Origin of the sequence: Bacillus sp. NP247 (assembly GCF_018966865.1) — a bacterium.
Taxonomy (GTDB): domain Bacteria; phylum Bacillota; class Bacilli; order Bacillales; family Bacillaceae_G; genus Bacillus_A.
Genome location: NZ_CP076653.1, coordinates 3,932,725 through 4,163,410, shown reverse-complemented (window position 1 = coordinate 4,163,410; position 230,686 = coordinate 3,932,725). Strand labels below are relative to the sequence as shown.

245 protein-coding genes, 5 pseudogenes, 6 riboswitches and 3 other annotated features (1 of these 259 cut by a window edge) are annotated in these 230,686 nt (G+C 35.5%); of the genes and pseudogenes, 63 read left to right on the top strand and 187 right to left on the bottom strand.

The window, feature by feature from the left end:
* The 23 genes from qcrA to KPL75_RS21635 form a co-directional block, all read right to left on the bottom strand.
* A protein-coding gene (qcrA, locus tag KPL75_RS21745; RefSeq protein ID WP_001290417.1) for a menaquinol-cytochrome c reductase iron-sulfur subunit crosses the window boundary here: on the bottom strand, nt 1-160 show its beginning. Its footprint begins 353 nt before the window's first position; only the first 160 of its 513 coding nucleotides appear in the window; it begins with the start codon at nt 158-160; its stop codon lies beyond the left edge, outside the window.
* A gap of 144 nt (nt 161-304) precedes the next feature.
* A complete protein-coding gene (locus KPL75_RS21740; RefSeq protein ID WP_002158585.1) occupies nt 305-760 on the bottom strand; it encodes a YpiF family protein in 456 nt (151 codons plus the stop codon).
* A 153-nt stretch (nt 761-913) separates the two neighbouring features.
* Nucleotides 914-1,450, bottom strand: coding sequence for a ReoY family proteolytic degradation factor (locus KPL75_RS21735; protein WP_219917748.1), 537 nt, complete (start codon nt 1,448-1,450; stop codon nt 914-916).
* Between the two features lie 73 nt (nt 1,451-1,523).
* On the bottom strand, nt 1,524-2,786 hold the full coding sequence (locus KPL75_RS21730) for a tetratricopeptide repeat protein (protein WP_219917747.1): 1,263 nt from the start codon (nt 2,784-2,786) through the stop codon (nt 1,524-1,526).
* 102 nt (nt 2,787-2,888) lie between these two features.
* A complete protein-coding gene (gene aroA, locus KPL75_RS21725) occupies nt 2,889-4,163 on the bottom strand; it encodes a 3-phosphoshikimate 1-carboxyvinyltransferase (RefSeq protein WP_219917746.1) in 1,275 nt (424 codons plus the stop codon).
* A gap of 157 nt (nt 4,164-4,320) precedes the next feature.
* A complete protein-coding gene (gene hisC, locus KPL75_RS21720; RefSeq protein ID WP_219917745.1) occupies nt 4,321-5,433 on the bottom strand; it encodes a histidinol-phosphate transaminase in 1,113 nt (370 codons plus the stop codon).
* 118 nt (nt 5,434-5,551) lie between these two features.
* Nucleotides 5,552-6,637 carry a 3-dehydroquinate synthase gene (aroB, locus tag KPL75_RS21715; RefSeq protein ID WP_219917744.1) on the bottom strand — a complete coding sequence of 362 codons (1,086 nt, stop codon included), beginning with the start codon at nt 6,635-6,637 and terminating at the stop codon, nt 5,552-5,554.
* Nucleotides 6,637-7,809, bottom strand: coding sequence for a chorismate synthase (gene aroC, locus KPL75_RS21710; protein WP_219917743.1), 1,173 nt, complete (start codon nt 7,807-7,809; stop codon nt 6,637-6,639). The genes aroB and aroC overlap by 1 nt, the downstream gene beginning before the upstream one ends.
* Nucleotides 7,810-8,108: 299 nt before the next feature.
* Nucleotides 8,109-8,555: a nucleoside-diphosphate kinase gene (gene ndk / locus KPL75_RS21705; RefSeq protein WP_219917742.1), complete on the bottom strand. Its 447-nt coding sequence runs from the start codon at nt 8,553-8,555 to the stop codon at nt 8,109-8,111.
* 124 nt (nt 8,556-8,679) lie between these two features.
* Nucleotides 8,680-9,642, bottom strand: coding sequence for a heptaprenyl diphosphate synthase component II (hepT, locus tag KPL75_RS21700; protein ID WP_128281630.1), 963 nt, complete (start codon nt 9,640-9,642; stop codon nt 8,680-8,682).
* A 38-nt stretch (nt 9,643-9,680) separates the two neighbouring features.
* Nucleotides 9,681-10,394 carry a 2-heptaprenyl-1,4-naphthoquinone methyltransferase gene (menG, locus tag KPL75_RS21695; RefSeq protein WP_002158591.1) on the bottom strand — a complete coding sequence of 238 codons (714 nt, stop codon included), beginning with the start codon at nt 10,392-10,394 and terminating at the stop codon, nt 9,681-9,683.
* A 29-nt stretch (nt 10,395-10,423) separates the two neighbouring features.
* A complete protein-coding gene (locus tag KPL75_RS21690) occupies nt 10,424-11,176 on the bottom strand; it encodes a heptaprenyl diphosphate synthase component 1 (protein WP_219917741.1) in 753 nt (250 codons plus the stop codon).
* Nucleotides 11,177-11,447: 271 nt separating this feature from the next.
* Nucleotides 11,448-12,017, bottom strand: coding sequence for a GTP cyclohydrolase I FolE (gene folE, locus KPL75_RS21685; RefSeq protein WP_001151479.1), 570 nt, complete (start codon nt 12,015-12,017; stop codon nt 11,448-11,450).
* A 121-nt stretch (nt 12,018-12,138) separates the two neighbouring features.
* A complete protein-coding gene (locus KPL75_RS21680; protein ID WP_001043860.1) occupies nt 12,139-12,411 on the bottom strand; it encodes an HU family DNA-binding protein in 273 nt (90 codons plus the stop codon).
* Between the two features lie 299 nt (nt 12,412-12,710).
* Nucleotides 12,711-14,189 (bottom strand): stage IV sporulation protein A, encoded by a 1,479-nt coding sequence (gene spoIVA / locus KPL75_RS21675; RefSeq protein WP_000416521.1) that lies wholly within the window; start codon nt 14,187-14,189, stop codon nt 12,711-12,713.
* 241 nt (nt 14,190-14,430) lie between these two features.
* Nucleotides 14,431-15,144, bottom strand: a complete 714-nt coding sequence (locus tag KPL75_RS21670) for a hypothetical protein (RefSeq protein WP_219917740.1) — start codon at nt 15,142-15,144, stop codon at nt 14,431-14,433.
* Between the two features lie 65 nt (nt 15,145-15,209).
* Nucleotides 15,210-15,413 (bottom strand): DUF2768 domain-containing protein, encoded by a 204-nt coding sequence (locus tag KPL75_RS21665; RefSeq protein WP_002011815.1) that lies wholly within the window; start codon nt 15,411-15,413, stop codon nt 15,210-15,212.
* 227 nt (nt 15,414-15,640) lie between these two features.
* Complete coding sequence (locus tag KPL75_RS21660) at nt 15,641-15,892, bottom strand: stage VI sporulation protein F (RefSeq protein WP_000369753.1); 252 nt, start codon at nt 15,890-15,892, stop codon at nt 15,641-15,643.
* A gap of 123 nt (nt 15,893-16,015) precedes the next feature.
* Nucleotides 16,016-17,038 carry an NAD(P)H-dependent glycerol-3-phosphate dehydrogenase gene (locus tag KPL75_RS21655; RefSeq protein ID WP_105584017.1) on the bottom strand — a complete coding sequence of 341 codons (1,023 nt, stop codon included), beginning with the start codon at nt 17,036-17,038 and terminating at the stop codon, nt 16,016-16,018.
* 18 nt (nt 17,039-17,056) lie between these two features.
* Nucleotides 17,057-18,367: a ribosome biogenesis GTPase Der gene (engA, locus tag KPL75_RS21650; protein ID WP_002117655.1), complete on the bottom strand. Its 1,311-nt coding sequence runs from the start codon at nt 18,365-18,367 to the stop codon at nt 17,057-17,059.
* 124 nt (nt 18,368-18,491) lie between these two features.
* Nucleotides 18,492-18,677, bottom strand: coding sequence for a capping complex subunit for YIEGIA (locus KPL75_RS21645; RefSeq protein WP_002149362.1), 186 nt, complete (start codon nt 18,675-18,677; stop codon nt 18,492-18,494).
* A complete protein-coding gene (locus KPL75_RS21640) occupies nt 18,674-19,567 on the bottom strand; it encodes a YIEGIA family protein (protein WP_219917739.1) in 894 nt (297 codons plus the stop codon). The genes KPL75_RS21645 and KPL75_RS21640 overlap by 4 nt, the downstream gene beginning before the upstream one ends.
* Entirely contained in the window at nt 19,560-20,171 is a 612-nt protein-coding gene (locus KPL75_RS21635) for a YphA family membrane protein (protein ID WP_219917738.1), read from the bottom strand. The genes KPL75_RS21640 and KPL75_RS21635 overlap by 8 nt, the downstream gene beginning before the upstream one ends.
* A gap of 117 nt (nt 20,172-20,288) precedes the next feature.
* Here KPL75_RS21635 and KPL75_RS21630 point away from each other — a divergent pair, with 117 nt between their 5' ends.
* Complete coding sequence (locus KPL75_RS21630) at nt 20,289-20,423, top strand: YpzI family protein (protein WP_113937048.1); 135 nt, start codon at nt 20,289-20,291, stop codon at nt 20,421-20,423.
* A 192-nt stretch (nt 20,424-20,615) separates the two neighbouring features.
* On the opposite strand, the gene KPL75_RS27865 is transcribed toward KPL75_RS21630, so the two are convergent.
* The 5 genes from KPL75_RS27865 to KPL75_RS21600 all read right to left on the bottom strand — a co-directional run bounded on the left by KPL75_RS27865 (nt 20,616) and on the right by KPL75_RS21600 (nt 25,483).
* Nucleotides 20,616-21,782, bottom strand: coding sequence for a hypothetical protein (locus KPL75_RS27865; protein WP_375141010.1), 1,167 nt, complete (start codon nt 21,780-21,782; stop codon nt 20,616-20,618).
* A 175-nt stretch (nt 21,783-21,957) separates the two neighbouring features.
* Entirely contained in the window at nt 21,958-23,007 is a 1,050-nt protein-coding gene (gene fni / locus KPL75_RS21615; RefSeq protein ID WP_219917737.1) for a type 2 isopentenyl-diphosphate Delta-isomerase, read from the bottom strand.
* A gap of 12 nt (nt 23,008-23,019) precedes the next feature.
* Entirely contained in the window at nt 23,020-24,168 is a 1,149-nt protein-coding gene (gene rpsA, locus KPL75_RS21610; protein ID WP_219917736.1) for a 30S ribosomal protein S1, read from the bottom strand.
* 333 nt (nt 24,169-24,501) lie between these two features.
* Entirely contained in the window at nt 24,502-25,179 is a 678-nt protein-coding gene (cmk, locus tag KPL75_RS21605; protein WP_002086629.1) for a (d)CMP kinase, read from the bottom strand.
* 130 nt (nt 25,180-25,309) lie between these two features.
* The gene (locus KPL75_RS21600) at nt 25,310-25,483 is read right to left on the bottom strand and encodes a DUF5359 family protein (protein ID WP_193655177.1); all 174 of its coding nucleotides are present in this window, start codon (nt 25,481-25,483) and stop codon (nt 25,310-25,312) included.
* A 209-nt stretch (nt 25,484-25,692) separates the two neighbouring features.
* On the opposite strand from KPL75_RS21600, the gene ansA reads away from it, so the two are divergent.
* The gene (ansA, locus tag KPL75_RS21595; RefSeq protein ID WP_219917735.1) at nt 25,693-26,667 is read left to right on the top strand and encodes an asparaginase; all 975 of its coding nucleotides are present in this window, start codon (nt 25,693-25,695) and stop codon (nt 26,665-26,667) included.
* A gap of 34 nt (nt 26,668-26,701) precedes the next feature.
* On the opposite strand, the gene KPL75_RS21590 is transcribed toward ansA, so the two are convergent.
* The 12 genes from KPL75_RS21590 to KPL75_RS21535 form a co-directional block, all read right to left on the bottom strand.
* A complete protein-coding gene (locus tag KPL75_RS21590; RefSeq protein ID WP_219917734.1) occupies nt 26,702-27,682 on the bottom strand; it encodes a YpdA family putative bacillithiol disulfide reductase in 981 nt (326 codons plus the stop codon).
* 109 nt (nt 27,683-27,791) lie between these two features.
* Nucleotides 27,792-28,322: a peptidoglycan recognition protein family protein gene (locus KPL75_RS21585; protein WP_002011791.1), complete on the bottom strand. Its 531-nt coding sequence runs from the start codon at nt 28,320-28,322 to the stop codon at nt 27,792-27,794.
* A 79-nt stretch (nt 28,323-28,401) separates the two neighbouring features.
* A complete protein-coding gene (locus tag KPL75_RS21580) occupies nt 28,402-28,638 on the bottom strand; it encodes a DUF3961 domain-containing protein (RefSeq protein ID WP_002149379.1) in 237 nt (78 codons plus the stop codon).
* Nucleotides 28,639-28,732: 94 nt separating this feature from the next.
* A complete protein-coding gene (locus tag KPL75_RS21575) occupies nt 28,733-28,942 on the bottom strand; it encodes a hypothetical protein (RefSeq protein ID WP_219917733.1) in 210 nt (69 codons plus the stop codon).
* Between the two features lie 80 nt (nt 28,943-29,022).
* Nucleotides 29,023-30,285, bottom strand: a complete 1,263-nt coding sequence (gene gudB / locus KPL75_RS21570; RefSeq protein ID WP_219921144.1) for an NAD-specific glutamate dehydrogenase — start codon at nt 30,283-30,285, stop codon at nt 29,023-29,025.
* Between the two features lie 380 nt (nt 30,286-30,665).
* Nucleotides 30,666-31,274 (bottom strand): genetic competence negative regulator, encoded by a 609-nt coding sequence (locus tag KPL75_RS21565; RefSeq protein WP_219917731.1) that lies wholly within the window; start codon nt 31,272-31,274, stop codon nt 30,666-30,668.
* Nucleotides 31,275-31,351: 77 nt separating this feature from the next.
* On the bottom strand, nt 31,352-32,227 hold the full coding sequence (locus tag KPL75_RS21560) for a MerR family transcriptional regulator (RefSeq protein WP_219917730.1): 876 nt from the start codon (nt 32,225-32,227) through the stop codon (nt 31,352-31,354).
* Nucleotides 32,227-33,003, bottom strand: a complete 777-nt coding sequence (locus tag KPL75_RS21555) for a metallophosphoesterase (RefSeq protein WP_219917729.1) — start codon at nt 33,001-33,003, stop codon at nt 32,227-32,229. Before KPL75_RS21555 ends, KPL75_RS21560 begins: the two co-directional genes overlap by 1 nt.
* Nucleotides 33,004-33,072: 69 nt before the next feature.
* A complete protein-coding gene (locus KPL75_RS21550) occupies nt 33,073-33,552 on the bottom strand; it encodes a LysM peptidoglycan-binding domain-containing protein (RefSeq protein ID WP_219917727.1) in 480 nt (159 codons plus the stop codon).
* Between the two features lie 22 nt (nt 33,553-33,574).
* Nucleotides 33,575-34,138 carry a CPBP family intramembrane glutamic endopeptidase gene (locus tag KPL75_RS21545; protein ID WP_002117615.1) on the bottom strand — a complete coding sequence of 188 codons (564 nt, stop codon included), beginning with the start codon at nt 34,136-34,138 and terminating at the stop codon, nt 33,575-33,577.
* The gene (locus KPL75_RS21540) at nt 34,138-35,667 is read right to left on the bottom strand and encodes a RecQ family ATP-dependent DNA helicase (protein WP_219917726.1); all 1,530 of its coding nucleotides are present in this window, start codon (nt 35,665-35,667) and stop codon (nt 34,138-34,140) included. The genes KPL75_RS21545 and KPL75_RS21540 overlap by 1 nt, the downstream gene beginning before the upstream one ends.
* Nucleotides 35,657-36,718, bottom strand: a complete 1,062-nt coding sequence (locus KPL75_RS21535; RefSeq protein ID WP_219921143.1) for a YpbB family protein — start codon at nt 36,716-36,718, stop codon at nt 35,657-35,659. Before KPL75_RS21535 ends, KPL75_RS21540 begins: the two co-directional genes overlap by 11 nt.
* 302 nt (nt 36,719-37,020) lie before the next feature.
* Here KPL75_RS21535 and KPL75_RS21530 point away from each other — a divergent pair, with 302 nt between their 5' ends.
* A complete protein-coding gene (locus KPL75_RS21530) occupies nt 37,021-37,269 on the top strand; it encodes a ferredoxin (RefSeq protein ID WP_001151994.1) in 249 nt (82 codons plus the stop codon).
* 117 nt (nt 37,270-37,386) lie between these two features.
* On the opposite strand, the gene KPL75_RS21525 is transcribed toward KPL75_RS21530, so the two are convergent.
* Nucleotides 37,387-37,965 (bottom strand): ECF transporter S component, encoded by a 579-nt coding sequence (locus tag KPL75_RS21525; protein ID WP_002011769.1) that lies wholly within the window; start codon nt 37,963-37,965, stop codon nt 37,387-37,389.
* Nucleotides 37,966-38,126: 161 nt separating this feature from the next.
* Nucleotides 38,127-38,266: riboswitch (FMN riboswitch) on the bottom strand.
* Nucleotides 38,267-38,512: 246 nt separating this feature from the next.
* Here KPL75_RS21525 and KPL75_RS21520 point away from each other — a divergent pair.
* The gene (locus tag KPL75_RS21520) at nt 38,513-39,199 is read left to right on the top strand and encodes a hypothetical protein (protein ID WP_002149409.1); all 687 of its coding nucleotides are present in this window, start codon (nt 38,513-38,515) and stop codon (nt 39,197-39,199) included.
* A 163-nt stretch (nt 39,200-39,362) separates the two neighbouring features.
* Here KPL75_RS21520 and KPL75_RS21515 read toward each other — a convergent pair whose 3' ends face one another.
* The 14 genes from KPL75_RS21515 to KPL75_RS21450 form a co-directional block, all read right to left on the bottom strand.
* On the bottom strand, nt 39,363-39,977 hold the full coding sequence (locus KPL75_RS21515) for a peptidoglycan DD-metalloendopeptidase family protein (RefSeq protein ID WP_219917724.1): 615 nt from the start codon (nt 39,975-39,977) through the stop codon (nt 39,363-39,365).
* Between the two features lie 84 nt (nt 39,978-40,061).
* A complete protein-coding gene (locus KPL75_RS21510; RefSeq protein ID WP_002149412.1) occupies nt 40,062-40,643 on the bottom strand; it encodes a cob(I)yrinic acid a,c-diamide adenosyltransferase in 582 nt (193 codons plus the stop codon).
* Between the two features lie 141 nt (nt 40,644-40,784).
* On the bottom strand, nt 40,785-42,560 hold the full coding sequence (gene resE / locus KPL75_RS21505) for a sensor histidine kinase ResE (RefSeq protein ID WP_002064501.1): 1,776 nt from the start codon (nt 42,558-42,560) through the stop codon (nt 40,785-40,787).
* Nucleotides 42,560-43,276 (bottom strand): DNA-binding response regulator ResD, encoded by a 717-nt coding sequence (gene resD, locus KPL75_RS21500; RefSeq protein WP_002158614.1) that lies wholly within the window; start codon nt 43,274-43,276, stop codon nt 42,560-42,562. The genes resE and resD overlap by 1 nt, the downstream gene beginning before the upstream one ends.
* Before the next feature lie 301 nt (nt 43,277-43,577).
* Nucleotides 43,578-44,735, bottom strand: a complete 1,158-nt coding sequence (gene resC, locus KPL75_RS21495) for a cytochrome c biogenesis protein ResC (RefSeq protein WP_219917723.1) — start codon at nt 44,733-44,735, stop codon at nt 43,578-43,580.
* A gap of 14 nt (nt 44,736-44,749) precedes the next feature.
* Nucleotides 44,750-46,372: a cytochrome c biogenesis protein ResB gene (resB, locus tag KPL75_RS21490; protein WP_219917721.1), complete on the bottom strand. Its 1,623-nt coding sequence runs from the start codon at nt 46,370-46,372 to the stop codon at nt 44,750-44,752.
* Between the two features lie 124 nt (nt 46,373-46,496).
* Nucleotides 46,497-47,018 carry a thiol-disulfide oxidoreductase ResA gene (gene resA, locus KPL75_RS21485; RefSeq protein ID WP_219917720.1) on the bottom strand — a complete coding sequence of 174 codons (522 nt, stop codon included), beginning with the start codon at nt 47,016-47,018 and terminating at the stop codon, nt 46,497-46,499.
* 94 nt (nt 47,019-47,112) lie between these two features.
* Nucleotides 47,113-47,841 carry a 23S rRNA pseudouridine(2605) synthase RluB gene (gene rluB, locus KPL75_RS21480; RefSeq protein WP_002201160.1) on the bottom strand — a complete coding sequence of 243 codons (729 nt, stop codon included), beginning with the start codon at nt 47,839-47,841 and terminating at the stop codon, nt 47,113-47,115.
* 289 nt (nt 47,842-48,130) lie between these two features.
* A complete protein-coding gene (gene spmB, locus KPL75_RS21475) occupies nt 48,131-48,661 on the bottom strand; it encodes a spore maturation protein SpmB (protein WP_002086660.1) in 531 nt (176 codons plus the stop codon).
* A complete protein-coding gene (spmA, locus tag KPL75_RS21470; RefSeq protein WP_000247803.1) occupies nt 48,658-49,254 on the bottom strand; it encodes a spore maturation protein SpmA in 597 nt (198 codons plus the stop codon). Before spmA ends, spmB begins: the two co-directional genes overlap by 4 nt.
* A complete protein-coding gene (gene dacB, locus KPL75_RS21465; RefSeq protein WP_219917718.1) occupies nt 49,247-50,371 on the bottom strand; it encodes a D-alanyl-D-alanine carboxypeptidase DacB in 1,125 nt (374 codons plus the stop codon). Before dacB ends, spmA begins: the two co-directional genes overlap by 8 nt.
* 111 nt (nt 50,372-50,482) lie before the next feature.
* Nucleotides 50,483-51,397 carry a superoxide dismutase gene (locus KPL75_RS21460; protein ID WP_219917716.1) on the bottom strand — a complete coding sequence of 305 codons (915 nt, stop codon included), beginning with the start codon at nt 51,395-51,397 and terminating at the stop codon, nt 50,483-50,485.
* Between the two features lie 105 nt (nt 51,398-51,502).
* Nucleotides 51,503-51,994: a YpuI family protein gene (locus tag KPL75_RS21455; protein ID WP_219917715.1), complete on the bottom strand. Its 492-nt coding sequence runs from the start codon at nt 51,992-51,994 to the stop codon at nt 51,503-51,505.
* Nucleotides 51,995-52,016: 22 nt separating this feature from the next.
* Nucleotides 52,017-52,406, bottom strand: a complete 390-nt coding sequence (locus tag KPL75_RS21450; protein WP_219917713.1) for a hypothetical protein — start codon at nt 52,404-52,406, stop codon at nt 52,017-52,019.
* Nucleotides 52,407-52,592: 186 nt separating this feature from the next.
* Here KPL75_RS21450 and mprF point away from each other — a divergent pair, with 186 nt between their 5' ends.
* Nucleotides 52,593-55,172, top strand: a complete 2,580-nt coding sequence (gene mprF, locus KPL75_RS21445; protein WP_219917711.1) for a bifunctional lysylphosphatidylglycerol flippase/synthetase MprF — start codon at nt 52,593-52,595, stop codon at nt 55,170-55,172.
* A gap of 4 nt (nt 55,173-55,176) precedes the next feature.
* On the opposite strand, the gene KPL75_RS21440 is transcribed toward mprF, so the two are convergent.
* Complete coding sequence (locus tag KPL75_RS21440; RefSeq protein WP_219917709.1) at nt 55,177-55,971, bottom strand: hypothetical protein; 795 nt, start codon at nt 55,969-55,971, stop codon at nt 55,177-55,179.
* A gap of 175 nt (nt 55,972-56,146) precedes the next feature.
* Here KPL75_RS21440 and deoD point away from each other — a divergent pair, with 175 nt between their 5' ends.
* The 4 genes from deoD to KPL75_RS21420 all read left to right on the top strand — a co-directional run bounded on the left by deoD (nt 56,147) and on the right by KPL75_RS21420 (nt 59,827).
* Nucleotides 56,147-56,854 carry a purine-nucleoside phosphorylase gene (gene deoD / locus KPL75_RS21435; RefSeq protein WP_219917707.1) on the top strand — a complete coding sequence of 236 codons (708 nt, stop codon included), beginning with the start codon at nt 56,147-56,149 and terminating at the stop codon, nt 56,852-56,854.
* 201 nt (nt 56,855-57,055) lie between these two features.
* Nucleotides 57,056-58,873: a sensor histidine kinase gene (locus KPL75_RS21430; protein WP_219917705.1), complete on the top strand. Its 1,818-nt coding sequence runs from the start codon at nt 57,056-57,058 to the stop codon at nt 58,871-58,873.
* A 107-nt stretch (nt 58,874-58,980) separates the two neighbouring features.
* The gene (locus KPL75_RS21425) at nt 58,981-59,511 is read left to right on the top strand and encodes a tyrosine-type recombinase/integrase (protein ID WP_000806236.1); all 531 of its coding nucleotides are present in this window, start codon (nt 58,981-58,983) and stop codon (nt 59,509-59,511) included.
* Between the two features lie 121 nt (nt 59,512-59,632).
* Nucleotides 59,633-59,827, top strand: coding sequence for a DUF3924 domain-containing protein (locus KPL75_RS21420; RefSeq protein WP_016082292.1), 195 nt, complete (start codon nt 59,633-59,635; stop codon nt 59,825-59,827).
* A 213-nt stretch (nt 59,828-60,040) separates the two neighbouring features.
* Here the strand turns inward: KPL75_RS21420 and KPL75_RS21415 are convergent, their stop codons facing one another.
* Nucleotides 60,041-60,889, bottom strand: coding sequence for a DUF72 domain-containing protein (locus KPL75_RS21415; RefSeq protein ID WP_219917703.1), 849 nt, complete (start codon nt 60,887-60,889; stop codon nt 60,041-60,043).
* 160 nt (nt 60,890-61,049) lie between these two features.
* Between KPL75_RS21415 and KPL75_RS21410 the strand changes: the two genes are divergently transcribed.
* The 3 genes and pseudogenes from KPL75_RS21410 (at nt 61,050) to KPL75_RS21400 (ending at nt 65,306) form a co-directional block, all read left to right on the top strand.
* The gene (locus KPL75_RS21410) at nt 61,050-62,321 is read left to right on the top strand and encodes an ATP-binding protein (RefSeq protein WP_219917701.1); all 1,272 of its coding nucleotides are present in this window, start codon (nt 61,050-61,052) and stop codon (nt 62,319-62,321) included.
* A gap of 237 nt (nt 62,322-62,558) precedes the next feature.
* Nucleotides 62,559-64,680, top strand: a pseudogene (locus KPL75_RS21405) (Gly-Xaa-Xaa repeat protein).
* Between the two features lie 197 nt (nt 64,681-64,877).
* Entirely contained in the window at nt 64,878-65,306 is a 429-nt protein-coding gene (locus KPL75_RS21400) for a hypothetical protein (RefSeq protein ID WP_219917699.1), read from the top strand.
* A 120-nt stretch (nt 65,307-65,426) separates the two neighbouring features.
* On the opposite strand, the gene KPL75_RS21395 is transcribed toward KPL75_RS21400, so the two are convergent.
* Nucleotides 65,427-67,469, bottom strand: coding sequence for a transglycosylase domain-containing protein (locus tag KPL75_RS21395; RefSeq protein WP_219917697.1), 2,043 nt, complete (start codon nt 67,467-67,469; stop codon nt 65,427-65,429).
* 311 nt (nt 67,470-67,780) lie between these two features.
* Here KPL75_RS21395 and KPL75_RS21390 point away from each other — a divergent pair, with 311 nt between their 5' ends.
* The 3 genes from KPL75_RS21390 to KPL75_RS21380 all read left to right on the top strand — a co-directional run bounded on the left by KPL75_RS21390 (nt 67,781) and on the right by KPL75_RS21380 (nt 70,329).
* Nucleotides 67,781-68,401, top strand: coding sequence for a DUF47 domain-containing protein (locus tag KPL75_RS21390; protein ID WP_000231445.1), 621 nt, complete (start codon nt 67,781-67,783; stop codon nt 68,399-68,401).
* A gap of 11 nt (nt 68,402-68,412) precedes the next feature.
* On the top strand, nt 68,413-69,411 hold the full coding sequence (locus KPL75_RS21385) for an inorganic phosphate transporter (protein ID WP_219917694.1): 999 nt from the start codon (nt 68,413-68,415) through the stop codon (nt 69,409-69,411).
* A gap of 117 nt (nt 69,412-69,528) precedes the next feature.
* On the top strand, nt 69,529-70,329 hold the full coding sequence (locus KPL75_RS21380) for a sulfite exporter TauE/SafE family protein (protein ID WP_002158631.1): 801 nt from the start codon (nt 69,529-69,531) through the stop codon (nt 70,327-70,329).
* 293 nt (nt 70,330-70,622) lie between these two features.
* Here KPL75_RS21380 and KPL75_RS21375 read toward each other — a convergent pair whose 3' ends face one another.
* A complete protein-coding gene (locus KPL75_RS21375) occupies nt 70,623-70,850 on the bottom strand; it encodes a hypothetical protein (RefSeq protein ID WP_000883004.1) in 228 nt (75 codons plus the stop codon).
* A gap of 170 nt (nt 70,851-71,020) precedes the next feature.
* Between KPL75_RS21375 and KPL75_RS21370 the strand changes: the two genes are divergently transcribed.
* Nucleotides 71,021-71,533, top strand: coding sequence for a Crp/Fnr family transcriptional regulator (locus KPL75_RS21370; protein WP_219917692.1), 513 nt, complete (start codon nt 71,021-71,023; stop codon nt 71,531-71,533).
* 30 nt (nt 71,534-71,563) lie between these two features.
* Here the strand turns inward: KPL75_RS21370 and hmpA are convergent, their stop codons facing one another.
* From hmpA to KPL75_RS21355, 3 genes and pseudogenes are all read right to left on the bottom strand, one after another.
* Nucleotides 71,564-72,772, bottom strand: coding sequence for an NO-inducible flavohemoprotein (gene hmpA, locus KPL75_RS21365; protein ID WP_219917690.1), 1,209 nt, complete (start codon nt 72,770-72,772; stop codon nt 71,564-71,566).
* A 216-nt stretch (nt 72,773-72,988) separates the two neighbouring features.
* Nucleotides 72,989-73,507: a hypothetical protein gene (locus KPL75_RS21360; RefSeq protein WP_219917688.1), complete on the bottom strand. Its 519-nt coding sequence runs from the start codon at nt 73,505-73,507 to the stop codon at nt 72,989-72,991.
* Nucleotides 73,508-73,621: 114 nt separating this feature from the next.
* Nucleotides 73,622-74,719: pseudogene (locus KPL75_RS21355) on the bottom strand (site-2 protease family protein).
* A gap of 151 nt (nt 74,720-74,870) precedes the next feature.
* Between KPL75_RS21355 and KPL75_RS21350 the strand changes: the two are divergent.
* Nucleotides 74,871-75,068, top strand: a complete 198-nt coding sequence (locus KPL75_RS21350) for a hypothetical protein (RefSeq protein WP_000776287.1) — start codon at nt 74,871-74,873, stop codon at nt 75,066-75,068.
* 184 nt (nt 75,069-75,252) lie between these two features.
* On the opposite strand, the gene KPL75_RS21345 is transcribed toward KPL75_RS21350, so the two are convergent.
* Nucleotides 75,253-76,104, bottom strand: a complete 852-nt coding sequence (locus KPL75_RS21345) for a YhfM domain-containing protein (protein WP_219917687.1) — start codon at nt 76,102-76,104, stop codon at nt 75,253-75,255.
* 108 nt (nt 76,105-76,212) lie between these two features.
* Between KPL75_RS21345 and KPL75_RS21340 the strand changes: the two genes are divergently transcribed.
* Complete coding sequence (locus KPL75_RS21340) at nt 76,213-76,989, top strand: class I SAM-dependent methyltransferase (protein ID WP_219917685.1); 777 nt, start codon at nt 76,213-76,215, stop codon at nt 76,987-76,989.
* Between the two features lie 39 nt (nt 76,990-77,028).
* On the opposite strand, the gene KPL75_RS21335 is transcribed toward KPL75_RS21340, so the two are convergent.
* Nucleotides 77,029-77,238 carry a hypothetical protein gene (locus KPL75_RS21335; RefSeq protein WP_000880630.1) on the bottom strand — a complete coding sequence of 70 codons (210 nt, stop codon included), beginning with the start codon at nt 77,236-77,238 and terminating at the stop codon, nt 77,029-77,031.
* A 262-nt stretch (nt 77,239-77,500) separates the two neighbouring features.
* Nucleotides 77,501-77,759, top strand: a binding site (T-box leader).
* A gap of 60 nt (nt 77,760-77,819) precedes the next feature.
* Between KPL75_RS21335 and brnQ the strand changes: the two genes are divergently transcribed.
* Nucleotides 77,820-79,175, top strand: coding sequence for a branched-chain amino acid transport system II carrier protein BrnQ3 (brnQ, locus tag KPL75_RS21330; RefSeq protein WP_219917683.1), 1,356 nt, complete (start codon nt 77,820-77,822; stop codon nt 79,173-79,175).
* Between the two features lie 24 nt (nt 79,176-79,199).
* Here the strand turns inward: brnQ and KPL75_RS21325 are convergent, their stop codons facing one another.
* From KPL75_RS21325 to KPL75_RS21300, 6 genes are all read right to left on the bottom strand, one after another.
* A complete protein-coding gene (locus KPL75_RS21325; RefSeq protein ID WP_219917681.1) occupies nt 79,200-79,556 on the bottom strand; it encodes a DUF3992 domain-containing protein in 357 nt (118 codons plus the stop codon).
* Between the two features lie 10 nt (nt 79,557-79,566).
* Nucleotides 79,567-80,199, bottom strand: a complete 633-nt coding sequence (locus tag KPL75_RS21320) for a response regulator (RefSeq protein WP_219917679.1) — start codon at nt 80,197-80,199, stop codon at nt 79,567-79,569.
* Complete coding sequence (locus tag KPL75_RS21315) at nt 80,196-81,251, bottom strand: sensor histidine kinase (protein WP_219917677.1); 1,056 nt, start codon at nt 81,249-81,251, stop codon at nt 80,196-80,198. The genes KPL75_RS21320 and KPL75_RS21315 overlap by 4 nt, the downstream gene beginning before the upstream one ends.
* Complete coding sequence (gene liaF, locus KPL75_RS21310) at nt 81,251-81,991, bottom strand: cell wall-active antibiotics response protein LiaF (RefSeq protein ID WP_219917676.1); 741 nt, start codon at nt 81,989-81,991, stop codon at nt 81,251-81,253. The genes KPL75_RS21315 and liaF overlap by 1 nt, the downstream gene beginning before the upstream one ends.
* Nucleotides 81,992-82,097: 106 nt before the next feature.
* Nucleotides 82,098-82,760, bottom strand: coding sequence for a PspA/IM30 family protein (locus tag KPL75_RS21305; protein ID WP_219917674.1), 663 nt, complete (start codon nt 82,758-82,760; stop codon nt 82,098-82,100).
* A gap of 49 nt (nt 82,761-82,809) precedes the next feature.
* On the bottom strand, nt 82,810-83,166 hold the full coding sequence (locus KPL75_RS21300; RefSeq protein WP_219917671.1) for a lmo0954 family membrane protein: 357 nt from the start codon (nt 83,164-83,166) through the stop codon (nt 82,810-82,812).
* Between the two features lie 309 nt (nt 83,167-83,475).
* Between KPL75_RS21300 and KPL75_RS21295 the strand changes: the two genes are divergently transcribed.
* Nucleotides 83,476-83,898, top strand: coding sequence for a GNAT family N-acetyltransferase (locus KPL75_RS21295; RefSeq protein ID WP_219917669.1), 423 nt, complete (start codon nt 83,476-83,478; stop codon nt 83,896-83,898).
* A 68-nt stretch (nt 83,899-83,966) separates the two neighbouring features.
* Here the strand turns inward: KPL75_RS21295 and KPL75_RS21290 are convergent, their stop codons facing one another.
* From KPL75_RS21290 to gltP, 3 genes are all read right to left on the bottom strand, one after another.
* Entirely contained in the window at nt 83,967-85,283 is a 1,317-nt protein-coding gene (locus KPL75_RS21290; RefSeq protein WP_219917667.1) for a Na+/H+ antiporter NhaC family protein, read from the bottom strand.
* 94 nt (nt 85,284-85,377) lie between these two features.
* Nucleotides 85,378-85,483: riboswitch (SAM riboswitch) on the bottom strand.
* Nucleotides 85,484-85,603: 120 nt separating this feature from the next.
* Nucleotides 85,604-86,122 (bottom strand): ribonuclease FAU-1 family protein, encoded by a 519-nt coding sequence (locus KPL75_RS21285; protein WP_219917666.1) that lies wholly within the window; start codon nt 86,120-86,122, stop codon nt 85,604-85,606.
* Nucleotides 86,123-86,189: 67 nt separating this feature from the next.
* Complete coding sequence (gltP, locus tag KPL75_RS21280; protein ID WP_002086711.1) at nt 86,190-87,464, bottom strand: glutamate/aspartate:proton symporter GltP; 1,275 nt, start codon at nt 87,462-87,464, stop codon at nt 86,190-86,192.
* Between the two features lie 491 nt (nt 87,465-87,955).
* Between gltP and KPL75_RS21275 the strand changes: the two genes are divergently transcribed.
* Both KPL75_RS21275 and KPL75_RS21270 read left to right on the top strand, forming a co-directional pair.
* On the top strand, nt 87,956-89,230 hold the full coding sequence (locus KPL75_RS21275; protein ID WP_219917665.1) for a murein hydrolase activator EnvC family protein: 1,275 nt from the start codon (nt 87,956-87,958) through the stop codon (nt 89,228-89,230).
* A 100-nt stretch (nt 89,231-89,330) separates the two neighbouring features.
* Nucleotides 89,331-89,495 carry a hypothetical protein gene (locus KPL75_RS21270; RefSeq protein ID WP_219917664.1) on the top strand — a complete coding sequence of 55 codons (165 nt, stop codon included), beginning with the start codon at nt 89,331-89,333 and terminating at the stop codon, nt 89,493-89,495.
* Between the two features lie 31 nt (nt 89,496-89,526).
* On the opposite strand, the gene KPL75_RS21265 is transcribed toward KPL75_RS21270, so the two are convergent.
* The 12 genes from KPL75_RS21265 to KPL75_RS21210 form a co-directional block, all read right to left on the bottom strand.
* Nucleotides 89,527-90,882 carry a sodium-dependent transporter gene (locus tag KPL75_RS21265; RefSeq protein WP_219917662.1) on the bottom strand — a complete coding sequence of 452 codons (1,356 nt, stop codon included), beginning with the start codon at nt 90,880-90,882 and terminating at the stop codon, nt 89,527-89,529.
* 111 nt (nt 90,883-90,993) lie between these two features.
* Nucleotides 90,994-91,241: a binding site (T-box leader), on the bottom strand.
* Nucleotides 91,242-91,302: 61 nt separating this feature from the next.
* Nucleotides 91,303-91,920, bottom strand: coding sequence for an NAD(P)-binding protein (locus KPL75_RS21260; protein WP_219917660.1), 618 nt, complete (start codon nt 91,918-91,920; stop codon nt 91,303-91,305).
* Nucleotides 91,895-92,647: a sirohydrochlorin chelatase gene (locus KPL75_RS21255; RefSeq protein WP_219917658.1), complete on the bottom strand. Its 753-nt coding sequence runs from the start codon at nt 92,645-92,647 to the stop codon at nt 91,895-91,897. The genes KPL75_RS21260 and KPL75_RS21255 overlap by 26 nt, the downstream gene beginning before the upstream one ends.
* A 1-nt stretch (nt 92,648) precedes the next feature.
* On the bottom strand, nt 92,649-93,425 hold the full coding sequence (cobA, locus tag KPL75_RS21250) for a uroporphyrinogen-III C-methyltransferase (protein ID WP_219917656.1): 777 nt from the start codon (nt 93,423-93,425) through the stop codon (nt 92,649-92,651).
* Between the two features lie 85 nt (nt 93,426-93,510).
* Nucleotides 93,511-93,711: a DUF3906 family protein gene (locus KPL75_RS21245; RefSeq protein WP_219917654.1), complete on the bottom strand. Its 201-nt coding sequence runs from the start codon at nt 93,709-93,711 to the stop codon at nt 93,511-93,513.
* Nucleotides 93,712-93,721: 10 nt separating this feature from the next.
* Nucleotides 93,722-95,344 (bottom strand): nitrite/sulfite reductase, encoded by a 1,623-nt coding sequence (locus tag KPL75_RS21240; RefSeq protein ID WP_219917652.1) that lies wholly within the window; start codon nt 95,342-95,344, stop codon nt 93,722-93,724.
* Between the two features lie 12 nt (nt 95,345-95,356).
* Nucleotides 95,357-95,950 (bottom strand): adenylyl-sulfate kinase, encoded by a 594-nt coding sequence (gene cysC, locus KPL75_RS21235; protein ID WP_219917650.1) that lies wholly within the window; start codon nt 95,948-95,950, stop codon nt 95,357-95,359.
* 12 nt (nt 95,951-95,962) lie between these two features.
* Nucleotides 95,963-97,099, bottom strand: coding sequence for a sulfate adenylyltransferase (gene sat / locus KPL75_RS21230; protein WP_219917646.1), 1,137 nt, complete (start codon nt 97,097-97,099; stop codon nt 95,963-95,965).
* A gap of 38 nt (nt 97,100-97,137) precedes the next feature.
* A complete protein-coding gene (locus tag KPL75_RS21225) occupies nt 97,138-97,842 on the bottom strand; it encodes a phosphoadenylyl-sulfate reductase (RefSeq protein WP_219917643.1) in 705 nt (234 codons plus the stop codon).
* 86 nt (nt 97,843-97,928) lie between these two features.
* Nucleotides 97,929-98,072, bottom strand: a complete 144-nt coding sequence (locus KPL75_RS21220) for a YezD family protein (RefSeq protein ID WP_219917642.1) — start codon at nt 98,070-98,072, stop codon at nt 97,929-97,931.
* Nucleotides 98,073-98,144: 72 nt separating this feature from the next.
* A riboswitch (SAM riboswitch) is annotated at nt 98,145-98,253 on the bottom strand.
* Between the two features lie 270 nt (nt 98,254-98,523).
* Entirely contained in the window at nt 98,524-99,840 is a 1,317-nt protein-coding gene (gene lysA, locus KPL75_RS21215) for a diaminopimelate decarboxylase (RefSeq protein WP_219917641.1), read from the bottom strand.
* Nucleotides 99,841-100,020: 180 nt separating this feature from the next.
* Nucleotides 100,021-100,202, bottom strand: a riboswitch (Lysine riboswitch).
* Nucleotides 100,203-100,291: 89 nt separating this feature from the next.
* Nucleotides 100,292-100,687, bottom strand: coding sequence for a DUF3888 domain-containing protein (locus KPL75_RS21210; RefSeq protein ID WP_219917640.1), 396 nt, complete (start codon nt 100,685-100,687; stop codon nt 100,292-100,294).
* Nucleotides 100,688-100,940: 253 nt separating this feature from the next.
* Here KPL75_RS21210 and KPL75_RS21205 point away from each other — a divergent pair, with 253 nt between their 5' ends.
* Nucleotides 100,941-102,827 (top strand): LTA synthase family protein, encoded by a 1,887-nt coding sequence (locus tag KPL75_RS21205; protein ID WP_219917639.1) that lies wholly within the window; start codon nt 100,941-100,943, stop codon nt 102,825-102,827.
* A gap of 165 nt (nt 102,828-102,992) precedes the next feature.
* On the top strand, nt 102,993-103,694 hold the full coding sequence (gene pssA, locus KPL75_RS21200) for a CDP-diacylglycerol--serine O-phosphatidyltransferase (protein ID WP_193645822.1): 702 nt from the start codon (nt 102,993-102,995) through the stop codon (nt 103,692-103,694).
* Nucleotides 103,695-103,807: 113 nt separating this feature from the next.
* On the opposite strand, the gene KPL75_RS21195 is transcribed toward pssA, so the two are convergent.
* The 20 genes from KPL75_RS21195 to ilvE form a co-directional block, all read right to left on the bottom strand.
* Nucleotides 103,808-104,779, bottom strand: a complete 972-nt coding sequence (locus tag KPL75_RS21195) for an NAD(P)-dependent oxidoreductase (protein WP_258236979.1) — start codon at nt 104,777-104,779, stop codon at nt 103,808-103,810.
* A gap of 144 nt (nt 104,780-104,923) precedes the next feature.
* Complete coding sequence (locus KPL75_RS21190) at nt 104,924-105,088, bottom strand: YozQ family protein (protein ID WP_219917637.1); 165 nt, start codon at nt 105,086-105,088, stop codon at nt 104,924-104,926.
* Nucleotides 105,089-105,156: 68 nt separating this feature from the next.
* Entirely contained in the window at nt 105,157-106,176 is a 1,020-nt protein-coding gene (locus KPL75_RS21185; RefSeq protein ID WP_219917636.1) for a histidinol phosphate phosphatase domain-containing protein, read from the bottom strand.
* Nucleotides 106,177-106,189: 13 nt separating this feature from the next.
* Nucleotides 106,190-106,513 (bottom strand): phosphoribosyl-ATP diphosphatase, encoded by a 324-nt coding sequence (gene hisE / locus KPL75_RS21180; RefSeq protein WP_219917635.1) that lies wholly within the window; start codon nt 106,511-106,513, stop codon nt 106,190-106,192.
* 11 nt (nt 106,514-106,524) lie between these two features.
* On the bottom strand, nt 106,525-106,830 hold the full coding sequence (hisI, locus tag KPL75_RS21175) for a phosphoribosyl-AMP cyclohydrolase (RefSeq protein WP_002149506.1): 306 nt from the start codon (nt 106,828-106,830) through the stop codon (nt 106,525-106,527).
* Nucleotides 106,827-107,585: an imidazole glycerol phosphate synthase subunit HisF gene (hisF, locus tag KPL75_RS21170; protein ID WP_219917634.1), complete on the bottom strand. Its 759-nt coding sequence runs from the start codon at nt 107,583-107,585 to the stop codon at nt 106,827-106,829. The genes hisI and hisF overlap by 4 nt, the downstream gene beginning before the upstream one ends.
* Entirely contained in the window at nt 107,579-108,298 is a 720-nt protein-coding gene (hisA, locus tag KPL75_RS21165; RefSeq protein ID WP_219917633.1) for a 1-(5-phosphoribosyl)-5-[(5-phosphoribosylamino)methylideneamino]imidazole-4-carboxamide isomerase, read from the bottom strand. Before hisA ends, hisF begins: the two co-directional genes overlap by 7 nt.
* Nucleotides 108,271-108,900 carry an imidazole glycerol phosphate synthase subunit HisH gene (gene hisH, locus KPL75_RS21160; RefSeq protein ID WP_219917632.1) on the bottom strand — a complete coding sequence of 210 codons (630 nt, stop codon included), beginning with the start codon at nt 108,898-108,900 and terminating at the stop codon, nt 108,271-108,273. The genes hisA and hisH overlap by 28 nt, the downstream gene beginning before the upstream one ends.
* Nucleotides 108,901-109,485 carry an imidazoleglycerol-phosphate dehydratase HisB gene (gene hisB / locus KPL75_RS21155; protein WP_219917631.1) on the bottom strand — a complete coding sequence of 195 codons (585 nt, stop codon included), beginning with the start codon at nt 109,483-109,485 and terminating at the stop codon, nt 108,901-108,903. It lies immediately after the preceding gene.
* A complete protein-coding gene (hisD, locus tag KPL75_RS21150) occupies nt 109,485-110,774 on the bottom strand; it encodes a histidinol dehydrogenase (protein ID WP_219917630.1) in 1,290 nt (429 codons plus the stop codon). Before hisD ends, hisB begins: the two co-directional genes overlap by 1 nt.
* An 11-nt stretch (nt 110,775-110,785) precedes the next feature.
* Nucleotides 110,786-111,421: an ATP phosphoribosyltransferase gene (gene hisG, locus KPL75_RS21145; protein WP_219917629.1), complete on the bottom strand. Its 636-nt coding sequence runs from the start codon at nt 111,419-111,421 to the stop codon at nt 110,786-110,788.
* On the bottom strand, nt 111,397-112,659 hold the full coding sequence (locus KPL75_RS21140; RefSeq protein ID WP_219917628.1) for an ATP phosphoribosyltransferase regulatory subunit: 1,263 nt from the start codon (nt 112,657-112,659) through the stop codon (nt 111,397-111,399). Before KPL75_RS21140 ends, hisG begins: the two co-directional genes overlap by 25 nt.
* A gap of 308 nt (nt 112,660-112,967) precedes the next feature.
* A complete protein-coding gene (gene leuD / locus KPL75_RS21135) occupies nt 112,968-113,549 on the bottom strand; it encodes a 3-isopropylmalate dehydratase small subunit (RefSeq protein ID WP_219917627.1) in 582 nt (193 codons plus the stop codon).
* The gene (gene leuC / locus KPL75_RS21130; protein WP_219917626.1) at nt 113,527-114,921 is read right to left on the bottom strand and encodes a 3-isopropylmalate dehydratase large subunit; all 1,395 of its coding nucleotides are present in this window, start codon (nt 114,919-114,921) and stop codon (nt 113,527-113,529) included. The genes leuD and leuC overlap by 23 nt, the downstream gene beginning before the upstream one ends.
* Nucleotides 114,921-115,985 carry a 3-isopropylmalate dehydrogenase gene (gene leuB, locus KPL75_RS21125; RefSeq protein ID WP_219917625.1) on the bottom strand — a complete coding sequence of 355 codons (1,065 nt, stop codon included), beginning with the start codon at nt 115,983-115,985 and terminating at the stop codon, nt 114,921-114,923. Before leuB ends, leuC begins: the two co-directional genes overlap by 1 nt.
* Before the next feature lie 78 nt (nt 115,986-116,063).
* The gene (leuA, locus tag KPL75_RS21120; protein ID WP_219917624.1) at nt 116,064-117,584 is read right to left on the bottom strand and encodes a 2-isopropylmalate synthase; all 1,521 of its coding nucleotides are present in this window, start codon (nt 117,582-117,584) and stop codon (nt 116,064-116,066) included.
* A 1-nt stretch (nt 117,585) separates the two neighbouring features.
* Complete coding sequence (ilvC, locus tag KPL75_RS21115) at nt 117,586-118,596, bottom strand: ketol-acid reductoisomerase (RefSeq protein WP_002158678.1); 1,011 nt, start codon at nt 118,594-118,596, stop codon at nt 117,586-117,588.
* Nucleotides 118,597-118,623: 27 nt separating this feature from the next.
* Nucleotides 118,624-119,133, bottom strand: coding sequence for an acetolactate synthase small subunit (gene ilvN / locus KPL75_RS21110; RefSeq protein ID WP_000822948.1), 510 nt, complete (start codon nt 119,131-119,133; stop codon nt 118,624-118,626).
* Nucleotides 119,130-120,830, bottom strand: coding sequence for an acetolactate synthase large subunit (ilvB, locus tag KPL75_RS21105; protein ID WP_219917623.1), 1,701 nt, complete (start codon nt 120,828-120,830; stop codon nt 119,130-119,132). The genes ilvN and ilvB overlap by 4 nt, the downstream gene beginning before the upstream one ends.
* Nucleotides 120,831-120,903: 73 nt before the next feature.
* Nucleotides 120,904-121,130, bottom strand: a binding site (T-box leader).
* Between the two features lie 16 nt (nt 121,131-121,146).
* Nucleotides 121,147-122,043, bottom strand: a complete 897-nt coding sequence (ilvE, locus tag KPL75_RS21100) for a branched-chain-amino-acid transaminase (protein WP_219917622.1) — start codon at nt 122,041-122,043, stop codon at nt 121,147-121,149.
* A gap of 415 nt (nt 122,044-122,458) precedes the next feature.
* Between ilvE and KPL75_RS21090 the strand changes: the two genes are divergently transcribed.
* Nucleotides 122,459-122,698 (top strand): DUF3911 family protein, encoded by a 240-nt coding sequence (locus KPL75_RS21090; RefSeq protein WP_002149526.1) that lies wholly within the window; start codon nt 122,459-122,461, stop codon nt 122,696-122,698.
* An 86-nt stretch (nt 122,699-122,784) separates the two neighbouring features.
* Nucleotides 122,785-123,024, top strand: a complete 240-nt coding sequence (locus KPL75_RS21085) for a YkuS family protein (protein WP_002158681.1) — start codon at nt 122,785-122,787, stop codon at nt 123,022-123,024.
* 423 nt (nt 123,025-123,447) lie between these two features.
* Here KPL75_RS21085 and KPL75_RS21080 read toward each other — a convergent pair whose 3' ends face one another.
* Together KPL75_RS21080 and ytfJ are read right to left on the bottom strand one after the other, a co-directional pair.
* On the bottom strand, nt 123,448-123,537 hold the full coding sequence (locus tag KPL75_RS21080; RefSeq protein ID WP_000608227.1) for a hypothetical protein: 90 nt from the start codon (nt 123,535-123,537) through the stop codon (nt 123,448-123,450).
* 108 nt (nt 123,538-123,645) lie between these two features.
* Entirely contained in the window at nt 123,646-124,113 is a 468-nt protein-coding gene (gene ytfJ / locus KPL75_RS21075; RefSeq protein WP_002096773.1) for a GerW family sporulation protein, read from the bottom strand.
* Between the two features lie 177 nt (nt 124,114-124,290).
* Between ytfJ and KPL75_RS21070 the strand changes: the two genes are divergently transcribed.
* A complete protein-coding gene (locus tag KPL75_RS21070) occupies nt 124,291-124,659 on the top strand; it encodes an imidazole glycerol phosphate synthase (RefSeq protein WP_219917621.1) in 369 nt (122 codons plus the stop codon).
* Nucleotides 124,660-124,693: 34 nt separating this feature from the next.
* Here the strand turns inward: KPL75_RS21070 and KPL75_RS21065 are convergent, their stop codons facing one another.
* A complete protein-coding gene (locus tag KPL75_RS21065; RefSeq protein WP_219917620.1) occupies nt 124,694-126,037 on the bottom strand; it encodes a TrkH family potassium uptake protein in 1,344 nt (447 codons plus the stop codon).
* An 887-nt stretch (nt 126,038-126,924) separates the two neighbouring features.
* Here KPL75_RS21065 and KPL75_RS21060 point away from each other — a divergent pair.
* Nucleotides 126,925-127,181: pseudogene (locus KPL75_RS21060) on the top strand (dicarboxylate/amino acid:cation symporter); the annotation flags it as partial.
* A gap of 21 nt (nt 127,182-127,202) precedes the next feature.
* Here the strand turns inward: KPL75_RS21060 and KPL75_RS21055 are convergent.
* Both KPL75_RS21055 and KPL75_RS21050 read right to left on the bottom strand, forming a co-directional pair.
* Nucleotides 127,203-127,358 (bottom strand): hypothetical protein, encoded by a 156-nt coding sequence (locus KPL75_RS21055; protein WP_002149538.1) that lies wholly within the window; start codon nt 127,356-127,358, stop codon nt 127,203-127,205.
* 153 nt (nt 127,359-127,511) lie between these two features.
* Entirely contained in the window at nt 127,512-127,931 is a 420-nt protein-coding gene (locus tag KPL75_RS21050; protein WP_000081440.1) for a MarR family winged helix-turn-helix transcriptional regulator, read from the bottom strand.
* 162 nt (nt 127,932-128,093) lie between these two features.
* On the opposite strand from KPL75_RS21050, the gene KPL75_RS21045 reads away from it, so the two are divergent.
* Nucleotides 128,094-128,525 (top strand): YrvL family regulatory protein, encoded by a 432-nt coding sequence (locus KPL75_RS21045; protein ID WP_219917619.1) that lies wholly within the window; start codon nt 128,094-128,096, stop codon nt 128,523-128,525.
* Nucleotides 128,526-128,558: 33 nt separating this feature from the next.
* A complete protein-coding gene (locus tag KPL75_RS21040; protein WP_219917618.1) occupies nt 128,559-129,146 on the top strand; it encodes a thioredoxin family protein in 588 nt (195 codons plus the stop codon).
* Nucleotides 129,147-129,176: 30 nt separating this feature from the next.
* On the opposite strand, the gene uppP is transcribed toward KPL75_RS21040, so the two are convergent.
* Entirely contained in the window at nt 129,177-129,968 is a 792-nt protein-coding gene (gene uppP, locus KPL75_RS21035; protein ID WP_215581072.1) for an undecaprenyl-diphosphate phosphatase, read from the bottom strand.
* Nucleotides 129,969-130,150: 182 nt separating this feature from the next.
* Here uppP and KPL75_RS21030 point away from each other — a divergent pair, with 182 nt between their 5' ends.
* The 3 genes from KPL75_RS21030 (at nt 130,151) to KPL75_RS21020 (ending at nt 131,927) form a co-directional block, all read left to right on the top strand.
* Entirely contained in the window at nt 130,151-131,509 is a 1,359-nt protein-coding gene (locus tag KPL75_RS21030; protein ID WP_219917617.1) for an MATE family efflux transporter, read from the top strand.
* Between the two features lie 76 nt (nt 131,510-131,585).
* Complete coding sequence (locus KPL75_RS21025) at nt 131,586-131,759, top strand: 2-isopropylmalate synthase (RefSeq protein WP_219917616.1); 174 nt, start codon at nt 131,586-131,588, stop codon at nt 131,757-131,759.
* 18 nt (nt 131,760-131,777) lie between these two features.
* A complete protein-coding gene (locus tag KPL75_RS21020) occupies nt 131,778-131,927 on the top strand; it encodes a hypothetical protein (RefSeq protein WP_219917615.1) in 150 nt (49 codons plus the stop codon).
* A 26-nt stretch (nt 131,928-131,953) separates the two neighbouring features.
* Here the strand turns inward: KPL75_RS21020 and KPL75_RS21015 are convergent, their stop codons facing one another.
* Complete coding sequence (locus tag KPL75_RS21015; RefSeq protein WP_219917614.1) at nt 131,954-132,463, bottom strand: biotin transporter BioY; 510 nt, start codon at nt 132,461-132,463, stop codon at nt 131,954-131,956.
* Nucleotides 132,464-132,562: 99 nt separating this feature from the next.
* On the opposite strand from KPL75_RS21015, the gene KPL75_RS21010 reads away from it, so the two are divergent.
* A complete protein-coding gene (locus KPL75_RS21010) occupies nt 132,563-133,465 on the top strand; it encodes an aminoglycoside phosphotransferase family protein (protein WP_219917613.1) in 903 nt (300 codons plus the stop codon).
* Nucleotides 133,466-133,467: 2 nt separating this feature from the next.
* Here KPL75_RS21010 and KPL75_RS21005 read toward each other — a convergent pair whose 3' ends face one another.
* From KPL75_RS21005 to KPL75_RS20985, 5 genes are all read right to left on the bottom strand, one after another.
* Complete coding sequence (locus tag KPL75_RS21005; RefSeq protein WP_000651093.1) at nt 133,468-133,629, bottom strand: hypothetical protein; 162 nt, start codon at nt 133,627-133,629, stop codon at nt 133,468-133,470.
* 96 nt (nt 133,630-133,725) lie between these two features.
* A complete protein-coding gene (locus tag KPL75_RS21000; RefSeq protein ID WP_219917612.1) occupies nt 133,726-134,499 on the bottom strand; it encodes a hypothetical protein in 774 nt (257 codons plus the stop codon).
* Nucleotides 134,500-134,523: 24 nt separating this feature from the next.
* Entirely contained in the window at nt 134,524-134,970 is a 447-nt protein-coding gene (locus tag KPL75_RS20995; protein ID WP_193655045.1) for a flavodoxin, read from the bottom strand.
* A complete protein-coding gene (locus KPL75_RS20990; RefSeq protein WP_002158699.1) occupies nt 134,963-135,127 on the bottom strand; it encodes a hypothetical protein in 165 nt (54 codons plus the stop codon). The genes KPL75_RS20995 and KPL75_RS20990 overlap by 8 nt, the downstream gene beginning before the upstream one ends.
* 233 nt (nt 135,128-135,360) lie before the next feature.
* The gene (locus KPL75_RS20985; RefSeq protein ID WP_219917611.1) at nt 135,361-136,530 is read right to left on the bottom strand and encodes an amidohydrolase; all 1,170 of its coding nucleotides are present in this window, start codon (nt 136,528-136,530) and stop codon (nt 135,361-135,363) included.
* A 338-nt stretch (nt 136,531-136,868) separates the two neighbouring features.
* On the opposite strand from KPL75_RS20985, the gene KPL75_RS20980 reads away from it, so the two are divergent.
* The 5 genes from KPL75_RS20980 to dltD all read left to right on the top strand — a co-directional run bounded on the left by KPL75_RS20980 (nt 136,869) and on the right by dltD (nt 141,184).
* On the top strand, nt 136,869-137,015 hold the full coding sequence (locus tag KPL75_RS20980; protein ID WP_002011626.1) for a teichoic acid D-Ala incorporation-associated protein DltX: 147 nt from the start codon (nt 136,869-136,871) through the stop codon (nt 137,013-137,015).
* A gap of 12 nt (nt 137,016-137,027) precedes the next feature.
* Nucleotides 137,028-138,542: a D-alanine--poly(phosphoribitol) ligase subunit DltA gene (gene dltA, locus KPL75_RS20975; protein ID WP_219917610.1), complete on the top strand. Its 1,515-nt coding sequence runs from the start codon at nt 137,028-137,030 to the stop codon at nt 138,540-138,542.
* Nucleotides 138,539-139,705 carry a D-alanyl-lipoteichoic acid biosynthesis protein DltB gene (gene dltB, locus KPL75_RS20970; RefSeq protein ID WP_215572577.1) on the top strand — a complete coding sequence of 389 codons (1,167 nt, stop codon included), beginning with the start codon at nt 138,539-138,541 and terminating at the stop codon, nt 139,703-139,705. Before dltA ends, dltB begins: the two co-directional genes overlap by 4 nt.
* Nucleotides 139,706-139,772: 67 nt before the next feature.
* A complete protein-coding gene (gene dltC, locus KPL75_RS20965; RefSeq protein WP_002011622.1) occupies nt 139,773-140,012 on the top strand; it encodes a D-alanine--poly(phosphoribitol) ligase subunit DltC in 240 nt (79 codons plus the stop codon).
* Nucleotides 140,009-141,184 (top strand): D-alanyl-lipoteichoic acid biosynthesis protein DltD, encoded by a 1,176-nt coding sequence (gene dltD, locus KPL75_RS20960; protein ID WP_219917609.1) that lies wholly within the window; start codon nt 140,009-140,011, stop codon nt 141,182-141,184. Before dltC ends, dltD begins: the two co-directional genes overlap by 4 nt.
* Before the next feature lie 17 nt (nt 141,185-141,201).
* On the opposite strand, the gene KPL75_RS20955 is transcribed toward dltD, so the two are convergent.
* Complete coding sequence (locus KPL75_RS20955) at nt 141,202-142,338, bottom strand: NAD(P)H-dependent flavin oxidoreductase (RefSeq protein WP_219917608.1); 1,137 nt, start codon at nt 142,336-142,338, stop codon at nt 141,202-141,204.
* A 73-nt stretch (nt 142,339-142,411) separates the two neighbouring features.
* On the opposite strand from KPL75_RS20955, the gene KPL75_RS20950 reads away from it, so the two are divergent.
* Nucleotides 142,412-143,332, top strand: a complete 921-nt coding sequence (locus tag KPL75_RS20950; protein WP_219917607.1) for a S66 peptidase family protein — start codon at nt 142,412-142,414, stop codon at nt 143,330-143,332.
* A 27-nt stretch (nt 143,333-143,359) separates the two neighbouring features.
* On the opposite strand, the gene KPL75_RS20945 is transcribed toward KPL75_RS20950, so the two are convergent.
* The 3 genes from KPL75_RS20945 to KPL75_RS20935 form a co-directional block, all read right to left on the bottom strand.
* A complete protein-coding gene (locus tag KPL75_RS20945) occupies nt 143,360-143,758 on the bottom strand; it encodes an SseB family protein (RefSeq protein WP_219917606.1) in 399 nt (132 codons plus the stop codon).
* A gap of 87 nt (nt 143,759-143,845) precedes the next feature.
* On the bottom strand, nt 143,846-144,400 hold the full coding sequence (locus KPL75_RS20940; RefSeq protein ID WP_219917605.1) for a cysteine hydrolase family protein: 555 nt from the start codon (nt 144,398-144,400) through the stop codon (nt 143,846-143,848).
* Between the two features lie 10 nt (nt 144,401-144,410).
* A complete protein-coding gene (locus KPL75_RS20935; RefSeq protein WP_219917604.1) occupies nt 144,411-144,824 on the bottom strand; it encodes a carboxymuconolactone decarboxylase family protein in 414 nt (137 codons plus the stop codon).
* Between the two features lie 123 nt (nt 144,825-144,947).
* Between KPL75_RS20935 and KPL75_RS20930 the strand changes: the two genes are divergently transcribed.
* Nucleotides 144,948-145,400, top strand: coding sequence for an Lrp/AsnC family transcriptional regulator (locus KPL75_RS20930; protein WP_105584123.1), 453 nt, complete (start codon nt 144,948-144,950; stop codon nt 145,398-145,400).
* A 100-nt stretch (nt 145,401-145,500) separates the two neighbouring features.
* Nucleotides 145,501-145,683 (top strand): DUF3913 family protein, encoded by a 183-nt coding sequence (locus KPL75_RS20925; RefSeq protein ID WP_000707108.1) that lies wholly within the window; start codon nt 145,501-145,503, stop codon nt 145,681-145,683.
* 37 nt (nt 145,684-145,720) lie between these two features.
* Here KPL75_RS20925 and KPL75_RS20920 read toward each other — a convergent pair whose 3' ends face one another.
* The 19 genes and pseudogenes from KPL75_RS20920 to KPL75_RS20830 form a co-directional block, all read right to left on the bottom strand.
* Nucleotides 145,721-146,737 (bottom strand): CPBP family intramembrane glutamic endopeptidase, encoded by a 1,017-nt coding sequence (locus tag KPL75_RS20920; RefSeq protein ID WP_219917603.1) that lies wholly within the window; start codon nt 146,735-146,737, stop codon nt 145,721-145,723.
* 300 nt (nt 146,738-147,037) lie between these two features.
* Entirely contained in the window at nt 147,038-147,814 is a 777-nt protein-coding gene (locus KPL75_RS20915; protein WP_219917602.1) for an ABC transporter permease, read from the bottom strand.
* Nucleotides 147,814-148,716, bottom strand: a complete 903-nt coding sequence (locus tag KPL75_RS20910) for an ABC transporter ATP-binding protein (protein ID WP_219917601.1) — start codon at nt 148,714-148,716, stop codon at nt 147,814-147,816. The genes KPL75_RS20915 and KPL75_RS20910 overlap by 1 nt, the downstream gene beginning before the upstream one ends.
* A 14-nt stretch (nt 148,717-148,730) precedes the next feature.
* On the bottom strand, nt 148,731-149,513 hold the full coding sequence (locus KPL75_RS20905; RefSeq protein ID WP_219917600.1) for an ABC transporter permease: 783 nt from the start codon (nt 149,511-149,513) through the stop codon (nt 148,731-148,733).
* The gene (locus KPL75_RS20900) at nt 149,510-150,208 is read right to left on the bottom strand and encodes an ABC transporter ATP-binding protein (protein WP_219917599.1); all 699 of its coding nucleotides are present in this window, start codon (nt 150,206-150,208) and stop codon (nt 149,510-149,512) included. Before KPL75_RS20900 ends, KPL75_RS20905 begins: the two co-directional genes overlap by 4 nt.
* A complete protein-coding gene (locus KPL75_RS20895) occupies nt 150,205-150,585 on the bottom strand; it encodes a GntR family transcriptional regulator (RefSeq protein ID WP_219917598.1) in 381 nt (126 codons plus the stop codon). Before KPL75_RS20895 ends, KPL75_RS20900 begins: the two co-directional genes overlap by 4 nt.
* 193 nt (nt 150,586-150,778) lie before the next feature.
* Nucleotides 150,779-152,161, bottom strand: a complete 1,383-nt coding sequence (locus tag KPL75_RS20890; protein ID WP_002149599.1) for a putrescine aminotransferase — start codon at nt 152,159-152,161, stop codon at nt 150,779-150,781.
* The gene (locus tag KPL75_RS20885) at nt 152,162-153,655 is read right to left on the bottom strand and encodes an aldehyde dehydrogenase family protein (RefSeq protein ID WP_219917597.1); all 1,494 of its coding nucleotides are present in this window, start codon (nt 153,653-153,655) and stop codon (nt 152,162-152,164) included.
* A gap of 421 nt (nt 153,656-154,076) precedes the next feature.
* Nucleotides 154,077-156,206, bottom strand: a complete 2,130-nt coding sequence (locus tag KPL75_RS20880) for a sigma 54-interacting transcriptional regulator (RefSeq protein WP_219917596.1) — start codon at nt 156,204-156,206, stop codon at nt 154,077-154,079.
* 144 nt (nt 156,207-156,350) lie between these two features.
* Nucleotides 156,351-156,599, bottom strand: coding sequence for a biotin/lipoyl attachment domain-containing protein (locus KPL75_RS20875; RefSeq protein ID WP_000291043.1), 249 nt, complete (start codon nt 156,597-156,599; stop codon nt 156,351-156,353).
* A gap of 27 nt (nt 156,600-156,626) precedes the next feature.
* Nucleotides 156,627-156,917 (bottom strand): SAV0927 family protein, encoded by a 291-nt coding sequence (locus tag KPL75_RS20870; RefSeq protein ID WP_219917595.1) that lies wholly within the window; start codon nt 156,915-156,917, stop codon nt 156,627-156,629.
* A gap of 18 nt (nt 156,918-156,935) precedes the next feature.
* Nucleotides 156,936-158,210 carry a Glu/Leu/Phe/Val family dehydrogenase gene (locus tag KPL75_RS20865; protein ID WP_219917593.1) on the bottom strand — a complete coding sequence of 425 codons (1,275 nt, stop codon included), beginning with the start codon at nt 158,208-158,210 and terminating at the stop codon, nt 156,936-156,938.
* 184 nt (nt 158,211-158,394) lie between these two features.
* The gene (locus KPL75_RS20860) at nt 158,395-159,744 is read right to left on the bottom strand and encodes an APC family permease (protein WP_219917590.1); all 1,350 of its coding nucleotides are present in this window, start codon (nt 159,742-159,744) and stop codon (nt 158,395-158,397) included.
* A gap of 419 nt (nt 159,745-160,163) precedes the next feature.
* Nucleotides 160,164-161,132, bottom strand: a complete 969-nt coding sequence (gene nrdF / locus KPL75_RS20855; RefSeq protein WP_219917589.1) for a class 1b ribonucleoside-diphosphate reductase subunit beta — start codon at nt 161,130-161,132, stop codon at nt 160,164-160,166.
* A gap of 95 nt (nt 161,133-161,227) precedes the next feature.
* On the bottom strand, nt 161,228-162,124 hold the full coding sequence (locus tag KPL75_RS20850; RefSeq protein WP_309137457.1) for a ribonucleotide reductase large subunit: 897 nt from the start codon (nt 162,122-162,124) through the stop codon (nt 161,228-161,230).
* 436 nt (nt 162,125-162,560) lie between these two features.
* A pseudogene (locus KPL75_RS20845) lies at nt 162,561-163,688 on the bottom strand (ribonucleotide reductase N-terminal alpha domain-containing protein); the annotation flags it as partial.
* Nucleotides 163,675-164,034 (bottom strand): class Ib ribonucleoside-diphosphate reductase assembly flavoprotein NrdI, encoded by a 360-nt coding sequence (gene nrdI / locus KPL75_RS20840; RefSeq protein WP_105584136.1) that lies wholly within the window; start codon nt 164,032-164,034, stop codon nt 163,675-163,677. The gene nrdI and the pseudogene KPL75_RS20845, both read right to left, overlap by 14 nt.
* 477 nt (nt 164,035-164,511) lie before the next feature.
* A complete protein-coding gene (locus KPL75_RS20835; RefSeq protein ID WP_219917588.1) occupies nt 164,512-164,829 on the bottom strand; it encodes a hypothetical protein in 318 nt (105 codons plus the stop codon).
* A gap of 25 nt (nt 164,830-164,854) precedes the next feature.
* Nucleotides 164,855-165,049 (bottom strand): hypothetical protein, encoded by a 195-nt coding sequence (locus KPL75_RS20830; RefSeq protein WP_002149609.1) that lies wholly within the window; start codon nt 165,047-165,049, stop codon nt 164,855-164,857.
* Between the two features lie 261 nt (nt 165,050-165,310).
* On the opposite strand from KPL75_RS20830, the gene KPL75_RS20825 reads away from it, so the two are divergent.
* A complete protein-coding gene (locus KPL75_RS20825) occupies nt 165,311-165,889 on the top strand; it encodes a GNAT family N-acetyltransferase (protein WP_219917587.1) in 579 nt (192 codons plus the stop codon).
* A gap of 60 nt (nt 165,890-165,949) precedes the next feature.
* On the opposite strand, the gene KPL75_RS20820 is transcribed toward KPL75_RS20825, so the two are convergent.
* Both KPL75_RS20820 and KPL75_RS20815 read right to left on the bottom strand, forming a co-directional pair.
* The gene (locus KPL75_RS20820) at nt 165,950-166,552 is read right to left on the bottom strand and encodes a histidine phosphatase family protein (protein ID WP_219917585.1); all 603 of its coding nucleotides are present in this window, start codon (nt 166,550-166,552) and stop codon (nt 165,950-165,952) included.
* An 81-nt stretch (nt 166,553-166,633) separates the two neighbouring features.
* A complete protein-coding gene (locus KPL75_RS20815; protein ID WP_219917584.1) occupies nt 166,634-166,792 on the bottom strand; it encodes a hypothetical protein in 159 nt (52 codons plus the stop codon).
* Nucleotides 166,793-167,044: 252 nt separating this feature from the next.
* Here KPL75_RS20815 and KPL75_RS20810 point away from each other — a divergent pair, with 252 nt between their 5' ends.
* The gene (locus KPL75_RS20810; protein WP_002064385.1) at nt 167,045-167,230 is read left to right on the top strand and encodes a YkvS family protein; all 186 of its coding nucleotides are present in this window, start codon (nt 167,045-167,047) and stop codon (nt 167,228-167,230) included.
* Nucleotides 167,231-167,278: 48 nt separating this feature from the next.
* Here the strand turns inward: KPL75_RS20810 and queF are convergent, their stop codons facing one another.
* Genes queF through queC form a run of 4 tightly spaced genes read right to left on the bottom strand, consistent with a single transcriptional unit; the run spans nt 167,279 to nt 169,657 of the window.
* Nucleotides 167,279-167,776, bottom strand: a complete 498-nt coding sequence (gene queF / locus KPL75_RS20805; RefSeq protein WP_088048364.1) for a preQ(1) synthase — start codon at nt 167,774-167,776, stop codon at nt 167,279-167,281.
* A gap of 18 nt (nt 167,777-167,794) precedes the next feature.
* A complete protein-coding gene (gene queE / locus KPL75_RS20800) occupies nt 167,795-168,511 on the bottom strand; it encodes a 7-carboxy-7-deazaguanine synthase QueE (protein ID WP_219917583.1) in 717 nt (238 codons plus the stop codon).
* Nucleotides 168,504-168,995: a 6-carboxytetrahydropterin synthase QueD gene (queD, locus tag KPL75_RS20795; RefSeq protein ID WP_097810148.1), complete on the bottom strand. Its 492-nt coding sequence runs from the start codon at nt 168,993-168,995 to the stop codon at nt 168,504-168,506. The genes queE and queD overlap by 8 nt, the downstream gene beginning before the upstream one ends.
* Nucleotides 168,995-169,657: a 7-cyano-7-deazaguanine synthase QueC gene (gene queC, locus KPL75_RS20790; RefSeq protein WP_097830171.1), complete on the bottom strand. Its 663-nt coding sequence runs from the start codon at nt 169,655-169,657 to the stop codon at nt 168,995-168,997. Before queC ends, queD begins: the two co-directional genes overlap by 1 nt.
* Before the next feature lie 93 nt (nt 169,658-169,750).
* Nucleotides 169,751-169,794, bottom strand: a riboswitch (PreQ1 riboswitch).
* A gap of 207 nt (nt 169,795-170,001) precedes the next feature.
* Here queC and KPL75_RS20785 point away from each other — a divergent pair.
* Entirely contained in the window at nt 170,002-171,210 is a 1,209-nt protein-coding gene (locus tag KPL75_RS20785) for an ATP-binding protein (protein ID WP_219917582.1), read from the top strand.
* A 9-nt stretch (nt 171,211-171,219) separates the two neighbouring features.
* Here the strand turns inward: KPL75_RS20785 and KPL75_RS20780 are convergent, their stop codons facing one another.
* The 4 genes from KPL75_RS20780 to KPL75_RS20765 form a co-directional block, all read right to left on the bottom strand.
* Nucleotides 171,220-171,336, bottom strand: a complete 117-nt coding sequence (locus tag KPL75_RS20780; protein ID WP_000038354.1) for a DUF6254 family protein — start codon at nt 171,334-171,336, stop codon at nt 171,220-171,222.
* Nucleotides 171,337-171,515: 179 nt separating this feature from the next.
* Nucleotides 171,516-172,049 (bottom strand): DinB family protein, encoded by a 534-nt coding sequence (locus KPL75_RS20775; RefSeq protein ID WP_219917581.1) that lies wholly within the window; start codon nt 172,047-172,049, stop codon nt 171,516-171,518.
* Nucleotides 172,050-172,187: 138 nt separating this feature from the next.
* Nucleotides 172,188-173,882: a M3 family oligoendopeptidase gene (locus KPL75_RS20770; protein WP_219917579.1), complete on the bottom strand. Its 1,695-nt coding sequence runs from the start codon at nt 173,880-173,882 to the stop codon at nt 172,188-172,190.
* 160 nt (nt 173,883-174,042) lie between these two features.
* On the bottom strand, nt 174,043-174,489 hold the full coding sequence (locus KPL75_RS20765) for a MarR family winged helix-turn-helix transcriptional regulator (RefSeq protein WP_000203343.1): 447 nt from the start codon (nt 174,487-174,489) through the stop codon (nt 174,043-174,045).
* A 193-nt stretch (nt 174,490-174,682) separates the two neighbouring features.
* Here KPL75_RS20765 and KPL75_RS20760 point away from each other — a divergent pair, with 193 nt between their 5' ends.
* On the top strand, nt 174,683-176,179 hold the full coding sequence (locus KPL75_RS20760; RefSeq protein WP_219917578.1) for a DUF3149 domain-containing protein: 1,497 nt from the start codon (nt 174,683-174,685) through the stop codon (nt 176,177-176,179).
* 29 nt (nt 176,180-176,208) lie between these two features.
* Here the strand turns inward: KPL75_RS20760 and KPL75_RS20755 are convergent, their stop codons facing one another.
* On the bottom strand, nt 176,209-176,490 hold the full coding sequence (locus KPL75_RS20755) for an aspartyl-phosphate phosphatase Spo0E family protein (RefSeq protein WP_219917577.1): 282 nt from the start codon (nt 176,488-176,490) through the stop codon (nt 176,209-176,211).
* Nucleotides 176,491-176,982: 492 nt separating this feature from the next.
* Here KPL75_RS20755 and KPL75_RS20750 point away from each other — a divergent pair, with 492 nt between their 5' ends.
* Nucleotides 176,983-177,753, top strand: coding sequence for a divergent polysaccharide deacetylase family protein (locus KPL75_RS20750; protein ID WP_219917576.1), 771 nt, complete (start codon nt 176,983-176,985; stop codon nt 177,751-177,753).
* A gap of 66 nt (nt 177,754-177,819) precedes the next feature.
* Here KPL75_RS20750 and cbpA read toward each other — a convergent pair whose 3' ends face one another.
* The 11 genes from cbpA to KPL75_RS20695 form a co-directional block, all read right to left on the bottom strand.
* Entirely contained in the window at nt 177,820-178,443 is a 624-nt protein-coding gene (gene cbpA, locus KPL75_RS20745; protein ID WP_002140932.1) for a cyclic di-AMP binding protein CbpA, read from the bottom strand.
* A 125-nt stretch (nt 178,444-178,568) separates the two neighbouring features.
* Nucleotides 178,569-179,198, bottom strand: a complete 630-nt coding sequence (locus KPL75_RS20740) for a class II aldolase/adducin family protein (protein ID WP_098778423.1) — start codon at nt 179,196-179,198, stop codon at nt 178,569-178,571.
* 249 nt (nt 179,199-179,447) lie between these two features.
* The gene (locus tag KPL75_RS20735; protein ID WP_219917575.1) at nt 179,448-181,706 is read right to left on the bottom strand and encodes an NEAT domain-containing leucine-rich repeat protein; all 2,259 of its coding nucleotides are present in this window, start codon (nt 181,704-181,706) and stop codon (nt 179,448-179,450) included.
* Nucleotides 181,707-182,158: 452 nt separating this feature from the next.
* Entirely contained in the window at nt 182,159-182,941 is a 783-nt protein-coding gene (locus KPL75_RS20730; protein WP_219917574.1) for a DeoR/GlpR family DNA-binding transcription regulator, read from the bottom strand.
* A gap of 40 nt (nt 182,942-182,981) precedes the next feature.
* On the bottom strand, nt 182,982-184,166 hold the full coding sequence (locus tag KPL75_RS20725) for a saccharopine dehydrogenase family protein (protein WP_219917573.1): 1,185 nt from the start codon (nt 184,164-184,166) through the stop codon (nt 182,982-182,984).
* Nucleotides 184,163-185,260: a 2-aminoethylphosphonate--pyruvate transaminase gene (gene phnW, locus KPL75_RS20720; RefSeq protein ID WP_219917572.1), complete on the bottom strand. Its 1,098-nt coding sequence runs from the start codon at nt 185,258-185,260 to the stop codon at nt 184,163-184,165. The genes KPL75_RS20725 and phnW overlap by 4 nt, the downstream gene beginning before the upstream one ends.
* A 15-nt stretch (nt 185,261-185,275) precedes the next feature.
* Nucleotides 185,276-186,070: a phosphonoacetaldehyde hydrolase gene (gene phnX / locus KPL75_RS20715; RefSeq protein WP_219917571.1), complete on the bottom strand. Its 795-nt coding sequence runs from the start codon at nt 186,068-186,070 to the stop codon at nt 185,276-185,278.
* Between the two features lie 21 nt (nt 186,071-186,091).
* Nucleotides 186,092-187,849, bottom strand: a complete 1,758-nt coding sequence (locus KPL75_RS20710) for a putative 2-aminoethylphosphonate ABC transporter permease subunit (protein ID WP_219917570.1) — start codon at nt 187,847-187,849, stop codon at nt 186,092-186,094.
* Nucleotides 187,850-188,851 (bottom strand): putative 2-aminoethylphosphonate ABC transporter ATP-binding protein, encoded by a 1,002-nt coding sequence (locus KPL75_RS20705; RefSeq protein ID WP_219917569.1) that lies wholly within the window; start codon nt 188,849-188,851, stop codon nt 187,850-187,852. It abuts the gene before it with no gap.
* 19 nt (nt 188,852-188,870) lie between these two features.
* Nucleotides 188,871-189,947: a putative 2-aminoethylphosphonate ABC transporter substrate-binding protein gene (locus tag KPL75_RS20700; protein WP_219917568.1), complete on the bottom strand. Its 1,077-nt coding sequence runs from the start codon at nt 189,945-189,947 to the stop codon at nt 188,871-188,873.
* A 228-nt stretch (nt 189,948-190,175) separates the two neighbouring features.
* On the bottom strand, nt 190,176-190,328 hold the full coding sequence (locus KPL75_RS20695; protein ID WP_000240799.1) for a hypothetical protein: 153 nt from the start codon (nt 190,326-190,328) through the stop codon (nt 190,176-190,178).
* Nucleotides 190,329-190,428: 100 nt separating this feature from the next.
* Here KPL75_RS20695 and KPL75_RS20690 point away from each other — a divergent pair, with 100 nt between their 5' ends.
* Entirely contained in the window at nt 190,429-190,812 is a 384-nt protein-coding gene (locus KPL75_RS20690; protein WP_219917567.1) for a DUF3905 domain-containing protein, read from the top strand.
* Between the two features lie 40 nt (nt 190,813-190,852).
* Here KPL75_RS20690 and KPL75_RS20685 read toward each other — a convergent pair whose 3' ends face one another.
* From KPL75_RS20685 to phaR, 5 genes are all read right to left on the bottom strand, one after another.
* On the bottom strand, nt 190,853-192,202 hold the full coding sequence (locus tag KPL75_RS20685) for a TrkH family potassium uptake protein (protein ID WP_219917566.1): 1,350 nt from the start codon (nt 192,200-192,202) through the stop codon (nt 190,853-190,855).
* 23 nt (nt 192,203-192,225) lie between these two features.
* On the bottom strand, nt 192,226-193,419 hold the full coding sequence (locus tag KPL75_RS20680; RefSeq protein WP_219917565.1) for an NAD(P)/FAD-dependent oxidoreductase: 1,194 nt from the start codon (nt 193,417-193,419) through the stop codon (nt 192,226-192,228).
* 94 nt (nt 193,420-193,513) lie between these two features.
* On the bottom strand, nt 193,514-194,599 hold the full coding sequence (gene phaC / locus KPL75_RS20675) for a class III poly(R)-hydroxyalkanoic acid synthase subunit PhaC (RefSeq protein ID WP_002170962.1): 1,086 nt from the start codon (nt 194,597-194,599) through the stop codon (nt 193,514-193,516).
* A gap of 83 nt (nt 194,600-194,682) precedes the next feature.
* A complete protein-coding gene (locus tag KPL75_RS20670) occupies nt 194,683-195,426 on the bottom strand; it encodes an acetoacetyl-CoA reductase (protein WP_000250406.1) in 744 nt (247 codons plus the stop codon).
* Nucleotides 195,427-195,584: 158 nt separating this feature from the next.
* Nucleotides 195,585-196,067 (bottom strand): polyhydroxyalkanoic acid synthase subunit PhaR, encoded by a 483-nt coding sequence (gene phaR / locus KPL75_RS20665; RefSeq protein WP_000566956.1) that lies wholly within the window; start codon nt 196,065-196,067, stop codon nt 195,585-195,587.
* A 198-nt stretch (nt 196,068-196,265) separates the two neighbouring features.
* Between phaR and phaQ the strand changes: the two genes are divergently transcribed.
* The 7 genes from phaQ (at nt 196,266) to KPL75_RS20630 (ending at nt 201,738) form a co-directional block, all read left to right on the top strand.
* Complete coding sequence (gene phaQ / locus KPL75_RS20660; RefSeq protein WP_000903018.1) at nt 196,266-196,718, top strand: poly-beta-hydroxybutyrate-responsive repressor; 453 nt, start codon at nt 196,266-196,268, stop codon at nt 196,716-196,718.
* A 42-nt stretch (nt 196,719-196,760) separates the two neighbouring features.
* Nucleotides 196,761-197,285: a polyhydroxyalkanoic acid inclusion protein PhaP gene (phaP, locus tag KPL75_RS20655; RefSeq protein ID WP_002149654.1), complete on the top strand. Its 525-nt coding sequence runs from the start codon at nt 196,761-196,763 to the stop codon at nt 197,283-197,285.
* 101 nt (nt 197,286-197,386) lie between these two features.
* Nucleotides 197,387-197,830, top strand: coding sequence for a MaoC family dehydratase (locus KPL75_RS20650; protein WP_219917564.1), 444 nt, complete (start codon nt 197,387-197,389; stop codon nt 197,828-197,830).
* A gap of 142 nt (nt 197,831-197,972) precedes the next feature.
* The gene (locus KPL75_RS20645; protein ID WP_000241212.1) at nt 197,973-198,158 is read left to right on the top strand and encodes an alpha/beta-type small acid-soluble spore protein; all 186 of its coding nucleotides are present in this window, start codon (nt 197,973-197,975) and stop codon (nt 198,156-198,158) included.
* A gap of 114 nt (nt 198,159-198,272) precedes the next feature.
* A complete protein-coding gene (locus KPL75_RS20640) occupies nt 198,273-199,592 on the top strand; it encodes a TrkH family potassium uptake protein (protein ID WP_002149655.1) in 1,320 nt (439 codons plus the stop codon).
* 38 nt (nt 199,593-199,630) lie between these two features.
* Nucleotides 199,631-199,803, top strand: a riboswitch (yybP-ykoY riboswitch).
* 79 nt (nt 199,804-199,882) lie between these two features.
* Nucleotides 199,883-200,677 (top strand): TerC family protein, encoded by a 795-nt coding sequence (locus KPL75_RS20635; RefSeq protein ID WP_085309901.1) that lies wholly within the window; start codon nt 199,883-199,885, stop codon nt 200,675-200,677.
* Between the two features lie 209 nt (nt 200,678-200,886).
* Entirely contained in the window at nt 200,887-201,738 is an 852-nt protein-coding gene (locus KPL75_RS20630; RefSeq protein WP_219917563.1) for a formate/nitrite transporter family protein, read from the top strand.
* 27 nt (nt 201,739-201,765) lie between these two features.
* Here the strand turns inward: KPL75_RS20630 and KPL75_RS20625 are convergent, their stop codons facing one another.
* The 9 genes and pseudogenes from KPL75_RS20625 to KPL75_RS20585 all read right to left on the bottom strand — a co-directional run bounded on the left by KPL75_RS20625 (nt 201,766) and on the right by KPL75_RS20585 (nt 209,922).
* Nucleotides 201,766-202,077, bottom strand: a complete 312-nt coding sequence (locus tag KPL75_RS20625) for a cyclic-phosphate processing receiver domain-containing protein (RefSeq protein ID WP_219917562.1) — start codon at nt 202,075-202,077, stop codon at nt 201,766-201,768.
* A 14-nt stretch (nt 202,078-202,091) separates the two neighbouring features.
* Nucleotides 202,092-202,814, bottom strand: coding sequence for a prepilin peptidase (locus tag KPL75_RS20620; RefSeq protein WP_219917561.1), 723 nt, complete (start codon nt 202,812-202,814; stop codon nt 202,092-202,094).
* Between the two features lie 112 nt (nt 202,815-202,926).
* Nucleotides 202,927-203,637, bottom strand: a complete 711-nt coding sequence (locus tag KPL75_RS20615) for a LutC/YkgG family protein (RefSeq protein WP_219917560.1) — start codon at nt 203,635-203,637, stop codon at nt 202,927-202,929.
* Nucleotides 203,637-205,058 carry a LutB/LldF family L-lactate oxidation iron-sulfur protein gene (locus tag KPL75_RS20610; RefSeq protein ID WP_000061921.1) on the bottom strand — a complete coding sequence of 474 codons (1,422 nt, stop codon included), beginning with the start codon at nt 205,056-205,058 and terminating at the stop codon, nt 203,637-203,639. Before KPL75_RS20610 ends, KPL75_RS20615 begins: the two co-directional genes overlap by 1 nt.
* 16 nt (nt 205,059-205,074) lie before the next feature.
* Nucleotides 205,075-205,794 carry a (Fe-S)-binding protein gene (locus KPL75_RS20605; protein ID WP_219917559.1) on the bottom strand — a complete coding sequence of 240 codons (720 nt, stop codon included), beginning with the start codon at nt 205,792-205,794 and terminating at the stop codon, nt 205,075-205,077.
* Between the two features lie 166 nt (nt 205,795-205,960).
* Complete coding sequence (locus KPL75_RS20600) at nt 205,961-206,617, bottom strand: FadR/GntR family transcriptional regulator (protein WP_258236978.1); 657 nt, start codon at nt 206,615-206,617, stop codon at nt 205,961-205,963.
* A gap of 262 nt (nt 206,618-206,879) precedes the next feature.
* Nucleotides 206,880-208,279, bottom strand: a pseudogene (locus tag KPL75_RS20595) (sensor histidine kinase).
* A gap of 3 nt (nt 208,280-208,282) precedes the next feature.
* The gene (locus KPL75_RS20590) at nt 208,283-208,954 is read right to left on the bottom strand and encodes a response regulator transcription factor (RefSeq protein WP_070141381.1); all 672 of its coding nucleotides are present in this window, start codon (nt 208,952-208,954) and stop codon (nt 208,283-208,285) included.
* The gene (locus KPL75_RS20585; RefSeq protein WP_219917558.1) at nt 208,951-209,922 is read right to left on the bottom strand and encodes a YncE family protein; all 972 of its coding nucleotides are present in this window, start codon (nt 209,920-209,922) and stop codon (nt 208,951-208,953) included. The genes KPL75_RS20590 and KPL75_RS20585 overlap by 4 nt, the downstream gene beginning before the upstream one ends.
* 136 nt (nt 209,923-210,058) lie before the next feature.
* On the opposite strand from KPL75_RS20585, the gene KPL75_RS20580 reads away from it, so the two are divergent.
* The 6 genes from KPL75_RS20580 to KPL75_RS20555 all read left to right on the top strand — a co-directional run bounded on the left by KPL75_RS20580 (nt 210,059) and on the right by KPL75_RS20555 (nt 216,587).
* A complete protein-coding gene (locus tag KPL75_RS20580; RefSeq protein WP_219917557.1) occupies nt 210,059-211,174 on the top strand; it encodes a CdaR family transcriptional regulator in 1,116 nt (371 codons plus the stop codon).
* Nucleotides 211,175-211,291: 117 nt separating this feature from the next.
* Entirely contained in the window at nt 211,292-212,704 is a 1,413-nt protein-coding gene (glcD, locus tag KPL75_RS20575) for a glycolate oxidase subunit GlcD (RefSeq protein ID WP_219917556.1), read from the top strand.
* On the top strand, nt 212,701-214,029 hold the full coding sequence (locus tag KPL75_RS20570; RefSeq protein ID WP_219917555.1) for a (Fe-S)-binding protein: 1,329 nt from the start codon (nt 212,701-212,703) through the stop codon (nt 214,027-214,029). Before glcD ends, KPL75_RS20570 begins: the two co-directional genes overlap by 4 nt.
* 465 nt (nt 214,030-214,494) lie before the next feature.
* Nucleotides 214,495-215,304, top strand: a complete 810-nt coding sequence (locus KPL75_RS20565; RefSeq protein WP_219917554.1) for a CAP domain-containing protein — start codon at nt 214,495-214,497, stop codon at nt 215,302-215,304.
* Between the two features lie 96 nt (nt 215,305-215,400).
* On the top strand, nt 215,401-215,697 hold the full coding sequence (locus KPL75_RS20560) for a transposase (protein WP_016096828.1): 297 nt from the start codon (nt 215,401-215,403) through the stop codon (nt 215,695-215,697).
* Between the two features lie 8 nt (nt 215,698-215,705).
* A complete protein-coding gene (locus KPL75_RS20555; RefSeq protein ID WP_219917553.1) occupies nt 215,706-216,587 on the top strand; it encodes an IS3 family transposase in 882 nt (293 codons plus the stop codon).
* A 61-nt stretch (nt 216,588-216,648) separates the two neighbouring features.
* Here the strand turns inward: KPL75_RS20555 and KPL75_RS20550 are convergent, their stop codons facing one another.
* From KPL75_RS20550 to inhA1, 11 genes are all read right to left on the bottom strand, one after another.
* Entirely contained in the window at nt 216,649-217,254 is a 606-nt protein-coding gene (locus KPL75_RS20550; protein WP_219917552.1) for a DUF1648 domain-containing protein, read from the bottom strand.
* 91 nt (nt 217,255-217,345) lie between these two features.
* The gene (locus tag KPL75_RS20545) at nt 217,346-218,269 is read right to left on the bottom strand and encodes an RluA family pseudouridine synthase (RefSeq protein WP_219917551.1); all 924 of its coding nucleotides are present in this window, start codon (nt 218,267-218,269) and stop codon (nt 217,346-217,348) included.
* 100 nt (nt 218,270-218,369) lie between these two features.
* The gene (locus KPL75_RS20540) at nt 218,370-218,786 is read right to left on the bottom strand and encodes a histidinol dehydrogenase (RefSeq protein WP_219917550.1); all 417 of its coding nucleotides are present in this window, start codon (nt 218,784-218,786) and stop codon (nt 218,370-218,372) included.
* 98 nt (nt 218,787-218,884) lie between these two features.
* Entirely contained in the window at nt 218,885-221,077 is a 2,193-nt protein-coding gene (locus KPL75_RS20535) for an MMPL family transporter (protein ID WP_219917549.1), read from the bottom strand.
* A 110-nt stretch (nt 221,078-221,187) separates the two neighbouring features.
* Nucleotides 221,188-221,835, bottom strand: a complete 648-nt coding sequence (locus KPL75_RS20530; RefSeq protein ID WP_219917548.1) for a phosphatase PAP2 family protein — start codon at nt 221,833-221,835, stop codon at nt 221,188-221,190.
* 60 nt (nt 221,836-221,895) lie between these two features.
* Entirely contained in the window at nt 221,896-222,945 is a 1,050-nt protein-coding gene (gene potD / locus KPL75_RS20525) for a spermidine/putrescine ABC transporter substrate-binding protein PotD (protein WP_219917547.1), read from the bottom strand.
* 38 nt (nt 222,946-222,983) lie between these two features.
* Entirely contained in the window at nt 222,984-223,784 is an 801-nt protein-coding gene (potC, locus tag KPL75_RS20520) for a spermidine/putrescine ABC transporter permease PotC (RefSeq protein ID WP_097830135.1), read from the bottom strand.
* Between the two features lie 6 nt (nt 223,785-223,790).
* Entirely contained in the window at nt 223,791-224,639 is an 849-nt protein-coding gene (gene potB / locus KPL75_RS20515) for a spermidine/putrescine ABC transporter permease PotB (RefSeq protein ID WP_002126118.1), read from the bottom strand.
* Nucleotides 224,636-225,619, bottom strand: a complete 984-nt coding sequence (gene potA / locus KPL75_RS20510) for a spermidine/putrescine ABC transporter ATP-binding protein PotA (protein ID WP_002117249.1) — start codon at nt 225,617-225,619, stop codon at nt 224,636-224,638. The genes potB and potA overlap by 4 nt, the downstream gene beginning before the upstream one ends.
* 236 nt (nt 225,620-225,855) lie before the next feature.
* Nucleotides 225,856-227,223 (bottom strand): aldehyde dehydrogenase, encoded by a 1,368-nt coding sequence (locus KPL75_RS20505; RefSeq protein WP_219917546.1) that lies wholly within the window; start codon nt 227,221-227,223, stop codon nt 225,856-225,858.
* A 171-nt stretch (nt 227,224-227,394) separates the two neighbouring features.
* On the bottom strand, nt 227,395-229,785 hold the full coding sequence (gene inhA1 / locus KPL75_RS20500; RefSeq protein WP_219917545.1) for a M6 family metalloprotease immune inhibitor InhA1: 2,391 nt from the start codon (nt 229,783-229,785) through the stop codon (nt 227,395-227,397).
* A gap of 341 nt (nt 229,786-230,126) precedes the next feature.
* Here inhA1 and KPL75_RS20495 point away from each other — a divergent pair, with 341 nt between their 5' ends.
* Both KPL75_RS20495 and KPL75_RS20490 read left to right on the top strand, forming a co-directional pair.
* Entirely contained in the window at nt 230,127-230,261 is a 135-nt protein-coding gene (locus tag KPL75_RS20495) for an anti-repressor SinI family protein (RefSeq protein WP_000276220.1), read from the top strand.
* An 80-nt stretch (nt 230,262-230,341) separates the two neighbouring features.
* The gene (locus KPL75_RS20490; RefSeq protein ID WP_002064339.1) at nt 230,342-230,665 is read left to right on the top strand and encodes a helix-turn-helix domain-containing protein; all 324 of its coding nucleotides are present in this window, start codon (nt 230,342-230,344) and stop codon (nt 230,663-230,665) included.
* Nucleotides 230,666-230,686: the final 21 nt, after the last annotated feature.

Here is a 230,686-nt window from a genome sequence, read left to right as displayed (position 1 = left end):
CAACAGCAACCATATCTGTTCCCGCTTCTTTTCTTAACACCGGATCAAGCGCAAACCGCGTCATCGGCATTAAAATACCCGCCGCCATAAAGCCTCCTACCCCTGTAAGTGTGTAATTTAAAAACTGTCTTCTTGACACACGATGTTCTTTCTCGCTCACGAAAATTTCCCCCCTCTATCAGAAATTGTCCCCTCGTGAAAAAATTATATAAAAAATAAATACTAGGACACTATCATGATATAATACCCTCTTGTATAGGTCAATATCATACTACTCATAATAATAAGAACTTTCTGTTTATTATTACCTTATCCATCTTTCTTCCAACATTACCATAATATTTTTTATGTGAGCACGAATAACTTCCCTTTTCGCTTGATCACTAAATTGCTCTAATGATAACGATGGAAACCAAAATAAATCACCCTGCAACTCTTGCATATCTTCTTTCCATGAAAAATCACTTGTCACATAGGCAATATGCTTAAAACCTTGCCTTTGCAAATGATCTGTCCATTCTTGCAAACGGTCTTTTTCATTTTTTTGGCTCTCTACCAAATACGTAAATGCGGGCAGTAAAAGCACTCTTCCTTTATACTCCCTTTCCAACTCCATACTCAAAGCCTCAATAAATTCACCTTGCTCTACAACCATTTTCATTTCTTTTGCTGCCGAAATAGACAAAAGGGGTATAATCCCTGTATCTACATACTCCCTCGCTTGCTCAAACTGTTCTACATCTTTTACAATCCATTTCACCTTTTCTCCCCTCCTCCATTCGAAATAACAGAACTTTCACTTTATATATATTAAACCATACTAAAAGAGGTAAAAAAAGAAAAACTACCTATTATTAAGTAGTTTTTCTTAAAAAGTCTGAATTTCGTAAAGATTACATAATCAAAATGAATTCTATAAAATTTTCAACTCTGCTGTTAACCTATGAAATGCTTCCTCATCTCGCTTATCCAAAGCTTCATCAATTTGTTTCAAAAGACGCGCTCTTCTAAATGAGAATACACTTTCTTCTAAAAATCGTTCTGCAAGCAATCGATCTTTTTCATTCACTTCAATATGCTTTGGCAAATATGGGTTTTCTTCTAATACAGCTACATAGTTTGCATTTTGGAACGATGATTTAAAATTAAGCTGAATATAAATATCCTCATCTCGATTCAAACGAATATCATGAAACGACTTTTCTGCATCTGTTGTCATTACATTTTGTTTAAAAAAGTGAAACGGTGTGTCTTTCACACAATTTGCTGACATTACTAAGCCACGCGGACAATATTTTGCATGTTCTACGAAGTGGACTTTATGCATTAATTGATCGTGACTCATTAAATAATTCAAAATCCATACACATTCACGCTGTTTCAGTTGGTAATTATTTAAAAACCATTTTACAAAATCCTTCTTCTCGTTTACAGAAACAGGGGTATTCATAGCGATTAAGTCCCTCCTCTGTCTTTCTCTTTTCTTTTTAGATTCAAGAAGCGGCATTCAGTTTCCTTCCAACTTACGAAAAATCCTCTAAATTATATAACAATTCTTCAATATGAATTTGTGTCGGGTCTAGTTGTATTAACTGCGTAAATACTTCTTTCGCCTCTTTTCGCATTCCTTCTTCTAATAAGAAATAACCGTACTCTTCCAAGAAATCTGGATGATTCTTAAAAGAAGTATATGCACTTTCATAGTGTTTTAATGCATCCGAATACATTTCTAATTGTTTTTTTGCAAATGCAAGATCCCAAAGTAGTTGTGTATCTGGTTCTCCACTGTCAATTGTACGCTCTACAACTGCAATTAGCTCTTCATATTTCTCTTGTTCTTTTAAGATATACGCATATTTTAATGTCGCACCTAAATGTCCCGGATCTAGCTCCAGCGCTTTTTGAAGCAATTCTTCTGCCTCCGCTATGTTACTTAATTTCGCCGCAATATTCGCTAATTCTACATAGAAAGGAACAGAAAGCTCATCTACTTTAATTCCTTCTTGAAGTGTTTCATAGCTTTCTTGAAGCATGCCTTCTTTTTCATAGCTTTTCGCTAAATACATGTATAACGATGCGTACTCAGGATCTAATTCTTTTAATTCTTGCCAAGCACCAATTGCTCTTTGATATTCTTCTCCTTGATATAATGTGAAGGCATATCCAAATAATGAGTGAATATCTTTTTGCTCTTCTAACCCCGCTTCATAGTAAGAGGTTGCCTCTTCCCAGTTTCCAATAGCACTTAAAGTTTCTGCGAGACGAAGTGCAATGACAACACCACCCATTACTTTATGTTCCGCTAATAGCGACTCGTAATAAGTAATTGCCTTTTGTTCTTCACCTTTACTACTATATAATTCTGCTAATCCAAACGTAATAACAGGTTCGTCAGGCATCAATTCTTTCGCCTTTAATAGTTTTTGCTCTGCTACATCATCAAAACCTTGCATTTGGAATAAATCTGCAACAAGTAATAGCGATTGAACATATAGATCATCATTTTCTGGAATATCATGAAGCACTTCAATCGCTTCATCTTCTTTATCTAAATCAATATATAATTCTGCTAAAAATACCGTAAATTCACTTTCTTCCGGATATAGCAAGCGTAAGTCTTCAGTAATTGCTAACGCCTCATCCATAAACCCAAGTGTATGATAGTAACGAGCGATATCATACTTCTCTTCATCATTAGCAACTCGTAGTTGTTCTTTTAATAATTGTAATCCTTTTTCTGCTTCACCGTTCTCAATATAAGAAACAGCTTGTTCAAACTTTTGCATAAACGTCTCCTTTAATTCAAAAAATATTCTCTTCTGTTCATTTATCATAAGCAACTAGGTGTAAGAACGCAACCTTTTGAGTAAACTGCCTCTTCCTATACCTTATAGCTCAGCTAATTGTTCGAAAAATTTCGGATACGATACAGCGACCGCATCACTATTCTCTATTTTCACTTCTCCATCTATAATACACGATGCGATTGCAAGCATCATCCCAATACGATGATCGCCGTGACTATTAACAGTATTTCCATTTAAACTTTGTTTACCATATATAATCATACCATCTGGTGTAGCTTCAATCTTCGCACCTAATTTGCCTAATTCATCTACAACCGTATCGATACGATTTGTTTCTTTTACTTTTAACTCCTCAGCGTTTTTAATAACAGTAATTCCTTCTGCCTGCGTTGCCAATAAAGCAATTACAGGAATTTCATCAATTAATCTTGGAATAAGTGTTCCAGCAATTTCTATTCCTTTTAGTTTAGATGTTTCAATCGTAATATCCCCGCACGGTTCAAACTCTTCATTTCTAATATGATCGATAGAAATAAGTGCACCCATCTTTGTTAATACATCTAAAATCCCTGTTCTCGTCGGATTTAAACCAACGTTTTCCAATACAAGCTTACTGTTTTGGACAATTGCACCAGCTACTAAGAAAAATGCCGCCGAAGAAATATCTCCTGGAACTTCTATGTCTGCACCTTTAAGTTGTTGTCCACCTTGTAATGAAACGGTCCGTCCATTAACATCTACGGTACAACCGAATGCACGTAACATTCTTTCCGTATGATCACGAGAGTGCACAGGCTCTGTTACCGTAGTTACACCTTCCCCTTGCAAACCCGCAAGTAAAACTGCTGACTTCACTTGTGCACTTGCTACTGGTGAATGGTAATGCATACCTTTTACCTTACCACCGCGAATAGATAAAGGTGTATATTGTCCGTTTTCTCTACCATCAATTTGAGCATTCATCTTACTAAGCGGGTCTGTAACACGTTTCATAGGACGTTTTCCAATTGATGCATCACCAATTATCATACTATGGAACGGCGTATTTGCTAAAATCCCAAGCATAAGACGAATAGTCGTCCCTGAATTCCCCACATCTAATACTTCTTTCGTTTCTTGTAAATTATGTAATCCTTTACCGTAAATCGTGACATCGTTACCACTCTGTTCAATCTTGACACCTAGTTTTTGAAAACATGCAATTGTACTTAAACAATCTTCTCCTAATAAAAAATTTGATACTTTCGTCGTCCCTTCTGCTATCGCTCCAAACATAACAGAGCGATGCGAAATAGATTTATCTCCTGGAACAACAATTTTCCCATTCAAACTATTTTTTCGTCCTACTAGTTTCAAACTGTATCCTCCTCACATTTTAAATAAGTTACATGTACAATATTTCCTCTTATACGTCTACTTCTATTGTAACGTTTTCTTTCTTGAACGTGCAAACAACTCCCCTTATTGCAATTCAAATGAAAAAGGCTCCTGTAACAGGAGCCTTCACTATTTCTTAAGAATACGTTTCTTCTTTCTTCACTTGTTCTTTTACAAGTTCCGTAAGTAATTCAATAATCTCATCATTTTCTTCTTTTAATCCAACAGTAATACGAATACCATCATGCATACCAAATGCTGCACCAGAACGAACGATATATCCTTTTTTCATTAATCGTTCGAAAGCTTCATTACCAGGTATACCGAGTTTCAAGAAAATGAAATTCGTTTGAGATGGATAGTAGAATACGTTATATTCCTTACAAAATGCATAATATTGATTTAATCCTTCGGCATTTTTCTTCACACACTCTTGTAAAAACTGTTGATCCTCTATTGCCGCTAATGCTACCGCTTGGGCGATAGTTGATGTGTTAAATGGTAGTCTCGCTACTTCTAGCTGCCCAATAAGCTTTGCATCCCCAATCGCATATCCAATACGAAAAGCAGCTAATCCATATGCTTTTGAGAATGTGCGTAGCACCATAAGATTTTCGTACTTTTCAAGAAGAGGTAATGTTTGCGGATAATCTTCTGCCCCAGCATATTCATAATATGCTTCGTCCATAATAACGAGCGCTGACTTTGGAACTGATTCTAAAAATGAAAGTAATTTTTGTTTTTCTACATATGTACCTGTCGGATTATTCGGATTACAAATCCATACAATCTTCGTTTTCTCATCTACTTGCTGTAACATTGCATCTAAATTGTGAATACCATTTTCAAGTGGTACTTCCCTAACTTCCGCTCCTTCAATAACAGCATGGTGATAATATTGCGAGAACGTAGGATTCGCCATTACAACATTTGTTCCGTTACGTAGCAAGGCGCGGCTAATCATTTGAATGACTTCATCTAACCCACTACCAAATAAAAGTTGTTCCGCTTTTACACCTAAATGCTCTGCTACTTTCTCACGAAGCTCAAAAGCCGCCCCGTCCGGGTAGAGTGCATATTGATTGGCTAACGAAGTTAATGCTTCTGTCACACGCGCAGAGCAGCCAAACGGATTTTCATTCGATGCTAACTTCACAATTTTTGACAATCCATATTCTCTTTTTACTTCCTCAATATTTTTCCCAGGTACATATGCTCTCAAAGTTAACAATTGCTCTTTTACTCTCACTTTTCTTCCCCCAGTCATTGATATGATTTATAATTCCTTACTGTCATCTTTAATCATAACCGTCACCATTACGAGAATACCTTTAAATATGCCTTTCATACCTGTTCTACAACTTTTTTTAGACCATATCCTTTTGAAATGCTTCTAACGCAATATGAACAGTCTCATCTGAAATAGATACGACATTCACTCCCCCATATTCCTGCATAAGCACCATATGAATTGTTCCGGCATTTGCTTTTTTATCTTGTTTCATCAACTGAACGAGACGTTCTACATTCAAGTCGCTTGGCATTTTTGGATAACCGTATTTCAAGAACCACTGCTTCATTTCTTCATAAGAAAGATCAATTTTGTACACTTGCTCACTTAAAAACATGGCAAATAGCATACCAACCGCTACTCCATCACCGTGAGTAATATTTCCATATCCTAACTCTTTTTCAAGAGCATGTCCTAACGTATGCCCAAAATTCAAATGGGCACGTACACCTTTTTCTGTTTCGTCTTGCGACACAATGTTCGCTTTCACAGGAATCGCCTTCGTTAATATGTGAATTAACTTTTCATCACGAAGATCCGTTAATGTTTGCACTTCTTCCTTTAACCAATGATATAGCTCTACATCACCAATAAGTGCATGCTTTATCACTTCTGCATAACCTGATCGCCACTCTTTTTCAGGAAGTGAATGTAAAAATGGCGTATGATACACAACAGCTTCTGGCTGATGGAACGCCCCAATCATATTTTTTCCTAGTGGATGGTTAATTGCTACTTTTCCGCCTACTGCGCTGTCGTGAGCTAACAAGGTTGTTGGAACTTGGACAAAGCGAATACCACGCATAAACGACGCGGCAACAAATCCAGCCAAATCTCCAATCATTCCGCCTCCAAGTGCGATGATTATAGAATTTCTATCTAATTTATTTTCAAGAGCCGAAGTGTGAGCCGCATAAAAATTTTCAAAAGACTTCTCTTTTTCGCCACTCGGTACAACAAACGAAAATACTTTTTGCTCTACTTGCAATGCATCAACAACTGTCTGTAAATGCAGTGATGCAACAACTTCATCAGAAATGATCATTATGTTAGATACAGCAGGATTCATCTTTTGAATAAGCGTTGTTAAATGTGACAACGCCTCCCTTCCAACATGTACATCATATTCTTTTGATTTCGTTTGAATATGTATGTTCTCCATTAAAATCCCCTCGCATATTCATTATGTTTCTCAATATTTTCATGTATAAGATCGATACGATCTAATCCAAATTGTTCAATTAAAGCTGCCGCGAGCTCCCAAGCCACAACAGCTTCAGCCACAACGCTAGCTGCTGGCACTGCACAACTATCTGAACGTTCAATACTCGCTGTAAAAGGTTCTTTCGTATCAATATCAACACTTTGAAGCGGTTTATATAATGTCGGTATCGGTTTCATAACACCGCGCACAACAACCGGCATACCAGTTGTCATGCCACCTTCTAATCCACCTGCATTGTTCGTTTTTCTTCTGTACCCTTGCACTTCATCCCAAAGGATTTCATCATGCACTTCACTTCCTGGTCTATGCGCTGCTTCAAAACCAATTCCAATTTCAACACCTTTAAAAGCGTTAATACTCATAATTGCCGCTGCTAATTTTGCATCTAATTTTCTATCATAATGTACATAGCTACCTACTCCAATTGGCATTCCTTCTACAACTACTTCAACAACACCGCCGATAGAATCACCATTTGCCTTCGCATCATCAATCGCTTGCATCATCTTTTTACCAGCCTTTTCATCTAAACAACGTACAGGAGATGCTTCTGTAGTACTTTGTAATTCCGCAATAGAATTATATTTAATTTCTTCTGCCTGTACACCACCGATCTCGACAACATGTCCCGCTACTTGTATACCTAATTCCGCTAATATTTTTTTTGCAACTGCACCAGCTGCAACACGAACTGTCGTTTCACGTGCTGAAGAACGCTCTAATACATTCCTCATATCTCTGTGACCATATTTAATCGCACCATTTAAATCTGCGTGTCCAGGTCTAGGTTTCGTAACTTGCCTTTTCATTTCTTTCTCTTCCTGCTCAGTTAACGGCTCTGCACCCATAACCTTTGTCCAATGTGTAAAATCACGATTTTCAACAACAAGTGCAATCGGGGACCCCATCGTCTTCCCATGCCTAACACCACTTACAATTTGCACTTGGTCTTTCTCAATTTGCATGCGTCTACCGCGTCCATATCCTTTTTGTCTTCTAGCTAATTCTTCATTTATATCATTCGCTACTAAAGATAATCCTGCCGGAATACCTTCTAAAATTGTCGTAAGTTGCGGACCGTGGGATTCACCAGCTGTAATATATCGCATACGTTATTCCTCTTTTCGCATATGTATTTATCCTGCTACATAAAGTAGCTATATTATCTTCCATTACTCTTTAAAATACAAAGAAATTATATAGTAAATCGAGTGTTTGCTTTCCCTACTTGTAATTGTTCTATTATTTTCATAATAGTAGACCTTTTACTTTACATACCAATATATCATAACAGTCCTAACTTCGTAACTGATCGAAATAAAAAAGTGCAAGAAGAATACCCCTATTCTTCTTGCACTTTTTACTATTATCACAGTTATTAAAGCGTTTACAAATTATTTCAAAATAATTAGTAAATCCATTGATTCATTAATTTTGAGTAGTCTACTAATTCTTCTTCCTTAAAGAAAATAGCAATCTCGCGCTCTGCACTTTCTAAAGAATCCGAACCGTGGATTATGTTTTTCGCAACAGTTACACCGAAATCTCCGCGAATTGTTCCCATATCAGCTTCATGTGGTCGTGTTTTACCCATCATATTGCGTGCTGTATCTACTACATTTTCACCTTGCCATACCATTGCGAATACAGGGCCAGATGTAATAAAGTCTACTAATTCACCAAAGAAAGGTCTTTCTTTATGCTCACCGTAGTGTTGTTCAGCAATTTTCGGAGTAACTTGCATTAATTTTGCACCAACTAATTGAAAGCCCTTTTTCTCAAAACGAGCTACAATTTCCCCAATGAAGGCACGTTGTACACCGTCTGGTTTTACCATTAGAAATGTTTTTTCCATAAAAAATCTCTCCACTTCTGAATTATGTATGTAATTGTATATCCCCACACACATATTAACACCCTTATCACAATTGTGCAATAGTTTTGAAATAGAGAGATTATTTTATTTTTTAGAAAAATCACTAAAATTTTCGTTTTCCAATATACTTTGCAACATTTTGCAACGCGTACTTCGCCTGTCCACGAGGGAGTGGTTTTATTATTTCTAATGCTTTATGTAAATAACGTTCACTAAACGAAAATGCTTTATCAATAGCTTCGCTCGCTTTAATATCATCAATAATTTCTTTCATTTCACTTGCTGTTGTATTTTCATGCACAGATGTAATTTTCTGACGAAGAACTGGATCTTCCATGGCATACAAAACAGGTAATGTAATGTTACCTTGTAATAAATCACCACCAGCAGGCTTTCCAAGCTTCTCTTCTGTCGATACGAAATCTAAAATATCATCAATAATTTGATAAGACATACCAACAAAATATCCATACCAAAATAGACGATTTACAGTATCACGATTAGCACCAGCAGCAATCGCTCCCAACTGACAACTCGCGGCGATTAACAATGCTGTTTTTCGTTTTATCCTTCTTAAATACGTTCTTAAATTTTGATCATAGTTATACTTATCTTTAATTTGTTCGATTTCACCTTTACAAACTTCTAAAATTGTATGAGACAACGCTTGATGTGCATCTGGAATTTCTATATTTGTTATACATTCAAGAGACTTCGCAAACAAGTAGTCTCCTGTATACATTGCAATACGATCTCCCCATTTCGCATTCACTGTTGCGCTACCGCGTCGTACAAACGCAGCATCAATGACATCATCGTGAACAAGCGAAGCCATATGAATAAGTTCTAATGCAACCGCAACATGCTTAATTGCATCTAACTTATAATCCCCAAATTTCCCTGCAAGCAAAACAAAAACAGGGCGAATCCGCTTCCCACCTGCTTCAATAAGCTGTAATGCCGCTTCTTCTACTAACGGCTGCTCAGAAGCAACTGTCTTCTTCAATTCTTTTTCTATAACATTAATATCCGATCGTAAAAAAGAGTACATAAGTTGTAACTTCATATTGTTCACCTTAACCTAAAACGTCTTTTTTCTTTTTTCTATTTTGATTCTGGTTTAATACCTAAATGCATAGCTGCTACACCAAAAGTAAATGGTTTCACTTGCACATTCTTAAGCCCAGCTTCTTCAAACATATTTGCTAACTCTTTCATCCCTGGGAATGTACTAGCAGATTCCTGAAGCCATGAATATTCTTTATAACTTTTCGCAAACATCTTTCCAAATAACGGCATGATATATTTAAAGTATAAGACATATCCTTGACGAAAACCTATCATCGTTGGTTGGGATGTTTCCAGGCAAATTACTTTTCCACCAGGCTTTACTACACGCGTCATTTCTTTTAATACTTGCATGTAATCCGGAACGTTACGTAACCCAAAACCAATCGTTACATAATCAAACGTATTATCTTCATAAGGAAGTTCCATTGCATTTCCATGCATAAGTTCTACTTGCTTTAATTCTAAAGCTTCTACCTTTTGTTTACCGACAGCTAGCATATTTTCACTAAAGTCTAAACCGTAAACCTTCCCATCTTCACCTACAGCTCCCGCTAGTGCAATTGTCCAATCTGCCGTCCCGCAGCATACATCAAGTGCCTTACTCCCAGGTTTCACATCCATAATTCGCATCGTTTCTTTGCGCCATGCCTTATGCCTTTGAAAACTAATTACAGAATTCATCACATCGTATTTATCAGAAATTTTCTCAAATACGTCATGTACTCTTTCTTCTTTTGATTGTTGCATGCTCGTACCTTCTTCCAATGTAAAGTTGCTTATGTCCTTGATTTATCTCTTAACATAGAAATTATCTCATTAACTTCTGTATGATTCTCTAAAAAATTTTCTTCCTGCTTTCTCATTTCCATAAGCCATTCATTAATAACTGTTTCTAGATTTTTATCGTCATCCAATGAGATTTGTTGGACCGCTTGAAAAACAGGTGAATTTTGTTTATCAGCATACAATTGACACTCTTTTTGAAGACGATTTTTCCCTAACACATAAGTTATATATGGTTTCCAATTAGATAAATGAAAATGATCACATGTTTTTTGTAAAAGCGCAGATTCAATTATTACTACACTTTCCATTATATCTTGAATCGCCACATGTGCTTTTTGATATAGCATAATTTTATGTTCATTAATCTCCTTAATTCCTTCAGCAAGTGCACGAATTAAGATAATATCACAATTCATTGACAATAAGTAATAGTATAGACCACTATAATAATCCCCTGCAAGAACTGTCAATTGACGACGTTTATGGAATCCACTCGTCTCTTCGTTTGCTTTATTCGATACTTTTTCATGTGTATCAAGAGCAATTTGTACAAGCATAATCGTTACTACGTAATGATCAATTTGTTCTTTATGTATATTTGCACTTTTTAATGCACCGTATAACAGCGCTATTTTTTCTTCATCAATAAATGGTTCTTCAATATAGTTTATAAAATAAGGATGGCGTAATTTCTCCATCAATTTCTCTTTAATACCCGCATACCCTCCGTAGATGTCACACACAAAAAATCACCCTTGTTTTCTAATTCATAAAATTTATTATAACACATACATTCTATTTTCTATAATCAAAACTTGGCTACTTCTGCCAAACTGCCACTGAATAAAGCCTCAACTTTCATTCATACGAGTTATCTTCGTCTCTAACAACTACAAACATTCATTTCCACAAAAGGCAGAAGTAATTTCCAACCTTTATATTCTTTCTCTTTAACACTAAAACTATATCATTTTTTTGTATATAAAAAAAAGAAAAGCAGTTTCCCGCTTTTCTTTACTTCGTCTTAATAAACGATAAAATTTCACTACGTGCTGCTGCATCATTTTCTAACACGCCGCGCACCGCAGTCGTTATTGTTTTCGCACCAGGCTTTTTCACACCACGCATCGTCATACACATATGCTCTGCTTCTACTACTACCATTACACCATGCGGCTCTAGTACTTCCATAATAGAGTTAGCTACTGTTGATGTAATTCGTTCCTGTAGTTGTGGGCGACGCGCAATTGTGTCTACAGTACGAGCTAATTTACTTAGTCCTGTTACTTTTCCACCTTGCGGAATATATGCAACATGAGCAACTCCATAAAACGGAACAAGATGATGCTCACACATCGAATAGAATGGTATATCTTTTACTAGTACAAGCTCTTCGTGGTCTTCTCCGAATACTTTGTGTAAATGCTCTTTCGGATCCTCATGCATCCCTGAGAATACTTCTGCGTACATTTTCGCAACACGTTTTGGTGTATCAAGTACTCCCTCGCGATTTGGGTCATCTCCGATTGCCTCTAAAATAAGACGTACTGCATGTTCAATTTGTTCTAAATTAACTTTTGCCATCCGCTAGCCCTCCCGAAAAACCTAAAAGTGATACGAACACATTCTAGCATATTTATGTTTTTAAAAGCAAAAAGAAGAGTTTCCAAAAAGGAAACTCTTCTTCCCTGTTAATATGTAAGGATTATTTAACCGCATCTTTTAACGCTTTACCAGGTTTGAATGCAGGTACTTTACTTGCAGCGATTTCAATCTCCTCACCTGTTTGTGGGTTACGACCTTTACGAGCCGCACGCTCACGAACTTCGAAGTTACCGAATCCGATTAGTTGTACTTTATCACCTTGTTTTAAAGCTTCTAAGATAGAATCAAAAACAGCGTCCACTGCTTTTGTTGCGTCCTTTTTAGAAAGGGAACTTGCTTCTGCAACAGCATTGATTAAATCTGTCTTGTTCATGCCATTCACCTCCTCCCAAAGATAAGACTGTATAATGATCATAAAATGAGTCTTACTTTCATTTGTAGGCAATTTTTGCAAATTCTATACTACAAAGATGTAGATAAATCATTATCAACGCCTATATTATACGATTCTCCTTTATAATTCAATATTTTTAAGGAAATTGTTACTCTTAAAATGTGAAATTCTGATGAAACTTGACAATTTACAACAAAATATTAGATAATAGCTGTTTATTTTCCTATTACGTACTCAAAAAGAAAAAAAATCCCTCTGCAATTAGAGGGATTTTTTTCTTATAATATAATCGCAATTAATCCGCCAGATCCTTCATTAATAATTCTTTCTAGCGTTTCTTTTAATTTATAACGAGCATTTTCTGGCATTAGAGATAACTTCGCTTGAATTCCTTCTCTAACAATAGAGCTAAGAGAGCGCCCAAATATATCAGAATTCCAAATTGATAGCGGGTCATCTTCAAAATCTTGCATCAAGTAACGAACTAGTTCTTCACTTTGTTTTTCAGTACCGATAATTGGTTCAAATGTTGATTCTACATCCACTTTAATCATATGAATAGACGGCGCAACCGCTTTTAATTTAACACCGAACCTTGAACCGTGACGAATAATTTCCGGTTCATCTAAGCTCATATCAGCTAATGCAGGCGCTGCTACTCCATATCCGGTTTGTTTTACCATACGCAGGGCATCCGCCACTTGGTCATACTCTGTTTTCGCATGAGATAAATCAAGCATAAGCTTTAATAAATGATCTTTCCCTCGAATCTCTACTCCTACCACTTCTTTTAAAATTTGATCATACAATTCATCTGGCGCATATAAATCAATCTCTGCCACACCTTGCCCCATATCGATGCCAGCTAGACTTGCTCGATCAATAAATTCATATTGACTAAACTGCCAAACGACACGGTCCACATCACGAAGACGTTTTATATCCTTTACAGTCTCTTGAACCGCTTCCTGATAACTTTGGCGTAACCAATGCCCTTCATTTAGCACCATTACCCAGCTCGGAAGGTTTACATTCACTTCTAAAACCGGGAACTCGAATAACGCTTCTCGAAGTACGTTATACACATCTGTTTCTCTTAAACTCTCTACACTCATCGCAATTACTGGGATATCATATTCTTCTGATAAACTTTGACGTAACTGCTCCGTATCTGGATGATATGGCTGTACAGTATTGATAATCATAATGAAAGGCTTTCCTACTTCTTTTAACTCATTTACAACGCGTTCTTCTGCCTCTATATAATCTCTTCTTGGAATTTCACCAATTGTTCCATCTGTTGTAATAACGACACCAATTGTTGAATGCTCTTGAATTACTTTACGTGTCCCGATTTCTGCAGCTTCATGGAATGGAATAGGCTCTTCATACCAAGGAGTATTAATCATGCGCGGACCATTCTCATCTTCATAGCCTTTTGCTCCTGGAACCGTATATCCAACACAATCTACTAATCGAATATTCACTTCAAGACCTTCATCTACTTCGATAGAAACCGCTTGGTTTGGAACAAACTTCGGTTCCGTCGTCATTATTGTACGACCAGCAGCACTTTGAGGCAGTTCATCCTGCGCTCTTTGACGGTCTGACTCATTTTCAATATTGGGAATAACAACAAGTTCCATAAATTTTTTAATGAATGTTGATTTCCCTGTTCGAACAGCTCCTACAACTCCAAAATAAATATCACCGCCTGTGCGTTCCGCAATATCTTTAAAAATATCTACCTTTTCCAAGTGATTCCCTCCCTCAATATTTTTGGGAATAATTCCACGTTTATAGTCAACTAATACCTTCTCTAACGTTGCCCATAATATCTGATATAATATAATGGTATTCTAGAAGTTCGGACAATATATCATATAATTTTGTCCAATTTCATATGACTATTTAAAAATGCCTTTGTTTGCATCGCAAGTTGTATAACATAAAAAACCTTTCTTCTAGAACTTATTCACTAAAAGAAAGGTTCATGACTTATGATTTTAAAAAAATTGGTTCTCCATTTTTTACTGTGTATGGCAAAGAATATGCAGGAACAAACGGGGAATCCTTCAATAGTAGACTCCGGATATCTTCACCTTCTTTAAATTGTCCTTCATTTTTTTTCAACGCTTCATATAAATCAATTCTATAATCAACAAACAATTCTCCTTTTTCATTGATTACAAGAGGGAGACCTTTTCCTGAGTACGGGCTTGTCACTTGTGGTACATCTTTATATCCTAGTTTTTTGAAGTCTAATTCATAAACACCATCTGTAATCACTTTTTTAAAAGGTGGATATTGATGTTCATCACGATACATCCTTAGCTTCAATGCCACTTCTTGAATTTGTTCCGCCATTCTCACATCAATTAACTTTACCGTCGGATTTTTTTCAACATCTATTAATACATATTGATATACTCCACCACTTTCATACGCATTCCCTGGTGCCTCTTGTATGTACCTTGGAGCAATTTTTTGAAAATCAATTGGATACTTCTGATAAATCGGCGTACTCATATCACGCGTCTTAATTGGTAATAAACCATCCGTTTGCTCCTTATATGTATTAATGGCTTTTTGTACAACTTGCAACTGGTCTTCATAAGGAATAGCACTTTGTTTCATATTTTCTCTTGGATACATACACCCTGTTAAAATGCTCATGCAACAAAATATTAAAATAATATAGATTTTTTTCACTGACAATCACCTTTTCATGCTAATATGGACTGTTCCTTTTGTAACATTTACCGACTACACATCCTTTATTGCTCAATAGGGCCACTAAATACAACAAGAAAAATAACAATTCCCGATACAATCATGAGGGTGTACGCTACTAAAGCTGTAATCCCTTTCAAAAATTTATTCTTCATTTTATGCCTACTTAATAAAATAAAACTTACTGCAAGAAACATAAATCCAATTGCCCCTAAAGCAAACCACATTTTCATAAGCCCTTCCGACATATATACACCCCTTTACTTTCAATCTATTTTTATACTATTTTAACAAATTAAAATCTTTAAACAAATAAAAATCATCATTTTTCCGTGAATTGATGATTTTTATTTAAAATAATAAAACCGAAGCACGAAATAATGCGCTTCGGTTGACCAAATATGCCCTTAACAGCTCTATTCCCATTCTTTCATAACTATCATATGCATTCTCTAAACTCTTTGTTTCTCATAATTTATTTTTTAAACATTTTACTTAAAGAACCAAAATCCGCCGGCATATTATTGTTAATAATCGCTTTCACAATTTGATCCTCTTGCTCTTTTGGCACTTCGCGTCCTGCCATTAGAGCAACTTGATGAATCAATTGGCGAAGCACTGTCTCATCACGTAAGTTCGCATTTTGAACAGACGACGCTAATTTAAAAATATCTTCTTTGTTCACTTTCGCTTCTTTTTCAATGTTATTAAAAATGTTGTTATCCATTCTTTTCACCCTCTCCTCAAGTTACTCTTCATCCTATGCAGAGATGAAAAATTGGTGAAAAGACCCATAAAAAAATAATAAAAAAAAACGATAGAAGTACGAAATATACTTCTACCGCTTTCTTTATAACAAATCAGGTATCGCTTCAACTTCATGTTTTCGAACACGTCCCATCAATGAGCCTACTGCATCTTTCACATTATTCCCATTGAACAGCACGTCATATAAAGCAGCTGTAATCGGCATTTCAACTTCCATTTTCTCTGCCAATTCATGAGCAGCTTTCGTTGTTCTTACACCTTCAACAACCATACCCATACTTTCTAATACTTCTTCTAAAGAGTGCCCTTTTCCAAGCATATTTCCAGCTCGCCAATTTCGGCTATGCACACTTGTACAAGTTACAATTAAGTCTCCCATACCAGTTAGACCCGCAAATGTTAACGGATTTCCGCCCATTTTTCTTCCTAAACGAGCAATCTCTGTTAAACCACGTGTCATTAATGCCGCTTTCGCATTATCACCTAATCCAAGCCCGTCAGTTATCCCCGCAGCTAGTGCAATAATATTTTTTAAAGCACCACCAAGTTCAACTCCAACGATATCTGGGTTTGTATATACACGGAAGTAGCTATTCATAAACAAATCTTGTACTTCCTCAGCCGCTTCCATACGCTTCGCTGCAGATGTAACAGTTGTCGCTTGACGTAAGCCGACTTCTTCGGCATGACTCGGTCCAGACAGTACAACAACATCTTTGATCAAGTTTTCTGGAATTTCTTCCTCAATCACTTCCGAAATACGTTTTGACGTACCTGGTTCGATTCCTTTACTTGCATGAATCCAAGTAATCGGTTCTGTAACAATTTCTTTCATCTCTTGCAATACGTCTCGGTACGCTTTCGTCGGTACTACTAGCAGTACTGTATTTACATCTACTAATGCTTCTTCTAAAGAAGAGTAGGCTACGATTGTGCTTGGCAATGTAATCCCTGGAAGATATCTACTGTTCTCACGCTTCGTATTAATTTCATTCATGAGTTCAGGACGGTTTCCCCAAATACGTACATCATGCCCATTGTCAGCTAATACCATCGCTAACGCTGTTCCCCAGCTACCTGCTCCTATTACTGTGATTTTTGTCATAAAATCACATCCTCTCCATTAGTCTCTTGCTCTAGCGATAATGTGAATCGGCGTTCCTACAAAACCGAACGCTTCACGTAAACGGTTCTTTAAGAAGCGCTCATATGAAAAGTGCATTAATTCTGTATCGTTTACAAATATAACAAATGTTGGTGGTTTTACCGCAACCTGTGTCGCATAGAAGATTTTCAGACGGCTACCATTATGAGTCGGCGTTGGATTCATCGCTACCGCATCCATAATTACATCATTTAATACGTTTGTTTGTACGCGGATGCTATGGCTTTCATTTACTTCATTAATAACTGGTAATAATGTTTGTGTACGTTTTTTCGTTTTCGCAGACAAGAATACAATCGGTGCATACTCTAAAAATTGGAAATGAGCGCGAATGTTTTCTTCAAATGCTTTCATTGTTTTTTCATCTTTTTTCACTGCATCCCATTTGTTTACGACGATAATAACAGCACGTCCTGAATCATGAGCATATCCAGCGATTTTTTTATCCTGTTCAATAATTCCTTCTTCTCCGTCTAAAACGACTAAAACAACGTCAGAACGTTCAATCGCTCTAAGTGCACGAAGTACACTATATTTTTCTGTGCTTTCGTATACTTTCCCTTTTTTACGCATACCAGCTGTATCGATGATTACATAATCTTGACCATCTTTACTATATGGTGTATCAACAGCATCACGTGTCGTTCCCGCTATATTACTTACAATTACACGTTCTTGACCAAGAAGTGCATTTACAAGTGATGATTTCCCTACGTTTGGACGCCCAATTAAAGAGAAACGGATTGTTTCATCGTCATACGCTTCTTCTTCAATCTTTGGAAAATGATTTGCAGCTTCATCTAACAAATCACCAAGTCCTAAACCGTGTGTACCTGAAATCGGGAATGGCTCGCCAAATCCTAATGCATAAAAATCATAAATATCACTACGCATTTCTGGATTATCAACCTTATTTACCGCAAGTACAATTGGTTTTTTAGAACGGTATAAAATTTTAGCAACTTCTTCATCTGCTGCAGTTACACCATCACGACCATTCGTCATAAAAATGATAACATCTGCTTCATCAATCGCTACTTCCGCCTGTTGACGAATTTGTGTCAAGAACGGCTCGTCTCCAATATCAATTCCACCTGTATCAATAATGTTAAACTCATGATTTAACCATTCTCCTGCACTATAAATACGGTCTCGCGTTATACCTGGTATATCTTCTACGATTGAAACTCTTTCTCCAACAATTCTATTGAAAATAGTAGATTTCCCTACGTTCGGGCGGCCTACTATCGCTATTACTGGTTTCGGCATATACTTTCATCCTTTCAACTTGCTTCTGTTTATTATGTAAAAAACCCTTCTTTGTGCAAGAAGGGATTTGCATTCCAGAATATTTCTCAACGTATCAAAACACCTCACATTATACCACACGTTACTAATGTTTCACAATAATATATACATTATCTTGTAAGCGATGTGCAATGCCATCTAAAATAGCCTCTAAATTATTTGCAACAAATTCCATTTCCTCTGTCGACTCGCAAATAAATAAAGGGGCACCACCTGCAAATTTCTCTGGCGTTGTTGTAATGACTGCGAGAATAACACTTTCTAACATCATCTCTTATCTCCCCTTCCTTTCGGAGCTTCTGATGACATATGAACAGCACTCTCTAATGTTGGTACATTTCCGATTACCCCTATCGCTTTTTCTGCATCTTGATCTTGCGGCAGAACAAAAATCCCCACTCTCCCATCCTCTAAATCACGCTTCGCTAACGGTACAAGTGCCGGCGTTCCAGAATCTCTATATATTCCTAAAGCAACCGAAACATCATGTAAAATAGCTTGCCGTTGTCCTAAGTTTGAGATTGTAACCATCGCATCTATCGATTTCGGTTTTAAAATAAATCCCATTCCATATTTCATAATTTCTTCTTGCCTTGCTGGCAATCCAATATTCATAATGTAAATATTATCAATATAAAGTCCCGCTCCTTCAAAACGAAGTGGAACGTGCTCTATTTCTACAAGGTCATGAAGTCTTTTACCTGACATTAATTTCTTCGCAATGAAAAAACTTACTATACCAGTAATTACCCCGGCAATCCACGAATGGAATCCTATATACGCAAACGTTGTTACAAACGACGTTAACATCGCCAAATAGTTGCGACTTTCAAATACTAATGCAATTCCTTCAATGTATGTATTGCCACGTGGTACGAGCTCGTATCCATCTAATTGTTGAAGCGTATTTCTTTCCATATTGCGCACATCACGAAATTGCGTCGCTGCTAACGTAAGAAATGTAATTGCAGAGAAATCTTTTTTCAAAACAGACGGAATCGCAATTGCTCCTAAGGCAGCCGCAATTAATCCCATCGCGATATGAATAATTTTCCCGTGGAGCCTCGTCGGATATTGCCTCGTATCGGTACGAAGCATTAACAACCTAGTTATTGTACCTGCAATTACGCCACATAAAATAGCTGGTGTATATTCAGTCATGTATTACCCTCGCCTTTCTTTTACGTGTTTTCCTCTTAAATTGTTCCATATATACTGATGCTTTTGTAATCCAAAGTAACATCGCCATAAATAAAGTGGAAACAGCAGCAACATCAAAAAAAGCTAAACTGCCATATTCATAAGGAAAATGTAATTTACGAAAAATAAGCGTCACCAACAATTCCCCTTGTAACATCCCTATATATAAGGCGCATAATCGTAATATGCGATCCTCATGCAATAAAACCGATGCATACACAAGTGCACCACTTAACAGCAACAACCTATCAACCACAATCCAAATTGGATCATATACTTCTAACAAATGAAAGCTTGTATATAACATTGCAATAATAAGTGCCGAAAGTAAGGTATATAATTTTTTCCAAATAGAATATAATGTGATGCCTACAAAAGAAATAATACAAAGCAAAAGGGCATTTACCGATATCGTGAAAAAAGCAATCGTCACATTTAACGGAGAACAAATAATAAAAATTAATATACAAGCACTTATCTTCCAACGAATAGATTCCTTTTTCATAAAAAAGGTCGCGACAATCCACCCTATCCAAGCAACAAAATAAAAAGTACTCCCATCCATCATTTCACCTCCTATGTTTTCCATTATGGGAACTTTTTATGAAAGTTAATCCCCCTTTTCTTTGTGCATAGTTTTTCTCATAACAGCAAAACTTTTAATAAGGAGGTGTAACTCACAATGGGTAAAGATCGCCAAGAACGAAAACTAAGAGAATCACGCCGCGTTGAATCTGATCGCGACCGATCACTTCAATATCCCGGTGCAACAAGTCTTGATACACCGGAGCAAGCTCGAAAACAGAATCAGCACTAAAAATACAAAAAGACGGTTTCAGTATTGTATGAAACCGTCTTTTTACATAATTATTTTAATAAATTCTATTCATAATATAATTCTTTTGTTTTCGCATTATAAACTCGATTACTTGACGTGGCATCAATCGTAACTATACCTGTTGGTTTTTTAGAATATGTAACAACATAATACGTATGAAGAGAAGAATCTTTACTCTTCACTTCTACACGTACATAATCCGTCTCCTATCTCATTTAACTTTCGCTCAACCTCTTTTTTCACACCTACAATATCTTCTTTTTCTTCTTTAATTTCCCTACTCACAATGGTATTTCCTTGATCAAAAAGTAATACTACTTCACCATTACTTAAACTCACTTTATTTGGTATATTGAAATAATAAACTAGATACGAATCTTCCGATGGATTTTTGTCTTCTTCTAATTCCCTTGGCAAAATTAATGCTTCTATTCCACTTCCTGCATTCACCATTGGATTCCTATACAATTTATTCCCGACTGTGATTGTAATATTTGCCGTTTTAATTGTTGATTGTACTGTTGTTGAACTAGAACCTCCCTCTCTTACATTTGAAGTTAATGAAATTCCAACCTTTTTATTATATCCAGAAACTGCTGTATCTTCTCTTATATTTCGTGCATAGATATTAACATCTTCACTATTATATGTAATGCGTCCTATTGTATTTTTACTATTTGAAGATACAATATCTCCTTTTTTATTAACATCCTCATCCCTTAAATTATCGTAAATTTTTTCTTTTTTTTGACTCTTAAATAGCAATCTCTTATTTTGTTTTATCGCTAACCAGCTATATTGAAAAGTTTGCACACGTTCTGCTTTTCCATTCGTATAATTCGTTTTATACGTCATTGAATACGTTAATTTATACTGTGTATCGTCGACCTCCTCAATATCATCTACCTTAATCTCCAATGCTACCGATTTAAAATCCTTTCTCTCGTTACACAATTTTATATAAGCGATTCCATCTTTATATGTTTCATCTCGATCTGCATCTACAAAATATCCTTTTAATTCTTCAGCAACACTTTCCTTTTCATTTGCACCACTCTCAATAAGACCAGCATATGCGATTAAATCTTTCTTTACCTCGTTATCAGAAATGGAGATATTTTCATTTTTTTGCTTGAAATCTCTTTTTACATCGACTGTAACTCGCTTATCAGAATAACTGTTATAGTACAAATTGCCACCCACGCTCGTTGTTCCGACAGTAATGACACTTATAATAGAGAGGAATACTTTCTTACTTTTGCCATGTTTCTCTCCACAAACATGGCAAAAGTAAGAACCCTCCAATAATCCAGCAGCACATTTTTTACATTTCTTCATTTTTATAACCCCTTTTTCAATTGTAGCTTTTCTGCATAATATTTATATATGCTTTTATCATAATATAAATTCTCTCTTTTTCCATTTATGGAATTATATATAACGTAAACTTCTCGCCCTCCCTCTTCATTTTACGAAAATAAAACGTAAAAAAATCAACCGGACGGTTGATTTTTTATCGCCTACTATAATGTGCAGTGTCAATCCCTCGCTGTGCTAACCAATGGTACGTTTCACCCTTTACTACAAGAGGTACAGATTGTAACTCTTCTATCGTCTTCACGCCAAGAGCTGTCATAATAAATTTTAAATCTGTATGTAAAAGGTCAATTTCATCCACTAACTTCTCAACACCATCTTGCATTAAGATACGTAAAAAGTATCCAGCAAACGCAGTTGTATTCGCCCCTAATGCGATTGCCTTCGCCACGTCAAGTGCTGTTTGTATACCCCCAGATGCAATAAAAGAGAGGTTATTATGTGTAGAGGTTGCTTCAATAATCGAGGTAGCTGTTTGTATGCCCCAGTTATTAAAATAAGAAAGCATTCGCTGTCTTCTTTCATTTTCAACAGCAGCAAAATTCGTACCACCTTGTCCGCCAATATCAATTGCTGTTATACCTATACTTGCTAACTGTTGCACTGTTTCCTTACTCATCCCAAAACCTACTTCTTTAACAATTACAGGAACTTTGCAATTCAGAACAATCTTTTCAATCCGCCGGAGTACCCCAGTGAAATCACGGTCCCCTTCTGGCATTGTTAATTCTTGAATGACATTTAGATGAATTTGCAGTGCATTCGCTTCAATCATATCAACAGCTCGCTCTGCCTGCTCGACAGTAGCCTCACTCCCCAAATTAGCAAAGAAAATACCATTTTGGTTTACCTTTCTGACGATCTTATAAGAAGCCGCCTCGCTTTCATTTTTTAAAGCTGCCATTTGCGACCCTACAGCCATAGCAAGGTTATGATGTTTCGCTGCATATGCTAATTGCTCATTAATATGTAATGTTTGCTCTCCTCCACCACCAGTCATCGCATTGATAAAAATCGGCGAACTTAGTGAAAGTTCGCCGATTTTTGTTTCACATGTTACAGTATCATAACTTGAATTTGGCAAGCTTTGATGCACAAAATCAATATCATGAAAGCCATGTGTACGAGACTGACCAGTAGAAAGAGCATATTCAATATGATCTAATTTACGTTTTGCCCTTACCACTTGTACCCCTCTTTATTTCTTTAATTTTTTCAGTTGTTCACCAATAATATCACTTAACTGGAAAGTAGCAGAATCAGCATTTGGCTCATATTGGCTATAATCTTCTGTTACATTATTTTCTTCAAGCGTTTCTTTTATGCTTAAAGAAATACGTTTTTCTGCTACATGGACTTCAAGTACTTTCACTTTTACTTCTTGTCCCATTTCCAATACTTCATTTGGATTTTTCACGTGACGATTTGCAATTTGAGATACATGCACAAGCCCTTCAACACCAGGTAAAACTTCAACAAATGCACCGAATGTAACAAGGCGTTTTACTACTCCCTCACGAATATCTCCAGCCTTTATTTCGCCAGCAACATTTTCCCAAGGTCCCGGCTGAGCTGCTTTAATTGATAAAGAAATACGTTGCGTATCAGCATCAACAGATAACACTTTTACCTTTACCTTTTGACCTTGCTCTAATACCTCAGAAGGCTGCTCTACACGTTCGTGTGAAATTTGTGAAATGTGAACTAAACCGTCCACACCACCAACGTTAACGAAAGCACCAAAATCTGTTAATCGTTGTACTGTTCCTTCAACAATATCCCCTTCTTTTAACGAAGAGATTGCTTCTTTTTTCTTAGAATCTAGTTCTAGTTCTACTACCGCTTTATGTGAAAGAATAACACGATTTTTTTCACGGTCTAATTCAACAATTTTCACCGCTAATGTTTTTCCTTTATAGTCAGCAAAGTCTTCTACATAATGTACCTCTACAAGTGAAGCTGGGATAAAACCACGAACACCAAGGTCCACAACTAACCCACCATTCACGATATCTTTTACAGTAACATCAAATACATGACCAGAATTAAATTTTTCTTGTAATTCTACCCACGCTTTTTCTGCGTCAACAGCTCTCTTAGATAAAACAAGATCATCATCTTCTAATTTAATAATTTTCAATTCAAGTGTTTGATCTAATTCTACAACATCGCTTGCTTTTTCAATATGAACGTTAGCTAATTCACTAATCGGAATTACGCCATCTGTTTTGTATCCAACATTTACAAGCACTTGTTTCTCTTCAACTTTCGTTACAGAACCTGTAACAACGTCACCAACTTGTAATTCTTTTGAATTCATAACTTCTTCATTCATTTTCTCTACCATGGAAATACCTCCCTACAGAATTGACAAAGCATTTTTATGTATATACGAAATGAAAACAAATGTTTTCATTTGCATGTTTAAGAATTTATCATCACATATTCTGTTTCAATACAGTTCACAAGAAACTATATTAAATCTATATAAATAGTATACAGCAAAATCATCTTGAAGAAAGTATGATTTGAAATATAATAGCGAATATATTCTGACAGTTTTTTTCCTCTGTAACTAACTTCTTACAAATTAGCCCATTTGTCAAGAAAAGAGACCTATAATTCACTTATCCTTTACATTTCAAAAAAAAAAATAAAGAAAGAGGATAGTCCTCTTTCTTTATTTCGCAAATACTCCTGAAACAATACCCATAATTTTTTGAACAACTTCTTCAATTGATAAAGAAGTTGTATCTAATTCCAATGCATCATCAGCTTTTTTCAAAGGAGAAACTTCGCGTTCTGAATCTAATTTATCACGCCTAGCAATTTCTTCTTTTAACTGCTCTAAATTAGAATCGAAGCCTTTATTCATATTTTCTAAATGTCTTCTTTCCGCTCTTTCTTCTACAGAAGCAAGCATAAAGATCTTCACTTCAGCATCTGGTAGTACATGTGTACCAATATCACGGCCATCCATTACTACGCCGCCTTTTTTAGCTAATCCTTGTTGACGACGTACCATTTCTTCACGAACAAGACGATGCTTTGCTACAATAGATACGCGATTCGTCACGTCTGGCGTACGAATCACTTCAGAAACATCTTGTCCATTTAAAAATACAAGTTGTGTATTTTCCCCTTGCTGAAATTCAATATTTACATTTTTTACAACTTCCATTAACTTTTCTTCATTTTCAATATCCACTTTTTGTTCAAGGGCTGCATATGTAATAGTACGGTACATTGCGCCTGTATCAATGTAAACATATGAAAGTTTTTTTGCAACAACTTTTGCAACTGTACTTTTCCCAGCAGCCGCTGGACCATCTATAGCAATCGAAATTCGTTTATCCATTGTAACACCTCATTTTTCACTTATAAAACAAAACGAAAAGCAGGTATTCTCCCCCTGCTTCTTCTCATTTGCCTCACGTCATTAAATCCTCAATAATTGTAGCATAATCCATCATAGAAGAAAATGAAAACTACTTATTCACCTGTAAGATTTCCGCCTTATTTTTCGTGACGACACCTTCGTAATAAACAATTTTCGATAAATATTTCACTGAAGATTTATGTATAAAAAGCAGTTGGACGACAGAAAGACAAATAAATTGAATCAGTAATATACGAATTATAATTTTCTCCACTTTTTTCAAAAAAACTCACTCCCTCTCTACACTTACATGTCTACTCTCATAAATCCCCATAAATAAAACCTAACCTAATAACCACTTACCGGAGCACACTTAAAGTAATTTATTTTATTGTCATTTTCTAAGCATACTTTTATACATTTTCATTGTCGAATTTACTCAAAACATGTTATGTTCTAAATGTATTTTTTAACTTGAAAGGGGTATAAGCATTGAAAAGAATCCTAGTTTTACACACAGGTGGAACAATTGCAATGGAGGAAGATAAAGAAACTGGGGTCGTACAACCAGGTGAAAAGAATCCTCTTTTAAAATTTATTCCTGATTTAGAAGGCGATGTTGATTTAATTGTCGAAGATGTGTTCCATCTTCCATCTCCTCACATGACTCCTAGCGAAATGCTACAATTACAAGTCATCATTGACGAAAGAGTAAAACAAGACGATATTCATGGCGTAGTCATTACGCATGGTACCGATACATTAGAAGAGACAGCTTATTTTCTTGATTTAACAGTTCAAGCAACTATCCCAATCGTTGTGACAGGGGCAATGCGTTCTAGTAATGAATTAGGTGCCGATGGTCTATATAATTTCTTATCAGCTGTAAAAGTTGCTAGTAGTAATGAAGCTGCTGAAAAAGGCGTTCTAGTCGTATTAAACGATGAAATACATTGTGCTACAAATGTAACAAAAACGCACACAAGTAATGTCGCGACATTCCAAAGTCCACAGTACGGACCAATTGGCATGGTAACAAAACGTGGTGTTGTTTTCCATCATGCTTTAGTGCATCACGAAACATGCACAGTACGACAGATTTCTAAAAACGTTGTCGTTCTAAAAGCATACGCAGGTATGGATGATACATTATTATCAGCAATCGAAACACTACCAGTAGACGGAATTGTTATTGAAGCACTTGGACAAGGTAATTTACCTCCAAGAACACTTCCTAGTCTAGGGCGATTAATAGAAAAAGGAATTCCAATTGTATTAGTTTCACGCTGCTTTAACGGTATCGTTCAAGACGTATACTCTTATGAAGGTGGCGGAAAACAATTAAAAGATATGGGCATTGTTTTCACCTACGGTTTAAACGCTCAAAAGGCGCGAATTAAATTACTAGTCGCACTAGAAAACACAAACTCTCACGAAACAATCCAACATATGTTTATGCACAATTAAAAAAGAAGCTGTCGAAGATTTCGACAGCTTCTTTTTATTCTTCTCTTGATGCAATGGTGTACGCAATCGCATCTCCATGGAATCTACCGTTCTCGATAAATATTTCATTTGCGTTATTCCCCGCAGCAATTACACCTGCAATAAAAATATTTTCAGTGTTTGTTTCCATACTACCCTCTGTATAAATCGGGCGCCCTGTTGCTTCATCAATCAGAACTCCCATTTTTGTTAAGAGGCTGTGGTCTGGATGGTAACCCGTCATAGCAAATACAAAATCGTTTTGAATTGTATTTGCCTCACCATCTACTGTATACGTCAACGTATGCTCAGTAATTTCTTTTACATGCGCATGGAAATGCATTTGAATTGTCCCATTTCGTACTAACGCCTCAAATTCAGGCAAAATCCACGGCTTAATACTTGGCGAGTATTCCCCACCACGGTATAGAACTGTTACACGTGCACCCGATTTAACAAGCTCTAACGCTGCATCTACACTTGAATTTTTACCACCTATTACAACGACATCTCGATCAAAATAAGGGTGTCCTTCTTTGAAATAATGAGCTACTTTCTCAAGTTTCTCACCAGGTACATTCATATAATTCGGATTATCATAATATCCAGTTGCGACAACAATGTATTTCGCAACATATATTTCTTTGTTTCCGTCACGCTTCGTCGTTTCAACTTTAAAAACATCACCATCTTTTTGAACTTGTTCCACTCGTTCAAATGCATTTACACGTATAGATTTACGCTTTACTACTTCACGATAATACGCAAGCGCCTGATTACGAAATGGCTTACGATTTTCTGTAATAAAAGCAACTTCACCAATTTCTAATTTTTCACTAGAGGAGAAAAATGTTTGATGAGTTGGATAATTATAAATTGCATTTACAATGTTTCCTTTTTCGATTACTAACGGATTTAACCCCACTTTTTGCAACGAAATCGCCGCTGCTAATCCGCATGGACCGCCTCCGATAATAATAACTGTTTCTTTTTGCATACTTAGTTCACTCCTAGTCTTCTACCTCTGCTCTATTTATATAAACAAGAAAAAACCTACTTACAGCAGTAGGCATCTATCTTTATTGTATTCATTTTTCATATATTTGTCATCTAAACGAAACATACATCCGATAGACATCTGCTAAAAACTGCTGAAATTTAATTCCTTGTTGCCCTAATACATTTTCAGGATCGATTTTCCGAGTAGGATCCAACGTTTTGTGTGACACAATAGCCTTTTTAGGATTTAAACCGAAATTTTGACATAAATAAGCGTGATACCACGTAAAACGAGTATACGCCTCCCAAAAGTTTACGTCGCCACCATAGCAAAGTTCAACCCCAATTGCAGCCTTATTCGCATCATAACCGAATAACTCATTATCCGTTGGCACATTGTATCGAACATGGTACGCAACTTCATTTATAGGGACAATTTCTAATATTGTTTTATCATCAATAAATGTATGCGCTGAAGCTTTCGGTTGTATTTCATTAAAGTAATCCCGATTTCCTATCGCATTGCTACCAGGGTTCCCCGTGTCATGACTTACAATAAATCTTACTTTTGAAAGAGGAATTCCTGGTCGTGAATTTCCATACCCAATATAGTTACGCTCTATAGGGAACATCGCCATTACTACCAACTCCCGCTCTAAAAAATCACCTTACTTCCTTATATATGTATTCGGTGGCAATGTCCTTATGGCATATTTCTTATGCGAAGAGAAAATCAAAAATATTTGATGTGAATACCATAAATAATACAATACTTACAGCCACTCCGTAAAAACCGTAAAACCAAACACAATCTTCTTTCGTATCTAAACCGAAAAACTTATTTACTGATTGTAATAATGATCCACGCTTACTATGATTATTTCGTAAAACTTCCACTCGTTCCACAACATCTGCTGGCATCATAAATCTTTGGTCTACTGTCATTTTCATCATTTATCTCTCCTTAAAATCATTTCCGTTTTGCTTATCTAAGGAAAGTATAGCACGTTTGTTCGTGCAGAACAAGTGTTCTTTTTTATTTTTTATTCTATTTTTCACCAAACCAAGTAATAATTGTGAATATAAACGCGATAATTGGTCCAACTACAACTGCACCAAATATTAAAAACAATAATCCTTCGCCGAGCACCCGAACGACACTTGTTTTTCGGGCTCTCTTAGCTCTTGCAAGTTCACCCTCTAACACCTTAACCTTTTCTTCTAATTGGTCTACTCGTTCCATTATTTCATTCCCCATATACAACACCTCATTTAATACTTCAACAAAAAAACGCGATTCCCTCGAAAGGAAATCACGTTTTCTCAAAACATTATATATTATACCCAACCTCTGAAGCGACTAGCCTCAGCCATTTTACGAACACCAATCATGTATGCAGCTAAGCGCATGTTCACTTTACGAACTTGTGATGTTTCATAAATTGAATCGAATGATTTTACCATTACTTTTTCTAAACGTTGTTCTACTTCTTCCTCAGTCCAGTAGTAACCTTGGTTATTTTGTACCCACTCAAAGTAAGATACCGTAACGCCACCAGCACTTGCTAATACGTCTGGAACAAGTAAGATACCACGATCTGTTAAGATTTTTGTTGCTTCTAATGTAGTTGGACCATTTGCAGCTTCAACCACAATTTTCGCTTTAATCTTATCAGCATTTTCTTCTGTAATTTGGTTCTCAATTGCAGCAGGAACTAAAATGTCGCAATCAAGTTCTAACAGTTCTGTATTTGAAATTGTATTATTAAATAGTTTTGTTACAGTACCGAAGCTATCGCGACGATCTAGTAAGTAGTCAATATCTAATCCATTCGGATCATGTAGTGCACCGTAAGCATCTGAAATTGCAATTACTTTCGCGCCTGCATCATGCATAAATTTAGCTAAGAAGCTACCCGCATTACCAAATCCTTGAACAACAACGCGTGCACCTTTAATATCAATGTCACGTTTTTTCGCAGCTTCACGAATACAAATTGTTACACCTTTTGCAGTCGCTGTTTCACGTCCGTGTGATCCACCTAATACAAGTGGTTTACCTGTAATAAATCCTGGTGAATTAAATTCATCAATACGGCTATACTCATCCATCATCCATGCCATAATTTGTGAGTTTGTAAATACATCTGGAGCTGGAATATCTTTTGTCGGACCAACAATTTGGCTAATTGCTCGTACATAACCGCGGCTTAATCTTTCTAATTCACGGAAAGACATCTCACGTGGGTCACAAATGATTCCACCTTTACCTCCACCATATGGTAAATCAACAATACCACATTTTAAACTCATCCAAATAGAAAGTGCTTTCACTTCATTTTCTGTTACGTTTGGATGGAAGCGAATTCCACCTTTCGTTGGACCAACAGCATCATTATGTTGTGCACGATATCCTGTAAATATTTTAACAGTCCCGTCATCCATACGAACTGGAATTTTCACTGTCATCATACGAATTGGTTCTTTCAATAATTCATATACTTCGTTTGGATAACCCAATTTTTCTAATGCTTCATTAATTACAATTTGTGTTGAATTTAACAATTCAAAATGTTGTTCCCCTTGTTGTTGTGTTTTCATTTGAGTTCCCTTTTCGGCTACCATAGTAAGTAAACCCCCTGTAATTTCACTTGTTTAGTAAACCTTCATTGCCTAGTATACACCGTTAAATTTGGAATGCAATAGAAAACGCTAACAAATATATACAAACTATTTTGCATTGCAAGCGTTTTCACTATTATTATAGTCCTTTTATTGCTTTTAGAAAAGTAAAATACTTAAATATTTAAATATTTTTTATTTTCATCAAAATACATTTGATAAAACAATTATTTCATCAAGAACTACTGATTTAATTTTTAAATATAGGTCGGCTAGTCTTGTTACCTACACTTCGTTTTGTAGATTTTAGATTTTCCAATCTTCAGCTGAATAAAAATAAAACCTCAAGCTACGTTACATTAGCTGAGGTTTTGTTTTTTCACAAAGTAATTGTATATTTGTTCAATTGCTTGAGAATCCATTAATTCTTTACCATATTCCATTATGCGGTAAATTGTTGCTGTTGACGGATTACCGTACTCCGCTAAAATAGCTATAAAATCCGCCTTCAATAATTGAAATTGCTCTTCTTCTTCTATCCAAAGATAAAAACGATCATCCCACGTATACAGCTTCCCATCAGTTACACCAAGGCTATATAAGCGATTTGACAAATTGATTACATCATCTAATGTAGCAAACTCGTAAAGTATATGTTCACTTTCATCAAGAGTCACTTGCATTTCAATAAACTCGTCACGGAACTCATCTTCTGTATCTACTTCGTGATTTTCTTTTGTTACAATTACAACCATACCTTGAGCCTGTAGAGAAAATACTTCAACAGCAATCGGTCCATCCGCTTCAAACCCTAATTCTTTATTCGCTTCTTGCATCATATCACGGAATAGTTGCTGTACTTTCGGTGCATTTCTCCACAAATCTTCTTTCGTTAATCCTCGTTCAGATAAATCATCAAATGTTAGGAAAATTTTGATCTTATTATAATTTAAACGTTCCAGTCTCATCTCATACCCTCCCTACGTAACCATTGCATCTAATTTTTATTATATGAAATAGAAAATAGATGGTTCTTTTCGAACGACTATTCTGATATTTTTAACCATCCATCCCATTCTTCTTTCGTGTTACCAATTAGGATATTTTGAAGATTTAATTGATCTCCAATACCTTTTCTTCCTATAAAACCACCAGAGAGGTTTTCATTTTTTTCTTGCAACAAGTCAATAAATTTTACTGCCTCTTCAAGTTCTCGTTCATCATCAAAAGATATAAACAAATATTTAGGTTGTAATTGTTCAATAGCTAGTAAAATACCTTCTTCATCTAAACTTGTCCCCATATACATTGCTTGATATCCTTTTAGTCGTAAATACGTCGCGAAAATAAATCCTTTTAGTATATTATTTTCTAAAACGAAAACTTTGTTAACGGAAGAATACACTGACGCATTATGATAGATCATTCCTAGACGTGTTTGTAAGAATGATACAACATATTTGAATTGTGACATTGTAATCTCATTATTATTTTTTAAAGTTAACAACTTGTTTGCCACTTGAAGAATGATGCTTGTAACAACCTTTTCCGTTGAATATATACTAAAAACCTCGTTTAATAATGCAGAAGTTGTAATTTCATCAAATTTTAACAAAGCTTGTAGTATATCGTCCACTAAAACAACTTCTATATCTGTAATTCTTTCTTTTTGAACATTTTTCTGCAACCGATTCCCTTCCAATAACTGAACTGCTTGTCCAATCATCATCCCCTCAGAAACTTTATTCATTAACCATTTCAAAATATGAATATGCTCTTCGGTATATAAACGATGCCCCGCACGATTTCTCTTTGGGGCAATAATATGATAGCGTCTTTCCCATGCGCGAAGTGTACTCGGTTGAATTCCGAGTATATTCGAAACAGCTTTTATATTATATTTCCCATTTAAAGTCGGCATTATTTCCCTCCGCATAACGTAATGATATGTGTTTGGGAAGGTGCCCGAAAACGAAGAGGGAATAATGTTGTTCCATACCCATTACTAACAAAGAGAGTCGTATTAGAATACTTATATACGCCACCCTTTAAATACTTTTCAGATGGAAACAACCGAATCTGACCTCCATGTGTATGTCCACTTAATACGAGCGAAATTTGTTCGTTACCAGACATTTTCTTTATTATATCTGGGTTGTGACTAATTAAAATGCGAAAACCTTCTTCTTTACAATCAGACAATGCTAAATCTAAACGATCTCGTTCTAATCCAACATCATCGATACCGAGTAAGCAAATTTTCTCTCCTAATTCAGACTCAAATACAAATCTTGTATTATCTAATACCTTCACATTATTTTCTATTAATAAAGCATCTAATTCGTGATATTCAATTTCATAATCATTATTTCCCCATACAAAATATACAGGGGCTATTTCTCTTAATTTTTGAATATTTAAAGAGATTTGTGATAAAGGTACTCCTTTTTCAGCTAAATCGCCGCCAATAATTACGATATCTGCTTTTCCTTTTACTCGTTCAATTAGCGCGCTAGAAATGACCCTTCTATGAATATCCGAAATAAAAAAAACATTAACTTTTTGAAAACTTTCCGGAAATTCTTCGAATACTAAAGTATGTTCCAACACTGTATTACGCATCGCTTCTTTATACATTCCAAGAAGACATACAAAACCAATGCATATGAGAGTACATAATAATATAATCCATGACATATATTTTTTACTCTCCCTCCTCGTAAAGTATAGTCCTTAATTTTATGTGCAGCTATATCACTCATTTAGCTAGCTCTCATACTTCGTGGACTTATCTTCTATAGGAATTTTCAATTCTTGTCCTACTTTCACTTCGTCTTCTTGTAAATCATTATACTTTTTTATTATTTCTATCCCATTTTCATCCGAGAAATATTGCTTCGCTATACTTTCTAAAGTTTCTCCATCTTTCACAACATGAGTTGCTACTTTCTCAGACTGCTTCTTTGATTCAGTCTTAGCTGAATCAAAAAAAATCACTTCAAACGCACTTTTCTCAGCATTATTACTATCACTTTTTACCTGTATATACTTATCCGTATACCATAGGATACTAATAGGTAACAATATGAATAAAAATGTTAACACTCGGACGAAAATGTGATTCATTTTAAACTTTGGTTTTTTCTCTTTATTTCTATGAATTTCACTACGCGGCGGTAAACCTTCATCTTCTTCCACTCGCTCAACTTCTAACTCCTCTTCAAAATCAGGAATTCGTTTTCTCACGTTGTTCACCACCACCTTCCATTTATTTTCTTAATTGGAGCCCCATTATAAAATCAACAAGAAAGTGTGCAAAGATTGTTATAAATAAATTTCCGGTCCACTCGAATACATAGCCAAAAACAAAACTAATAAAGCAGACGAAACAAAACAAAAAAGGCTTCGTTATATATCGAATATGTAACACAGCAAAAATTAAACTCGCTATTACAATTCCGAAATGAGTCTGCACTACACCTCTAAATAAAAACTCTTCCGCAAACCCAATAATAAACGTGATAACGAGTAAATGCATAACAGAAATCCCTTGAAACATTCTATCGTTAATGCCACCATCATCAAACCAAGATTCTGGAAACACTCGCATTGCAACATAATCTAATAACACAATACAAATCGCCAACAAGCCACCTATTACAAGTATAGAAACCGGTTCCCATTTCCATAAACTATAAACTTCTCTTTTATCTTGAAATAATATATATGCTAGTAAACAACCGATACCAATAATGATTAGTTGTGTTATGTAGAGATTCAGTCTTATTTCTCTCGGACTCATATCTTCAACATTATGCCTTTGAATGTTCATCATTCCTCCATCTTCCCTAGGCCGAAAAGCTTTTGTAACTCCGTTTCCCAATTATAGTCGAAAACTGACTGTTGCGCTCGTCTTTTTTTATAATCCGTTTTTGTAATACCACAGTAATCACAACAGTTTTCTATCTCTTTTTCCTTTCTATAACCGAATTGTTGTAATAAATATTCACGTCTACATCCTTGAACTTGTATCCATGACTTCATATTTTCTAGCTCACTATATTTATTACGCAGTCTCACTTCCACTTCCGCTATTAATCTGTGCATTATTTCATCTGACAAGCTCTCTAGCATAAGATTTCGCTGTTGTATGATTCCAAGATGTTCGAGATGATAACGGATAAAACGCCAATATTGTTCATTAAATCTTGCTGCATTATAACAAATTCCTTCTACATCTTCTAATGGTAATACTTTCGTTTGAAACATTCTTTCTTGTAGTAACGAAAATAAAAATTGTATTTGCGATTTACTTGGTAATTCATCTTCAATAATTGAAAGTGGCAAATCGTGATCCAATGGACTACATAATAAAACGGCTATACTCAATTCTCCATCTCTGCCCGCTCTTCCAATTTCTTGTAAATAGGAAGCTACATTTGTCGGATATTGAAAATGAATAATATATCTTGTATTCGCCTTATTTACCCCCATCCCAAAAGCACTTGTACATATTACAATTTGCAACTGGTCATTCATAAACTGTTGTTGAATTAACATACGCTCTTCATGTTCCATACCACCATGATAAAAAGCTACACCTGTAATTCCTTTTCCTCTTAAATACTCGGTTAAACGCTCTGTCCAGGCCCTACTTGAACAATAAACAATACCAGGCCCTTGCAAATACATTACATGCTCAAAAAGCGCCTCTTTTTTTTCTTCTATTGTTTCCACAAATTGCACTTCCATCGCAATATTTGGACGATCAATTGAGTACACATGCTCAGCGATATTTTTTAGCTTTAAACTTTCCGCTATATCTCGCAGTACATCCTTTGTCGCAGTTGCTGTTAATGCTAGTACTGTCGGAGATCCGATACTCTCAATTACTTTATCCAATTTTTTGTAGTCTGGTCGGAAATCATATCCCCATTGTGAAATACAATGCGCTTCATCTACTACAAATAATGAAATATGAATTTTTTTCAATTCTCTTATTAGAAGTTCCGACTGCAACATCTCTGGTGATACAAAAACAAATTTATAAAAAGATAGCTTTTTCATTGCTTCTCTTTTTTCAATTAACGTCCGAAAACTATTCAATGCAATAACTCGATTTTTCACGACATACTTCAATTGCGTAACTTGGTCTTCCATTAAAGATAATAATGGTGATACAACAAGCACCGTCCCCTCTTGCAGAAGCCCTGGAAGTTGATAACAAATTGACTTTCCCCTTCCAGTCGGAAGCATTGCTACAACATCTTTTCCTTCCAATAAGTCCGTAATAACTCCTTTTTGCCCCGGACGAAATTCAGAATATCCAAACCACTTATATAAATATTCCTCAAGCTTCATTTATACCCTCCATCCGCGCCAATACAAGACGAACTTCAAAATAAGAGATTTCCTCTCCAACCGCTTGCTTCAACACACGCAATTTACGTGTTTGTAATGCTTCAATTACTTTTGTTACTGTTTCTATTTTTTCTTTTTCCATAAACATCTCAATAGAAAATTCTTTTTCTCGTAAAGCAATTTCTACAAAATGGTCTTCTATCGTGGCAACCTTCAAGTTCCGAATTGTTGCTATTTCTTCTAAAGAGCGTCCTTGTCTCCAAAGATTATATGTTTTTTTCGTTGATAGGCTAAATAAATCAGCTTTCTCATTTGGATAAGATATAATTTCAGCTAATAATGGAAACTCATTTTCTTTATTGCGAACTTCTTGAATAATGGAATGAATTGTACCCCAAAATAAAAAATAAACTCGAAATATATCTTGTCTCGTAATTTCCGCTAATTGTTGTAAAGTACACCCAATACGTCCATACCCAGTTAACCGATATGTTACGATTGTCGCCTCTACTGGATTATTTTTTTGTAAAAGAGTATGCATTTCCTTCCATAATCTTTTAGCCAATTCACTTCTCATATATGGTATTCCAGTGAGAAAACGTTTCACCCACATCATTATTTCTGTATCCTGTTGAATTGGAATAAATTTCGTATTCGCCTGTTGTAAATTCGAAATGGTTTGAACGATCAATGATAATCTCTTCCAAAACATTTCACCTATTTCACCATAGTGTAAACCATTTAAATACGTCGGAAAGGCAAAGTCACCTTCCCATTTGTTTAATTGCATGTTACCAGCAGTCGTTAACACATATGTATTATCATGTATACCTTGAACTAAATCCGTTTGTAACAACTTTGCAACTTCTTTATCATAATCAGCTCTATTTAATGATTTATAAATCCCTAACAAAAAAGAAATTTGAAACATATTCCCATCTTGTAATGTTTGCGACGATCTCTTTCCTTTTAATAAATAATAAATCGAAGAAACGGTTCTTTCACCATTCAATTGTTTTAAACAATATAATAAAGTATATTGTAGCTGCATTACCGCTTCCACCTCTCCGTCTAGCTTCATTCCTTTTTCAATACGATTGCACATTAACTGCTATCCATTTAATTTAACTTATCATATTCACACTACATGCTTGTATATATTCTATTGTATCAAACGAAATAACATTTAAGTATTTTGAAAATCTTATGAAATAATTCAAAAATAAGTTGACACTCTAATTGATAAGCATTATCATTATAATTTTATGTTGAAAAGTTTTAAAAACCGTTTTACAATAAGATTATAATTTTTTGGCGAACTTTTCACATACATATTATCAGGAGGGAAAAAATATGGCAAAATATACAATCGTTGACAAAGATACTTGTATCGCATGCGGTGCTTGTGGTGCTGCTGCACCAGACATTTATGACTATGATGATGAAGGCATTGCATTTGTAACATTAGACGATAACCAAGGGATCGTTGAAATTCCAGATGTATTAATTGAAGATATGATGGATGCATTCGAAGGTTGTCCAACTGACTCAATTAAAGTTGCTGACGAATCATTTGATGGCGACTCTTTAAAATTCGAATAGTCTTTTATTAACTTCAAAAAATCCCCCTCATAAGTATGAGGGGGATTTTTTGCTCTCTTTTTCATTCTCACTGACAAAAAAACCATTAGCAGTTACACTGCCAATGGTTTAATATTTTTAAGCATTTTTCATTTTTGCAAATACCCATACTTTCAAGCGTGAAAATAATGCTACAAATACAATTGTTACAACGATTCCTTTAATTACATTAAACGGTAATATCGCCGTTACAATAGTTTGTCGCATAATATCACTAGACATAGCTGGTGAATTTAAAAACCAAGTGTACGCTGGTAAAATAATAAAGTAGTTTAACACACTCATAATAACTGTCATAGTAATTGTGCCTAGCATTAATCCTGTCGTTAAACTTTTTACTGTGCGATACTTTCGGAATAAGAATGCTGCTGGACCAATAAATAAACATCCGGCTATAAAGTTTGCTACTTCTCCTACCGGTACTCCCGTTAAACTTCCTTGAATTCCGTAATGCAAAATATTTTTTATCGCTTCTACAATTACACCTGCAATTGGACTAAAAATTATCGCTGCAATTAAAGCTGGCACATCACTAAAATCAATTTTTAAAAATGGCGGAAGCCCTGGGAATGGAAAATCCAACATCATTAGTAAATACGCAATACTACTTAGCATCGCTACACTCACCATCTGCACTACACTGTTTTTTTGTTTCATCTTTCTCTCCTTTTCCATCGATCTTCTCATGGAAAGTGGAAAGGTTCTGCTATGCCTATTTTTTCATAGAACGAAAAAACCCTTTGTGATTTACACAAAGGGAGAATTTTAAGGCACATCAAACAGACGTTCAAATACTTATCTTTTTTGAACGCTTGAACCTCCATCTTCTCCCATCCAGACTATACTGTCGGCTTTGGAATCACACCAAATCCTGCCTTAACGGCTCGCGGGCTTAGAACGACATTATTAACTGTTCATCACCGCCGGTCGGGATTTTCACCCTGCCCCGAAGATAGACCGATATTCTATTTTCCACTTCATTATACAACATCATTATCGTATTGTGAACTAAAAAAGTGTAACTTACAAAAAATAAGTTATCTATTTTGAGTAACCAAATCGAAATAAATATATTTTACAATACAACCCATATTTTTTATAATTCGGTATTTCTCTTATGAATCCCCTAGTCATATGTCGTCAAAAGTGATAAGATGTTGAATTGTTAAGATAAGAACATTTTCTGAGTTATGGAGGAAATGTCATGAAGAAAGATAAAAGACACTCTATTCGAGAAGCAATGAAAAAGAACTTAAGAAAAGAATACTTTTATTTGAAAAAGGAATTACTTTTCTACTGTCCAATTGATCTAGGCACATTCTCAAGAGAGACATACTATGCTACTTTTGACCAAGATGGCATAAGTATTTATCAGTATGATAAAAAAACAGAAAGTAAATTAAAATTGTGTGAGCGTCATCCATGGAAGAGTTGGAACAAGGTAAAAGTTGATCACTATTTAACAACTTCTCAATTTATTTTCCAAGGTGAGCGAAACTGGATTTTATCCCTTTTCCAAAAAGGAAAAGAAGCTCAAAAAATAATTGAAGAACATACATCTTTACAAACGGAAGTTGTTTCCCGTCCTTTTTCCAAGAAACTTCCTGGTTTCCGTTCTGATACACCATTGAATAAATACATCGGTAGCATTTGTTACACTGCACTTATTGCATTTTTATTAAAATGGATGATTCCATTTCAAGCACCACAAATCGCCCTGTATTCTCTTTCAATTGGCTTTATGCTTCTTGGTTTACTTTGTCTTACAATTGGTCTAATCGAACCAACTATCGTACTATTTCGGACAAAAGAAAAAACAAGAACAAAAGTCTTTTACTTATATAGCTACTTAGCTATTTCTGGATTTATATGTGTCTTTATTTTTTGGTAAAAGAAGCCGTCCCAAAAGATCTTTTGGGACGGTTTTTCGTTAGGAATAGGTTGCTCTTATTGTCGCATTTTGTTGTTAAGTCGATATAATTTTATTTACTATCGCAATCTTAAATAAGAAGAAAATAAATCTATTCAAAAGTTATGCTTTTGGGACGCTATCCTTACTTGACATATAGTTGTTGGTTCGGATAGATTTGCTCTTGTCGCAATCCATTCCTCACTTTAATTTCCTCAACTGTCATACTAAATTTCCGAGCAATACCAACTAAAGTATCACCTTTTTGTACAACATATAGTGATGATGACACAACTTGATTTTTTTGTTCATTTAAAACAAGCAACGGATTCATCGCATTCCTTTTCTCCATCGTCCATCTCCCTTGATGCATTTCTAAATGTAAATGCGCTCCTCGTGATTCTCCTGTATTCCCTACCTCTCCAATTAGCTCTCCTTTTGAAATGTTATCCCCTTGAACTACATACCTCTTATTTAAATGCGCATAAACAGCCTCATATTCTCCATGTTTAATAAACACAACATTTCCATAACTACTTGAAAAATAAGACTTTGTCACCTTACCATTTTGAATAGCTGCAACAGGCGTTCCAATAGGCGCAGCTATATCAATACCATAGTGTTTCCCATGTCTTGTTCCAAAATAATCACTTATCTGCCCATCAACAGGCCATATCCACTGATTTCCTTCAGCGTAAACATGTAATTGAGATAAAAATAATACACTCAATATCACCATGCCACATTTTAACGCTTTCATATACATCCTCCGTTTTCTAATAACCGTCATACCTTCTCTATTGTGGGATATTATAGAAAAAAGTATACAAAAAAAGAAAGTGAATTACTCCACTTCCTTCTCTTCTTTATTACGAAAAACAAGTGCACTGCGGTTATATTCCACATCTTTCACTTGTAAACGTGCATTTATTACTCTAGCAAGCGCAAATAAATAATCAGATAACCTATTTACATACTTTAGAACAATTTCATTGGTTTCTCCTTCTTTTTGCAATGACACTATACAACGTTCTGCTCTTCTTATAACTGTACGTGCAATGTGTAGTGCAGCCGATACCTCGCTACCACCTGGTAAAATAAAACGCTCTAACGGCGGCGCTTCTTCTGTATACGAATCAATTCGTCTCTCTAAATACTCGACCATCTCTATCGTTACTTTATAAGGGATTTTCTTCTCTACTATTGCTAAATCTCCTCCACAATCAAATAGTTCATGTTGAATATTTTCAAGTTCGTTATAGATATTACGAAAACATTCCTCTTGTAATTTAGACATGGCATATCCGATATGAGAATTCGCCTCATCAATTGTGCCATAAGCTTCTACACGTATATGATCTTTATCCACTCGGCCACCTATGACACTCGTTTCCCCTTTATCACCTGTTTTTGTATAAAGTTTCATTTCATTATGGCACCTCTCTTTTTATTTTCATTCTGATTATTAAAGAAAAAAACTTTACCACTCTTTATTTAATTGCACTTACAAAAAAATAAAAAAACAGTAAAGCTTTTATTCATGATCAACTTTAAAAAACTTATACATCTAAATTATACGATTTGGTAAATATACAGAGAATATAGTTCCTTCGCCAACGACACTTGATACAAAAATCTTTCCGTCATGACCTTGAACAATATTTTTAGCAATCGCAAGCCCGAGTCCTGTTCCAACTTTTTTCCCGCGTGTTCTTGCTTTATCAGCTTTATAGAATCGATCGAACAAAAACGGAATATCTTCTTCTGGAATACCAGCACCTGAATCTTGCACTTCGAAAGTAAGGCCACTATTTTTCGTATTAATTACAAGTGTAACATGTCCACCTGCATTTGTATGACGGATTGCATTATCAATTAAATTCGTCAGTACCTGTTCCATACGGTCTGCATCAAACGGATATTGTTCAATTGGACTTTGGAAATCCACTGTTAATTGGACTTCTTTATCCTTTGCAATCCCTTGGAATTTACGGCCAATTTTTTCGACAAATGGATGAATATCTACTTCACCTATATGTAACTCTACATGTCCACTTTCCATACGGGCTAAATCTAATAACTCATTTACAAGTTTACCTAAACGAACAGATTCATCATAAATAATTTGAACAAACTCATTAATTTCTTCTTTCGTTTGCACAATATCATCTAAAATTGCTTCACTATATCCTTGAAGCATTACCATCGGTGTACGGAGTTCATGTGATACATTTGCAATAAAGTCTTGACGCATTTTCTCCAGACGACGCTCCTCCGTCATATCTCGCAATACTGCTACAGCTCCACGAATTTTTGTCTGATTGTAAAGCGGTGTCATAAGAACTACGTAGTTACCTTTTTGCAAATTAATTTCAACAACTTGTTGTTGCTCACTTTCTACAACGAGATGGAATAGTTCAACAAGTTCAGAAGGCAGTTTTTTACTTAACTCCACTTCTTTTTCTTCTTGCCAAACTTGTAAGAAGTGTTCTGCCGGTGGGTTGATAACAACGACTTCACCTTCTTGGTTTAACGTAATAACACCATCTGCCATACTACTCAAAATGCTAGCTAACTGCTCTTTTTCTTGCTGCAGGGCATTCATATTAAACTTCAACTGTTTCCCCATTTGATTTAAAGCAGTTGCAAGCTCACCAATTTCGTCCTGCGACACCATAGGGGCTTTCGTATCAAATTTCCCGCGCGCTACCTCAAATGCAACCTCACGCATTTTGCGAAGCGGTGCCGTAATTCGAGTAGATAAGAAAAACGCAAAGAAAGTTGTTAAAATAATCGCAATCCCGGCTGATAAGAAAATAAAATCAGTCGTTCTCTCCATACCTTGTATTGGAACTTGCAATGATTCATATACAAACACCGCACTTTGATTTTTTGACTGTACTGGTTTACCGACGATCATAATATCATTTTCAGTGTTCTTATTCTTCCTACTATTGGAAGCTTTTCTAATATTATTCTTAATATCCTTTTTATCTGTAAAAACAGCTGCTAATTCTTTATCATTTTTCAAATCATCTATTGTAAGAGTAACTAATCCTTCTTGTTTCGGCGAAGAAGAAATTTCCTTACCATCTTCTACAATGATAATCCTTGAAAGTGGATCAGAAAATTTGTAAGCAATATCCTCAATCGTTTTTACATCGGCACCTTCTTCAATTAATTCCGTGACACTTGTTGCAACTTTCTGAAGTCTAGCTTGACTCATATCAACATAATACGTTCTAAAAAACTGTGAAAGTAAAATAGCAACAAATCCAAGAACAAACGAAACGAGAAGTAATATGGTCATCCATAACTTCCCTACTACACTTCTCCAAAGCATCAGTCGTTCACAACCTCAAACTTGTAACCAACGCCCCAAACGGTAACAATCATCTTCGCTGCATCTGGTGATTGTTTACTTAACTTTTCACGTAAACGCTTTACATGCGTATCAACTGTACGTAAATCTCCGAAGAACTCATATTGCCATACTTCTTTTAACAATTGCTCACGGTCAAAAACTTTATCCGGGGCTTTCGCTAAGAATAATAGTAATTCATATTCTTTCGGTGTTAAGTTTACTTCATTACCATCCGCTGTAACGCGGTGCGCATCATTATCAATTGTTAAATGCGGGAACACAGTAACATCTTTCGTCGTTGTATCTTGTGTAAAGAATGTCGTTGGTACAGCGCGGCGTAATACCGCTTTCACACGAAGTACTACTTCACGCGGGCTAAACGGCTTTACAATATAATCATCAGTTCCAACTTCAAACCCTTGTACCCTATTTACTTCCTCACCTTTTGCTGTCAGCATAATAATTGGCGTCGCCTTCTTCTCACGAATCCCTTTACACACTTCGATACCATCTTTACCAGGCATCATAATATCCAATAGGATTAAATCATAATCATTTTGTAACGCCATTTCTAAAGCTGTATCACCATTATCCGCTTCTTCAATTGTGTATTGCTCTCTTTCTAAATACATCTTTAATAAACGACGAATACGATCCTCATCGTCTACAATTAAAATTCTTGATTCATTTTCCATTTCTACCCGCTGCGTATTTTTACCACAACGGTTTACACCTACCCTTCTACAATATAATGTTGCACCTATCCTCGTTTAATTAAGCATTTCTTAACGTTCCACTTCCCATATTATGCTTCACAAGAATAATAAAGTTTGTTCATTTTTTTTCCAAAACTATGTATTTTTTTTGAACAGTATATTTGGTCCTCGACATCATTTTACAGAATCAACCGCTACTTTGTCATGTTTTTCTCAAAAAAGAAGAAAATTTGACAAAAATAAAATAGGAAAGTGACATACACTCTCCTATTTTATTTCTCTATGCATATGAATGTAAACCCGCGATAATTAAGTTTACTACAATAAAGTTAAACATAATGATTGCAAAACCAATTACTGCAAGCCAGGCAGATTTTTCTCCATGCCATCCTTTAGATAAGCGTAAATGTAATACCGCAGCATAAAAGAGCCAAGTAATAAGCGCCCAAACTTCTTTTGGATCCCAACCCCAAAAGCGCGTCCAAGCGATTTGAGCCCAAATCATTGCAAAGATTAATGCTCCTAATGTAAACACTGGGAATCCTATAGCAATAGAACGATACCCAATTTCATCTAATAAATCACTATTCGTATTCTTTACTAATGGCTGAAGTGCCGCTGACACTCGCTTACGTAAAACAAGTCTTAATACAATATAAAGTAGTGTTCCGACTAACACTGACCAAATAACAGTATTTAATTTTTTCGCATTTACAATCGCGGGGACTTCCACCGCCGGTTCTAATTTATTTTCTGTCATTAACTTCCCTTCATGCGGTCCAACTAAAGCAGGGAGATTATACTTCATCTCAACTTGTTGTTCATTTTTATCAACCCATTGAAACTTCGCTTCGTATTTCATACTAGAAAATACCGTTGTGATTCCAATAAATCCAACTGTACAAACAAGTGTGAAAACTACTGTCTCTAACCAAAATGTACGCTTACTTCTTGTTGATTGATCTACATTTTTCAGTAAATACATTACGCCTGTAATAAAACTAATTGCTAATATTGCTTGTCCCGCTGCCGCTGTCGTTACATGAATATGTAGCCAATTACTCTTTAAAGATGGGATAAGCGGCGAAATTTCTCTCGGGAACATACTTGCATAAGCGATTAATAAAAGAGCTACCGGTAAAGCAAATAAGCCAATAATACTTACACGATATACAAAGTACATAATGATAAAAGCTCCCACAAGCATCATGCCGAAAAATGTACCAAATTCAAAAAAGTTACTAACTGGTGCATGTCCTGATGCAATCCATCTTGTAACAAAATATACTATTTGCGCAATAAATCCTAAAATTGCTATAGTTATACCTACATTTGCCCATTTATGACCTTTTTCTTTAATTGCTCCTCCAAAAAATAAAGTTGCAATTAAATATAAGATGAACGCGGCGAACAGAAAATTACTACTTATTTGTACCATATCGTTTCCCCACCTTAACTAGTTTTTTTATCATTTATTTTATCGTGTGGTTGTGGAATCGCGGTTCCTTCTAGTACTCTTTCAATATCTTTCTTTAAGCCGAACCAATTTTTATTCGTATGGCCTGCAACCAACCATTCATCATTAACACGTTGTATCCAAATACGGCGATGGTTCCAATACATACCTTGAATCACACCAACCATAAATATAAATCCTCCAATACCGAGAATCCAAAGCGTCAAATCTTTTCTTACTGTAAGAGCTGTTGCATTTTGCATTTCCACACCTGCAAATGACATTTTATATTTATTATTCCCGTCAGGCTCTATGTTTTGCTGAATACCGACGAAACTAACTTCACCATCTGGTGTTTCCGGGGTAAACATTTTAAAGACGAATGCAGGATTATTCGGTAATTTTGTTTTCGTATTCGGCCTTCCATTCTCATCAAAATAAAAATCAGGAAAATAGCTTAATAGTTCTAGAGAATACCCATTTCCTAAATCATATTTTTCTGTAGGATTCGCTAAATCTACTTTAATCGGTCCCCACTTTTGATTATTTTCTTTGTTTTGCAAATGGAAAGACATGCTTTTAAATTCACTTTCTTTGTAATCCACTTGATAAACAGCAAATTGATCAAATTTCAGTGGCTCATTCACTCGAATTTCAGCTTCTTTTACCTTTTCTAATTTTGGTTTTTGACCCGCTATATTTTCTCCTACCGCTTTATATAATACAGCATTTGTTTGGAAGTTTTTCGCAATCATTTTATCACCAACACGATCAATTGCTTCATCAAAAACTTCTTTATCCTTACTCTTATCATAAACTTCCTTGATAAACTTTTCGTTTTTCAAATAGTATTGACCATCTGTTCCTGGTATTTCTTTCGTTTCACCGTCACGTAGCCAAAGTGCTTCATCTACATACATACTCGGTAAAAAACGTAGCATTGCACCGAATAGAAAGATAATAAGACCAATATGGTTTACATATGGACCCCAACGGGAAAAACGTCCCTTTTCCGCTAAAACGTTCCCGTCTTCCACTTTCACATTATAATTACGTTTCTTTAAATTAATTTGAACTCGTTCTAAGTCACCTTCATGCGGCGTACCAGTCCCGTGCACTCTCTGTCTTTTTAAAAAACTTGGGTGTCTTTTCACCCCTTGTTTTTTTAAAGCTTTATAAAGAGGAATGACACGATCTAAACTACATATAACAAGTGAAATACCAATGGAAGCAATTAAAATCATGTACCACCATGATCCATATAAATTATTAAATCCTAATTGATAGTATAATTGTCCTAAAAATCCATACTCGGTCTTATAATATTCAGCTGGTTCAATTCCTGGAGTTATGTACATTTCTTGGGGAAAGATAGTTCCTATTGCCGATGCAGCTAAAGTTATTACGATTAACCATACACCTACTTTTACAGAAGAGAAAAAGCTCCAAATCTTATCGACTATCGTTTTTGTATGTGTGAGAGATCTCCGAGCACTCCCCTCATATCTCATATCCAATAATTTCATATTTTCATTACTTTCAAATGGTTTCCCACATGCTTCACAAAAAATGGTTCCTATCGGATTAACATGTCCACATTCACACTTGATTTCTTTCAAAGCTCTCACCGCCCTTTTATCTATATGTACTATTGTATATTCCAGCTTAGAGTTACCGCAATACTCAGAATTTTTAAAGCGAAGGCGCTATACGTAAGCACCTCTTATGTAAAGGCTTTCTTAATTATGGAGTAATTTTCTTTAAGTACTCTTCCAATTGTTCCTTCGTTTGCTCACCTATAATTTGCTCTACTACTTTGCCTTCTTTATCAATTAAAAAGGTTGTTGGTAATGGTCCTACCCCATATGTGCCTATGATTTTTGTTCCTTTATCAATTGCAACTGGGAATTTCAAATCATATTGTTTCACAAAGTTCTTCACAGCGATATCTGTTTCATCTGCATCTAAGGCAATAATTTCAACGCCTTTTTCTTTATATTTCGGATATAACTCATTCATATAAGGCATTTCTTTTTCACAAGGTTTACACCAAGTTCCCCAAAAATTTAAAAATACACCTTTTCCTTTTAGATCTTTTAATTCAATTTTCTTGCCTTCTATATCCGTTACAACAAAGTTAGGTGCTTCTTTTCCAATTTGCATTTTCTCTTTATCAGTAAAAAAACCTTGATATAGCGTAAACCCTACCGCACCGCTTAAAATGAGCAAAATGATAACACGAAATAATAAGCGATTTTTTCTCATATTGTCTCCCCTCTCTTCGACGAGTGATGAATATATGTATTTTTTAATAAATCACCAGCGGAGCATTCCACTGGTGAAAGTTTCACACTATAGATTAGCGAGGCTTTGTAGAAGCCAACGCACGTAATTGTTTCACCTCATGTGGTGTCAATTCTCTTGCATCACCAGGGCGCAAGCTACCCACTTCTAAAAAGGCATATCGTTCACGTTTTAATTTCATTACTTTACAATCTAACGCTTCAAACATGCGACGTACTTGACGGTTACGTCCTTCATGAATCGTTAATTGTACAATCGCCATCTCTTTACGCTTGTCCCAAGAAATAATTTTCACTTGTGCTGGTGCTGTTTTCCCATCTTCTAATGCAACACCTCGTTCTAACATGCGAATTTTCTCACCTGTTAACGGCCCTTTAATTTTTGCAACATACGTTTTTTCAACTTTATATCTCGGATGCATTAATACATTTGCAAATTCCCCATCATTTGTCATCAATAATACGCCAGACGTATCATAATCTAAACGTCCGATTGGGAATAAACGTTGTCTAATTTCAGGGAAAAAGTCTGTTACAACATTTCTTCCTTTATCATCTGATACACTTGAAATTACACCAGTTGGTTTATATAGTAAAAAATAAACAGGTTCTTCTTTTTCAAGAGGGATGTTATTTACTTCTACTTTATCTTGAGGAGTTACTTTTGTTCCTAACTCCTTCACTATTTTCCCGTTAACTTTCACTTTCCCTTGCTGAATTAATTCCTCAGCCTTTCTTCTCGATGCAATACCTGCTTGCGCAATCACTTTTTGTAATCGTTCCATTTCTTTTTTTCACCTCGAATTTATCTTACCTTACATTAGAAAGACTTGGCAACCGCATACGCTTTACGGCTATTTGCTCCATCTCACTTAAACAACATAGCGATGATAATAAACATATAAAGGTCAAATCATGTTTTTACCCTTTATTATTGTCCATATTTTTCATATTCCTCACAATAAAAGTTCATCATTTTGTCAAAAACACTGCATAAAAAAACCACCATTAAGCTACACCTTAATAGTGGTCGTATACGTATTATAAGCTAAATAGCGCAAAAAATGAATAGCATTACCGAAACAATAGAGAAACAAATACAATTGAACAAATAATCCCGATTAAATCTGCAAAAAGTCCTACCTTTAATGCATCTCCCATTTTTCTAATACCGACAGCCCCAAAGTATACTGTTAATATATAAAAAGTCGTATCTGTGCTACCTTGCATCGTTGAAGCTAACCTACCAATAAACGAGTCTGGCCCATATGTAGCGATTAAGTCGGTCGTAATACTTAAACCAGCAGATCCCGAAATCGGACGTATAAGTGCAAGTGGAACGATTTCGGCTGGTACATGAATAAAGTCTAACATCGGCTTCATTACCGATATCATCGCATCTAAAGCACCTGATGCCCGGAAAATAGAAATAGATACAAGCATTCCAACCATAAACGGCAAAATGGAAACCGCAATTTGAATCCCTTCTTTTCCGCCCTCAACGAACGATTCATACGTCGGCACTTTCTTTATCGTGCCATACAAAAGGATAAAACCGATTACACAAGGGATTACCCATAATGAAATGGTATTTACAATACTCATTTTTTCCGCCCCTTTCTACTCCTTCTTCGGTAAAAATAGCGGTCAATCCAGATTGCTCCAATCATAGAGAGTACTTGTGCAATGAATGTTACCCCAACAATTTCAGTAGGATTCGCTGATTCATAAGTCATTCGAATTGAAATGACGGTCGTAGGAATTAATGTGATAGCTGATGTATTTAATGCTAGAAACGTCACCATAGAGCGACTGGCCGAATCCTTCCCTCCATTTAACTCTTTCAGTTGTTCCATCGCTTTAATACCAAGAGGGGTTGCTGCATTACCTAACCCAAAAAAGTTCGCCATCATATTCGATAGAATAAATCCCATTGACGGATGATCCTTCGGTATTTCTGGAAACAATCTTTTTACTATCGGCATAAAAAGTGTAACTAACTTCTTTAACAACCCGGCTTCCTCTGCAATTTTCATTAAACCAAGCCAAAATACTAAAACACTAATAAGTCCTATACATATTGTTACCGCGTCTTTTGACCCTTCAAATACAGCTTTAGTTACTTCTTCCATCGTTCCATTTATCATGGCATATACAATCCCTATGACCGCCATCGCTGCCCATACGAGATTAACCATCTATCCCAACACCTATCATGTGAGAAAAAATTTCTTTCACATTATTCCAGTACATTCCCGTTGTAGCTACTAACTTTCGTTTACTGTAAAACAAATTTCGTTCTCCAACTTTCTCGTTTCCTACATAAATTTCTGTCTTCCCAATCTTTACTCCATCAGTAAGTTTTGCACTTTTATCGAGCTCAACTTTCAATAACACGCTCTTTCTTTCCTCTTCCGTTAAAGGGACAGAAAAACTATTTTTCGTATAAACATGATTGGCATATTTCTTTTCATTTATTTCAGCGAGTGCTCCTTGTCCTAAAACTTTCGCTTGCTTATAGCGTTCAAATCCTTTATCAAACAAATTCATATGATCATCCCAGTCACTAGAAGCACTCAAAGTTACGACAATTAAATCTAGTCCATCTTTTGAAGCTGTTGTGACAAGCGTCCGTCCTGCTTTCTTCGTAAAACCTGTCTTTCCCCCTGTTGCAAATTCATAATAGGATGTCACAAGCTTATGTTTATTTTTCCACGGATAATCCCATGAATCTGATTTATACGTTTTTGTGCCAAAAATCCCCTTAAAGGTCTCGTTCCCCATTGCATATTTCGTTAATAGTGCCATATCATAGGCCGAAGAGTAATGTGATCCATCTCCATCCAAACCATGAGGATTTGAGAAGTGAGTATCTTTCATTCCAATTTGTTTCGCCTTTTCATTCATTAAATATACGAACCCCTCTATACTCCCTCCTACATTTTCAGCAATTACTTGCGCTGCGTCATTACCTGATCTAAGCATAAGGCCGTATACTAAATCCTCTAGCTTCACTTTCTGTCCAGGCTTTAAATAAATTGCCGATCCTTCCACCCTGACTGCTTCATTACTAACTGCTACCATTTCTTTCATTTTTCCTGATTCAGCAGCTAACAAGGCTGTCATAATTTTTGTTATACTAGCAATTTTTTGTGGCTCATGTTCTGCTTTTCCATATAATACACGACCAGAACCTTGCTCCATTAATACAGCATTTCGAGCACTGACATTGCTGTTCATCTTTGCATATGTAGGAATCGGCATAACGCTTGCGTACATAATAAGAAGCGTAATGATTACACAAATTCGTCTCATATTTCCCCCACGTCCTTTTGGCACTTTTTGTACAAGTGTATGCTTGGCCTTTTAAAATATGAACGAAATCTTCCTGCTGCTTCCATTAAAAAAGACGCAGGGAATTTGCGTCTAATATGGTGTCCATTCAATTTGTTTCGCAGTTTCAAATCTTTTTTCTACATCAGGCCAATTTACAACATTCCACCAGTTTTTAATATATTCATCTTTTCGATTTTGGTATTGTAAATAATACGCATGCTCCCATACATCTAGTACAAGGAGCGGTATCGTATCCCATTGTGTAAACAATTGATGAAGTGTACTCTGCAAAATTTCTAACCTTCCAGATCGGGGGACCCAAACGAGAATCGCCCAGCCTGAACCTTCTACTTTAGAAGCTGCTTCTGTGAAATGTTTTTGAAAACGTAAAAAACTTCCGAAATCTTGCTCAATTTGTTGTGAAAAAGCCCCTCTCGGACTTCCACCACCATCTTTTTTCATGTTATTCCAAAATATCGTGTGTAAGTAATGACCTGATCCATGAAAAGCCGCTTCTCTTTCCCAATGCTTAATTAAATCAAATTGATTTGTTTTTCTCGCTTCTTCCATCATCTTCTCTGCTTTATTTAATCCTTCCACGTAACTACGATGATGTTTATCATGGTGTAACATCATAATTTCTCGTGAAATGTACGGTTCTAGCGCGTTATATGGATAAGGTAATGGCGGAAGGGTATGCCCCCCGATCGGAACAGCTCGTTCACTATCCCCTCTTTCACATAGTTCATATTCCTCTCCTTCTTGCATAAACACTTCCTGTAAATGGTGTTGAATATGTTCTACATCATCACTTATTTCATACATAAACTCGGCATCTGTGTCGTATTCATGCTCTTTCATACGCTCTAATAACGTCTGAATTTTATAAGCAAGCATATGGACATCATACACTTCCATTGCACGGCTATCTAATACGTGAAGAACACTTTCACACCAACTTTCTACTTCATGAAAGTAATCTGTAAATACACCTTGCTGACTCATGTTACACCTCCTTATTGCTATCCACTTAAATATATTCAATGAAAATCCCTTATATAACTGTACAAAAGGAAAAGAAGCTAAGTCTCCTTAGCTTCTTTTCCTTAATTAGTATTTGTGTAACATCTTCGTTTGATAATCTGTCTCATAATATTCTAGTTCTTCACGCATCGCTTGAAATTTACCTTCTAAATTCTTCATCACCTGCTCTATAGATGCAGGTGGTATTTGTTGAAAAACAATAGAATTTTTCCCTGTATATGCAGACCGACTATTTTCATACCAATGATCACTCTTCGGTGAAAAAAACTCTGCAATTACTTGATGATATATCTTATATAAAATTTTTTCAGCTGCTGTTTTTCGAAATGGTTGGCTATTCAACAAAACAAAACATGCATCATGTCCTTCTTCGCAAAAAACGAGGAGACGTCTCATTGATGCTAATAACCCTTTATAATATTGCTCGTTCCCAGTTGGTGTCTCTTCTAATAAAGAAGGCAACGTATGATAATTCACATAATTGGTTATCAAAGTAATCGCATCTTCTAAAAATACAGAAACTTGTTCTGTTTGATTTTCAACCATCAAATTAGACATTTCTTCTCTCTCCTTTGCCATTTCACGCTATTTCTACTCTTTTATTTTTATGTAATTCAGCTAATATTTCTTGTACTTTCACCACTGTTCCCTCATCAAAGTATCGTTGAAAGTCTGTTACTTCATTGAGATACAAGCGCTTCTGCGCGCGTAGATCTTTATTGTTCACTAAACAAGCGATTGCTACAATATCTCGTAAATATACGTCTTGTTCTTCTACTTTATAAACTGGATTTCCTTCAAAAGGGGTAATTTCTTGTAAAATTTCTTCAAAATATCGAACATATAAGACAGAAAAGGTTTTCTCTTGATTATTTAATATATATGTCACTTCAGATCTATTAAAAAAATCTTCTGATGTATTCGGTTTTTCTTTTTCTAACTCATATCCTGCATAACCTATTATAATCATCTACTTCCCCTCTCTTCCTTCTTTCATCTTATATTAACTTAATTTTCCGATAAGCGAAATATTCTTTTAAACATAACCTATATAAAAAATAGCTTCCCTATACAGGAATTTACCTTTTTATTTTTCTTGAAGTTTGTCATAATAATATTATTGTCTCAGTTTTCTTACACAAGGAGAGTTGTATTTATGTCGTTTTCATGGAAACGTTTCTTACAAATCGGGAAAATAATCTTCCCATTTGTTGTCTTAACAATTGTTTTCTTTCAAGCTAAAAAAGAATTAGCAGGCATTTCTTTTTTAGAAGCAATTGAAACAATTAAAAACATTCCAACTGGTGGGGTATTTTTAGCGATTACACTCGGTGCATTTGCCGTTTCAACAATGTTCTTTTATGACTTTGTTATGCTTCGTTACTTAAAGGCAGATATACCTGTACAAAAGATTTTCCGTATCTCATGGATTGCAAACACTTTAAATGGATTTATCGGTTTTGGTGGTCTTGTTGGTGCCGGTGTACGTACAATGCTATATCGTCCACATATAAAAGAGAATGGGAAACTTATTAAAAGCATTGCTTGGATGACAACCGCTTTTATTAATGGATTAGCCATTCTTTCATTCCTCGGCCTTATTGGAATATTAGACACTAGTTTTATTCTGCACGAAAAACCGTGGTTATGGCCTGTTCTTATCTTCTTTGCTCTTTTCGTTCCAATATATATTGGGTTTTCTAAAATTAAAAATAGAAACACAAAACAGACAGACGGACAAGAAGAAGAAGAGAAAAATCCAACTGTTTTATATTCATTAGTTTCATTAGTCGAGTGGGTATCTGCTGGTATCGTTATGTACGTCATTTTAATATTATTTGGAATTGATATCGAATTTCAAAAGTTTTTAGGTGTTTATGTAATTGCTGCTTTAGCTGGTGTCGTAAGTCTTGTCCCTGGTGGTCTTGGTTCATTTGATCTTGTTTTCTTAACCGGACTAGGACAATACGGAGTTGATACAGGCGTATTACTACCCGCTATGTTATTATATCGACTTGTCTATTACATCTTACCATTCTGCCTTGGTCTCATTTTTGCAGCATTTGAAATGACAGGAGCGGCCATAAAAAAAATTGAAGACAAACCATTTATTGCACCTGCATTAGAAACAACTGGTGTAATTTGGACTTTACAACGTGATTTTTTAGGGAAATTAGGTTCATGGGCATCCGCCGCTTTAACCCTATTCGCTGGCTTAATGGTTATTCTATCAACAATTTTACCGACTAGTATAAATCGAGCTCACGCCTTACATATTTTAGCTCCAAAGCACCTTATTCAATTTTCTTTTAGCTTATCATTAACATTCGGTATTCTCCTCCTGATTCTTTCACGAGGAATATATTATGGAACAAAGCGTTCTTACTATATGACGATTGTTTCTTTAATTGGAGCAGCAATCTTTAATACCCTAAAAGGAATTGATATTGAAGAAACCTTTATTTTATTAATCGTACTTGCTGTGTTGTATATGCTTCGTAAAAGATTTGTACGTGAGAAAATGGAAGTCTCTCTTTCTGACATCGTAAAAGTGTTTATCTTCTTATTACTCACGTTATATTTATATAAAAACTTAGGTATTTTATTTGCGGGTGCAAAAGAAGCATTCCAACCTGATTTTGTCGTTCGAAATATTACACAAGTTAAACGAAGTGCATTAGCAGCAGCCTTTTTCGTTCCTACTTTTTTACTTATCGGTTCACTAATTGCTAACCGTTACCGTAGTCAATTTCCCGGGCAACCAGCTAATGATAAAAGGTTAGAAAACTTCTTAGATGAACATGGTGGGAACGTACTTAGCCATTTAGGTTTTTTAGGAGATAAACAGTTCTTCTTCAGTAGTGACGGAAAAGCACTTCTTCTCTTTTCAATTACTGGAAAACGTCTTGTTGTACTAGGTGATCCAATTGGTGATCCATCCTCCTACCGCACTGTGTTGCAAGAATTTTTAGCTGAAGCTGATCGATTTGGGTATATTTGCGTATTCTATCAAATTGAAAGCAAATGGATGAGCTTATACCACGATTTCGGCTACAACTTCTTTAAACTTGGCGAGGAGGCTGTCGTTGATTTAAACACGTTTACAATAACAGGAAAAAAACGTGCTGGTATGCGAGCTACTTTCAACCGTTTTGAACGAGAAGGTTATACATTCTCTATTCATAAGCCACCATTCTCAGACGAATTATACGAGGAATTAAAGAAAGTGTCTGATGCTTGGCTCGGCGGAAAAAAAGAGAAGGGATTTTCACTTGGGTACTTCGATCGTGAATATATTAGTCGTGCCCCTATCGCTACATTATCTGATGCAGAAGGAAAAATCATTGCATTCACAACCTTTATGCCAGTATATCAAAGTGGCATATTATCTGTTGATTTAATGCGTTATTATCCAGATGCACCTAGCGGAATTATGGATGCAATTTTTATCCACTTATTCCACTGGGCAAAAGAAAATGAATACCATTCCTTTAATATTGGTATGGCACCACTCTCAAATGTCGGTTTATCAACGCAATCGTTCTGGTCTGAACGAGTTGCCGCTGCAATCTTTAATAACGTTCGTTACACATATAGCTTCAGCGGTTTACGACATTTCAAAGAAAAATACAAACCTGCATGGAGTGGAAAATATTTAGCATTTCGAAAGAATCATTCTTTACCAATTACAATGCTCGCTGTAACAAAATTAATAGGAAAACGAAAAAACAGCTAAGTACTTAGCTGTTTTTTCGTTTTTGCACTTGTATACTAAACTCTTTTGTATATTTCTTACCATTTATATAGAAATCTCCCCATATTTTATATGTTCCTTCTTCAGGAAATGTAATTCTATATTGTAATTGTTCATCCGTATCAACAGGAATGGCGTATAAAAAATGCTCCCTCGTCTCATCAACGATATATAGAGCGTCAACTTCTCCTCTTCCTGAATTTAATTTCAGCTTTTCTCCCTTTTTCGCTTGAAACTGAAATGTTAATGTCGTTGCCTCATTCGGATGTAATGCACCAAATAAAAGAGACACTTGATGCTCTCCTATATTTTTTGTAAGTACAGTATCGACAGGTAGTTTCTTTGTATTCTTGTCCTTGTTTTTCTCCTTTTTTTCTTCACCAAAATCTTTCTTAGCAAATGATTCCACGGACTTGTTTTCATCTTCATACAAAAATATCGTGTACCCTTCACCTTTCACTACATCTGAAGATAGCTTATACGATCCATTTCCAGCAAATATAGGCTTCGTTTGTTGTATGTTTTTCAAATTCCCATCCACTATCACTGCTCGAATTTGATCGTTCACACCACGAACTTCATTATTCATTTTATTTAGCAATTGAAACGAAATATCGGCTTTTTCATTTCCCTTTTTATTTTTCACATCCCATTTCACTTCTTGAACATCTCCGGTCGTTTCTACAGTTTCTTGATATTTTTTTATGTAAAATCCTCCTGCCACAATAAGTACTAGTGCAATAAGCCCAATGACAAGATTTTTCAAAATATCACCTACCATTTTTATTGTCTCTATCCATGCAAAACTTCTTAAATATATATTCTAGGTGATGATTCATGAAATCCTCCTATTTTGTACACATTACAAATATTAAAAAGGTTTTGATTGACTGGATTCGTAGTGTATAATGCAAATGATATTGATTTCTATCAATACATAATAAGGAGGACTTTTCATGAGTGTACATATCGAAGCAAAACAAGGCGAAATCGCTGAATCTATTCTATTACCTGGTGATCCATTACGTGCAAAATATATTGCTGAAACATTTTTAGAGGACGTTACTTGCTATAACAACGTACGTGGCATGTTAGGTTTCACTGGAACTTATAAAGGAAAGCGTGTATCTGTTCAAGGTACAGGTATGGGTGTTCCTTCTATTTCTATTTATGTAAACGAATTAATTCAAAGCTACGGAGTGAAAAATTTAATTCGTGTTGGAACATGTGGTGCAATTCAAAAAGATGTTAAGGTACGTGACGTTATTATTGCAATGACGGCTTGTACAGATTCTAATATGAACCGCTTAACATTCCCAGGTTTTGATTTCGCTCCTGCTGCAAACTTTGATCTTTTAAAGAAAGCTTACGATGCTGGAACAGAAAAAGGATTACACGTTCGTGTTGGTAACGTATTAACAGCAGATGTATTTTATCGTGAGAGCATGGACATGGTTAAAAAACTTGGAAATTACGGTGTATTAGCAGTAGAGATGGAGACGACTGCTCTTTACACATTAGCAGCTAAATATGGTGTAAATGCATTATCTATATTAACAGTAAGCGACCATATCTTCACTGGTGAAGAAACAACACCTGAAGAGCGTCAAACTACATTTAACGAAATGATTGAAATCGCTTTAGATGCAGCAATTCAGCAATAGCACACTAAAGAACTTGTCATACGTCTGGCGAGTTCTTTTTTATGCTAAAATACTTCGACAGTCACTGCACCTTCTCTTTATGTGACTTTCTATAAAAAACTACTTTAGAGAGAGACAGATTTATCCCCTCTACTTTTTTATAACCTTTGTTATAATTAAGAAATCATTTATATTACAGTATTTTTCATACGAGGTGAAACAGTGAAGAACAGAAGCATCGTCTTTAAACTATTTTTATTAACATCAACTTTATTTACAATCATATTTCTCCTTTTTTTCCTTGGACAATCTCTATTTTTAGAGAAGTTTTACATTAATAAAAAAGTAAAAACCGTTCAAACGGCTTTTGAAAAATTCGTAGATAATTATGAAAAAAGCGACAAAAGTTTTGAGGAAATCAGAAAGCTAAAACAAGAATTTCACGATAAAACGAATGCTGAAATGCAATTTTTAGATTCTAACGGCATTATTAAAAGTGAAAACAGTTTTTCCATTGATGTGATTAACCCTAACAATAATAAAACCTATTCCATCCCCCTTAACAATCTTTTAACACCAGAAGAATATAATAAATTCGCAAAATTAGGATTAAAAAAAGATGGAATAATTTATGTAGACGGACTACTCCAAACGAATAATATAATAACACCTCAAGAATTAATAACTAATAATACTAGATGGGAAAATGAACAATTCAATTCAGATTTTCAATCCATTAGTGGTAATCCATCTAAAAATAAACTTAAAAATCGATATAATAATACTGGTTCTCCAATCTATTTTACTGGGGTAATATCTAAATTACAGCTTCCTTCCAAAACTGAGGTTCGTCTTGCAAAGGATTTTGAAACATTACAAGCTGTTCAATATTTTGCAAGAACTATTAGACAAGGTACTTCTAATTCAAATCAATTAAACACGTATATTTTAGATAGTGGGGAAAATATAAAAAACAGTGTCTTTGTAAAGCCTATTATGGAAAACGGAGAAATTAAGGAGTACGCTTTTGCGATAGCATCTTTACAACCTGTTAATGAAGCGATGCTCGTTTTAAAAGATTATTATGTCTATGCCTTAATTATCGTGTTTCTCGTTATTATTTTGTTATCCTTCTACTACTCAAAAATCATTGTTAAACCATTAATTAAGATAAATCGTGTTACAAAAAAAATGGCCAACTTTGATTTTAGCGAGAAGTTACCTGTTACGGCAGACGATGAAATTGGCGGGTTATCAAGTGGTATTAATACACTCTCTGTAAATTTAAAAGATCGAATCGACCGATTAAATGTTGCCAATACAAAATTACAACAAGATATTGAACGCGAACGTCAATTGGAAAAAACGAGAAAAGAATTCATTTCTGGTGTATCTCATGAATTAAAAACACCACTTAGTGTTATTCGTAGCTTCGCTGAAGGTATTCAAGATGGCGTAAGTAAAGATACGACATATTATACAAATGTTATTTTGGAAGAGACAGATAATATGAACAGGCTCATTGTTGAAATGTTAGAATTAGCAAAACTAGAATCAGGTACGTACAAACTAGAAATGTCGACATTCTCGATCGGTGAATTAATTCAACAAGTCTATACAAAATTATTATTTAGCATGGAGGAAAAACATTTACAAGTGGACATCCATGCTGACTCTTCTCTATTTGTTAAAGCAAATCGTAGCCGTATTGAGCAAGTCGTTGTAAACTTACTTAGCAATGCAATTCGATATACTCCAGATGGTGAAAAAATACACGTCTCTGTTATAGAAACGGAAGATACAGTGAAAATCCAAATTGAAAACACAGGTAATCCTATTCCAGAAGAAAGCCTTGAAAAAATTTGGGATCGCTTCTACCGTTTAGACGCTTCTCGTAGCCGTCATACTGGAGGTACTGGCCTTGGGTTATCCATTGTGAAAAACATTTTAGATCTCCATCACGCTGAATACGGCGTGTATAATACCACTAATAGCGTTGTATTTTATTTTAATTTACAAAAAGTAAAAGAAGTCAAATAATTTGTCTTAATTTCACTAGGAGTTCACATGAAATTCACACTCTCCCTTTATAGTAAGAAACAAGTTAATCCTTTCCTTTACACATATAAAAGAGGAGAGTGCGTGAAATGAAACAAGCAGGACAACCTATTCAAAACGAAAAACAATTAGAAACTATCAAAAATATACTTTTACAATCTTCGAAACGTGATGGCTTATTATTCGTATTAGCTGTAAATTCTGGCTTAAAAGTAAGTGAAATCTTACAATTAAAAGTTAGTGATGTAATCGATGAAAATGAAAATGTTCGCCATTCCATTTTATTTTACAATGAAAAAGTAAAGAAACATAAATGGTTTGCTGTAAATGAAGACTTACAGCACGCAATCGAAGACTACATGAAAGAACGTAAAACTTGGAAACGTAATGAACCATTATTAAAGTCTCAAAAAGGAACAAAATCTATTACGAGACAACATGCATGGTACATTTTAAACAAAGCTGCAAAAGAAGTTGGATTAGAAGGGATTAGCTCACATACACTTCGAAAAACTTGGGGCTATTGTGCATACAAATCAGGTGTTGATATTGCATTTTTACAACACTTCTTTGATCACAGTACTCCATCCAAAACTTTAAAGTATATCGGTATTGCTTAATAACTCTTATACATAAAAAAGGTTACCATTTATAAATCTGGTAACCTTTTTTATGTTTCATATTCTCTTCTCTTGTCTCTCCTATACTGTAGTGGTACTCTAATAATAAGGGGGAGAAATTATGAACACACTTACAATTGAATTACCGCAAGAAACGGCTGAAAAACTCGATTTATTAAAACAAGCTTATGAAAAGAAAACAGGTGCTAGCATTTCTGAGAGCACTCTTGTTCAAACACTTATCTCAAAAGAATTTATCCAAGCGATAACTCCTTTTGATTTACAACAATTCGTCAATGGAAAAGAACAGCATTAATCGCTGTTCTTTTTTCTTTTCAAAAAATAAATATAAAAAGTTTTTTACATATTTTCCGAAAAACTATTGACAATGATAATGATAACCATTATCATTTATTACGAAGCCAACAATTGATGAATCAACCAAACGCTCAGTAACATTGTTACCCCTCTTTTTCATATAGAAAGGCACTGTACATTCCCCCTGTTTGTACAGTGCCTTTCTTGTTTATCATCGTTCAAATAAATTTAATTGCTCAGGCTTGGGCTCACCATATGTAATGTTCATTATTTTCATAAGTTGTTTCGCATTATCCGCTGCATCGCCGCCCGAATTATTATTAAATAATACGTATATGTCCTTTGACTTCTTTTTTAATTGCTCTAGTCGTTCTGCCCATTCTTCCAATTCTTTATTATTGTAGCGATATAAACAGCGAACCGCCCTCCAATTTTCTCCTTTATCCAGCCAGCCATGAATATTTCGACCATGAAATCGAATTAATGTTATATTTGAATCCGTCGCCTCTAATACGAGCGGGACCGAACCAAGTCCCGCTTGCGGTTCATCACAAATTGTATGAATCCATTTTTCCTTCTCTAAAAATTGTAGCGTTTTATCTCTCATTTCTGGATAAAACCATGTTTGATTTCGAAACTCTATAGCACACGGCAAACCCTCCATTTTGTCTTTCGTATATCGAAGGAAATCTACATTTTTCTTTTTGCAATCAAACCATGGTGGATATTGAAATAAAATCATTTTTAATTTGCTCGCTTCTATTAAAGGAAGAATCGATTGTTTATACACATCAAACATCTCATCAAACGTCGAAAAAGGAGTTTCTCCCTTCATATGCCCTGTCATTCCTTGATACGCTTTTACGACAAAAGAAAAGTCTTTCGGTGTTTCCATCGCCCATTTTGTATAATTTCGTACCGGTTGCATCGCATAAAATGAACTATCCACTTCGACAATAGGAAAATGGTCACTATATGTTCGTAATTTATTTTTATTTTCATAGGGATCTATATATAAAGAATCATGATCTCCCCAACCTGTCACTCCAATGAAAAACAATCATATTCCTCCTTTTCAACTTTCATCTGATATTCATTCCACTGACTTCCCAATCATCTTGGTTAATCAAATTCATTAAGTAGCTCTTTCTTTAAGAGTATCTGTATAAAAATATGATATACTAAATGGAAGAATTTTTAAATTGAGGGGTTATTTATTTATGCTTCCAACCGATGATATTTTATCTCATGAAAAACGAATAGAAGAACTAGAAAATAAAGTACGTTTTTATGAAGAACTTGTGAATCAATTGCCGCATCATTTCACATATAAAAATCCACTTATTGGTTTGCAAATAAAGAAAACAAGAACAAACCATTTTATTCAAAGCATACGAAAAGAGAATAAAGAAGCTGATTTTCAACTTACTTGCGATTCATTATTTTTATTTGAACAACTTGAAAAACACTTTGTTCATATTTTTGATGCTTTTTCACATCATGTAACCTTTATTGATAATACAGGGAATATTACATTATGTAATCAAGCTGCTGCAGATGATTTTGGTGTAATACGAAACGAAATAATTGGAAAGCCAATTCAACAATTGCTTAACTTACCTGAAGAAAAAATTAAAGCTATTGAAACCTTAAAAACAGGAATCGAAATATATAATGAAGAGGTTTTAGACAAAAACTATGGCATTATTAATAATCGAATTATTCGCGATTATAATGGAGAAATTTTTAGAGTTATTAGCGTTTTTCATTATTTAAACACAGAACGTGATGCAGAGAAATTTTCATTAGCAGGACGAATCGCCGCCGGGATTGCACATGAAGTACGCAACCCTCTTACAACAGTACGGGGATACTTACAATTTTTACAAGAGAGCGTGTCTCCATCAAATAAAGAATTATTTAAAAACTTACTTATTCCTGAATTAGATCGTGCAAATAGTATTATTACAAAATTTTTATCTATATCGAAAACACGCGAATTTAAAAGAGAACCGTTTCCCATTAATACATTTTTACGTGAATATATTCAACAGCTACTAGCAAGTGAGGTCTTCTTGCATAACATTTCAATTGATTATAATTTTTCTAATGAATTAGATGATATTTTAGTCCATATTGATCGCCATGAACTTGTTCAAGTGTTTTTAAACCTATTTCAAAACGCTGTTGATGCTCAAGGCGAAAAACCTCTTTCTATTCAAATCACTAGTTATCGCCTAGATAACTTTGTTCGGATTACTTTCACAGATAACGGAACTGGTATTCCTCCAGCTATTCAAGAATATATCTTTGACCCATTCTTCTCAACAAAAGATTCAGGAACAGGACTGGGCCTATCAGTAACGAAGAAAATCATTCAAAATCATAACGGTACATTAAAAATGACTAGTAATCCAGCCGGTACAACTTTCATTATTTCTATTCCAACTTTATCTAAAACAAACCATGAAAGAATGAATCAATACAAATGATGGACTGTTCCACGAACTGCAAACCAATTGTTACGTAATATATAACAATTGGTTTGCAGTTTTTTATTTTAACTTAATCTTCTTATAAATCTTTCTCTATCTCTTAATTATTCTTGCTAAGTAGGTAAACTTCTTATTTTTTGGGAAATGGTAGATTGTCCATTACAAATTTAGTTTAATTTTCATTTAATTATATAGTAATGACTATTTACTCTATATATAGAAAGGAATGAAAAGATGATTAACAAAAATAAAGGGAAAGTATTCTATGGTAATGATTGTTGCGAAGTAAGAGCTTGCAGTTTTATTAACATCTCTAAGTCCGAACTGAAAGAGTTTGCTCGACTTCTTCAAGCCCTTGGTGAAAATATTCAAGCTGTATTCCAAAATCCTTCTCAAGCTAATATCGATAAACTTATCGATATCCTAAATAACCTACAAAAATTCCTCAATTGCTTAGATTTATCACCCGCTCAAGAAAAGATTGGAAATTCTATTATCGCTAACTTATTAACTATTTTAAAAACAAAACCCTTCTCATGCGGAGCATTATACGTTGAACTGCAAATCCTGCTTAACTATTTATTATATATCGCTAAGTTATTCAAAGTAGATTGCTGTACTATCGACAAACTAGTTAAACTCATTACAGAGATCCAAACTATCCTAGTTCAATTTGGGTCTGGTTGTCTTGGCGGAGGGGCAACTGGCGCTACTGGTGCTACCGGACCTCAAGGTCCGGCGGGTGCTCAAGGCGCTACTGGACCTCAAGGTCCGGCGGGTACTCAAGGCGCTACTGGCGCTCAAGGTCCTCAAGGTGCTCAGGGACCAGCTGGTGTTCAAGGCGCTACTGGACCTCAAGGTCCTCAAGGTATTCAAGGTCCAGCGGGTGCTCAAGGTGCTACTGGCGCTCAAGGTGCTACTGGTGCTCAAGGTCCAGCGGGCGCTCAAGGTGCTACTGGTGCTCAAGGTCCAGCGGGTGCTCAAGGTGCTACTGGTGCTCAAGGTCCAGCGGGTGCTCAAGGTGCTACTGGTGCTCAAGGTGCGGCGGGTGCTCAAGGTGCTACTGGTGCTCAAGGTGCTACTGGTGCTCAAGGTGCGGCGGGTGCTCAAGGTGCTACTGGTGCTCAAGGTGCGGCGGGTGCTCAAGGTGCTACTGGTGCTCAAGGTGCTACTGGTGCTCAAGGTGCGGCGGGTGCTCAAGGTGCTACTGGTGCTCAAGGTGCGGCGGGTGCTCAAGGTGCTACTGGTGCTCAAGGTGCGGCGGGTGCTCAAGGTGCGGCGGGCGCTCAAGGTGCGGCGGGCGCTCAAGGTGCGGCGGGCGCTCAAGGTGCTACTGGTGCTCAAGGTCCAGCGGGTGCTCAAGGTGCTACTGGTGCTCAAGGTGCGGCGGGCGCTCAAGGTGCTACTGGTGCTCAAGGTCCAGCGGGTGCTCAAGGTGCTACTGGTGCTCAAGGTGCGGCGGGCGCTCAAGGTGCTCAAGGTGCTCAAGGTCCAGCGGGTGCTCAAGGTGCTACTGGTGCTCAAGGTCCAGCGGGCGCTCAAGGTGCGGCGGGTGCTCAAGGTGCTACTGGCGCTCAAGGTGCTACTGGTGCTCAAGGTGCCGGGCTCAAGGTGCCGGGCTCAAGGTGCCGGTGCTCAAGGTCCAGCGGGTGCTCAAGGTGCTACTGGTGCTCAAGGTGCGGCGGGCGCTCAAGGTGCTACTGGTGCTCAAGGTCCAGCGGGTGCTCAAGGTGCTACTGGTGCTCAAGGTGCTACTGGTGCTCAAGGTGCTACTGGTGCTCAAGGTCCAGCGGGCGCTCAAGGTGCTACTGGCGCTCAAGGTGCTACTGGTGCTCAAGGTGCGGCGGGCGCTCAAGGTGCTACTGGTGCTCAAGGTCCAGCGGGTGCTCAAGGTGCTACTGGTGCTCAAGGTGCGGCGGGCGCTCAAGGTGCTACTGGCGCTACTGGACCAGCGGGTACTCCAATTCCTGTAACTACAGCTGTATTAGGAAACACAAATGCACAAACAGTATCACCAGGAAGCAATATACAATTCAATGAAACATTCGAATTAACAAACATCTCCTATAATGGTTCTGATACTCTAACTGTTTTAGAAACTGGTGTATACGATATTAATTTCTCTGCATCTACAACTTTCCCAGGTTCTTCACCATTTGGCTTCGGTCTTTCGTTTAACGGCCAACCACCTAGTCGTAATTTTTCAACTAACGTTATCGGTAGTGCGGTTTCTTTCTCAACGATTATCACTTTAACAGCTGGCACAACAATATCTGTACAACCTACAGCAAATACTATCTCTATTCCAAACACAGGTGAAACAACTGCTGTACTAACTGTCTTCCGAATTTACTAATTTTCACTAAATAAGCGTATTTATAATAATATGCATCATTTGACTGTGGATTAAATTTCTCTTTTTATATAGAAAGGAGCACTTATTTGGGAGGATAAGTGCTCCTTCTTTACGTTTCTTTACCTCAAATTTACTCTATCTTAATCCTCATTTTGTATGATAAATAGTGAAGTCAAAGATATGAAAGAGGGATGAAAATGAGAGTTATGTCACTGATACGCATTTGGATTGCTCTTATGGTATGCATTATTTTATGTGTAGGATTTTTTTTAACTCTAAAATATTCCACTATATCAAAAGCAGAGAGAAAAACAGTTCCATACAAGCTTTTGTATACAAAACAAAGCAACATCCCTTATTCCAATGCAACAAATAATGAAAAAAAGGTTATAAAAGGGATGCTTATTACGAAAGCTTCTAGTTACGAAACGCTACTTCAAATTGCTGAAACGATTAAAGATCAGTATATAAATAGAGAAATTGATGAAATCACGCTTTCTATCCACAATGAAAATAATGGTAGTTATGAAGAAGAATTACCTTACGAACCTGTTAGTAAAGGCAAAATCATTATCACATACGATTCTCAATCCTTTGACAGTACGAACATTATACTAAACGAGTAATATCATTTCCCGATTAGTATGGGCTAATCATTAGTGGTGGATAAACACCCCCTAATGATTGAAGTTTCACTTTATTTTCCATACGAAAAAGAGGCGAATTTCGTTATTCGCCTCTTTCTTTTACCAAAATGATGGAATCCACTCTTTCACTTTATCAAACCACTCTTGCTGCTCTTGTTTTCTTTGTTGTTCCTCTTCTTTCCTTCGCTTCTCTTCTTCTTTTCTTCGTTTTTCCTCTTCGATTGTTTGCAATTGTTTTTTGTAGTCAGCCTCAGGTATTAGCGATAACTGGAATGCTTTTTGAGCTGGATTTACATTTGCTTTTTTCATGATATCCCGGAACATCGTCGTCGTAATTTGACTCCCTCCCGGAACATAATGCTCGCTATCAGTTTTATCATATCCTACCCAAATCGCACCTACTAAATCTGGCGTATATCCAACAAACCATGAATCTTTTGCACCATTTCTTGGACCATTTACAATTTGAGTAGTACCTGTTTTACCCGCCGTATCAACATTATTAACTTTCGCTTTTTCACCTGTTCCCTTTTCGACAACACCTTTTAATAAATATGTCATCTTTTGAGCAATTTTCTCACTCGTCACCCGTGTCTCTTTCTTATACCATTTCCCAATCGTTTCACCTTCAGCGTTTTGAATTTCTCTAATTGCATGGGCCTCCACTTGAACACCATCATTTGCAAATGTACTATATGCTTGGGCCATTACAAATGGAGATGTACCTACATGCATCCCGCCTAAAGCAATCGGATACGTACGGTCTTCAGGCTCTAATGGAATACCAAACCGCTCTAAAGATTTCAATCCTTTATCTAATCCTATTTGCTCTAATAGCCAAACTGCTGAAACATTATATGACTTTGCCACCGCTTCATACATCGTCACATTCCCATGGAACGTATGATCACTATTTTGTGGTGCATATTCTTTAATATTAAACGGTTCATCTTTTAATACATCGTATACTTCATATCCTTGCTCTAATGCTGGTACATACACTGCAAGAGGCTTTAACGTTGAACCTGGCTGTCTTTTTAATTGTGTTGCATGATTAAACTGTAAAAATTGATAAGGCCCTCTACCTCCAACTAAAGCTGGAACACCGCCAGTTTTTGGATTCATAAGGACCACTCCAGTTTGCATAAGCTGATCTGAACCACTATCTTTAAAATAACTATCATTATTCACAACATCTTCAACCGCTTGTTGTTTTTTCGGGTCAAGTTCCGTATAAATACGATAACCACCTGCTAAAATTTCATTTTGTGTTAATTCATACTTGTCCATCGCTTCTCTAACAATATAATCTACGTATTGAGAATATTTCCCCTTATATTTATCGTCAACACCACGTCGTAATACAAGACCTGATTCTTTCTCCTGATTATATTGTTCTTCAGAAATATATCCTTGTTCCTTCATTAAACTTAATACGACATTACGTCTTTCAATGGATTTATTAAAGTTTTTATACGGCGAATACGCAGATGGCGCTTTAATTAATCCTGCAATCGTTGCAGCTTCTGAAATTGTTAAGTCTTTTACATCTTTATCAAAATAAGATTTGGCTGCTCTTTTTATCCCCCAAGCACCTTCACCAAAATAAATTTGATTCATATACATTTCTATAATTTCATCTTTTGAATAAGTACGCTCTATTTTTTTTGTTAAAAAATATTCCTTTATTTTACGTGAGTATGTGCGATCTTGTGTTAAAAATACATTTTTTGCAAGTTGTTGTGTAATTGTACTACCACCAGCCACAACTTCACCAGCTGTAATGTTCTTAAATACAGCGCTTATGATTCCACTATAGTAAATACCATGATGACTAAAAAATTCCTTATCTTCTACTGCAACAATTGCTTGAACCATAATATCAGGAATATCTTTCCTTTTGACCCCTTCTGTTTTAGAAGAAGCTAATTTAGTCGCAACTTCATTATTTGCATCATAAATTAAAGTCGGTTGTGGAACAGCTTGTTTTAATTCAGATATATCTTGAATGGAAATTATTATATTTACAACAATAAATAGAGTAACAAGTAAACTTCCCAATATAATTAATGAATTGCGTAGTTTCTTCCTCTCATTGAACCACTCAAGCGTTTTTTTAAAGTGAGTGTTCTTCAATTTCATTCGTTCACTTCCTTCATTTGTTTACACTCTTCTTTTTAAAAGGAAGAATATACCTCCTTTTAAATTTATTATAATAACGTACTCGTTCCTATAGTGTAAAGCTTTTCTTTCACATTCATACTTTTCACAAGAAAAGGACATTCTACAAGTAAGATATTCACTATTCAGTATTAATATTATTAATACAACAATGAGAGTTATGTTAAGTTTTTGTAAACTTTTCGATAAAATGTTTTAAAAAACGACAGTTTTTTGTTAGAATTGATTAGCCAATATATTTTACATATATTACTTTTGTGGGGGTAACAATAATGGTCTTTAAATCAAAGAAAGATAAATTTTCTGAAATGCTAATGAATGTTTCCGAAAATTTAAAAGAAGGCGCGCAGTTTTTCGTGGAGTATAAAATTAAAAATGCTAGCGATTTAAAAGAGTTTTCTATGCGCATGAAAGAGTATGAGTCAAAAGGTGACTCATTCATTCACGAAATCATTATGGAGCTAAACAAAGCGTTTATTACTCCTATTGAACGTGAAGACATCCTACAGCTTGCAATGAGTATGGATGATGTATTAGACGGATTAGATCATAGTGCTGGTCTATTCGAAATGTATTCTATTACAGAAGCTGATGAATACATGATTAAATTTGTAGAAGCAATTAATCAATGTGCGATTGAAATTGCAAACTCTGTTGAATTACTATCTAAAAAGAAATTAGTCGATATTCGTACAAATGCGATTAAAATTAAGGATTACGAGTCACAATGTGATGATATTCGCCGTCATGCGATTAAGCACTTATTCTCTCGTGAGAAAGATCCGATTAAGATTATTCAATTTAAAGAGATTTACGAAGAGCTTGAAGAAGTAGCTGATAGCTGTCAAAGCGTTGCAAACGTATTAGAAACAATCATTATGAAGAACGCGTAAGGAGTTTGATCATGGATACACTCTTGATACTGACCGTTTTAGTAGTCATTTGCGCTTTAGCTTTTGACTTTATCAATGGATTTCACGATACAGCAAACGCTATTGCAACGGCTGTTTCAACGAAAGCTCTAAAGCCTAGACATGCAATTATTATGGCAGCTATTATGAACTTTTTAGGTGCGATGACATTTACAGGTGTAGCAAAAACGATTACAAAAGATATCGTTGACCCATTTGCCTTGCAAAATGGTTCTCTTGTAATTTTAGCTGCTTTGCTTGCGGCAATAGCTTGGAATTTGATTACTTGGTACTATGGTATTCCAAGTAGTTCTTCCCATGCGATTATTGGTGCAATTGCAGGTGCAGCAATTGCTGCTGCTGGTATTAGCTCATTAAACTATAAAGGGTTTATAAAAATTCTTGAAGCTTTAATCATTTCACCGATTATCGCTTTTGTTATTGGTTACATCGTATATAGTATTTTTAAAGTGGTATTTAAAAACTTTAACTTAACGAAAACGAACAAAAACTTCCGTATATTCCAGATTTTCACTGCAGCATTACAAGCTTATACACACGGTACGAATGATGCACAAAAAGCAATGGGAATCATTACGATGGCTCTTATGGCTAATAACTATCATACTTCTGGCGACATCCCGTTCTGGGTACAATTATCTTGTGCAATCGCAATGGGGCTTGGTACTTCTGTCGGTGGATGGAAAATTATTAAAACTGTCGGTGGACAAATTATGAAAATTCGTCCTGTAAATGGTGTAGCTGCCGATTTATCATCATCACTTGTTATTTTCGGTGCAACATTCATTCACTTACCGGTTAGTACAACGCACGTTATCTCTTCTTCTATTTTAGGGGTTGGTGCTTCACATCGTGTGAAAGGTGTAAAATGGGGAACTGCAAAACGCATGTTAATTACATGGGTTATTACACTTCCTATTTCAGCTTCTTTAGCTGCATTATTTTACTACTTATTACACTTAATCTTTTAATCAAAAGTCGTCTTCCTTATTTTTCTAGGAAGACGACTTTTTTGTGAACAAACCTATTTTTTATTAAAAAGCGTGTATAATGATTGATGGATAAGTTATATAGAGGAGTTGGCAATTTTGGAATACATCATGTTACTTTTCATCGGATTAATCGCTGGGACAGTCGGGAGCCTAGTCGGGCTTGGAGGCGGAATTATTATCGTTCCGTTATTAATTGGATTACACAGTTTATCACCACAACTCGCAGTAGGAACTTCTATGGTAACAGTCGTTTTTACAGGGCTGTCTTCTACCCTTACTTATATGAAACATAAACGAGTAGATTATAAAAGTGGACTTATTTTATTTATCGGGAGTGGCCCTGGTGGTATTATCGGATCATGGGCAAACAAATTTTTAAACCAAGATACATTTTCTTTATACTTTGGGATTTTTCTTATATTCGTCTCCATTCTTCTTATACTACGAGACAAATTGAAACCTCTTTCCCTATCAAATATGACTGTAATTAAGCGATCTTTTACAGATAACGAAGGAAATACTGTAGACTATCAATTCCCACCATTTCTCGCTATCTTTATTGCCTTTATAGTTGGATTTATATCCGGATTATTCGGAATCGGTGGTGGCGCCTTACTTGTGCCAGCGATGATGCTTCTTTTTGCGTTCCCAGCACACATTGCTGTAGCAACTTCAATGTTTATCGTATTTCTCTCAGCAATTGTAAGTTCTTTAACTCACATCTCTCTAGGAAATGTCAGCTGGGCTTATGCATTAATTCTTATTCCTGGTGCATGGATTGGCGGGAAAATCGGGGCTTATATTAACACGAAATTAAGCGGTAATGCAGTAATTAATTTATTACGTATCACATTAATTATTCTTGGAACTAGATTAATCATTACTTCATTTTTATAACGCGCTCTTTCTAGAATGCGTTTTTTCTTATACACATGAATATAAAAAGGCTCCTAGGAGAACAAATAAAACTAAACAAACACTTAATAGCATAAAATTCGAAATATGTACTTTCTTCAAGTTGATCACTCCTATAGCTATGACTGTTATCCTTATGATAGCGAAAAAGCAGTTATCTTACAGTTACAAAGTGCTAACAATGCAAAATCATTTATTACAAATTTTATCCTTATATTTCATTTCTTTGTATAATCTATCGATTCAATAAAAAAAGATGTCATATTGACATCTTTTTAGTGAAGAAGTGACCATCCCATAAAGTCTTCATGTACTTGGCACGCCCTCTTATCGTTTCGATCATATAATTCAGCATAACTATCTGTTTCTTCATCATAAGCCATCGTATAAATAATTTGGCCGTCTATTTCAACGGATAAAACGACTCCACCTTTCATCTCTTCTACATGAATGATAGCATTCGCCGGAATTCTCATATCCGTCATCTTCATCGCATCTAACAATATACTAAACCCCCTACAGCGTATTCATTGCTAGTACTATTACACACTAAATAGTATACTACTGTAATAGCATACATTTCGTCAATGAAATTGCTGTTTAAAAAGCATATTATCTTTATACATATACGCTAAAATATAAGAAATAGAAATGTTTTAATGGGGGGCTAACATTGATTCTACATAAGGGAGATATATTATTCCGTCAAGGTGAGGACGGTCCTTTATACTTTATAAAAACAGGTTTATTAAAAGTTATTCGATTAGAAGAAGACGGAACACCATTTTTATTTAATATTATCGTTCCTGGTGAAACGATACCTCACCATTCTTTAATCTCACCAAAGGAATATCACGGTACAGCTATCGCTTTAATGAAAACAGAAGTTGAGCCTATAATTAGTAATGACTGGTACGATAAACTTCAGGCAAATCCTGCATCATATGCAAATATCGCCATGCAATTACAATCGAAATTACGAATGATGCAACAGCGTATCGATCAATTGACAACTGTCTCTCCTAAAGAGCGCCTTCATCGTTTACAAGAGTGGTTCACTTTATATTTAGGTGACATCCCTATTTATGAAATATTAACACAAACTGAAATTGGTCAGCTCATAGGTGTACGCCGTGAAACAGTAAATCGATTATTAAGAGAACAAGCGAAAAACGAGGTAAAATAATACCTCGTTTTTCGCTTGTTCAAATTTAATCTATTGTAAGCTTGCTGCGGGACCGAAAAATTCATAATGAATGTTCTCTTGTTTAACACCCAAATCAATTAATGCAGCATTTATATGTTTCATAAATGGTACTGGACCGCAGAAATAAAATTCTGCTTCAGTCGTTGGAATAATAGTTTGTAACCATTCACGTTCAGTGAATCCTTCTTTATCAAAATTCTTCATTTCCACATCTTGCTCTGTCGGTGAAGAATAGCAAGTATATGCTTTAACTTGTTCATACTCTTTTTCTACTGTCTCAACATGCTCTTTCATCGCATGTGTATTACTATTTATCGCCGCATGAACAAAGCATACATTACGCTTTGATTTTTGTTCAATTAACGCATTTAACATACTCATCATCGGTGTAATACCTACTCCACCACTAATTAGTACAACAGGTAATGTTGACTCCATATTTAATACGAAATCTCCTGCTGGTGCACTTACTGGTAAGACATCTCCTTCCCCTACATGATCATGTAAGTAATTAGATACTTTACCATCTGGTGTATCTACACCTTTTTCTTTCTTTACACTAATACGATAATATTCTTTTCCAGGAGCATCAGATAAGCTATATTGACGATTATGCGTATATGTTTCACCTTCAATATTTATTTGAATCGTTACATATTGTCCTGGGATGAATGAAGAAACTTTCCCACCATCTTCAGGTTTTAAATAAAATGATGTAATAACGTCGCTTTCCTTCACTTTTTTAACAATCACAAAGTTGCGGAAATCTTTCCATCCACCTTCTTTATGTGCAACTTCTTCATACATATCCGCTTCAATGCTAATGAATGCATCAGCAATGACGCCATACGCTTCTCCCCATGCATTTAAAACTTCATCAGGTGCGCCTGCGACCTCTTTAATCGCTCGTAGTAAGCATGTACCTACTATTGGATAATGCTCTGCTTTAATACCTAAACTTCTATGCTTATGACCGATTTGTTTTACAACTGGAATAATAGCTTCTAAATTATCAATGTACATTGCAGCTGCATATACAGCATTTGCTAACGCTTGTTGTTGTCTTCCCTTTTTCTGATTCGTATGGTTAAAAATATTCAATAACTCCGGATGTTCCGAAAATAAAATTTGATAAAATCTCGTTGTAATTTCAACGCCCTTTTCCTGTAATAACGGTACTGTTGACTTTACGATTTCAATTGTTTTTGCACTTAACATTGTATCCCACTCCTCTATTTCCTTAACTGTTTTTAGTTTAACTGAATTGTATAATACATATTGTGATTTTAATCACTATTAACACGTTGTTTTTGTGAAAAATATATGAACAATGCAAATATATGGTGAAATTTTAATGAACGGAGGTCTCACATACGCCCTCCCTCACCAATCGTACTCAAAGAAAATAAGCTAACTAGAATTCTAGCTAGCTTACTACTTTGCTTGTATCACTTGTTCAATCACTTTTATATTCTTCCCATCTCCAAACTCTGTATACCCCCATATATTCGTTTCACCTTTATATTTATTCATATGTATATCCAAGTCATGATATACGCGATGAGCATAGATTACATACTCCATATTCTGAAGCTCCACACCTTTTTTTACAATTTCATAACTTCTATTCACATCGCGTTTTATTTTTTCATTTTTTATTTCTTTATGTATATTTTTTAAAGAGGCTTCTTGCTCTTGAAACCATTGTTTAAAATGTTTCCAATCCCCATCTGTATATTTCTCTGCCTTACCATAATTCAAGAAATTATTATAACTTTCATGTGTCGTACGAACAAAATCGAGTGTCTTCTTCTTCTCTTGCACCTCTTCTATTTGTACTACTGTCTTTACTCCAGCAGACTTATTCGCATAATATAATAGTACTTTCATAAGACTATAGCTCGCTATTGCCATCACAGTAATAGTTACCAATACACTTAACAATTTCTTCATATACAGAACCCCTTTTCTACTATGAATATTACAATGTACTGTTACACTTGTAACATTCTCTCGTAGAAATGTAATTCCTGTTTAAATCCTTCTTTTCATTTTGACACTGTTTTTCTACAAACTTCTCCTTGGTAAATGCTCTTGTAAAACAATATAACCTTCATAAGCCGTATAACCGAGTATAGCCATTAATCCGATATAACAAGCAAATACTGTCCATTTCGTTTTCGTATCGACTTTATAATAATTTTCTTGTTGTTCCTTTTCTGTTGCCCATTCATTTAATTTTCTTTCTGACATTCCAAATGCTTCTCTTATATGAATTGTATGCATTTCTTTTTCATCTTCATATGGGACATAATCAAGTGGCTCAAATTTTGGTAAAAGGTACTCTAGCACTTCAATCTTTTGAAGTTCTCCTGTTTTTAATTCTTTTTCACGTTCTCTTTATCTTAATACATTCATCTCATGGTGAATCATATAAATCGTTCGATGCACCGCACCAGTTTCTTTTAATTCCTCTTCAAGCCTAGCAACATATTCTTTCATTCCATCGATTTTATATCCTAATTCCTTAATCGGCTCATCTCTCTTTATTACTCTATATAATTCCATACAGCCGATAATAACAATAAATCCTCCCAAAATACTTTTAAAGTAAATTGAATAGCCTAGTAGTAAAACAAGCCCGGCTCCCCAAATTTTAGTACTTACAACTGAAATGATTCGTCCGCCATCTAGCGGTGAAACTGGAATTAAATTAAAGAAATTAATCATACTTCCAAGTAAAATAATAAGCGCCCAAAACGGCTCTTTCGTTACTATATACAGTGGGATCGCGGGTAAAAATGAAAGCAATCCAAAAAGAGGTCCCATATAGGCGATGTAAGCTTCATCTTTTGCATTTTTCGGCATCTCTTTCATCCCAATAAGAGCTCCCATAAATGGTATGAAGATTGCTGGCGATGTTGGTATACCTTTCTTTCTCGCTGCCCATAAATGCCCCATCTCATGTACAAACAATAAATACACGAGTGCTACCCCAAACTTCCAACCATATATGACTGCGTATGCACCAAGCGATAAAAACATACTAAATACTGTTGAAAATTTTGCTAACTTAAAAATTGCAAATACCCATTTTAACTTAGATAGTAAAAATAACCCTATTGCAACAATAATTCCCCATAACCCTTTTTTATTATTTTTCATATTCCTCTCCTTTATCTCGCTTTACTGAGCCATATACACTCATCAAAACTTATTCTTTTCTCTATTATGACATATTTTTTTCCATTGTTAGAAATAATGTTTATTTCATCCATTTTTAGCCAAAAATAAAAATAAAAGGAGGTAAATACAAATGAAATTACAATCTCTTATGATAGGCGCTCTATCGTTTTTAGCTTCAACTCTTATTTTTTATACCGTCAGTTACGTATTATTATTAGATTGGTTGCCAAATCACTTATTTATAGCCCTTATTATTCTTTCTGCTCTTATGATTTCCTTTCTAATTACACGAAAATCAATGAATGAGCCATCTGCAAAAGCAAAATAATAGAGGGGATCTTTCCCCTCTATTATCATTTCCTAGGAAAGGCCATATAGACTTTATGATTCTTACTGCCCGCTATTTGCAGGCAGTAAGAATTCCACCTCGAAATTCGGCTGGAGCAAAGAAGTTAGGTGGGAGTCGTGCTAATAATCAGCGGTGGATGCCCCCCACTGATTAAAGTTTCACTTTATCTTTGTAAATTCATTTTTTCACCATACTCTTTAACAATTTGAATAATATTTTGAAATGCTCCTACTTTTTCTTTCTTACTATTTAATATTTGTAAATCGTAATTATTATAATAGGCTTCTAGTGATTTTAGTTGTGATTCTGAAGCATCTTTTATCGGAACAGTAACATTCAATTCATACTGTTTATACCCTTCCTTTACTTTTTCAGCTAAAATTATTTCACTCTCTTTTGCGCCAATTAATTTTTGAACCTTTTCTGGGAAAATTAATTGCAAATAATATTCTTGTTCCTTTGCTAACTTATTATATAGTGATTGTGAAATCGTATAACGTACTGTATAATTCATTTTTTGATCACCTGCTTTAATATGAAACGCAGTAATCTGCATGTCTTTTTTTGTTACTTCCGTTAAAGTACCTACCTGCATCTCATCTTCTTTTTGTTCTGGAATATTTGGAAATATAGCCAAAAGCTTTTCCGTATCTTTTTCGTTAAGCATATACATATCTTTCTTATACTGCACCCATCCACGGCGGTCTTCTCCTCTTAACCATGCATAATATGTTTCTTTTTTTCCATCTCTACTAATTTGTATTTCATATTCCGGTTCACCAAAACTACCCGTTACATCTTGTTTTTCCGCTTTGTTTATAATATCCACCAACAACTCCGCATCCATTTTCTTCAAATTTTTTTCTTCTTTACCTTTTTGTATAACAGTTACTTGTAATGGCTCTTTCACTTCATTCACTGTCTCCTCTACTTGTTTCGATTCTTTCTTTTTCTCGGCTTGACCACACGACGCGAGTAAAATAACACATAAAAACATTAAATATTTCCCTTTCAAATCGATTCTCCTTTTCCAATAAGAAATTCTTATAATCCTCATACATAAAACAAAAACGTTACATTATATAGAATGAGCTATACTATACACTGAAGGGAGGATTTTACAATGTCCATTAATTTTCATGATGCAAATAATAAGTATACGTATGCAAATCGTAACGCACATATTTCATGGCAGGACACAATAAACAATATTACAGATGTGCAAAAGAAAAAAGTAATTGATATAGGTTGTGGTGGCGGCATTTATACGAAAGAACTTGCTCTTATGGGAGCCAAAAGTGTTGTTGGGCTTGATTTTTCAAAAGAAATATTACAAGCTGCAAAAGAAAATTGTAATGCCTTCCCAAACATTTCATTCATTCACGGTGATGCACATAATATTCCATATCCTAACGAAACATTCGACCTTGTCATTTCGCGTGCCGTCATTCATCACTTACAAGATATCCCTATATTTATACGAGAGGCTTCTCGCATATTAAAGAAAGACGGTACGCTTATTTTACAAGACCGAACTATTGAAGATTGTACAATTCCAGGAAATCCTGAACACATTCGTGGATATTTTTTCTCTGTATTTCCAAAACTCATTGAAATAGAATCAAAAAGAAGACCAAAAACCACTACTATACAGCAAGAATTACAAAAATATTCTCTTCAAGTGTTCCCCATACAAACACAATGGGAAGTACGAAAAACACATGATTCTGTAGAAGCATTGCTGCAAGATTTATCTCCTCGAACCGGACGATCCATTCTATATGAATTAACAGATAATGAACTTTCTCAACTTCTATATCATATCCAAACGGCATTACAAAACGTCTCTCCTATCATCGAAAGAGATCGTTGGACAATTTGGAGTGCGAAAAAATTGTAAGGAAGGAAGCCTCACAAAATAATGTGAGGCTTCCTTCTTTCATAATCTAATTTTGCAACACTCTTGATATCCTCCACTCCTGGCCTGTGCACTTCCACACTTCGGACATACTAAATATCTAGACTGATTTGTCAACAAACTACCTTTTTGAAAGAGTAAAACTTCTGCTTGTTTAAACGAACGCGAATAATATAACCACATAAAACCAATTATAGCAATAATGCCAAATAATACTCCCATCGCAAGCATTTCAGTCACCTCTTTTGGTTTGTTCTTTCCAGCAAGTGGATTGTTGTATTATTCTCTGCAAATTCAAACAATTCCTCCCTTACTCCTATAAATAACGATTTTCTCCATAAACTTTACAATTCTCTATAATGTTTTACAGCATTTTTACAAACAGCATTAACCCCTATATTCTCAGCTATATTTCTACAGAAAAGTGTATTTCCCAAAAAATATGTTGACTTTCTAAAAAAAACATGTGAGAATGTTGTCAGAATACTTGTATAAAAATTCATTGACGAGAACGAGTACGTTATAGGGCTGTTCCCCAGAGAGTTGGTATTTTGCTGAAAGCCAATGCTCAGTTCGTAACCGAAAATCATCTCCGAGAAGTAGAACCGAATGCTGAAGTAAGTTCTTACCGGTCGTCCCCCGTTACAAGGAACACGTATCATGTTGTACGTTGTAAAGCCGTATACATATAGATATATTTCTACATGTATAAATTAGGGTGGTATCGCGGGTAAATATAACTCGTCCCTTTCTTAAGGGACGAGTTTTTTGTGTTCTTACAATGAATTTACAAAAAAGGAGGAAAAAAAACAATGAACACTGTATCAAAAAAACATGTTTTTTTCACAGGTCTTATGCTATTTTCTTTATTTTTTGGAGCAGGAAATTTAATTTTCCCTCCAATGCTTGGACAAAATGCTGGTGAAAACTTTTGGCCAGCAATGATTGGTTTTTTACTAACAGGAGTCGGCTTACCGCTACTTACTGTTATCGCTATTTCTTTATCAGGAAATGGAATGCAGCAACTTGCGAGTCATGTTCACCCATCATTCGGAATATTCTTTACGGTAATTGTATACATTGCAATTGGTCCATCTATGGGCATTCCGCGTGTCGCTAATGTCGCTTATGAAATGGGAGTTAGTTCTTTCTTACCAGAATCTATTCGCTCTAGCAGCCTAGCCCTATTTTTATACACAGTCATCTTCTTTGCTATCGTATTTTGGCTTAGTTTAAACCCTTCTAAGCTCGTCGATCGTATCGGAAGTGTATTAACACCTATTTTATTACTCTCTATTTTCTTATTATTCGTTAAGAGTGTATTTACACCCCTCGGGCAATCTGGACCAGCCATGCAAGAGTATCAAACTTCTCCAATTTTCAAAGGTTTTATGGAAGGATACTTAACGATGGATACCATTTCAGCACTTGCATTTGGGATTATCGTTGTAAATGCCATTCGCTCAAAAGGTGTGAATGACCGTAAATCAATTGCCATCGCAACAGCAAAAGCAGGACTTATTGCCGCTACCGGCCTCGTACTTGTATATGGTGCACTTGGCTGGCTCGGTACAACTAGTGTCTCTCTTGGATACGCAAACAATGGAGGACAGCTACTTACCGTTATCGTACAACAATTATTCGGTCCATATGGTCTAATTCTGTTATCTCTTATCGTTACACTCGCTTGCTTAACAACATGCGTTGGACTTGTATCTGCATGCAGTCAATACTTCTCAACATTATTGACAAAATTTTCATACAAAACGTTAGCAAGCGTCATTTGCTTGTTAGGATTATTAGTTGCCAATTTAGGTTTAACAAAAATTATTGCAATCTCTGTTCCTATTTTACTTGTTGTATATCCAGTTGCAATTGTACTCGTGTTATTATCATTACTTCATAAATATTTCGGTGGCTATCGATCTGTTTATGTATGTGCTTTAATCGGAACAGCAGTTGTTAGCGTTTTTGACGGATTAAAACAAGGGAATATTCCTGTTTCATTTATCACATCTTATTTCGAGTTTATTCCATTATATAATGAAGGAATCGGCTGGTTAGTACCAGCATTAGTTGGGGCTATTATCGGTTTTGCTATCGCAAAATTAAGTGGTGCAAAAGCAGTACCATTAACGGACCATTCACCTGAATCGAAAGCATCATAAAAAAACTCCCATTTCGGGAGTTTTTTACATTTGATAAGAAGTATGATTAAAGCTACTTACTTTATAGGCTTTCGTATAGTAATCAATATTCGTATCCACTGTTTCTACTTTTACAACATCATAGCAATCTTCTTGCTTCACTAGAAATAAATAATGTTCTTCTGTTGCCTCAATAATTGCAATACGATCTGTTTCAATATCATATTGTTCAAAAAGTGCTTGCAACGCATTCACATAGTTACCTAATTTTTTCGTTTCATCCATTCCAAATATCGTTTGAACTAACATACACTCTCTCCCCTTTGTATGTACTGTTAACACCTTAATGATAACGCTTACATATATAACCGTCAACAAAAAGCTTTGACCATATATAGTCAAAGCTTCTTTCTTATTTCGTCAATTGGTGTCTAAACGCATAAATAACCGCCTGTGTCCGGTCACTTACATTTAACTTATTTAATATATTACTCACATGTGTCTTTACTGTTTTAAGGGCAATAAACAACTCATCTGCAATCTCTTGATTACTTTTCCCCTCTGCAATTAATAACAAAATTTCAGACTCTCTTTCTGTTAAATCCTCATGCAAAGGTTGTTCTTTCATCTGACGCATACGAGACATCATTTTGCCAGTAACTTTCGGCTCTAATACCGTTTCCCCAGCATAAGTAGCTCGTACAGCGTCTGCAATATCACTCGCTCTTGATGTTTTTAATAAATAACTTGTCGCTCCCGCCTCAATAACAGGATACAACTTTTCATCATCTAAAAAGCTCGTTACAACTACAATTTTCGCTTCTGGCCATTCTTGAATAATAGCACGTGTTGCTTCAACCCCGTCCATCTCATCCATAACAAGGTCCATTAAAATAATATCCGGTCTTAATTGCAAAGCTAACTCTGAACCTTTTCTTCCATTTTCAGCTTCTCCAACTACTTCAATATCTGGCTGCGTTGATAAATATGCTGATACACCCATTCGAACCATTTCATGATCATCAACTAGTAATACTTTTATCATGATTCTCCTCCTCTCTCAATCATAATCGGTACTTTCACTTCTATTTGCGTACCTTTACTCGGAAAACTAAGAACTTTTAATGTACCACCAATTTCATGAACTCGCTCTTGCATTGACCTTAAGCCGTATGAACCTGCCTTATTAACTCCAACTTTAAAACCAACACCATCATCAATAATTTTCAAAATCGCATATTGATCAATTTTACGAAGGCGTACTTCGGTTTTCTTTGCCTTCGCATGCCGTAAAGTATTAGACAGCGCCTCTTGTACAATACGGAATAAATGATCCTCTACACCTTTTTTTAATTGTATCGGTTCAATTAACCATTCAATTTTCATATGTTGCTTTCTAGACAGTTCTGTTAATAATTCTTCTATACCCTCTGTTAGTTTCTTACCTTCTAACTGCACTGGGCGTAAATGAAGAAGTAATGCTCTCATTTCTGATTGTGCATTTACAACCATATTCTCAACAAGCTGTAACTGTTTTTTCGTTGTGTCTGGAATTTCAGCTACTTGTTCATTAATGGCTGACATCATCATCGACATTGCAAAAAGCTGCTGACTTACAGAATCATGCAGCTCTCTCGCTAATCGATGCCTTTCTTGAGAAATCGCTTCTTGTCTCATCTCTTCATTCCAATGGGCTCGTTCATTCGTTACTTTTTGAAATAGCCCAGCTTGCTCTTCTAAGCGACGAGCAAGACCAATTACTTTTCGTTCCACTTCATGAAATTCATCATCCGCAGTAAATGAAACATCACTTGGAAAATTCCCTCGTTCTACTTCGAACAGAAAAGTATTTAATCCTTGTATACGCTGCTCTATATAATAACCGATTGCATACCCTACAATTCCTCCGATAAGGAGACTGGTACTCATAATAAACAAGCCAATTGGAACAGAAGCGATGGATTCTTTCCATAATATATCATAAACTTGTTGCTCACTTTTCCATACATAAACAATCGTACAAATAAGTGCGATACTTACAGAAGATAACATAGAATAACGAATATACATCCATGAAATATTCCTTTGTTTTTTCATTATACTTTCCTCACTTCCGTATCGCCTACGACAAGCGAAGAAATAATTTTAATACGACGAGGAGCTTCTTTATACTGTTCTGTTCTAAACGTAACATTACGGTTAAATCCCGTTTCTTCGTGTCCTGGCAAGAGCACGCGCCCAACAATAACAGAATGATTTAAAGACAATTCAATATCATACGGCACATATAAACGAATATTACCAATGACTCCCCGAATAACAATTACCGTTTCTCCCTCTGGAATCATCGCAGTTGTTAAATCAATTTCAACATCACAAGCACCATATTGGACGTTAATATCCTCAAGTTCATAAATATGATCCATCATCCGGACATTACCTACAAACATATTTTTTATATACGGTTCTGTACGATATATTTGTTTTTCTTCATCTATATATCCCTTTTCTTTAATTTCAACTTTCATTGCTTTTTGCTGATGTCCTTGTTGGATAAGTTGATAACCAATTAAAGCTAAACAAGCAAACACAACAAGTACGAATGCTGCTGATGAAAATAAGAAGAATAAGAATACAATACCACCGACAAATAAAAATACATTCCCTCTTACATAACGGTTCTTCTTTCGATAATGTCTTCCAAACATAATCATAATAAATGCAAAAATTAGACCACCTGGTTCAAAATGTCCAAGTATCATATCAAGAAAAAGACCGAATCCAAATATGATGAGGAGCATCCCCATTAATTGTGTTTTTGAAAATTGCTTCTTCATTTCAGCTCCCCCCTCCTTGTCACATATACATAGAAGAAAAGGCATTGCTTTCCAACACCTTTTCTTCTATCACTATATCATAAGCCTGTTTTATTATATACTACAATTATTTTGTTACTTCTTTCGTTAACGATACTTCATTTTTCTCTTTCATTTCATGCTCTAGTTTTGCAATTTTCATATCAAATGTATCACGCTCATGCTCTTCATTTATACGCAGCTCTATGTCACGAATGTGATCTTCAATTTCTTCGAATCGTAAAAACGGATTATTTTCATCCATTTTATGAATAGCAGTATTCATACGGCGGTTTGCATGTGCCATATTTTCACGTGCCATTAATTCCATACGCTTTGCGTTCATTTCTTTTAATTTATTTTTCATTTCTGAAAGACGACGCTCTAACTCATCAATTTGCTCTACAACGCCAGCATACATTTCTTCTAAGCGAGTTACTTGCCCTTCATAATACGCTACTTCCTCTAATGCGCGTTCATGCAATTGTAATTCTCCTGCTTCTTGTGCGATGATAGCTTGCTTTGATCTTTTACTAACGAAATAACGTGCTTGCTCAAGCTCACGAGCAAAGTTAGATTTTAATGTTTTATGACGCTGAATTAACTTCTCAATTTTTGTTATTTCACGCTCACTGTCGCGTAAATATTGGTTTAACATAGCAATTGGATTTTTTCTTTCTTTCTCATCTAACACATTATGAAAATCAGCTAAAATTGCATCGCGTACACGTCCGAATAAAGATTGTTTCATTATAATCTTCCTCTCTTCTACTTTATAATTTGATTTGATTCATTTTATATTAGTTTTTCATTAACTTGTTCCACTCATCTTCAAAGTTGCTATATGCTTTAGAACTTTCTGGAGCAGAATCAACAACTACATTTTTTTCTTTTTTCCACTCACGGTAACCGTAGTATAAAACTACTAATGCTGCGATACCGATTAATGCTGGGGAATGAGAAAGTGCAATGGACAAACCGATTAAACCAACAATACCCCAAGCTAACTTTCCAAAGAATGATTTAGCTCGCACAAATGATTTATAGCTCCAGTACACAACTCCTGCTCCAATGGCGAATCCTACAATACCAGCAAGACTACCAAGAGCAATTAAAGCCAAAATACCGGCTGCGATAAACGCTAGAAATTGTTTCATCTTGTGCTTGCCTCCCTTCGATTTGATACTCTTATCTTAACTATTTTTTCATATTTCCATAACGAGCTTAAGAACTGTTTTCGACTCAGACTTAAGACCGAGTTGCATTCAGCCTTTTGCAAAACGAACATGTATGCGATGCGTATAGATACAGAAAAATTCTTATTCAATAACGAATGAGAATCTCAACTTGCGCGTCAAAAAAATTAGCAATACGTACAAACTTTTATTAAATTACATTAAAAAAATATTAAGAAAATTATGTTAAAATAAATCAGAAAGTTATATTTAAATTAAAGGGGATATATCATGAATTTACACATTACGAAAGAAATCAATACCGACGCTAAAAAACATATAAACAATCAGCTTTATGAATATAATTTAAAGCACTTTCCATCTGATTTAAGAGACAGATACTTAGAGATTCATTTATTTCTTAAAGATGAAAATGGTAAAATACGCGGGGGGATATTAGGTGAAGTCTGTTGGAATTGGTTAGAGATTCACTCTTTTATCATGGATGAAGATATACGTGCATTAGGGTATGGAACTAAACTGTTATTAGAAGTAGAAAAAATCGCTTTAGAAAGAAATTGTGATTTTATTAAAGTTGACACTTTAAGCTTTCAAGCATTAGATTTCTATAAAAAATACGGTTATAAAGAGTATGGTATCCTCGATAACGTAGGAAGAGATTATAAGCACTACTATTTGAAAAAGGATTTATAAATAATAAAAAACGCTCAGAGAATATTCTCCGAGCGTTTTCAACTGCTAATAATAAATGTCTCTTTATGCTATGCAGTTTTATGATACTCTTTTTTTTCCGCCACTTTAGAAAACCTCGGGAAACCAATTAATATAGAAATGATTCCACATACTCCAACTAAAATTGGATAAAATGCATATGGTAACAATTCGACCGGAGATAACGCAGCAAATCCTGCCGCTGTTAACATTTGAGCACCATATGGGATTAACCCTTGTACACAGCAAGAGAAAAGATCCAGTACACTCGCTGATTTACGGGGATCAATTTCATACTGATCTGCAATATTTTTCGCAAGCGGACCTGTAAAAATGATAGAGATTGTATTGTTTGCTGTACACATATTCGTCATACTCACTAAGCCAGCAATACCGAACTCTGCTCCTTTTTTCGAACGAATATTATGCGTTAAAAGATTCATTAAATATTGAATACCACCATTATATTGGATCAGTTCGACCATACCACCGATTAAAATGGCAAGTAATACTAACTCCATCATACCGCCCATTCCAGTCGTTACACTTTTAAAGAAACTCTCCAACGTGTAACTTCCATCTATAAGACCTATAGCGCCAGATAATACAGTTCCACCAGTTAACACAATAAGTACATTCCAGCCAAGTAGCGCGGTAATAAGTACTCCTGCATACGGTAAAATCTTTATCCAGTCAAAACTATGGGCTTTAACTTGTGTATCACTTCCTAAAGTAATTATTACTAATAGTACAATTGTAATAATAGCGGCTGGTAATACAATTAAAAAGTTCGTTTTAAACTTATCTTTCATTTCTGTTCCTTGTGAACGAACAGCAGCAATTGTTGTATCTGAAATAAATGATAAATTATCACCAAACATCGCTCCGCCCACAACCGTAGCCATCGCAAGTGCAATTGAGATATCAGTTTGCCCACTAATACCTACAGCAATTGGTGCTAGTGCTGCAATTGTTCCCATTGAAGTTCCCATCGCTAATGAAATAAATGCCCCTATAACAAAAATTCCAGCAACGATAAATCCTGGTGGCAAAATAGATAACGCTAAATTAACAGTTGAATCAACTCCGCCCATTCCTTTTGCTGTTTCAGAAAACGCCCCTGCAAGTACAAAAATTAATACCATAATCATAATATCCGGATTTCCTGCACCTTTAGCAAATCGTTCTACTTTCACATTAAAGCTTTCTTTACGATTCATCACTAAAGCAATTCCTACAGCAATTGAAATTGCTACAAGTATCGGCAATTTATAGAAATCACCTGTAATAATTCCAGAACCAATAAATAGCGCCAAAAATATTCCAAGTGGTAATAACGCTAAACCATTTCCTCTCGTTTCTTTCAACGTATCATCTCTCCCTAGTTTTCAACCTTTTCTAATGAATAACAAAAGACCTCTTCCGATGAGAAGAGGTCTTATACATCTATAAGAAACACTCTTCTCATCTTTCAAGCACATGCTTGCTGGATTTGGCACAGCACTCTGAAATCGAGTCCGCTGCCGAGGCATCGTAGGGCCAGTCCCTCCGCCTCTCTTTATAAGAAGGTTTCATATTTATTTTTTAATAATAATTTCTTTCCTAACTTTACTCGCTTACAAAACAAAAGTCAATTATTTTTTGTATAGTTTTTTTTGGTAATTATACAAAAATATGAATACATCAATCATTTTAACTTTTCAATTTCTTTATCCAATACTGAGATCCAATAAAATTCTCCATTTTTTATCGTTGCTACAATCCATTTCGTTGTATGCCAAGCTAATTCATATTCTTCCTTCGTAACATCGTCCATTCTATAAGCATCCTCTAACTCATCTTCATCTAATACATAAATCTCACCGTTTGGTAACAATACGACATCTAAATATAAATCATCAAAATAAGGTAAACCATGCTCGTCTATTTTAAATTCTTTCGTCACATCGATATAATATTGCACTAATTGTTTTTGATTGTCTAACATAGCTGTAATTGCAAAGTTTTTCCCGTTTATAAAATATTGCATCCATGTATACCCATCACCTGCAATGCAAAGCTCTTTACTATTGTATTCTTTATAACTAGGCTCTCTCACCTTTTTTATATCCAATATTCCTAACATACCTGCTTCAGCTTGTTTTACTGTGTATGTCTTCTCTAATAATCGCTTCCACGTAGAACCATCACCGTACTTACGTTTCATAACTTTCTCTCCTCTTCTACATACAGAAAAGCTCTCACATAATATGTGAGAGCTTTTCAAATCATAATTAAGCCGCTTGACCCTTTTCAGATATCTCTTTTAAATAGGCTTGTCCTTTTTCAGCGTCATATTGACCTTCCCACTTAGACATAACTACAGCCGCTAAAGAGTTACCTACAACGTTAACTGCCGTACGAGCCATATCTAGAATACGGTCAATACCTGCAATAAATGCTAAACCTTCAGCTGGAATACCAACTGTACCAAGTGTTGCTAATAATACAACGAATGATACGCCCGGTACACCCGCGATACCTTTTGATGTAACCATTAATACAAGTAATAATGTAATTTGTTGTGTAATGGATAATTCAATACCGTACATTTGCGCTAAGAAAATTGCCGCAATTGCTTGATATAAAGTTGATCCATCTAAGTTAAATGAATAACCTGTCGGAATAACGAAAGACGTAATTGCTTTCGGACAACCGAATTTCTCCATTTTCTCCATAATTTTCGGTAAAACCGTTTCTGAACTTGCTGTAGAATACGCTAAGATCAGCTCGTCTTTTAAAATTTTAAAGAATTGAAAAATGTTAATACCGAATATTTTCGCTGTAAGTCCTAATACGACCACAACGAAGAATATCATCGCCCCATATACTACAATGAGTAATTTCCCTAATGGAATTAATGAAGCTAATCCGAATGTAGAAACTGTAACACCAATTAATGCGAATACACCAAATGGTGCAAACTTCATAACTTGGTTCGTTACATAAAACATTGCATCTGCCACACCTTGGAAAAATTGTAGAACTGGTTTGCCACGCTCACCAACTGCTGCTACACCTAAACCAAATAATACTGAGAAGAAGATAATAGCAAGCATATCACCTTCAGCTAATGATTTCATAATGTTCGTCGGAACAATATTTACAAACGTATCCGCGAACGAATGACTTTGTACTTGCTCTGTCGTATGTGTATATTTAGAAATATCTGTTTTTGTTAACTTATCCATATCAACGCCTTTTCCAGGTTGGAAAATGTTCGCTATTAATAGACCAACAGCAATTGCAATCGTTGTAATAATTTCAAAGTAAATAATTGTTTTTCCGCCTAGTCGACCTAACTTCTTAACATCGCCAACACCAGCAACCCCAACAACAATACTAGCTACAACAATCGGTACAACAATCATCTTAATTAATCGGATGAAAATATCACCAATTGGCTGTAAGTACTTCACCACTTCCGGATTGCCAAAGAAAATCGCCCCAACTGCAATACCAAGCGCAAGTCCTATTAAAATTTGCCATGCAAGTCCTATTCTTTTCATACTTGTGGTAACCCCCTCTTCGATGTGTCACTCTATCTCTCATTCTATCTCTATAAAACTTGAAATTAAGAGTATTACATATTATTCGACAATTCACTACATTTTGTCCCTGTTAAAAATCATAAATCAAAATTTAAAATCTGACAACAAAATAAGTTTGCACGAATGCAAATAATTTTCTTGACAAAAACAAACCTCATGTCAGAAAACCTCACATGAAATCGATTCCTTACTAGTGATTGTTAGGTTATTAAACTACTGTTTCGTTATGGAAAATTCCATTATTTTCCATGTTTTTTAAAAAAATATAGAAATTGATATCTTTTTCTATACATTCAAGAATTTTAACTTTATGACAAACACTACGAAAAAACACTAAATTCCGACAAAACTTAGCAAAATTATAAAATTTTCTTTACATTATGATTACAACGATAGACACTCTTCTTCTTATGATATATAACATTCATAGGGAAAGGAGCCATACAACAATGAAAAAGAAATTTGCAGCATTTAGTGTTTTAGCAGCTGGAACGATTTTCGTTTCCCCGTTACTTTCACCCGTATACGCTGAAACGAATGAAAATAAATTATCTAATATTCAATCTGAATTAGAAGGCAAACAAAATGACTTACAAAATAAATCAGCTGAGAAAGAACAAATAGAAAAAGAAATCCAGGAATTACAAAAAAAAATCGACGAATTAACTACTTCTATTAATAAAAACGAAGCTGAATTAAACGATACAAAAAAAGAAATTAGCAAAACGCAGCAAACAATTGCTGAAAAAAAGAAACATATAGAGCAATTACAAACAAACATAGATACACGTCAAGAGGTTATTAAACAACGACTACAATCTATGCAAGAGAAGCCTCGTACGAGTATCATTACAGAAGTATTAACAAGTTCTGCAAATATCGCTGATCTTGTTGATAATATGTATTCTGTAAGTTTAATTTTAAATAACGATACCGATATTGTGAAAAAGCAAACAGATGATCAACATGCTGTAACGACAGAAAAAGAGGCTGTTGAGAAAAAAGAGCAACAACTGAAAGAATCTGAACAAAAATTAGAGCAAAAACAACAAGAGTTACAAAGTAATCAACAACAGCAACAAACTCTTATTAAAGATCTACATACGAAAGTATCAAAAGTAGATTCCGAGATTGAAGGATTAGAAGAGTCACAAGGTATTTTAGAAAACCAGCGTCAAGCTGTTCAAAAAGCAATTGAAGAAGAAAAACGTGCGGAGGAAGCTCGGAAAGCGGAAGAGGCACGCAAGGCTGAGGAAGCAAAAAAACAAGCCGCTGCTTCTGCTAAAGAAAGCACACAAGCCGCACCAACACCGCAAGATACGAACAAAGGTGGATTTATTAAACCTGCGGCTGGATCAAAAACTTCTGGATTCGGCGCACGTTCTTTAGATAACCATAAAGGAATCGATATCGCAGCTTCGGGAACAGTTCCGATTATTGCCGCTGCAGATGGTGTTGTTATCCGTTCAGAATTATCCTCTAGTTACGGAAACGTTGTTTACTTATCTCACCGTGTTAACGGAAAAACATATACGACAGTGTATGCACATATGAATAGTCGCTCTGTATCCAATGGACAAACTGTAAAACAAGGCGATCAACTTGGCTTTATGGGAAATACCGGTCAATCTTACGGACAACATTTACACTTTGAACTTCATATTGGAGAATGGAATGTCGGCAAGACAAACGCAGTCGACCCATCTCCTTATATCGGATTATAAAAAACTCGGTGCATACCGAGTTTTTTCACTACCATTTCACACTCTATAGGCCTTTCACATAAACTACAACTAAATGCCTATATTTTGCGAGGTGATAAATATGAATACACAATTACAAGAGGAAATAGAAGAAGCTAGGGAAACATACATCGGCCGAATATTCACACTTGGCGGATCCGCTTTATTTTTAATAGGATCCTTTATCGCAGTTGTTGCTGCTTATAAAACATATAACCGTTTATTAAATACACCTACAACACAATAAAAAGACGGAGAATTGATCCTCCGTCTTTTTATTATGCAAACATTTTAAATACGCCTATCGCATTTAAAAATACGATAATTACAGTTACTGGAATGATATAACGAAGTAAGAAGAACCAAATGTTAAACAATGTTTTCCCTTTCGTTTCCGTAACTTCTAATTCTTTCATTAATAACTCTTTACTCATTTTATTTGGTACGAATAGTGAAATGGCTAGTACCCCTAATGGCAGTAACACATTACTCACCGAAAAATCGACGAAATCAAAGAATGTCTTACCAAATATTTTCACATCACTCATAATTCCAAACGATAATGCTGATGGAATTCCAACTGCAAAAATAAGAATACCAATTAATAACGATGCTGATGGACGCTTCTTCTCATTACCTTTCGCAACAGATGCTACTACAATTTCAAGCATTGAAATCGCAGATGTTAAAGTCGCAAAGAAGAATAACACTAAAAACATAATAAAGAAAAATTGTCCAAATGGTATTTTTGCAAATACAGCAGGAAGGATGATAAATAATAGTCCTGGTCCTTCAGTCGGCTTAACCCCTAATGCGAAAATCGCTGGGAAAATTGCCAACCCTGCAAGCACTGTAATAAAAATAGTTAAACTTACAATAGATGTTGCTGATTTAGCTAAATGCTCTTCTTTCTTTAAATATGAACTATAGGTTACCATTACCGAGGCACCTACCGTTAGTGAGAAGAAAGATTGTCCCATCGCATATAAAATCGTATCTGCTGTAAGCTTTGAAAAATCTGGTTTTAAGAAGAACTCTACCCCAGCCATAGCACCATCAAGTGTTAACGCACGAATAATGATAGCAATAAATAAAATAAATAATAGCGGCATCATGTACTTACTTGCTTTTTCTATGCCTTTTTCCACACCTTTGCTAACAACAAAAATGGTACAAAGCATAAAGATGAATTGTGCTCCAATAGCACTTGCTGGATTTGCAATTGTTTCACCAAACAATTGCCCATAATCGACTACACCGTTCCAGAAACTACCTGTGACACTATAGTATAAATAAAGTAAAATCCATCCGCCTACAACACTATAGAAAGATAGTACGCTAAAACAAGTAACAACTCCCATACGACCAATCCAAGGATATAACTTACTATTTGGTACTAATATTTTATAAGCTGTAACCGCCTCTTTTTGGGTACTACGTCCGATAACAAATTCAGCTATAAGAAGAGGCATACCAATAAATACAGTTAATAGTAAGAATACAAGGAAGAATGCGCCTCCCCCGCCATTACCTGCAACATATGGAAATTTCCATATTGCCCCAAGACCTACTGCGGCTCCGGCTGCTGCGAGTACAAAGCCTATTTTCGACGTCCATTGCTGTGTTTCTTTCATTATAATTTCTCCTTTTCTGAATATTTAAACTTTTACTAATTATACACTTTCATTTCATACTCGCACACCTCCTTTAGAAAATAAAAAAGTCCCCTACACGCAAATATGCATGTAGAGGACGATATATGTAATATAAATACCGTGGTACCACCTCAATTGGATTGATAAATCCCACTTGTTCAAGTACAGGAAAACTCCGATACTCTATCCTTTTAACGGCGGAACCCGGGTTGCCTACTGCAATGTTCAGCATACCTCTCGCAAGCCCATTCTGTATATTTTATCGTACCGGGCTCACACCTTACCCCAGCTCTCTGAACGCATCAAATATACGTACTCTTCTTGCTCATCGATTTCATCTATTGAAGTTACTTGTGATTATAAATTATATTCTTATAGTTGTAAAGAACAATTTACTCATTATCCTATATGAACCTTTCTCTCTAATTCTTGTAAAAACAATTCTCTTTTTTCTCCATTTAGAATATATACTGACTTTAATACTTCTTGTAATAATATATTTCTCTGCCGCTTATCTACTTGTAATTTTTTCACTTTTATTCTTACTTCATATAAAAAATTAAGATACGCTTCATATGTCTCATCATATTTATTTGCGATATCGTCACGAATTTTTTTCGCCAATTTCGGGCTTGCTCCTCCTGTAGAAACAGCTACATTAAGCAAACCACGATGAAACACCGCCGGAAAATGAACATTTCCACTTGCCGGATTCGTAATAACATTTACCAATTGATTTACCGAGGCATCTTCAGCAATTTGTTCATTTAGTACCGAATCGCCAGTCGCTGCAACTACTAAAAAAGCATCTTTAATATCACTTTTCTCATACTCTCTTTGATACCAACGAATTTGCTTTTCTTCTACAAGTTTCACTAAATTCGCATCTAATTCTGTACTTACCACAACTATATCCGCACCTTGTTTTAGTAAAGGAATAATTTTAAACCCTGCTACTTTCCCTCCACCAATGACAACAACACGTTTCTTATCAACTCGTACTGTAAGTGGATACATATTGATCCCCCTTCAATATTTCCTCTGTTTTTTGAATTAACATCTCTCGAAACGCTACATTCTTTCCTAAATATGGACTTATTGTTATCTCTTCCGACTCATATTGACGCACTTCTTTCTCAACATGTTTCATGAGTAAACCTGTAAATAATAAGTAAGGTAACACAACAATGTTCCGTTCTTTTTGTTTTACAATTTCTTTCAACTTCTCATCAAACTTCGGCTCCGCGGCTGCTAAATAACAAACTTCCACCTCTTTAATGTTCTCTTCTTTTTGAAATAAAGAAGAAATCCACTTTATGTCTTGTAAAGTTTCCGGATCACTACTACCTCTTGCAACAAGCAAAAGTGTTACTTCTTCTTCATAGTCTTTAATGCCACTTCCGTTATATACCGCTTTTACAAGCACTTCTGATACACCAAATGGATTACCATACACTATTTTGATATCCGGATATTCTTCGTTTAACTTTCGTAATTCAAACGGAATATCTTTCTTTACATGTCCTGCCGCTAATAAAAAAACAGGAATAGCAACAATCTCTGTAGCACCACGCTTCACGCATGCACGAAATCCTTCTTCAATAGAAGGACTCGCTAGCTCTAAAAAACAAATTTCTTGAATATTTGCCTCTACACAGTTCATACATGATGTAATAAATGCAACCACTTCTTCTTTTGCTGCTCTCAAACGGCTTCCATGACATATATACAAGACAGCCTTCATTTTACAATACTCCACTTACTGGATATGCATTTTCCGTTTGTTTCTCAAACCAATGTATCTTTTCTCTAAAACGGACAACTTCTCCAATAACAATCATACTCGGATTTTGAATTCGTTCTTTTTTGGCAACATCTACAATTGTTCCTAACGTCGCTGTAACAGTACGCTGCATAGATGTCGTTCCCCACTCAATGATAGCGGCAGGTGTACTTTGATCTTTTCCGTGTTTTATTAGTTGTTCACATATGTAAGGTAAATTACTAACCCCCATATAGACCGCTAATGTATCTACACCTTTCGCTAAACTTTCCCACTTCACTTCCTCTTCAGCCCCTTCTTTCCGGTGCCCTGTCACAACAGCAAAACTTGCACTTGCATCGCGATGCGTTACTGGAATTCCAGCATAAGCAGGAGCAGCTATCCCAGCTGAAATACCAGGAATAATTTCAAATGGGATACTTTGCTTCGCTAACGCTTCAGCTTCTTCTCCACCTCTTCCAAATACAAATGGATCTCCGCCCTTAAGCCTCGTTACAACTCTTCCTTTTTTCGCATATTTAATAAGAAATGTGTTAATTGTCTCTTGCTTCATCGTGTGATAATTTGGGAGTTTCCCGCAATAAATTAAATCCGCTTCAGGCTTTGCATAAGAGAGCAATTCTTTATTTACGAGACGATCGTACAAAATAACATCGGCCTTCTCGATGCATCTCAACCCTTTAACAGTAATTAAATCCGGATCACCAGGACCCGCCCCAACGATATAAACCTTCCCCATCATCTCTCCTCATTTCTACTATAAAATGAAACTTCCACTCTTCATCACGAATGGAAGTTACTATTATTTCGGATTACACTGCTCCTTACTCATGAATAACAAATGCCGCACCTTTTCGAATCTTCTTTTTTTCATATAAAGAAAGTTCTTTCACTTCTGGTAGCGGTAAAAAGTATTTTTCAAGTTCTATCTCTGCAAGCTTAAATGCGTGTTCTTCACTTTGAGCAACAACGACTATCGGAACAACACTATTCGCTAATACAGCTTCAAATCGATATAAATCCATATTGCCCCTCCTAAGACGCTATTACTTCTTCTACTACACGATTTAGTACAATTTGTAATTCTTCCACTCCAACACGTCCGACGAAATCATAAAACGTTTCGGCTAGTAATTTATTCTTTTGGAAATAACTTAAAAAGGACACGAGAACATCCGGCAAATCTTCTCCATCTATTTTTCCTTTTAATTTTTCGTTATATGCTCCTCCGTCTAATAGCGTTCCGCCCACATATATTTCAAACGCCTCAACGATTCCCTTTTCCTTTGTTTTCAGTTTCACTCCTTGCAAACCAATATCAGCAATTTGACGTTGACCACAGGAATTCGGGCATCCTACCATATGAATTCGAACTGGTACATCAAGTGCAATTTGTGTATCTAAGTACTCTGCGATTTTGCGTAATCTTTCTTTCGTTTCTACTAACGCAAGATTACAATACTCAATACCAGTACATGAAACCGCATGACCGATAAAGGATTTTGGATTTGCAGAAATTGCTTCAAACAACGGTTCACTTAATAGTCCTTCAATATTTTCTGGCGGAATATTCGGAACAATAAAGTTTTGAGAGTTACAAGTTCGAATTTGCCCGTTTCCATATTTCTTTGCAATGCTTGCAATCTCAAACATTTCCTCTGCATGTAAACGCCCTACTGGTACATTAAAGCCGACATACTTTAATCCTTCTTGTTTTTGATCTTGAACGCCATAAAAGTATCCTGCATTCCAGCCTTTGAGAGCACTTTCCCCTTTACTTTGCAATGGGCCTGTGTATTCTACTAGTTTCTCTTTAAATTTCTCAGCGCCCCAGTCAGCGATAAGAAATTTCAAACGTGCTAAGTGGCGTTTTTCACGATATCCAAAATCACGGAATATAGTAGCAATTGCAATCGCTACCTTTTTCACTTCTTCTGGTAAAACGAACACGTCTAATTCTTCTGCTAAGTATGGACGAGCTGATAAGCCACCGCCTACTTTTATATGAAAGCCAACTTTTTTCTCACCATCTATCTCTTTCGTTGCAGGTGTAAATGCAACACAGTTAATCTCTGCGTTTGCTGAGTTATAAATGTTAGAACTAATAGACATTTTAAATTTACGTGGTAGATTAGAAAACTCTTCATTATGTTGGAAATAGTCATATACCTCTTTCACAATATGCGTTGTATCAAACAATTCATTCGCATCAATTCCAGCAAGTGGATTACCTGTAATATTACGTGTTATATCACCACACGCCCCTGCTGAAGATAATCCAACTCTTGCTAACCTTTTAAAAATATCTGGAATTTGCTGAATTTCTAACCAGTGAAACTGAATCGCCTGTCTTGTCGTAATATCTATTACATCGCGTCCATAATCCTCAGCGATAGAAGCAAGCACTTCTGCCTGCGCGTTTGTAATAATCCCTGAAGGAATATTTACCCGCATCATAAAATAGCCAGCTTCTTTCGGTCTTTGCAAATACAATCCTGCCCATTTAAATGCGTCCCACTCTTCTTTCGGAATAGATTCGAATCCATTTTCTGCGTAGTATGGAATATCATTAAAAATTTCCAAACCATCTTTTTCTAATTTATTTTTCTCAGTCTGATTTAATTTTTCGTTATTAGCCCATACTTTTTCATAGCTCATTTTTAAATCCCCCTATATAAAACTACGCTCTTGTAAGTATTTCACGATTTGTTCTGCACATTCTTCAATAGAATACTTGTGCGTTTCTACAATTAATTCTGCTTGTTCTGGTTCCTCATACGGTGAATCAATTCCCGTAAACTCTTTAATATCACCTTTTCTCGCCTTTTTATAAAGTCCTTTCGGATCACGTTTCTCACACTCTTCAATCGGACAATTCACAAAGACTTCAATAAACTCATCTGCCGCTAATAGATCTCTAACTTGTTTTCTGTCTACTCGAAATGGTGAAATAAACGCTGTAAGGACAACAGTTCCTTGATCTACCAATAGCTTCGCCACTTCGCCAATACGTCTTATATTTTCCATGCGATCACTTTCAGAAAAACCTAAATCTTTATTTAAACCTTGGCGAATATTATCCCCATCAAGCACATAATTTCCGATATTCTTTTCAAATAGTTTACGAGCAACCGCATTCGCTACTGTAGATTTACCCGAAGCTGATAAACCAGTAAACCAAACTACAAAACTGTGATGCCCATTCTTCATTCTTCTCTCATCTTTTGAAACAGAAGCTGTATGCCAAGTAGTATTCGTATCCATCTCATTCTCTCCCTATTCTGTTACTACTTCTTTTTTCAAACCTTTAATTAATACTTCCACTACTTCTTTACGGCTAAATGTACTTGGCGGAATCTCACCATTCCTTAACATTTCTCGTACTTTCGTACCCGATAAGATGACACGGTCTTCTTTCCCATGCGGACATGTTTTCGTTGAAGCCATTGCTTCACATTTAGTGCAGTAAAAACTATGTTCAAAAAATAACGGCGTAATCCCTAACTCTTCTACTGTAAAATTCGTAAAGATTTCCTGCGCTTCATATGTTCCGTAATAGTCCCCTACCCCAGCATGATCACGCCCTACAATAAAGTGGGTACACCCAAAATTCTTTCTTACCAATGCATGAAATATCGCCTCCCTCGGTCCCGCGTAACGCATTGCTGCAGGAAATACACCTAAAAAGACACGACTTTTCGGATAATAGTTTTGAAGCAATACTTCGTAGCTTTCCATCCTTACATCAGCAGGAATATCATCTGACTTTGTTTCCCCAACAAGCGGATTTAAAAAGAGACCATCTACAATTTCAAGAGCAGATTTTTGAATATATTCATGGGCACGATGTACCGGATTTCTCGTTTGAAATCCGACTACTGTTTTCCAACCACGTTTTTTAAATTCTTCTCTCGTTTCAATTGGGTCTAAATGATAAGAGGGAAATTGCTTATTTTCAAAGCGTTTTATAAGCTTAATAGCTCCTCCAACGTAAACATTTGGTCGTTCATATAATTTTTTCACCCCTGGATGAGCCTCATCCGTCGTTTTATATACAAGTAGCGCTTCTTTTTCTTTATCAGGTGCAAAAATATCTTCTATTTGAATGACACCATATATATTTCTGTCGTTGACAAGTTTTACTTCCTCTCCAGCTTTTAGTCCCGCTGCTACTTCTTCTGTTACTGGTAATGCAATCGGTATACTCCAAACACTACCGTTTACTAAACGAAGCGTTTCTACAACTGAGTCATAATCTCTCTTCCCTAAAAATCCTGTAAGTGGACTATATCCCCCTGTCGCTAGCAGTTCTAAATCACTTAACGCAATGTTGTCTAATTCAATTTCTTTTTCAATTTGTGATACGTCGTATGTCTCATCTACACGGTTTATTAATTCGTTTATTGTAGTCATTTTCTATATCCCCTCTTAGCTTTATTTCAAGATTCATCTTATTGGTAATGAAGACCGCATTCGTTTTTCATTTTCCCGGCCCACCTACCATCTCTTGAATCACCACCCGCACCTACAGGTAACGTACACTTCTCACACCCGATACTTGGATACCCAATATCATGCAATGGGTTATACGGCAAGTTATGTTTATATACATATCGCCACACTTCTTTCCACGTCCAATGAATGAGCGGACAAACTTTAATAGATTGAAAACGATGATCTTGATTTATAAACTTTGTATGCTTACGCGTTTCTAATTGTTCCCTTCTCAAACCCGATATCCACGCCTTTTCCGCTGCAAGTGATTTTTCTAATGGTAAAATTTTCCTAATATTACAACAGAGATTCGGATTGCTTTCCCATAGTTTCTCACCATGCAACTTCGCTTGTTCATCAAGTGTAAGTTCTGGCTGTATTTCTATAATATTTAATGAAGGAAATCGTTCCCGCACTTTTTGAATTAATTCATACGTCTCTTTAAAATGAACATTTGTATCCAAAAATACAACTTTAGCAGATGGATTTACTTGGTTTATAAGGTGCAGTAATACCATACCTTCCACTCCAAAGCTACATGCGTATACAATTTCATCTTTATACTCTTTATAAGCCCAATTTAATACGGATAGCGCGCCTTTCGTTTCATCTTCTTCTGAAAATGAAACACCATTTTCTTCCCACGTTTCATACGTCAACATGTTCTTTCCCCCTGTAAAAGCAAAAAGACGGTTTTAACCTAATAAAATAGGTTAAAACCGCCTCTAGTTTTTCTAGTCAGCGCTTTTTACTTTAAACGTACTTTTTCACTTTTCTCTAATTGAATTACTTTTCCATCTTGCACCACAATTGTAATGGAACCATATTTCATATCAGCAAGCATCGCTTGAACTTTCTCAGATACTTCATCAAAATGTTCCCGTACACTCACGCGAACAGCCCCCCTTTTTATTCATAAAAAAAATCTTTCCCATTTCGAAAAGACTGTTCGGTAATATATTTTACCTTATCTTTCAAAATGGATTCCATTTTGCTGGATTTAGCACCTTGCTTTCTATAAGCAGGTTGCCGAGCTTCGTCGGGCCAGTTCCCTCCGCTTCTCTTGATAAGCTTTGTATTTGTATTTTATCACAATTCTGATTTTTTTCAATCCTAGTTTTCCGATATATTTTAATTATTTTATTTTATCCCGCTATTCGCGGGCATTAAAACTCCCACCTCAAAATTCGGCTGGAGCAAAGAAGTTAGGTGGGAGCCCTGCTGACCGTAAACGCCCGATTCGTGAGGGCTAATGATCAGTGGGGGATGAACAAAACCCCCACTGATTATTGTTTCACTTTATAAAAAAGGAATTGCCCATCCGAACAACTCCTTTTCCCTATTTAAATAAGCTCTTTAATACGTATGCGATCGTTCCCAATAATATTTTCATATGTCTCACGCTCTACAACAATTTGCGATGTTCCGCCTTTCGCAAAGACGACGGCCGGTCTTCGAATACGATTATAATTATTGGCCATCGAGTACCCATATGCCCCCGTACAAGAAACTGCTAGTAAATCGGAAGAAGCAACTTTCGGTAGATTAATATCCCAAATCAGCATGTCTCCACTCTCACAGCATTTCCCAGCAATCGAAACGAGTTCCTCATTCGCATCATTCCCTCGATTCGCTAGCATCGCTTCATAACGTGCGCTATATAAGGCAGGTCTTAAATTATCTGTCATTCCGCCATCCACTGATACATATTTCCGAATACCAGGAATGTCTTTCACAGATCCGACTGTATAAATTGTCGTTCCAGTATCACCTACAATGCTACGACCTGGTTCAACCCATATTTCTGGCAGCGGATATTCACATACTGTAAATTGTTCTCTCACTGCACTTGTTACAGCTCGCACATATGTCTCAAGAGTTAATGGCGTATCTGACTCTGTGTAGCGTATTCCGAATCCTCCGCCCACATTTAACACTTTTACTACATAATTCATTTGCTCTCTCACTTCTTCTAAAAATTGGCGAAGAACTTCAATTGCTCGAACAAAACCAGCCGTTTCAAATATTTGTGATCCGATGTGCGAGTGAATTCCTAGCACATTATAATTTGATTTTTGCAAAGCTAGCTCAATCACTTGCATCGCTTGACCATTTGAAACACCAAATCCAAATTTCGAATCTTCTTGACCTGTTGTTATATATTCGTGTGTATGTGCCTCTACTCCAGGCGTTACACGGATTAATATGTTCACAAATTTCCCATGTTGCATTGCCAAATCATGTAAGATTTCTAATTCTAAGAAATTATCTACTACAAAACAACCGATATTCGCCTGAAGAGCCATAATCATTTCTTCTTCTGTTTTATTATTTCCGTGAAAATGAATACGCGATGCCGGAAAACCAGCTTGGAGCGCAGTATATAATTCCCCTCCAGAAACAACGTCTAAAGACATATTCTCTTCACGAGCTACTCGGCACATCTCCATGCACAAGAACGCCTTGCTTGCATATGCTACTTGATAAGAGAAACCACTTTCTTTAAAAGCACGATGAAACGCGCGGCACTTTCCTCGAATAGACTCTTCATCGTATACATAAAGTGGTGTTCCGTATTGTTTTGCTAGCTGCGTCGTATCGCACCCACCAATTTCTAAGTGTCCTTGCCCATTGATTCGGCTTGTGCCGTGTAAATACATTTGAATTCCTCCCTTATTTCCTCTAAAACTCATAACCCCAATCTTCTATTCATTGCAGCACGCTTTTAGATAGACAAAAAACGCGCGGAACAATGTTCACACGCGTTTCTTATTAGGAAAAATATATATTGAAAAAATAAACGAGTTGTTATCTCCTCAAAATAAGAAACCGCATCAACATCTCCAAATAGCTCTCCATAAAATAAATCTTATGACAGTACTACATTTATTCAATGCAGTCCCAATATATGAATAAGATGGTTATTCTTATATTTCGGCAATAGTCCCTTTCAACCTATGATCACAGATTCCATTAAATCTCCCATAGCTTACTCTTTCCTATTGCGGCCTCTACCTTTGAGAGTAGATGAGGTAAGTCTATTTAATTTTCAAACATCTAATTGTTGCTATTAACAATACCAAAGGACCATTTTATTTGTCAAACAATTTTTTATATTGTTTTTTTACAGTTTAATTTTGTATCATTTGGTAAGCGCTTTACTGAAACCTTTGTCACTTCCCATTCGCCCTCTTCGTTATTAAATGTAATCGTTACCTTCTCAAATGGTGGAGCAATTTTCCCAGCAACACGTTCATACTTCGTTACTTCAATACTCGCTTGAAATAAATATGTACCACTATACACTTTTTTTAAACTAATAATTTTAGGACATTGATAAGGCTTCAAGCTCCCATATTGTTTTTCAATTGCCTTATTTATTTTTGGAAATAAAACAGAATAAAGTGCATCTTCCATAAGGGGTGCATCATATTGCGCTACTGACATACTCGGTGAGGCAAAAAGTATAACACTACTGCATACTATAAAATATAATAATTTTCGCATTATAACCTCCGTTTTATTACTCGATTCTTTCTGCGCACGATAATTATCATACATAGAAACTCCGTTTTATTGTCTCCCACTGCCCTTTTTCTACTCAATTATTATAAAAAAGCCCACAACTCTCTTTTATTTTCGTATAATGATACTCATAGTATAATAAACATAATAACAAAGGACTGTTCGTATATATAAAATGAGGCGCTAATCAAACCGGCTCACAAGAACCGTCATGCTTTTAGGAGAGGAGTATATTATGCTACAAAATCTGTTTCCAAAACTGCGATTTGCACTAGTTGCAGTCGTTTTATTATGGATAAAAACATATATTGTGTACAAGCTAGCATTTGATATTAGAATTGATAACTTCTTTGAAGAATTTATGCTTTTTATTAACCCACTAGCTTCGTTACTTTTATTTTTTGGTTTCGCTTTACTTGCATCTAAGTACCGAAACCGAATTATTATTGTAATTAGTTTTATACTGTCATTTATTTTATTTGGAAATGCAATGTTTTACGGGTTCTATAACGATTTTGTTACTTTCCCTGTTTTATTCCAAACAAATAATATGGCTGACTTAGGGACAAGTATAAAAGAACTCTTTACGTATAAAACATTACTTTTATTTGCAGACGCAATTATTTTAATGTTTATTTCGCATAAATTCCCATCATTTGGTGATAAAACACCACTTTCTCGCTCTGAGAAGCGAACTTTCTTTAGCGGTGTAACAGCATTATTAGCACTACAAATTGTTGTTTCAGTCATATATAAACCACAAATGTTCTCACGCTCATTTGATCGTCAAACTGTCGTGAAAAATTTAGGGTTATACACATATCATCTATTTGATATTACACTTCAATCTAAGTCTTCAGCTGAACGTGTATTTGCAAGTGGAGACGGGTTCTCTGAAATTAAAAACTATACAGACTCAAAAGATAAACAAGTTGATAAAAACTTATTTGGAGCTGCAAAGGGTAAAAATGTAATTTTAATTTCAATGGAATCTACACAAAGTTTTGTTATTAATAAAAAAATAAATGGAAAAGAGATTACTCCATTTTTAAATCAGTTTATAAAAGATAGTTTTTACTTCGATAACTTCTATCATCAAACGGGACAAGGTAAAACTTCCGATGCTGAATTTATCGTTGAAAACTCACTTTATCCGTTAGACCGTGGTTCTGTATTCTTTACTCATGCAACAAATGAATATACTGCCACACCAGAACAGTTAAAGAAATACGGATATTCTTCCGCTGTCTTCCATTCAAACGATAAAACATTTTGGAATCGTGATGTAATGTATCCTGCACTTGGATATGATCGTTATTTTAATTTAAATGATTACGTAGGCACTGAACAAATGTCTGTCGGTTGGGGATTAAAAGATAAAGAGTTCTTTGAACAATCTATTCCAAAATTAAAATCTTTACCGCAACCGTTCTATACGAAATTTATTACTTTAACAAACCATTTTCCATTTCTTCTAAATCCAGAAGATCAATATGTTGATGAGTTTAATTCGGAAAGCGGTGTTCTAAACCGCTATTTCCCAACGGTTCGCTACACAGATGAAGCTCTCAAATTATTCATTAACCAATTAAAAGAAGAAGGACTATACGACAATTCCGTTATTGTCATTTATGGGGATCACTACGGCATTTCCGAAAACCATAATGCAGCTATGGCTCAGTTCCTTGGGAAAGACGCTATTACACCATTTGATTCTATGCAATTACAGCGCGTGCCCCTCATTATTCATGTACCTGGTCAAGAAGGAAAAGTTGTCTCTAAAGTATCAGGGCAAATTGATATTAAACCAACACTGCTTCATTTACTTGGTATTAAAACGAATCAATCAGTTGAATTTGGAACTGACTTATTTATAAAAGAAAAAGATCCACTTATGGTAATGCGTGATGGTAGTTTTGTAACAGAGGATTATGTGTATACAAAAAATATGTGCTACAAAAAAAACTCAGGTGAAGAGGCAGATGTAGCACTATGTCAGCCGTATATTGAAAAAGCAAAAACAGATTTAAAACTCTCTGACAAACTGATTTATGGAGATTTATTACGATTCGATCCTAACAATCGATTTAAAACTGGAACGATGACAACGAAATTTGAATAATGTAGGAAGCAACTTTGTGAAAAGTTGCTTCTTTTTTACTTACACTTCAAATCTTTCACAAATTGGGAATTTTTTTCGTATGCGGAAGAAATTTATGGTATGATAAAATAAGTAAACTTTCGTACACTAATTAAGAATTTATAACAGAAAGCAAGGGATCAGATTTTGTATAGAGCAGCTATTCCAAACTTATTTACGCTCGGAAATTTATATAGCGGATTCTTGTCAATCGGCTATGCATCTTTAGGATATTATAAATCAGCTGCTATTTTAGTACTTATCGGGATGATGTTAGATAGTCTTGATGGTCGTGTTGCTCGTTTATTACGCGTTGATTCACAAATGGGAAAAGAGCTTGATTCACTCGCAGATGTTGTAACATTTGGCGCAGCACCTGCTGTTTTAATGTATTACACATCTTTTTCCAATTACGGAATCATTGGACTATACATAGCGGGATTATTCCCACTGTTCGGAGCATATCGCTTAGCACGATTTAATGTAACACCATCTTCTACTTCTATGAAATATTTCACTGGAGTTCCGATTACTGCAGCAGGAGGGCTTGTCGCTTTCCTAACATTATTTTCACATACCATTCCAAAAATCGTTCTTATTACAGTATTTGTAACGTTCGCATTTTTAATGGTGAGCCGAATTCGCATCCCAAGTTTAAAAGATGTACCAATTCCACGATATAGCATAATTATTACACTATTTTTAGTTGGAAGTATTATCACAATGTACCAAACAGGTTTTGGTAATTTTTCTGTTTTCTTATTCATTGCCATTCCACTATATATTTTGTATATGCTATCTCAATTCCTTAGACAAAGACCTTCTAAAAAAGCAAATAAAGAAAAATAAAAGAAACCTTCCGAAATTGGAAGGTTTCTTTTTATCTCGCTATTTACGCGTAGCCCGGTTGGCGAGGGCTACTAATCAGTAGAGGATGCCCCTCCACTGATTAAAGTTTCACTTTATTTTGCAACTAATACTTTTTGATTTACAGGTGTTACAGGTTCTTCACCATTTAATACAGCTAGAATATTTCTAACTGCCATTTCAGCCATTGCATCACGCGTTTCGAATGTTGCATTTCCTACGTGAGGAGCAAGTACTACATTTTTTAATCCTTTTAGCTCTTCTGTAATTTTCGGTTCAAATTCAAATACGTCAAGAGCTGCACCTTCAATTTCATTCGTTTTTAGTGCATGAGCAAGTGCTGATTCATTCATAATTGGTCCACGTGAAGCATTTATAATATATGCTGTTTTCTTCATCATTTTAAACTGTTCTTCATCAATCATATGATGTAATTTCGGATTATAAGCACAGTTAATTGTAATAAAATCCGCTGTTTGTAATAATTCTTCCAACGTTACGTATGTTGCTTCCAGTTCACTTTCAGCTTCAGGCTTTCGATTTGGTCCTGTATATAAAACATTCATTCCAAATGCTTTCGCACGCTTTGCAACTGCCTTCCCAATTTCTCCAAGGCCAATAATTCCGATTGTCTTACCGTGTACTTCGCGGCCCAAGAAGAATAATGGTGCCCATCCGTTAAATCCAGTTGTACGACATAACGTATCACCTTCAGGAATTCTACGTGCAGCTGCTAAAAGAAGTGCAAATGTTAATTCTGCTGTCGCTTCAGTTGATACTTTCGGTGTATTCGTTACCGCAATTCCTTTTCCTCCTGCATAAGTGAAATCAATATTATCGTAACCAGCACCGTAGTTTGCAATAACCTTTAAATGAGGTGCCGCATCAATAACTTCTTTCGTCACCTTTGTAGAAAGTAAGTTTAACAATGCATCTTTATCTTTTACACGCTCTGTTAATTCATCTAAAGAAATCAATTCTTCTTTATCATACATTTCTACATCATGATCCTTTAATAGTTCTAATCCGATTGCTGGAATTTTTCCTGCTACTAATATTTTCGCCACTACTAACACCTCTTCTATACAAAATAAGATATCTCTTATATTTCATTGTAAGAAATCCACATATAAAAACCAAGGAATTTGATTATAGTTTTGAAAATCGACACTTTTCCATTAAAAAAGAGGAGATGCAAGTCTCCCCTCTTTTTACGCTTTTTCTTGCGATTCTTTTCCAAGCTTCACATCAATTGTTCCCTCTGCAACCGTATCGCTAATTTGCTCCTCGATAACTGAATTAGCTGTATTATTCGTTTCAGAAGTATAAGCCTGATCTGCCACTTGTACCTTTTGTTTATTTTGTTGTTTCACCATTTTCCATCCTCCTTTTCATTCTTTCTTATTTTGAACAAAAAGGGTGGTTTTCATCAAAAAATCGTGGTTTATTTTGAAATTGTTACTTCTTCTTCAAGTAATCTCATCGTTCTTACTCGTTTCGTAAATGTAGCTATGTGTGAAATATCATGATTGCGTAATGTCTTTATATTTTCTTCCACATATTTTCCTAAATCATTCGGATAATGAGCATCTGAGGATAGAGTAATCGGAACTCCATACTTAGCTAATACTTGTAAATAAAGCGGACTTGGACACATTTCGCGCACAGGATAGCGATAGTACAATCCCGCATTTATTTCTGTTGCGGTATTTGTTTCCACTAACGCGCGCGCAATTTCCTTATAATAAGAAAGCTGTTCATTCTCATCTAACCGATAATTAAATACTTTTATGTTATCAAGATGAGCTATTATATCAAAGAGCTCAGAACGAACGGCACTTTCAACTGTAGCGAAAAACGTGTGATATAAAGTATGTAACTCATGCTTACCAAAATACTCTTTCGTATCTGGATTATCAAATCCCCATCCCTCTATAAAATGGACCGAACCGATTACATAATCAAAGTCTCCTAATGCTAGTAAACCTTGTAACTCTTGTTCACCGCCGATAAAATAATCCGCTTCAATTCCAAGTTTGAGCGTTACCCCTCGTTTACTCCATCGCTCTTTTGCCTCTTCAATCGCCTTTGTAAAATCATAAAGAGACGTTACTCTTACTTGATCTAACCATTCTTTTTGCAAGCGACCAAGCTTAGAATCACTAATATTTACATACTTTTCATAATATCCTTTCGCTTCATGAAAACGGTATAAATGATCGACAATACCAACTTCTTTTATACCTTTTCGCAAAGCCTCTTCTAAATATAAATCAATCCATTTTACCGTAAATGGACCTTCCTTCACACGTTTTTTCAAGCGTTCTTGTGTTTTCATAAGCCATTCCATTGAATGTTTACCTTCTTTAAGCGGTTCAAAATATTGTAGTGCATCATTTATTTTAGCAAGCCAGCCTATTGAGTATGGACCTTCCTCTAAATGAAGGTGATAGTCTACTTTCATCCATATTTCCCCCTTATAATGTATCTATTTCGCTTCGGTCTCCTACTCTCGAAAGCTTTCCATTTCTTTCTTTCACTTCTTGCATAACATCTTCTAATGAAATGTTTTTTTCAGCTAATAGAACAAAACAGTGATAAAACACATCAACCATTTCTTTTACTAGTTCTTCTTTATCATTATTTTTAGACGCGATAATTACTTCGGTGCACTCCTCACCAATTTTCTTTAAAATTTTATCTTCACCTTTTGAAAATAAATAATTTGTATATGATTCAGGAAGCGGGTGTTGCTTTCGCTCTTTGACTGTTTCAAATAACGACTTAAGTACGCTGTCCATATTTAATCCCCCTATATAATTTTATAGTGAAAACACGTTTTTTCTCCCGTATGGCAAGCAGGCCCTACTTGCTTTACAACAACAACAATTGAATCTTGATCACAATCTAAATATAGGGATTGAACATATTGGACATTTCCCGACGTTCCTCCTTTATTCCATAACGATTGTCTCGAACGGGAATAAAACCATGTTCTTTTCGTTTCCAGCGTCTTTTCATACGCTTCTTCATTCATATAAGCTAGCATTAAAACTTCTTTCGTATCTTCCTCGACAACAACAGCTGGTATCAATCCTTTTGAAAAGTTAGGTTTCATAACCTCACCTCAACGTTTGCTTCTCTTAATTTCCTCTTCACATCCTGTACAGTCGCTTCACCATAATGAAAGATTGATGCTGCTAATGCTGCATCAACTGTTGTCTTTTTAAATACTTCTATAATGTGATCCGCATGACCACATCCACCTGATGCGATTACTGGGACAGATACGCTGCTTGAAATTGCTTCTGTTAAACGAAGATCATATCCGTTTTTCGTTCCATCTGCATCCATACTCGTCAACAAAATTTCTCCTACCCCTAGCTGGACAACGCGCTTCGCCCATTCGATTGCATCCATTCCCGTATCGACTCTTCCGCCATTTACGTATACATTCCATTTATCTTCTGCCACTTTTCTAGCATCAATTGCTACGACAATACATTGTGAGCCAAAATGTTCTGCACCTTCCTGGATTAACTTCGGACTTCTCACTGCCGCTGAGTTTATTGAAACTTTATCTGCTCCAGCTCTTAGTAAATTGTACATATCTTGAACATTTGAAATCCCCCCTCCAACTGTAAGAGGAATAAATACTTTTGAAGCCGTTTTTTCTACAACATCTATAATCGTTTTTCGCCCTTCATGTGTTGCAGTAATATCTAAAAATACAATTTCATCTGCTCCCGCATCATTGTATAAAGCAGCTATTTCAACAGGATCACCGACGTCTTGTAATCCTATAAAATTTACTCCCTTTACTACCCGCCCTTCTTTTACATCTAGACATGGTATAATTCGTTTCGCTAACATAGCTTTGTAACCTGTAACACTTCTTCTAAATCAATCGTTTTCTCGTAAAGAGCCTTACCAATTATGACTCCGTATATATTCATATCATTTAATCTTTTCACATCTTGAATAGATGCCACTCCTCCAGAAGCAATCACACGAATGCCCACGCTTTTTTGCAGTAGCTCTAATTGTTCAAAGTTCGGACCTGCAAGCGTCCCATCTTTTGAGATATCTGTAAACACAATCGTTTGAACACCTAAACTTTCCATTTGCTTTGTTAAATCAATGTAAGAAATTTCAGATATATCTAACCAGCCCCTCGTTGCTACGAAACCATTTTTCGCGTCAATTCCAACAATGATTTTCTCTTTATATAGACGAACTGCTTCTTCTAAAAATGATTTATCGTAAAGAGCAGCCGTTCCTAATATCACTTTTTCTACACCTACTGACAACAACTTCTCCACTGCCGCGAGTGACCGAACTCCTCCTCCAACTTGCACCGGAATACGTACCGCCTTGCATATTTTTTCAATGACAGATAAATTTACTGACTCCCCAGCAATTGCTCCATCTAAATCAACGATATGCAATCTTTCCGCTCCAAGTTTTTCAAATATGATTGCTTGTGCGACTGGATCTTCATTCATGACCGTTTCTTTACTAAACTCTCCTTGATAAAGCCTTACGCATCGCCCTTCTTTTAAATCGATAGCTGGGAAGATTTCCATGCTTCTACAACCCCTTTGAAATTTTTTAACATTTGCATTCCAATTTCACCACTTTTTTCAGGATGAAACTGTGCGCCAAATATATTTCCTTTTGCTACAAAACCAGGTACTTGCACTCCATACTCACTTGCCCCATACACAATTTCATTTGGACAATCTGCATAATAAGAGTGGACATAATATACGAAAGAACCGTCCTCTACTCCATTCCAAAGCGATATTTCTCCATCTTTCTTTAACTCATTCCACCCCATATGTGGAATTTTATAAGGAACTTTTAACTTTCTAATGACACCTGGCAATAAATTTAATCCGTTACAGTCTTGTAGTTCCTCACTTTTTTCAAATAAAAGCTGCATTCCTAAGCAAATACCCAGAAGCGGTTTTCCTGAACTCCCAACTTCTTTTAGCACACATACTAAATCTTTTTCTTCTAAAATGTCCATCGCCTTCGGAAATGCGCCTACTCCCGGTAAAATAACGCCATCACTTCTCAATATTTCTTCTTTGTCATCCGTTACGATGTACTCTGCTCCAATATATTTTAATGCTTGTTCCACACTGCGAATATTCCCCATTCCATAATCTATAATAGTAATCAATTACAACATCCCTTTCGTTGAATTTACACCAGTAATGTTGGCATTTTTATCGACTGCCTCTCTAAGCGCTCGACCAAATGCTTTAAATAGAGCTTCAATTTTGTGATGTGTATTGCTTCCGTATAAAATGCGAGCATGTAATGTAATATTTGCAGCATGAGCAACTGCTCTAAAAAATTCTTCCGTTAATTCTGTGTCAAAATCTCCAAGCTTTGGATTTGCTAATTCACCTTGAAACACAATATATGAGCGCCCGCTTATATCAATTGCGACAAATCCTAAAGACTCATCCATTGGTACATATGCCGATCCATACCTATTAATACCCTCTTTATTTTGCAACGCTTCCTTCAAACAATTTCCGAGTACAATTCCAACATCTTCAACCGTATGATGCGCATCAACGAAAACATCACCTTCAGCTTCAACTTGCAAACCGAATCTTCCATGCCTAGCAAATAAAGTTAGCATATGATCAAAAAAACCAACTCCCGTTTGCACAGAAACATTCGTACTTTCATCGAGCTGCAAACTTAATTTAATCTTTGTTTCAGTCGTCTCACGTGCTTGACTAGATTGGCGCATTATTCTTCCTCCTTAAACCTAATTTGGATCGCTCTTGCGTGTGCATGTAAACCTTCTTTATTTGCAAGTTCTACAATATGATGCTGTACACTTCTTAACGCTTCTTCCGTATAAGAAACGAAGCTTGATTTTTTCACAAAATCATCGACGGATAACGGAGAGAAAAACCTTGCCGTTCCACTTGTCGGTAATACGTGATTCGGCCCCGCCAAATAATCTCCGAGCGGTTCAGGTGCATATGGACCAAGAAAAATTGATCCAGCATGCTTTACATAAGCTAGAGCATTCATTGGCTCTTTTATGTGTAACTCTAAATGCTCTGGAGCGATTTCATTTGATAAATGAAACGCCTCTTCTAAAGAAGGAACAATAAAAATTGCTCCATTTCTTTTTATTGACTCACGAGCTATTTCACTTCTTGGTAACGTCTCTAGCTGTCTTTCTATTTCTCTTTCTACTTCTTTAGCAAGCTGTACATTCGTTGTAATACAAATAGCAGTCGCTCTCACGTCATGCTCTGCTTGTGATAATAAATCCGCAGCAATATATTCGGCATTTCCTGTTTCATCTGCGATAACTACAATTTCTGATGGTCCAGCAATCATATCGATATTTACTATCCCATATACTTCTCGCTTCGCTAGAGCAACATACAAATTTCCAGGTCCCACTATTTTATCTACTTTAGGAATCGATTCCGTTCCATATGCTAGAGCAGCAATTGCTTGAGCACCACCGGCCATATAAATTTCATCTACACCTGCAAGACTTGCAGCAGCTAAAATATGCGGATCAATTCCTCCTTGCCTCGGCGGTGTTACCATTACAATTTTTTTCACTCCTGCGAGTTTTGCTGGCAATACATTCATTAGTACTGATGAAGGATACGAAGCAGTACCGCCTGGCACATATACACCTACATTTTCTAACGGCCGAATGAGCTGTCCTCTAATTACCCCTTCACTCACGCAATCAAACATAGATTGTCTTTTTTGCTTTTCGTGATACGAGACAATGTTTTTCTTTGCCTCTTCTAACGCTTCTAAAAAAGCTTGTTCTACAAAGCTACTTGCTTGTTTTATTTCTTCTGCACTTACACGAAATTTTTTTATCTCTACACCATCAAACTTTTTTGTATAGAACGATACAGCTTCATCTTTACTCTCCCTTACGTTTTGAACAATTTTGCTTACACTTCTTTGAACAGTTTCTTCTATTATATTAGCGCTTTCTCGTAGCAATTTTATTTTCGATAAAGCCTCTTGGAAATCTTCAAAAACTATCTCCATTTAAAGTCCCCCTATTTCCCTGACAAAATTTCTTGTTCCATCATATTTATAATACCGAATATTTCGTCTTTTTTAGTTTTCAATGCAGCCTTATTCACAATCATTCGAGCTGATATAGAGCACATTTCCTCAAATACAATTAACCCGTTTTCTTGTAATGTTTTTCCTGTTTCAACAATATCGACAATTGCATCTGCCAAACCTAGAAGTGGAGCAATCTCTACAGATCCTTCTATTTTAATAATTTCTACATCCTCCCCTTTATCATGAAAATATGTAGAAGTAATATGCGGATATTTCGTAGCAATTCGTTTTTTCCGATAACTCTTCGGATTATACGTAGGAATAGAAGCGACACAAAATTTACACACGCCTACTCCTAAATCCAACATCTCATATATATCTTTCTCAAATTCCATTAATATATCTTTTCCAACGACTCCAATATCAGCTACGCCATGTTCTACATAAGTAGCAACGTCTACCGCCTTCACTAAAATAAATGAAATGTTTGTGTTGTTACTTTTAAACACAAGTTTTCTTCCTTTATCTTTGAGCTCTGAACAATCAATTCCAATTTTTTCAAACAGTGGAATAACATGCTTTTCTAATCTTCCTTTCGTTAACGCAATTTGAATGTTACGCATGAAGCCTCCCCTTCTTTCTGGATAATCCATTTCTCTCTCCATACATATTCCACTAGTGACTCACTCTTCGCCTCAACGACTGTCATTATTTTATTCTTATTTGCAAATTGAAAAGTATCATTTAAATTAGAGAATAAAGATAACTGGGCATTCTTCCCGTCCTTTTGAAGTAAATTTCGTAACCTTTCTCCTTCTGCTAATCTATTTAACTCATAATGAATCATGATATCTATCCTCTTTCGTTTATATGGTTCTTGCTGCTCTTGAAGTGCCTTAACTATTTGATTTACTTGCACCGCGAGCCCAACAGCTGGCATCATCTCTCCAAAATTTCCAGTTAACTCATCATATCTTCCGCCACTAACAATCTCTTCTCCAATTTCATATATATACCCTTTGAAAATAACACCCGTATAATAATCCAAATGTTGAACCATACCTAAATCAATTGATATGTAAGAGCCATATCCTAACTGTTCAATTGTTTCATATATTTCTTTCACTCTTGCAATGGCCATTTTCATTTCATTACTTGAGGCGAGTTTTTCTGCTTCCTCAATAACATCTAAACTCCCGAATAACCTTGGTAGTTTCTCAAGTAACCTTACTGTTTCATCACACCGATTTAATTTTTTTTCTTCGATAAAATTTGAGAGACCGGCATAATTTTTACTCTCAATATATGTTCTAAGTAACCTCTCTTCTTCATCACGAATGGAAAGTTTTTTTACAATACATTTATATAATTGCACTTGCCCAATCTCAATTGTAAAAGATTGTACCTTCAATTTTTGAAGTGCTTGAATTACGCTTATGACACACTCAATTTCCGCTCTTACATTATCAATCCCGATAATTTCAATACCACTTTGTACCATTTCATTATATTTTCCAGAAAGAGACTCATTCGCCCGAAATACATTTCCACTATATGTAACCTTAAGAGGAGTATCCCATCTCTGCGTTCCAATTACTCTTGCTAAAGGAATTGTCATATCTGGGCGTAAAACGATAATCCGCCCTTTTTCATCAAAAAATTTATACATCTTTTCTTCATCTATCGGCCTATTTTGAAATGCAAAAACATCGTAAAATTCAATTGTAGGTGTCCTTATTTCTTCATAACCTCTCTCTAAAAAGGTCCGTCTTAATTTTTGTTCCACTTCTTCAATTAACGTACATTCTTCGAATAAGTAATCCCTCGTTCCATTCGGATTTGCACGCTTCCACTTTGTCATCTCATTTCACACACCTTTCCCTCTCTAATGTATGCTTATTCCATTCACCTAAATCAAAAATAAAAAGAGCCTTGTAGAAAAATACCTACAAGGCTCTTTAGTAGAGTGTAGGTACAACGGGAATAACCCTTGTACCTACACGTTTTCACGTTAGGTTCAAGGGTTTCATGTATGATGATGTAGTTGTGTAAGCATTTTAATAAATTGTACTGTATTCATAATACTTACTCCCTTTCTCCTCTGATTTTTTACATAGTATATAACAGTTAATTCTGAATGTAAATATATTTTTAATATTCCGTTTTTTCTTAATATAAGGCTATCTCTCTTTCATACTTTCCAATTTCTCGTTCGTATTGCATCGTAACACTAATTTCATCTAAACCATTTAATAATTTCTCTTTCCACATTTTCTCGATTGTAAAATGGAACCTGTGCGTATTCGTTGTAATTACTTCATTCTCTAAATCAACTTCTATTTGACCTCTCGCATACGTTTTGGCAAGTTGTTCACGCATCTCTTTATCCATTACAATCGGTAACATACCATTTTTCATACAATTCATATAAAAAATATCTGCAAATCCACCAGCGATAATGACGCGGAAACCATAGTCAGCAAGCGCCCAAGGAGCATGTTCTCTTGAAGAACCACACCCAAAATTATCTCCGGTAATTAATATACTCGCACCTTTTCTTTCTGGTGCATTAAGCGGAAAATTAGGACTTTCATGACGATCATTATCATATCGCCACTCATCAAATAAATATTTTCCAAATCCCGTCCTTTCAATTCTCTTTAAATATTGCTTCGGAATAATTTGATCTGTATCAATGTTATCATTCATAAGTACTACGGCAGTACCTTTATGAATACGAAATGGCTCCATCATAACTCTCCTCTCTAATATCAACAAAATGACCATATAGCGCAGCCGCTGCTGCCATAGCTGGGCTTACTAAGTGTGTTCTTGCCCCTTTTCCTTGTCTTCCTTCAAAATTACGATTTGAAGTAGATGCACAATGTTCTCCTTCAGGCACTTGATCCGGATTCATTCCGAGACACATCGAACATCCAGGCTCTCTCCATTCAAACCCCGCTTCTTCAAATATACGATGCAATCCTTTTTGCATCGCTGCTTCTCTTATCCTTTTAGAACCTGGCACAACAAGGGCTCGCACACCGTCTTTCACTTTTTTCCCTTTTACAACAGATGCTGCAATTTCTAAATCAGATAATCGAGAATTTGTACAAGACCCAATGAAGACATGCTGAACTGGAATTTCAAAAGTACTTTGTCCAGGACTCAATCCCATATACGAATATGCTCTTTCATCATTTTCATCATGTTTTTCTGGTAATTTTTCATCAATTCGAACACCCATACTAGGATTTGTTCCCCAAGTGACATACGGTGCTAAATCCGTAACATTTACCGAAATATGTAAATCATAAATTGCATCTGAATCTGTATAAAGCTCCGACCATTTTCCCGTAAACGTTTCATAGTCTTTCGGTGCATATTCACGCCCTTTTACATAAGAAAATGTTTTCTCATCTGGTGCAATGATGCCAGCTTTCGCTCCCCCTTCAATTGCCATATTGCAAAGTGTCATTCTCTCTTCCATACCCATATCACGAATCGTCTCTCCGTAGAATTCCATTACATGCCCCGTTCCAACCGCTACACCGTACTTTGAGAGAAGATGCAAAATAATATCCTTTGCATAAACGCCTTTCGGTAACTTTCCTTTTAATTCAATCCCCATCGCTTTCGGTTTTCGTTGCCACAACGTTTGAGTTGCTAATACATGTTCTACTTCACTCGTACCAATACCAAACGCTAAAGCACCGAAAGCACCGTGGGTTGCTGTATGACTATCACCACAAACAATCGTTTTCCCTGGTTGTGTGAGTCCAAGTTCTGGTCCTATAACGTGAACGATTCCTTGCTCTTCATCACCAATATCAGCTAATGACACCTGAAATTGTTTACAGTTCTCACGAAGTGTATCCAATTGCTGCTTCGCAATACGATCGGTAATATTCCAAACATCTATCGTTGGAATATTATGATCCATCGTTGCAAACGTTAATTCCGGTCTCCGTACAGTTCGATTTGCAAGCCGCAAGCCTTCAAAGGCTTGCGGTGACGTTACTTCATGAACGAGATGAAGATCGATATATAATAAATCCAATCCATTTTCATTCGTTGCAACTACATGTCTTTCCCAAAGCTTATCTAGTAATCTTTTACCCATTATCGTCCTCTCCCTACTAGCGCTTGCTCTTCCATTTCTTGAATAACCGCTTTTGTAAATGAAGTTGTCGTCGCATCTCCCCCAATATCAGCTGTACCTTTTCCAGATTTAAGAACTGCAGAAATTGCGGATTCAATTGCATACCCTTCTCTCGTTAATCCAAATGATTGTCTGAGCATCATCGCAACTGAACGCATCATCGCAATTGGATTCGCTTTATTTTTCCCTGCAATATCTGGTGCTGATCCGTGAATAGGCTCATATAAAGACGGCCCGTTTTCCGCATGGCTCGCTGATGGAAGCATTCCTAATGACCCTGCTAATACAGAAGCCTCGTCACTTAAAATGTCACCGAATAAATTTTCGGTTACAATTACATCAAAACGTTCTGGATTCCGAATTAACTCCATAGCAGCTGCATCTACTAAAATGTGCTCTAATTCAACATCAGGATAACGAAGAGCTACTTCTTCCGTAACAGCTCTCCACAATTTACTAGATTCTAAAACATTCGCTTTATCAATAGAGGTTACTTGTTTCTCTCTCTTACTCGCTAATTGAAAAGCATACGACACGATACGTTCAATTTCATGACGATGGTACGTAAGTGTATCAGTTGCCGATTCTTCCGTTCTTTCTTTTGGATAAGAGAAATAAATACCGCCTGTTAGTTCACGAACGACAACGAAGTCAATTTCATCTACGTTTTTTAATGGCGATAAATGTGCAGTTGCGCTTTCTACTGTTACAGGGCGAACGTTCGCAAATACACCAAGTCCTTTTCTTAAAGCTAATAATCCTTTCTCTGGCCTTTCTTTCGCATCATCCCACCGTGGTCCACCAACCGCTCCAAGTAAAACCGCATCACTCGCTAAACAAGCGGCAAGTGTTCGCTGTGGTAATGGTTGCCCAGTTAAATCGATAGCAGCTCCGCCAAAGTACTCATCTTGCAAATAAAAATGATGTCCATATAGCCTCTCTACCATATGCAATACTTCCTTCGCGCTTTCCATAACTTCCGGACCAACACCATCACCCGCTAAACAAACGATACGTTTTTCCAAATAAAACACTCCTTTTTATCTGAAATTTCAGAAATATATTTTGATAAGTAAGGGACGATCCCCTCACTTATCAAACAGTTACTTCACAAGAGTAATAAAAGATTTTAATTTTCCGGCCGCATGAACATACGCTCTCGCCGATGCTTCTAATACGTCTTGCGCAACACCAAAACCTGATACTTGATGAGTTCCTTCTTTTAATTCAACATGAACATGTGCAAGTGCATCTTGACCTTGCGTTATAGATTGTATGCGATAATCCGCTAAGTCACATTCTAATCCTAAAATTCTTTGAATTGCATTATAGATCGCTTCAATACTTCCAGAACCAGTTGCTGCATCTTCGTACATATTCCCTTCCTCATCTTTTAGTACAACCGTTGCACACTGTGTACTATTTGATACGAAGTGTACTTGCAATTGCGTAATGCTATATTGTTGTGCCGAAAATGCTGCTTCACCAAGCATAAGCGCACGTAAATCTTCTTCTGTAATTTCCTTTTTTCGATCAGCTAATTTTTTAAATGCTGCAAACACCGCATCTCGTTCTTCGTTTGTAAATTCGTAGCCTAATTCTTTCATTTTTTCCGTAAATGCGTGACGTCCAGAATGTTTTCCAAGTACAAATAGATTTTGAGATTCACCTATAAGCGCCGGTTCAATAATTTCATATGTCGTCACTTCTTTTAAAACACCATCTTGATGAATACCTGATTCATGAGCGAACGCATTTGCTCCAACAATCGCTTTATTTTTCGGTACAACCATACCTGTTAAACGACTTACTAATGTACTTGTCGCTTTAATCTCTTTTAACGTCATAGAGGACTCTGCTTCATAGAAATCTTTTCTAATATGGAGAGCAACTGCGACTTCTTCTAAGGCTGCATTTCCTGCTCTTTCTCCAATTCCATTAATCGTTCCTTCTACTTGTAACGCTCCGCCTTCAACTGCAGCTAACGAATTCGCTACTGCCATCCCCAGATCATCGTGACAATGACAAGAGAAAATTGCTTTTTCATACGAAGGAACGGATTCTTTTAAGTATTTAAAAAGAGAATAATATTCTTCCGGATTCGTATATCCAACTGTATCAGGAATATTGATTACATTCGCTCCTGCACGAATCGCTACTTCTACTGCTTCAGCTAAAAATGCTCTCGATGTTCTTGTCGCATCTTCTGCTGAAAATTGTACTGTTGGAAATAATGATTTTCCGAGTGTAACCGAGCGCTGAATGCTATCTAATACATCTTCTTTCGACATACAAAGCTTATATTTCATATGAATGTCACTCGTAGCTAAAAATACGTGTAAACGAGGAGATACAGCACCTTTCACTGCGTCATATGCTCTTCGAATATCGCTTTCCTTTGCTCTAGCTAAACTCATAACCGTAGCATTTTGAATGGTATTTGCGATACGTTTTACCGATTGAAAATCACCTTCAGAAGCCGCTGCGAATCCAGCTTCCATTACATTAATACCAAGTCTCTCTAGTTGCCTCGCAATTTGTAATTTCTCTTGTTCATTTAAATTAACTCCTGGTGATTGTTCGCCATCACGAAGCGTCGTATCCATGAACAAAATCTGCTTCATATTATTTAATCCCTACCTTTACTCGGGGCTGTACAAAAGGCATCATTTCACGTAATTTACGTCCAACTACTTCGATTTCATGTTCATTTTCTTTCTCATTTGTCGCCTGGAAATTTGGTCTTCCTGCTTTATGCTCTGCAATCCAGCCTCTTGCAAATGTACCGTCTTGAATTTCTGCTAATACTTCCCCCATCGCTTTCTTTGTATCTTCAGTAACAACGCGTGGTCCTGATACGAAGTCACCCCACTGCGCTGTATCTGAAACTGAGTATCTCATATTTTCAAGTCCACCTTCATACATAAGGTCAACAATTAGTTTCAGTTCATGTAAACATTCAAAATATGCAAGTTCAGGTTGATAGCCAGCATCAACTAGCGTTTCAAATCCCGCTTTTACAAGTGCAGTCACTCCGCCGCAAAGTACAGCTTGCTCTCCGAATAAATCTGTTTCTGTTTCTTCTTTAAACGTTGTTTCTAATACACCTGCTCTCGTCGCCCCAATTCCATCTGCATATGAAAGTGCCTTTTCAGTCGCAACTCCTGTTGCATCTTGATATACTGCAAATAATGCAGGAACAGCTCCTCCTTCCGCAAATGTACGACGTACTAGATGTCCTGGACCTTTCGGCGCTACTAGAAATACATCTACATTAGCTGGCGGTTTTACTTGATCAAAGTGAACATTAAAGCCATGTGCGAACACAAGAGAATTACCTGCCTGTAAGTTTGGTGCAATTTCAGCTTCATATACTTCCGGCTGCAGTTCATCAGGTAGTAGAATCATTACTACATCCGCTTTTTCTGCTGCTTCCGCTACTGTATATACGGAAAATCCATCTTCTTTCGCTTTATCCCATGACTTCCCTTTCCTCAGTCCAACTACTACATCAAATCCGTTATCACGTAAGTTTTGTGCATGTGCATGGCCTTGCGATCCATATCCGATGATTGCTACTTTCTTTTCCTTTAATACATTTACCGTTACGTCTTTTTCATAATAAACTTTTGCCATTTTCATTTCCCCCTATTTTTTAAATAATTATTGAATTAACATAACTTGTTTATCTTGTTTTTTCATACTACGTGTAAATGCTGTTACACCTGTTCTAGCAATTTCTTTCAAACCGTATGGACGAAGTAATTCAATTAACGCTTCTACTTTCTCCTGAGTACCTGTTACTTGCACCACTATGGAATCCTTCCCAACATCTATTACAGCGGCTCGGAACGGTTCAATTAAACTATATAATTCTGCTCTTGCTACAGACGTTGCTACTTTAATAAGTGCAAGTTCTCTAGCGATCATCGCTTCTTCTGTAATATCTGATACTTTCAGTACATCGATTTGCTTATGAAGTTGTTTAATTAACTGCTCAACTTGCTGTTCATTTTCAACGTGTACAACAATCGTCATTCTCGAAATATCCGATGATTCCGTATGACCTACTGAAATACTTTCAATATTAAAATGTCTACGTGTCATAACACCTGTAATTCGATTTAACACACCGCTTTGATTTCGAACTGTCGCTGTTACAATTCTCTTCACCTTTTTTCCACCCCCTCCATTTGGTGAACCCCTTTCCCTGGTGCAACCATCGGCATAACCTTTTCAGATTGAAGTACGCGGCAATCAATTACGACTGGCTCTTTTAATTCAATTGCATACTGTAATTGTTGCTTTGCAAGAAGTGGGTCTTCAATACGAACACCTTTTATGCCATATGCATTGGCAAGTGCGACAAAATCTGGTTGGCATGAAAGTAAGGAGTGCGAATATCGCCTATTATAAAATTCCTCTTGCCATTGTCTTACCATCCCTAAAGCTTCATTATTTAAAATAAAAACTTTAACCGGTAAAGAATGCTCTTTTAACACACTAAGTTCTTGCAAGGTCATTTGAAATCCAGCATCACCGACAATTGCAATAACTAGTTCTTCAGGCTTTGCGATTTGTGCACCTATTGCTGCTGGAAACCCGAAGCCCATTGTTCCCAATCCCCCAGAAGTTACCCATCTATCTGGGTTTTTCAATGGATAATATTGAGCTGCCCACATTTGATGTTGCCCAACATCTGTTGTTACAATCGCTTCTCCTTTCGTAATTTCGTATAGCATATCAATTGCATATTGAGGTTTAATACGCTCTGCATGTTCTTTGTAAGAAAGAGGGTATTTTTCTTTTCTACTATTCAATAACGAAAGCCAATCATTGTGATCTACTTCCCCTTCTTTAAAAGTGAGTATAGCTTCTAATGCTTGCTTCGCACTCGCAACAATAGGGATTTCAGTCGGCACATTTTTCCCAATTTCCGCTGGATCAATATCTATATGTGCGACAATCGCTTCTTTAGCAAAATAAGCTAAATTTCCAGTAAGACGATCATCAAATCTTGCACCTATATTAATAAGTAAGTCACATTCATATAATGCCATATTTGCGGTGTATGAACCGTGCATTCCTCCCATCCCTAGAAATAGTTCATCATCTGGCGGAAACCCGCCAAGACCAAGTAATGTATGAACAACTGGAATATGATATTTGCGAGCAAAGCTTGTTAATTCTTTCGATGCTTTCGCATGCAATACACCTGCTCCAGCTAAAATTAATGGCTTTTTTGAGACCTCAACCGCTTGTAATAATTTGTTTATTTGTAGTAGATTCGGTTCATAATTAGGCTGGTATCCTGGTAAATCCATTTGTACGTCGCTACATCTCTCGCCTTGCTCCACTACCATATCTTTCGGAAGGTCAATTACGACTGGGCCCGGTCTTCCTGTTCTAGCGATATGAAATGCTTCTTTAATAATTCGGGGTAAATCCGATGCTTTTCGCACTTGATAATTATGTTTTGTCACCGGCATCGTAAGCCCCATGATATCTGCTTCTTGGAAAGCATCACTTCCAATTAACGTTGTTGCTACCTGCCCTGTAAATACAACAAGCGGTAATGAATCAATCATCGCGTCAGCTAGACCAGTAATAACATTTGTAGCACCCGGTCCACTTGTTGCAATTACCACTCCTGGATTCCCTGTAATTCTTGCATATCCTTCAGCAGCATGAATTGCACCTTGCTCATGCCTCGTTAAAATATGCGGAATTTCACAATCATAAAGCGCATCATATAGAGGTAAAACCGCACCACCTGGATACCCGAAAATCACTTCTACTTCTTCCTTTTCTAGCGCTTCTAACAATAGCTGTGCACCAGTTGCCAGTTTCTCTTCCGTTTTTGAAGACATTTTTCTTATAAGCCCCCTTTTTTAAACCATTTATAAAATAAAAAAATCCTACGTCCACACTCCAGCTATGTGCTGAAGGGACGAAAGATTTCGCGGTACCACCCTTCTTCGCAAGATTACTCTTGCCTCAGTGACTCGGGATGAGTCTAGCTAATAACGGGGCTACCGTCTAAGCCTAAACAAACGCTTCAGCTTAGCACTCAAGGGTGATGTTCGTCGACGTGAACCATCGGTTTCCAGCAACCACCGACTCTCTGTGAGGCTTCACAGTCAACTACTCCTCCCTATCAACGCTTTATCATGTCATAAAGAGCTATTATCCAACTTTATTTTCTTCGTAAATTTTCTCTCCATCTTCTACAACTAATTTACGGAATTCTTCTAATAAACGATTCGTATGTGGCCCTGTTCTACCTAAACCAATCGTTCTTCCATCTACTGTCGTAACAGCAATTACTTCAGCAGCTGTTCCTGTTAAAAATACTTCATCAGCTACATATACATCGTGCCTTGTAAATAATTCTTCTCTTACGTCATATCCAAGTTTTTCGCCGATTTCTAAAATCGCGTTTCGTGTAATACCTTCTAACGCTCCAGCAGAACTTGGTGGTGTAATCAATTTATTTCCCTTCACAATAAATACGTTATCTCCAGAGCCTTCAGCTACGTATCCTTGGTCATTTAACATAAGTGCTTCTTGTACTCCAGCTAGTTTCGCCTCAATGCGAACTAAAATATTATTTAAGTAATTTAAAGATTTTACTTGAGGCGACAAAACATCTGGGCGATTGCGACGCGTTGCAACTGTTATAATCGGAATCCCTTTTTCATAATATTCTTGTGGGAATAAAGATAATTGCTCTGCAATTACTACTACATTGGGTTTCATACAAGAATCGGGATCTAATCCCAAATTCCCAGGTCCTCTTGATACAACGAGGCGGATATATCCATTAGATAGTTTGTTTTGTCGAATCGTTTCAACAACGATTTTCGTTGCTTCTTCTAACGTATATGGAATTTCTAACATGATGGATTTCGCTGATTCATATAACCGGACAAGATGCTCTCTCAAACGGAAAACATTACCGCTATATACCCTAATTCCTTCGAACACTCCATCGCCATATAAATAGCCATGATCATATACTGAAACCTTTGCTTCGTCTTTTGGAACAAATTCTCCATTTAAGAAAATCCACTGCTCGTTCACTTGAAAGCGCCCCCTATGTTCTATGAGTTTTTTATTGTTTCCTAGTTTACTCTCCTTTTCAAATAAATCAAGTGAATTTTTAGAAAATTTTTAATTTTTAATCGTACATACATCTTTGATTATATTGATTTAATAACATTGTTAACGTTTACAAAAAGTCAAAAAATTTTTTTCGCCAAATTCTACTAAAAAAAATATTTGTTTAAAAGAAGGGTTTTCGCCAATCGATACGAATCTATTGTATTCAATAAACGGACGTCCGATTTATAAATTCGGGAATATACAACGACTTTTGGTGAAAAAGGGGGAAAATAACAAAAATAACGCTGTCTAAAAATAACATTCATATTTTTCATTTAGTAATCATAATCCTATTTTTAAAAAACAATTTGTCAAATTGAAGGAGGAAATAACAATGGCGTGTGTACAAATTAAAGGAACGAGACAAGAGGTAGTAGAAATGCTACAACTATTTGATCTAATGGATACGAAAGGGTTTTGTAAATTCGATAATTACGTTGAAGTAGAACCAAATAACAGGAAACATAACAACTATACAGCTTCAATCGATATTCAATCTAATAACAGTTCAGCACAAGATACATTAAATGATCAATTCGTTAGTCAAATGCTTACTGGTGTATATAACGACTAAATAAATATTCTCTTCCTACCATCTTTTCATAAATATATGCTTTGGACTTGAGCATACTAACAACTAGATGGTAGGAGGTGAGAATTATGGCTAGAATTGGCGTTGAGAACTCTTTAACAGATGTTCAACAAGCTCTTCAGCAACAAGGACATGAAGTCGTTTCACTTAACTCTGAAAATGATGCACATGGATGCGATTGTTGCGTTGTAACCGGGCAAGATTCTAATATGATGGGTATTGCAGATGCATCGATAAAAGGATCTGTAATTAAAGCACATGGTTTAACAACAGATGAAATTTGTCAACAAGTTGAAAACCGCACTTAATCATTTTTATCACATTATTTGTGAGCTAACATTTAACGGGAATGGTCTCACTGATTATAGTTTCAATTTATCTATAGAAAGAGGGCTCCTTTTCAAAAGGAGCCCTCTTTTTTATATTCACCTAACGGGAAAGTAACATATACTGGATGAAAGCCCTACCTCTCTCTCATCATTACGGTTCCACTGACCGCTCCTTGATTCACTAGTATACATATAAAGCTTACATATACAATTTATAGGGTTTGTTCACAAAAGTTGTTGGTAAGACTACCCGATCTTTCGCAAACTTTTCGTATTATATTCATAAGATTTATTTACTTTACACTAGCTGTAACCGAGACACGAATTAAAATTTTAACACCAATACAACAACTTGTCAACATTTTTTGCAAATTTAAAACAGACATTAACGGTTTGTCTGTTTTAGAATGGAGCTTTTTCTTTTATTACATATACAACAAAACCGCTTACTAACATAAATAAGCCAACTACTAAGTTTTTGATATTAATCATAAATTCCTCTCCCTTATTCCACACATCATATATATTTACAGTTCAATTATTCCGATCATCCTAAAGCGCACTTTTTCTAATATATCATAATTCCTAAAAAATGCAAGTTCACTTTTGGCGACCATTTACAAATTTATCTACAGTGCTTGGTACAGTATTTAAAGCCTTTTCAATTAAATGTGTACTACTATTGAGGTGTAATACTTGCACACCGTTAGAGCCAACTACTAAAAAAGCAACTGGGCTAATAGAAACCCCAGCCCCGCTTCCGCCTCCGAATGGATGACTTTGCTTGTTCTCTTTATGCTGCCCTTGTCCGTTATTATGTTTTTCAGAAATAAAATCACCTTTAAAGTCACTTCCGCCGGCACCAAAACCAAAAGCCACTTGAGATACTGTTAATACTACATTTCCATCAGCTGTTGAAACTGGACTTCCAACAATCGTATTTACATCTACCATCTCTTTTAAATTGGTCATTGCTGTTTTCATTAAATTTTCAATTGGATGTTCCATTATGTATTGCACCCTTTCCTCATTATTCTTTTTTATACTTTCCAAAATAGAGGAAGTCATACTTAGTTTTCCTATTTTAAAAAAACATTTTCATTTTCCAATTGGATATTACTCCCACCTAACTTCTTCGCTCTAGCCGAATTTTGAGGCGGGAGTCTTACTGCACGTTAATACGGGATAAAAACAGTAAAAAGAAACATACTACTATTGAACCTTGTTATGAAAGGAGTCCTTACTTTGACTGAGAAATTTGATGAATATAAAAAAAGAGATCGAATAGATAGTGATTATAGTGACTATAAAGAAGAATACGCAGCTGAAGTTGCACCACAGCGCATTGATTATGATGATAAAGACGATAAAGATGATGTAAGATCGTCCGCAGCGGGATCAACTGCTGGTTTTATTGCTCTTGCTTTAGCAATATTATCATTATTCACATTCCCAACACTATTTGGTCTTGTGTCTGTTTTACTCGGTATTTACGCTTATAATCGTGGAGCTACTGTAACTGGTGGTATCGCTGCGATTGTGGGTGGTATCGCTGCACTCATTGCGATTTTATTCCGAGTGGCGCTTATTGGTTTATTGTTCTCTCTTTTTTAAAAAGAACAAGGTATCCCGCTTTATGCGGGATACCTTATCCTGTAAATACATCTTCTGATGGATATTTAATTTTTTGTTTCGCTGGTCGTGCCAAAGAGAACACAAGTGTTAACGGTCCGATTAATCCACAAAACATAACAAACATAATAATACATTTCCCAAACGCCGATAGCTTCGCAGTAATCCCCATTGTTAATCCTACTGTGCCAAACGCTGAAATTGTCTCAAATAATAACTGAATAAAACTGAAGTCTTCTGTAAGCATTAATACAAATACCGCTGTAAAAATAAGTATTTGACTAGCAACGACAATTGCTAACGCTCTCGTTACTGTCGACATTTTAATCGTACGCTGAAATAAAACAAAATCCTCTTTCTTTCTAAAGAAAGAAAGAACTGATGTAATTAAAATAACGAATGTCGTTAACTTAATTCCACCGCCTGTCGATACACTTCCCGCACCAATAAACATTAATACCATCGTAAATAGTATCGATGACTCTTCCATCCCCCCATAATCTACCGTATTAAAACCGGCTGTACGAGGTGTAATTCCTTGGAAGAACGAAGCCCATAACTTTTCATTTAAAGATAAGTTTCCCAAAGTCTTCACATTATTATATTCCAATACAAAAATCACAATCATCGCAATAATATTAAGTGCTACCGTTCCAACAATCATGATTTTGGAGTGAAGCGATAATTTTCGGAAACTACGGCTATACCATATATCAATTAATACAGTAAACCCTAACCCCCCTATTACAATTAAAGAACAAATCCCAATATTAATGATAGGATCTCCTACATATCTTGTTAAATTATCTGGCCAAAGCGCAAAACCGGCATTATTATATGAGGCAATAACGTGAAAAATACTATAGTATAAACCTTTTCCAAAACCAAACTCTGGAATAAAGCGCATCGATAAAAAGATAACTCCAATTAGCTCGATACAAATAGAAAAAATAAAAACTCGTTTCACTAATTTCACAAGACCACCAATATTTGTTTGATTAAATGCTTCTCCAATTAATAATCGGTGGCGTAAACCGATTTTTTTACCTAATACCCAAACAATTAAAATGGCAATCGTCATAAGGCCGAGACCACCCGTTTGAATTAAAAACATAATAACAATTTCACCAAACATCGTAAACGTACTTGCAGTATCTACAACACCTAAACCGGTTACAGTCGCTGCCGACGTAGCTGTAAAGAAAGCATCTACCCAACTAATATGTACTTTCGTTGCAAACGGTAACTTTAATAACAATCCTCCGACCACAATTAAACAAAAAAAGCCTAATGCTAAAATTTGTGGTGGATTTAATCGTACAAGGCGATTATACAACCCTTGTTTTTTTGCTACTTCCATATCACTAACTCCCTTTATCAAGTGAAGCTTTTATCCCCTCATAAATAAAGGCTCTTTAAGAGCCTACAAGTAGCGGGATAAACCTTATATTCTTATAATATAGTTGAGCATAATCCTTTTTTTCATAGATTTCAACTTTTATTTATATTCAGATTCCTATTGTTTTACAAAAGAATATTCTCTATTATATCTCCACTTATACTATAACTCTTACAACAACAACTATTTTATCCCTTTTCAAATTCCTATATCTTTCACTCCAAGTTCACACGAGGGTCACATCTACCTTTTATAGTATACGTATCGGAGCTGTTCCTCCCTAATTTATAAGACATTCCCCAGTGTCTTAAAGCAGCTTTCCATCCCTAATTAAATTGACATAAATTGTCCCCTTCCTTGACCATCCTATATGTGATGGTCTTATTTTTTGTTCTTTCTATCTTTTATTTGAAACTCCCTCTCTCTTTCACTCCATGTTCACATCTAGGTCACATCCACCTTTTATAGTATACGTATCGGAGCTATTCCTCCCTAATTTATAAGACATTCCCCAGTGTCTTTGAATAGCTTCCATCCCTAATTAAATTGACATAAATTGTCCCCTTCCCTTGACCATCCTATATGTGATGGTCTTATTTTTTTGTTCTTTCTATCTTTTATTTGAAACTCCCTCTCTCTTTCACTCCATGTTCACATCTAGGTCACATCCACCTTTTATAGTATACGTATCGGAGCTATTCCTCCCTAATTTATAAGACATTCCCCAGTGTCTTTGAATAGCTTCCATCCCTAATTAAATTGACATAAATTGTCCCCTTCCCTAGGCCATCATGTGATGGTCTATTTTTTTTCCAAATACATAATTTAACTCTCTTCGCTTATTTCAGCAATTAGCTATGGTCGTATTAACTGCTGTACTAGCTAGTATCGGTACTGCTGGTGTACCAGCTGTTGGACTTGTAATGCTTACGATGGTTTTAAATCAAGTAAATCTATCAGTAGAAGGTATTGCTTTAATTATCGGTATTGACCGCATTCTAGATATGTCTAGAACAGCTGTAAATATTTCCGGCGATGCAATTTGCGCAATGATTGTTTCAAAACAGAAGAAAAATATAATACGGATCAATCTGCGGCATCCTAAATTAAAAAGGAGTGAAATGATTCACTCCTTTTTTGACTTGCTTCCTTTTTTCGAACGATATTCTTTTCCTTTGTTATCATTACCTGTTTCAAATTCAGCACTAAACTCCTGCTGGAATTGCCCTGATTTTGGTGAACCTTGATTTCCACTTCCTTGACTACCATTACGATTCGTCATATTTCTCCCTCCTTCCTTTATTAGTAGTATGGCGCTCCATCTTTTTTCATACACATTTTATTTTTTATCATCTATTACACACAGAAGAAGACCTTCCGTATATAAGGAAGGTCTTCTTCTGTGTTAAGTAAGCGCTTTCTTGTTTATAACTACTTAAATAAGTTTTTTAGAAATAGATATCATTACATTCATTTCGTCTTCTGAAAGTGCGGAGAATCTTTCTTGTAAATATTTCTTTTTCTCACCTTCCATTTTCGCAACTAAATCTTTCCCTTGTTCTGTAATCTCTAAATATACAACTCGGCGATCTGATGTAGAACGTGAACGAGTTACAAAGCCTTTATTAATTAGCTTTTCTGTGACAGCTGTAATATGGCTATTCGATACATTTAACTCATTAGCTACACGTGATACCATTTCTTTATTCGTGCGATTCAATATTCTAAGGACAATGAACTCATTCCACGGTATGTAACCACCAAATATTTTTCCAATATCATTACGCAACGTGCGAAACATAGCAAAAACATTTGTCGATAGTTCTTCCATTAATTGTTCTCGATTTTGAGACAAATTTGACAGCCCCTTTTATTTAATTTAGTTAAATAAAAACCTTATTAATAATTCTACATGAAATCTTACTTTTTGTCACCTTATTTTCCCATAATTCGTAGTTTTTTAAAATATATTTCATGATACAATGAAATATATTTTCCAAAAAAAGGAGGTTGTATAGTGGGCGAGGAAGACAAGTTCTCTAATTTCAGTCTAAAAGATAAGGCCATTATCATTAGTATTATTGTTTTTTCTCTCATCCTCTTTTTTACATTTATATTTTTTGTATATGTAGGAATCTTTCACATTACAGGTATTGAATATAGTTCCCGTACTGCTTTACTTCTCTTTTTTTTATTAATCACTTTCTTGGACGGTATTACATTCTTTATCTTCAGTTTCTTCAAGGCGTCGCTATCTCCAATGACGACAAACATGCCAAATTGGCTCTCGATTGCTATTTTCTCAATCATTGAAATTACGTTAGATTGGTTCGTCATTCATACTGCCGATGATTGGATAAAGAGCGTACAAATGTCCAACATAGCTGAATTATGTGTTGTGCTATTCCTTTTCCTATTAAATAAATTATTAAGTGACAAGAAAGAGTAAGATTACAAGCTTTTCTATATAAAAATTGGTACAATGAAAGCAAATCATACTAAAGAGGTGTTAATTATGAACTTACAACAATGGGCTGATAAAGGTATGTCCTTTGATACATATGTGAATGAAATGAAAGTAAACCAATACGAGTTACTACACATTTATAATAACTTTTTAATTCCAAATGAATTACTTCCTATACTAGAAGAACGTCAAAATGACGGCTGGCGTGTTATCGTATTAACAGCTGACTGGTGCGGTGACGCTCTTTTATGCGTACCTGTTATGAAGCGAATTTCTGAAGTTGCAAATATTGATATGAAATTATTAATTCGTGATGAAAACTTAGAATTAATGGATCAATATTTAACAAATGGAACAGCACGTGCGATTCCAATCTTTATTTTCATTGATAAAGACGGAAATGAACAAGCCGTCTTTGGACCACGCGCTCCAAAAGTACAAGAATTAGTAACTTCAATGCGTGCTACATTACCTGAAAAAGAAGATCCAACATTCGAAGAAAAACAAAAAGAAATGTATGCTAATTTCCGTGCTACATTAGCTGATGATACTTCTCTTTGGGAACATGTAATGGAAAGCATGATTGAGAAAGTAGTAAAATAAAAAACCTGCCGATTTCGGCAGGTTTTTTTATTACATAATGAAGAAATAGAATACCGCAGCTAAAATGAAACGATAGTAAGCGAACGGTGTTAGTTTTACACGACCTAATAATTTTAAGAATGAAACAATTGCAAGCATCGCAACAACGAATGCTGTAATAAATCCAGTTGCAAATAACGGTATATCAGCTGCGCTTAATATATCCCAGCTTTTAATTAAATCTAAGGCACTTGCAGCTACCATCATTGGCACCGCTAAAATAAATGTATATTCCGCTGCCGCTGTATGCGAAACACGTGCTAATAAACCACCACTTATTGTTGATCCAGAACGAGAAAATCCTGGCCAAAGTGCTAAACATTGGAACATTCCGATTGTAAATGCTTGCTTATATGTGATTTCATCTAATGTTCTTGCTGTACTTGGTTTTGAAAACTTCTCAGCAACAATCATTAAAATACCACCCGCTACTAAGCTAATAACAACCGGTCCTGGACCGAATAAAACTTCTTTAATTGCGCTATGGAATAGTACGCCGAGTATGCCGGCAGGAATCATCCCGATAATAATATGTAATAAATTTAAAGATGGTCCATCAGTTACTTTCCCTATTCCAACTAATGACCATAAACGTTTCCAAAATATCACAACAACTGCTAAAATCGATCCCAACTGAATAACAACTTCGAAAACTTTCGCTCTCTCATCGTCGAATCCAAGTAAATGACCTGTTAAAATCATATGTCCTGTTGATGAAACTGGTAAAAACTCTGTTAAACCTTCAACAGCACCCATGATTAATCCAATTAACCAATCAGCCACAAGTAGTGCCTCCTTAATAACGAATATGTAATTTTTTCACACCTTATCATAATACCTTATCCCTTTTCAAAGTGCATCCTTTTTTTATTGATTTCATTTGTTGTATACGCTTATTTCTTTTCTATTTTTTGATTAAATTGTATGATAATAAGAGTTTGTTTTTTACGTTGAAAGGGGATTTTATGAAAGAAACTACTTCATTCTCACAAAAGTTAAAGCAATTTTTATTACTCTTTTTCCCGATTTTTGTAACGCAAATGTCATTATTTGCGATGAGCTTTTTTGATACGACAATGTCAGGACATGCGAGTCCTATTGATTTAGCGGGTGTTGCTATCGGAACAAGTATATGGCTTCCCGTTAGTACCGGCTTAACAGGAATTTTAATGGCTACTACTCCTATTGTTGCACAGCTCGTTGGATCAAAGAAAAAGGAGGACGTTCCCCGCATTGTCATACAAGCAGTATATTTGGCAATTTGTGCTAGTTTTATCGTTATCCTTATCGGATTCTTCGCTGTTACACCTATTTTAAATGGCATGCGCTTAGAAGAACCAGTGGAACGTATTGCGGCACAATTTTTAAGTATTATCGCGATTGGAATTATCCCTTTATTTACTTACACCGTCTTACGTGGATTTATTGATGCACTAGGAAAAACTCGAACAACGATGATTATTACATTACTATCATTACCAATTAACGTAGTATTAAATTACTTATTAATTTTTGGTCACTTTGGCTTTCCAAAACTCGGTGGTGTTGGTGCGGCAATCGCTTCTGCAGCAACATATTGGTGTATTTTAATTATTACCGTCATTATTATTCGTACGAAAGAGCCTTTCGCTTCTTTCCATATCTTTAAACAGTTATACCGTCCTTCTCTTGCAAGTTGGAAGGAATTCCTGAAACTTGGCGTCCCTATCGGATTTGCTATCTTTTTTGAGACGAGTATTTTCGCTGCGGTAACACTTATGATGAGTAATTTTAGTACGACAACAATAGCAGCACATCAAGCAGCTATGAACTTTGCTTCCTTGTTATATATGACTCCTTTAAGTTTAGCAATGGCAATGACGATAGCAGTTGGATTTGAAGTTGGAGCAAAACGATACAATAATGCGAAACAATATGGATTTATCGGAATTGGATTAGCTCTTGCTTTCGCTCTTTTATATTCAATCCTTCTTTATTTCTTTGATGATGAAATTGCTTCTATTTATACGACAAATGCAAATGTACATCATTTAGCGAAAGAATTTCTTATATTCGCGATTTTATTTCAAATTTCAGATGCGATTGCAACTCCAGTACAAGGAGCACTTCGTGGTTATAAAGACGTAAATGTTGCCTTAATTATGACATTAATAGCTTATTGGATAATAGGTCTACCTCTTGGCTACATATTAGCAACTTATACTGACTGGGCAGCGAAAGGTTATTGGATCGGTCTTATTATCGGTCTAGCATTTGGAGCAATCTTCCTGCTTATCCGTCTCTTTCAAGTACAAAGAAAATATACAACGCAAAACAGCCGCTAATGATATAACGGCTGTTTTCTTCATGCATATTTTTTCTTGTAACGTGTAACATAATGAAAAAGAAAGGTGGATACATATGGACGAAAAACAAAAGAAGCAATCATTCGATGAAGAATTCGCCCCTGAAATTTCACCTGGATATCGGCAAGATGTACATAAGCCACCTAAATATAAAAACACTTCTTTTTTAATGGGCATTACCATTTTCGCAACCATATTACTCGTACTCATCATTTTCGTCTATTTTTAAGGAAAGGTGACATATTATATGAAGAAACAAGAATCCAATCGTTCAAAAAGAACTGTGAAAACACAAAAAGGATATGCAGGAGATTCTGTTAATAAACTTAAACAAGTCGAGCAAGGAAATCTATATATTGCTCAAAAAGAACTTGGTCAACAAAATGAAAATCTTTAAAGTCCCTCTTCTCCTTGAGGGATTTTTCATTGTACATACTGTTTTTGATCTAACACCCTAAATATATTATTAACCTTTATAATTTTCATGTCATAATTTAATTTCATTTCACTTCTCTTACCATTTTCAGTACCAGCAACGTACACTACAGCATGATAGCGAAAACTCTCATCCGTCACTTGACGTATCTCCTCGTTTGTAAATTTATACTCTAAATTTCGAAAACGATTTGGATAATAATTTTTCATTAATTGTTCATACCCTTTATTTACAAATAGCTCTTCGCTTTTTATCTTCACATCTTCTTTATTATCAAACTCAAACACTGATAGTTGCGCTGTCACAAAGTGTTCTCCTATCATTTTCATTTCTTTATGAGTTAAATTTTCTATATTCTTGTTCTTTAATTCTTGATTTAACTCGTACTGATCTATCGGTTTAAAGCTAGCAAAAACAGTCTCTTTATATGACCAAAACAAACCAAAAGCGATACATATAGAAATGATTACTATTCTTTTCTTCACAATACATCCCATCCCTATTCATAATGATAGTTATATATTAACACAAAGAAAGAAAATTCTGATATTATAAAGTGGAATATCCTACCTTTAACTTAGAAACGAGGAACGATTATGTGCTCCTATAAACAATATATAAAACAAGCTCTGCCTAATCTTTCTATACATTCATATAAACAAAATGAAGAAGGATGGGATAATATAGCGGTTATTATAAATGACGAGCTACTATTTCGTTTCCCGCGAAAACTTGAGTATGCAAAGCGAATTCCGTTAGAAAAGGAACTGTGCACAATTCTCTCTCATTCGCTACAAGAAATCGAGGTTCCAAAGTATCACCTATTATATACAAATGATGCTGATACTTTTCCACTTTGTAGTTACTATACTCTCATTCATGGTGAACCGTTTAAAAAAGAAATAGTTACCAGGCTAGAGAAAAAAGAATTGCAAGCAATCATTACACAATTAGCTACTTTCCTTACAGCACTTCATAGTATCCCTTTAAAACAAGTTACAACGTTAGGGTTCCCTATCGAAAAAACACTTACATACTGGAAAGAGCTACAAACAAAATTAAATCAGTATTTTACTAACAGTCTTACTTCACTCCAGAAATCAGCCTTAAATCGTCTATTCGAAAATTTCTTTGAATACATAGCTACATCCACTTTTCAAAATACAATTATTCACGCTGACTTTACACATCATCACATTTTATTTAATAACCAAAATAAAACCATCTCAGGAATCATCGATTTTGGTGATGCTCAAATTGGCGATCCCGCTTTTGATTTTGCCGGGCTATATTATGATTTCGGACATGAATTTACTACATCTGTATATGAACAATACTGTTCCCTTATTTCTCACAATGATCCATTACTTATTCAACGTATCACTAGCTTTTATCAATACAGTCCTTTACTACATAACCTTGTTTATAACATCGAAACAAACAACAGAATCGAATTAATTAAGAATAAAGAACAACTGAAAGTGATATTACAGGGATGAGATTACATTCTCTCCCTATACTCTCTCTCCTCATACATCATTAACTTTTTATCCATTTCAACAATAACTTTATACAATTGAAACGCCTGTAAAATTTGCAGTTGAATTCCAAAAGGAGCATTCTGTTCTTTTAACCATTGAAATACTTTCGTTTCATCTTTCATTGATTATTCCTCCCCTTATAAAATTTTCTACAAATATACCGTAAATGATGAAAAGCTTTTCATGTCAATAACAAAAAAGATGCAAAGTTGCATCCTTTAATGTACGATATTTTTCTTCTGCAGCGTTTTCTCTTTTGCCTCTTCCACTTGGCATTCACTACGAAAAGCACAGCTCATACACTCAGAACGAAAATTACGCTCTGTGTAGTGCTCTGGTTGTTGCAGCATTTCTTTCATTCTAAATAAATCATCCATTCCAGTTATAATATCTTCCTGTTTTGGAATGTACTCATACTTAGTTCCTTCTATTAAATTAATCACTTCGATTTTTCCTGGAAGAATGCCGAAAGCCTTATAACTAAACACAGTCATTAACTTCTGACAAAGAGCTAGCATTTCTTCATTTGCATCAATAACATACTTTTTAATTGTAAATGATTCTGTACTCCACTCACCAACTTCAAACGTCAATGAAATATGAACACCTAACTCTTCCATATATGTTTGAAACTTCTCATATAAAAATAACGGCGGAGCTTGACTCTCATCTCTTTCAACAAACTGTAATAAGTGATCTGTTAGCTTCGCTAAAACAATATAATACTCCGCCTTTGAAGCAAACATATTAACCCTTACTTGTTTCCAATACTTTTCTAAAAGTATTAAAAGAAAAATTTTTGTTTGTTGCCTGGCAGGTACCGTGTAATATTCATTAATAATTTGATTTACAATCATTTGTGTTATTTGTTGCCATTCAAATGAAGATGGTTCTCTTCTTTTTATATGACGGAAATAAAATTTGTGTGGACAACGCATAAAATCATACAAATGGTAATCTGTCATCGTTTTGATTGCGATTTTTTCATGCAATTGCTCTTCATCTCCCTTCTGCCATTAAGAAAGGTGTTTTACAAATTCAGCTCCAAACTGTAAACATTTTTCTACATCTTCATCTTCTGGCGTTAATTCTACTTTCAATCCTTCTAACACAACTGCTGCCCCGCGCTCCTGCAGCTTTTCTATTAAAATATCAACCGCTACCCCGTATTTTGGATAACCTGAATCACATGACCCGAATACTGCCGCTTTTTTCCCAGTTAAATCAATAGAATCCATTGCGTCATAAAAATCTAAAAAATCATCCGGAAGATCACCATCTCCCCAAGTATAAGCACCTAAAATAATACCGTCATATTGCTCTAATATAGAAGCTTCTGGTGAATCCATAATATCAATGACTTCAATTTCATTTTCTGTTTCACGAATTGCACCCGCAATATGATCAGCCATTTCCTCCGTATTTCCACTCATACTTGCAAAAATCATTACTAACTTACTCAACTGAACCTCTCCTTTTACCTTGTATCTCTTTTTCTGTTGGAAGTGTACTCTTCTCATCTACATATTCAGAACGAATTATATTTCGTTGCCATTCAATATGCTTATCAACATCTTTATTTTTTAATCCCCTTCGTAAAAGGTGAAATGTTTTTCTCATTAAAGTTCCTCATCTGTTTCACTGATAATAATAATCAATTTCAATTATATCATTAGATTAATTGAAATTGATTATCAAAGTCAATAACTATTTTAAAAAAAATAGTTAAAATGTACAAGCTTGTCCGTTAGCTATTCATATACTATAAATGAGCATAGTTCTTTCTCAGCCCTCTCTGACGGAAGAAATAGAAGCAACTGCGATAGAGCGCAGTTGCCTTTTTTTATACTTTTCTATGATTTTAGTAACCTTATCGTTGTTTCTAAAAATAATTCTACTCCATAAATTAAAGCTGATTCATCTACATCAAATTTCGGATGATGATGTGGATAACAAGTATCAATATTTTGATTCCCTGTTCCTAATTTAATAAAACAACCAGGTGCTTTTCTTAAATACGCTGAAAAATCTTCTCCTCCCATAGAAGGTTCAAGATGCACAATACGCTGATTTCCGAACAATTTTATCGCACTTTTTTCTACTATTTTCGTAATGTACTCATTATTAATAACTGGATCATATCCGTAACGATACGTATATGTATAATCCCCTCCATGCGCTTCTGTAATTCCTTTCACAATTTGCTCAATTTTCTCTTTTGCTTCCTCTCTTAATGTTTGATTAAAAGATCGAACAGTTCCCATTAAAGATGCTTTGTTTGGAATGATATTATCGGTCATCCCCCCATGAAATTGTGTAACTGACACTACTCTGTGCATAAAAGCACTTGTATTTCTTGATATGATATGTTGTAAATTTGTAATAATTTGTGCTCCGATAGCAATAGGATCTATCGTTTCTTCTGGTCGTGCCGCATGACCACCCTCTCCTAAAATTTCAATTGTAAATACGTCTGGTGCTGCCATCATAGAGCCATATACAATTCCTACCTTCCCACTTTCTAATCCAGACATAACATGCAAACCTATTACATAATCGACGCCGTCCATAACACCGGCCTCCACCATTTCTTGTCCGCCACCGGGATACACTTCCTCTGCGTGTTGAAAGAACAGACGGATTTCGCCTGCAAAATCTTCCTTCATATTTGATAGCGCTTCTGCTGTACTTAACAAAATAGCTGCATGAGCATCATGCCCGCATGCATGCATCATCCCTTTATTCACAGAAGCATAAGATTTCCTTGTCTCCTCTTGAATTGGTAAAGCATCTATATCCGCTCGAATCGCAACTACTTTCCCTTGTTCCGTTCCTCTTTTAATTGCTAGTACACTGTACTTCGTTGGTCTCGTTACTTCAAAAGAAGAAAATGAGCATAATGTATCATATATAAATTGCGAAGTTTCTTTTTCATGAAACGATAATTCCGGATACTTATGAAAATGCCGTCTCCATTTCATAATATTTTCTTCTGAAATAAGACTCTTCCACACTCTATTCATGATAATTTCCTCCTTTTAAAAAGATCTAGTAATTTAAAGTTTGCTCAGTCTCTACCGATTAATAAAAAAACAAATATTATATTTTCACGTATTCTTATAGTCCACTTTTATGTATTCACACAATCCACTTTCTATTTACATGTCAAACCCATTACAAATTCATGCTGAATGTAATATAATTGCTAAGTTAGGGATTTTCTTTTTTAGTATTTAGTGCTAATATCAGAAAAGAGCCTTTTGACTTATTTTTACCTAAAATGTGGGATTTTGTTTTTTTCACAATAATGTAGGACATGATACCTACAAAGAGCTATTATTTCATTAAGCGAGGGAAAGACATGGAAAGATTAAAAGAGATATGGTCTCAACCACTCACACAATGGGTTGCAAAGACGGTTTATTACCTTGCAATTTTATTTGCATTACTTTGGTTGTATGGATTCCATGATACAAACACAAGTACATTTATTTACAATGAATTCTAGGGTGGGAACGTTATGAAGTTATTAGAACAAATTGAAAAGTGGGCTGTAGAAACGCCTGATCAAACCGCTTTTGTTTGGCGAGATGCGAAAATTACGTACAAACAATTAAAGGAAGATTCTGATGCGTTAGCACATTGGATTTCTTCTGAGTATCCAGATGATCGTTCACCAATTATGGTTTATGGCCATATGCAACCTGAAATGATTATTAACTTTTTAGGTTGTGTAAAAGCTGGACATGCTTACATTCCTGTAGATTTATCTATCCCAGCTGATCGCGTACAACGTATCGCTGAAAATTCTGGTGCGAAATTACTTTTATCAGGAACAGAAGTAACTGTAACTGATTTACCAGTTCGCATCGTAAGTGAAGACAACTTAAAAGATATTTTCTTTACTCATAAAGGGAACATTCCAAATCCTGAACATGCGGTAAAAGGTGATGAGAACTTCTACATTATTTACACATCAGGAAGTACAGGTAATCCGAAAGGGGTTCAGATTACTTATAACTGTCTTGTTAGCTTTACAAAATGGGCTGTAGAAGATTTCAACTTACAAACAGGGCAAGTATTCTTAAACCAAGCACCTTTCTCATTCGATTTATCTGTAATGGATATTTACCCATCATTAGTAACAGGTAGTACACTTTGGGCAATCGATAAAGATATGATTGCACGTCCAAAAGACTTGTTTGCTTCTTTAGAGCAATCGGATATTCAAGTATGGACTTCAACACCATCTTTCGCTGAAATGTGTTTAATGGAAGCTTCTTTCTCTGAGAGTATGCTACCAAACATGAAAACATTCTTATTCTGCGGTGAGGTGTTACCAAATGAAGTGGCTAGAAAATTAATTGAGCGTTTCCCGAAAGCTACAATTATGAATACGTACGGTCCAACAGAAGCTACTGTCGCTGTAACAGGTATTCATGTTACAGAAGAAGTGCTTGATCAATACAAATCACTTCCAGTCGGCTACTGTAAATCAGACTGTCGCCTTCTTATTATGAAAGAAGACGGCACACTTGCACCTGATGGTGAAAAGGGTGAAATCGTAATTGTTGGTCCAAGCGTAAGCGTTGGATATTTAGGAAGCCCTGAATTAACAGAAAAAGCATTTACCATGATTGATGGTGAGCGCGCCTATAAAACAGGCGATGCTGGCTATGTAGAAAATGGTCTTCTATTCTATAATGGTCGTCTTGATTTCCAAATTAAGCTTCATGGTTATCGAATGGAATTAGAAGAAATTGAGCATCACCTTCGTGCGTGTTCTTACGTAGAAGGAGCAGTTATTGTTCCAATTAAAAAAGGTGAAAAATACGATTATTTATTAGCGGTTGTTGTTCCTGGAGAGCATTCATTTGAAAAAGAATTCAAATTAACATCTGCAATTAAAAAAGAACTCAATGAGCGATTACCAAACTACATGATTCCACGTAAATTCATGTATCAATCTTCTATTCCAATGACACCAAATGGAAAGGTAGATCGCAAAAAATTATTGAGTGAGGTTACAGCATGACCGCATATGGATCATTTTATTTTTTCGCTATAGTAGGCATTTTATTAATACCTACTATCATAGCTGGATTTAAAGGTAAAATGTTGCGTAAATATAATGCCTTTTTAACATTAGTAATGCTTGTTATTATCTTCTCTGATAAACCGAAGCAAGCAATCATGTTAGCCGCATTTATTATTTGGCAATATGTCCTTATTAAAGGCTATTTAATGTTAAGAAAACAAAATAATAGTACATTCACGTTTTGTATAGCTGTTATTTTATCGATTTTACCGCTTATTTTGGCAAAAATCGCACCGTTTGTACCTGAATTGCATTTTATTGTTTTCGCAGGTATGTCTTACGTAACATTTAGAGCTGTACAGATGGTCTTTGAAGTTCGTGATAATTTAATTAAAGAACTTTCCTTCTTTAATTTCTGGGAATTCGTTTTGTTCTTCCCTGCGATTTCAAGTGGACCTATCGATCGTTACCGTAGATTCCAAAAAGATATCCAAAAGCCGCCTAGTGCTGAGGAATATCAAAAGTTACTATATACAGGGCTTAACCGTATTTTCCAAGGTTTTCTGTATAAATTTATAATCGCGCACTTGATAACAACATATCTTGTAAAGGCAGTATTCGCCAATCAAGATACACTTTTATCTAATGTGATTTTTATGTACGCTACTAGCATGCAATTATTCTTTGACTTTGCAGGTTATAGTGCGTTCGTAATTGGTATCAGTTACATGATGGGAATTAAAACGCCAGAAAACTTTAATAAGCCATTCCTTAGTCGTAACATTAAAGACTTCTGGAACCGCTGGCACATGAGTTTATCATTCTGGTTCCGTGATTTCATCTACATGCGTTTCGTCTTTTTTGCAACGAAGAAAAAGTTAATTAAAAATCGCTACACAATTTCGTATATCGGTGCATTTTTAAACTTTTTCATTATGGGAATTTGGCACATCCAAGGAAGCGCTGTTGCGCAGTATGTTATTTACGGTCTATATCATGCCGCTCTGTTTATCTTATTCGATATTTTCGAACGAAAAAACAAGAAGCATAAGTTTTGGCCAAACAATAAATTTACACACGTCCTTGCGATTGTAATTACGTTCCACGTTGTATGTTTCGGTTTCCTTATTTTCTCTGGACACCTTAACAGATACTTTTAATGCACCCTTCTTATTCTATTAAGAAGTTGCACATATAATATATTCGGATATGAAGGAGATTTTAAAAATGGCAGAATTCAAAGAGCAAGTATTAGATATTTTAGAAGAAGTATGTGAAAACGATATTGTGAAAGAAAACTTAGATGTTCAATTATTTGAAGAAGGTATTCTTGATTCTTTCGCTGTAGTATCTTTATTAGTAGAATTCCAAGAGCGTTTAGAGATTGAAGTTTCTATTTCTGATTTTGACCGCGATGAGTGGGCTACACCAAATATGGTTATTAAAAAGTTGGAAGAAATCCGATGAACAAAGTAAAATTTGGTCCGATGCTTTTAGCATTGGCCCTTTTTGCTGTATTCTTACTTATTCCGACGCGCTTCCTACTTCCACTTGTAAGTGATGAAAAAGTAGAACAAGCTGCGACTTCTTTAAAAGAAGAAAAAATTCAAAGTATGATTTTACAGCAAAAGATGTTAGCAGACCCGAAATATCTTCCGATGTACGGTTCATCGGAATTCGCACGTATGGATGCTTTCCATCCATCGAATTATTTCAAAGTAAAGCCTGAAGGATTCACACCATTCTTACTTGGACGCGGCGGAACACAAGACCTTGTACATGTATTAAACTTCGCATCTACAATGGATCAATTGAAAGATAAGAAAATGATATTCGTTCTTTCTCCGCAATGGTTTGTACCACAAGGCATTGATGAGACACACTTTGCACCTAACTTTTCAAAACAACAAGGTTACCACTTCATTTTCAACGATGATTTAAAACCTGAAATGAAAAAACAAATTGCAAAACGCTTATTAAACTTTGAAATCGTTAAGAAGGAAACTTTACTTAAAGTTTCGCTTGAAGGTATTGCTTATGATGATACGAAGCATAAAGTAAAAGCACTTGCTGCTAAACCTTTCGCTTATATTTATCGTAACATTTTAGATCGTAAAGATTTATTTACAGCAATGTTTGATATTAAGCCGCATAAAGAAAAGCTTGATCCATCATTGAAACAAATGAACTGGGAAGAAGCTCGTAAGCATGCTGATCAAACAGGTGCCGTAGAATCAGGATCTAACGAATATGGTATTGAAGATGATTACTTCAATAGCAAAATTAAGAAGAAATTAAAGCAACGTGAAGGTTACTTAAAAAATGATGCTTATGACCAATCACCAGAGTATGAAGATTTACAAATTGTACTTGATTTATTAAAACAATCTGGCGCAAAACCGCTCTTCATTTCTGTTCCTGTAAAAGGTCCTTGGTATGATTACGCTGGCTTCCCAAAAGAAAAACGCGAATTATACTACAATAAAGTTCATGAGCAAATTAAGAAAGCTGGGTATCCAATTGCTGATTTCTCAAATCATGAATATGATAAGTACTTCTTAAAAGATCATATGCACTTAGGTTGGAAAGGCTGGGTTTACATCGACGAAGCTATCCAACAATTTTATAAAGCAAGCTAACGAAAAGACCGCTTGAATTATTCAAGTGGTCTTTTTCTATATACACCTTGTAATTGTTCAATTACGTTCTCTGCTTCTTTCATGACACGTTTCACTACGTGCTGAGCTGATTCCGTTCGTGCTAATGATGATGCTTGTCCTGCCCAAAGCGACATATACTCTTCCTTATTTTGCTTCGCTGCTTCTTGACGTATTTTTGAAGTTAATACGTTTTGCACTGGATACATCGGCAAATTCGCTTCTCTTCCTTCATGTTTCTCTATAAATTCATTACGAATACCCCGTGCATATTTCCCGGAAAACGCACGAGTTACCGTTGTACTCGTATCTGTACTATGTAAAATCGCTTCTTTATACACGTCATGCGTAATACTTTCTTCACTCGTTAAAAATGCTGATCCCATTTGAACAGCTTCTGCCCCTAACGCAAATGCCGCAACAAGCCCTTGCCCATTCATTACACCACCTGCTGCGACAATCGGGATATGAGGTACTTCCGCTACTAATTGCGGGATTAATGCAAATGTACCAATCATAGCATCTTGTTCTTTCCCAATAAACGTTCCTCTATGCCCTCCTGCCTCGCTACCTTGCCCGACGATAATATCTACCCCTAACTTGGCAAGTGCTTTCGCTTCCGCTACATGGGTAGCTGTTCCGATAACTCTTATCCCTTCCCTTTTCAAATCATCTATTTTTTCTTTTTCTAACGTTTGAAATGCAAAACTAACGACTGGTACCTTTTCCTCTAATACTACTTGTAATTGTTCTTTATAGCTTTTTGGAAGTTTTAAAGTCTTTTCTTCCTCTATACCTAATTCTCTATTCACTCCACTAAGTAATACTCTAGCCTCGTTTACCTTCTCTTCTTCTATCTGTATCTCTTTCGTTAAAAGTAAATTAACACCGAAAGGCTTATTTGTTAGTTCCCTTATTTTATAAATCGCTTCACCGATTTGTTCTGGGCTCATATATCCTGCTCCAAGCGTACCTAATCCTCCGCTATTACTCACAGCTGCAACAAGTTCTGGCGTTGTAATCGCTCCTGCCATACCTGCTTGAATGATGGGATACTTAATTTGTAATATATCTATTACTCGACTTGTAAACATCATTTTCCCTCCTACTTTCCCTATACCTTCTTTATATGACATGCTTTCCCCTTCTTTTACAAGGATTGAACTTTCGCTCAAGCGAATATATTGAAATAGAAGGAGGCTGAGAACAATGATTTATCCAAATGCGTTAAAAAAAGGTGATACAGTAATGATTATTGCACCGTCTGGTCCACCAACACTTGAGAATGTATTAAAAGGTGTGAACGTATTACAAGAGATGGGATTATCTGTAACAATCGGAAAGAGTGTTTATGAAAAATATGGATATTTAGCTGGAAGTGATCAAGTTCGTCTTGATGATATACATGAAGCATTTACAAATACTGAGGTCAAAGCAGTCTTTTGCGTGAGAGGTGGTTACGGAAGCGCTCGCCTTCTCCCTTACATTCAATATGAAATCATTCAACGGAATCCAAAGATTTTTTGGGGATATAGCGATATTACGGCTTTACATACTGCCTTTTCACGTTATGCAGAGCTTGTAACTTTTCATGGTCCAATGATTGAAGAATTAGGAAAAGGTATAGATTCTCTCTCTTTATCTTCTTTCAATCAACTATTCCATCCGTATTCATCCATCTTATATGCATCAGAATGTATCGTACCTAGCTCAGCCTGTACAGCTACAGGTACATTAGTTGGAGGGAATTTAGCTGTTTTAACGAGTGTAATTGGTTCACCCTATGAAATAAGTACAGCCAATACACTTTTATTGCTTGAAGATATCGGGGAAGAACCGTACCGCATCGATCGTATGTTAAATCAATTACTTTTATCTGGAAAGTTTAATGAATGCAATGGCGTTATTTTTTCAAGTTGTCATGATTGCAATCCTTCTAAACCATCCCAATCATTGCAAACAATATTATATGAATATTTCATGCCATATGATATACCTGTCCTATTCGGTTTACCGATTGGACATATAAGTCCAAATATCGGTATTCCCCTTGGAGCTACAGCAACAATAAATACAAATAATAAAACACTCTCTATTTCTTCCGGCGTAGCCACTCCATGTTTAAATTAAAAAGGAAAAGCAATTAAGCTTTTCCTTTTACTTATAATAATTAAAAATTCGTCCAGATGCGATATCTGCAACTTCTTCCGGAATAAATGTTTTACTTATATCAGTACCAACATTTAATACAGCTGTTGCATCCTTCTCAATGCCACCAAATAATTCTTTTCCACGTATCGTAATAAGGGGTGTACCTTCTGGCAACACATCTTTTACAAATTTCAATTGTGTAAAGAACGGAACGATCCATCTACCCTCTCCTTGGAAATGTCGCAAACGAAGTGTTCCTTCCGTTGCCCCGTCTTCTGCTTCAAGTGAACCAGAAACATAAAACTCCGTTGATAAGAGCAATTCGTAAAATTCCTTTTGCTTTTGTTTATCCTCACCTGCTAAAACGAGTACTTTTTCTATTTTATTTACTGAAATTTGCTCCATATGATGCCACCCCTATTTTCAAAATGATTATACTTAGATTATACGAAATATTCTTATTTTTTTCTACATAATTCCGTAATTATTTTCTTAAAATAATTTTAAAACATCTTCAGTCGTAATGATTTTAGCAAATTCATCATGCAAGTTTACAAGCGTCATATTGTGAATATCCTCTGCACTATACTCTTTGCCATCTGGACCGATGCGGTTAAAAGTAGCTGTTGCGTCACTCACTACATATGTTTGAAATCCTAAATTTCCTGCCATCCTTGTTGTCGTCTCCACACAATGATTTGTCGTTAATCCTACAATCACTACAGTATTACATTTCTTCTCTCTTAATTGTTCTTCTAAATTTGTCCCAATGAACGCGCTATTAACGGATTTTCGGATAATTATTTCATCTGGCAGTGGTTTCACTTCTTCTTTAAAGTTTACTGTTTCTGCTTGGTGATAAAACATCGACTGAACATTTTCTTTATTTACATGTTGAATATGAAAAACTGGTCGCTTCCTTCTTCTCCATTCTTCTAATAAACTTTTCATATTTTCTTCAGCAAAAAGATTATTTCTCTCACCCCAGTATGGTAATTGAAACGCCTTTTGTACATCAATTATGATAAGTGCTATTTGATTAGTCATCATTTTCTCCTTAATTTGGTTGTAGTTGAAATACAAAACCAAGTTGCTGCGACGCAGTAGTAAAACAAATATAAGCGCAAAGTTCTACAATTTCTTTTTCAGTCCAATATTGTTTTAATGCATGAAACATATTATCATCTATCGCCTTTTGGTCATGAACAAATGCATGTGCAAAAGTAACGGCTACGCTAATTTCTTCTATTTTTTGTATATCATCCGGCTTTCCCTTTGCCATACAGTACGGACATTTATTCCCAAACGCTAATGTTCTTCTTACTTGCTCTTTTAACTCTGCGGAGAGCTTCCCCGTACTATACAGTGTATTCTCTAACGTACTCCACGAATTTAATATACTCGGATTATGCCCTAATAATTTTTGAAACTTTGTATCTCCTACATTTGATAATGTAATTCTCTCCATCATTTTTCCTCCTATTCCCTTCTTTTTTATTGTAAAATAAATAAAGTTCACTTTACATTTCATATGAATCTTAATTTATATTTTTCCTTTACAAAAATTATCATTTTACTGGAGGTATATTTACAAATGCAATTAGACCGTGTTGATCGAAAAATTTTAAATGAATTATATAATGATAGTCGCCTTTCCATGCGCGAATTAGCAAAGCGAGTAAACTTATCAGCTCCGTCTACTACAGAACGTGTTCGTAAACTTGAAAGTGAAGGAATTATTCAAAAATACACAATCGATATCAATTATAAAAAAGCAGGACTTGTTTTAGATTGTATTTTAGAAATCACTTTAAAAAATGGTGATACAACACGTATGCAACAGTTTATCCAGTCTTATCCATCTGCAAGTTTTTGTTATCGAGTAACAGGAAGCTTATGCTACATTGTAAAAATCTCTGTTCCTTCACTCGTTGAACTTGAAGAATTTATCAATAATGTTTCTTCATATGCAACGACAGTTTCTCATATCGTATTATCAGAAGTAGCTCTCACTCCGGATATTGAACATATCTTCCCAGAAGATTAATTCATCTTTATTCATAAAAAGAGTAAAAACCCCTTATATTAAGAATAAAAATGATATATCATGTATTTAAATACATAAAGTTCGAGAAAGGGGCTTTACATTGAAAATCTGGTTTTATGAAAAAACGGCGCAATTAGATGACTTGCTTGGTATTTGGGATAATGTTCCGACCATCCCTCGAATTGGTGAAAAAGTTGAACTTCTAAAAACCGTTCGGATCGTTACAGATATTAAATACGTGAAAAACGGAAATAACTTCCGTGTAGAAATTATTACAAATTAAAAAGTAGCTCTCCTTTTCATACTGGAGAGCTACTTTTTCATGGCCTATAATCCGCCTTTTTTATAATAATCTTATCTTCTTCTACAGCTATTGTTACATGCTCATTTTCTTCTAACTTGAGCTGGTTGACAGCCTCATCTGGTAGTTCCACCGCCATCAATCTATTCGTTAGTATAACTTGGCTATACATTTCATTTTCACGTGATGAATTCATCACTTTTTCTTCATTTATTAAGCGAATCGGTGGCACACCTACTTCTTTTACAGTACGCCATTGTTTCCAAGTAAAAGGAATTAACCATAATAAACCGATAATCACTAGACCGATGCCGATCCATAAATTACTTTGTGCCTGTAATTCCGTAATTGAGATTGCATCATTTCCCTCTCCACCTACAAATTGCATACTTGTCGCAATCATATTATTAAGAGCATGCACAGCAATATTCGTCCATATATTTTTCGTCTTTATGTATAGAAGGCACATAACAACACCAAACATAAAAGCACCGATAACATCAAAATGACCTAAACCAAAAATAAGTGAAGATACAATTACAGCTCTTTTAATCCCCCATTTATAAGCCATTCGCTGTAAAAAAAAGCCCCTAAAAATGACTTCTTCCATAATAGGCGCTAATACACATGCTGAAATGAAAGTAAATATTGTCATATATATATTACTCGTATTAATAACATTTCCATCTTCTAACATAGTAACTAAGAAATTAGGTAACGTATGCGCTAATATGTAAAATTGAATATGAGATATACCAACTGAAAAAATCATTCCCATTATCGTCGCTAATAAAATTAGTCCCCACGGTAAACGTCCTGGCTTATCAAAAAAACTTTGAAACATAACATTGTTTTTATTTGTTTTTACGTATAACCAAAATAAGGGAAATACAAAAAATACAGTTATTTGTGAAATAACCTCTAACGTATTTTCAGAGACATTTGATAGACCTAATGGGATCATTGTAAGGAACAACCCTATAATCATCCATCCAAAAAAGCTACGTAGCCTTATACGTGAAAATGCATATTGCAATATTGAACACCTCCAAAGATAGTTAAAGTAAAACTTTAATCAATGTTTTATAGGAAGTCCCTCTCCTACAAATAACAGGATAACTAAATTATAATATGAATATAGTTGAAAATCTTCCTATTTTTCTCATATATTTTTTAAAAGCAATATGTCTATTAAATTATATAATACCGAACTTATTTGATATAACATATCGCTGTTCTTCCAATTATATTCCGAAGTAAATATGTATTCACTACACTTAAAGGCTAGTAAAGAGCTAGTTAATAAAAATCCCCGTTTACACGGGGATTTCTTTTATTATAATACGTCACGTTTTTGGAACAATGCACTTGAAGCAATAAGTAAAACAATAACGTATGCTAAAACAAGTAACAATGAAGTAGCAAACGTAAATTCCGGGAAGGCCGGCTCCATACCATGACTAATTAATTTATTATTATCATATACAGCTAGATTTAAGTGGAAAAACACTACAAATTTAGCAACACCTTTTGCAAACATCATAAGTACCATTGTAATTGCCGATTGTAAAAAGTATAAAAACAGCGTAATAATTAATGGCAATACGGATTTTCTAAATACATTTGCTAAGAAAAAGGCAAGTGTTGCAAAGAAAAATGGTGATACAAGCTGATATAACATCGTTTTTAAAACAATTCCTAACGTTAAATCTGTTTTACTACCATCCATTACAATGCCACCAATAATCGTTGCAATTAACATACCAGCAAATACGATAAATAGCATCGCTAATAATACAGTAATATATTTAGAAAATAAAACTGTAAGTCGTTTTCTTGGACGGATTAACAATTGTTTAATTGTACCTTTTTGGAACTCATCAGTAAGCGTACGGGCTGCAAGTGTAATCCCAAAAATCGTTGCAAATAAAACAATTAAACCAATCTCTGAGTTTGCATAATCTAAATAAGATCCCTTAAACTCATCACCTTTTCCCCACTTCATCATTGCTAAAGTTCCTAAAATTTCGAGTGCCGCAATGACACCTATTAAAATATACATACCTTTTTTCGCATGTAACTTTAAAAATTCATTTTGAATTAATTTAAACATTACGCTTTCACTCCCCCAGTAATCGCTAAGAATTCATCCTCTAACGTTTTATTTTGAACAGTAACACCATATACAAGCACATTAGCATGCACAAGATTTTTTACAAGTTGTGGAATGTTCTCTTTTGTTACAGATGCCACAATTACATTCCCTTGTGCTTTACCTTTAATGATTTCATTCGCTTTCTGAACTTCATCTACTTCAAACGATACAACTACTGCCTCATCATGTTTCGCTTTCTCATGTAAGTTGTACTCTTGTACAAACTCACCTTGTTTAATAATAACGACGCGATCACACATTAATTCAATTTCACTTAGTAAGTGACTTGATACGATTACAGCAATATTTTCTTCTTTCGCTAATCGCTGCAAATAATCACGAATTTGACGAATACCAGCAGGATCTAATCCATTTGTCGGTTCATCTAAAATTAAGATTTTCGGCTGATGAAGTAACGCCTGTGCAATTCCTAGACGTTGTTTCATACCAAGTGAGTATGTTTTCACCTTTTTATGAATTGCATGCTCTAATTCCACCAATTTCACAATTTCATTAATACGCTCTTTACTAATCGGTGTAACAGCCATATTCGCAAAATGCTTTAAGTTTTGCATTCCAGTCATATAATCATATAGCTCGGGATTTTCTACAATCGCTCCAATTTTCTCTAACGCCTTTTCACGCTCCGTGCGAATGCTATGACCACAAATTGTAATATCGCCCTCTGTCATTGATATAAGACCTGTCATCATACGAATCGTCGTCGTCTTACCACTACCGTTTGGTCCAAGGAACCCGTATACTTCTCCTTCTTGAACCTCAAATGATAAGCCCCGAATAATTTCTGTCTTACCAATCTTTTTTCGAATATTTTCTAATTTCACTACTACGTTTCCCAATGCTGATTCCTCCTTTAGACTTCTAGTTTTTTATCGATTATGCGACCTGTTATATAAACAAGTAAAATAAATATACCTATGGAAAAACTAAGACTATATAGATTCATAAATTTTTCAGGATATAAATAAACCCCGTCGTCAAACGATTCATCTATATATAATAATTTATCTATAAAATAACCTCTTGGTACGAGCTTACCTAATGTCGCGTATATTAGGCTCATTGCTTTACTTAATGTAAAAAACAAAGCAAAGATAACACCGTATTCAATTTTCTTCTTAAGAGAAAATACCTTCACACTCGCTGTTACAAAAAGTAAAATAAGTAACAGACTAACCAAATTAAATACAAACAAAACTGAAGATACTATTTGCTGAAACGGTTTTTGAGTTAAACCAATAAATGCTTCATACATTTCAGTACCTTTTATTAATTTAATAGAAATACTATATAAGAATATTGTACCTAAGAGTTCAAAAATAGCTAAATAGATAAAAGCAAATAACAATATTGCTAAAACAATTTTTCTACCTGATGTCGGTGTTAACCGAAATAATGTACTTTCAATCATTTTTCCGAAAGCAGACATCGCTTGAATGAACATCGTTACCACGAAAATTATATATACAAATATAACTAACACAATTATGATTGTTTGGTTTATTTCTCCCGATTCCTTCTTAATATAATTGCCCATACATACAAAGGCAACAGCCACAACAAATATAAATGATAACAACGAAATAACAATCTGCTTTTTATTCATATTGTACATATATATTAAGCTCGACTTCATCTACTAAACACCTCCTTAAACACATCCGTGACAGCTTTCCCTCTCTGAAAACGTAACTCTTCTACATTTTCATACAATACAATTTCTCCATCTTTTAAAAAGATTACTTCATCAAAAATATTTTCAACTTCATTTATTAAATGAGTTGAGATTAGTATCGTACAATCTTCTCTATAAAATTGTAGAACGAGATCCAATACGTGTTCTCTAGAAACAAGATCAATCCCGCCAAGTGGTTCATCCAGTACGTATAACTTCGCTTTTCGAGAAAACGTTAAAATAATTTGCAGCTTTTCAACCATACCTTTTGATAATGCTGTAATTTTTTCTTCTAATGGTATTTTAAATTCCGCAATCGTATCTACTGCTTTTTGAATATCAAAGTCTTTATAAAAATCTCTATAAAAGAATAATGCATCTTTTACAGTCATCCAATCATCAAAGACTGGCTTATCAGACATAAATGAAACGATTTCTTTCGTCTCTAACCCTATTTTTTTACCGTTAATTGCTATGCTACCTTCTGAAGGGTGCTGCAGGCCTGCAATCATTTTCAATAACGTCGTTTTCCCGCTCCCGTTATCCCCAACAAGCCCAACAATTTTCCCTTCTGTAATCTCTATGTTTAATTTCCGGATTACTGCTTTCAATCCATATCGCTTCCATAGATTTTCTATTTTTAATAGCTCTGTCATTCGTTCTCCTCCCTTTTCTTATTTAATGAAGAACGAAGAATTGAAAGAATTTCTTCTTCTGAAAAACCTAAATTGTCCATTCCATCTATAAAAGAATGAAGTAATTCTTTCGCCATATCTTTTCGCAGCTCCATAATTTTCTCCCCTTCATTCGTTACATATCGCCCCATTCCTCTACGTGTTACAACAACTCCATCCCGTTCCAGTTCTTGAAATGTGCGTTGAATCGTATTTGGATTTACTTGCAATTCACTCGCTAATTCACGTACGGAGGGAATTTTATCACCAGGCAATAAATGACCCGTTACAATTTCTTTCTTTGTGTATTCCATTACCTGAATATAAATTGGTGTATTTGGAGAAAATTTGATTTTCATTTCTCCCCTCCTGTCTTAGTGTGTTAGTTAAATAGTACACTAAGACAAATTACATGTAAATACTTACAACAAAAAATGTAATAAAAAGGCAGTGTAACTTTTCGTTACACTGCCTTCCTATAATAAAATACAGGTAAATCTATTCTAATTATAGTTTCAATCGTTTGAATTTACATATAACCTTATACGAAATTTATTTTACTTTTACTTGAGTTAGCACAGATTTAAACGTATTAATAACTGTATCTACTTCTTCATAACTAATTGTAAGGGATGGTTCAATACGAATTGTTTTTGAGTTAATTAATGTTCCCGCAACAAGAATTCCTTGATCAAACATCGCCTTTGATACTTCATAACCAATCTCGTCTTTATGGAATTCAATCCCAATCATTAAACCTTGACCACGAATTTCAAAGATTTTATCTTCGTGCCCTTCTGCTGCTTGTTTCAATCCATTCAAGAAATACTCCCCAACTTCCATAGCTCGTTCCGGTAATTTCTCTTCCAATAATACATGAATTGTTGCAATTGCAGCAGCACATGCAAGAGGATTTCCTCCAAATGTTGTTGTATGCATAAATGGATTTTCAAACCAACTTTTGAATACTGTTTCTTTCGCAACAATAGCTCCCGCTGGCATTACACCTCCACCAAACGCCTTCGCAAGACAAATAATATCCGGCACAACATCATATAATTCTGCAGCAAACATTTTTCCTGTACGTCCCATTCCAGTTTGTACTTCATCAAAAATAAGGAGTGATCCAAACTCATCACAAAGCTCTCGTACTTGTTTCAAATAATTTTCTGGAGGTAAAATAATACCGCCCTCTCCTTGAATTGGTTCTAAAATAACTGCTGCAACATCTTCTCCTACTAATGCACATGTCTCAAATGTTTTTCTCATCATTTCAATATCGCCAAATGGAACGTGGCGAAAACCCGGAATCAATGGTAAGAATGGCTTACGGAACATTCCTTTTGCCGTTCCGGATAAGGAACCAAGACTCTTACCATGGAAGGCACGAGTTGTAGCAATGAAAGTTGTTCGTTCACTATACATTTTTGCTAATTTTAACGCTGCCTCCACACTTTCTGTACCACTGTTTGTAAAGAAGGCGTATTTCAAATCACCAGGTGTAATATCCGCTAAAATCTTTGCCAGCATTGCTCGAAGTGGATCCAGTAAATCCTGACTGTGCAATGCTTGACGTTTTAATTGATCTGTCACAGCTTTTACCACTTTCGGATTACGGTGACCAACATTATAAATTCCAAATCCACCTAAACAGTCAATATATCTTTTACCGTTAATATCCATGAAGCAAGATCCTTCATCTGACCATTCTACTGCTGCAAATTGTCCATCTTTTGTTACCGTTTTTCTATAAGCAAGAAAACCAGGGTTTACATGCTCTCTAAATCCGTCTACTGTTTCTTTTTGAATCCAGTTTGCCTCTTCTTCAGTAACCTTTTCTTTTTCAATTAACTGTAGTACTTTCGTAATATACTCATTTACATTTGAACCTTTTACATCTTTCTCATTCAATTTATTTTCTACGTTCGTTCCCATCTAATTCACTCCTACATTTTTTTTATTTGCAAACCAGCCTATTGGTTCTACTTCTAGATTTATATTAATCTGCTTAATTTCTTGAAATTCTTCTAAACCAAACGTTCCTAGACTACGACCTATACCACTTTGCTTATATCCGCCCCAAGGTGCCTCATTGTATGTTGGATGATAGCTATTAATCCACGTAATTCCTGCACGAAGTTTACGAATCACACGCATTGCTTTTGCACCATCAACTGTAAATACCCCTCCAGCCAAACCATAGTCTGTACCGTTTGCCAAATCAATTGCTTCCTGTTCGTCTTTAAACTTTTGAATTACTACAACAGGACCGAAGATTTCTTCCTGGACAATACGCATATCAGGTTTTACATTGACAAAGACTGTTGGTTCAATAAAGAAACCATCACCTTTTCCATCCTCCATTATTCGTCTACCTCCGCAAGCAACGTTTGCACCTTCGTCTTTCCCAATTTCAATATAACGTAATACTTTTTCCATATGTTCTTGACTTACAAGTGGCCCCATTTCTGATTCTGGATTATCACCAGGCCCAACGTTAATTTGCTGTGCTCGCTCTACAAAACTATTAACAAATTTATCATAAATATTTTCTTCTACAAGGATTCTTGATCCTGCTGAACATACTTGTCCGCTACCTGCATAAATACCGAATAGAGCATAATCAATAGCGGTCTCAAAATCTGCATCTGCAAAAATAATATTTGGAGATTTCCCTCCAAGTTCTAACGAAATCTTTTTCATATTATCTGCCGCTGTTCTCATAATGTGCTTCCCTGTCTTTGTTCCACCTGTAAAGGAAATCATATCCACTTTATTACTCGCTGCAATTTCATTTCCTACTATTGGACCAGCCCCCATTACCATATTGGCAACACCTTTTGGTAGCCCTACTTTTTCAAGGATTTCGAATAGCTTTGTTGCAGTAATTGGTGTCACTTCAGAAGGTTTAAACACAATTGTATTTCCAGCTGCTAAAGCAGGTGCAATTTTCCATACACTCATCAATAGCGGATAATTCCATGGAACAATTAATCCACAAACACCAACTGGCTCTCTTACCACCATCGCTTGCATCGGATCGGCTACATGATACGTTTGACCATCTGGCTTTGTAATCAATCCGGCATAATAGCGAAAACAAGCTGCTGCATCTCCGATATCTCCTTCTGCCTCACGGTATGTTTTTCCATTATCCATTGTTTCAAGGTATACTAATTCTTCCATATTTTTATCAATTTCATCTGCTATTTTAAATAAATATGATGCTCTTTCAGCAGTGGATGTTTCTGACCAAATTCCACTATCAAAAGCCGCTCTTGCCACTTCTATCGCGTATTTTGCATCCTCAATCGTTCCCTCAGGTGCATATGCTATACCCTTGCCATTCGCAGGGTTAATAATCGTTCTTTTCTCTTGATTACTAGAATCTATCCATTCACCGTTTACATACATTTTTAAATCTAGCACTATATTGAAGCCCCCTTTATCGATCGTTTATATATTTATAAGCAAATTTCATGCCAATATTTAAAATCCAAAGGAATCATACATAAACTGACTATTTTCTTAAAAACAACAAATAATTTATGCATTTTCGCATACATTATTCCATTTTGCATAAAGTGAAACTTTAATCAGTAGGGCTTTGTTCATCCCCCACTAATTATTAGCCCTCACCCATCGGGCGTTTACGTGCAGCAGGGCTCCAGCCTAACTTCTTTGCTCCACCTGAATTTTGAGGTGGGAGTTTTACTGCCCTCAAATAGCGGGATAAAACGGAACGTTAATCATTTCCGCTACCGCCTTCATGACCCCGGACTTGAACCCTAGAGAATATGTACATGCTGAGCGCACACAAAAAGGAGAAGTCTATGTGACCTTCTCCTTTTTAGGAATACGAGATGATATCAGCCGCTATCCCTTTTTCACTAACAATTTTTTGATATTTACGACTCACTGAAGATTGGCTGATTCCAAGAGCTTTTGCAGCCTTAGTCGTTGTTTTATACTGCTTCATTGCAAGCAAAATCAATTGTTCTTCTACAGAATGTAGCGCTTCTTGTAATGGTAATACTCTTGTAATAACTGGTTTTGATTTATTAAAGTCATAACCAGGTGTTAAAAACTTACTAACAAACTCCGCTTCAATTACTGGATCATCTGCTGATACAACTAAACGTTCAATCATATTCTGTAATTCACGGACATTTCCTGGCCATGAATAGAACTCTAGTAAGTTAAGTGCATCTGGAGTTAAATGATAATTTTTATTATATTTTTCATTTAACTGTTGTAAGAAATGAAAGGCAAGTACCGGAACATCTTCCATTCGTTCTCGTAAAGAAGGAACTCGTAGCGGAATTACATTGAGGCGATAAAATAAATCTTCACGGAATGTTCCAGATTCGACCATCTTTTCAAGGCTCCTATTTGTAGCAGCAATAATTTGTACATTTATTTTCATAGATATTGTACTTCCAATAGGAATTACTTCTTGTTCCTGCAGGACTCTAAGCAATTTTACTTGCAAATGTAAAGGCATTTCTCCAATTTCATCTAAAAATAAAATACCTTGATCAGCTCGCTTAAAATATCCTTCTTTTCCATTTTTATCGGCTCCTGTAAAAGCACCTTTCGTATAACCAAATAATTCACTTTCTAACAAAGTTTCTGGAATTGCACCACAATTTAATTTTAAAAATGGCTTTGAAGATCTGTTTCCAAGTTGATGAATTGCCTGGGCAATTACTTCTTTTCCGACACCAGATTCTCCAGAAATAAGAACATTGGAAGAAAAATCTGCTATTTTTTTAGCTTGGTTAATTATTTGTTCCATTTTTGGACTACAGTAAATAAGCTTCTTAAGAAAACGATCTTTATTTTTAAAGTCATCTAACTCTTTCTTATATTGCTCTGATATCTTCTTTATTTCATGTAATTCCGTCTTCAATCTCGTTGCTTCGGTAATATCCCTTGAGGCAATAATAATACGATGAAGCTCTCCGTTTTCATTAAATACAGGGTTTCCAACTGCTAATATTTTTCTTCCGCTTTTTGTTTCTTGTACAACTGATACCTTTTTTTGTTTTTCCAACACTAATCGCGTAACCGATGGACTAAATAACCCTTTCTTTTCTAGGTCTAAAAGATTTTTTCCTAACAAGTCCTTCAAATTACTCCCCCAAAAATCATTGATAACAGTTTCACTATAACGAATTAATTCTCCTTTATGATTAACAACTAATATTTCATCATAAATGCTAGACAAAATTGCATGTAAATCTTTATTTAAATCCTTTATATATTCAATTTCCATCGCCATGTCCTCGACCATCGGTAAATCTTGCACAATAATAACCATTCCTTCAATACTTTGATCAAAGTTTGGAATCGGACTATAGTCAACTAATACACCCATCTCATTTGTGATTTGTAATTGATTCAAGATCGTTTTTCCCTTTGTAAATACGTTATTAATGTGTTCTCCATTAAAAATCAGTTCTGCTGGTACATTCATAACTTTTTCAGGAGTCGATTTAATCATCTTCAAACCAGACTCATTGCAATTTACAATTTTCTTTTCACGATCTACTACAAAAATCCCCATTGGAATAGACGTTAAAATAATTTTCAATATATCAACACTCTGATTTTCTTGTTTAAATAGTTCTGCAAAAACATCCTCTCTTCTTATATATCCTGTTAGCTCATCCATTTCATTTTTTACTATGGCAATCGGCGCTCCAATAATTTGAAAAAGAGCTGTTAAAGAAATATCTTTACTAAGATGACATATTGTATCTAGTGAAACAGCATTTGAAAGTAATAGCTTAGAAGTTAATTCCTTACTATTTGATAGCAGATCCTTCACATGCACGTATGCAAATAATTTCTCTCCTCTTTTTAAAAATAGAAAAGATTCTTTTATATTTTTAACATCTATATTCCATTCCTTTTCAGATTGATCGATAGGTAGAGAAACTATGGGTCTAATTTTTGTATGAGCGATGGAAAACATGCTGCTATTCCTCCTTTGAACTATTTAATTTGTATTGTATCATTAAATACAGATTTTTTTAATTAATCTGAAAATAAAACATTTCTTTCTTTATTTAATAAAAAAAGGAAGATGAGCGCCTCCATCTTCCTCATAGTTCTATCATTAATCACTACCACTAACGAAAAGATCTTCTTGAATATAAGCTAATACCATACCTGGAATTACTTTATCTCCCGCTTCTACTTCTAAAGATTGAACTTCTCCACTACATCCCATCTTAATTACTTCCAGTTTACCATTCATATCTTTAATAGAGAATAATGGCTCCCATTCATAAATTCGAGAATCCTTATCGATAGACACTTTTTCAATTATTCCATAGCACGGACTCGTAATAATATCATAATACATAATCAATCATCCCTTTCTTTTATTCTATTAATATTGTTCTTCTAACCTTTGTGACTGAAGAATCATATAGAAAAAGCTTTGAAACTCTTCTATATCTTCTACCTCAATTCCTAGTCTTGGTGCCCAATATTGTTCCTCTCCAATATCTTCTTGACTTAATAAAACCATTCTCCCATTTTGAATTGAGGTAACCATTGCTTTTCCAAGAAACTGTTGCGAATACGTAACAGCTATATCGTAACGATGACTATTCGACACAATACAGTAATAACCGATTTGCTGTCTCTCCACTTCTTCTAATAAAATATCCAGTTTCATTTTAGCCCTCCCTTTAGGTTAAAAATGCAACCAACCTCTTAGGCGCGATGCTTCTACAATCTTGCTAACCCCTTCAATATAAGCAGCAATTTTCATATTTACTCCAAAGCGTTTAGAAGTATCAAGTACGTTAGAAAAACTAGATGTAATTTTCTCCTTTAAACATTGATCAACATATTGCTCCGTCCAGTAATATCCTTGGTTATTTTGACACCATTCAAAATATGAAACAATTACGCCACCAGAGTTTGCTAAAATATCTGGAACAACCAAAATTCCCTTTTCTTCTAACATGGTTATCGCCTCTTTTGTTGTTGGTCCATTTGCAGCCTCAATGATAATCTTACATCCAAGCTTTCCTGCATTATGTTTTGTAATGACTCCTCCAATTGCCGCCGGAATGAGTACATCACATTCTTTTTCTAGCAATTCCTGATTAGAAATTGTTTTACTAAAGAGATTCGATACTACACCGAAAGAATCTCTGTTTTCTAGTAAATAAGGAACATCTAGACCGTCTGGATTATAAATTCCTCCTATAGCATCTGATACCCCGACTACGTTCACACCAATATCATATAAATATTTTGCCAAATAAGCTCCAACATTCCCAAACCCTTGAATAATAACTCGCATATTTTGTAGCGGAATTTGTTTTAACTCACTTACTAACTGAAGTGTATACAATACACCTTTAGAAGTTGCTGTTTCCCGCCCTTGTGATCCTCCTAGCATTAATGGCTTCCCAGTTATAAAGCCTGGAGAATCAAATTCCCTGATATGGTCATATTCATCTAGCATCCAAGCCATAATTTGCGCATTTGTATACATATCAGGTGCTGGAATATCTTTCGTCGGTCCCACAATTTGACTTACTGCTCTTACATACCCACGACTCAGTAACTCTAGTTCTCTAAAACTCAACTCCTGTGGATTACAAATAATCCCGCCCTTTGCGCCTCCATATGGCAGTCCTGTCACTCCACATTTCAAGCTCATCCAGCCAGCAAGTGCTTTTACTTCTTCTGCCGTAACATCTGGATGGAATCTAATACCACCTTTTGTTGGTCCTGCTGCGTCGTTATGCTGAGCGCGATACCCTTGAAATACCTTTGTTGTTCCATCATCCATGCGAACAGGAATGCTTACTTCTAAAAAACGCATCGGTTTTTTCAGAAATTCGAATACTTGGTCTGGATAACCTAAAAAATGAAGCGCCTCTTTTAATATAGCTTGAAATTCCTCTAAAGGATTTTCAACTGTATTTGTATGTTTTTCTGATTGAATCGGCACGATAACACCCCTCTTATATTTTTACTAATTGTACAAAGCAATAATCGTGCCAAGTGAAAATACTATGTTAATCCTATCTTGTTATCCTCCTACTTATGAATCTATGAATGACTTATGCAATACTGCATGATTACCAAATATAAAACACAAAAGACATCGAAATTTATCCGATGTCTTTCGTGTTTTACACTTCCTGTACTTCTTCAAAATGCATTTGCGGAGGAGCTGAACGGAACATATTTGTAATATATAGAAGGTACCCAATTCCAATAGTAGCCCAGCAAAGCCCTAGAATAAGTGAATGAATATTGAGGTTAAACCATAGTACTGCTACAGTACCAGCACCTAAAATAGGCATAACTAAGAAATTTAAACAGTCTTTTATCGTTTTATATCTTTTTTTCTTAATTACATAGTAGGAAATTACAGATAAATTAACAAATGTAAATGCAATAAGCGCTCCAAAATTAATAAGAGATGCTGCCGTTTCTAAATCAATGAATATAGCGGAGAGCGAAATAATTCCTACAATAACAATGTTATATACTGGAGTTCTCCAGCGGGGATGAATGTATCCGAATATTTTCTTCGGAATTACATTATCTCGCCCCATAACGTACAATAATCTGGATACACTTGTATGAGAAGCTAAACCAGACGCAAGTGTCCCCATAAGGGTTCCTACTAAAAAGAAAGCTTGAAACAGTTTCCCTCCAACATATAGCGCAATTTCTGGAGACGCTGATTCTTTATCTTTAAATACAGATGTATCTGGAAAGAAAGATTGTGTAAAATACGTAGTTGTAATGAATAAAACTCCACCAATTAAAGCAGTAAGAAAAATAGCTCGAGGAATTGTCTTCTCCGCGTTTGGTGTCTCTTCTGAAAATGTAGTTACTGCATCAAAACCTAAAAATGAGAAACAAAGAATTGTCGCACCTGCAACTAACGGTGATATTTGTATATCCGATTGAAAAAACGGCTGAATGGAAAAAACTTCTCCTGTTCCCTCTCCCGCTAATAAACCTTTTATAACTAGAAAAACAAACACGGCCATTACTAGCACTTGAAATATTACTAAAAAAGTATTGAAGTTAGCAGTAACATTCACGCTAATAATATTTATAAGTGTAATCAGTAGAATAAAACCGATGACCCATATCCAACTAGGAACACTTGGAAAAAATGCTGACAAATAAATTCTCGTTAATAGTGCGTTCACCATCGGTAGAAACAAATAATCCAATAACGCGGACCATCCAACAAGAAATCCAAGCCTTGCACTAATTGTCTTCTGTGTATACGTATAAGCTGATCCTGCGGTAGGAAAAACCTTTACCATTTTGCCGTAGCTTGCAGCGGTAAACAACATCCCTGCTAATGCAATCAAATAAGCTCCTGGAACATGCCCACCCGTTTTTCCCGAAACAATTCCAAACGTATCAAATCCAACCATCGGTGTCATGTACCCGACCCCTAGCATAACAATTGACCACAGCCCTAATGAACGTTTTAAACCAACTACTTTTCCCACCTATCATTCCCCCTACTTTTCCTATCTAATTTCCATTTAAAAATCGACAGCAGAAAGGAAACGCTTTCAAATGACTGTATATACAACACAATCTATTACAGTTTCCTTTTGTTTTTAAATATCCATGCAATTTTCGAGCCAATATTTCTGTAGTCAAAAAAAGCACTCCGAAAAAGAGCATATAGGTGGAATCAGGCCTCACTTCTTATCATTTTTTATTCATTTTGACATAAGTTATTCAATCTCTCATACTGCTAAATATAAAAAAACAGAACTTTAATCCGTTTTTTATTTTCACTTCCTCATAAATTATACTTTTACGAGATAAAAATATTTTCATGAAATAATAACATTATGTAAACTATTCATAGCAAAAAAGCTGTCTTTTCTATAAAGACAGCTTTTTCTATAACACTATATTAAAAATTGAATACGAAGTCATCGTCTGCTAACTTTTCAACATTCGTTGCTTTTACGTAACCATTTCCTTTTACAGAGAAGAAATCATGGTTTTTTGTATCTGTACGTAAACCATTTAAAACGATTGGGTTAATTTCTTCTTCCTCAAACTTCGGCTCAAGTCCTAAGTTCATAAGTCCTTTATTCGCATTGTAACGAACGAAACGATTTACATCCTCTACAAGACCGATAGAAGTGTAAATTTCTTCTGTATATGCCAATTCAATTTCATACAGTTCCATTAATAACTCTTGCGTTTCCGTTTGTACTTCTTTTTGCTCTTCTGCAGAAAGTTCTGCGAAGATTTGTTGTGCTAAAATACCGACGAATACGCCGTGAATGGACTCATCACGAATTATTAGGTTAATAATCTCACCACTTGCCGTCAATTTCCCTTGACCTGCTAAATAAAGTGGATAGAAGAATCCACTATAGAATAAGTAACTTTCTAAGAACACACTTGCTACCATTGCCATGTATAACTCTTTTTTCGTTACTTTAGGCTTTAATAAACGACGATAGTAATTAGTAACAATACCAGCTTTTTTCTCAAGTAATGGATGGTTATCTACCCATTCAAAAATATCATCAATTTCTTCTTCAGTAGCTAACGTTGTGAAAATATGACTGTAACTCTTCGCATGTACTTCTTCCATAGCGCCCATGAAAGCTAATACACTTTTCGCTTGTAAATTTTCAAGATGAACAAGCACAAGAGGCATCCCTTCGCCACCTTGTTTCGTATCTAAAAGTGTTAAACCACCTAATACACGCTTATAAGCAATTTGCTCTTCTTTTGATAATTGTGCCCAAGTATTTTTGTCAGAAGACACTGCGATTTCTTCTTCTGTCCAAAACTGAGCGATGTTTTGCTTCCAAAACATTAAACTAAAATCATCTTCTTTTTTGTTCCAGTTTACCGCACGCATTAAATCGCCCCTTCTCTAAATAAACATAAAAAAATTGATAACTAAGCATGAGCAGGGTTCAGAAAAACCCTGCTCATAATGTCTCATTTTTTATATTAAACGGTACAAGCCACGCACTCTTCTACGCTTAATTTACGTGTTCTCGTATAATAAAGACTCTTCAAGCCTTTTTTATGTGCATAAATGTAGTAACGTGCTAACTCACGTGTTGAAATATCACTATTAACATAAAGAATGGTACTAATTCCTTGGTCAATATGTTCTTGAATTTCTGCGATTAAATCAATTAATTTAAACTGATTCATATCGTAAGAAGATTTATAGTACCAGAACGTATCTTTTGATAAATACGGCATTGGATAATATGTTGTCGCATTCGCATACGTTCTTGATTCAATTTGACTTACGATCGGCATTACGCTTGAAGTTGCATTTTGAACGTAACTAATTGATTGTGTCGGAGCGATTGCAAGACGATATGAGTTGTATAAACCATCCTTCTGTACTTGCTCTTTTAAACTTGTCCAATCTTCTTTTGTTGGAATATGAATTCCTTCAAATAATTGCTGAACTTTTTCAGTTACTGGGCTGTAATCTGTCGTTTCATACTTTTCAAAGTATGTGCCATTTGCATAATCAGACTTATCGAAGTCTTTAAATGTTTCGCCTTTTTCTTTAGCAATCTCCATACTTTTCTCAATCGAGTAGTAATTTAACATCATAAAGAATGTACGAGCGAATTCTTTCGCTTCAGCACTTTCATAAGCGATTTTATTTTTTGCTAAATATCCGTGTAAGTTCATTGCTCCAAGCCCAACTGAATGAAGCTCATCATTTGCTTTTTTCACAGTTGGGGCATTCGGAATGATCGTCATATCAGAAACAGCTGTTAAAGCTTCCATTCCCGCATGAACTGCTTCACGAATTTCTTTATTTTCCATTACGTTTACGATATTTAACGATCCTAAGTTACAGTTAATATCACGACGGATAATGTCTTCTGTACCGTAATCATTTATTTCAGAAGTTTCTTGTAGCTGGAAGATTTCTGTCTCGAATGTTCAACCAAGTTCGCTACTCCTCAGTCCGTTGCTCATGCAACTGCTGTATGTCACCATACAGGACAGACTATATCATCACCTACAGCATTACCTGGTTAGGTGCTCCGCTTTTCGAACGCCAATCGCTTGCGCTCTACTCCCAAATGGGATAGTCGTTAGGCTTTTACTTATCTTAATCTTTCAGAAAGTCTCTTATTACTTTATGTTGTCCGATAACTCTGCTATACAAAATAATAAGATACATTCTGAACTTTTATATTTTCATTCTAAGATAAGATTTAGCACGGTAGGTTACCTCAAACTTGAGGCTTTCCCCGTTTAACGGAGTTTTCGACCAGCATTTCTGCTAGAAGGTGCTACATATTTAACACAAGTTCGACATCTTCACAGTTCCAATATCCTTCAGTGGATGCTGGTTATTTGCATTTGATTTAAACATTAAGTATGGGTAACCAGACTCAAGCTGAATCATAGCAATTTTAATAAGCATATCACGCGCACTAATATCTAGTGGCTTCTTCTTCACTTTCGGATTGCTCATTAATTCATCGTACATTTCGTCGATATCTATATCATCTAAATGTTTTCCGTACTCTTTAAATACTGTATAAGGCGCGAAAACATGGAAAGGTTCGTTTTTCTCAGCAAGCTCAAAGAACTTACTTGGAATGATAATTCCGATTGATAGAGACTGAATACGGCTCTTCTCATCGGCATTTATTTTTTTTGTATCAAGGAATTCTATAATATCCCAATGGAAAATGTTTAAGTATACAGCTCCGGCACCTTTTCGTTGGCCAAGTTGATTCGCATATGAAAACGAATCTTCAAGCAATTTCATAACAGGTACTACACCACTTGCGGCATTTTCGATACCTTTAATTTGCTCACCACGTGCGCGTAGCTTAGATAAGTTTAAAGCTACTCCACCACCGATTTTCGATAATTGCATTGCAGTATTAATGTTAAAGCCGATTGAATTTAAGCTATCATCCATCTCTAACAAGAAACAAGACACCATTTCTCCTCTTCTGCTTCTTCCCGCATTTAAAAAGGTTGGTGTCGCTGGTTGGTAGTTTTGTTTTACAATCATGCTTGCGAAGTGTTTTGCCTTCGCAACATCACCGCGTCCTAAGTATAATGAAACAATTGCTACACGATCTTCATAGCTTTCTAAGTATTGTTTTTGATCATTCGTTTTTAACGCATAATCTTTATAGAACTTAGATGCTGCCATATAAGATTGGAACTCGAAGTTTTCACCATAAGCGATGTTATAAACTCCTTCTACTTCCTCCAAGCTATACTCGTCCAGAACGTTGTAATAGTAATCATGTTCTTTCATATACTCCATTCGCTCTGCCACGCTATTAAAATGAACGGTATTCTCTCTAGCTTCTTCCATAAAGACTTCTAACGCCTCTTTATCTTTATGAAGCTGATAAAAACCGTCCTGCATTTGCGTGATTTCATTATTCAGTTCAATGTGTCGCAATCTCCCGCACCCTTTCTTTAAAATATTCTACATCATTATTTGTTCCAGATAACTCAAATTTTGATACAATAGGCACTTCATATTTAGTAGAAATTTTGTCAGCACTTGCACCAAACATGTCTCCCCAATTACGATTGCCACTTGCAGATACGCCTTTTAATTTTTCATTATTGCGTTCTAAAAAGTCTAAAACACGTTCCGGTACATTTCCAAAACCTGTTGTATACGTAATAAGAATAAAGTCTTCATCTAATACTAGAGCTTCTTCAATTTGAACGGCCGGCATATTTAATTTGTGAATGAAACGCTTCACGTTTCCTGTCATAGAATCATATGCAACTAACATTTCCGACCCTCCCTCTCCAATCTATATTCTCTGTATGTCGTTTCTTGATTTCTCTATATATTGTATTACGTTTCAAAATAAGACACAAGATATATGTATAAATTCTTTCTTTTTTTAACTTTTACTTTTCGACATGACCGTCGATTTTTTTCAATACAAAGACTATGAAACAACATTCTAAAACTCATGTCAATAAAGTGCTTTTCAAAAAAGTTGTCAACGAGTTTAACCTTATTTTTAAAAAAGTTAACAATATTTTTTGTCATAAAACAGTAAATGCTGGAGTAATATATTTCTCCAGCATCACGCAAAAAAGAACAGATATTAAACGATAATCTGTTCTAACAAACGATTACATTTATCAATTTTACTTTATTAAATATTATACATATTCTTTCGTTCCTCGTTACATACTAAAAGATAACTATTATAGAAAAAGATTATTATTATGGAACTTCAATTTATTTATGAAAAAAATCATTCAGGCTGCTCAATACGCAAAATATCTTTTACAAATATATGATGTGGATTCTCATCTTTATCGAGCATTGTACATACAGGAGCCTCTTCATCAAAGTATACGATCATTCCTTCTACGTACTGATATGTATGTTGAACTTGTACAGTTACTTTAATTTCTACGGCTTGCTCATATGCTCTTTTTATTTTCTGAAGCATTTTTGCTGAACATTTTCGTTGCTCTGGATACATAACCATTCCCATAAACCTATTCCCAGCTCTATCTTTCCACATATAATCCCAATGTGGCAATATGCCTTGTTTAAAATCTCCCATAATTCTCCTCTCCTTTATCTTCTATTTATGAACGTGGTGTTTCTGAATATGTATAAATTACCTGTCCACCGCGCTGTGCGTTCCCGATAATATGTTTAAAATCTTCTCGATTTACAACAACTTCTCTGAACGTATAAAATACATCTTTCGTCGCAACATACTCCTTTATTTCACCATTTTTCAGCTGATCCAAAATTGCATTTGCTAATTGTTTATCCATGTATTTCACCTCTCTGCAATAGTTTATTTTATCGCATCTTCTATAGGTCGACAACGGTAAAATTATCCCGTTACTATTATGTAATTCACTTTCATTATTTTTATAGCTATATCACTTTATTATATTCGCACTAAATATCATATACTAACATAGCTACTTCTCTATATCAAACTTTTTGACGCTCTGTATAACAAAGTTCCAATCCACTGTTTGTTATTTTATTTTATGCTACAATATACAAATAGAACTAGGAGGGATACTATGATTCGGAAAGCAAAAAAGACAGATGCGATAGGAGTAGCACCTTTACTGTATAACGCTCTGCACGAAATTGCTGAAAAAATCACAGGTAGCACAGTTGAAGCAAAAGTGATACTAGGACTTGAAACATGGTTCGCAAAAGAAAATAATCGATTGAGCTATGAAAACTGTTTAGTGGCTGAACAAGATGGAAAGGTAGTTGGGGTTATTGTCGTTTATCACGGTAGTGACGCTGAACAACTTGATGCACCAATCGTACACCACTTAAGAGAACTACATGAAGACGAATCCATTACGTTAGAAAAAGAAGCTGAACTTGATGAGTATTATATTGACACGTTGTCAGTTTCAAATATGTACAGTGGACGTGGCATTGGCTCTAAATTAATCGATGCAGCTGAACTTCATGCAACTGAAAAAGGTCATGAAAAAATCGCCTTACTTGTTAATTTAGATAACAAACGCGCTTTTTCACTATATGAAAAACTTGGTTACAAAAAAGATAACATCGTTATGCTTGTTGGTGAACCGTATGCCCATCTAATAAAACCATTACGGTCATTAGTTTCTATATCTTAAAAGGACAATTCTTTTTTACTTGTTATGTAGAGAAAGAGGCTGCCAAAGGGACAGCCTCTTTTAAATTAATTTTGTATTTAATACATTTCCATCCATCGCCTCATGAAATGTATACGTTGTACATCCCCATGGCTTCCTATGGAAAATAGGCGAACCAGACCACCCCATTGCCCTCAGTTCAGTCCCAATCATCGCATTAAAATAACTATGGCCTACAAGGGCAATACGTCCATGTACGAGCGCATAGCGGTGCAACATATTAGCAGCTTGCCTTGCTCTTTCTCGTACTTCCTTATAAGACTCAACCTCTTTACTATAACCAACTATCCATCGTGTACGTCCAATAAACATCCATACATTCGGTTTACATTTCAACCATTTTGGAGCATAAAAACTTGTTGGAACTTCAGCTTCCCTAAAAAGAGGATTTTGCACAAAAGATAGGGAATCCAATAACTCAGCCACTGACTGTACAGCACACCTTTGATCACTCGTTACAACCAGCTTTGCTGATTCAACCGCCTCAATTGTTTCAATTGGTATAGGAGTTTCTTTTACTGTAGTCCCTAAATCATATTGCTTCATCCATTCACGAAATAAAATAATTGTCATTGGCTCTATAGTACTGTCCAAACGACCATGACGAATAAAAGAAATTCGCATTCTTTCCACTCCCCATTCATCACTTGCGAACTATATTACGTACTATTTCTTATTGCCATCATACCATGCATAAAAAGAAAGTTATATATCCCCACCACCATCATGTGTTATCGATGTGTGCACACCATCCAGTCCATCAAAATATGTAGTTGTTTCATGATGACGCACTTTCTTCAACTGTATATAAGAAAATAAAAATAATAAAATCGCTATAAAACTCCCCACAATTTCAATTATCATTTTACCACCCTAATTTCTCCCACTTTAATAGGTCATTGTACCTTTCATCATACTCCTATATAAAGATGTATGCATTTTCATCATTCCTCTCTTAAACAATATTTTTTAAATATTCCCTTACAAAAAGTGAATATTTTTCGATTTTTTACTTTGGAAACATTTACAAAGTAGTAAATATAGTTCAAAATAGGAGGAAATAAAAAAGCCCAAATTATTCTTTTTTTGGGAAAACTAGAACAAGGAGAGTTGCTTATGCAGATCGCAGAAACTGGAGATATCATTGAATTTAAAGGTGGAATGCAAGGCCGTGTTCAAAAGGTAAATCAAAACTCCGTTATTGTTGATATAACAATTATGGAGAATTTTAGAGAACTAGATATGGAACCTCTTACAGTTGTAAGTCATAAAAACTATACTGTCATTAATCAACATGCATAATATAATAGAAAGAAAGGGCCTGTATACTATACAGGCCCTTTCTTTCTATTAACGATTATCAATTGTTTCCGGATATAGATCATGATTCATCATACGGTAGTCTGCCATTTTCTCATACTTAGTCCCTGGGCGGCCGTAGTTACAGTAAGGATCGATTGAAATACCACCACGTGGTGTAAATTTCCCCCATACCTCAATATAACGTGGATCCATTAATTTAATTAAATCATTCATAATAACGTTCATGCAATCTTCGTGAAAGTCACCATGATTTCGGAAGCTAAATAAATATAACTTTAAAGATTTACTCTCTACCATTCTTTGTTCTGGAATGTAGCTAATATAAATTGTTGCAAAATCTGGTTGTCCTGTTTTCGGACATAAACTTGTAAATTCAGGACAATTGAATTTTACAAAGTAATCACGGTTTGGATGGTTATTATCAAATACCTCCAAAATTTTCGGGCTATATTCAAATAAATATTTTGTATTTTGATTTCCTAGTAATGTTACATCTTTTAAATCTTCGTCTAATCTTCCTGCCATTTTAAACATCCCTTCTCGTTATACACCTCGTTTATTTCCCCATACTAACGCATGAAGCTGCGGCAATACTTTCGCGTCATTCATCTCTTTACAGTTAACAGCTTTTTCAATAAGCCACTCATACTTATCTAATAATTTTTTAATAAGCATTGCATCATCCACTGTTTTCGTATCATCGTTCCCTACTTGTAAGAAAAATGGTACATCTGGATAACGTTCGTGCATCTTAACTGCATATTCAAAATCTTGATCATCGAATACTACTACTTTTAGACTAATATCTTTTCCTGCTAGTTTCTGAATTACAGAATCTAACATCTGAAAATCTGTTTTCATTGTTGAACTTGGTGGTTTTGGCGAAATCGTTACCTCATCAATTTGAAGTAACCAATCCTGCCATTTACTCCCTTGTGTTTCTATCGCCGTTCGCATCCCATTCTCTTTTAATATAGAAAGAAGCGACTCAATATTTTTCAATAAAACAGGATTTCCACCCGAAATCGTAACATGAGAGAAATTTTCTCCTCCAATTTCAACAAGCTCATTCCAAATGTCTTCCGCTGGCATTTGTCTAATTTGATCTTTGGCTGATCCATCCCACGTAAAAGCAGAATCACACCAAGCACAGCTATAGTCACAGCCAGCAGTTCGAATAAACATAGTCTTTTGCCCGACAACCATACCTTCTCCTTGAATAGTCGGACCGAATATTTCTAAGACAGGGATTTTACTCATCGAGCATCCACTCCCGTCTTACTTCCGCATAACTAGTCGGCGTCTCAAATAGACGAACGAATTCAACACGAGCTCCTTTATATTCGTTCACACGATTATCTTTCGTTAATGCTTCTGCCATCTTTTCATAAATCCAAACGACCATATTTTCAGCAGTCGTATTCATCGCTGGTAATGTTTCATTTAAATAACGATGATCTAAATAAATTTCTATTTCATTTTTCCAAATCTCTTTTATATCTCCAAAGTCAATTGCAAGGCCTATTTCATTCACATATCCGCTAATTCCAAATACGACTTTATATGTGTGGCCATGTAAGTTTTTACATTTCCCTTCATAACAGTGTAAATGGTGTGCTGCATCAAATGTAAATTCCTTGCTGACCATTACTCTTTTATTATGATATTTGAGTTGTTTACGCTGAATATCCTCGTCCATTTTTTGCAAATTTTCTACGATGCGAAATCCAAAGAAATTATCCATTAGTTGTTCGCCCCTTCGCGTTCTTGTAAGTACGTATCTAATCCTGCTTTACGAAGTTGACATGCTGGACATTCACCGCAACCATCACCAATGATTCCGTTATAACATGTTAATGTTTTTTCTCTAACAAACTCGAATGCTCCAAGTTCATCAGATAATTTCCACGTCTCCGCTTTATCAATCCACATAAGTGGCGTATGAATGACAAACGGATAATCCATAGATAAATTTAATGTAACGTTTAACGATTTCACAAACACGTCACGGCAATCTGGATAACCACTAAAATCAGTTTCACATACACCCGTTACAATATGACGTGCTCCAACTTGTTTTGCTAATACAGCAGCAAATGATAAGAATAGTAAATTTCGTCCATCTACAAATGTCGATGGCAATTCACCGTCTTCATGTGTAATCTCCATATCCGTTCTCGTTAACGCATTTGGAGCAAGTTGATTTAATAGACTCATATCTAGTATCGTATGTTTAATACCTAGCTCTTTCGCAATTTCTGCTGCACAATCAATTTCTAACTTATGACGTTGATTGTAGTTAAACGTTACAGCTTCCACTTCTGCGAACTGCTCTATCGCCCAAAATAAACATGTTGTACTATCTTGTCCACCACTAAAAACAACAACTGCTTTTTCTTTTTTCATTTCACTCATTCTCCTTCTCTATTACGAATAAGAAGAAAGAACGTTCTTGAACTGTCACAATAAAAAAACAAAACAATACCTAAGGATATTGTTGTTTCCATAGTTTTTTATAGAGGGAGTTCGCGAACCTCTCCCATGCAGTGCATGGAATTTCTTCTTTCATTGACAAAGCTTATTGTAACATATTGTATACTACCATAAAAAATTTCTGATTTTTCCGCTATTTCGCATTTCATTTCTTTCATTTTATAGTATGATTAATTTAATGTTAGAAGAGAGGAGGCATCCCACTGGAACTCTTTATTATTTACCTCTTTTTAAATATATTATCTATTCTCGTTACAATGCTCGTATATCATTTATTTTGGAATCAGAAAGGGAAACGATCTCCTAAATTAAATTCAGTTATATTTATTGTATTGTGTTGCCTCGCTACCATACTATGTATCACTTTTGCAGCAAAAACAAATAATGGTTTTCAGTTCGACATGCGACATATCGTATTAATTGTCGGTACGTTAACGGGAGGGCCTATTGCTGGTGGTTCTATTTTAGCTGTATTAAACATTTATCGCTTTTTATTGGGAGGAATAGGTGCGTTTCCATCCTTTATCGCTTCTATTCTCCTATTTATTGTTCTACTATTAACATACAAATTTTTTAATCGAAGTTCTAATCATATAAAAATAACACTTGCTATTTTTTACAGTCTTACTTATGGATTTGGTTGGATACCATTTTTCCTTGCAAGTGTTACAAATGATGCAGATTATATACCACATATCATTGTGTACGAACTATGTACGATGATTGGCACGATCCTTATTTTATATTTACTACACATATTACAAATGCAAGTTCGTCTCCAAAATGAACTTATGAACGCTGAGAAATTTCATTTAATCGGCGAAATGGCAGCTTCCATCTCTCATGAAATTCGTAATCCTTTAACTTCAACGAAAGGATTTTTGCAACTTTTACAGTCAGATACGTGCTCTGAGAAGGAACGAAAATTATATATCGACATAGCCATTAATGGGATCGAACAAGCAAATCATGTTCTTACAGATTACTTAACTTTTGCAAAACCGAGTATTGAAAAAGAACAACAATTACAAGTAGAGGATGAGTTACTTCATGCGTTATCTTTAATTACACCTCTTGCCAATTTAACAAATGTTCGTATACATTACATAAAACAAAGTACATCTTTCTTTATAGCTGGTGAAAGACAAAAGCTGAACCAATGCTTATTAAATATTTTTAAAAACTGTATTGAGGCTATGCCTACAGGTGGTGACCTTATTCTTACATTAGTTCCAGACCATAAGCATATACAATTGTATATAAAAGATACAGGCGTTGGTATGGATCCAGAACAAGTAAAACGCCTCGGGTCACCCTTCTATTCGACGAAAGAAAAAGGGACCGGACTCGGGATGATGGTCGTCTTCAGTGTCATTCAAGCAATGAATGGAAAGATTGATATTATTAGTGAAAAAGGAACAGGTACAACATTTTTATTAACTTTCCCAATCATACAAAAAACGTGATGAAATTCATCACGTTTTTTCTGTTCCTTCAACTAATTCTGCAAAAGCTTTCACTTTTCCATGGGGTTTTTGATTCTCTTTCCGAGCTTTCCACGCGCGCTCTTCTTCTCTCTTTTTCTTTGACATACTTTTCAACTCCTTTTCTCTTCTCCATGTAGTATTCCAAAATGAGAAAGAAAACTATGCATGAGTAAAAAAGGAAAAGAAGCGGTTCACCGCTTCTTTTCCTTTTTCCCGCTATTTGAGGGCAGCCCGATTGTTGCGGACTAATAATCAGTGATATGCCCCCTGATTAAAATTTCACTTTACCGCTGTAAAATTGCATGTTTCGCTTCTTTTAGCTGTGTAAGATGTCTTTGTTCGTGTAAATCCAGAAATTGAACCCATTGATATAAATTCAAATCATTAAAAATAGGATGGTTTAATCCATTTTCAAATAATTCTTTTTCATCTATCACACTATGAAGTGCATAAAATAATTCTTGTCGTGAATGTTCTAATAATTGTATTCCTTGCAGTTTTTTCATTAATGTTTCTGTTGGTTTCATTTGTTGAGGAGCTTCCCGTTTATGCGTGCGATCAAGCGTAAGTTGGAGGTCTTTAAATGGAGCAAGTTTTCTTTCTTTTTTTTGCAACGCATATACAAAGGCAGATGTGACAGACTGTTCAACTAAATACAAATGATGCAAAATTTGAATAATACTCCATTTATCACGGCGTGGCTTTACATTTACCTCCGTATCATTTAACATTTCAATTTCTGATAACAGCGTGCTTCGTGTAGACTGTAATGAGTGGACTAAAGTTTCTAAACTAACATCCATATTAGATTGAAGCATAGTACTTTCCCCCCTTTTGTTGGTGAAAAGGGGTGCTCCCCATTAGAAACACCCCTAAAATAATTCTGAATTTTCTTTTATTATCTCATCATTTTTCCATTATGTCGATGTTAAACATGTGAAAAAAGTGCATGTTTTTTACAATTTTGTGTCGTCAACAGCACGTAACCACGCTTCAATTTCTGTAATTACACTTTTTACACAGCCTTCTGCGAATGGTGATGTTAAATTTGCAACTTCTACTAATTCTAAGAATGATTTACTTCCACCTTGTTGACAAAGATTCACATAATCTTCCCAAGCCTCTTGTCTATTATCTCTTGCACGTTTCCAAAATTGCAGTGCACAAATTTGAGCTAACGTGTAGTCAATATAATAGAACGGTGAGCTATAAATATGGCCTTGACGTTGCCAGAAACCACCACGCTCTAAATAATCATTATCTTCATAATCACGATGTGGTAAATACTTCTTCTCTATGTTACGCCATGCTGACTTACGTTCTGCTGGCGATGCTTCTGGATTTTCATATACATAATGTTGATATTCATCTACAGATACACCGTACGGTAAAAATAGAAGTGCTGAACTTAAGTGTGAGAAGTAATATTTATCCGCATCTTCTTCAAAGAATAACTTCATCCATGGCCATGTAAAGAATTCCATACTCATTGAATGGATTTCACACGCTTCATATGTTGGCCAATTATATTCTGGAATTTCATACTTACGACTTTCATATACTTGGAAAGCATGACCAGCTTCATGTGTTAATACATCAATGTCACCAGACGTTCCATTAAAGTTTGAGAAGATGAATGGCGCTTTATAATTCTCGATATATGTACAATATCCACCACCAGCTTTTCCTTTTTTCGCAACTAAATCTAATAAATCATTATCAAGCATGAAATTAAAAAATTCATCTGTTTCAGCGGATAATTCTTTATACATCGTTTTCCCGTGATTAATAATCCAATCGGCATCACCTTTTGGAGTTGGATTACCTGTAGCAAACTCAAAGTTTTCATCATAATAAGCGAGATTTTCTACACCAATGCGTGCTTTTTGTCTATTTCTTAACTCGGTTGCAACTGGAACGATATAATCTAATACTTGCTGACGATAGTTCGCTACCATTTCAGCGTTATAATCTGTACGATACATTCTTGCATATCCTAATTCAACAAAGTTTTTAAAACCAAGTGTTTTTGCAATTTTCGTTCTCACTTTAACAAGCTCATCATAAATACGATCTAACTCTTCCTCATTCTCTGCTAAAAATCCGTAGTATGCTTCACTTGCTTCTTTACGTTCACTTCTTTCTTTTCCTTGCATAAACGGAATAAGTTGCGATAACGTTCTTTCTTCTCCTGCAAAGTCAATTTTTGCAGATGCTAATAACTGTGTATATTGTGAAGACAATTTATTCTCTAATTGTAAATCTTTCACTACTTCATCTGAATATGTTTTCAAATCACATTCAGCCAGAGCAAATAATTGTTTCCCATAATATGCTTCTAATTCTTCACGGAATGGAGAATTAATTAACGCTTTATAATACTTCGTTCCATAACCTTGTACAACTGGAGAGTATTCATCAAAGAAATCTTGTTCTTCCTTATAAAAGGCATCTGTCGTATCAACAGAATGACGAATGTAACAAAGATTCCCCATTGTACCAAAATCATTGCGAATTTCATTAATTGAATTAATTACTTGTTTTTGTTCTTCAATCGTTTTTGCATTATCGAATTTCTCTAAAGCAACAGTAAACTTCTCTTTTAATTCTTCAATATTTGGCCGTTTATATTCATAGTCTTTAAATGACATGAACGCGCCCCCTCTCCATTATATGCATCATTACTATAATTCAATGCTTACTTACAAATATCCTCTTATTTTTCAGCAAATTACAGCAGATACTGTCATGATTACATGTAAACAAAAAAGCCTTGGATTTCTTTATCCAAAGCTCCTTTGGAACATATTATTATTTTTCATACTTGCCAATTTTTTTTAATAGATCAAGTAATTCATCCTTTTCATCTTTCGTTAACATTTCGAAAGACTGATGTATAACTTGCTCATGCCCAGGAAAAATAGAAGCAATAAAGCTCTCTCCAGACTCCGTTAATTGTGCATAAATAACACGTCTATCATTCGGGCACGGGATTCTCTTTACTAGTCCTTTTTTCTCTAGCTTATCTACAACGTATGTAATGCTGCCACTAGCTATTAAAATACGCTCACCGATTTGCTGAAGTGGTTGGCCTCCTTTATGATATAGTAGTTCTAATACAGCAAACTCAGTTGGATTTAATCCGTTACTTTGTATGGATTTATTTGTAGTATCCATAACAGAACGATGTACACGAGATAGTGCAATAAATACTTTTAAAGATTGAGAAATATCTTCTCGCTCATTATTTGATGTCATACCATTTCAACCCTTCACTTAAATTCTCCACAACAAAAAGAAAAGCAATGTAGTACTTCATTACAATTTCCGAATGAATATTCACTCATCCCTTTTCCTCTCCCTAATATAATGCAAATGATTCTTGAATAAAAACATGACAATTTTAACATAGTTTATATATAATGATAATAAAAAAGAAGGAGTACCCAATTTGAAAGTCAAATTACAAAGCATAGTTTTTTACATACTGCTTGTTATACTGCCAACGATAGGGATTGGTGCCGCATTTTTTTCGTATCACACTTATCAAATGAAACAGGAAAACAAATTATCTGCTCATACTGTTCTCTTTTTATATAGAGACTATTTAGACCATCACCTTGGTGAAGCGATTTCTGCCTTAGAAATGCTCGCAAAAGTCGTAGGTACCGAGACTGGTAACATAAATGGAATTAAACAAATTGTACATGATACAGATGGAAACGATGCACGATTTTCTGGTCTATATTACGCTACACCAGAAGGAATCATTACAATCGCATCAGAAGATGAATCAAGGCCTGTAGATGTCTCAGACCGTAAGTATATTCAAGACGCATTACAAACTAAGAAAACAACTGTATCATCTGTCATTACAGATCGTGTCCTTGGACATCAAGCTATTATGATTGCCTCGCCAATATTTAACAAACAAAAGGAACTCTCTGGGTTATTGTTAGCTAGTTTACGCTTTGACTACATTTCATCCTCTTTAAATGCTATTAAACCACAATATCATTTCGAAGTAACTGATAAACATGATGTAGTTTTTTTAACTGATGATAATAATGAAACAAGTGATGAGCATTCTAATATGCTTACTACCCCACTCCAAAGATTAAACTGGAAGGTCTCTGTTTCTCCATTACCTATTCATCAACAAACCTTATACCAGTTAGTTTCAATAGAATGTATAGCTACTTTATTTTTAATGTCTATTTTATTTTTACTTGCTCAATATATGTTATTAAAACGGCAAACAAAACTAGAAAGACAACAAAATGAACTACAGAAGATTGAATTGGTTGGAACTTTTGCGGCTAGTACAGCTCACGAAATCCGTAATCCCCTTACTGGAATTAAAGGACTCGTTGCTCTATTAAAAGAGAAATATAGAGATGAACAGGATCAGTTCTACTTTTCAGTAATTGAACAAGAAATTGAACGTATTAATGAGATTGTAAGCGAATTTCTTATTCTTGGAAAGCCAACTGCCATCATTGAACAAACATATGATGTAAGAACGATTCTTAATGAGGTAGCAGTAATTATTCAATCTGAGGCGAATTTGTATAATATTATATTCCATTTACATTTGCCAGACCACCCTGTTCATATACGTTGCTCAAAAGACCATATGAAACAAGTGGTTTTAAATATTACCAAAAATGCAATTGAAGCTATGACTTCTGGGGATACATTAACCATTGTAGTAACAAACAACGAAAAACATGCACAATTGCAAATTATTGATACCGGAAAAGGAATTCCAAAACATATTCAAAAACACCTCTTTCATCCGTTCTTTACTAATAAAGATACTGGAACAGGTCTTGGACTTGTCATATGTAAACGAATTGTAGAGATGTACAATGGGCACATTTTTATTGATAGTAAAGAAAGCGAAGGAACGACAGTTCATATCGAAATTCCTTTACACAAAGTATAATTATCCTTATCCCAAAAGGATAATTATACTTATTTCATAAAACCAGCCACAAGCATTCGCCAAAAATTACTCGATTTCCCTTCATACCCTATTTGAAAAATGGGTGCCTTTATAATTGACCACCATCTCGGTGTTTGTTTTTCTTTATAACGCTGATACTGTAATATAAGCTTGTCCAATTCTTGACTAACTTGAATTGTCTCCATACTATTTAACCCACTTGTCAAACCTGATTGAATCATTTCTTCACGTTTCATATGAATATCATGCGAAAGCTTTTCTAATGTGTACTTCCTTTTTACAGTAAACATCCATATCCCCCTTAGTATTTTTCAATGCTCCCAACTTCACTTCTACATTAATCTTTCAACTTTTTAATCATATTCAAATTTGAAGAATCAGAAAATTTAACATTTTCTCCCTGTAATTTACAAATCTTTACCCTCACTTTGAGAATTATTACAAATTATTCTATCTTTGTAAATACATTCGCAATAATAGACATTTTTTTCATCTTCTTTTTTTATAAATACCAAGTAAACAGTGGGTTCTCTATTTTTTAATGTACTTTTCTTCGACATTTTTTGTTTAATTTATATAAAAACGTAAAACATAATGATGATTGATAAAGTGAAACTTTAATCAGTGGGGATTTTGTTCATCCCCCGCTGATTATTAGCCTTCACCAATCGGGCGTTTACGGGCAGTGGATCTCCCACCTAACTTCTTTGCTCCAGCCAAATTTTGAGGTGGGAGTCTTACTGCCCGCAAATAGCGAGATAAAATAGAAAGGAAATATTTATATGCGCAAATATACCATTGCATTTCTCGTCTTCACCCTGTTCATACCCTTCTTCTTATTTCCTATTCAAGCAAACGCTCATACGAATAAGGTTGCTATTGTCATCGATGATTTCGGCAATAATATGAAAGGCACAGATAAGATGTTATCACTTCCAATTCCACTCACTGTTGCTGTTATGCCATTTCTTCCTTCTACTAAACAAGATGCAATAGCTGCCCATAAAAAAGGGCATGAAGTTATTATACATATGCCAATGGAACCGATTAGAGGAAAAAAAGAGTGGCTTGGACCAAAAGCGATTACAACAGATTTAAGCGATGAAGAAATAAACAACCGACTCGAACAAGCAATTCAAGAAATACCTCATGCAATAGGAATGAACAATCATATGGGATCAAAAGTAACCGCTGATGAAAGGATTGTACGTCTTATACTTTCTGCCTGTAAAAAACATGGTTTATTTTATTTAGATAGTAAAACAAACCCTAATAGTGTCGTCCCAAAAATCGGTAAAGAATTAGGCGTGCCTATTATTGAAAACCAATTATTTTTTGATGATGTATATACAGTAAGTCACATTTCAAAACAAGCACAATTACTCATAAAAAAAACCCAAGACAAACCCATTATGGTAGCTATCGGACACGTTGGGGCTCCAGGTGAAATTACATCACGTGTTATAGAAACTTCTATTCCTAAAATTCGTGAGCATGCAGACTTTATTTTTTTATCTGATTTAGCATTGTCTCCACCTCCTGTTTCAAATTAAGATTCGTTTCTCGTACTAAAAAAGTACCTATCTACACATAGCAGATAGGTACTTTTCCTTTTCAACTTAGATATAATCTACATGACTCACCCTGAATCCCTTTTTCTCTATCTTTTCAATTAATTGCTTTAATTTTTTTTCATTTAACTCATCCGATATATTTACGATAACACGGCGAATATATTGATCACCGTTATCAAGCGTAAACAGTCCACCGATATTATATGCTTTTAATAATGTCCCAAGCTCTTTAATTGTTCCCTTACAATCTTGTGTTGCAATTGTTAAAATATAACCACCCGTCCGCATACCAAACGAATCCTCAATAACATCAAATACATTAGAATGTGTTAAAATGCCAACAAATTCATTATACTCATTTAAAACCGCTAAAAACGGGAGACGACGAATAACGTAAAAAGCTCTAAAAAAAGAATCCTTTTCAAAAATAAACGAATTTGGATTTTCCAGTACATCTTCTGTACTTACATCCTCTAATCTGCTATTACACTTCTTTTCTAAAAGATCTACTTTATAAATAATCCCCGTGAATTCCTTCTCATTTTCTGCTAATACAGGGATTGCGCGAAATCCCGTTTCATTCATAATTTGTAACGCCTTTTCACCAGAATCATTCGTTTTGCAAAATGTCACCTGCTGTTTTGGCAGAAAATGATATTTAACTCGCAAAATATGTTCCTCCTTACATGTCAACATGTAATCTATGTATAATAAGGAGACCTATATTTTATGAGTGAAATTTATTTTTGAAACGCTTTCATTTTTATCGAATGGTAATCTCTGTGAATACATCTTTATATAACAGAACTTTTTGCCCCTTTTATCATTAAAAGCTTTACGTGATAGTTCATTAAATACTCAATACCTTCCAACCATTTTTTCGCTTCTTCTGGGGTTTTCCCCCACACGATCATTCCGTAATTATGAACAAGGACCACTCCTCCACCTTCAATAAAATTTGGAACATTATTTTCTAATAAATTAGCGAATTTCTTTTCATCTTCTACAATTGGAATTGTCATTTCTGTAATACCATCTTTTCCAAAAACACGTTCCACACTGCGTTTTTCGAATGTTACTTCTCCTTCTTTCCCATATAGCTCTGACATTAAATGACTATCTACAGTCTGTACTTGTAAAATGCATTCTGCACTACTTTTTTTATAAATATCCGCATGCATAAATGACTCTGTAGCTGGTTTTTCTTCGTTTTCAAATACTGGCTCACACATGCAATTTACGACAATAAAATCTTCTTCAGAAAATACCCCTTTATCTCTTCCCTCTACATTCACTAAAAATGTTAATGGCTCTTTTGACGTACACATCGATAAACTAATTTTTGTACCATAAAACCAATCGCGAAGTGCCAATTCTGCTTTTACATCTTTTAATTCGTTCCATTTCTTCAGAAAAAATAACATTTCGTCACCCCCGGCGTAATATTAATATAATGTTCAAATCCTTTCTATGTAAAAGGAATATTTTTTGATTATTCTAAAAATTTAATTGAATTATCACATGAGAACGCCTTTTTGTCAATACGGTTTCACCACTCCTCGTAAAAATAGGCAACTCACATGTAACCATTCCTGTCTATTTCCTACTTAAACTTGTACATATAAAAAATACGTTATTCTTTCTATTAAAGAATAACGTATTTTTCTCATTTACTATTTAGTTATTGCGTTATATAAAAACTGTGCATATTGTTCACGTGTTACGAAATCATCGCCTAAAAAGTTTCCTTTTCCATCACCTTTTGATATATTGTTATCCGCTAAAGCTTTCACGTATCCTTCTGCCCAATGACCACTTGGTACATCTTTAAAGTTCACTTGATTATTTCCATCTTCTTTTAGCTGAAATACTTTTTGTAATACTACTGACATTTCGTATCGAGTTAACACTCCGTCCGGACGGAATTTACCATTCCCGTCTCCCATCATAATACCTGCTTGTACAACTGCATCAATCGCATTTTCATACATATTTCCTTTCGTATCTGTGAATATCGTTTTCTGTTCAGGCTGACGTTCTAACTTTAAATACTTTTGTATCAGAACCGCTACTTGTCCGCGAGTAATGTTGTCACCAAATCCAAATTGTCCATTTCCATAGCCTACAAATAACTTTTCTTTCGCTAAATGGTTAATTGCTTTTTCTGACCAATGACCCTTTGGTACATCTTTAAATTCTATTACTTCTTCCGCTACTTTTTCATTTACAACATTTTGAATAACAGAACCAGTGAAGAAAATCCCTGTATCTGCAAATGGGTCTTTCACACCAAATTCATATACTTTCTCACCTGGTGTACTCCACTTAACTACATCGTTACTATACGTACCATCTTCACTCTTCAAACGAATTTTTGTAGAGATTTTACCATCTTTTTCGTATACAGGTACTTTCACTTCTTTATTTACTTCTGTTTCCGCTAAAAATATTTTTTGATTTTGAACATTAATGTAAGCTGTCTTACTTAACTCCACAACTGGTCTAACATCGCGAATTTCATTTGCAACAAAACTTAGAAATACTAACTTATTCAAATTACTAACTGGCGATAAGTCTGAAATATAATTTGCTTCTAAATCAAGCTTTTGTAAGTTTACTAGATTTGATAATGGAGTAATATCCTTTAACTCATTATTAGGTAAATCTAATTCTGTAAGCTGAGTCATTTTAGCAAGTGGTGTCACATCTTCAATTTGATTTTTCCCGATAAATAATTTATTTAATTGATTCATTTGATCAATACCCGATAAATCTTTAACCTTATTACGCGTTAATACTAAGTCCTTTAAAGGTAATGAATATAACGGTTTAATATCTTCAATTTGATTACCTGCTAAAGTTAAGTATGTTACATTTTTCAACGCGCTTAATGGAGCAACATTCGTAATTTTATTATTTGCTAAATTCAAGTAATCTAGTTGTTCCATTTTCGCTAATGCTGTTACATCTTCTATTTGGTTGCCTGATAGATATAAACTTTTTACATTTTTCATTTCAATTAGTGGTGCAACGTTTGTAATTTGATTATTACTCAAATCAAGAGATTCTAAATTATCCATCTTAACAAGTGGTGTTACATCTGAAAATTCATTACCACGCAAAGCTAAATGATTTAATTGCTTTAAATTCGCAAAGAACGACGGATCTGTTATCTTCGCATTCGCAACTGTTAAAGATTTTAAATTTGGCATATATTTTAATGCACTGTAATCAAGAATCTCATTCGTGTTTAAAAACAAGTCCTTTACTTGTAATAGCTCTTCTTTCGTAATTGGTGTATTTAAATCTTTTCTATTAAATACTTTTTTATTAACAAGTTCTCTTAATTTGTTATCCGTTATCATATTTTGACTATCAACTGGTGTATCCGTTTCCGTATTGCCTGAATTAGAGTTATCATCTGGTTTCTCTGTTTCTTTGTCGCCTAAAGTTGGATCTTTAATTTCAAATTGAACTTGATATTTGTGATCATATCCAATAGCCGGAATAAGTATATGCATTTGCATATTATGCTTCTTCTCAAATTCACCAATTTCAAATTGAACTACTTTCGTCCCATTTTTCCTCTTATCTTCTGACAAAACTTTCACATCATGAAATACACCTGGTTGGTTTCTATCTTCTATTCTAAGATATTGAAAATAATCGCTATCTTGTACTGTTGCAGTAACAACTTTTTTATTGTTTTCAATCGTCACTTTAGGATCTTTTATGTATTGAGAAACCATAGATGGTTCATCTTTTTGATCTTTATATATTTTAATTTCAGCATCATATATACGATCACTTACTGTTACTCCTGATTTAGTTGCTTCCATTGTAACTGCTGCTAATGCTGGAGTAGAGTATGCAGCAAATGGAATAGCTAATGATGTGGCTACTAATAGAGCCCTAATATGACTTTTTTTCAAAATAATATCCCCTTATCTTATATACATTTTAATTGATAACTAATATCAATTATATACAAATAAATGATAATGAATATCATTATCATTGTCAATAGTAATATTACAAATGCTTTTATTTTCTTTTAATAAGCAATTAAAAAACCCTTTATTCAAAGGGCTTTTTTACCTATCGTATGAAGAATCTCACTTTTTTCTTTCTCATTAATAACACCGATTTTCTGCAAAATATTCGTGTAAACTACAAGCTTATTATATATTCGTTCCGACATTCCCGTCCCCTCTTTCCTTCAGCCAACTTTTTTTCTATTGGTAAATTATATGAAGGAAGCTAGAAAATGTGTCCACTTTTTTTGCACGAATACAAACCTTTATTACTCATTATTCATGAGCATCTCAAAATTCACGTTAAACATTACTAATAATTAAAGAGAGATGGAATTTCTCACTGATTGTTAGCAAACTGTCCATTGAATATTATGCTTTTTGACTTCTTCTTCAAAACTATAGGGCATTTTCTTATCACAAATAACATGTTGAATACGAGAAAATCCTGCTATTCGGTAATTCCCTTTTACGCCTACCTTTGTATGATCACATAAAATATATGTTTTCTCAGCTAATTTCATCATCGCTTCTGACAGTTTCGCCTTTTCTAATTCAAAGCTAGAAACCCCAAAACCTGGCAACAACCCATCAATCGAAACGAATGCTTTATGAAAATGAAATTGATGAATTACTTGCTGTGAAATAGACCCCGACACACGTGAATGTTTTGGAGATACTTTCCCGCCTATAAATAAAACTTCACCGTGAAACATCTTTTTATTAATAGAAGAAATTAATTGTGTTGCTACTGGAAATGAACTTGTTACAATCGTTAAATTTTTACGATGAACAAGATATGGCACCATTTGAAGTGGTGTACTTCCATCATCAATCGCAATAACATCTCCATCTTCCACAAACGTTGCTGCTTTATACCCAATTCTTTTTTTCTCTTCTATATGCAGCATCTCTCGTTCTAACATCGGTGCCTCTATCCCAGCTCCCGGAAGTTGAACGGCTCCACCGTACACTTTTTTCAATTTTTTTTCACGATCTAATTCTTCTAAATACCGACGAATCGTCTCTGTTGATACTGCGAACTCTCTCGCTAATTCTGAAACTTTTACTTTCCCTTTAAACTCTACCTTTTCAAGAATTGTCCTCTTTCTTTCTTCACCTACTACAGACATAGCCTCACCCCATTTATATCTACCTCATAAACTGCCTTACTTATACAAAGTTATAATTTTCTTTTTCAATGAAAATCTCTTCATGAATATAAATACCGCGCTTTTCTAGTTCGTCAAAAATAATTTGTGGATTTTCGAAAGCTTCTTCAGGAGTAATAACACCGAATTTATTAACTACTCCTTTTGCAATTAACTCTGTAGCGATTCCAAATGGGATACCAACATTTCTTGTATAGGCTCTTAATTTCTCCCAACCTACTACAGAACCGTCAGATAGCGGATGTGTATGGTATAATACATGTCGCTGTTTTTGATTATTTTTCATACCTACTACTTCTACATGAAGTGCATAACCATAAAGCTCTGTTGCTTGCCCTTCTTTCGATTTTAATAGATACTTCGAAATACAATCCATAATACCAATTTCTTTACCGTTTATTTCAATTTGATCATTACGCAATATACCATAATCATATAAAGCACGAACGAGCTGCATATTTTGCTCTGGCCAAGTTCCTCTTGTTTCAATAAGCTGTACACCTTTATCTTCCAGTGCCTTCGCTAACGTAATCGTTTCTGAATGCGGGATTATATACTGCATTGTTTTTCCGTAAGGTGCTGGTAATTCAATTTCTCTCGGGCGCGCAAACGGCGGTACTTGCTTAAATTCACCTTCCTCATACACTGTACGCGTCGGCAAATGTGGATCATATTCATATGTGGTTGTCTCTGTAATTGATGCAGAAAAAGCAATCGGACGATACGAGCCATGACTTACTCGAACTGACTCTACAGTATCTAACTGATTTGCTGCATACATGGCCATCATTTGTGTTACACCTGGTGTCATACCAAATCCAGGTAAACATGTTGTTCCATGTTGAACAAATTTAGAGTGGGATTCATTTTCTTCACCAAATCCATTTAAGTTCACACCATGACAGCCGGCATCTGCGATACAGCGAGTAGACAATCCATTTAACTTTATCGTCGTACCATCCATTACAATGTCATAGCCTTTCATTTTTTCGACCGTATCCTCATGATTTGTCACATCGACTTTTACAAAATCAACACGAGGATCATTTAACCACTCTACTACTTTTCGGCCTTCCACTTCATTAAAATCGGCTACCGTAATCGTCTCAAAAGATGAAAATTGAACTAAATCTAAAATTGCTTCACGACAAATCTTACCTGCTCCACCTAAGCAAAATACTTTCACCCTATAACAACCCCTTTAGCAATACTATCAACTAAGCGAATAATATCTTCTTCATGTACATCACCGATATTTCCAATGCGGAACGTATCTACTTTCGAAATTTTACCTGGATAAATAACAAATCCATATCGCTTTAATTCATTATACAACTGCTGAAACTCAAATCCTTCACCTGGGTAAATGAAAGATGTAATAATAGGAGATTGATATTTTTTATCTACTAGTGGCTTAAATCCGATTTCGCTCATTCTATTCACTAATAGTTTTTGATTGTTATAATATCGATTGTAACGTGCTCTTACTCCGCCCTCTTTTTCTAGTTCCAGGAGCGCTTGATAAAAAGCGTGTACAATATGGGTTGGTGAAGTAAAGCGCCATTTCCCATTTTTCTCTTCCATCGTTTCCCACTGATCATATAAATCTAATGATAAAGAACGAGCTTGCCCTTTACATTTCAATAGTTCATCACGATTTGCGATGACAAAACCGAATCCGGGAACACCTTGAATACATTTATTCGCACTACTAATTAGAAAGTCAATTTGCAACTCAGCGATATCTATTTCAATACCACCGAAACTACTCATTGCGTCAACCAGTGTAACTTTTCCGTATTGTTTTCCTAATTTACATACGTCTACAATTGGATTAATAATACCTGTCGTTGTTTCACAATGAACGACGACAATATGCGTAATCTCTTTATCTTGTTGCAATAACTTTTCTACTTCTGCAATATTAGTAGGCTCCCACTCTTCTGTTTGACTGACCACCACATCTATATGTAACATCTCTGCCATTTGTACAATCCGCTTACCGTACGCACCATTTGTACAAACTAGCAACTTTCCGTTTCTAGGAATAACAGAACCAATTACTGCTTCAACCGAAAACGTACCGCTTCCCTGCATTAAAACTGTTGTGTACTTTTCTTCTTCCTTTGTCGCTAACGATACAAGCCTACTTCTTACCTCTTGCACCATCGTGTTATATTCAACATCCCACGTACACCAATCGTATAACATAACTTCTTTTACAGTTTTTGTTGTTGTTAATGGTCCTGGCGTTAATAATAAATAGTGATTTTCATTCATGACCCTATGCCCCCTTTATGAAATAATAAGTTCTTGTTTCTCGATATGTTCAATTACGTTTTCGAGCTCCTGCATCGTTTCAATTGTAAAATGAGCCCCATTTTCAATGAAACGATTACGAACTACTTCTATTTTTTCACGAAGCTCTAACGGATCCATATTCTCAACTTCCTCTTCCGTTAAACCGAGCTCACTACTACCGAGGATTACACCAACTGTCCACATTCCAGCATTTCTGCCCTCTTTCATATCTGACACGGTGTCTCCAACTTTTATCAGATGATTCAATGGATATACACCTAATTCCATCGCATTTTTATAACACATCCACGGATATGGACGACCTGCTGGAACATCATTTGGCGTCACAAGAAAATCAGGTTTATACCCTTGTATTTCTGCTTCTTTTGCTACAATGTCCATCATTTCTCTCGTATAACCAGTTGTTGAGCCAATTTTAATGCCTCTTTCACGTAATGAAGCAACCACTTCTTTCACCCCATCAATTGGCGTGGCATAGCTTGGCAAAATAGCAAAGAGAATTTCTTCAAATTCTTCATACATCTCATGAATGTCTGCTTCTGTTGGTAATTGTCCGAAGACATGCTCCCACTCATTCGCAATACGAGGCATTTCTGTTAGTGCCCTTACATGATCTATTTTTAATAATCCCATTGGCTTACGTGCTTCTTCTGCTGTAATTTCAACACCGCGCTTATGGAAGATTTCCATAAATACTTCCAGTGGTGCAAAACAACCGTAATCAACTGTCGTACCTGCCCAATCAAAAATAACTGCTTCAATTTTCATTCTATCCATCACCCTTCTTACTTATCTTTTTTGCCATTGTGACGTTCGATTACGAAGTGCTTTCGTTCCCCATTCATATACAACTCTCACTACAACATTTGTAACAACAATAAGTACACTCATTGCAGCTGCTGGTGCTACATTTCCTGCATCATCCATATTTACAATTGATACAGCAGCTAGTTTAAAATCAGCCGCATATAAGAACACTACTGCCGATACAGTTACCATTGAATTTACGAAATAGTACATAACCATTTCTAAAATAGCTGGTAAACACATCGGTACTGTTACTCGAAAGAAAGTTTTATAAAACGGTACGCTCATCGACTGTGAAACAAGTTCAAACTCTCGGTCCAGTTTCTTTAAAGCAGTCGTTGCGGTAACAAACGTTACAGAGTAAAAATGAATGATATTTACTAATACTAAAACAGCAATTGTGCCATATAAGGAATGAAACGGATTTGTTACTGAAAGTCCTAGAATTTGAATTGTTGGTTGACTGAAGAAAAAGACATATCCTAATCCAAGTACTAATCCAGGAATCGCTAACGGTACAATAGAGAAAAAGTAGCCTACTTTTCTGAAAAACTGTAGCTGTTCTATTTTTTCAATTGCATACGCGAACACAAATGTTAAAATTGCCCCAATAACCGCTGTAACCGCTGAGACAATTACACTATTTTTAAACGCTTCAAGTCCATCTCCCGTTAAACTTGAAAAATTAAAATGCTCAAATGTAAAACTCATATTATACGGCCATACTTTTACACTTGCAGCAATACCAACTGCAACGAATAAAAGAATGATCATAAGCGTTATTACGCTACAATATGCGAACGAAATAACATCTCTTTTCTTATTATTTATTATTCTGTAAGGTACTGCTTTTGAAGATAAGAGATTCCCCTGTTTTCTTTGCGTAATACGATCAACTGCAAATGCGAAAATAGCTGGGATTAATAAAATCATTCCGACAGTTGCGCCCATGGACATATTTTGCTGTCCAATTACTTGCTTATATACGTCAGTAGCAAGTACGTTATATTGTCCTCCAACAATTTTCGGTGCCCCAAAATCAGTAAAACTAAGTGTAAATACAACGAACATCGCGCTAATTAATCCATATTTCACGCTAGGTAAAGTAACCGTAAGAAACTGTTTCACTTTACTTGCACCTAACATATTAGAAGCTTCATATAAACGATAATCAGAACCTTGAAAAGCAATTAATAAAATAAGGAATGCTTGCGGAAATGTATACATAACTTCAGCCATTACAATTCCTACTGGTCCATATAACGGTATATGTATTCCTTCAAATAAACCAAACATCCCTTTCGTTATTAACCCTTGATTACCGAATAAATATGTAAGCGCAATACCATGCATCATCGTCGGTGCAAATAATGGTAATAATGCTACGTATTGAAATACGCGCTTTCCAAAAATATTTGTACGAGCGATTGCATATGCGTAAGCGAAAGCGAGTGTAACTGAAATAAGTGTTGTAGCGCCCGAAATCCATATCGTATTTTGTAATGATTGAACTAGCGTTGGTGTTGTGAAATATTTACTGAAATTCGCAACACCAACAAAAGCTCCATCTTTATCATAAAAGGCTTGTGTAAACAGTTGTAATAAAGGCAATACAAGCATGATAACAAATGAAAGAAGCATACCAATAATTAATAGTCTTTGTATCCACTCTTCTTTACCGATACGTCTCTTAATCTTTTTTTTTGTGCTTTCTACCTTAAAGTTTTCTAACATCTCCATCTATACAATGACCTTCTTTCCATATGACAACATATGATTTTCTGAGAAAGAGATTTGAATTGGCTTTCCTTTTCTAATAGCAGTTTCCTCTACTTCTGATGCCAATATATCCACTACAATTTTCTCGTTATAAAGGTGTGTTTTCTCTTCTATGACCCGCACTTCCGTCCGGTATACAGACCCGCGAAATTCCATGCTTTCTACAACTGTTTTAATACCATTATTTTGTACAACTGTTACATGTTCAGGACGAATTGCATGTTCTTCGTTATTTTTCGAAAAGAAATTAATAGAACCAATAAAATCTGCCACAAACGGATTGGCTGGTCTTTGATAAATCTCCTCTGGTGTTCCAATCTGCATAATTTCCGCATGATTCATTACAACAATTTTATCAGCCATCGTTAATGCCTCTTCTTGATCATGCGTTACCATAATAGTTGTGACTCCCACTTTTTCTTGCAAATCACGCATTTCTCTGCGCAACTTTTCACGCACTTTTGCATCTAAAGCAGATAACGGCTCATCAAGTAACAAAATATCGGGAGACAGAGCGAGCGCACGTGCAAGTGCTACTCGCTGCTGTTGTCCACCAGACATTTGAGCAGGATATTTATCTTTTACATTCAGCAAATCAACAAGTTCTAACGCCAATAGCGCTTTCTCTTTTACTTCTGCTTTTCCATGTTTTTTTGTCTTTAAGCCGTATTCAATGTTTTCAAGTGCTGTTAAATTCGGAAATAATGCATACGATTGAAAGACCATTCCGAAGTTCCTCTTTCCAGGCGGCAATGCTGTAATATCTTTTCCATTCACAGCTATACTACCTGTTGTTGCCTCTTCTAGCCCCGCTAAAATTCTGAGCAGCGTCGTTTTCCCACAACCACTTGGGCCTAATAAACAAACAAACTCATTTTTTTTCACTGTAAAAGATACATCTTTTAGCGCTGTAAACGCATCAAACTGCTTTTGAATGTGTTGAATTGATAAATATTCGCTCATTTTTCTCTCTCCCACTTACTTACTTTTTCGGTTCTGCTTTTTGGCCAAACTCTTTTTCCCAACGTTCTAAAATTTTATCGCGATTTTCTGCTGCCCATTTGAAATCGTTCTTTTTGTATAATTTTTCTGTTACATCTTTAGGGAATCCCTCTGGAAGTTTATAATCGTTTTTAATTGTCGCAAATCCATTTTTCTCGAAGTATAACTTCATTACATCATCTGTAATTGCCCAGTCTAAAAATGCTTGCGCTAATTTATCATTTTTTGCATTATCTTTCTTAATTAGTGCGTTCGCTTCTACTTCCCATCCTAATCCTTCTTTCGGTAAAACTACTTCAACTGGTGCACCTTTTTGTTTCTCTTTCAAAGCACTATAAACCATTGATACACCAACCGGATATTCACCTGCACCTGCTAATTTTGCTGGTTTTGAACCTGAATGAGTATAAGTTGCCATATTATCATGAAGTTTTTTCATGTAATCCCAGCCCTTATCTTCTCCCATAATTTGTAGCCATGCAGAAACCGTTAAAAATCCTGTTCCAGAAGAAGCTGGATGCGGCATAACTAGCGTTCCTTTATATTCTGGTTTCGTTAAATCTTCATATGATTCTGGCATCGGTAAATTTTTCTTCTTTAATTCTTCTTTATTCACAGCAATTCCAGTCATAAATGCAGTATTACCTACCCATTTTTCTGGCTTCTTATCATCTTTAAATTGTGGAAGTACACGATCTGCTCCTTGTGGAGAATATCCTTTTAACATGTCTTTTTTCTCTAAAGCTAATAGACTAGAAGCCGCTGTTCCCCATACAACATCTGCTTGTGTATTTTTTCCTTCAGCTAGCAATTTCGCTGTAATAACTCCTGTTGAATCACGAACAATGTTCAACTTCACATCTGGATACTTCTTTTTAAAAGAATCAAGATAAATCGGTACAAGCTCTTCTTCAATCGCTGTGTAAACAGTTAATGATCCAGATAATTTATCATCTTTCACTTTTGCTCCAGCACTTTCTTCTTTCTTTGCACCACACCCCATTAATAACGAAAATACCATTCCAGTTGCTACAGCTTTAAAGATTGTTTTTTTCACTGTTTCTCTCTCCTTTTACAAATCTTATGTACAACTCAAATATAAACAACTAGTGTAAAAGCAGTATTAAACCAACATTAATCTTTTGTTTGTTGGTTGTTTTTGTGCAATACGTTGCTACTTCTATGTTTTTTCGCATTTTTCTGCTAATATCAAACATGAAATTTACAAATAATTAAAAAAACCTTTATAATCCCACAAAAAAATGAGGCGTTTGTAAAAAACGCCTCATTTTTGTTTACCTTTTTTTGAATTACGATTTGCGTACTTTGCACTGTTTTCTCCTTCATACTCTAATGCAAATTCTGCATCTGGTAAGCTTTCTTTCGGAGTCTTATTATTGTTAATTGCCGCATTTTGTTTCACTTTTCTTTTTACCAATACGTTCACCTGCTCTCAAGAAATTACTTTCTACTCTAGTTTGGAGCAATTTGAAATAACTATTACTGGCAAGTGTTAACAAGTACATAAGATCTTATAGATGGAAATACTACATACGAACAAACCATTACAAAAAGGAGCGATTACTTTGAAGGAGAAAGAAACAATCCAATCGCCAATTTTAGACGAGACGCTCCCTCATCAAATGAACTTCCCTTCTTTTAAAGGAACAGGAAAAAAGATGCAACAACCTTTTGTAAATCAATATGATGTTGTAATTGGAGACAGTAAATACGATTCCGCGAACAGCCCATTAAACAATTGGAGTGATGAGGTAGACCCTGCCATTATGGCTGGGGATGAATGGATCCATCCTACAAATGATATCGGGTGGATTGCAGAAGAAAATCAAGAATTACTTAAAAATGAAGTTGATAATAAAAATGATGCTTTTATGCATCCCCAATTCGGAATTAACGATTAAAAAAAACCATTCTACCTAACGCAGGTAGAATGGTTTCATACTATCCAATAATAATTCTTTCTTTCGGATATTTATAGCGAGGTGGTTGTTCTCTTCCACCACTAGCTAATATAAATGTTAAAATACCGACGCGCCCGATAAACATAAGTACAATAAGTACAAGTTTACCAACAGTTGTTAAATCTGGCGTAATACCTGTCGATAAACCTGTCGTCCCGAAAGCAGAACAAACTTCAACGATCAAGCTCATAAGCGGTACATTTTCCGTAATGGATAAAATAAATAGCGCCGTGGCACATAATAATATCCCCATCGTCATAACGACAGATGCTTTCAGTACATCCTCTTCATGTAGCTGTCGTTTAAAGACTCGAACCGTTCTACCGCCCCTTGCAAATGTATATAACGATAATATACTAACCGCAAATGTTGTCGTACGTATCCCGCCCCCAACCGAACTTGGAGATGCTCCTATAAACATTAATATACTCATAAATAAAAGCGTAGGTTGTGACAATTCAAGTATATCCATTGTAGCGAGTCCACCGCTTCGCGTCGTCACAGATTGGAATAATGTATAGAAAACCGTTTCATGCCATGACTTTCCTACTAAAAAATGATTTCGTTCTAGTAAAAAAATCATGATGGTTCCAACAACAACGAGTGCAAAAAATGTCGTTGTCGTCAATTTTGTAAATAACGAAAAACGAAAAAGTTGCTCTCTCCTCTTACTAAGAAATTGCTTCACTTCCATTAACACAGGGAAGCCAATCGCTCCTAAAATAATAAGTAACATATGAATCATTTGAACGATATAATCTTTTTTGTACGGAATTAGCGATTGTCCTGTTAAATCAAATCCTCCGTTCGTCGTTGCACTAACAGCGGCAAAAAAACCGTGAAAATAAGCTTCTTGCCAAGTCGGGAAATATAGTAAAAACCTTGTACCTAACAGTATTGCTCCAATGAGTTCTATCGAAATAATTACAATTAAAATAGAACGCATCAATTCTACAAGGCCCGATAAATTTCCTTGGTTATGGTCTGCCATAATTAACCTTCTTCGCTGCAAACCAATCTTTTTACCCGTTATAATCCAAACGAATGTACCAAGTGCCATAATTCCTAATCCACCTAATTGTAAAATCAGGGCTAAAACAATAATTCCTGCTGTTGTAAACGTATCTGAAATAGTAACAACAGACAGTCCTGTAACGCTTACAGCACTAACAGATGTAAACAGCGCATCTATAAATGTCCAATTCACGCCAGGCTTCGTAACAAATGGTAAACTAAGTAAAATTACCGATACAACTACCGCTAGTAAATAAAATACAACGATAAGTTGCACGGGACGTAACTTTTGTAAAAACCTTTTTATATCTCTCATTCCATCACTTCGCTACCTTTTTTCTATCGATTAAATAAAGAAAAATCATCACTTTCTTCATTTGTAAATAACTGCTGAAATAGTTTCGCAAATACCATTCCGTATACAGTTCCATTTCCCCCATACGGCAGTGCGTAATATAAATTATGTATTTTTTTATCTTCTTTTAAAATAGGAAGACCGTCATGACTGCCACCAAATGCTGCTGCCCAATAGTACTCTGCCTGTATATTTTTATACTGCGGGAACATTTCTTTTACAATGTTAATAAGGAGATCACGCTTATGCAATAATTTCGTATCACCGATTTTTTGAATTTTCAGCGCCTCATCTAATCCGCCTACAATAATGCGGTTTCGATACGTTCGATAATACAAATACGGACGTGCTGTTTCCCAAATTAATGATTGCTCATGCCAGCCTTCAAAATGATCTATCTTATTTGTCACAACGGCATAAGACGTTTCTACTGTTGTATTTTTTTCTTTCTTTCCAAAAATTGCTTCATAACCTGTCGCCATAATAATATTTTTTGCTACGATTTTATTTCCTGTATTCGTGTAACAAATTAAATCATTTTGGATTTGTTTAATATGTAATGCCTCTGTATGTTCATATATAATAGCGCCCATTTGTTTCGCTTTATGCAAAAGACTATGCGCTAATAAATACGGATTCACTTCTGCATCACCGCTTGTATATAACGCTGCTTGTTTTGCAAATGAATAACGTTTCTTAATATCAGACTCTGTAAAATATTCAACCGGAAATCCATAATGGCGTAACGTATTATATTCTTCCTGTAAAAATGAAATATCCTCATCTCTACTTGCATAATACAAACTATTTCGCGGAATAAAATGGGGATCAATATCGAGAGTTGGCACAACCTTCTCCATTGTTTGCAGCGCTTCATAACAAAGTCTATATGCTCGTACCCCTTTCTCTTCACCAAATGTATGAATAAGAGAGGTCAACGATTTATCATGAACAAATTGTAATAATCCTGTATTTGCAGCTGTGCTACCACATGCAATTGCTCTTTTTTCAATGAGCATAACACGCATTCCAATTTTAGCTAACGAATACGCTATATGAGCACCTGCTTCTCCACTTCCAATTACTAGCACATCACATATCATATCATTTTCTAACGTTGGATAACAAGGTACAGAAACTCCAGCATTCCAAAACAACTTACCAGTCATAAGCTTCATAATTATACTCCTACAATGTATTTTTCTCCTTCCTATGTTTCGTCATTTCCCATAAAAAAATCCAACTAACATACGCTAGTTGGATTTCTTCTCTTTAATTAGAACGCTCTTCAAGCCAATTCCCAACCGTCGGATATGTTTGCTTTACAGCCGTTCCACCATACACGATAGACATATGTCCTGTCGGCAAACATACATACTGTTTATCTGTGCTAGAAATATGATCCAGTAAAGCTTCTACTTGACATGGCAGAGCAATGTGATCACGTTTCGCAGAAATATTTAAGACATTCGCCTTAATATTTGCAAGGTCTACCTTTTGTCCGCGAATAACGAGTTCACCCTTCACTAATTTATTATTTTGATAGAAATCACGAATCCATTGTCTATAAGATTCACCTGGGAACGGAATACCATCGCCTACCCACTTTTGAACTAATTTCCAACTTTCGACGAAGCGCTCATTTTCCGAACGATCGACTAAAGCAACATATGGACCGACAAAGTTTGTAATTGGTTTTAACATCTTATTTCCGAAATCAATCATTTCTGGCGGAATATTTCCGAATGTATCAACCGCTTTATCTAAATTGAAATATTTCTCATCTAATAAAGGACCGTATAATCCTGTTTCAGAGAAATCAAAAGGACTTGTCATAAAAATCAAGTTACGAATTGGCATGTCTGGATGAAGCGCTGCATAAATAGATGTTAACGTTCCACCCATGCAATAACCAAGTAAAGAAATCTCGTCCGATTTTGCAGTTCTCATTACTTTTTTCACTGCTTTTGCAATATAATCGAACACGAAATCATCAAACTTCAAATGACTATCTTCTAAACCAAATGTGCCCCAATCAAGCATATACACATCAAAACCACGATCTACTAAATATTCCACTAAACTATTTCCCGGAGTTAAATCCATAATATACGGTTTATTAATAAGAGCATATATTAATAAGATTGGAACTCTCTGTGTTTTTTCTTGTTTTGGAATGTAACGATAAAGCTTCGTTTTATTCTTCGTCCAAATAACCTCTTTCGGTGTTAAACCCACTTGTGGTTCTGGTTCGCGTAATAAAATTTCGCTCGCTCTTTTCACACGGCGATATGCTTTACGATATTCTTCTGGGTACAACTCCAATTGCTTTTCCCATTCCGTTACGAATGTGGTCATTTTTTCTATCTCCTTTTCGGTCAATTTCTTTCTAAAAAAAGAAGTGCATCCCTGCTATGGATATGCACTTTTTTCTTACTTCATTACATGTATAATCCGCCATTAATGTTTAATTGCTGACCTGTGATATACGCACCGTCACGGCATAGATATACTACACCTTTTGCAATTTCATCAGCTTGACCAAAACGTTTTTTCGGGATTTTCGCAACGATTTTTTGACGCACTTCTTCTGGTACTTCTGCTACCATTTCAGTATCAATAAATCCTGGGCAAATTGCGTTTACAGTTACATTTGTTCTTGCAAGTTCTAACGCTAATGATTTTGTAAATCCTAACATACCTGCTTTTGCTGCTGAGTAATTTGTTTGTCCAAATCCACCAGCTTGGCCAATAATAGAAGAAATACTAATGATTCTTCCTTCTTCTGCTTCCGATATGTATGGAAGTACCGCGCTTGTTGTATTAAATACACTGCTTAGGTTCACGTCAATTACGCGCTCCCAATCTTCACGATTTAACTTTTTGAATGTACGATCTCTTGTAATACCAGCATTATTAACAAGAATGTCAACTTTACCAAAATGATTCACAGCTTCTTCTACAAGTCTGTTTGCATCTTCTACTTTAGAAACATCCGCTTGAACTGCATAAACATCATGTCCTTCTTTTCCTAATTCATTTACTAAGTTTTCAGCTGCTTCTTTACTGCTGTTATAGTTAATAACTACTTTTGCTCCCTCTTCTGCTAATGCTACTGTAATTGCTTTTCCAATTCCTTTTGCCCCACCTGTTACGATTGCTACTTTGCCATTTAATTGAACCATTTCTTTTCCCCCTTAAATGAATTTGTGAACGATTGTTATGAATCATTTTGGTACTCATACTAATTGAGTCCATATATTTATATTAATTATGTTTCGTTGTTTATACATGAAAAGAGATTCTCCCTCTCTCTTTTACACGTTATAAACAAACGCGATTATCATTTTTTATTTTCTGGCTTATTTACAGGCTTTACTTCTTCTTTTACAGGTACTTGTAGTTTAGCAAGTACTGCATTTTGCTTTTCTAGCAATTCTAAAATTTGATCAACTTTCGTTTCTAACGTGCGCATATCTTGTTTTACTTTCGTAACATCACGCTTTAATGTAGGAGCTTGTCCTAATGAATCCACTTTCTCTTCTAGAATTTCCTCGATGTTATCAACTTTATTTTCTAAATTAATAACAAGCGTAGCTACTCTAGCGATATCCTCTCTCGTCGGCACATTCACCTGCTCTAAATAATTTTTTGTCGTATCATTTAATGCTTTTTGATAAAACAAATTCAAATCTAGAACGCTGCCCATCCAAGCAGAATATTCTTCTGTTTTAATTGTTTCATTGAGCGCTTTTCCCCAAAATGTTTCGGTTTGTTCATAAGCATTTTTCCATGCTTGCAATGGATCGAATTTTTGATCAATCACTTCGCCTACACTCCCTTTTTTGTTTTTGAAACAATTCAACCTATTCACTATTTTCTAATATTCCGAATAAAACTTCAAGTATATATTTTATTTTTCTTTATTTTCTAACAAATATATTGACATTAAAAACAGATAGGTGTAAATTGCACTTATAAGCAAAAAATTCCATCTAACTGATTCATGAGGTGATGCACAATCATGCTACATAATGAACCAGAACACCCAGAAAGTTTGGAAAAAAACCAAGCGAAACAACCAAACTCCATGCCAAAAAACTTCTTAGTTCCTTTCTTACTTCTCTGTCTAAAAGACTGGAGTCTTCATGGTTACAAACTTATTCAAATGCTAATGGACATCGGCTTTTCTTCTGTTGACCAAGGTAATGTGTATAGGACACTACGCAAATTAGAAAAAGAAAATCTTATTTCTTCTACTTGGGATACAAGCGAAGGCGGGCCCGCGAAACGAATTTATTCTTTAACAGAATATGGAGAGCAATATTTAACAACATGTGCGACTTCTTTTGAACATTATCAAAATATGTTGCGGACGTTTTTCACGTTATACACCAATGCATTCTTTCCATTTTCTACTTCTCCAGAAAAGGATGAAAAGGATTCTTCATCTTCACCTGGTGGTACAGCAGAGTAATCTGCGTTCACAATATGCAAAAAAACATTTGGAGGTCAAACAATGGAAACTAAGCCATACGAATTAGTCGATGCATTTTGGAAAAACTGGTCTCAATCTCTTTCCCTCTTCTCTTCAGCTGGGAAACAATTAGAGCAACTTACTTTAGAAACGTTAAAACAACAACAAGACGCTTTGCATAAATTAACATCAGGAGTAGATGAACTAGAAAAAGAACTACACCAATTCACTGCTCAGTTCAATAACCAATATACAGACTATGTGAAGCAATTAACTGGAAACTCCTTAAATGATCAAATTAACGAGTGGCAAGAAAAGTGGAATGAGCTTTCTAATCAAATGCACCAACTTACTGTTTCGCCTACGAAAACATCTTTGTCTATTCTTACTCAAACTAGCGGCCAATTTGAAGAAACAACAAAACACTTTATCGAACAACAACAGTCGCAACGTGAAGAGGTTCAAAAACAGTTAGAAGTTTTTTTGGGAGAGTTCAAGTCCAAACAACTAGAACTCGCAAAGCAGTTCGAGGCAAACTCAAAAAATCTATTTACTTCCATCAAGTAAGAAAAATGTGGCAACTAACTGCAGCACAAACAAAACTCTTTCTTCCTCCTACTACATCAAGATGGCTTACATTTTTCGATATGGAAAAGAAGGAGGACAAAATGAATCCATTTCAAGAAGCACAAACTGTTCCGGAGCTTCGTTACGATGAGATTCAAGTCGGTGATCAAGCATCTCTAACAAGAACAATTACGGATGAGGACGTTATCAATTTTGCAAAATTGACTGGAGATGTAAATCCTATTCATATTTTAGACTCTTTTGCAAAAACGACAATGTTTAAAGAACGTATTGCTCATGGCATGCTCGTTTCCAGTTTTATTTCTACCATCCTTGGAACGAAACTCCCGGGCAAAAATACGATTTATTTATCTCAAAACGTTTCATTCCGCGCTCCTGTCAAAATCGGCGATACACTTCGTGTAGTGGCAGAAGTCATTAAAAAACGGGATGATAAGAAAATCATTACATTGCAAACAAACATCTATAATCAATCTGATGATATTGTCGTGGAAGGTACAGCGACAATACTGAAAAAAGAGTAGCAAATTTGCTACTCTTTTTTCTATCCAATAACTTCTAATCACACCGATTACTTCCGTGTATGAGTACGTCGTTTCCACATAAAATAACGTTACCAGATAGCACTTAGCTAAACTGGATTACTCTTTAAGGATGTGTATCAGCATGGTGAAAACAAACAAATTACTAGTTCCAGGTGCAGAACAAGCGCTTGAACAATTTAAATATGAAATTGCACAAGAATTCGGTGTAAGCTTAGGATCTAATACAGCATCTCGTTCTAACGGTTCAGTTGGCGGGGAAGTAACGAAACGCCTTGTTGCTTTAGCGCAACAACAATTACGCGGATAATACTATAACATATGGCTTAGAGGCAGATATTCTCTGCCTCTTTCTATTTTCATCATACATAATCGTGCTTTTTCACATACTAGTAAGAGTAAATTGAAAGGAACGATACGTGATATGAAACGGATTAACATTAGCATGAGTCCTCCCCGTGTTCTTACTTTATCTTTTATTTCATTATCAATTATCGGTACATGCTTATTAAAACTGCCAATTGCTACAACAACGTCTATTTCATGGCTCGATGCCTTATTTACAACGGTTTCTGCTTGTACGGTTACAGGGCTTGGTGTTGTGGACACTGGTAAAGTATTTACCTTATTTGGCCAATGTGTCATTTTAACACTTATACAAGTTGGCGGGCTTGGCATTATGAGCTTTGCTGTTTTAATCGCAATTATGCTCGGTAGAAAAATCGGCCTTCAAAACCGGATTTTATTACAACAAGCATTAAACCAAACAAATGTCGGCGGAATCATTCGTCTTGCAAAAGCATTATTTTTATTTTCTTTTACTGTAGAATGTATCGCTACTTTATTTCTCTCCTTTGAATGGGTACCAAAATACGGGATTGCCAAAGGGATATATTACAGCTTTTTTCATTCTATCTCAGCCTTTAACAATGCTGGGTTTTCTGTGTGGAGCGATAACTTAATGTCGCACTCCCATAGCATTCTCGTCAATCTCGTTATTTCTTCCCTCATTATTTTAGGTGGGATTGGTTTTACAGTTATCGTGGATATAAAAAGAAAGAAAAACTTTAAAAACCTTACTTTGCACTCAAAGCTTATGCTCTCTTCTACTCTTATCGTCAATATTATTGCTACAGTTTTCATTTTCATATTCGAGTTTCATAATTCAATTTCCATGAGAGGTTTTACACCATTTGAAGAAGGGATGGCTGCTTATTTTCAAGCGGTTTCAACACGTACTGCCGGGTTTAATACTGTTGATATCTCTGCATTATCAAAACCTTCACTTTTATTAATGATGCTTCTTATGTTTATTGGTGCTGGCAGTGCTTCAACTGGTGGTGGGATTAAGTTAACAACTTTTTTAATTATGTTTTTAGGCGTATTTAAATTTTTGCAAGAACAAGATGATATAGTAGTGTTTAAAAAATCCATTAAAGATACGCTCATTGTCAAATCATTAACAATTACTATTATTTCAATTTCGTTTATTTTTCTTTCCATTTTAATTTTAAGCATCACTGAGAAAGTTCCTTTATTAATGAGTGCTTTTGAAGTATTTTCAGCATTTGGAACTGTCGGCCTTAGCATGAATTTGACGCCACACTTAACAATCATCGGCAAAACAATTATTATCTTTATGATGTTTTTTGGAAAGATGGGGCCTTTAACATTAGCTTTTTCATTTGCACGTAAAAAACAAAGAAAAATAAAATATCCAAACGAAGATATTTTAACAGGTTGACAACCGTATAAATTATCCATATAATGAGAATATAATAGCATATCTCCAAAGGGGAGTAGCGTCCAAGAACTATTTCTTGGAAACAAAGTCGTCATTACGTAGAACTTAGTTCTTCCGGCTTTGTTGGCATTTTCATTACATATGTCTAGCAAGACCTTTGCCTATCAACGGCAGAGGTCTTTTTTGTTTTCAAATTCCTTCCACCGTTGATACGCAGGAGTATGGGGAAACTAAACAATGGGAAACTTCTTCACTTGTTTAGTCTTTATAGAAATGAGAGGAGAATGTACATGGATGTATCATTATTATTGGAGTATGGTTGGGTATTACTCATCCTAATTGCACTAGAGGGGATTTTAGCGGCTGATAACGCTCTCGTTCTCGCAATTATGGTAAAACATTTACCAGAAGAAAAACGAAAGAAAGCACTATTTTATGGATTAGCAGGAGCGTTCGTTTTCCGCTTCGGATCACTATTTATGATTTCGTTCCTAGTCGATGTATGGCAAGTGCAAGCAATTGGTGCGATTTATCTTATGTTTATCGCGGGGAATCACTTATTTAAAACGTATGTTAAAAAGAATACACATGAAGAAACAGAAGAAAAAGAAGCAAAGAAAAAACAAGAGAACTTTTGGTGGACTGTATTTAAAGTCGAAGTTGCTGATATCGCCTTCGCTGTTGATTCAATTTTAGCTGCTGTTGCATTAGCAGTGACTTTACCGAAAACAGGATTAGGTACGGTTGGTAGTCTTGATACAGGTCAATTTATCGTTATCTTTACAGGTGGACTTATCGGATTAGTTATAATGCGATTTGCAGCAACTGCTTTCGTACAAATATTAAAACGTAAACCAGGACTTGAAACTGCAGCATTTTTAATTGTAGGTTGGGTTGGTGTGAAATTAACAGTTTATACGCTAGCACACCCTGCTTTAAATGTACTTCCGCATTCATTCCCAGAATCTACTCCGTGGAAACTTACATTCTGGATTGTATTAGTTGGAATCGCAGTTTGCGGTTGGTTCTTCTCGAAAGAAGTAGAAGTAAAAGTAGAAAAGAATTTAGACGAAAAAGCGCTGTAATTACAGCGCTTTTTCTTTTTCCCCTCGTTCCAATCCCCTCTCTATTTTTAAAAAAATTCCATTATACTACCTTTTGTAAGCGCTTCCTCTCTAGATGTATGTCCTTTTTGTGAAATATTGCACAAACTTATTGAAACTATGAACAAATCCATGTACTTTATTCATATAAGGAGTATTTATAGACGATGTACTAAAGGAGCGTATTACTCATGCTAGAACAAGGATTAGATTATGTTGTAAAACTGGCTAAGAGCAAAAAGCAAATGCTAGATACAAGTCCAATGCAATATTTCATTCGCGCTGCACTTGCTGGCATTTATATCGGTTTTATTATTGTACTATGTTTTAAATTAGGTAACTTTTTTCATATTGCAGATTCACCAGCAACTTATTTAGCTGCTTCTATGTTTTTCGGAATTGCTCTCGTACTTATTATATATGGCGGTGCTGAATTATTTACTGGAAATACAATGTATTTCACAGTGGCAACTTTAAGAAAAGAAACAACCATTTCTGATACACTTCGCAACTGGGTTGCTTGTTATGCGGGTAACTTAGCTGGCGCTTTATTCTTTGCCTTACTATTTTACGCAACTGGCATTTTCGAAGCAATTGATCACGGTCATTTAATGAATAAAGTTGTTGAAGGAAAGATGAATACACCTACAATGCAATTATTCTTTAAAGCGATTTTATGTAACTGGCTCGTATGTCTTGCTTGCTTCTTACCTTCTCAAGTGAAAGGTGACACAGCCAAAATACTAATGATGATGATGCTCGTTTTCACTTTCTTTTTATCTGGTTATGAGCATAGTATCGCAAACTTATCATTGTTTGCCTTATCTTTATTATCACCACATCCTGATACAATTACTTTCGCGGGCGCTATTCACAACTTAATTCCAGTTACAATCGGTAACATTATTGGCGGATCTGTATTTGTTGGCATGGTATATCATTACTTAACAAAGAAAGCACCTGATGTTAAACAGGAAGAGACTGAATTAGTAGCCGCTCAAACAGAGGAAATCATTCCTTTACAAGCTCATATGAAACATTAAAAACTCCAAAGTTTCACTTTGGAGTTTTTAGCTCCCTACATATTTAATGACAATATGAGGATGGATCTCTCCTTTTTCTTTCCCTTCCTCAATTCTCTGCTTCATCTGGTGCATACCGATGACATCATTTGTATGAAGATAAATCTCATTAACATATAAACCTTCCGTACAAAAGGCTTCTACAAAATCTAATCCGCTCTTTTGCCTCCATCCCATGTTATAGTCAAGAGAAAGGGTGTTTACCTTATTACTCCGAACAAATTGTAACGCAGATTCTACTGTAGTTGCCAAAACATATCCGAATGGACAACTTCTTTGATCATCCATATATACATTCACTTTCTATCTCCTCTCTATTTTGCATATGTGACCAACACATAACATATTGCCCCAAGGCTAATAAAAGGGCCAAACGGAATTGGAGTTTTTATTTTTATACGTTTTAACGCTATAGCTATTCCGAAAAAACAAAGACTAAAGCAAGATGCTAAAAATAAAGTTATAAAAATACCTTTCACTCCTATTATAAATCCGAGTAATGAAAGTAATTTCACATCACCTCCGCCAAGACCATCTGGATAAATCTTTTGCATGAAATATAACAAAATAAATATAGTTCCACTGCCAGCTATACTATCTATCCAAGTAACTAACGGTACAAAAATACATTCTAAAATAAGCAAAATCCCAAACCAAATTAAAATACGATTAGGTATTAGCATGTATACTAAATCTGTAACTGAAATAATAAGAAGTAAAGAAAAGAGTGATAAAATGATGATGAGCTCTCGTTCTATTCCAATTACATATACAGTAAGAAAAAATAAATTCCCTGTAACAAATTCAAATATTATGTACAAACTTGAGATTTTTCTTTTACAACTTGTACAACGTCCTTTTTGTATACAAAATGAAATGAATGGAATTAGTTCTTTTGGCTTTAGTACATACTTACAATAATGACAATGCGAACGCGGTGTAATAATAGACTCGCCTACAGGAACCCTCATTGCGATTACCATATAAAAAGAGCCAAACACCATACCCACTAACAATACATATAAATAAGTGAACATCCCTTCCTCTCCTTTCCAAAAGAACATAGCAAAAAAAGGAGAGAACTTCTACTTCATATTATCTTTATTCTATTAAAAAAGCAGGCCGTTTTCCGGCCTGCTTTCCCCTATTTTATACGATGAAATATACTGCTTTTAATGGTCCGTGTACTCCGACAACAAGATTCATTTCAATATCTGCAGAGTTACTTGGTCCTGTTATAAAGTTAATACAAGATGCCACTGCTTCACCTTTTTCTACTCGAGAGTTCATGTGTTGAACTGCTTGGGTAATACGAGGTACAAGTGTTTCACGTGGAATAATAGCAAAATACACAGTCGGTAAAAAGTGTAAAGAACGACCTTGCCCTTTATGACTTTGTACAACAATCGTACCAGATTCAGCTAATGTATAATCACTAAATGCAATTCCGATATTTGCTTTTTCCGCTATACGCATATTCTCTTCTTTTTTCTCAGGATCCCATACATTTACTTCAACATCTTGCTTTGGAAGCTCTTCTTTAAATAAAGAAGTCAATCCATAGGAATCAAAACGTTCATCTGCTGATAATATAATAGGTCCCCCGCCATTTTCAACGATTACTTTTTGAATATCTTCGCGTAAACGGTCGTTTGTCGTTTCCACAACAGTTGTATGAATGTTTGCACATTGATTTTTAAATACTTCTAACAATTCTTCTTGTGAATAATCTTTTAACGTTTCTACATTCACATTACTTTTCCATACTGGACGTTCTACGCCTTCTGTTTTACGCGCGCGCCCAAGTTCTTTTGCGATATTATCTAGAAAGGACTCACGGTTTTGAATTAATCCTGTCATTATTTGTCCCCGCCTTTCTTATGATCTTTATACCAATCACGGAATCGTTCTTTACTTGGAGCCGGGAATTCACGAATATCCGTCCAGTTTTTAAGTGGGCCAACACCTTTTGATACACGGTTACCAGATGTAAATGGACTCATTGCTGCCGGTGCCATTTTTGATCCCATTTTATATAAAGCTGCTGAAGAAGCACCCATACTAAACATTTTCATTGCTAATTTTTCTGCAAGTGGGGCACGTCCTTCTTGCTCAACGATAACTTGGCGATGCTTTAATAATAAATCATGCAATGGAATTTTTACTGGACAAGCTTCTGTACATGCTCCGCATAAACTAGATGCATACGGAAGCTCTTTGTAATCGTCATACCCACCTAAAAGTGGTGTTAACACTGCACCAATTGGTCCTGAATAAATAGATCCATACGAATGTCCACCAACGTGACGATATACAGGACATACGTTAACACAAGCAGCGCAACGAATACATTGCAATACTGAACGGAATTCCGATCCAAGAATTTGAGAGCGACCATTATCAACAACGACTAAATGAAACTCTTCTGGTCCATCTACCTCTTCCTCTTGAATTGGTCCTGCTACTGTTACATAACTTGTTAATTTTTGACCTACCGCACTACGACATAGTAAACCAACTAAAACATCTAATTCTTCCATTGTCGGAACCATACGTTCCATACCCATTACTGCAATTTGTGTTTTCGGAATCGACATAACAAGATCGGCATTACCTTCGTTCGTCACTAAACAAAGAGAGCCAGTATTTGCAACAGCGAAGTTACAACCTGTCACACCAATTTCTGCATCCATAAATTTCTCACGAAGTTGTTTACGAACAAACTTTGTCATTTCGTATGGATCATCAGAATTTTCATATCCAAGTTTTTCTTTAAATACATCACGAATTTGCGTTCTGTTTTTATGAAGTGCAGGCGCAATAATATGTGATGGTGGATCGTTATCTACTTGCAAGATATACTCTCCTAAGTCACTCTCTAACACTTCACAACCAATCTCTTCAAGGGCATGATTCATACTAATTTCTTCAGTTACCATTGATTTTGATTTTACAACTTTCTTCGCTTGTTTCTTTTTTGCAACGTCTTGAATATACTTTGCTGCATCCTCTTTCGTTTTCGCAAAGTAAACGTGACCGCCTCTTTTTGATACATTTTCACTTAACTGCATTAAATAATAATCAAGATTTTCTAACGTATGTTGACGAATTTGTTCACCTAGTTCACGCCATTCTTCCCAGTTTCCCAACTCGTCAGCTGCTTTTAATCGATTTGTATATAAACGCGTTTGTGCAGAAGATACTGCTCCGCGCATAAACGAATCTTGAATTCCATCGCCAACGCGATCATTAAATTTTTTCTCACTGATTTTCATAGACATAGCTTATGTTCCCCCTTCATGAGCGACTATTCAAGACCTCAGCAATATGCATTACTTTTACTTCTTTTCCTAAACGCTCAATACGTCCGCCAATGTTTAACAAACACCCACAATCTGCACCGATTAAATAATCAGCACCTGTTTCCATTACACTATCTACTTTTTCATCTACCATTTGCTCAGAAATTGGAGTCATCTTAACTGAAAACGTTCCCCCAAACCCACAACAATTTTGCACGTTTGGCAGTTCTCTCACAGTTAATCCTTTTACGTTTGATAATAAAATTCCTGGTGCCTCTTTTACTCCAAGCAGACGTGTCATATGACAAGATTTATGAATAGTAGCTATCCCTGGTAAACTTGCACCAACATCTGTAATTTTTAGAACATCTACAATAAATTGTGTAAATTCATATGTTTTATCAGCAACCTTTTGTGCACGTTTAGCCCACTTCGGATCATCTTTAAAAACATGCGGATACTCATGAAACATTGTCGCACAAGAGCCAGATGGTGTAACGATATATTCTGCATCTTCAAAAGTTTCAATCATATGTTTCATCGCTTCTTTTGCTGCTTCTACATGGCCGCTATTATAAGCAGGCTGACCACAACAAACTTGTGCTTCTGGAAATTCAATTTCACAACCTAAACGCTCCAATACTTCAACTGTTGCTTTGCCGACGTTTGTTTCAAACATATCGACTAAACAAGTAACAAATAAAGTAACTTTCATAACTATAATTCCCCCTCATTACAACTTCGCCAACAATCATATGGTCATCAGATGACTAAGATTAGAAGAAATAGGCTCAACCATGGCCTATCCTCTCCCTCTTCCAAAGAAAACGTTTACTTATTCTCTCTATTTTATCAGAAAATTAGAATTTTAAAAGATTAAATTACGAATTTATATCGCTTTTACCTGTGACAATATGTTCTACATTTATTAAATGATTTAGCATCGCTTGCTGCGCTAATTCCACATCTTGCTTTAACACCGCATTATATATAGATTGATGCTCTTCTAAAAGTCGTTCTGATGTTGTTTGTTCACCATATAAAATAATGCGTCTTGATTCACCAATCGTTTCAGCAATCATCTCTGAAACATGATTCATGAGCTCAAGTAAGATGTTATTGTGCGAAGATTCTGCAATTCCCATATGGAACTGAAAGTCTGCTTTTTCGCCAGCCTTTTCATCTCCAATGCTCTTTGCCATTTCATCTAACCAATACTTCATATTTTGTAAATTAGCTTCCGTACGTTTTGCCGCTGCCGCTCGAACTGCCCCCACTTCGAGCACCTTCCGTACTTCTAATAAATTCAAAATATCCTCTTTCTTCATTAATAACTTGTTATTTAGTGATTTCGTTAATGAAGAAGAATCGAAATTCCTTACATATGTACCTTCTCCTTGTTTCATTTCAATTAAGCCCATTGCTCTTAGCGCACTTAGCGCTTCACGAACAGCAGATCTGCCAACTTGAAACTGCTCAGCCAATTGATGAACAGGAAGTAGTTTGTCACCAGGTTTTAACGTACCATTTTTAATCATTGTTAAAATAGCTTCAGATACTTCTTCGTAAATTTTTTTCGGTTTAATAGATTTGTACTCCAGTTAAATCACCTCAGTATCTTCCAAACAACAATTGTAACGTTTTATAAGAACTTAGCATCCATAACCATTTTAGAACGAATTAGTAAGAAGTACAAATGTTTTGTTCATAAAATAGTCAACCTTTTGATATTTGTTGGATATTAATTAATACATTTACGCGTAACTATTTACCTTCAATATGAAGAGCATATTCCAAAAGTTAGAATATGCTCTCCTCACCTTGTGCTTTTAATTTAATAATAACTGTCGTTCCCTTACCTTTTTCACTTTCTATTCTCCACTCACCATCATGTATATGAACAATTTGCCTTACAATTGCAAGGCCTAAACCTGTTCCACCGTGTTGACGACTTCTCGCTTTATCTACTCGATAAAAGCGTTCCCCGAGATTTTCTAAATGCTCTCTATCAATACCTATTCCTGTATCTTTTATGTGCAATTCACAATAATCATCTATTTGCTTTAATGTTATTATGATATCCCCGTTTTGATTTGTATAACGTATCGCATTATCTAACACATTATGAAGTACTTGTTGCATACGATCCTCATCAATCATTACGATAATTTCAGGATTTAAATCCGTTGAAATACGAAGTTTTTTTTCTATAAACTGTAACTCGTACGTATCTAGTACATCTTCAATAAGCTGTGAAAAAACGATAGGCTGTTTCTTTAGGGGAAAGTGTTCACCTTCTAGCTGCGCTAGATCTAATAAATCATGAACAAGACGCTGCATGCGATCTGCTTCTTTATGGATGAGTTGCGTTACTTTTTCCTGCTGCGGCCCCTTCGCTACACCGTCTAAAATAGCTTCACTATATCCTTTAATATAACTAAGCGGTGTTCTAAGTTCATGCGAAACATTAGCTAAAAATTCCTTACGCTTTACATCTTCTGTTTCTAGAGAATTTGCCATTTTATTAAAAGCTTTTCCCAATCGTCCAATTTCATCTTCTGAAGAAATTGTAATCCGCTCTGAGAAATCTCCAGTAGCCAAATGATTTGCAACTCGTTCCATTTGCGAAAGTGGTCTCGTAATAGCAATAATAATTTTTCTACCCATCCATATTGTAATTAAAATCATTGCAATTGCTAACGGCGCTAAAATAAGACCCATATCAAATATTAAGTCTTTTATACTTTTTAAAGGAATATAAGAGTATACAATACCAACTAATTTTTATTATCTAAAACAGGGATGACAACGCCCATAATATTACGATCAAAATGTTCTTCATATCCTATCTTTGTCACAGTTTTCCCATCTAATAGCGCCTGTCTATCCCCTTCACTTATAAGAGAATGATGGTGAACATCAAAAGGCAAACATGCGCTTAAATCACGCGGATTGTATACGAAAAGGACATCTGAACTAGATATTTGATCGTATGCCCTTACTTTCTCTTCAAAAGTGGATACTCCTTCACTCTTATCATATTGCGAGGCAAGACGTTTCCCTTCCATTACTAATGAATCTTTTAAATTATCAACGTATAACTTTTCATATGAGTATAAAGATACAAAATAAAGAAAGGAAACTGTTACACATACTGCACATACTACTGTAAGCCAAAGCTTTTGTATCATCGTAAACATACGTTACACCTCAAATTTATAACCTACACCCCAAACGGTTTGAATGTAGTTTCCACTTTCTCCTAACTTTAGACGCATTGTTTTCACATGCGTATCTACCGTTCTTGTACTTCCTGCATAATCATATCCCCACACCTTTTCAAGTAATTGTTCCCGGCTAAATACTTGTCCATTATGTTGGCAAAGAAAATATAGTAAATCAAACTCTTTTACCGTAAGAGGAATCGTCTCACCATTCGTCTCGATCCTCCTACTTTTTTCATTGATAAGAATCGGTCCAAATTGAATCTCTTCTTGCTGTTCTTGCTTTGTATATCGTCTTAAAACAGCTTCCATACGAGCAATTAGTTCCCCAGGACTAAATGGCTTTACAATATAATCATCTGCTCCCATACGTAAGCCGTTCACCCTATTCCACTCTTCACCTTTTGCTGTTAAAAATATAATAGGTACATCCGACGTTTTTCGAATCTCTTTACAAACTGAAAGCCCATCCATCTCAGGCATCATAATATCTAGTACAACGAAATCGTAATGATCCGTCTCTAATTTTCGAAGTGCCTCTTTTCCATTTTCAGCTTCTCCCCACTCGTATCCGAAGTTATCTAAGTACATTCCGACAAGTTGCCTCATATCACTTTCGTCATCTACGACTAGCACGTTATATTTACTCATTGTCCTTCCCCTTCTCTCTCCATGAGTTGAAACGGTCCTTTTCCGACTTTAATTGTTTGTTTTATTTTCATATTCTTCATATCCATTACACATACTTCATCGCTATCATAACTAGCTACATATCCTTCTGCACCGCTTTTCAAAAATGCAAATGGATTAGATCCTACTTCTGCAAATCCTACCTCTTGATACGTACTTGCATCAAACTTTCTAAGCGTATTCGAACCGTGACTTAGGGCATATACAAACTTATCATCCTTTGTTATATTCACAGGCATAAATGGAGCATGTAAAGAACGCATCATCTCTCCGCTCTGTAAAGAATACACTAATACTTTCTCATTCACTTGACTTCCATCACCATGTCCACCAATCCATATTTCTTTCCCATCAGCGCTAACCGTCGCTCCTGTTGATGCTGGCGGAATCATAAAGGACTGTATCACTTCTTTTTTCTTTGTATCAATAGTCGTTAGTTTCGTATCATAAAAGTTTAGTACAGATAACTGGTTATGATGCTCTACCATCGTTATCGGCCCTTTTCCTGTTGAAACACTCCCTGTCTCTTTTCCTTTTATCGTAAAGAATCTTACCTTTTGTTCATTTTGATCGGCAGCAAATAATTGTTTTCCATCATCTGATGCGATAACATTAGCAATTCCTTTTCCAGTCTTATATTTTTCCACTTGTCTCCCTTCTGCTAGTGAATATACATACATATATTCTAATTGCTTACCATAAACGAGTATTTCCTCGCCATTTGGAAGTAGCGTACCCCCCGCAATCGGCTCATTTAATTCCCATGTTGTTAATAGCTTCTTTGTTTTTTTATCAATAAAACTAATACTACCTTCCTTTATATTCGTTGTTATAATAACACTTTTATCTTTAGCAATCGGTGTATACGAACTTCCTTGACACCCTACTAATAGAAATAAAAAACAGAGAAGAAAAACATACTTTCTCAAAAGATTCCCTCCATCTTCGGATGATTTCGTTATAATTGTAAAATAACAAATAAATGTGTGGAAAATGTGAAATCTTCCTTTATTAATAAACTTACATATATAATGTACAACAAATAGAATTTGAGGTGTGCAAATTATGCTTTTTCCTGATTTAGCGAATAAAATTGTACGTGAAGTACGCAGATTAATTACTGAAAACATTATTATTATTAATATACAAGGAGTTATTATCGCAAGTACAGATGCGATAAGAATCGGTCAATTTCACGAAGGTGCACTCCGCTGCGCGAAACAAAAGAAAACTGTCATTATTACAAAAGATGATGAACGACGACTGCAAGGTGTAAAAGCTGGGATGAATCTTCCTTTACTATTCCATGACGAAGTAATTGGCGTGATTGGAATTACAGGAGAACCTGAAAATATTTCACAATACGGAGAAATATTACGTAAGATGACCGAATTATTAATTCATGAAAACTACTTTTTAGAACAACTAGAACTTGAGCACCGTTCTTATGAAGCATTTGTCTTTGATTGGCTTCAAAATACAGACTGGTCTCCAAGTTTTCTCGATCGTGCAAAAACGCTTGGCATTGATTTATACAAGAAGAAACAACTTATTTTATTATCAATCTCCCAAGATAATACGATGCTCCAACGTAAAATTTGGCAACATATGCGCAACATTTTAGCAAAAGAAAATTTATTTGTTCGCTGGGGAAATGATCGGTTTATTTTGTTTACAACAATACAATCCAAAGAGCAAACCTTTCAATTTTTAAAACGGTTAAAACAAGACTGTGAAACTTTATTTTCTATTACTTTATATATCGGGATTGGACAAACAGTTACGCCAAGCAATATGAACTTATCGTACGAACAAGCATTACGCGCCCTTTCAGTATCACTTGAAACGAAAAAAATTGTATTTAATGAAGATTTACGTTTAGAAATGTGCTTACAAGATATTTCTACCGAAACTCGGGAACAGTTTCTAGAGCGTACCATTGAAAACTTAGTATCATCTCCTGAGCTTATGCACACTTTACGTTTATTTATCGATTATAACCAATCTTATAAGCAGACAGCTGAGCAATTACATATACACATTAACACATTGCATTACAGGCTAAAAAAAATTGAAGAACATACAGGACTTGACCCGAAACAATTCAAAGATTTAAATATTTTATACTTCGCACTCCTCTTATTAGATAATCATACAAAAAATAACGATAAAATAGATTAATCTTTAGATGATTGTACATAGAAAGAATCCCCCGACTTTTTTATCATTATAATGAAAGCACTGTTACAACGTTTTTTACTATGACGAAATACGTTAACAGTTTGAGGGGGATTTCCAATGTTAGAAAAGCAAATTATTGATTCATTCGTATCTATTGTTGGCGAAGATAATGTAGATACATCCAATATGGGGCGTTTAGCTTATAGTTATGATGCCACTCCAAACTTCCAAGCGATGCCTGATGCAGTCATTGCTCCTCGTAATACAAATGAAATAGCCGCAGTGTTAAAAGTGTGTAACACTCATAAAATTCCTGTATATGTTCGCGGGTCTGGAACAAATCTTTGCGCTGGAACGTGTCCACTTGAAGGTGGTATCGTCCTTATTTTCCGCCATATGAACAATATTTTAGAAATTGACGAAGAGAATTTAACAATTACTGTACAAGCTGGTGTTATTACACTTGATATTATTAAAGCAGTAGAAGCAAAAGGTTTATTTTATCCACCAGATCCAAGCTCTATGAAAATTTCTACAATCGGCGGTAACATTAATGAAAACTCAGGTGGATTGCGTGGTTTAAAATATGGCGTAACACGTGATTATGTAATGGGACTTGAAATTGTCTTACCGAACGGCGATATCATTCGCACTGGCGGTAAATTAGCAAAAGATGTAGCTGGTTATGATTTAACTCGTTTATTTATTGGTTCTGAAGGAACACTTGGTGTTGTTACGGAAGCTATATTAAAACTTGTCCCTATGCCTGAAACGAAGAAAACGATGCTTGCGCTATATGAAGATATTAACGAAGCTGCTCGAGCTGTTTCTGCTATTATTGCAAATAAAATTATTCCAGCTACACTCGAATTTTTAGACCAACCAACAATTGAAGTTGTAGAAGAGTTTGCACAAATCGGTTTACCAACTGACGTTAAAGCAATTTTATTAATTGAACAAGATGGCCCGCCCGAGGTTGTCAATCGAGATATCGAAAAAATGGCTAACGTTTGCCGTGCTATGAATGCGGTCGATGTTCGCGTTGCAAAAGATGAAGCCGAAGCAGATGCGCTTCGTACAGCACGCCGTAGTGCACTATCAGCACTTGCAAGACTAAAGCCGACAACAATATTAGAGGATGCAACTGTACCACGTTCACAAATCGCTCCAATGGTTGAAGCAATTAATGCCATTGCGAAGAAATATAATATTCCTATTTGTACTTTTGGTCATGCTGGTGATGGTAATTTGCACCCAACTTGTATGACAGATGCCCGTAATGAAGAAGAAATGCACCGTGCTGAACAAGCTTTTGCTGAAATATTTGCAAAAGCGATTGAACTCGGTGGTACGATTACTGGTGAACATGGTGTTGGCGCGATGAAAGCTCCTTATTTAGAAATGAAATTAGGTAAAGAAGGTATCGCTGCTATGCAAGGGATTAAACAAGCCTTCGATCCAAACAACATTATGAATCCTGGAAAGATGTTCGCGAAAGACTCTCGTAAAAGAGTGGTGGTTGAGCGATGACCACATTAAATACAGAAAACATTCAAAAGGAATTTAAAGAACGATTAAGTGAAGATGAACTATTAAATTGTATGCGATGCGGTTTTTGTTTACCGACTTGTCCTACTTATATTCAATCCGGGTATAAAGAATCACATTCGCCGCGCGGGCGTATCGCATTAATGAAAGCCGTCGCTGATGGTTTAATTGAGCCAGATGAAGATGTTGAAAATACATTAAACGTCTGCCTTGGCTGTCGTGCTTGTGAACCTGTTTGTCCGTCTGGTGTGAATTATGGACATTTATTAGAAGAAGCTCGTGATATTATTAATCAAAATAAAAAATTCTCGATGCCAGTGAAAGCCGTTCGTAAAGTCGTTTTTGAAGGACTATTCCCGCATCAAAATCGAATGAGAACATTAACAGGGCTAATCGGATTTTACCAGCGATCTGGTTTACAAACGCTAACACATAAAACTGGTATTATGAAGTTATTCCCTGAAACACTTGCAACGATAGATCTCGTTTTGCCAAAAGTCCCTAAAATGAAAGCAATGAAAGATCGTCCTGAATTTTTACCTGCTGAGGTGGCAAAGAAGAAACAAGTTGCATTCTTCACAGGCTGTTTAATGGATACGATGTTTTTAGAAACAAATAACGCAACGATGAAACTTCTTCAGTTAGCTGGTTGTGATATCGTTATTCCGAAAACACAAAGTTGCTGCGGGGCATTACATGGGCATGCTGGTGAAAAGAGTGGAGCAAAAGAATTAGCAAAACGAAATATAAAAGCATTCGAAGATTTAAACATCGATTATATTATTACGAATGCAGGTGGTTGCGGAGCTTACCTCGTAGACTATGATTATCTTTTAAAGGATGATCCAGAATGGGCTGAGCGCGCAAAGCAATTTGTTTCTAAAATTAAAGATATTACTGCTATACTAGTAGAACTAGATTTCCATAAACGTAATGACTTACGACTCACGCCGCAAATCATTACGTATCAAGACTCCTGTCATTTACGCAACGTTATGCGAACATCTTCTGAACCTCGTATGTTACTAGAAGCAATCCAAGGTGCAACATACCGTGAAATGAAAGATGCGGACCGTTGCTGTGGTTCTGCTGGCATTTACAATATTGTTCATTCAGAGTTATCAATGGAATTTCTAGATTATAAAATGGACCGTGTGCATGAAACAGACGCGGCGACAATTGTTACTGCAAATCCAGGTTGTCTCTTGCAAATGAAATTAGGTATTGAACGAGAAAATCTTTCTCATAAAATGAGAGGAATTCACATTGTAGATTTATTATTAGAAGCAATTGAAACCAACTTGTAATAACTCGTAACATACGTAATAATAGGAAAACGGCTATCTCCTTCGTCTATGTAAAGAGATAGCCGCTTTTTTGTCTGCTACAACATTAAAAATATGTTACTTTATTATAAAAAAGAACAACAGAAACATTACAGTTTTGTAAAAATCAATCCAGTATATTCCTCAAAAAAATGCTCAAACCATTGATACAATAGGATTCTTTATTTTTCGTTCAGGTAAATATATCCAAAAACACTCTCTTAAAACCAAGTATAAAAATGCTAAAAATTCCTTTTATACTCTATGTTTCTCTTATTTCTTCACTTTTCTTCTCTTAGGATAAATTAGGTAAATTTAAAGTCTATGAATTTTTTTCCATCTTTTTTCTCGCAAATTGTATGCTACGATGGATTTGTCAGTCAGACAGGCTGTCAAAAATAAATCGTGTGAAAACAAATTAAAACTTTATATAGGGGGACACACATCATGAAAAAGCGTGTTTTATTATCTGTAGCTGCTGCAACAGCTCTTACTTTAGGAGTATCTTCTTTAGATGCACAAGCTGCAACAGTACAACCATCTAACATAAAGGTTCAAAATATTCAGCATTCAAAGGTAATGATGAAGCAAATGAGCCAACAAGAATTACAAGCATTCTTACAATCTATGGGAGTTGAGTCATTAGCACAATGGAATCAAGGTCAATTCCAACAAGATTGCTTCATTCCTGGTCAACAGCCTACTGAAAATGTTGTAACTGAACAACCAACAGCTAAGCCAGAAGCTCAAAAACCAGCTGAACAAAAGCCTGCTGAAGAAGTTCAAAAACCAGAAGCTCAAAAACCTGCTGAAAATAACAATACTCAAACTGAAACACAAAAACCTGCTGAGCAAAAGCCTGCTGAAGAAGCAAAATCTTTAAGCGAATTCGAACAACGTGTTGTTGAATTGACAAACGTAGAGCGTACAAAACAAGGCTTACCAGCATTACAAATCGATACTGAATTAAGCAAAGTAGCACGCATTAAGTCTGAAGATATGCAAAAAAACAACTACTTTGATCATAACAGTCCTACATACGGGTCTCCGTTTGACATGATGAAGAAATTTGGTATTTCTTATAAATCTGCAGGTGAAAACATCGCCCAAGGCCAACGTACTCCAGAAGAAGTTGTACAAGCTTGGATGAACAGTGCTGGACACCGTGCAAACATCTTAAATAGTGGCTTCACTCATATCGGTGTTGGCTATGTAGAGAGCGGCAACTACTGGACACAACAATTTATTACGAAGTAAATAGATTAAAAGAGTCTTCTCCTAATGATATGATCCCCTTATAGTAGACAGGAAAAAGAAAGCACATTACCCTGTTTACTATGGAGGGGATTTTTTATGGGAAAAATTAGAGTCACTTACGATGTAGAATTTAAGAAACAAGCTATAGATTTATACTTAAAAGACGGCATGAGTTATAAAAACATTGCGAAAGAATTAGGTATTCATCACTCGGTTGTAAGTCGTTGGGTGAAACACTTTGAAGCTGAAGGAATCAAAGGACTAGAAGAAAAACGCGGTAAAGCGAAAGGACCAGGTTTAGGTAGACCAAGGGTTAGACCCGAAGATCCAGAAGCTAAGATCAGACGATTAGAAGCGGAAAATGAAATGTTAAAAAAGCTCTTAGGGATGTAAAAGGAGGAATGAAAGTCGTATCCAAAACGAAAAAATTCGAAGTCATCCATGAAATGACAAAAACAGGTTATACAGTGACCATTCTATGCGATATTGCTGGTGTAACCAGAAGTGGGTACTACAAATGGATAAAACGGCATACGACGCCTTCAAAAAAACAATCAGAGGATATCGAAATTAAGAAAAAGATATTGGCGTGTCATAAAAAATTAAGAGGAATTTATGGATATAGAAGAATACAAGTGTGGCTGAAAGCCACATATAACCTTTATTTGAATCATAAGCGCATCCAAAGATTGATGCGTGAACTAGGTATCAAAGCCGTAATTAGGAAAAAACGACCTTATTACGGAAAAAAAGAAGCTTATGTGATTTCAGAGAACCATCTAAATAGGGAGTTTCAAGCTTCAAAACCGAATGAGAAATGGGTAACCGATATTACCTATTTGATTTTCAATGGACAGCGCTTGTACTTATCCGCTATTAAGGATTTATACAATAATGAAATTGTTGCCTATGAAACCAGTCGTAGAAACGACTTGAAACTTGTGTTAGATACACTGAAAAAGGCAAAGAAAAAACGAAATGTGAAGGGAATCCTCTTACATAGTGATCAAGGGTCCCAGTATACATCTCGTCAATATAATCAATTACTTAAAAAATATCAGATGAAGGCAAGTATGTCTCGAAGAGGCAACTGTTGGGATAATGCTTGTATGGAAAACTTCTTCAGTCACTTTAAGGCAGAGTGTTTTCATTTACACTCCTTCCATAAAGCGAATGAGGTCAAACTTGCCGTGCGTAAATATATGCACTTTTATAATCATCAAAGATTTCAAAAGAAATTAAATAACCTGAGTCCATATAAATATAGAACTCAGGTTGCTTAGTTGCGCTTTTTAAATACTGTCTACTTGACAGGGGTCACTGCATAATGAGAAGACTCTTTTTTTATGTTTCATAGCTTTCTAATATGTATGCGTATAAATTGTAGAACATAAACAAAATAGACCCGCAGCTTATTACACTAATTAACAGATAAAATCCCCACTTCAGGCTCAAAAGCAATGAAAATAATATGCTGCATGCCATTCCTTGAAAGATTCGCCTACTAACTAAACGGATTTTTTGTAATTTGATCGGTTCTTTCTCTCTATCCTTCACCTTTTTAAACACTTTACTAAACATAAAAAGAAACATACTAATTCCAATCGTTAGTCCTGTCTGAAAGGATATAATACTTCCCAAATTAACAAAGAGAATTAGTATATGGACAAACACCATAAATAAAGTAATACTCTTTATAAATCCACTTATAATGAGATGCTCTCCTTCATTAAACTTATATATATTATGTGAAATAACATATACTAATCCATGTAAAATGATAATAAGGGCAGGGATAAATAATACGACAACGTGTTTACTCATAAACTCGTTCGCTCCACCATTCTCGTTCCAATGCACTGCCATACGAGTTGGTAAATATGGATAAATACATAAAGTAAATGAAAGACAAGCGAAAAATATCCCTAGCATATATTTATATTTGATCAAGTAATTCTCACCTCTCTTTTCTCTTAACGGCTTCGCCTCTTTTAGAGAAATCCCTGCAAAAATCTACCTTTTTCAACTTTAAACTTACACTTTATCCATTTTCTCTTTCAAATTTTTTCATTATATCGTTTAAATTTGTAGGGAAAGGTACATCAACCACGATCTCTTCTTTCGTAATCGGATGCAAAAAATTAATCTTCATCGCATGTAACGCTTGCCCGGACATATATTTTGTTTGCCCACCATATAATACATCCCCAACTAATGGATTTCCATTATAGCTCATATGAACGCGAATTTGATGCGTTCTACCGCTTTCTAACTGTAACGTTACGAGCGTCGCATTTTGTTTTTTAAAATATTTCTCTACTTTATAATACGTTATAGCTTGGTCTCCCTTTGGAGAAACACGGCGCCTTGTAGCATGATGTCGATCTCTTCCGATGGCAGCGTCAATTGTCCCCTGCTTCTTTTTTACTCTTCCTTCAACAAGTGCCGTATACGTTCTTTTGATTTTCCGTTCCATTAATAGACGATCCATAATTGCACCCGCAATTCTATGTTTTGCGAATACAACACCACCTGTCGTATCTTTATCTAACCTATGGATATGACGAACCTTCGTCTCTAAACCTTGCATTTGAAAATGAAAAGCAACAAGATTGGCAAGTGTTCCCGTCCCATTTTTTTCAGAAGGATGTGTATCCATTTGCCCCTGCTTATTTACAATGAGTACGTGATCGTCTTCAAACACTACATTTAATTCACCATATTCCGGCTCTACGCCGTACTCCTCCTCCATAAACATATGAACTTGTAACTTATCTCCTTCTTTTAAAAGTTCATTCCATCTCCTCTGTTCTCCGTTAACCGTAACACCTTTTTCCATACGAAGCTGATGTAATAACTTTTTTGGTACTTCCCATTCTACTTTTAACAACGACTCAATACTTATACCATTCCACGTCGCTGGAACCGTAATTTCACACCATTCGCCCTTTTTCTTTGTTTCCATACTATAATCACCTTATTTCTATTGATTCTCTCATTGTAACGGAAAACATACTTTGATGCACCGTCAAAAATAGAGGACAGTCTTATAATCGACTGTCCCCTCACGCTCTAAGCCTTTTCATCTCCTGCAACACTTCTTCAGCTTTTTGTTCATACAATAAATCTTTAAAGAAATCCGCCAATCGTTTATAGTCGTTGTACGTATCTAATAAGTCGTCTATTTTCTCTCCTTTCATAACTTGCTGCTTTTGCTTCATTTTTACTGGATAACGATACCCCGATACTTCTTGTATTTTGTAATACTCATCCTCTACTTGAATGACTTTCACAAGTTCCTCTTCTTCCGCATCCATCGTATACCCGTCAAATTCTCTAAGTAGTTCATAAATAATATGAGTCCATTCATCTTTTGGGTAAAACCCTTTTTCTAACCGATAACCGACAATGCGATACATATGCCCATCGTTTTCAGCAAACTGTACTGTATCATTTAGCTTAAACTTAAAATAACGAAACATTGCCTTCACCTACTTGTATGTAATCTTCTTATCACATACTATGCGCAAAATATAGGCCCTGCTATTCATAAAAAAACTCATCTTATAGATGAGTTTTTTTATGATGATTTTTCTCTTTTCTTTCGAAATGGTAGCCACCAGTTCCAATCTCCAAACAATTTCATTAAACTTGGTACAAGCATAAGTCGAATAATTGTTGCATCAAGAAATATCGCTAATGCGACTCCAATACCCATCTGCTTTACTGGCAAAATATCAGTAAAGGCGAACGCACCGGTAACAACAATCATAATTAAAGCAGCGGATGTAATGATACGGCTTGTCGAGACAAGCCCTTCTAGCGTTGCTTGATCGTTATCTCCAGTTTCCTCATATAACTCATGGATTCGTGAAATAAGAAATACTTCATAATCCATGCTTAGTCCAAATACGAGACCAAAAATGAAGATTGGTAAAACAAATAGAACTGAACTCTCATCTAATCCGAAATGACCACCTTCAAATAACCAAATAACGATTCCAATTGTTGCACTTAAACTAAGTACATTCATAATAATCGCCTTTATTGGAATGAGTATAGAGCGGAATGCGAATAATAAAATAACAAAGGTTGACCCAAATATAACAGACATACCAATTGCAACTTTATCTTTAATTTCATCTTCTAACTCTTGTTGGAACGTTGTCATCCCACCTAAATAATAAGTAACATCGTTTTCTTTATAATTCTTTTTGAAATCACGAACCCATTGTTTTGCAGTTTCTGTACTTGGCTTCGTATCCAAAAAGACTTCCATTGTTGTTTTATTTCCTTTCGTATACGCTTCAAATACAGGAGCTATTTTCGCAGCTTCTGGCGACTGCAATATTCCAGCAACTTGATCTGCTTTCATTCCATTTAGCCCGTCATATACACTTTTCACCTTATATACTTGCTTGTCATCTTTTAACTTTTGAACGACATCTTCTACCTTTTGTAAGCTTTCTTTTTCTGTTATATCATCCTTCGTCTCTACTACTAAAGTAACATCGGCGTGTGTTTTGACAGTCTTATTAAAGGCTTCTTCATACTTCTCAAATGCAACTCTCGTATCACTCTTTTCTGGTAATGCTTCGACACCAGGAAACTGCAAATTAGCTGTACGTAGTGGTAATAAGCAAATAACAATAAATGTTGTAACAGCAACAATCATTACGATTGGATGTTTCATTACAAACTGTGCAAATTTACGCCATACATTCGATGGAGTAGGTGCTACCTGATTCTTTTTTAATATTCTTTTTCCAATTAAAGATAACAGTGCAGGAAGGAGTGTGAGTGAAAATAAAATACTCATAATGACAACAATCATCCCGCTAATGGCAACAGATTGAATATAGTCTATCTTAAAGAAAAATAAACCGGATAAACCGACGAATACACATAACCCTGAAAATACGATAGCGCGTCCCGCGGTTTGATACGTAATCACGATTGCCTCTTTCACTGTTCTCTTCGCAACTTCCTCTCGAAAGCGATTTACAAATAACAGTGCAAAATCAATTGATAATGCGAGCCCAATCATCGGTGCAACATTTAACACGAAAATAGATAACTCTTTATCAACGCCGATAAAATATAAAATCCCCATCGTACTAATTACACTTAATATCCCATTTAAAATCGGTAAAATAGACGCAAGCAGACTACCAAATGAGAATAATAGTACGAGAAAAGCAATAGGTAAACCGATCATCTCTGCTACTTTTAAATCATTTTGTGTTCTTTCATTAATCTCTTGATTAATTTTCGGATACCCTGTCGGTGTTACTTTTAATACTGCACTACTTTCTTTCTTGATTTCATCAGCGAATTGCAATGTCTTTTCCATTCGACCTTTATTTGTTTTCCCGGAAAATAAAATCGTCGCATAACCGATATCATCTTGTAGCATCACTTTATTTTCTATCGGATGATGGAAAGACTCATACGCTTCTTTCTCTTGAATATGTTTTATAATTCCCTCTATACCTTTTTGAAACTCCTCATGTGAAGCATCCTTGTTCTTCTCAAAAATGAGTAAAAGTGTATCCTGAGACTGCTTAAAATCTTTATCTAAAATTTCTTTCGTCTTTTGATAATCTCCTTCTGTTTGGAAACCATCACCACCTAATACTCCTGGAAGCTTCGGAGCAAAGATACCGAGCACTATCGCTAATAGTAATAATACGACGATTACTGTATAACGAAATTGATACAAATAAGATCCTAACTTCCCCCACTTATCAATTTTATGTACATTTGTCTTCACACATTTTCACCTACTTTATATAATTCACTTATCATTTATACTGTATCATATCTCCCCATAAACAAAAAACGTCTAGAAAAACTATAATACTAGTTTTTCTAGACGTTTTTCTATCTCTCGTTGTTAAGTCCCAATCTCTCGGTAAGTAAACGATGACAATAAATTGCTATGATTAACAAAATGCCACCTGCGCAGTAACCTGCTAAAATATCAGTTGGATAATGTACATTTAAAATGACTCTACTTAATCCAATCAATATAATTAATATGCCCATTGAAATCGTAATACCACATTTCCCAGCTATACTTTTCAAATTGGCAGCAATGATATAGGAAAGAAAACCAAATGTCATAATAGATAGCATTGCATGTCCACTTGGGAAGCTATACCCAAGTGCGTCAAGTGCCTCATTTAATGATGGTCGGTCTCTTTTTGCAATTTCTTTTATTCCCTTATTAACAAGGTGTGTCGTTAATATAGCCATTGGATACACGATCATAGCAGCATAATAACGTTTTTTCCAAAAAACGAGCAAACTTATAATTAGTGTCGTTATAACTCCAATTGCAGATCCTAACTTTGTAAAATATGTGAAGAATGTAATTGAGCTTTCTGTTTGTAATCCTTTTACCATCTCTCGGACATATGTATCCACTGCTGTAACTCCGCTTGCTTGTACTCTCCAAGCGATAATGCCGAATAAAGCAAGTAATAAAATCATACACATGAACTCATATCGATGTAACTTTTTCTTCAAACGATTTCCTCCTACTTATGAAAAAATGCGATTTCTACTTTAGAAACCGCATTTTCTTACTTATTTACCTTTTGTTTTTAACTCTGTCCAGTAGCGGTCGTAGTCTTTTAACTTATCGTCTACATCAACAAGCCATTCTGTACGATCTAATTCTTCTTTCGTTAAGAAAATCATGTGATTTTCACGATATTCTTTACTATGAAGAGGACGAGCTTTTTCATTTGGATTACTGTAACCAATTGACTCATAGTTTTTCACACTTACTTTTTCATCTAATAAGTAATTCATAAACTTCTCTGCAAGTTCTTTATGTTTCGCACCTTTTGGAATCGCTAACGTGTCAGCCCAAATTGTGCCTCCTTCTTTTGGTACAACGTATCCTACATCTTTGTTATCTTTGGCAATAAATGCTGCGTCTCCAGACCATACAGTCCCGATCCACGCATCTTCTGTAATGAATTTTTGTTTAATATTATCTGTATCAAATGCTAATAAGTTTGGAAGTAGCTTCTGTAAATCATTAGACGCTGTCTTTAACTGTTCATCCTCTTTTGTACTATTAGAGAAACCATTTTTCTTAAGTCCCATTCCTAATACTTCACGAGAATCGTTTAATAAAGTAACATGTCCTTTATATTTCTCGTTCCATAAATCATTCCAGCTTGTAGGTGTTTCTTTCACATACTTTTTGTTGTATGCAATGCCTGTTACACCCCAAGTATATACTAGAGAATACTTATTCTCTGGATCAAATGCAGGTGTTTTAAAGTTAGAAACAAGGTTCTCGATGTTCGGGATGTTCTTCTTATCTAAAGGCGCTAATAAGTCCATCTTCGCCATCGTTTTCACCATGTAATCAGATGGCTGAATTAAATCATATGTCGCGCCACCAGCTTGTAATTTCGCAAGCATTTCTTCATTACTTGCATATTTATCATAGTTAATTTTCACGTTATATTTCTTTTCAAAATCTTTTAAAACTTGCTCATCAAAGTTGTCAGCCCAACTATAAATATTCAATTCTTCTTTCTTCTCACCACAGCCCGCAAGTACACCTGCAACAAGGCCGAAGCTAATAGCTGCGCCAGCTAATGTCTTCATCAATTTCATTGATTTTTTACCTCCTCGTTCTTTCTATATCATTCGTATTATAAAGGAAGGTGTCCTCCAGAGTTTTCTTCACCGTCTGCACCTTTATTACGGAAAATTTCCGATAGCACCATTAATCCTACAATTACAACAATTAATATTGTAGAAAGAGCATTAATTTCAGGTGATACTCCGCGCTTAACCATACTATAAATGTATAATGGCAATGTTGTTGATCCTGGTCCTGATACGAAGAAACTAATTACAAAATCATCAATCGATAATGTGAATGTTAATAATGCGGCTGAAATAACTCCTGGTGCAATTGCTGGAAACGTTACATAACGAAACGTTTGCCACGGCGTTGCTCCTAAATCGTTTGCAGCCTCTTCTAAATCACGTCCCATACCAGAAAGACGTGCCGCTAAAATAACAACAACAAATGAAATACTGAATGTAATGTGTGCAATAATAATTGTTGTTTTTCCAAGTTCCATACCTAATTGACTAAATAGGATAAGTAAAGATAATCCCATTAAAATATCAGGAATTAAAATTGGTAAATATACAAGACCGTTAATGGCCCCTTCAAAACGATATTTGTAACGGTGTAATGCAATAGCAAAAATCACACCAAAAACTGTCGTCACAATTGTCGTTATAAGAGCAATCGTAATACTATTTACAAACGCATCAATAACATCTTGTTTTTGAAATAAATCTGTATACCAATGGAGCGTAAAGCCCTCCCATTCCGCATTAATGCGAGAATCGTTGAAGGAATATACCATTAAAACCATCATTGGAAAATACAAAAACAATAAGATTAACCAAGAATAAGAAACTAAAAACTTCTTCATTTTTGCCTATTCCCCTCCGTTTCCATCATATTTATATACTTTCGTTGCACGATAATATAAGTAAATTAACAGAACAGAGAATAGAACAACAATCATAGATAACGCGGAACCAAACGGCCAGTCACGTGAGCCTAAGAATTGGTTTTGAATTACGTTTCCGATTAATGCTACTTTCGATCCACCCATAACGTCTGATACAACAAACATTCCGATAGAAGAAACGAATACTAAAATAGAACCAGTTGTAATCCCTGACATCGTCATCGGTACTGTTACATTCCAAAATGCCTTTACTGGTGTTGCTCCTAAATCATAAGCTGCCTCTAGCTTACGCTTATCAAGCTGCTCAATTGCTGCATACACTGGTAAAATCATAAATGGTAATAAAGAATATACCATTCCGAGGATTACAGAAGGTGTATTATATAGCAGATTTAAAGGTTCACTAATGATACCTAGTTTCAATAGCAATGTGTTTACAAGTCCTTGTGAACGTAAAATAACAATCCATGCGTATGAACGAACAAGAAAGTTAATCCAGAACGGAATCGTTGCCAATAATAGAAGGATAGAACGATATTTACGATCAACAATTGTAATTGTATAGGCAAATGGATAACCGATTAATAAACATAGTACTGTAGTAATAACAGCTATCTTCACTGTTTCCCATAACGTCCCCATATATAATGGATCAAACACACGCGCTATGTTATCTAATGTAAATTTCATCTCCACTGTCCCGTATGCTCCGCGCTGCATGAAGGCAAATGCTAATACGAACAGAAGTGGAATTAGGAAGAAGAGTAACAGCCATACGACTGTAGGTAATGCGAGTAATTTCCCTTTCTTCAATTTAAGGTCACCTCGTCCTCTTGCTCCCAGCCTACATATACATTATCCCCAATGCTCCACTGCGTTGCTTCTTCAGCAGTTTGGTATGCCATTAGTAATTCCGCTGTTTTCTCCTCACGTACATATAGCTTTTCCATATTTCCAACAAATTCAATATCTTCAATATGTCCAAGGTGATATTCTTTTAAAATTGGCTCTTCAACCGAGCGAACTTTTACATTTTCAGGGCGAACTGCTACGTAGTTTTCCCCATTTTTCACGATATTATTTTCACCGATGAACGTCGCAACAAACAATGTTTTCGGTTGATTGTAAATTTCTTTAGGCGTGCCGACTTGTTCGATATGCCCTTTATTCATAACGACAATACGATCACTCATACTCATCGCTTCTTCTTGATCGTGCGTTACATATATGAACGTAATTCCTAAATTACGTTGTAAGTTTTTCAATTCACGTTGCAAATCTTTTCTTAACTTAAAGTCAAGCGCTCCAAGTGGCTCATCTAATAGTAATACACGTGGGTTGTTCACAATTGCTCTTGCAATTGCTACACGCTGCTGCTGTCCACCAGAAAGCTTAGAAGGTTTACGATTACGGAACTCAAGTAACTGCGTTAAACGCATTGCCTCTTCCGCACGTTCTTTCTGTTCTGCTGCTGATACTTTTTGCATTTTCATACCGAAACAAATATTTTTTTCAACATTCATATGTGGGAATAGTGCGTAATGTTGGAACACTAAATTCATATGACGCTTGTATGGCGGCAAATCGTTAATCTTTTCATCATCTAATAAAAGATTCCCTTTAGTTGGCGTTTCAAATCCTGCGATCATACGAAGTAAAGTCGTTTTCCCGCAACCACTCGGTCCTAAAATTGTTAAAAATTCTCCTTCTTTAATATCTAAAGAAAGAGGGGGGATAATCACTTGATTTCCAAAATGTTTTTCTACTGCTTCAACTTTAATAATCTTTTTCATTTTCCCGTCCTATCTACCTTAAATTTTAATTTTTATATTCATGAATAAATATTTATATTCTATAGACTATTTTTTGTTTCGATCCAAACAAAAATGGTTGTTTAGCAGCGTTCTCTTCTATTCTTTATGTAGTATGTTTGATTCATTTTCGCATGATACATATGTCGAACAGAAAAACCCCTTCAGTTGCGAAGGGGTTTTTATCATACGGCTACGCCTACTGATAAACACCATCATCATTTTAACAACTTTCGTATGAATTTTAAAGCACTTTTTGTAGAAGAGTAACGAATTTTCATATCGAATGCTGTAGATTGGGACAAAATGCTTTTATAATGGGAAAAAGTCCGAAAACTTTGTTCACCATGATAGCTGCCTAACCCACTGCTCCCCACACCCCCAAAAGGTAAATATGGCGTTGCAAGATGATATACGACATCATTTATACATCCTCCGCCATATGAAATATTACTCGTCACTTTCTCTTGCACTTTTCTATCTTCAGAAAATACATATAGTGCTAACGGCTTTGGATGGTGCTGAATCGTTTCAATTACCTCTTCTATTTTGTCATATTCTATAATTGGTAAAATCGGTCCAAAAATTTCATCTTCCATAACAGCACTGTGCCATGTAACATTCGTTAACACTGTCGGCTCAATTTGCAATGTTTCTTCCTTATAATTCCCACCAATCACAGGATTACCGTCTTGTAAAAATGTACATAAGCGTTCAAAATGACGCTCACTCACAATTCGCACATAATTATCATTTTGCAAAGCATCTTTTCCATATTGCTCTGCGATTTCATGTCGCAACGCCTCGATTAACTGCTCTTTCACTGAAGAATGAACGTACATATAATCAGGCGCTACACACGTCTGCCCAGCATTTAAAAACTTGCCCCAAACGATACGTCTTGCGGTTACATCTATTTTGGCATCTTTATGTACAATACATGGACTTTTCCCGCCAAGTTCTAACGTAAGAGGCGTTAATCTTTTCGCCGCTGCTTCCATCACAACTTTTCCAACACCAACACTACCTGTAAAGAAAATATAGTCAAACGGTTCCTTTAAAAGTGCAGTGCTTTCCTGAGTACCGCCTTCTACTACCGATACAAGCTCTTCTGGGAACAATTCTTCTAGCATTCTCGTAAGCACTTTTGAAACGTTTGGCGTTAACTCTGACGGCTTTAAAACGACTGTATTTCCGGCTGCCAATGCTCCTACGAGTGGAGCAATTGCTAATTGAAACGGATAGTTCCACGGTGCGATAATAAGTGTCACACCATACGGTTCTGGCGCTACTTTCCCCTTCGATCCAAAATGAGTAAGAGCTGTGCGAACACGCTTTGGTTTACTCCAAGATGAAATATGCTTCATTTGAAAAGAAATCTCTTTTAGTACATATCCAATTTCTGTTGTAAATGATTCGTGTACTGATTTATTCAAATCTAATTTCAACGCTTGAAAAATCTCATCCTCAAAACGCTGAATTCCTTCATAAAGCTTCTTCAAATTATTCTTTCTCGTCTCTACACTTCTCGTAGGCTCTTTGTAAAAATATTCCTTTTGTTTATTTACAATAGAGGAAATACTCATTCACTCACCTTCTCCCACTATTTTTATCCAATTCTTTCATTATTTATATAGACTTCATATGTAACAAATTTCTATTCTTAAAGTTACATTATATATAACTTTTCCCTTTATATAAAATTCATTGCTCACAAAAAAACTACCGAAAGAAAATCTTTCGGTAGTTTTACTGTATTAACGATATAAACGAACAGCACCTGCAGAATTATCATCAGCTTGTCCTACTACTTCAAACTTCAGGCCAAGATTCGGTAAAATACGTCCTGCATCTGGAATCTGCTGATTAATATACGCTTTAGAATCATCAAACTTCGGTACGCCCGCTAAACCATTGTACGTAAACGTTCCACGCGTTGGAGATACAACGTTCCAAGCTGGCGTTTTATCGAATGAGAACGCCGCATCAGCGATTTGGAATCGTGTACTACTCTTAACTGTTGGTTTACCATTTAAAGTTCCTACAATTGCTTCTGGGTGAGAATCAACTACACCGAGGAAACCGTGTCCTGGATGTACACCAACCCAGTTATCTGTGTAAGCTGAATCCGCATACCATACAACCATACCAGTGTTATATTCTGGACCACGCGCAAATTTCAATGCTTTATCTGCACCAGCATAGTTTCTCCACTCTACATAGTAGTTATGTTTTTTCTTCTCTGTTCCATTAGATACAACAAAACCATCTAATTTTAATTGTGGTGTACCTTCTGCATCATCTGAGAATACAACTTTACCATCTACTGTTAATGAAGCATTATCAAGAGCGAATCCGTTTAATGCTAGACCACCATCAGTAATGTAATCAAATGTTAATTTCACTTTCTTACCTTTGAACTGACTTAAATCGTATGATTTGTCAATCCATTTTCCATTTGTCGTATCTGCATTTCCACTATTTGCTTTCTCACCAAGACGTTCAATTAACGTTTGTTTACCGTCTTCTGTTACAGCGTGTACTTCAAGGAAATCGTAACCTGCTTCAATCTCATATAATGACTTGAAATCGAATTTCGCATTCGTTGCATTCGTTAAATCGAACAGCGGTGTCTCCATTTTTGTGTGAAGGTCATCACCTTTTGTGCTGTAATAATATTGTTTACCGAATGCTGGTGCAATCGTTTTTACATCTTTATCTGGTAAGTTAACGCGAATCGTACCTGGACGATCTGATTTCGTAACACTTTGATCCAAATATGTTGCTAGACCAATACCTTTATTTAATTTCTCATAATCTACTTCTACGATATTTGCCCAGTTACCACCAATTGTTTTTTGGAAAAACTCTTTATTTTGTGGTGAGAAACTCGTTGGCGTCGTTCCAGCGATTTTACCAGCCCAGCTTCCGCCACTCATAATAGACCAAGCTTCAATCGGCTCACCCTGACCGCTATATTGTGTATCATACTCATCTGGAAGACCTAAATCATGACCATATTCATGTGCGAATACACCAACCGCTCCATCTTCTGGTTCAATTGTGTAGTCAAATGCTGCCATCTTTCCGCCCCAATATGGAACTTTCGATTTTGTTCCTTCAATTGGGAATGGCTTTGGTCCAACTGTCCAGCGATGTGACCAAATTGCATCATCACCTAATTTACCGCCGCCAGCTTCTTGTCCAACACCCGCATGAATAATCATTAAGTGGTCAATTAAACCATCCGGTTGATTTTTATTCCCATCACCATTTACATCGTATTGATCAAATTGGTCAAACTCTGATAAATCAATACCGCTATCTACAGCTGCTTTTAATGCATCTTTTACAAGATCACGCGGTCCTTTTGGTCCTTTATTATCGTGACCTCCGTCCGGAGCATCCGCACCGTAATCAGCAGCTTTACCAGGAACCGTTAACCATTTTGTTACTGTTCCGTCCACTGTGTAACTACCACCAGATTGCTCTTCGTAATATTGTTTAAACGTTTCGATTTTGCTTCCATCCTCTAACGCGAATGGCTCATTACCGAATAACATTTTTTCATAATGTTCTTTGTTAAAATCGTTAGAATACATGTAGCCAGGCTCTTTATCGATATTGTTATGTTTAAAGTCAGCATACTCTACAAGTAAAACGAGTACTTTATCCTTTCGAACTTCACCGTTATATTCTTTTTGCTTTGCTGGAGAAGTTGGTACTTTACCATTTAGACCGCCTTTAACTGGTCCTGTCGCAGCAGGTGTCCCTGTCGCAGGTTTATCTAACTTTTCTTTCGTGTCTGCTTTCGCATCTTTCACTTTCTTTAAAAAGTCAGATGCATCTTTCGTAAGTTGGTCTCCATTTGCCGCTTCTTTCCCAGGGTTTTCACCCTTCTTCTTCTCTACATACTTTTCGACAGCTTTCTTTGTTTCTGTCCCTGAAGCAGATGAATCAATTACCCCACGTTTTTTCAGTGCATCTGCTAATCTCTCTTCTGGGATTAAATGATCATCAACTGGGCTTGTAGCTGTTTTATCCCCAGGCGTTTCTGCATACGCAGACTGGCTTCCAGCGCCAAACGAAAGGCCTAAAGCAGCTGTCAAAGCAATTGTTGATAACACTTTAAATGGTTTCTTTATCATCCCTTATTTCCTCCCCTAATATAAAATATGTATTACATATTTTATATTATTAAAAATTCAATATATTTTCAATATTTAGTTATATTATGTAATTTTTTTAATATATTTGTAAAAATTTCATAGTTAGTATACGAATATATCACAATTCAACAATGTTTTCAGAAAATATTGAAAACTTTTGACAAAAACCTTATAATTTCCATAGAGAGAATTTAATGGGGATTTTATCTTTGTTTCATCTACACAATATTCGATAATTTGACACAAAAAATATAAAATTCAATTAATTATCGTCTACTATGTAGCAGCAATTATGACCAATAATTAGGGAGGAATTACATTTGTACAAAGATAAGACTGACTCACTAGATCAAGAATGGATTGATTTAATACTTGAAGCTCTAGATGCTGGCATTGCCCTGCAAGATATTGAACACTTTTTCCAACGTATGAAGCATACGAGCCAGGCTCAATAGGCCTCGTTCTTTTTAACGAAGTTTATGTTATAATAATCACATCATAAGACGACTACATATTGATAGAAAGGTGCGCAAATATGATAGGAGAACGTATAAAACGCCTTCGTTTACAAAAAGGCATTTCACTAACAGAACTCGCAGAAAAAGCTGGTGTAGCTAAATCTTACATTAGTTCTATAGAACGGAATTTACAAAAAAACCCTTCCATTCAGTTTCTTGAAAAAATATCAGCTGTTCTACAAATTCCAGTTGATACTTTACTTCACGATGAAACAACAACAGAAAGTCATCTAGACTCCGAATGGACGCAACTCGTTAAAGATGCGATGAGCTCCGGTGTCTCAAAAGAACAGTTTCGTGAATTTCTCGAATTTACACAATGGAAGAAAAATCAACAATAATACATATGAAAGAGTGCTTAA

Bases quoted from the DNA above. Each gene is read 5' to 3' on its own strand.
- KPL75_RS21575 (WP_219917733.1), bottom strand. From the start codon at position 28,942: ATGGGGAATGAAATAATGGAACGAGTAGACCAATTAGAAGAAAAGGTT.
- resD (WP_002158614.1), bottom strand. From the start codon at position 43,276: ATGGAAAATGAATCAAGAATTTTAATTGTAGACGATGAGGATCGTATT.
- KPL75_RS20765 (WP_000203343.1), bottom strand. From the start codon at position 174,489: ATGACATCAAATAATGAGCGAGAAGATATTTCTCAATCTTTAAAAGTA.
- KPL75_RS21545 (WP_002117615.1), bottom strand. From the start codon at position 34,138: ATGAACATTCAAAGGCATAATGTTGAAGATATGAGTCCGAGAGAAATA.
- KPL75_RS20750 (WP_219917576.1), top strand. From the start codon at position 176,983: ATGCGCAAATATACCATTGCATTTCTCGTCTTCACCCTGTTCATACCC.
- KPL75_RS20980 (WP_002011626.1), top strand. From the start codon at position 136,869: ATGGAAAGATTAAAAGAGATATGGTCTCAACCACTCACACAATGGGTT.
- phnX (WP_219917571.1), bottom strand. From the start codon at position 186,070: ATGAAAATTGAAGCAGTTATTTTTGATTGGGCAGGTACGACAGTTGAT.
- queF (WP_088048364.1), bottom strand. From the start codon at position 167,776: ATGGCAGGAAGATTAGACGAAGATTTAAAAGATGTAACATTACTAGGA.
- KPL75_RS21525 (WP_002011769.1), bottom strand. From the start codon at position 37,965: ATGAAACAAAAAAACAGTGTAGTGCAGATGGTGAGTGTAGCGATGCTA.
- KPL75_RS20560 (WP_016096828.1), top strand. From the start codon at position 215,401: ATGGGAAAAATTAGAGTCACTTACGATGTAGAATTTAAGAAACAAGCT.
- KPL75_RS21340 (WP_219917685.1), top strand. From the start codon at position 76,213: ATGTCCATTAATTTTCATGATGCAAATAATAAGTATACGTATGCAAAT.
- KPL75_RS20930 (WP_105584123.1), top strand. From the start codon at position 144,948: ATGCAATTAGACCGTGTTGATCGAAAAATTTTAAATGAATTATATAAT.
- KPL75_RS21225 (WP_219917643.1), bottom strand. From the start codon at position 97,842: ATGTTGACGTATGAAACGTGGGAAGAAAATGGTGTTTCATTTTCAGAA.
- KPL75_RS20950 (WP_219917607.1), top strand. From the start codon at position 142,412: ATGATTTATCCAAATGCGTTAAAAAAAGGTGATACAGTAATGATTATT.
- hmpA (WP_219917690.1), bottom strand. From the start codon at position 72,772: ATGTTAAGTGCAAAAACAATTGAAATCGTAAAGTCAACAGTACCGTTA.
- KPL75_RS20740 (WP_098778423.1), bottom strand. From the start codon at position 179,198: ATGTTATTTTTTCTGAAGAAATGGAACGAATTAAAAGATGTAAAAGCA.
- aroB (WP_219917744.1), bottom strand. From the start codon at position 6,637: ATGGAGAACATACATATTCAAACGAAATCAAAAGAATATGATGTACAT.
- potD (WP_219917547.1), bottom strand. From the start codon at position 222,945: ATGAAATTGATGAAGACATTAGCTGGCGCAGCTATTAGCTTCGGCCTT.
- hisA (WP_219917633.1), bottom strand. From the start codon at position 108,298: ATGGAAATCTTCCCAGCTATCGATTTAAAAGAAGGGCGATGCGTAAGG.
- spmA (WP_000247803.1), bottom strand. From the start codon at position 49,254: ATGGTTAATCTCGTATGGGCAGCGATGGCGGTCATAGGGATTGTATAT.
- KPL75_RS21555 (WP_219917729.1), bottom strand. From the start codon at position 33,003: ATGTCATGGATTATATTATTATGTACTCTCATATGCATTGGTTTTGTA.
- KPL75_RS20610 (WP_000061921.1), bottom strand. From the start codon at position 205,058: ATGTCTATGAAAATCAGTGAGAAAAAATTTAATGATCGCGTTGGCGAT.
- rpsA (WP_219917736.1), bottom strand. From the start codon at position 24,168: ATGGTAGAGAAAATGAATGAAGAAGTTATGAATTCAAAAGAATTACAA.
- KPL75_RS21320 (WP_219917679.1), bottom strand. From the start codon at position 80,199: ATGATAAAAGTATTACTAGTTGATGATCATGAAATGGTTCGAATGGGT.
- KPL75_RS20940 (WP_219917605.1), bottom strand. From the start codon at position 144,400: ATGACTAATCAAATAGCACTTATCATAATTGATGTACAAAAGGCGTTT.
- lysA (WP_219917641.1), bottom strand. From the start codon at position 99,840: ATGTATTTACACGGCACAAGCCGAATCAATGGGCAAGGACACTTAGAA.
- ilvB (WP_219917623.1), bottom strand. From the start codon at position 120,830: ATGTCTTCAAAAACGGAAGAGAAACTGGCAACTGGTGCACAGCTATTG.
- KPL75_RS21560 (WP_219917730.1), bottom strand. From the start codon at position 32,227: ATGCCGACTTTAAATGGGAAATATAATATAAAAGCTGTTTCGAATATA.
- KPL75_RS20650 (WP_219917564.1), top strand. From the start codon at position 197,387: ATGAATCCATTTCAAGAAGCACAAACTGTTCCGGAGCTTCGTTACGAT.
- KPL75_RS20945 (WP_219917606.1), bottom strand. From the start codon at position 143,758: ATGGAGCAAATTTCAGTAAATAAAATAGAAAAAGTACTCGTTTTAGCA.
- KPL75_RS20605 (WP_219917559.1), bottom strand. From the start codon at position 205,794: ATGAAAGTTACTTTATTTGTTACTTGTTTAGTCGATATGTTTGAAACA.
- KPL75_RS20870 (WP_219917595.1), bottom strand. From the start codon at position 156,917: ATGAAACTGGATATTTTATTAGAAGAAGTGGAGAGACAGCAAATCGGT.
- KPL75_RS21590 (WP_219917734.1), bottom strand. From the start codon at position 27,682: ATGCAAAAAGAAACAGTTATTATTATCGGAGGCGGTCCATGCGGATTA.
- KPL75_RS20775 (WP_219917581.1), bottom strand. From the start codon at position 172,049: ATGCTTCAATCTAATATGGATGTTAGTTTAGAAACTTTAGTCCACTCA.
- hisF (WP_219917634.1), bottom strand. From the start codon at position 107,585: ATGTTAGCGAAACGAATTATACCATGTCTAGATGTAAAAGAAGGGCGG.
- phaC (WP_002170962.1), bottom strand. From the start codon at position 194,599: ATGACCACATTCGTAACGGAATGGGAAAAGCAATTGGAGTTGTACCCA.
- KPL75_RS20895 (WP_219917598.1), bottom strand. From the start codon at position 150,585: ATGAAAATCAAATTTTCTCCAAATACACCAATTTATATTCAGGTAATG.
- KPL75_RS20540 (WP_219917550.1), bottom strand. From the start codon at position 218,786: ATGTTTCGTTATTTTAAGTTTAAGCTAAATGATACAGTACAGTTTGCT.
- KPL75_RS20890 (WP_002149599.1), bottom strand. From the start codon at position 152,161: ATGGGAACGAACGTAGAAAATAAATTGAATGAGAAAGATGTAAAAGGT.
- KPL75_RS21350 (WP_000776287.1), top strand. From the start codon at position 74,871: ATGAAATTACAATCTCTTATGATAGGCGCTCTATCGTTTTTAGCTTCA.
- KPL75_RS20580 (WP_219917557.1), top strand. From the start codon at position 210,059: ATGCTTTTTCCTGATTTAGCGAATAAAATTGTACGTGAAGTACGCAGA.
- KPL75_RS20670 (WP_000250406.1), bottom strand. From the start codon at position 195,426: ATGGTTCAATTAAATGGCAAAGTAGCAATCGTAACAGGTGGGGCAAAA.
- queE (WP_219917583.1), bottom strand. From the start codon at position 168,511: ATGAGTAAAATCCCTGTCTTAGAAATATTCGGTCCGACTATTCAAGGA.
- hisG (WP_219917629.1), bottom strand. From the start codon at position 111,421: ATGCGTAACATTCAAATTGCGTTAACGAAAGGAAGATTAGAAAAGCAT.
- KPL75_RS21655 (WP_105584017.1), bottom strand. From the start codon at position 17,038: ATGACAAAAATCACAGTAATAGGAGCAGGTAGCTGGGGAACAGCGTTA.
- KPL75_RS20635 (WP_085309901.1), top strand. From the start codon at position 199,883: ATGGATGTATCATTATTATTGGAGTATGGTTGGGTATTACTCATCCTA.
- KPL75_RS21360 (WP_219917688.1), bottom strand. From the start codon at position 73,507: ATGAAGAAATTGTTAAGTGTATTGGTAACTATTACTGTGATGGCAATA.
- KPL75_RS20565 (WP_219917554.1), top strand. From the start codon at position 214,495: ATGAAAAAGCGTGTTTTATTATCTGTAGCTGCTGCAACAGCTCTTACT.
- KPL75_RS20590 (WP_070141381.1), bottom strand. From the start codon at position 208,954: ATGAGTAAATATAACGTGCTAGTCGTAGATGACGAAAGTGATATGAGG.
- leuD (WP_219917627.1), bottom strand. From the start codon at position 113,549: ATGGAGCCATTTCGTATTCATAAAGGTACTGCCGTAGTACTTATGAAT.
- KPL75_RS21015 (WP_219917614.1), bottom strand. From the start codon at position 132,463: ATGGGATGTATTGTGAAGAAAAGAATAGTAATCATTTCTATATGTATC.
- KPL75_RS21420 (WP_016082292.1), top strand. From the start codon at position 59,633: ATGAACACACTTACAATTGAATTACCGCAAGAAACGGCTGAAAAACTC.
- KPL75_RS21020 (WP_219917615.1), top strand. From the start codon at position 131,778: ATGAAGAAACAAGAATCCAATCGTTCAAAAAGAACTGTGAAAACACAA.
- KPL75_RS20615 (WP_219917560.1), bottom strand. From the start codon at position 203,637: ATGACAGGATTAATTCAAAACCGTGAGTCCTTTCTAGATAATATCGCA.
- KPL75_RS21645 (WP_002149362.1), bottom strand. From the start codon at position 18,677: ATGATGTTAGAAAGTGTTATTCTCGCAGTCATTACAACAACGCCAGAG.
- potC (WP_097830135.1), bottom strand. From the start codon at position 223,784: ATGAAGAAGTTTTTAGTTTCTTATTCTTGGTTAATCTTATTGTTTTTG.
- KPL75_RS21260 (WP_219917660.1), bottom strand. From the start codon at position 91,920: ATGTATCCACTTACAGTACGAGTTGATAAGAAACGTGTTGTTGTCATT.
- KPL75_RS20490 (WP_002064339.1), top strand. From the start codon at position 230,342: ATGATAGGAGAACGTATAAAACGCCTTCGTTTACAAAAAGGCATTTCA.
- KPL75_RS20505 (WP_219917546.1), bottom strand. From the start codon at position 227,223: ATGAGTATTTCCTCTATTGTAAATAAACAAAAGGAATATTTTTACAAA.
- KPL75_RS21205 (WP_219917639.1), top strand. From the start codon at position 100,941: ATGCTACAAAATCTGTTTCCAAAACTGCGATTTGCACTAGTTGCAGTC.
- KPL75_RS21395 (WP_219917697.1), bottom strand. From the start codon at position 67,469: ATGAAATTGAAGAACACTCACTTTAAAAAAACGCTTGAGTGGTTCAAT.
- cobA (WP_219917656.1), bottom strand. From the start codon at position 93,425: ATGGGGAAGGTTTATATCGTTGGGGCGGGTCCTGGTGATCCGGATTTA.
- KPL75_RS20705 (WP_219917569.1), bottom strand. From the start codon at position 188,851: ATGAGCGAATATTTATCAATTCAACACATTCAAAAGCAGTTTGATGCG.
- KPL75_RS21385 (WP_219917694.1), top strand. From the start codon at position 68,413: ATGGATACACTCTTGATACTGACCGTTTTAGTAGTCATTTGCGCTTTA.
- KPL75_RS21210 (WP_219917640.1), bottom strand. From the start codon at position 100,687: ATGCGAAAATTATTATATTTTATAGTATGCAGTAGTGTTATACTTTTT.
- KPL75_RS20780 (WP_000038354.1), bottom strand. From the start codon at position 171,336: ATGTCAAAGAAAAAGAGAGAAGAAGAGCGCGCGTGGAAAGCTCGGAAA.
- phaP (WP_002149654.1), top strand. From the start codon at position 196,761: ATGGAAACTAAGCCATACGAATTAGTCGATGCATTTTGGAAAAACTGG.
- KPL75_RS21515 (WP_219917724.1), bottom strand. From the start codon at position 39,977: ATGAAAGCGTTAAAATGTGGCATGGTGATATTGAGTGTATTATTTTTA.
- KPL75_RS20680 (WP_219917565.1), bottom strand. From the start codon at position 193,419: ATGAAGCTTATGACTGGTAAGTTGTTTTGGAATGCTGGAGTTTCTGTA.
- KPL75_RS21065 (WP_219917620.1), bottom strand. From the start codon at position 126,037: ATGGAAGTAGCAAAAAAACAAGGGTTGTATAATCGCCTTGTACGATTA.
- glcD (WP_219917556.1), top strand. From the start codon at position 211,292: ATGTTAGAAAAGCAAATTATTGATTCATTCGTATCTATTGTTGGCGAA.
- KPL75_RS21635 (WP_219917738.1), bottom strand. From the start codon at position 20,171: ATGGATGGGAGTACTTTTTATTTTGTTGCTTGGATAGGGTGGATTGTC.
- KPL75_RS21265 (WP_219917662.1), bottom strand. From the start codon at position 90,882: ATGAAAGAAACACAGCAATGGACGTCGAAAATAGGCTTTGTACTCGCA.
- KPL75_RS20955 (WP_219917608.1), bottom strand. From the start codon at position 142,338: ATGTCATATAAAGAAGGTATAGGGAAAGTAGGAGGGAAAATGATGTTT.
- ilvC (WP_002158678.1), bottom strand. From the start codon at position 118,596: ATGGCAAAAGTTTATTATGAAAAAGACGTAACGGTAAATGTATTAAAG.
- dltC (WP_002011622.1), top strand. From the start codon at position 139,773: ATGGCAGAATTCAAAGAGCAAGTATTAGATATTTTAGAAGAAGTATGT.
- potA (WP_002117249.1), bottom strand. From the start codon at position 225,619: ATGAAAAAGATTATTAAAGTTGAAGCAGTAGAAAAACATTTTGGAAAT.
- KPL75_RS20820 (WP_219917585.1), bottom strand. From the start codon at position 166,552: ATGCGAATTTCTTTTATTCGTCATGGTCGTTTGGACAGTACTATAGAG.
- sat (WP_219917646.1), bottom strand. From the start codon at position 97,099: ATGACTACAATAAACGAATTAATAAACCGTGTAGATGAGACATACGAC.
- liaF (WP_219917676.1), bottom strand. From the start codon at position 81,991: ATGAAGAAGCAATTTTCAAAAACACAATTAATGGGGATGCTCCTCATC.
- queD (WP_097810148.1), bottom strand. From the start codon at position 168,995: ATGGATAATTTCTTTGGATTTCGCATCGTAGAAAATTTGCAAAAAATG.
- KPL75_RS20880 (WP_219917596.1), bottom strand. From the start codon at position 156,206: ATGTTTTCCATCGCTCATACAAAAATTAGACCCATAGTTTCTCTACCT.
- KPL75_RS20685 (WP_219917566.1), bottom strand. From the start codon at position 192,202: ATGAGAGATATAAAAAGGTTTTTACAAAAGTTACGTCCCGTGCAACTT.
- dacB (WP_219917718.1), bottom strand. From the start codon at position 50,371: ATGAGACGAATTTGTGTAATCATTACGCTTCTTATTATGTACGCAAGC.
- KPL75_RS20620 (WP_219917561.1), bottom strand. From the start codon at position 202,814: ATGTTCACTTATTTATATGTATTGTTAGTGGGTATGGTGTTTGGCTCT.
- KPL75_RS21455 (WP_219917715.1), bottom strand. From the start codon at position 51,994: ATGTCTAATTTGATGGTTGAAAATCAAACAGAACAAGTTTCTGTATTT.
- rluB (WP_002201160.1), bottom strand. From the start codon at position 47,841: ATGGAACGATTACAAAAAGTGATTGCGCAAGCAGGTATTGCATCGAGA.
- KPL75_RS21255 (WP_219917658.1), bottom strand. From the start codon at position 92,647: ATGAAGGCTGTCTTGTATATATGTCATGGAAGCCGTTTGAGAGCAGCA.
- KPL75_RS20815 (WP_219917584.1), bottom strand. From the start codon at position 166,792: ATGATAATTGAAATTGTGGGGAGTTTTATAGCGATTTTATTATTTTTA.
- KPL75_RS20690 (WP_219917567.1), top strand. From the start codon at position 190,429: ATGGAAATACTACATACGAACAAACCATTACAAAAAGGAGCGATTACT.
- KPL75_RS20640 (WP_002149655.1), top strand. From the start codon at position 198,273: ATGAAACGGATTAACATTAGCATGAGTCCTCCCCGTGTTCTTACTTTA.
- engA (WP_002117655.1), bottom strand. From the start codon at position 18,367: ATGCCGAAACCAGTAATAGCGATAGTAGGCCGCCCGAACGTAGGGAAA.
- KPL75_RS21390 (WP_000231445.1), top strand. From the start codon at position 67,781: ATGGTCTTTAAATCAAAGAAAGATAAATTTTCTGAAATGCTAATGAAT.
- leuC (WP_219917626.1), bottom strand. From the start codon at position 114,921: ATGGGTAAAAGATTACTAGATAAGCTTTGGGAAAGACATGTAGTTGCA.
- spmB (WP_002086660.1), bottom strand. From the start codon at position 48,661: ATGAGTATTGTAAATACCATTTCATTATGGGTAATCCCTTGTGTAATC.
- ytfJ (WP_002096773.1), bottom strand. From the start codon at position 124,113: ATGACTTCCTCTATTTTGGAAAGTATAAAAAAGAATAATGAGGAAAGG.
- KPL75_RS21425 (WP_000806236.1), top strand. From the start codon at position 58,981: ATGAAACAAGCAGGACAACCTATTCAAAACGAAAAACAATTAGAAACT.
- KPL75_RS21565 (WP_219917731.1), bottom strand. From the start codon at position 31,274: ATGAGACTGGAACGTTTAAATTATAATAAGATCAAAATTTTCCTAACA.
- KPL75_RS21535 (WP_219921143.1), bottom strand. From the start codon at position 36,718: ATGCAGCTACAATATACTTTATTATATTGTTTAAAACAATTGAATGGT.
- KPL75_RS21580 (WP_002149379.1), bottom strand. From the start codon at position 28,638: ATGATGAAAATGACAGTAGACCAAAGATTTATGATGCCAGCAGATGTT.
- KPL75_RS20600 (WP_258236978.1), bottom strand. From the start codon at position 206,617: ATGATTAAAAATGGTACGTTAAAACCTGGTGACAAACTACTTCCTGTT.
- KPL75_RS21285 (WP_219917666.1), bottom strand. From the start codon at position 86,122: ATGAAACGTAAGTACGGTGATGGTTCTACGTGGAAGCGATTATTAGAG.
- leuA (WP_219917624.1), bottom strand. From the start codon at position 117,584: ATGAAGCAGATTTTGTTCATGGATACGACGCTTCGTGATGGCGAACAA.
- ndk (WP_219917742.1), bottom strand. From the start codon at position 8,555: ATGGAAAAAACATTTCTAATGGTAAAACCAGACGGTGTACAACGTGCC.
- KPL75_RS21300 (WP_219917671.1), bottom strand. From the start codon at position 83,166: ATGAAACAATTTCTAGCGTTTATCGCAGCCGGTATTTTGGCTTTAATT.
- KPL75_RS21335 (WP_000880630.1), bottom strand. From the start codon at position 77,238: ATGCTTGCGATGGGAGTATTATTTGGCATTATTGCTATAATTGGTTTT.
- dltD (WP_219917609.1), top strand. From the start codon at position 140,009: ATGAACAAAGTAAAATTTGGTCCGATGCTTTTAGCATTGGCCCTTTTT.
- KPL75_RS21240 (WP_219917652.1), bottom strand. From the start codon at position 95,344: ATGAGCTATGAAAAAGTATGGGCTAATAACGAAAAATTAAATCAGACT.
- KPL75_RS21030 (WP_219917617.1), top strand. From the start codon at position 130,151: ATGAAAGAAACTACTTCATTCTCACAAAAGTTAAAGCAATTTTTATTA.
- KPL75_RS21510 (WP_002149412.1), bottom strand. From the start codon at position 40,643: ATGAAACTTTATACAAAAACAGGTGATAAAGGGGAAACGAGTGTCATA.
- KPL75_RS21660 (WP_000369753.1), bottom strand. From the start codon at position 15,892: ATGGATAACAACATTTTTAATAACATTGAAAAAGAAGCGAAAGTGAAC.
- phaQ (WP_000903018.1), top strand. From the start codon at position 196,266: ATGCTACATAATGAACCAGAACACCCAGAAAGTTTGGAAAAAAACCAA.
- KPL75_RS21090 (WP_002149526.1), top strand. From the start codon at position 122,459: ATGGCGTGTGTACAAATTAAAGGAACGAGACAAGAGGTAGTAGAAATG.
- aroC (WP_219917743.1), bottom strand. From the start codon at position 7,809: ATGCGATATATTACAGCTGGTGAATCCCACGGTCCGCAACTTACGACA.
- hisB (WP_219917631.1), bottom strand. From the start codon at position 109,485: ATGCGCCAATCTAGTCAAGCACGTGAGACGACTGAAACAAAGATTAAA.
- hisI (WP_002149506.1), bottom strand. From the start codon at position 106,830: ATGAAACCTAACTTTTCAAAAGGATTGATACCAGCTGTTGTTGTCGAG.
- KPL75_RS21680 (WP_001043860.1), bottom strand. From the start codon at position 12,411: ATGAACAAGACAGATTTAATCAATGCTGTTGCAGAAGCAAGTTCCCTT.
- KPL75_RS20755 (WP_219917577.1), bottom strand. From the start codon at position 176,490: ATGTTTACTGTAAAAAGGAAGTACACATTAGAAAAGCTTTCGCATGAT.
- KPL75_RS20630 (WP_219917563.1), top strand. From the start codon at position 200,887: ATGCTAGAACAAGGATTAGATTATGTTGTAAAACTGGCTAAGAGCAAA.
- nrdF (WP_219917589.1), bottom strand. From the start codon at position 161,132: ATGCGTGCGGTAAACTGGAACAAAAAAGAAGATGATTTTAGTTTAATG.
- menG (WP_002158591.1), bottom strand. From the start codon at position 10,394: ATGCAACAATCAAAAGAAGAAAGAGTACATGACGTATTTGAGAAAATT.
- KPL75_RS20900 (WP_219917599.1), bottom strand. From the start codon at position 150,208: ATGACAGAGCTATTAAAAATAGAAAATCTATGGAAGCGATATGGATTG.
- KPL75_RS21735 (WP_219917748.1), bottom strand. From the start codon at position 1,450: ATGAATACCCCTGTTTCTGTAAACGAGAAGAAGGATTTTGTAAAATGG.
- KPL75_RS21730 (WP_219917747.1), bottom strand. From the start codon at position 2,786: ATGCAAAAGTTTGAACAAGCTGTTTCTTATATTGAGAACGGTGAAGCA.
- KPL75_RS21185 (WP_219917636.1), bottom strand. From the start codon at position 106,176: ATGAAAGTAGACTATCACCTTCATTTAGAGGAAGGTCCATACTCAATA.
- gudB (WP_219921144.1), bottom strand. From the start codon at position 30,285: ATGAAAACACAACAACAAGGGGAACAACATTTTGAATTGTTAAATTCA.
- KPL75_RS20875 (WP_000291043.1), bottom strand. From the start codon at position 156,599: ATGTATTATGATATTATTACGAGTCCGTGCTATGGAATAATTGAAAAA.
- KPL75_RS21005 (WP_000651093.1), bottom strand. From the start codon at position 133,629: ATGAAAGATGAAACGAAAGTATTTCAATGGTTAAAAGAACAGAATGCT.
- KPL75_RS20555 (WP_219917553.1), top strand. From the start codon at position 215,706: ATGAAAGTCGTATCCAAAACGAAAAAATTCGAAGTCATCCATGAAATG.
- KPL75_RS20935 (WP_219917604.1), bottom strand. From the start codon at position 144,824: ATGATGGAGAGAATTACATTATCAAATGTAGGAGATACAAAGTTTCAA.
- KPL75_RS20730 (WP_219917574.1), bottom strand. From the start codon at position 182,941: ATGTCTGTAGTAGGTGAAGAAAGAAAGAGGACAATTCTTGAAAAGGTA.
- KPL75_RS21080 (WP_000608227.1), bottom strand. From the start codon at position 123,537: ATGATTAATATCAAAAACTTAGTAGTTGGCTTATTTATGTTAGTAAGC.
- dltB (WP_215572577.1), top strand. From the start codon at position 138,539: ATGACCGCATATGGATCATTTTATTTTTTCGCTATAGTAGGCATTTTA.
- phnW (WP_219917572.1), bottom strand. From the start codon at position 185,260: ATGAATGAAAATCACTATTTATTATTAACGCCAGGACCATTAACAACA.
- KPL75_RS20990 (WP_002158699.1), bottom strand. From the start codon at position 135,127: ATGAGAAAAACATTTCACCTTTTACGAAGGGGATTAAAAAATAAAGAT.
- KPL75_RS21630 (WP_113937048.1), top strand. From the start codon at position 20,289: ATGGGTAAAGATCGCCAAGAACGAAAACTAAGAGAATCACGCCGCGTT.
- KPL75_RS21040 (WP_219917618.1), top strand. From the start codon at position 128,559: ATGAAAGCAAATCATACTAAAGAGGTGTTAATTATGAACTTACAACAA.
- KPL75_RS21055 (WP_002149538.1), bottom strand. From the start codon at position 127,358: ATGACGAATCGTAATGGTAGTCAAGGAAGTGGAAATCAAGGTTCACCA.
- hepT (WP_128281630.1), bottom strand. From the start codon at position 9,642: ATGAAGTTACAACTTATGTACTCTTTTTTACGATCGGATATTAATGTT.
- KPL75_RS21530 (WP_001151994.1), top strand. From the start codon at position 37,021: ATGGCAAAATATACAATCGTTGACAAAGATACTTGTATCGCATGCGGT.
- KPL75_RS21305 (WP_219917674.1), bottom strand. From the start codon at position 82,760: ATGAAACAATCTTTATTCGGACGTGTACGCGATGCAATTTTAGCTGAT.
- KPL75_RS21450 (WP_219917713.1), bottom strand. From the start codon at position 52,406: ATGATTATAATAGGTTATGCAGGATATGAGTTAGAAAAAGAAAAACCG.
- cysC (WP_219917650.1), bottom strand. From the start codon at position 95,950: ATGGATACGAATACTACTTGGCATACAGCTTCTGTTTCAAAAGATGAG.
- KPL75_RS21640 (WP_219917739.1), bottom strand. From the start codon at position 19,567: ATGACTGAATATACACCAGCTATTTTATGTGGCGTAATTGCAGGTACA.
- resE (WP_002064501.1), bottom strand. From the start codon at position 42,560: ATGCTTTGGAGAAGTGTAGTAGGGAAGTTATGGATGACCATATTACTT.
- dltA (WP_219917610.1), top strand. From the start codon at position 137,028: ATGAAGTTATTAGAACAAATTGAAAAGTGGGCTGTAGAAACGCCTGAT.
- KPL75_RS21400 (WP_219917699.1), top strand. From the start codon at position 64,878: ATGAGAGTTATGTCACTGATACGCATTTGGATTGCTCTTATGGTATGC.
- deoD (WP_219917707.1), top strand. From the start codon at position 56,147: ATGAGTGTACATATCGAAGCAAAACAAGGCGAAATCGCTGAATCTATT.
- KPL75_RS20570 (WP_219917555.1), top strand. From the start codon at position 212,701: ATGACCACATTAAATACAGAAAACATTCAAAAGGAATTTAAAGAACGA.
- KPL75_RS21085 (WP_002158681.1), top strand. From the start codon at position 122,785: ATGGCTAGAATTGGCGTTGAGAACTCTTTAACAGATGTTCAACAAGCT.
- brnQ (WP_219917683.1), top strand. From the start codon at position 77,820: ATGAACACTGTATCAAAAAAACATGTTTTTTTCACAGGTCTTATGCTA.
- KPL75_RS21295 (WP_219917669.1), top strand. From the start codon at position 83,476: ATGAATTTACACATTACGAAAGAAATCAATACCGACGCTAAAAAACAT.
- KPL75_RS20835 (WP_219917588.1), bottom strand. From the start codon at position 164,829: ATGGGAGATTTTAAACAAGGCATATTGCCACATTGGGATTATATGTGG.
- KPL75_RS21665 (WP_002011815.1), bottom strand. From the start codon at position 15,413: ATGTCGGAAGGGCTTATGAAAATGTGGTTTGCTTTAGGGGCAATTGGA.
- KPL75_RS20905 (WP_219917600.1), bottom strand. From the start codon at position 149,513: ATGAAGTCGAGCTTAATATATATGTACAATATGAATAAAAAGCAGATT.
- KPL75_RS21315 (WP_219917677.1), bottom strand. From the start codon at position 81,251: ATGAAAAAACAAAGGAATATTTCATGGATGTATATTCGTTATTCTATG.
- KPL75_RS20645 (WP_000241212.1), top strand. From the start codon at position 197,973: ATGGTGAAAACAAACAAATTACTAGTTCCAGGTGCAGAACAAGCGCTT.
- inhA1 (WP_219917545.1), bottom strand. From the start codon at position 229,785: ATGATAAAGAAACCATTTAAAGTGTTATCAACAATTGCTTTGACAGCT.
- KPL75_RS21025 (WP_219917616.1), top strand. From the start codon at position 131,586: ATGGACGAAAAACAAAAGAAGCAATCATTCGATGAAGAATTCGCCCCT.
- nrdI (WP_105584136.1), bottom strand. From the start codon at position 164,034: ATGTTAGTTGCATATGATTCTATGACAGGAAACGTGAAGCGTTTCATT.
- KPL75_RS21245 (WP_219917654.1), bottom strand. From the start codon at position 93,711: ATGGATTTATATCGATTTGAAGCTGTATTAGCGAATAGTGTTGTTCCG.
- KPL75_RS20545 (WP_219917551.1), bottom strand. From the start codon at position 218,269: ATGGAAACAAAGAAAAAGGGCGAATGGTGTGAAATTACGGTTCCAGCG.
- KPL75_RS21140 (WP_219917628.1), bottom strand. From the start codon at position 112,659: ATGACAAAGTGGAAGCGTGCAAATCCGAATGGAACGAGGGATTACTTA.
- KPL75_RS21520 (WP_002149409.1), top strand. From the start codon at position 38,513: ATGAAGAAAGATAAAAGACACTCTATTCGAGAAGCAATGAAAAAGAAC.
- gltP (WP_002086711.1), bottom strand. From the start codon at position 87,464: ATGAAAAGAATAGGACTTGCATGGCAAATTTTAATAGGACTTGCGCTT.
- KPL75_RS21190 (WP_219917637.1), bottom strand. From the start codon at position 105,088: ATGGTGAAACAACAAAATAAACAAAAGGTACAAGTGGCAGATCAGGCT.
- cmk (WP_002086629.1), bottom strand. From the start codon at position 25,179: ATGGATAAACGAATTTCGATTGCTATAGATGGTCCAGCGGCTGCTGGG.
- hisD (WP_219917630.1), bottom strand. From the start codon at position 110,774: ATGGAGATAGTTTTTGAAGATTTCCAAGAGGCTTTATCGAAAATAAAA.
- folE (WP_001151479.1), bottom strand. From the start codon at position 12,017: ATGGCAAAAGTTAATTTAGAACAAATTGAACATGCAGTACGTCTTATT.
- KPL75_RS21275 (WP_219917665.1), top strand. From the start codon at position 87,956: ATGAAAAAGAAATTTGCAGCATTTAGTGTTTTAGCAGCTGGAACGATT.
- queC (WP_097830171.1), bottom strand. From the start codon at position 169,657: ATGAAAAAAGAAAAAGCAGTTGTTGTTTTTAGTGGTGGACAAGATAGT.
- KPL75_RS20985 (WP_219917611.1), bottom strand. From the start codon at position 136,530: ATGAATAGAGTGTGGAAGAGTCTTATTTCAGAAGAAAATATTATGAAA.
- hisE (WP_219917635.1), bottom strand. From the start codon at position 106,513: ATGGACAGCGTACTTAAGTCGTTATTTGAAACAGTCAAAGAGCGAAAG.
- KPL75_RS21270 (WP_219917664.1), top strand. From the start codon at position 89,331: ATGAATACACAATTACAAGAGGAAATAGAAGAAGCTAGGGAAACATAC.
- KPL75_RS21540 (WP_219917726.1), bottom strand. From the start codon at position 35,667: ATGAAGCTTGAGGAATATTTATATAAGTGGTTTGGATATTCTGAATTT.
- KPL75_RS21440 (WP_219917709.1), bottom strand. From the start codon at position 55,971: ATGGTAGGTGATATTTTGAAAAATCTTGTCATTGGGCTTATTGCACTA.
- KPL75_RS20770 (WP_219917579.1), bottom strand. From the start codon at position 173,882: ATGTCATTTAAAGACTATGAATATAAACGGCCAAATATTGAAGAATTA.
- KPL75_RS21460 (WP_219917716.1), bottom strand. From the start codon at position 51,397: ATGAGTCAGCAAGGTGTATTTACAGATTACTTTCATGAAGTAGAAAGT.
- KPL75_RS20830 (WP_002149609.1), bottom strand. From the start codon at position 165,049: ATGGATAAACAATTAGCAAATGCAATTTTGGATCAGCTGAAAAATGGT.
- KPL75_RS21585 (WP_002011791.1), bottom strand. From the start codon at position 28,322: ATGGCGATGTTCCCTATAGAGCGTAACTATATTGGGTATGGAAATTCA.
- KPL75_RS21410 (WP_219917701.1), top strand. From the start codon at position 61,050: ATGCTTCCAACCGATGATATTTTATCTCATGAAAAACGAATAGAAGAA.
- resA (WP_219917720.1), bottom strand. From the start codon at position 47,018: ATGAGAAAAAATCGCTTATTATTTCGTGTTATCATTTTGCTCATTTTA.
- KPL75_RS21010 (WP_219917613.1), top strand. From the start codon at position 132,563: ATGTGCTCCTATAAACAATATATAAAACAAGCTCTGCCTAATCTTTCT.
- KPL75_RS20810 (WP_002064385.1), top strand. From the start codon at position 167,045: ATGCAGATCGCAGAAACTGGAGATATCATTGAATTTAAAGGTGGAATG.
- KPL75_RS20785 (WP_219917582.1), top strand. From the start codon at position 170,002: ATGCTCGTATATCATTTATTTTGGAATCAGAAAGGGAAACGATCTCCT.
- KPL75_RS27865 (WP_375141010.1), bottom strand. From the start codon at position 21,782: ATGAAGAAATGTAAAAAATGTGCTGCTGGATTATTGGAGGGTTCTTAC.
- mprF (WP_219917711.1), top strand. From the start codon at position 52,593: ATGTCGTTTTCATGGAAACGTTTCTTACAAATCGGGAAAATAATCTTC.
- resC (WP_219917723.1), bottom strand. From the start codon at position 44,735: ATGGTACAAATAAGTAGTAATTTTCTGTTCGCCGCGTTCATCTTATAT.
- KPL75_RS20710 (WP_219917570.1), bottom strand. From the start codon at position 187,849: ATGGAGATGTTAGAAAACTTTAAGGTAGAAAGCACAAAAAAAAAGATT.
- KPL75_RS20825 (WP_219917587.1), top strand. From the start codon at position 165,311: ATGATTCGGAAAGCAAAAAAGACAGATGCGATAGGAGTAGCACCTTTA.
- KPL75_RS20915 (WP_219917602.1), bottom strand. From the start codon at position 147,814: ATGTTTAAATTAATTCAAAATGAATTTTTAAAGTTACATGCGAAAAAA.